This window comes from Micromonospora sp. WMMD734 (assembly GCF_049178975.1).
Lineage (GTDB): Bacteria > Actinomycetota > Actinomycetes > Mycobacteriales > Micromonosporaceae > Micromonospora > Micromonospora wenchangensis.
Window position 1 is genome coordinate 743,246 of sequence record NZ_JBMHMK010000001.1, and the last position, 230,686, is coordinate 973,931.

Here is a 230,686-nt window from a genome sequence, read left to right on the forward strand (position 1 = left end):
TCACCGCGTACCCGATCATCTATTCGGTCTGGCTGTCGTTGCAGCGCTTCGACCTGCGCTTCCCCGACCAGCGCGAGTTCATCGGGCTGGAGAACTACGTCACCGTGCTCAGCAACGAGTTCTGGTGGACCGCGTTCGGGGTGACCATGCTGATCACGGTGGTCACCGTCGCGGTGGAGCTGGTGCTCGGCATGGGGCTGGCCCTGGTCATGCACCGCACCCTGGTCGGCCGGGGCATCGTGCGGACCGCCGCGCTCATCCCCTACGGCATCGTCACGGTCGTCGCCGCGTTCTCCTGGCGGTACGCCTGGACGCCCGGCACCGGCTACCTGGCCAACCTGTTCGACGGCAGCGCCCCGCTGACCGAACGGGCCAGCTCGCTGGCGATCATCATGCTGGCCGAGATCTGGAAGACCACCCCGTTCATGGCGCTGCTGCTGATGGCCGGGCTGGCGCTGGTCCCGGAGGACCTGCTCAAGGCGGCCTCCACCGACGGGGCGACGGCCTGGCAGCGGTTCACCAAGGTGATGCTGCCGGTGATGAAGCCGGCCATCCTGGTCGCGCTGCTGTTCCGCACCCTCGACGCGTTCCGGGTCTTCGACAACATCTTCGTGCTCACCAACGGCGGCAACGAGACCTCGTCGGTGTCGATGCTCGCCTACAACAACCTGATCCGGGGGCTCAACCTCGGCATCGGCTCCACGATGTCCGTGCTGATCTTCATCACGGTGGCGATCATCGCGTTCGTCTTCGTGAAGCTGTTCGGCACCGCTGCCCCGGGCAGCGACGACGGGGAGAGGCGCTGACATGGCCGACACCACCACCCGGGCGAAGCTGCGCTGGGGCCTGATCGACGTCATCGTGGTCGTCTTCGCCCTGGTCCCCGTGCTCTGGATCGCCTCACTGTCGTTCAAGACCCCGGCCACCCTCACCGACGGCAAGTTCTGGCCGCGGGAATGGACGCTGGACAACTACAAGACCATCTTCGACACCGACCAGTTCGTCCGCGCCCTGGTCAACTCCATCGGCATCGCCCTGATCGCCACCCTCATCGCGGTGGTCCTCGGCGCGATGGCCGCGTACGCGATCAGCCGGCTCGACTTCCCCGGCAAGCGGCTGCTGGTCGGGGTGTCCCTGCTGATCGCGATGTTTCCGCAGGTGTCGCTGGTGTCGCCGCTGTTCGAGATCGAACGGCAGCTCGGTCTCTTCGACACCTGGCCGGGGCTGATCCTGCCGTACATCACCTTCGCCCTGCCGCTGGCGATCTACACGCTGTCGGCGTTCTTCAAGCAGATCCCCTGGGACCTGGAGAAGGCGGCGAAGATGGACGGCGCGACCCAGGGGCAGGCGTTCCGCCGGGTCATCGCCCCGCTGGCCGCCCCGGGCCTGTTCACCACGGCGATCCTGGTCTTCATCTTCTGCTGGAACGACTTCCTGTTCGCCATCACGCTCACCTCCACCGAGCGGGCCCGGACGGTGCCGGTGGCGCTGTCGTTCTTCACCGGCGAGTCGCAGTTCGAGGACCCCACCGGGGCGATCTGCGCCGCCGCCGTGGTGATCACCATTCCGATCATCGCGTTCGTGCTCTTCTTCCAGCGCCGCATCGTCTCCGGTCTGACCTCCGGCGCCGTCAAGGGATAGGTGACAAAATGGCTGACATCGTGCTGGACAAGGTGAGCAAGAGCTTCCCCGACGGCACCGTCGCGGTGCAGGACGTCGACCTGGAGATCGCCGACGGTGAGTTCGTCATCCTGGTCGGCCCGTCCGGCTGCGGGAAGTCCACCACCCTCAACATGATCGCCGGGCTGGAGGACATCAGCTCCGGGGAACTGCGCATCGGCGGGGAACGGGTCAACGACAAGGCGCCCCGGGACCGGGACATCGCGATGGTGTTCCAGTCGTACGCGCTGTACCCGAACATGACCGTCCGGGAGAACATGGCGTTCCCGCTGCGGCTGGCCAAACTCGACAAGGAGACCATTACCGCCAAGGTCGAGGAGGCGGCGAAGGTGCTGGAGCTGACCCCGCTGCTGGACCGCAAGCCGGCCAACCTCTCCGGTGGGCAGCGGCAGCGGGTGGCGATGGGCCGGGCCATCGTCCGGCAGCCCAAGGCGTTCCTGATGGACGAGCCGCTGTCCAACCTGGACGCCAAGCTGCGGGTGCAGATGCGCACCGTGGTCTCCCGGTTGCAGAAGAAGCTCGGCACCACCACCGTCTACGTGACCCACGACCAGACCGAGGCGATGACCCTCGGCGACCGTGTGGTGATCATGCGGGGTGGCGCGATCCAGCAGGTCGGCCCGCCCCAGGAGCTGTACGACCACCCCCGCAACCTGTTCGTGGCAGGGTTCATCGGCTCGCCGTCGATGAACTTCCTGCACGCCGCCGTCGAGGACGGGAAGCTGCGCACCGCCCTGGGTGACGTACCGATCGGTGACCGGATCCGCCGCGAGCTGGAGGGGGCCGACGCGCCCCGGGAGCTGATCCTCGGCATCCGCCCCGAGCACTTCGAGGACGCCGAGCTGATCGACGACGAGGCGCGGGCCCGGGGCATGGAGTTCACCGCCCCCGCCGAGATCGTCGAGTCGATGGGTTCCGACAAGTACGTCTACTTCACCGTCGAGGGGCAGCGGGCCAGCGCCGCCGAGCTGGAGGAGTTGGCCGCCGACGCCGGGGCCGACTTCAGCGGCGGTGGGGGCAACCTGGTGACCCGGCTGTCGGCCGAGTCGCCGGTGCAGGAGGGCGAGGACCGGCGGGTCTGGTTCAACCTGGAGAAGATCCACCTGTTCGACCCTGCTTCCGGCCGGAACCTGACCCTGCACGAGGGCCGGTCGGCCGGCGCACTCGGCGACTGACCCGTCCCTTCACCCCGGATCGGTGGCCACACGCTTACCCACCCCCGGCGGCGTGCGGCCACCGATCCCCCTGCTCTGCTGCCCTACTGCTCCGCCGCCCAGGTGGCCTGCTGCTCCGCGCCGCCCTGCTGCTCTGCCGCCCCGCGCCGCCCGCTACCTCGGTGCCCCTCAGCTGTCCGGCCTCCCGCCCGTGCCACGGGACCCGGCCCACCCTCCTGTCTCGTCGCCCGCCCGTCAGCCCGTTACCCACCCGTGCCCATCGACACGGACAGTGACATTATGCCCGGGCGCACCCCATCACCTCCGGACGCTTTGCTCTGCTGCCGTCGACGCGACAGCCACGACGAGTAGCTGTCGCGTCGACGGCAGCAGAGCAAAGTCTCCGCGAGGGGTTGGTGGTGGTCGGCGGGGTGTTGCGACAAAATCCCAGCTCAAAGGTTATTTCGCGTGTTCCGTAGGGCGCTGGGTCGGAGGGCGGCGGATAACCGACGGTCACTCTCGGTCATGGAGCCGCTGATGGCGCATGGTGTCCGTCTGTGACCCACCGTCACCCGTCACCCGCCCGCAGGTGGCGTGCAGCCGGATGCGGGCGCCGCCGTCATGCGGCAGGCCATTCAGGAATGTCGGGACCGGGGGACCAGCGACGCGGCGGGCCGGCAGAGCCGGTGGCCTGGGGAGCGGGTGGTGCGGACCTACCAGGTGAGGTGCAGCGGCAGGCCGAGGAAGCGGGCATAACCCTCCAGCGCCACCTCCACCCGCTGCCGGGTCGACGCGTCCAGCGGGACCAGCGGCTGCACTGTCACGGTGACCCTGGTCCGGGCGAGGCGGCGCTTCCAGGTGCCCACCACCCGGCCGGCGCGCACCACGGTGGACTGGAAGACGCCGTTGCCGCCGGGGATCACCGCCTTCAGGTGTGCCGGCTCGACCATCAGGGTGCGGTCCTTGAAACCGAGCAGGTACTCGTCGAAGCCGGGCAGCACGTGCACGTCGTCCACCGGCAGCCGGGGCGCGTCCAGCAGCGCCGGGTCGAGGTGCGACTCCACCCCGTCGACCCGGACGGTGGTCAGCGTCCCGGCGTCGGTGGCGACCGCGACGGCCCGTTTCGTGTCGGCGGCGGCCAGCCCCGTCCACCCGGTGAAGTCGCGCCGGGTCGTCGGCCCGTGGCTGCGGAAGTAACGCCCGGCCAGGATGCCCAGCGCCTCGTCCCGCTCGGGCCGGTGCGGGTCGGGGACCCACTCGTCGAGCAGCGCGAAGGTCTGCTCGGTGCCCACGTGCGGGGCGATGCAGGTGACGCCCCGCTGGCTGGCATACCAGAGCAGGTGGTAGCCGCGTTGACCGGAGACGTCGACCCCGGCGGCGGCGAGGGTGTCCAGGCACTGCGCGCGGGTCAACCGGCCGCCGCCGGCCAGCGCCGCGCCGAGCACGTCGGCGGCCCGGTCGGCCTCGGCCTCGGCCAGCCCCAGCACGGCCCGCCGGGCCGGCGCGCCGGCCAGCGCCCGTACGCCGGTGAGGTCGAGCATCCAGCGGGCGTCCCGGCTGGGCACCAGATGCACGGTGCCGCGCATCGGCCAGGTACGCAGCGCCTCGCGGCGTTCCAGGGCGGCCCGCACGTCGGCCTCGGTGTGGCCGGGCAGTCGCAACCCCAGCGACCACAGGCCGCTCGCCGCGTCCTGCGCCTGCATCGCCCCGAACCACTCCACCACGCCGGCGACCCCCGACGGGCGGCCGGCCGGGTGCTCCCGCAGGGCCAACGCGGTCATCCGCAACGTCAACGCCTCGTCGCCGGTCAGCTCCACCACGCCGGTCAGCATAGGAGCAGGCACCGACACCCGGCGGACACCCCTGACCGCGCTACGCCGGTTGCCGAACCGGCGGAGCGCGGTCCCCCGTGCAGGTCCCCCCGGGTCACCGGTTTCCGCTATCCCCGGCATCCGTGCCCATCAGGATCGTCGCCGGGCCCACCCGTGGGAGCGTTCCCGGCTGGAACTTGCGCAAATCTTGAGCCGCGCCGGTGCCGTCCGGGTGCGACGGCCGACCGGGGGACGCGACGCCCCGCCGCAGGTCAGTCGATTCGGCGGTGCATCACCAGCAGGTCGACCGGGCCGAGGGCGGGGTGGCGGAACCCCTCGGGCACCCGGCCGACCACCGTGAACCCCAGCGACCGCCACAGCGCCACCGCCCGGGTGTTGCTGGCCACCACCGCGTTGAACTGCATCGCCAGGTAGCCGTCCCGCCGGGCCAGCTCCAGCACGTACGCCCCGAGCGCCCGACCGACGCCCCGGCCCGACGCCGCCGGCGCGACCATGAAACTCGCGTTCGCCACGTGGTCGCCCGGACCCTCCTGGTTGGCGACCAGCTTCGCCGTGCCCAGCACCGACGCGTCGTGGTCCACCGCGACCACCGTGCGGCCGGGCGGGGCGACCATCCAGCGTCGGCGGGCGTCGTCCTCACCCACGTCGCGCGGCCAGGTGTACGTCTCGCCGGCCGCCACGATCTCGCGCAGGAACGGCCAGATCGCCGGCCAGTCCCCCGGGGTCGCGGCGCGTAGCTGCATGTCCGGATCATGCCATGGGCGGATGTTTGACCCGGCAAGCACCGGGTAGTCGCGGGAGCTGACCCGAACCGAGGAGGACACAGACGATGGACGGCCAGGTCAAGGTAGCGGTCATCTACTACAGCGCGACCGGGATCACCTACCAGATGGCGCAGGCGGCCTGCGAGGCCGCCGGTGAGGCGGGGGCCGAGGTGCGCCTGCGCAAGGTACGGGAGCTGGCGCCCGACGAGGCGATCCGCTCCAACGCGGGCTGGCAGGCGCACCGCCTGGAGACCCAGGACGTGATGGAGGCCGAGATCGACGACCTGGCCTGGGCCGACGTGGTCATCTTCGGTTCACCCACCCGGTACGGCATGATCGCCGCCCAGCTCAAGCAGTTCATCGACACCACCGGCCCGCTGTGGGCCAACGGCGCGCTGGCCGACAAGGTCTACAGCGGCTTCACCTCCACCGCCACCTCGCACGGCGGCCAGGAGTCGACCCTGCTGTCGCTGTTCACGATCTTCTACCACTGGGGTGGCGTGGTGGTGACCCCCGGCTACACCGACCCGAGCCAGTTCGTCGCCGGCAACCCGTACGGCGCGTCGCACACCAGCAACAACGGCGAGGTCGCCCCGGACCACGTGGCGCTCGCGGCCACCGCGCTGACCGCCAAGCGGGCGGTCCGCATCGGTGCCGCCGTGAAGCGTGGCCTCGCCGGCTGAGTCGCCGGTCCGCACCGGCGGGTGGACGGTGGACCGGACGGGTGGGGTCCCGTCCGATCACCGTCCACCCGCCGCGCTATCCGCCCACCGGGTCGCCGTGCGCCGCCAGCGCCGGCCGGGTCAGCAGTTGACCCAGCAGCTCGGCCAGCACCGCCAGGCCGTCGCGGCTGAGCACCGACTCCGGGTGGAACTGCACCCCGGCGAAGGTCGCCCCGCGCAGCGCGTGCACCGCCCCGTCGGCCGGGTCCCGGGCCAGCTCCACCGGCCCGTACGGCGACCCGATCCGGTCGGCGTCGGCCCGCGCCGTGAACGTCGAGTAGAAACCCACCCTTCGCGGCACCCCGAACAGCGGAACCTCCCGTTGCAGGCCCTGGTAGGGCGCGGCGCGGCGGTGCAGCGTCAACCCCAGCAGCCCGCTGAGCAACTGGTGGCCCAGGCACACCGCCAGGGTGGGCAGCCCCGCGGCCAACCGCCCGCTCAGCAACCCGCGTAGGGCGGCCATCTTCGGGTCGTCGACCACGCCCGGGTCGCCCGGTCCGGGGCCGACCACCACCAGGTCGTACCCGGTGTCGGGGCCGGGGGCGTGCCAGGGCCGCACGTCCACCGTCAGGCCCAGGGCACGCAACTGGTGGGCGAGCATCCCGGTGAACGTGTCCTCCCCGTCGACCACCAGCGCCCGCCGGCCGGCCGCCCCGGGCAGCGCCGCCGCACCGGGGCCACGCTGGTCGAGCCAGAACCGGGCCAGTGGGGTGTTGCGGGCGGCGAGCACCGCCCGTACCTCGGGATCGTCGGCCCACCGCACCGGCGGGTACGGCCCGTCGGTCGACGCCTGCGGGCCCAGCCCCAGCGCGGCGAGCACCCCGGCGGCCTTGGCGTGCGTCTCGGCGACCTCACCGGCGGCGGTGGAGTGCCGGACCAGGGTCGCCCCGACGGGCACCCGCAGCCGCCCGGTGGGGGATATCTCGGCGGTCCGGATCAGGATGGGTGCGTCCAACGTCTGCCGGCCCTCGGCGTCGCGGCCCAGCAGCGCCAGCACCCCCGAGTAGTAGCGCCGGCCGGTCCGTTCGTGCCGGGCGATCACCCGGCAGGCGTTCTGCATCGGGCTGCCGGTCACCGTGGGGGCGAACATGGTCTCCCGCAGCACCTCCCGGACGTCGCGGGTGCCCCGGCCGGCCAGCAGGTACTCGGTGTGCGCCAGGTGTGCCATCTCCTTGAGGTACGGCCCGACCACCTGCCCGCCGTGCTCGGCCACGCCGGCCATCATCTTCAGTTCCTCGTCGAGGACCATGTACAGCTCCTCGACCTCCTTCGGGTCGTGCAGGAACCGCAGCAGCGCGTCCCGCCCGGCGCCGGCCCCGGTGTGCCGGAAGGTGCCGCTGATCGGGTTCATCATGACCAGCCCGTCGTGGACGCTGACGTGCCGTTCCGGGCTCGCGCCGACCAGCGTCCGGGTGCCGGTGTGCACCAGGAACGTCCAGTACGCGCCCCGCTCGTCGCGCAGCAACCGGCCCAGCGCGGCCAGCGCGGCACCCAACGGGGCACCCTGCACGGTGGCGTGCAGGGTGCGGTGGATGACGAAGTTCGCCCCCGCCCCCCGACCGATCTCCTCGGCCAGCACCCGCTCGACGATCCGGGCGTACCCGTCGTCGTCGACGTCGAAGGCGGCGTCGGCGCAGACCACCGGCCCGGCCGGCAGGGCGGCGAGCAGGTCGGCCACGGGCAGCGTGGCGTGCCCGGTGACGGTCAGGTACTCCAGCGGGACGCCGTCGTCCACGCACGCGAAGCCCCGTTCGGCGATCTGCCGGTACGGCACCAGCGCCAGCGTGCGCGGGCCCGGACCACCCTCGGGCAGCGGCAGGTCGGCCAGCCGCCCGGCGACGTCGACCGGGCCGGTGAACAGGTCCACGTGGTCGACGCCGTCGCGGCGCAGCAGGGCGAACGGGCCCGGGTCGACGCCGTCGGCGACGGCGGCGAGCAGGTCGTAGAGGTGGGTCATCGGGTTTCTCCTCCGGGTCGGGCCGCCTCGTCGTCGGGCGGCCCCGGGTGCCGGGGGAGGACCGTCGGCCGCCTCGTCGGGCGGCCGCGTGGATAGCTACGCGCGGGGGATGGCCGCCGGGTCGGCGGGCCACCAGCAGGTCAGGTGCGCGGGCATACCGACACCCTAGGCGGTGCGCCCCCGCCGGGGAAGGGCGTTCCCACCCGTACCGCCGGGTACCGTGACCCGCGATGAACATTCTCGCTCTCGACCTGGGTACCTCCTCGGTCCGTGGCCTGGTGCTCGACGCCGACGCCGATCCGCTGCCGGGAGCGTTGGCCCGTCGCCGGGTGCAGCTGACCGTCGCCGGGGACGGCACGGGCACTCTGGACGCCGCCGGCTACCTCGCCGGCCTCACCGAGTGCCTCGACGAGCTGGCCGCCGCCGGTCACCTGCGCGACGTCGGGTTGGTCGCGGTCTGCGCGCAGTGGCACTCGGTGCTGCCCCTGGACCGCTCCGGTGACCCGCTCGGCCCGGTGCTGACCTGGTTGGACACCCGGGCCACACCGCCGCCGGGAACGTCCGGCCCGGCCGACCCGGAGGGCTTCCACGCGCGTACCGGGGCATGGTGGCACCGCTGCTACTGGTCGGTGCGGCTGCCCTGGCTGCGCGACCGTACGGCCGGGGTGACCCGGTTCGCCGGCCTGGTCGAGTACGTCCTGGGTCACCTGCTCGACGACGCGCCCATGTCGGTGTCCATGGCCTCCGGCACCGGCCTGCTCGACCTGAGCCGGCTGACCTGGGACGATGAGGCCGTCGCGGTGGCCGGGGCGCGGCCGGGTGAGCTGCCTGTGCTGGCCCCGATGGACTGGCAGGGCCGGCTGCGCGCCGGGTACGCCCGCCGGTGGCCGCAGATGGCCAGGGCGCGCTGGGCCGCCCCGGTCGGCGACGGGGCCGCCTCGAACGTCGGCTCGGGCTGTGTCGACCCGCGCCGGGCGGCGGTCACCGTCGGCACCTCGGCCGCGGTGCGGCTGGTCCAGCGGGTTCCGGCCGGGACGCCGCTGCCACCCCTGCCGGCCTCGCTGTGGCGTTACCGGGTGGACCATGAGCACGTGGTGACCGGGGCGGCCTACTCCAGCGGCGGGAACCTGTTCGCCTGGGCCGACCGGGAGTTGCGGCTGCCGCAGGGGCCCGACCTCGACGCCGCGTTGGCCCGGATCGCGCCGGACGGCGTGCTCCCGACCGACCCCCGCCTCGGCGGGGACCGGCCACCCGGGCTGGCCCCGGCCGGCTCGGGTGAGCTGCGCGGGCTCAGCTTCTCCAGCACCGGGGTGGACATCCTCGCCGGGCTGATGACCGGGCTGTGCCGGCTGGTCGCCGACGACCTCGCCGTGCTGGAGTCCGGGGTCGACGCACCCGTCGAGGTGGTGCTCGGCGGGGGAGCGGTGACCGCCTCCACGTGGTGGCGTACGGCGTTCGCCGCCGCGCTCGCGCCGCGTCCGGTCCGGCACCGCGCCGAGCGGGAGATCGGGGCGACCGGGGCCGCGCTGGTCGCGCTGGGTCGGGTGCCCGACGCGGACCGGCTCGCCGGCACCGGCCGTACGGAGGAGGACCCCTCGCCGGGCCCGGCCCCCGGAGCAGGCGGCTCCGCCGGCCCGGATGCGCCGTCGACCCGTTGACACGGCTGTCTGGCCTGGTTGGATGGACCCGGCCCCCTGTCGTGGGGACGGGAGCCGAGGAGGCGAGACGTGGACGCAGGTCCCGACCCGACACCGAGCGCGGAGTCGCCGGGTCGGAACCGGTTCGACGAGCGGGTCGTGCCGCACCGGCGGCGTTCGCCGTTGCGGCTGCGGGACTGGCGGATGCGTACCAAACTCGCCACCGTCCTGGTCATCCCGTCGGTGGCGTTCCTGGTGCTGGCCGGGGTGCAGACCGCGGCGCTGGTGGGGCGGACCACCGCGCTCAACGACTTCGCCAGGCAGGTCGGCATCGGACAGCAGATCACCACGGCGGTGGACCGGCTCCAGCAGGAACGCGACCGTACGGCCGGTGAGCTGGCCGCGTTGCGCCGGGCGGGCAGCGCCGCCGAGCGGGATGCGGCGCTGGTCGCGCTGCGGCCGCTGCACGCCGCCACCGATACGGCCTTCGGGGCGTTGCGTGAGGCGGCCGGGCCGCTGGCCGACGCCGACGCCGCCTGGCAGGTCGCCTACGCCGAGGCGGTGGAGGCGTACGACCAGGTGGTCTACATCCGCTCGGCGGTGCCGCCGGCGGTGCTGAGCAGCGACACCATCCTGGGCAACTACCATCGGGCGGTGGAGGCGCTGCTCGGCCTGCTCGCCGAGCCGAGCCCCGGGCCGGAGCGTCCGGAGTTGACCGACGCGGTGCTGCGCTACGTGCAGCTGGCCCGGGTCAAGGAGCTGTCCTCGCGGATCCGGGGCCAGTTGTACGCCGCCGGCCGTGCCGGCCGCTACGGCCTGGAGGACCAGGTCAACCTCACCGACCTGCGGGCGCAGCAGCTCGCCGCGCTGGGCGCGTTCCGGGTGGCCGCGACGACCGCGCAGATCCAGGCGTACGACCGGACCTCGCGCACCGGGGCGTTCGTCGACGCCACCCGGCTGGAGGAGAAGAGCATCAGCACCGGGGGCACCGTCCTGCCCGCGGTGCTGCCCGCCGACCAGTGGTGGACGGCCAGCGAGCAGCGGCAGGAACTGCTGCGGCAGCTGGAGGAGCGGGTGCTCGACGACGCGGTGGTCCGGGCCGACGAGGTCAGCGGCGACCAGTTGCGCACCACCCTGCTGGTGCTGGGCGGCATCGTGGTGGTGCTGGCCCTGGCGGTGCTGCTGGCCGTCCTGGTCGGCCGGTCGATCGCGAACTCGATGCAGCGGCTGCGGGACCAGGCGTTGCGGATCGCCCAGGTGGAGCTGCCGCACGCCCTGAAGCGGCTGCGGACCGTCGACGGCGGGGTGCCGACGATCGACGTGCCGCCCGCCGTGGTCCGCTCGCTGGACGAGATCGGCGAGCTGGCCGAGGCGTTCGTGGCGGTGCACCGCAGCGCGGTCAGCGTCGCGGTGGAGCAGGCGGAGACCCGCCGTACGGTCAACGCGATGTTCGTCAACCTGGCCCGGCGCAGCCAGGTGCTGGTGGAGCGGCAACTGGAGCTGCTGGACGACCTGGAACGGGAGGAGGCCGACCCGGACCAGTTGGAGAACCTGTTCAAGCTGGACCACCTGGCCGCCCGGATGCGCCGGAACGACGAGAGCCTGCTGGTGCTCGCCGGCACCGAGTCGACCCGCCGGTGGAACAAGCCGGTGCGGTTGGGTGCAGTGCTGCTCGCGGCCAGCGCCGAGATCGAGCAGTACCAGCGGGTCCGGCACGAGTCGGTGGCCGACCTGTACCTGGTGGGGCACGCCGTCGGGGAGCTGGTGCACCTGGTGGCGGAGCTGCTGGAGAACGCGACCGCCTTCTCCCGGCCGGACACCCTGGTCCGGGTGACCGCGTGGGCCGAGGGCGGTGGGGCTGTGGTGGAGATCGCCGACGCCGGTCTGGGCATGAGCCCGACCGCGTTGGCGCAGGCCAACGCGGTGTTGGCGGAGCCGCCGGTGGCCGACGTGGCGGCGGTCGAGCGGATGGGGCACTTCGTGGTCAGCCACCTGGCCGCCCGGCACGGCGTCGGCGTGCGGCTGGCCGCGCAGGGGCAGGGGCTGGTGGCCCGGCTGACCCTGCCGGCGACCCTGCTCGCCCCGGCACCGGAGCCCGACGGGGCACCGCCGACCGGTTCATCCGGGTCGCGGGTGTCGGCCTCCGTCGCCCCCGCCGGCCTGACGTCGGGTCCCGTGGGGCCGCCGTCGGTTGCGGTCGGGCCGTCCTCGCGTCCGGCCGTGTGGCCCGGTCCCGGCGCGGTGGACCCGGCGGAGCTGCCGGTGGCCGGCCGTCGCCCGGTCCCGTCGTCGCCGCCGGAGTTGCCCGCCCGCGCCGAGCAGGTGCGGACACCGGTGCCTGCGGCCGACGGCGGCTGGTGGTCCCGGCAGGGTCCCGCCCCGTCGTCGCCGGCCACGCTGGGCGGGAGCACCCCGCCGCCGCTGGTCCCGGTCACCGGCGGCACCAACGACCGGGGGTTGCCGGTGCGGGTGCCGATGGCCCAGCTGACCTCGGTGACCGAGCCGGCCCGGCCGCCGGCCGCCCGGGTCCGCGAGGACCCGGACCCGGAGGCGGTGGGCGGGATGCTGTCCCGGCTCTACAGCGGGGTGCGCCGGGCCGAGGCCGAGGAGACCACCGAATTGATCCTGCCGCCGGGTGTGCGCAGTGAAGGAGGACGACAGTGATGACACTGAGCCAGGAGGCGCGTGACCTGAACTGGTTGGTCAACGCGTTCGCCGAGCGGGTGCCCGGGGTGGCGCACGCGGTGGTGGTCTCCTCGGACGGGCTGCTGGTGGCGATCTCGGCGCAGTTGCCCCGCGACCACGCGGACAAGCTGGCCGCCGTGACCTCGGGGTTGATGAGCATCACGGCGGGCGCCGCCCGGATGTTCGACGGGGACGTCGTCAAGCAGACGGTGGTCGAGATGGGCCGGGGCTACTTCCTGGTGATGCAGATCCGGGACGGCTCGATCCTGGCCACCCTGGCCGGCGCGGACGCGGACATCGGGGTGGTGGGCTACGAGATGGCCCGGCTGGCCAAGCAGGCCGGCGAGATGCTGACCCCGGCGTTGCGCGCGGAACTCCAGCAGGCGCTGCCGCGCTGACGGCAGGTCGGCTGCCGGGCCGGACCGCCCCCACGCGGTCCGGCCGTGCCGGTGGTGTTCCGGCGTCGCGGCGGCCTACAGGCCGTTGTCCCGGATAACCTGGCGGTACCAGTGGGCACTGCGCTTCGGGATCCGCCGCTGGGTCGGGTAGTCCACGTAGACCAGTCCCCAGCGCTGGTCGTAGCCCTCGGCCCACTCGAAGTTGTCGAGCAGCGACCAGACGTGGTAGCTCTCCAGCGGCACACCGTCGGCGATCGCCCGGTGGGCGGCGGTGAGGTGGTCGCGCAGGAAGGCGATCCGGCCGGCGTCGTCGACGGTGCCGTCCGGGCCGAGGGTGTCCGGGCAGGGCAGGCCGTTCTCGGTGACGGTGATCGGGATCGGCCCGTAGTCGCGGGTGACCCGGGTCAGGGTGTCGTACATGCCCTGCGGGTAGATCTGCTGCCAGTCCGCCTCGCTGGTGGGCCAGCGGGTGACGGTGTTGCCGTTGCCGGTCAGGTAGAGCGGGGTGTAGTACTGCACGGCGAGCAGGTCGATCGGGCTGGCGATGGTCGCCAGGTCGCCGTCGCGGATGCCCTTGGCCATCCGGCTGTCCGGGCCGAGGTCGGCCAGCACGTCGGCCGGGTAGGCGCCGGTGAGGATGGAGTCCAGGTAGAGCCGGTTCTCGTACCCGTCGTGCAGCTTCGCGGCGGCGGCGGCGGCCGGGCTGTCGTCGGCGGGGTAGCACGGGTGCAGGTTGAGCGCCGGGCCGATCCGGGTGTCGTAGCCGGTGGCGCGCAGCGCGCGCACGGCGAGGCCGTGGGCGAGCTGGAGGTGGTGGGCGACCAGGTAGGCGGCGTCGGTGTCCTGCCGGCCGGGGGCGTGGTGGCCCCAGAGGTAGCCGTTCTGCACCACGGTCTTCGGTTCGTTGATGGTCAACCACACCGGCACCTGGTCGCCGATGCCCCGGAAGACCGTGTCGGCGTAGTCGGCGAACCGGTGGGCGGTGTCCCGGTTCTCCCAGCCGCCGTCGTCCTGCAACGCCTGCGGCAGGTCCCAGTGGAACAGGGTGACCATCGGAGCGATGCCGCGTTCGTGCAGGCCGCCGATGATCCGCTTGTAGAAGTCGAGCCCGCGCTGGTTGGGCTTGCCGGTGCCGTCGGCCTGGATGCGGGGCCAGGAGATGGAGAACCGGTAGCTGCGCAGCCCGAGGTCGCGCATCAGGTCCAGGTCGTCGGCCCAGCGGTGGTAGTGGTCGGCGGCCACGTCGCCGGTGTCGCCGTTGCGGGTGCGCCCGGGGGTGTGGCTGAAGGTGTCCCAGACCGATTCGCCCCGGCCGTCCTCCTTGGCGGCGCCTTCGATCTGGTACGCCGAGGTGGCGGCGCCCCAGCCGAAGTCGTGCGGGAAACGCACCCGCTCCGCGGCGGGGTCGGCGGTCGGATCGCCACCCTTCGGCGCGTCGCAGCCGGCGGCGAGGACGCCGGTGGCCGCGGTCAGTCCGGCGCCAGCGGCGGCGGCGGAGAGCCCGGCGCCGGCGGTGGCGGTGGCGGAGAGCGCGGCGCGGCGCAGCAGGCGTCGCCGGGTGAGTATCGACATGGATGTTTCTCCTCAGGGTGCGGGCCACCCCGACGGCCGGGAGCGCTCCCAGCGCGGGCGTGCGACGGCCCGGCCGCCTCGGGAGGCGGACCGCCAGCCTAGAGGGCCGCGCGTGGGCGGCCGGGATGGGGAATGGCGAGTGTGACGGGCGTCGTCAGGGACGGTCGGCCGATCTGCCGAGGGGCAGATAGCGATCGAGGCCGGCCGGGCGGCGCGCACGCCTGACCCGTCGGCCTCTTTTCCCGTCGAGTACGGGGGTTTAGTGTGGGGACGGGGGAGGGCAACCCCCGTCCCCACCTGTGTTGCACACACGCACGCTCGAATTGGCGTCCGGCCGTGCGTGTCGCGCGGGAGCCGGGCCACGCGAGTGGCTCTGGTTCCACCTCCCTCCGTGATGGTGGGTGTTGGCTGGCGACGGTGTCCGGGCTGGCCCGTCGTCAGCCGTTCGGGCTGAACCCCGTGGTCGGGCGACCACGGTTGTGACCTTCACTTGTTGCATCTCCGTCGATGGAAGCGCTCCCATCGGCGATGCTGCGACTGTAACGCCCGTCACGGCTTTGTGAAAGCCCCTAAACGAGATCGAAACATCGACCTGCGTTTCGACAGAGGTAGTTGTTGTGGGAGCGCTTCCATGGCACACTGTCGAATCAACGCAGCGGAGCCAGACACGCGCGAGTGAGTGGGTCGCCGAGGGCATCCGGGTCTCCCGGACGGCACCCGAAGGAACGGCACGACGGCTTGAGTGGCCGTACCCCGTCCCTGCCCCGGCCCACCGGCCGGACCGACCACCATTCCGGCACCTCCGTCCCCCCGCGCACCCCTGTATCAGCGCGTGGAGGTGCCTCCGCCGGGGCCCGCAGCCCCGGCCCGGTCCGAGGAGACACCGCGCACATGAGACTCATGGCAAGACGTCGCCGTACGGCGATGCTCGCCGCCACCGCACTCGCCATCGGCGGGGTGGGCCTGCCGGCCAGCGCGGCCCAGGCCGCGCCGGCCTGCGACGTGGTCTACGCCACCAACGACTGGGGCAGCGGCTTCACCGCGAACGTCACCATCAAGAACCTGGGTGACGCGCTCAGCAGCTGGTCGCTCAAGTGGACCTTCCCGAACAGCAGCCAGCGGGTCACCCAGGGCTGGTCGGCGAAGTGGAGCCAGAGCGGCAGCGAGGTCACCGCCACCAACGAGTCCTACAACGGCAACATCGGGACCGGGGGCTCCACCACCATCGGGTTCAACGGCTCCTACTCGGGCAGCAACCCGAAGCCGACGTCGTTCACCCTCAACGGCACCCCGTGCAACGGCACCCCGGCCAACCAGCCACCGACGGTCTCCCTCGGCGTGCCCACCGGCCCGTTCACCGCGCCGGCCGACGTGCCGCTGACCGCCACCGCCAGCGACCCGGACGGGACGATCAGCAAGGTCGAGTTCTACCGCAACGGCATGCTGGTCAACACCGACACCTCCGCGCCGTACGCGTACACGCTGACCTCGCTGCCGGCCGGCAGCTACACGGTCCAGGCCAAGGCGTACGACAACGCCAACGGCATCGGCGTGTCGGAGAAGTCGTTCACCGTCAGCCCCGCCACCGGCCCGGCGCTGGTCGCCACGCCCTCCGCGGTGAGCGTCAACGAGGGTGGCAGCAGCACCTTCAACCTCAAGCTCAGCGCCGCGCCCTCGGGCAACGTGCCGGTGACCCTCACCCGTGCCGGTGACACCGACATCACGGTCTCGCCGGCCAGCGTCACGCTGACCCCGAGCAACTGGAGCACCGGGGTCACCGTCACGGTCGCCGCGGCGGAGGACACCGACACCGCCGGTGGCACCGCCACCATCACCGCGGCCGGCACCGGGGTCTCCTCGGTGGTGGTCACCGCCACCGAGATCGACAACGACACCCCCGGTGGCGACAACGCCTACGTGGCGAAGTTCCTCGACCAGTACGGCAAGATCAAGAACTCGGGCTACTTCAGCCCCGAGGGGGTGCCGTACCACTCGATCGAGACGCTGATCGTCGAGGCCCCCGACCACGGCCACGAGACCACCTCCGAGGCGTTCAGCTACTGGCTGTGGCTGGAGGCCTACTACGGCCGGGTCACCCAGAACTGGGCCCCGTTCAACAACGCGTGGACGGTGATGGAGAAGTACATCATCCCGTCGCACGCCGACCAGCCCACCGCGGGCGTCGCCGGCACCCCGCAGTACGCCGCCGAGTACAACCTGCCCAGCCAGTACCCGTCGGCGCTGAACGCCAGCGTCCCGGTCGGCCAGGACCCGCTGCGCTCGGAGCTGCAGTCCACCTACGGCACCGGCGACATCTACGGCATGCACTGGCTGATGGACGTCGACAACACCTACGGCTTCGGCCGCTGCGGTGACGGCACCACCAAGCCGGCGTACATCAACACCTTCCAGCGCGGCACCCAGGAGTCGGTGTGGGAGACCATCCCGCAGCCGTCCTGCGACACCTTCAAGCACGGCGGCCAGTACGGCTACCTCGACCTGTTCGTCAAGGACTCGGGCGCCCCGGCCAAGCAGTGGAAGTACACCAACGCCCCGGACGCCGACGCCCGCGCCGTGCAGGCCGCGTACTGGGCGCTGACCTGGGCCAAGGCGCAGGGCAAGCAGGCCGACGTCGCCGCCACCGTGGCCAAGGCCGCCAAGATGGGCGACTACCTGCGGTACGCGATGTACGACAAGTACTTCAAGAAGATCGGCAACTGCGTCGGGGCCAGCACCTGCCCCGCCGGCACCGGCAAGGACTCGGCGCACTATCTGCTGTCCTGGTACTACGCCTGGGGTGGCGCGTACGACGCCAGCGCGGGCTGGTCCTGGCGGATCGGCTCCAGCCACAGCCACTTCGGTTACCAGAACCCGTTCGCGGCCTGGGCGATGACCAACGTGAACGAGCTCAAGCCGAAGTCCCCGACCGCGGTCGGCGACTGGCAGAAGAGCCTCGACCGGCAGCTGGAGTTCTACACCTGGCTCCAGTCCGCCGAGGGCGGCATCGCCGGTGGCGCCACCAACAGCTGGGACGGTAGCTACGCCCAGCCGCCGGCGGGCACCGCCACCTTCTACGGCATGTACTACGACGTCGACCCGGTCTACAACGACCCGCCGTCGAACCAGTGGTTCGGCATGCAGGTCTGGTCGATGCAGCGCATCGCCGAGCTGTACCTGGAGACCGGCAACACCAAGGCCAAGGCGCTGCTCGACAAGTGGGTGCCGTGGGCGATCGCCAACACCACGCTGGGCACCAACTGGTCGGTCCCGTCCGAGCTCAAGTGGACGGGTCAGCCCGCCAACTGGAACCCGAGCAGCCCGGCGTCCAACACCGGTCTGCACGTGGAGGTCAGCTCCACGGGCCAGGACGTCGGCGTCACCGGCTCCCTCGCCCGTACCCTGATCGCCTACGCGGCCAAGTCCGGCAACACGCAGGCCAAGACCACCGGCAAGGGTCTGCTGGACGCGCTCTCGGCGGCCAGCGACAGCAAGGGTGTGTCGACGACCGAGACCCGCGGTGACTACAAGCGGTTCGACGACGTCTACAACGCCGCCGACGGCCAGGGCCTCTACGTGCCGCCGGGCTGGACCGGGAAGATGCCCAACGGTGACACCATCGCCGCCGGCAAGAGCTTCCTGGACATCCGGTCGTTCTACAAGAACGACCCGGACTGGCCGAAGGTCGACGCGTACCTCAAGGGCGGCCCCGAGCCGACCTTCAACTACCACCGGTTCTGGGCCCAGTCCGACATCGCCATGGCGTACGCGGACTACGGGATGCTCTTCCCGAACGGGTGAGTTGACCCCACCGGGTGGGTGGCGCGGCGCCACCCACCCGGAGGCCGACCGGGCCCGGGGGAGCGGACAGCCCGGTCGGTGGGCGGCCTGATTCCCACGGTCAGGCCGGGGGTGGGTCGACCGTCCGGCCGACGCAGCGGAGCGGCCGGCCCACCCCACCATCCCGCTTCCCCGCCGTGGCGGGAAAGCGGCGAAAAAAGAGCGCGCGTGGGATAACGCGACGCCCTGTGACGGAGTACCGTGTTGATCGGAGAGGCCGCTCCCCCCGTGGCGGCCTCTCCTTTTACGTGTGTGCCCCGGCCCCCGCCCCGTCGGCCCCCCGTCCCCGTCCCCGTCCCCGTCCCCGTCCCCGCCTCGCGCCTGACGCCTGACGCCTGCGTCGCCGCGCCCGCGCCGCGCGTCGGCGGCGGGCCGGCGCGGCTCACCCGGGTTCCACCGGGTGCCGCAGCCCCGGATGGCCGGTCGGTAGCGACCGGCGGATGACCACCCAGCTCACCGTCAGCGCCGCCGCCACCAGCGGCCAGGTCAACGCGACCCGGGCCACCGTCAACGCGAGCACCTGTCCGCCCAGCCACAGCGGCAGGAACACCGCCACCCGCAGCACGTAGGTGGCCGCCCACACCCAACTGCCCCGCCCGTACGCCCGCAGCAGCGCCGGGTCGCGCCGCCACCGGCCCCGCTGGCGTAGCGCCGCCCCGACGACCACACCGAGCAGCGGCCGGCGTACCACGATGCTCACCACCCAGACCAACGCGCTGGCGAGGTTCGAGAAGACCTGCACCGCGAAGAAGTCGGCCGCCCGGCCGGTCCGCAGCGCCACCACGGCGGCCAGGCACACGGCCAGCAGCCCGATCAGCACCGCCCGGGGGCGGTCCCCGCGCCGCCACCGCCACAGCGCCACCGCCGTGCCGGCCAGCACCGCCACCGCCACCCCGCCGACGACCGACCGTCCGGTCGCCAGCCAGCCGGCGGTGAACGCCACCGGCGGCAGGGTCGCGTCGATCGCGCCACTGCGCCCGCCGAGCAGACCGGCCAGCGACTCCACCTGATCCGGCGGCCCCGCCGGCTGCGCGTCGGCCGCCGGCTGCGCGTCGGCCGGCGGCTGCGTACCGGCCGGTGGCAGGGCTCCGGTCGGCCGCCTGTCCGCCGGTGGCACGGCGTGGGCAGGTTGTCCGGCCGGTGGCTGCGGGGCCGGCCCGTGCGGTGTCGGCGGGGCCCCGTCCGGCGGCTGCCGGGTCGATCGTCCGTGTTGTGGTGTGCCGGTCACCGTCACCTCCCGTGGTCCCGTGTCAAGGTATCCGGACCGCCCCGGTGGGCCCACGCGCGACGTGCCGCGCGTGCCGCTACGGTGTGCGGGTGCGTGCGACGGCAAGGGGTTGGACCGCGGTCTGGTTGGTCGTGCTGGCATTGGCCCAGACGGCGGCCTTTCTGCTGGTGTGGCGGTTCGCCGTGCACACCGGGACCGGGCAGTGGCTCGACACCGTCGCGTTGACCGGCAACCGGATCGGCCAGGACCGCATCGACGGTCTGGTCAACCGGATCCTCAACGCCATGTCGGTGGTGTCCCTGCTGGCGGCCATGGTGGTGATCTTCTTCATCGCCCTGATCCGGGGCCGCAAGGCGCTCGCCATCTCGGCCACCCTGCTGATCGCCGGCGCGAACGTCACCACCCAGGTGCTCAAGTACGTCATCGACCGGCCCGCGCTCGGCATCGACCCGCAACGCGACGCGGTCGGCAACAGCCTGCCCAGTGGACACACCACCATCGCCGCCTCGGTGGCGCTGGCGCTGATCCTGGTGCTGCCGGCCAAGGTGCGCGTCCTCGGGGCGTTCCTCGGCACCGCGTACGCCGCCGTGGCCGGGGTGGCCACCCTCTCCGCCGGCTGGCACCGGCCCAGCGACGCGGTCGCCGCCTTCCTGGTCGTCGGGGTATGGGCGGCGCTGGCCGGCCTGCTGCTGCTGGTGTTCCAGCACGAGCAGGCGCAGGTCGCCCCCGACGACGCCCACAAGGTGGCCGCCAGCGTGCTCGGCATCGGTGGCCTGCTCGCCGTCCTCGGCTGCGGGTTGGCCCTGTCCGGCCTGCTCGACCAGCAGCAGGTGCCGGTGGACGAGCTGACCCGCCGCACCCTGTTCATCGGGTACGCCGGCAGCGCCGCCGGGATCGCCGGCACCATGGGGGTGGTGGCGGCGCTGGTGCTGCTGTCCGTGCACCGCCTGGTACCCCGCTGGAAGGGCTGACCGGAGGCCAGCCGGTACCCGATGCCGCCCCTGGCCGGTACGGCGTTCCGTGCCGGCTCCGCGCCCCGTCGCACCCCGGTGATCAAGAGGTTTACGCGCGGTGATCAAGAGGTTTGCGTCAGCTTGATGATCAGACTTGACGCAAACCCCTTGATCACCGGACTCAGGCGGGTGGGTGGGGCGTCGGCCATCACCATGCTGCCGACCAGGGCGGTGATCACCACGAACTGGAGCCAGCCGTGGTGCGGGTCGTACCGGCTGGTCGTCCACGCGGTGCCCTGCCAGACCGCCCAGAGCGCGAGCAGTAGCAGCAGCGTCTTGACGCCCCCGGTGACCGGGGACCAGCCGGTGGTGCCGCCGGGCTCCAGGGCCAGGTCCTCGAAGGCGCGGAACGAGATCCGGGTGAGCGCGAAGACGTACACCAGGTCGAAGAAGAGTTCCAGGAACGTGGCCCGCTGGGCCGGGCCGGTACGCCGCAGCGGGGCGGCACCGTCGCCGCCCGTCATGCTCGTCGGCAGTCGCCGTCGGCCCGGCCCACCAGGGGTTCGTAACATCCCGGGCGGCTGCGGCGGCGGGTATCGCCGAATCCGCCCGGCTCCGGCCTTGTTCCGGCCGGGGCGAGCGGGCACGATCGACCGGATGACGAACCGATGGGGCTTCACCGTGCCGCTGACCGGTGTCCCGCTCGCCGAGCACGCCGCCGGCTACGCGGCCCTCGCGGAGGCCGGTTTCACCGACCTGTGGTCGTCGGAGGTCAACGGCACCGACGCGTTCACCCCGCTGGCGCTGGCCGCCGCCTGGCAACCCGGGCTGCGGCTGGGTACCGCGATCACCCCCGCCTTCACCCGGGGGCCGGGCCTGCTGGCGATGAGCGCGGCGGCGCTGGCCGAGGCCGCCCCGGGCCGGTTCGCCCTCGGCATCGGCGCGTCCTCACCGGTGGTGGTGGGGGACTGGAACGGGGTGCCGTACACCGAACCGTTCCGGCGTACCCGCGACCTGCTGCGGTTCCTGCGGCCGGCGCTGCGGGGCGAGACGGTCGACGGGGCGTTCGACACGTTCCGGGTGCGCCGGTTCACCCTGGAACGTCCGCCGGCCAGCCCACCGCCGGTGCTGCTGGCCGCCCTGCGCCCGGGGATGCTGCGACTGGCCGCCGCCGAGGCCGACGGGGTGATCCTCAACTGGCTGGCCGCCGACGACGTCGCACAGGCCCTGGCCGAGCTGACCGGGCGCGGTCCCGGCTTCGAGGTGGTCGCCCGGATCTTCGTCTGCCCCACCGAGGACGCCGGCTACGCCCGTACCCTCGGCCGGCGGCTGATCACCAGCTACCTCACCGTCCCCGCGTACGCGGAGTTCCACCGCTGGCTGGGGCGGGAGGCGGTGCTCGGCCCGGTCTGGGCGGCCTGGGCGGCGGGCGACCGGCGGGCCGCCGCCGCGGCCGTGCCCGACGAGGTGGTCGACGCGCTGATCCTGCACGGCTCGCCCGAGCACTGCCGTGACCAGGTCCGCCGCTACGCCGACGCGGGGGTGGACGTGCCGGTGCTGGCACTGCTGCCCACCCCGGAGGTGACCGCCGGTGGGGCCGCCGCCCTGGGTGGGCTGATCAGCCGGCTCGGCCCGCCGTCGGCGGTGGACGCCGGACGGCCGGCGGGGCGGGGCTGAGATGAACCTGACCGACCGGGTCGTGGTGATCACCGGGGGAGCGGGGGGCATCGGCGCGGCGCTGGCCCGCCGCTTCGCCGCCGAGGGCGCCGCCGCCGTCGTCCTGGCCGATCTCGACGCCCGCGCGACCGCCGCCGTCGCCGCGACGGTCGGCCCGGTCGCCCGGGGCGTCGCCGTCGACGCCGCCGACGAGGGCCAGGTCCGCGACCTGGTCGCCGACACCGAGCGACGGTACGGCCGGATCGACCTGTTCTGCGCCAACGCGGGCGTGGCCACCGGCGTCGGCATCGAGGCCCCCGACGCCGACTGGGACCGGGCCTGGCGGGTCAACGTCCTCGCCCACGTGTACGCCGCCCGTGCCGTGCTGCCCGGCATGCTGGCCCGGGGCGGCGGTCACCTGATGCACACCTGCTCGGCGGCCGGGGTGCTGACCGCGGTCGGCGACGCCCCGTACACCGCCACCAAGCACGCGGCGGTCGGACTGGCCGAGTGGCTGGCGGTCACCTACCGGGACCAGGGCATCCGGGTCAGCGCGCTGTGTCCGCAGGGGGTGGACACCCCGATGCTCGCCGACGGGCTGGCCACCGGCCACCTGGCCGCCCGGGTGATCGCCGCCTCCGGCCCGGTGCTCACCCCCGACCAGGTCGCCGACGCGGCGGTCGCCGGGCTGGCCGAGGAGCGTTTCCTGATCCTGCCCCACCCGGAGGTCGCCGGGTACGCGCTGCGCCGCGCGCAGGACCCGGACGGCTGGCAGGCCGGCCTGCGCAAACTGGTCCGCCGGCTGCGCGCCGCCGACCCGCCCCCGGCGTAGCCGGCCCCGGCCCACCACGGTCCGGTCCGCAGCCACGGTGGTCCGGTTCCGCGCCGTCGGGGTCCGGCCCACGGTCGGGGTGCTCCCGGCCCGCCGCCGTGTCCGGTCCGGCGGGCCCCACCGTGCGCCGGCTCCGGTTCCGGTTCCGGTGCTGGGGGCCGGGGCCGGGGCCGGGTCAGCGGGGCCAGCGCAGGGGGCCGGGATGTGCCGACCAGAGCAGCCGCCGCCAGCGGGGCCGGGCCGCCCGCAGCGCCGCCGCGTACCCCACGGCGACGTCCCGGGCCCGGTCGGCCTGGGCGTCGGTCAGCGTGCCCGGCGCGAAGGCCGCCTGGTTGAGCAGCCCGGCCAGTTCCGCCAACCCCACCGGGTCCGCACCGGGGTCACCGGTGCCGGTGCCCCGGGCCCGGCCGGTGTCCTCGGCGAGGGCGCGGCGGGCCCGTTCGGCGACCTCGGTGGCGGACAGGTCCCCGCCGACCGGTCGTCCCGACAGTCGCAGCGCGTCGGTGGCGTGCCGCCACGCGCCACCGACCCGGGTCCCCGGGGCACCCCGGCCCAACCGGGCGCGGGTCTGCGCCCGGCGGCACCCGACCAGCCCGGTGAGGACCAGCCCGGCCAGCAGCAACCCGCCAGCGGCGGACCCCAGCAGCAGCGGCGTCGGCCCGTCGCGTTCCCCGGTGCTCCGGGCCGGCCCGGCCGCCGCCGGTGGGGTGGCCGGCGGGGTGCCGGTCGGCTCGGGCACCTCCGACGGCGGCGGGCTCGGCGGGGCCGGCCGGAAGTCGTCCTCCACCGGGCGGGGCGTGGTGTCCGGGCGGGGCGGGGGTCGAACGGCACCCACCCCACCCCGGCGAAGAGCACCTCCGGCCAGGCGTACGCGTCGGCGGCCCGCACCGGCCCGTCGCCCCGGGCGGTGAACCCCACCACCACCCGGGTCGGCAGGCCGGTCAACCGGCCCAGCACCGCGAAGGCGGCGGCGAACTGCTCCGAGGTGCCCCGCTGACCGCCGCCACCACGCGGCCCGAACAGGAAGAACTCCAGATTCGGGTACGCGTGCCCGCTCGGCGCGTCCGCCACCAGCCGGTAGTGCTCGGCGAGGAACTGCTCCACCGCCGCCGCCCGCGCGTACGGGGCACCGTTCTCCTCGGCCAGGTGGGTGGCGAGCCGGCGCAACCGTTCCGGCGTCCCGTCGGGTACCCGCAGCACCCGGGCCACCTGCGCCCCGGCCGGTACGTCGGCGGTGGCGAGCAGGTTCGCGTCCAGCCGTTCCCGCGCCGAGGTGACCGTGTACGTCAACCCCCGGGTCAGCCCCTCCGGCCGGATCAACGTGCCGCTCTGCGGGTCGTACGCCACCCGGGCCCCGTCGACCGTGCGGGGGGTGGCCACCGCGGGCAGCAACCGGCCGGTCAGTCCGGCCACGGTGATCTCCTGCCGGACGGTGTCCGACGCCACCGGGTCACCGCCGGGCAGGACCCGACCTGCGGTGCGGTAGGTCGCGCCGACCCGCCAGGTCACCCCGTCGTAGTCGCTGAGCACGGCCAGCCGGATCGTGGTCGGCCCGTCACCCGGGGCCCGGGTCGACACGTCCAGCAGTTCCTGCTGCGGCTCCAACGCCCAGCCCGAGATCCGGATCAGCGGGTTCTCGTCCAGCGACTCCACCCGGGGCGGCGGCACGTAGCGGCGCGGGTCGACCGGCCGGTCGTCGATCCGCCCGGCGAGGGCCGGCCCGAGCAGCGCGGCCGACCCGACCACCACCGCCACCCCGGCGGCGGAGACCACCGTCGCCCGGACCCGCGCCGGGCCGCGTACGGCAGGCGGCAGCCCGGCGGCCGGGTCGCCGCCCGGCGTCCGGCCGGCGGCCAGGGCGAGCGCGACCAGCCCGGCGAGGGCCACCGACGGCCCGACCGCCGGTTCCGCGTTCGGGCCGACGACGTAGACGGCCCCGGCGTACAGCGCGGTGGCCGGCAGGAAACCGAGCAGCACCCGGCCGGCCCGCAGCGCGACCTCGGCACCGGCCAGCCCGGCCAACCAGGCGGCGACCACCGGCACCAGCACCGTGTCCGGGGCCGGTTCGACCGGGATCATCGCGGTGAGCAGTCGGGGCACCGCGTTGGCGGCGGCGTCGGCGGTCACGTCGAGGAAACCGCCGGGCAGGTCGGCGTGGGCGGCGGCGAGCCGCACCGACCAGGCCGTTGCGCCGAGCATCGCCGCCACCGACAGCGGCGCGACCTGCCAGGACGGCAACCGGCGGGCGGCCACGCTGACCAGCACCGCCGCCAGGGCCGCGCCGGTCACCAGCCGGGTCAGCAGGTCACCTGCGTACACCCGGTCGAGCGCCACGCCGGCCAGGGCGATGGCGGCGACGAGCGTCGCCGGCACGACGGCCGCCCGCAGCAGCCGGACGACGGTCCGGCCCGGCGCACCGCCGGCCGGGCGAGCCTCCCGCGTCGGGTCCGGTCGGGCGGCGTCGAGCCGGTCGGTCACCGTCACCATCGGCCGGTCGCGTCCCACGCGGCGGCGAACGCCGCGCCGTCGACCGCGTCGAGCACCACCGGCCCGGCCGCGCCCGGCGTTGGCCCGGCCGCCCCCAACATCCCCACCACCACCGACGGGTACGCCCCGCGTAGCGCGCCCACCCGTCCGACGTCGTCGCGGCCACCGGGGCCGGTGAGGAAGACCAGCGTGTCGCCGGGCCGGTCGGCGCGCAGCCGGGTCAGGGTCGCGTCCAGCGCCGCACCGTCGCGGTCACCCGTCGTCGCGTCGTCGGGCTGCCGGCCCGGCAGGTCGGTCAGGGTCACCGCGGCGAGCCGGTCCAGCGGCGGGTCGGCCGTCGCGTCGTCGGCTGGACACACCAGCAGCAGCACCACCGGCAGGTCCTGCCGGAACGCGGCCACCACCAGCGACGCCGCCGCCTCGCAGGCCGCCTCGAACGACGCGGCCACCCCGTCGGACCGGTCCGGGTGGGCGGCGGCCCGGTTGTCCAGCAGTACCACGATCCGGGGCAGGCTGGTGTCCACGTTCTCCCGCACCATCAGCTCACCCACCCGCGCGCTGGTCCGCCAGTGCACCCGACGCAGCTCGTCGCCGACGACGTACTCCCGCAACGCGTCGAAGGTGATCGACCCGTGCGGCACCCCGTCGACCCGCCCGTCCAGGCTGCGTCCCGCCCCGGTCGGCACCGCCGTCAACGGGTGCACCCGGGGATGCACCCGGACCACCGCCGTCGGCCCGTACGCGCGGGTCGCGGCGTACAGGCCCAGCGGGTCGCGGCGGGTCACCCGCAGCGGCCCCACCGGCAGCACCCCGCGTCGACGGGTCGGCACGTCGTAGGAGAGGCCGGTGTCCCGGCCGGGACGCAGCCGCAGCACCGGTACCGGCACCGCCCGGCCCGCGCACCGGTCCTCGGCCAGCAGGCCGCCCACCCGCAGCCGCCCGGCGTTGCGGACGGTCAACGTCATCCGGGCCGGCTCGCCCACCGCCACCCGGTCCGGGTCGGCGGTGCGGGACACCACCAGCCGGGGCGTGCGGGCCGCCGCCAGCACCGCCTGCCCGACCGCCACCGCGCCCGCCGCCCCCAGCACGGCAAGCTCCGGGTACGCGAACCGCAACCCCACGCCGAGCAACGCGGTCGCGGCGACGAGCAGCCCGGTGCCCCGGGCGGTGAGCCCCACGCCCGGCCCGGTCAGCCGTGCGTCGGGGTCGACTGGCCCGACGGCAGCGGCACCGGCACCGACGCCACCGCCTGCCGCAGCACGTCGGCGGCGGTCACCCCGCGCACCTGCGCGTCGGCGGTGAGCAGCAGCCGGTGGGCGAAGACCGGTTCGACGAGCGCCTTCAGGTCCTCCGGCATGATCCAGCCCCGGCCGTCGATCAGCGCGTACGCGCACGCCGCCCGGGTCAACGCGATCACCCCACGCGGGCTGACCCCCACCCGTACCTGCGGATGCGACCGGGTGGCCGCGGCCAGCCGGACGGCGTACCCGTAGAGGGGTTCGGCGATGTGTACCCGGCGGGCCATCCGGACCATCTCCCCGACGGTGGCCGTGTCGGTGACCGGTTGCAGCGAGTCGGGGGAGCGGACCGTCGCCCCGCGCAGCACCTCCACCTCGACCGCCTCGTCCGGATAGCCCACCGACAGCTTCACCAGGAACCGGTCCAGCTGCGCCTCGGGCAGCCGGTAGGTGCCGTCCATCTCCACCGGGTTCTGGGTGGCGACCACCAGGAACGGCTGCGGCACCGGATGCCGGACCCCGTCCACCGTGACCGTGCGCTCCTCCATCACCTCCAGCAGCGCCGACTGGGTCTTCGGCGAGGCCCGGTTGATCTCGTCGGCGATGACGATGTTGGCGAACACCGGCCCCGGATGGAACTCGAACCCCCGGCTGGCCTGGTTGAAGATCGTCACTCCGGAGACGTCGGAGGGCAGCAGGTCCGGGGTGAACTGGATGCGCCGCCACTGGCCCTGCACGGTCGCCGCCACCGCCCGCGCCAAGGTGGTCTTGCCCACCCCCGGCACGTCCTCCAGCAGCACGTGCCCCTGGGCGAACAGGGCGGTCAACGCCAACCGCACCACCTCCGGCTTGCCCAGCACGACCGCGTTGACGTTCCCGGCCAGCCGGGCGGCCAACGCGGCGAAACCCTGGACCTCCGGCTGGCTCAGCGGTGCGGGGGTGTCGTTCACGACGGCGGGACGCTCCTCGACTGCGGCGGCGCTGGTCAACAGGTGGGCAGCACGGCGATGTCGTCACCGCCGGCCAGGTTGAGCCAGGCCCAGGGGATGTAGTTGCGCCCCTCGTAGTCGACGCGCACCCACCAGGTGGACTGCTTCTGACCGTTGTAGATCCAGGAGTCGACGTTCTCGCCCTGCCGCCGACAGTACGCCCGCAGCCGGGTGCCCGGCTTCGCCCAACCGACCTGTTTGTCGTTGTCCTGCCGGGGCACCGAGAAGACCTCGTTGCCGTTGCGACCGTCCACATCGCGGTCGCAGTAGGTGCGCTGATCGCCGTCCGGGCCGTTGACGCAGGTCGCCACCCCGTACAGCGGGTCGGTGCCCTGCGCCCGGGTGGCGGTGCCCCGACCGGCGGCGTTGGCGGCCGTCACCGTCACCGTGTAGGCGGTGCCCGGGGTCAGGCCGGTCACCCGCAGGCTGGCGCAGCTGCCCGTGGCGCTCTTCCCGCCGGTGGCGGCGGTGCAGGTCGACTCCCCGCCCCCGGCGTCCACGGTGAACGTCACCGTCACCGACGTCGCGTCCGCCGACGACCCGGTCACCGTCACCCGGGGCGCCGCCACCGTCCGGGCGGTGACGCTCGCCTGCGGCCCCGGCCCGGCCTCGTTGACCGCCCGCACCCGCACCAGCACGTTCTGCCCGTCGCCCAGCCCGGTGACGGTCGTGTCGGTGCCGGTCACCTCGCTGGTCCGCCCGCCCACGTCCACCTGGTAGCGGCTCACCGGGCGGCCGTTCGCCGCCGCCGCCGACCACTGCACCGCGACCGTGCCCGCCCGGTCGGCCACCGTCGCCGCCCGCAGGTCCGCCGGCTGCCCGGGGGCGGCGAACGGCACCACCGGCTCACTGAGCGGGGAGGCCACCGAGGCGGCCCCCCGGTCGCTGACCGCGATCACCGTGAACGCGTACTGGGTGCCGTAGGTCAGCTCACCGGCCGGCACCACCAGTTCGGTGCGACGCGACTCGCCGACCGGGGCGTTCGCGCCGGCCGAGGTGGCGGTCACCGCGTACCGGGCGATCCGGTTGCCCTGACCGTCGGCCGCCGGCCAGCGCACCAGCACGGTGCCGTCGGGGCGGGCCTGCGCGCTGACCCCGGCCGGTGGGGCCGGCACCGCCGAGGTCGGGGTCACCGGGTTGCTGCGCCGGGCCGGGCCGTCGCCCCTGCCGTTCACCGCGTACACCGTGAACGTGTACGTCGACCCGTTGGTCAGCCCGGTGACCTCCAGCGACCGCTGGTTCGCCCCCACCTCGTGCCGACGCCCGGCGCCCTGCACCACGTACCGCAGCACGGCCGAGCCGTTCGCGGCGGCGGGCCGCCAGGCGACCCGGGCCCGCGCGTCCCCGGCGGTGGCGGTGACCTGACCCGGCGCGCCGGGCTTACCCACCCGGGGCTTCGGCGGCGGAGGCGGCGGTGGCGGGTCGGGCGGCGGGTCCCCGCCCAGCACGTCGTTGGCGTACTTGTCGACGGTGCGTACCCGGTGCGCGTCGTCGACCACCCGCGCGGTGGCCGCACCCGGGGCGTTGATGAACAGGTGGTTCTCCCGCACCTCCAGCTCCAGCGGGCCTCTCGTGCGGCCCGGCCGGATCGTCTCCACCAGCTGCCCGGCCCCGTCGAACGCGTAGACCGTGCCGGTGACCCCGTCGGCGCAGTAGAACCGGCCCGCCCAGGCCACGGCCGGCCCGACCCGGTCGCCGCTGCCCGGCACGACGAACCGGGTGACCACCCGGCCGTCACCGACGGCGAGCACCCGCCGTTCCCCACCGATCGTCACCGGCACCACCGGGCCGCTGGTCCGCGCCGGCACCGCGCCACCCGCGGCGGCCTCCAGCACCGTACGCCGGGTCTGTCCGCCCCGGACGGTCACCAGCGTGCCGGTGGTGCGGTCCAGCACCGCCACCCCGTCGTCCAGGGTGGACACCGTCAACTCGTGACTCGGCTCGGCCACCGGATGCGTCTGCACCCGCCGGGGCCCCCGGGTGCCGGCCGGCCCCGACGCCGGCCCGGACGGCAGCGCGGCGGCGGTGACCGCGGCGACGGTGCCCTCCGACGGCACCGCGATCCACAATCGGCCCCGACCGTCGAACGCGCCGGCCGTGATGCCCGGCGGAAACAGCACCGGGTCACCCACCGGCACCAGCGAACGGGGATCGAGCTGACGCACCACCCCGCGCACCGCGTCCACCACGAAGGCCGCGTCGTCGTGCAGCACCACGTTGACCCCGAGACCGGGCGTGGTGGGGGTGGTCGCGGTGATCTGGAGGGTGGCCAGGTCCAGCGCGCTCACCTGGCCGGTCTCCAGATCACGCAGGATGAGCAGCCGGTCGGTCTGGGTGACCTGCACCGGATGCTGCCGCGCCCCGGGAACCTCCTTGCGGGTGTCCACCCTGGCGGTGATCCCGTTGACCCGGGCCAACTCGCCCCGCGTGCTGCTCCACAGCCAACTGCTGGCGTCGAAGCTGGCCAACGCCTCCTCCGCGGCGCCCCGACCCAGCAGGGTGAGGCCCAACGCCGCCACCAGCGCGGTCACCGTGCCGACCGTGACCAGCCCACCCCGCCACCGGGACCGTCGGCGGGACGCGCCACTCCCGGCGCTCGCGGCATCGTCGATGCTGGCCACAGCGGGTCGACCTCCGTCCGGTGGCCTCAGACGGCGTGCCGGGTGCCGGACGCCCTCGCCTGAACCGTGGCACATCATAGGGGTCGATCCGGGACGAGGAAACCCGGACCGTTCCGCTTCGGATACCCAGCGTGCCGGTTCGGTGGGGTGTCCTGCCGTTGCGGCGCAGGCCGGAGCACTCGGTCAGCCTCCCCGCCCGGCCGCCCCTGGCCGGCCGTCGTGTTCAGCTGCTCGGCGACGGCCGGACCCGGTCGGTGCAGACCTGGCCGGAGGTGGCGAACGAGTCCGTCGAGTAGACCGCCAACACGGTGAAGCAGTAGTCCACCTCGGCGTTCAGCCCGTTGACCGTGAAACTCGTCTGTCCCGGGTCGACGGTCGCCATCACCCCGAGGGCCCGACCCGTGCGTCCACCCGCGACCATGAACGGCACCGAGCCGCCGCTCGGGTCGGACCAGGTGACCGTGATGGTGGCCTCGTCGTCCCGCAACCTCAGGTCGGCCGGGGGCGGACCGGCCGTCTGCCGGGGGGCGGTGCCGGTCGACCGCTGCGGCCCGTCCGCGTCCCGGCCCAGGGCCAGCGCGCCGACCGTGCCCCCGGCGACCAGCACCAGGACCACCCCCGCCACCACGGCCACCGTCCGGCCCCGGCGGCGCGCCCGCCCGTCCTGCGCCGGGTACGACGGCGCAAGCTCCGGATATCCCGCCCCCTCCACCGCCGGCGGTACGCCCCGGTCGGTGCCACGCTCCCCGCCCCCCGGGCCGGCTGCCCCGGGGGGCGGTCCGGGCTCCACCACTGCCTGTGGCGAGGACGCCGTGGTCGCCCACGGCGCGGGCGCGTGGGCGGCGGTGGGTGCCCTGAACTCGTGCGTGCTGTCCGGTGCCGGTGCCGACGATCCGACGTCCGTTCCCGGTGCCGGCGGGCGCCCGGCATCCGGCGGGGACCCGGCGGCCTGCCCCGAATCCGACGGCCATCCCGGGGTCCGCCCCGCGGTCGATGGCCATCCGGAGGACTGCGCCACCACCGGCGGTGATCCGGCGGTCCGTCCCGGGTACGGCGGCGGACCCGTGGTCTGTTCGGTAGCTGCCGGCGGCTCGGTCATCGGTACCAGCGGCATGATGATCGACCGACCTGGTGCGACGTCGTCCCATGTCGGGTCGTCGGCGGGAGCCTCGTCCCCGCCCGCGTCGTCGACCGTCCCGGCGGGGCCGGTGGTCCATGCCGGGACGGGCGTGCCCCCGGCGTCCCCGCCGGGTGGAGTGTCGAGCGGTGCAGTGGTCACCGCCGGATGCCCGGTCCGCAGGTCGACATCTCTGGTGGCTGCGGGTGCCGGTGGTGCGGGGTGCGGCTGCGACGGTGTGGAGGCCGTCGGGAGATCGGCGGGTGCGGCCAGGGTGGGCGGCGGAGCGGATTCGACGGTGGACGCGGGAGCGGCGGTGTCCCCGGACGCTGTGGCGGGAACCGGGTCGGCCGTACCGCGAGGTGCTGCGGTGGGTGCCGGCTCGGCGGCGGTATCGCCGGACGTCGCCCCGGGTACCGCGTCGGCGGATGACGCTGCGGGTGCCGTACCGCCGGGTGGGGTCGCCGCCGGGGTTCGGGTGGGGCCGGGGTGCTGGTCCTCCTCCAGCAGGGGGCCGATCTGCTGGACCCGTACCGTCGGCCGGTCCCAGCCCGGCGCGGGTGGGGTCGCAGCCGGCCCCGGCACGGGCGGGACGGCGGGAAGCGCCGCCGGAGCGGGCGCTGCCGGCGGTGCGGGAGTCGGCGCATCGGCGGGTGCAGGACCCGGTGCGGCCCCGTCGCCGGTCGGGGCGGGCGGGGTGGCGGTGGGCAGGGGATGGACCGGACCGGGCTCACCCGGCGCGGGCGGAAGGGCGGTCGGCTGCCCGTGCCGGATGGGCGCGCCGTCCGATGGCCCGCCCGGCTGGGCGGGGCTGGCGGTGGGCACGGTAGGGATCGGGACCGGACGCCCGTGCTGGGCCGGTGGACCGGACGGCCCCCCGGTCGACGCTCCGGGGTGCGGTGCGGCCGGGGGAGCAGCCGACCGGTCGGGTTCTCCCGGCGGGACGGCATCGCCCGTCGCGCCCGGCGACACGGCGGAGGGGTGCTGCAGGTGCGGCGGCGCCCAGGGCGAGGTGGGTGGTGCGCCACCGGAGACCGGGGCGGGTGACGCCGGGTACCGCTGCGCCGGCGCTGCCTCCGGGGCGGCGTCCGGTGCCGGTGCAGCGGCGGTGGGTGGGCCGGGCGGTGACGCCGGCGGCCCGGACCGTGGTGCGGCGGAGGCCGGACGGGGCCGGGGTACGCCGGACCGGTTGGTGGGCTGGACGCCGTACATCTGCCGGGGCAGTGGCACCCGGGGCTCGGCGTCCGGAGCCGGGCCGGCCGGTGCGGGGCCCGGTCGTGGTGCCGGCGGGCGTACCGGCTGGCTCGACGCCGGCGGGTGGCCGGCCGGGGTCGGTGGGCCCGGTGCGGTCGGGGTGGGAGGCGCGGAGACCGGGTGGGGCGAGGGCGGTGCCGACCCGGGCCGGGGCGTCGGGAGGGGCCGGTGCTCCTGGTGCGGGGCCGGCGGGGCGTGGCCGGGAGGGGCCGACTGGGGAGTCGGCGGCGAGGGCGCAGGCGCGGCAGCGGGGGACGGGGAGGGTGGCTGGCCGTCGGGGATTCCGAGGTACTGACGGGCGGCGCGTACGGCGGGATGCTGCTCGCCGAGCGCGGCGGGCCCGGCGGTGGCCACCCGGGTGTAGTTGCGGCGGGCCTCGTGCCGGTTGCCCAGTTCCTCGGCGACCCCGGCCAGGTCGAAGGCCAGGGCCAGCATCAGCGGATCGGCCGGGTTCCACCGCCGCTCGCCGGCCGCGTACGCCTCCTCCAGCACCCGCCGGGCGGCTGCCGGATCGTCGGCCTCCCGGTGCAACCTCGCGAGCAGGTGCGCGGTGCCCATGATCTCCGGGTGGTCCTCACCGTACGCGGGACGGGCCGAAGCGAGCGTGTCAGCGAGCAGCCGGCAGGCCGCCGACAGGTCACCGGCGGAACGCAGGGCGAGGGCCCGGCGCTGGACTGCGGCGAGGGGTGAGGGTACGGACACGCAAGCAATGCTGCCGTCTGAGCGGGGCCGGACGCTACCCGCCCGCTCCAGCCGCGTCCTGACCTGCGACGATCCGGCTCCCGTAGGCGGGTCGGGCGGCGATGTGCATGATCCATACGGGCCGTGTACAGTAATGCCCCGTGCGGCCCACCAGGGCGGCTGACCGGGGTGAGAGCCGCCGGAGCCGACACGGTAGGCTGGACGGGCAAGTCCGGGTGGCGGAATGGCAGACGCGCTAGCTTGAGGTGCTAGTGCCCGTATAGGGCGTGGGGGTTCAAGTCCCCCCTCGGACACACTTTCACAGCATCCCTGCTGTCTACGACGTATTGGTGGTCAAGCACGCTTGACCACACCAATCTGATCTCCTTGTCAATGCCGGCTGGTCCCGTTTCGGGCGGGGGTGGTCGGCGTGGCTGACGTTGTGGTCGCTCCCGTCGTCCCGCCGGTCATGTTGGCGGGCCGGGGCAAACCGGGTGGTCGTCCTGACGGGGTTCTTCGTCGTCGACCGTTGCCGCTTGCGGATCTTCCTTCCCCTCGTACCGGCACCCTGGTCTATGGGGTGGCGGCGCTCGATGCCAGTGGTCGGATCGCCGACAATGGGGTCGTTCGGGCGCTCGGTTGGGTGCCCGGTACCCGGCTGCACATCCATGAGGGTGCCGGTCTGGTAGTGCTCCGCGCGGATCGGCAGGGCGTGTTCACGGTGACCGGTCAGGGTCATCTGCGGTTGCCGGCGGCGGTGCGGCAGTGGTGCGGGTTGGCGGCGGGTGACCGGGTGCTGCTGGCGGCCTGTCCTACGGAGCAAATGTTGGTGGTGCATCCGCCGGCGGCTGTGGACGCGATGGTCGTCCCGGTGCACGCTGCTGTCCTGGGTGGTGGTCGGCCGTGACCGATGGTGCGGTGGGGCGGGCGGAGTTGGACGCGGCCCGGTTGTTGTTGGCGCGGATGGGGATCTCGCCGGCTGATCTGGTGGAGGCGGCGGTGCGGCCGGTGGCGCCGACGTTCGCGGAGTACGTGCCGGTGGTGTCGGCGGCGGTGACCGCGGGCACGCGGCGGGCGTACGGGTCGTACTGGAAGCGGGTGGTGGAGCACTGGGGGCAGCGGCGGTTGGATGAGCCGAGCCCGTCGGAGATCGAGTGGTTGGCGGAGTACGTCCGGACGCATGTGGTGGCGCGTCGCAATGCGCGGGGTGGGCGGAGTGCGGCGGAGCATCTGATCGCGGCGTTGCGGTGTCTGTACAAGCGGGCGGTGGCGGACGGGTTCATCGTGGCGGCGGACAATCCGGCGCTGAAGGTGGCCAAGCCGCGGCGGTTGGCGAGTACCAGGCGGGCGGTGGCCCATGCCCGGTTGGCGGAGATCAATGCGGTCGTGGCGGGTACGGGTGATGATCCGGTGTTGGACAGTTTGTTGTTGCGGTTGCACACCGAGACGGCGTGACGGCGGGGTGGGGCGTTGGCGTTGCGTCCGGTGGATCTGGATCCGGATCAGTGTCTGATCCTGTTGCGGGAGAAGGGTGACACGGTGCGGTGGCAGCCGGTCTCACCGACGCTGATGCGGCATCTGCAGCGGCACGCGGAGGAGCGTCAAGCTCCGGCGAGGGGGCAGTTGCTGCGGTATCGCAACGGGCAGCCGATCACGTACCGGCGGTACGACCATCTGTGGGTGCGTATCGGTGAGCATCTGCCGTGGGTGTGGGTGCAGCAGATCAGTACCCATTGGTTGCGGCACACGACGTTGACGTGGGTGGAGCGGAACTTCGGTTACGCGGTGGCCCGTGCCTACGCCGGTCATGCTGACAGTGGCGGTGATGTCGGTACGACCACCACGTATGTCCGGGCGAGTTTGCAGGAGGTCGCCGCTGCGTTGGCAGCCCTGACGAACGAGCCCCATCCCCTCGCATGAATTTCAGTAGTGGTCGTGTAGGGCCTGTTCTGCGGTCCTGAACGCCGCGGTTGCGGAACGTGTCAAGGGATTGAGGCCAGCGGGAGTTAAGCGGCCTGTCGTTCCGGTTCGGGTTTGTTGATCCAGACCTGGTTGGGCAGGTCGAGGATCTTGGGTAGGGGTCGGGTGGTGCCGAATCGTTCCGGGTGCGCCGCCCGCGCGGTGGCGAGGGTGTCCTGGCGGTTGGCGCGGACGGCGTGGTGGCGGCCGTGGTGGACGTCTGCGGGGGTGTGCAACCCGATCCCGGAGTGCCGGTGGGCGTGGTTGTACCAGGTCACGAACTCGGCCATGAACGCCCGTGCCTGGGCCAGGGACGCGAATCGGTGCGGGAAGACCGGCGCGTACTTCAACGTCTTGAACCAGGCCTCGCTGTACGGGTTGTCGTTGGAGGTCTTCGGCCGGGAGTGCGAGCGGGTCACCTGGAGGTCTTCGAGGAGGTCAGCGACCGACTTCGAGGTCATCGAGGTGCCCCGGTCGGCGTGCACGACGTGCGGGACACCGTGGGCGCCGAACACTTCGCGCATCATCGACTCGGCGAGCGGACCGGACTCGCGGGCGTGCACGCGGACCCCGACGATGTACCGGGAGTAGATGTCGATCATTACGTAGGCGTCGTAGTAGACGCCCTTGACCGGTCCGGCGAGTTTCGTGATGTCCCAGGTGTAGACCTGCCCCGGCCGGTCGGCGATCAGCTCGGGACGCTGCCTGGCTGGGTGCCGGGCCTGCCGGCGACGCTCGCGAACCTGCTTGTTTTCGCGTAGGAGCCGGTACATGGTGGCGATCGAGCCCACGTAGACGCCCTGGTCCAGCAGCGCCGCGTAGATCTGAGCCGGGGCGGCGTCGACGAACTCCGGGCTGTTCAACAGCCGCAGCACCTGCCCGCGCTCGCTCGGGGTGAGCGCGTTCGCAGGCGTCCGCCGAGCCGGCCGCGATGGTGTCGGCCGGCGCCGGTCCCGCTCCGCGCTGGACCGGGCGATCCCGGTCATCGCCGCCGCGGCCCGGGTCGTGGTGCCGGTGCTGGTCAACTCCCGGTACGCGGCCATCAGCGCTTGCCGAGCCCGAACACGTCCGGACCGTCCGGATCGCTCCTGGAGATGTCCTCCAAGAGCTCTCGTGCTTTTCCCATGATCGTCAACGCCGTCTCGGTCCGCGCCAGCTTCGCCTGCGCCTGCGCCAGTTCCCGCCGCAGCCGGGCGATCTCCGCCTGCTCCGCCGACGGCCTCCCGACCGTCTCACCGGCCGGCTTGCCCTGCAACAGGCCGGCGTCACGGGCCCGGCGCCACTCCGACATCAACGACGAGTACAAGCCCTCCCGCCGCAGGAACGCTCCGCCCTCACCAGCCGCGACGGCCTGCTCGTAACCGGCGAGGAGTTCCAGCTTCTGCCCCGGGGTGAACGACCGGCGGGCACGCGGCCCTTCCGAACGCGGGCCCTTCTTGCGACTCATGACCCCATCCTGGGCCGTCACAACGTCTACAGCAGCATTCAACGCTTCTCAATCCTGAACTCGCCCTGTCCGGCGGACTTGCTATGAACCGCTGGCCTCAACTCACCCTGACAGACAGGGGTTGCGCGGACATCGCAGGGCAGAGGTAGCGGGCGGGGTGCGGTGGTCATCGGAGGGTGCGGTGATCCCGCATCCCCGCATGGGCGGGAAGCTAGTGTCCTGTGGGCTTGACCCGTTTCGACGGACAGGGTCGATGTGTTGATCTTAGTCAGGCTGCCTGGACCGTTGGTAGCAGGTGCGAACCGGTGGCTTCGAAGGCGGCGGGGCTGAGGTAGCCGAGGGGCGAGTGCCGGCGGCGGGTGTTGTACCACCCTTCGATGTATTCGAATATGGCCTGGCGGGTGGCTTGATGGGTGGGCCATGGCTGGCGGTGCAGCAGTTCTGTCTTGATGGTGGAGAAGAACGATTCGGCGACCGCGTTGTCCCAGCACTGCCCGCGCCGTCCGACGGACAGGCGGATGTCGTGACGGTGGGCGAGGCGGGCGTGCTGGGCGCTGACGTATTGCGTGCCGCGGTCGGAATGAAACACCAGCCCGGGCTCGGGTCGGCGGCGTGCGAGAGCGTCGGCGAGGGCGGCGTCGACCAGGTCGGTCTTCAGGTTGTCGGCCACGGCCCAGCCGACGACCCGACGTGATGCGAGATCGATGACGGTGGCCAGGTAGAGCCAGCCCTGCCAGGTGTTGATGTAGGTGATGTCCCCGCACCAGCGGGAATCGAGGGCGGCCGGATCGGTGGTGAAGTCACGCTCGACCAGGTCAGGGCGTCTGCTGGCGTTCGGGTCGGGGATCGTCGTGGCCCGCCACCGGCGAGGGATCTTACCGGCCAGCTGCGCGGCGCGCATCAGCCGGGCGACGCGTTTACGGCCGTGCCGCATGCCGGCGTCGGCGAGATCGGCGTGGATGCGCGGCGCCCCATAGGTTCCCTTCGACACCGCATGGACCTGGATGATCTTCTCGGTGAGCTCAGCGTCAACGCGCCCGCGAACGGACTGGACATCGGATGTGCGCTGGTAGTAGGCGGACCTGGAGACCTCGAGCAGCTCACACGCACGCTTGACGTTGTGCCTACCGGCTTGCTCCGCCTCGATGAACGGGTACACGTTCACCGGGTCTCCTTCGCGAAGAAAGCCGTCGCCCGCTTGAGAATGTCCACGTCTTCGCGCAGCCTGCGGTTCTCCCGCCTCAGCTGCGCGAGTTCGTCTCGTTCGCTGCTGGTCAGCCCGTCGGTGCGGGCACCGGCATCGAGGTCCGCCTGCTTGACCCAGTCACGCACCGCGGTCTCGGTCAGGTCGAAATCCTGGCTGACCTGTCGAAGCGTGCGGTCACCACGCTGGCACAACTCGACGATCTCGGCCTTGAACTCCGGCGTGAACGAACGCCGAGGCCGCGGCCGCTTCTTCCCCATGCTCTCCATGATGATGGACATCCTCCCGGAGACCCCAGGTCCCCTGATCTTGGATGTCCGTCAAAACGGGGCAGGCCCACGTCCACTGCGCCGTGGCATGGCGGATCATGGTGACGCGCTGTTCGACGTGGGCCGGAACCTGGTCGCGGCCGCAGGGGACGTGCCGGAGGTATGGCGCGGCAACGCCGCCGAGGCCGAGCAGGAGTTCCAACTCAAGCTCGGTACTGCCGCCATGGCCCTGCACCCGATCTGTGACCAGTACGCCGAGCTCTACACCAAGGCCGCCGAGGCAGCCAAGCAACTCTTCGACGTCGTCAGCGGGTTGCTCGCCAAGCTGATCGATGTCCTGATCGTCATCAATCTAGCCTCGGCCGTGGGGACCGCGACGATCGAGACCGGGGTGGGGCCGGTCGTCGGCTACGGCGTGGCCGCCTACTACGCCTGGCAGGCGTACGACCTCTACGACGAGATCTCCACCTTCTACGGCAACGCCGAGGCCACGTTCAAGGGCATCGCCGGCACGATTGGCATGATTCAGGCGGGAGCCGCCGTCGCCGCGCTCCCCGACCTGAAGCCCTACCATCACCCCGGACAGCAGGGATAAACCATGACCGACGAAGTCCACCGCCAGGCCCTGGCCCAGGCAGTCCTCACGACGGTCGCCCGGAGCCGCGGCAACGACGACCCCCTGGGTTCCCTCGCCAGCACCGTCCTACGTGGCGAGGCAGACCTGCGCACGGCTCTCGGGGTCTCCTGGCACGGCCGGGCTTCGGAGAAAGCCTTCACCGTCTCGTTGGCCGAGCGGGAAGCCATGAGCGCCGACGAGCGGGCCGAATGGCAGCGGCAAGCGCAGCGTCTCCGTGACGCGGGCCCGGCGTTGGCCGTTGACGTCGATCCCTGGGACGGCAGCACCGGCAAAGGCATGAAGGAGTAGCAGTGAATGCGCGCACGCGATGGAAGCTGGCCGTCCCGCTCATCGGCCTGAGCCTGCTGATGACGGTCCCCGCCGTCTACGGCACCTGGGTGTTCTGGTCCGAGTTCGGCAGCACGTACCGGGCGCTCAGCGTCGTCATCTGCCTGGTGCTGCTGGTGCAGCTCGGGTTGGCGGTCTCGATCGGCGTGCGACCGGCCCCGGACGTGCGATGGCTACGGATCGGAATGATCGCCCTCGCGTTCCTCCTGGCATGTGGAGTCGCGGCAGTACGAAGATCGACCTGACCTCGGCTGAACTACGACCAGTCGCGGCTCTGTCGAACCGATCCCACGACAGCCGCAGAGAGACTTTCCCTCCTAGGATGATTTAGGGAGTGTGTTGAGTTCCTCCAATTAGAGGATGTCTGATTCACGTATTTTGTGTGTGTTGTGGTTGTGGGGGTTCTCGCCAGGTTGGGGTGGTTTCGGTGGTGAGGCGTTTGGCGAGGTTGTCGATCATGGCGAGGGTAATCATGCTGGCGGAGTTGTGGGGTCGGGTTTCGTAGTCGCGGACGAGGCGGCGGTGGTGCATGAGCCAGCCGATGGTGCGTTCGACGACCCATCTGCGCTTGATCACGCTGAAGCCTTTGATCTGTGGGTCTTTGGTGACGATCTCGACGTCGACGCCGAGGTGTGCGCCGTGTTCGACGACGCGGTTTTTGAAGCCGGCGTCGACCCAGGTTTTGGTCAGGGTGGGGTAGGTGGTGGTGGCGTGGTCGAGCAGGTTGATGCCGATGGTGTTGTCGCTGGTGCTTGCGGCGGTGACGGTGACGGCGAGGAGGGGGCCGAGGGTGTCGGTGATGATGCCGCTGCGGCCGACGACTTTCTTGCCGGCGTCGGTGCCCTGTGTGGACGGTGGGACGTTGGTGGAGGTCTTGACGCTTTGGCTGTCCGTGATGGATGCGGTGGGTGTGGTGGTGCGGCCGTGGTGGTCGCGGACGAGGCCGGTGAGTTGGTAGTAGGGCAGCGCAGGGCCGTTGACGACAAGGCGCGTCGACCGTGTGTAATGGTGCCTGATGACGACAGACTTGCTGCGGCCCAGCCGCGACGGCGACCAGTTTCACTACGTGTGGGCTGCCCGGCAGGCGCTGCGTCTGCTTGAGCCCGGCACCCGCTTGGACTCGATTTACGTCGAAGGAGTTTCGCCTAGTGACGGCGCGACCGGAAAAAGTTTCGAAGTCATTGATCTGGCCGAATACTGGGGCGCAAGTGACCCAGCCTCTGCCGATCGAGTGGTCTATCGGCAGTTAAAGCACTCAACCTTACAAACAAGTACCGAATGGACCGCCTCGTTCCTGAAAGGCACTCTCGCTGGGTTCGCGGAACGATTCTCCAAGATTCTGAAGAAAGATCCGAATCTAGGCGATCGAATTTTTTTTGAGGTTGTTTCGAACCGGCCCGCATCGCCTGGCGTCCACGCGGCCATCTCGGATCTCGCGTCGGGTCGTACCCCTTCTGCGCTATCACGTAGCGCGGTCAGGTACATCCGGAGGGAACTCGCCGCCGCCCTAACTTCACCACAGATCGCGCAGTTGTGCCGGCAACTACGTATCGATGACACTGCACCCGGATTGCTCCGGCTTCGACCGCTCTTCGAACAAGACCTGAATGCCCTCCTACCTGGCGCGCCCGCTGACTACGCCCTGCGTCTGAAGGAGATGGTCGGTGGCCGAGCTACCTCGCAGCACGGGGGCAATCCGCGCGTCGACAAGGTGGCCGTCCTCGCCGCGATCGGTGTGTCGGAGGAGGCGCTGCTGCCTGCGCCCAGCCTCCTCCAAGCGCCTGCGACGGTCGTCCCTACGGCTCATCTCGCTACGGTGGTCGACCAGCTCAGGCACCCCGACACGAGGCCCATTTTGATTCACGCGCCTGGCGGTATCGGCAAATCGGTCCTGGCGCACAGTATCGGCGCTTCGCTGCCAGCCGGATCCGTGACGCTGGTCTACGACTGCTTCGGCAACGGCTCCTACCGGCTTCCGAGTAGCTGGAGGCACGAACCCAAGCGGGCGCTGGTTCAAATCGTCAATGAGTTGGCCGCTCAGGGCCTGTGTGATCCACTGATTCCCTCGGACACCGCTGGTTATGACGACTATTTCCGGGTGTTCATGAAGCGGGTAGCCAACGCCGCTCAGGTTGTTGCCACTCGGGGGCCAGAAACGCTGTTGGTGTTAGTGATCGACGCGGCGGACAACGCGGTGCTGGTAGCCGACGAGAACGGAACCCGTGCCTTCGCCCCTGGGCTTCTCCGGGAGCAGATGCCGCCGAACACTCGGCTCATCACGCTGTGCAGGACTGAACGTCTGCACCTTCTCACCCCGCCAGCCGGCTATCGCGCAATCCCGCTCTCGGGGTTTACCAAGGACGAGAGTGCGGCGCTGCTGCGGGCGTCGTTCCCCGACGCGGATGATCGCGATGCAGCCGAGTTCCATGCACGGACCGGCGGAAACCCTCGTGTTCAGGCCACTGCGCTTGGTTCAGCGGCAAGTCTGACCGAGGTTCTCAGCCGTCTAGGTCAGGTTGGCGAAGCTGATCGTGATGTCCTCGGCGCGCTAATGCGGGAGCTGGTGGAGCAACTCAAAGATCGGCACCACCAGTCGGCTGAGATCGACCAGATCTGTGTCGGATTGGCTGCCCTGCGTCCCATGATTCCCGTGCGAGTGCTCGCTCAGCTTGCACAGGTAGACGTTGCTCTGGTGGAGAGTTTCGTCGCCGATCTCGGCCATCCTCTGCTCATCGACGCAGGGGCCGTCCAGTTCCGGGATGAACCGACGGAAACCTGGTTCCGCGAACGTTTTCGCCCTGTTGGGGAGGGCCTCGACGACCTCCTCGGCAGGCTCAGACCGATGGCCGCCGAGGATCCCTACGCTGCTGCGTCCATTCCCGCCTTGCTGTGGGAGGCACGCCGAGTCGACGACCTGATCCGTCTGGCACTGTCCGACGACGACCTCCCGTTCGACGCCGTCGAGGGTGAACAGCCACGGAACCTGCAGCGCACCGAGATCGATCAGGAAAGGGCGCAGTTCGCGCTTAAAGCAGCGCTACGCGAGGGCCTTGAGTTTGAGGCGGGACGGTTAGCAGTCAAGGTGGGTGCGCTCGCTGCCGGCCGTACTCGCCGGTTGGAACTCATCCGGCAGCACACCGATCTCGCTGCCGACTTCCTCGATCCCCACATCGTTGAGCAACTCGTCGCCGCCCGCAGCCTATCCGGTAGCTGGCCCAACTCGAACCTTCCGGCCGAAGGAGCGTTGCTGTCCGGGACTGCTGGCCGAATCCATCAGGCGCGGAACCGGCTTCGGAGTGCTCAGACCTGGATGAAGGCATGGACACAAGGCGCGCGAGAGCAGGGTGAGCGCTCGCAGGTCAGCAACAGTGACATCGCTCTGGTGGCATGGGGGCTCCTCAATACCGACGGTGCCAAGGCGTGTGCTGGTTACCTACGCCGCTGGACGCCGGAGACTGTCGCGTTTGATGCGGGGCTTGTTGTCTCCCGGCGCCTCATCGACGCGGGACGGATTGCGGAGCTGGACCTGTTGGGGTCGGTGGAGGGCCCGCGGTACCTCGCAATCGCTGCTGCGCATGCGTGTGCCGAGGCAGGCCAGCAACTTGGATTGCCGGCAGTCCGACGCGTGCTCGACGTGTTGAGATCGGCGACGAGTCGCCTGCTCTTATCGGACCGAGCAACGCACGACGTCACTGAGGCTGGCGTAGCGGACGGTGGGGTGGCAGCGGTGACATGGGCAGTCGGTTCCGGGCTGCGCTACGACCTTGTGGACAAACCCACGGCGGCTGAGATTCTCGGTCGATATCTTCCCGAGGACCTTGGTTACCGGACCGGCGATCGATACGAGAGGGGCACCCTGGAACTCCTCGTTGGATTCGCTCTTCTGGCTCGCGTTCGAGGGCAGGCGTTCGACCCCGGCGCTATTGCCGGGAAGGAGGTTCGTGAAGCGAAGAGCCGTCCTGCGTACGCTTCGTCATCATCGCGAGCGCGAGCATACGACGCCAACGTGACACCGTTGGCCGGCTGGGTTGACTTATGGGTAGACGTCCTCCTTGGGAACGACGCGGAGCTGGAGGAGCGGTATGACCAGATGGAGTCGATCTTCGGCAAGTCCTTCTCCCACGATCCGCCTCACTTCTTGCTTAACAGCGTCTGTCGCATAGCGATTCGTGTCCTGGCCGTCGCCACTGGCGAGGTCCGGTGTAATCGGTTCATCGAATTCTGTAGTGCGCAGTTCGCCACCTTGACTCGTGCTACGTTGACGCAGGTCGTTCGCGTCAGCGCTGGGCATCCTTATCTGCACGGCGTCAGCGTCGAGATCGCAACCGCGCTCCGAGCCTCGATGGACGAGACGCGCGCCGAAGCTAGTTACATCATCGATGGGCTGATCATGCTGGCTCGTGCAACGTACCGGCTTGGAGCCGCTGAGGCCCGCGCGCATTTCGAGCAGGCCGTGGCGGTCGCTGATCGCGTGGGTGATGACGCTCATGCTCGCTGGACCATGCTGTTGCAGATGGCGGACGCAGCCGGCGCTGCAGGCCGCGACCAACCCGAACGCGCCTACCGTCTGGCTCAGGTGGCTGAGAACCTCGAGCCGTACCTTGGTGACGGCGTCGACCTCGCCGAATCGTTGCAGAGTGCGGGAAAGCTAAGCGCTAACACCGCCATCGCCATCGGATCGCGCTGGCGTGACCGGCGCATCGTCACAGTCACGGAAATGGCGCGGGCTCTGGTCGCAGGAAAGGAAGCACTGCTCCGTCCGACGCCGTTGGTGGCTACGGCTCTGCTACCCCTCGGCGACCACTGGCAGAGCATCGACATCATCACGCACGCCATGCGGCAGCACCCCGAGCAGGCGGGTGCCGTGGTCAGAGTCCTGGGCGAGTTCGAGCGTGCCGTGAAGCACACGGCGGAAAGCTACCGGCAACTTGACGATATCGCCGCTGAAATGCAGATCCCGCTGGACGGAACCTGCTTCGCGCCTGACGCCCGCGCCGTAGCCGAACCTCCCACATCTTTCGTTTCCAGCCGCTGGCTAGGTGGCTCCGACACCAGTGAAATCGACAAGCATCAGGACAGCTTTCACACCGCGTTCGACTTGACGTCGCCGGCTGGCTGGGCGGACGCGCTGGCGATCGCCAAGGACCACCAACAACACCCCGACATCCGGCTCGAAAACGTCTACGACCAGGCAGCTAAGACGCCATCCCCGCAGAAGGCGCAAATGGTCGAAGCCTTTAGCCAATGCCCACACACCAGTACCTGGGACGTCGAACGCCTGCTCGACATCGTCGGTACACCCGAACAACTCTCATTCGGGCTGCGAGCAGAGATCCGAAAACTCGCTAGAGCGGCGATCGTACGGTTCTGCCGAGAAGTAGTCCTCAAAAGATGGGACCCCATCGACTTCACGAGGCTGGCCGCAGCCGCGGGAGAGCTTTCCGCCGACTACGTCGGACAAGCTCTACGCACTACAGGCACGACAGCACCACGATTCAACGCTGAGGAGGCGTTTGCTCTCGCCGGCCGAATCTCCAGCCGTGTCACCTCGGAGGAGGCCGGCGTTCTGCTCGACGAGGGTTTACGTCTGTTCGCCGAGGTAGCTGATGTCGACGCTGGTGACGGCGGTTTCGAATCACTCCCCCCGGCCCCGAAGTCGACCCCCCATGCGGTTGCTGGCGCGCTGTGGGCCACTCTCGCCGACGTGGACGATGCGAATCGATGGCGCGCAGCACACGGCGTGCGGCTCCTCCTCGCACTCGGCTGCCGCGACGTCACCGATCTGCTTCTCGACTTCGCCGTGGGTCGCGAGAGTCCAGCTCCGTACTTCGATGCGCGCCTGCCCTTCTACGAACGGCATGCACAGCAATGGCTACTGCTAGCACTCGCCCGGTCTGCTCAAGACCCCGACGCCCAAGCGGCGACCGCCCAGTTCGAGCCGCTACTGCGCCGCGTCCTGTTCGAAGCAGATCCCCATCTGGTGATGCAGCACAGCGCCCGGGCAGCCCTGATCTCCCTTGCCAGGCAAGGCTCCATTTCAATGAGCGAGGCGGAAGCCACGGCGGTACGGCACGTCGGCTCACCCATCGCGGTCACCGAGACCACCAGTTGGCGAACCGGACGGCGGATCGTTCACCGGCTTGCGGACATACCTATTTTGCTGCGGGATAGCGCCAATCCTGGCGCGCCGTCCGTCGGCAGCAGCAACGATGTCGGCGATCCAGAGCCTCCGACCGGCACTGGTCGCCGAGATCCACGGTTTCGGTTTTTTATGGACTTCGCTGACCACTGGTGCTCCGATCTTGGCGATGCGTTTGACATCAGCACAGGGAGCATTGAACGGCTCGTCGAGGAGATTTTGCTTGACCGTTGGCACACGCCATACCGCGGCGAGTACTCCGACGACCCCAGACATCAGCTCAAGCTCTACAGGCGGGACAAGTACACCAGCAAGTCCGAGTACCCGTACTCGGACGACCTCGACTTCTACCTCAGCGTCCATGCCCTCTTTGAGCTAGCAGGCCGGTTGATCGCAGCGTTGCCGGTGATCAGACGCCCCGGGCAGCAAGACAGCGAATGGGACGACTTCCTGCGCAGACACGTTCCCACCCGTAAGGATGGACGTTGGCTGGCGGACCGGCGCGATGCCGCACCCCCTATGCAGGTGCGTGAACCCGGCGATGGGCTCGCCGACGGCGGCTCCCGCGAGCAGTCGAATCAGCAGTGGAAGCAGAGCCTGAACGTTGCCGATTGTGTGGCACGGCTGTCGCCTCGGCCCGGGTGGGTCGTCGTGTGGGAGGACTCGTGGTCGGCGACCTACACCCTAACCGAAGTCGTGGATATCAGCAGCGCGCTGGTCAGCACGAAAACCGGACCAGCGCTGCTGCGAGCGCTCGAAAGCGCGCCGGATGCCCACGTCTTCCGAATACCGGCCGCCAATGACAGGGAATTCGAATTTGACGCCGCCGACTTCCAGATGGCCGGTTGGATCCGAGGCCCAGGGCGCCGCAGCGGGATTGACGAGCGAGACCCACACAGCGGCACCGTCCGCTTTCCGCCCCCGCGTCCGACGGCAAAGATAGCCGCCGCCTTGGCGGCCACTCCTGACCTCGATTTACGGACCTGGAGCATCGACGGAGCCCCTGCCGTCCAGTCGCTGGTCTGGAACGACACCGAACGCGACAGCAGCCGGGAACGAGGCAGCATCGGCGAACGGCTCACCATCCGCACGACCGATCTAACCGAGCTGCTTCGCCGCACCGGTCGCAGTCTCATCGTAGAGGTCAGAATCACTCGACGTATCGAGGCCAGCCGTGCCCACCCCGTACCCGTAGGGAGCCCTGACGATGACGACACCACCACCGGCATCTGCACCAAGTACTTCCTTTTCGACGAGCACGGCGCCCGTCACGAACTCTGAACGAGTGCTCGAACTTGGAAAGCATTTGTGTGAACAGCTCGATCCCAGTGACATCCTCGGTAGGTGGATGTCGCACTACATCGCTGAGTTGATCATGTGGGCGGAGTCCGCCACCGGCGAAGCGAAACAGTCAGCCGAGTCAGCCGCCGCCGAAGCGATCATGAATCTATGGGCAAACCGCGACGGCGTCGCCTGGCGAACGAAACCACTAGACGGCTTCGACCGGGTGTTTGCCACTCTTGACCGCCTCGCCCGCGAGCCCAGCAGGTGGGGCTACTTCAGGTTATTCGACGACGAATCACGCCCCACCGTTGAACAGACACGCAACGACATCCTCCTTGCCGCGGTCTGCGATCTTGACTACCACCTACACCGCCTCGTTCGCGCCGCCGTCGCGCTCGCGGCCCGTGAAGCCGAATCCAAGGACGAGCCATGGGTCTTGGCTGGCCTAGAGTTAGCAGAGGACGATCCGTCCCGTGCCATCCGCCGCCTTCGTACCCTGCAGCTTCGCGCGCGCCTGCGACTAGCTCACGCTGACACCGAGCACCAGGAGCAGACGTCAAACCTACATGACGAAGGGCCGATGCTTGATGCATTGACCGCATCGATCTCCGACGCCGCTGATGCATTCCTGCGTATTCAAAGTACGTTATCGCCAACAGCTCACAGCGCAGCAGATGACGAACAACCGGCAGACTGAACCGCTGCTCGTTCCTCTGTCGTCTACCGGCACCGCTCCTCCGCCGGATCTCGGTCGGTGTCCGTGTCGCTGGCGGTCGGCTCCCCCCATGCAACACTCTCCTCGCTGCGGAAGACGAGGCTCAGGAGTCGGTTCCCGTGGCGACCAGCCATTCGCGGGCGCTCCTGGCCGTCGCACGCAGCTGTGGATGCCTCTGCACGATCTCGCGCTGTCGCTCGGCGGGCAATCCGAGCTCGTGCAGCACGTTGAGGATCACGACTGCTGTGGTCACCTCCACAACGGCGATCAGCTCCTCGGTTGAGTGCTTCGGGGTCCCGCCCTCGTGCGCCAGGTCGTTCCGAGCCCGAGTGGTCCTCCTCGCCCATTGATCTACGTCCGGCATGAGCAGCCGGACCGCTTCAGCGTCAGGACGCGCAGCGAGCGCGTACAGCCGGTCCCGCAGAGTCGGGTCGTTGCGGATAATTCCTTTGAATCTCTCTCGGTGGCCCTCGGGCACGTGCGCCAACATCGCTTCGCGCATTTGCTTGAACTCATCGGCGGGCATAGGGCGTTCGTCGATGCGGAGGCACCGATGCAGCACCTCAGCTGCTCCCACCGCTGTCAACAGGTTGTTCTCTACATAGCGCGCCGGTGCGTAGCGAAGACCCAAGATCATATTGATCGCCAGCTGTAGCCGCCCGTGTGCCTCGCACCAACGGGGAACGACCTCCTCGAACGGGAACGATGCGCACGTAAAGAACACGAGGTGGTAGTCGACTGCCTTGGCATCGTGCTTACCAAGCACCGAGGGCGAGTAGAGCACATCAGCACTTCGGCGCAGTGACGGCCGGTCACCACCCGCCACAGAGTCCGCGTTTGCCACCTGCAGTCGCAACCAAATCACGCCGGCGGCGCGGTGTGTCGCGAGCGCGATCAGATCTTGAACCAGGCTGGCCGCGCCTTTTGCGCCGCTCAAGGAGAACCGGTCGGTAGGAACGATTCGCAGGAACGCACTGTCGCGCATGCGGCCGACGGTCCCGCCCCTCCGCTGATCGAAAAACGGCAGCGTGTGCCGGTGCGAGAGGAGGAACTCAGTTCCATCGACCGTGATCGACTGGGATTCCGGCGGCTTCACGGAGATGCTTCCGCTTCCGTCTGGAGTGCCATCGGCAACTCCCACGAAGCCCTCGAACGCCGACGAAGCTGCCCACAGCCCGAGGTCCTCGACAGACACCTCGGCTGCGGTGAACGCTGCGTCGTTCTCCCCGCTGACGTGCGCCCCGATGAGCGCCGTCGTCACCAACACCGTCTGCTTGTCTGGGCTCTTTACTCGCGCACCGAAGGTCCGCTTGCTGCTCTTCGGGACGCAAGCGAGAAGGCTTATCTCGCGCTGCTCGGCCGCACCGTGAATGACGTCCCAGCTCTGGTGCCCTTCGTGAACCAGAGCGAGGCCAGGAGAGGGGTTCGACACGATCCGGTCTTCGAACGCGCCTATCAACGAGAGCACGATGCCGTCCTCCGGCTCGTAACGCAGCACGCCAGGGATTCGCTCGTCAGGGTCGTCGGGGAGCCACCAGAGACCTGCCCACTCGGCGGACTCGTCGAGGTTCAGAGGATCATTGGCCATGAAGTTCGCTTTCGCTGGGGTAGGACATCCTGCGTCGCGGCCTACTCGCCGGCCGGGTCGGCGTCCAGCAGGGTAACCATCTTGAACTTCTGTCGCTCGCCGCGGCGCGCAAGTGGTACACCATCTAATACTCCATCAGGTGCGGCTGGAGTATTATGAGTTGTTGGCCCTGCAACTGGCGATGGCGCTGGTGAGGGCTTCGCGGTTCTTGACGACAAAGACCCCGGCCTGTCCTGAGGCGAGGTCGACAGTGATTTGAGGTCGTGCGCCGGCCGGGCCGTATCGTCGCACGCCCTCCTTGCCGCCTGGCGTCTCGGTCACCTTGCGGATCGCCTGGGCGTCGGTCTGCCAGGTCCGACCGCCGGTGAGGCGGTCGAGACGATTGGGTTCGAAGACGACGCGGCTGTCGGTGACGACCAACCTGCCGCCGAGGGTGCGGCTCGGTCCCAGTAGCTGGTTGGCGATGGTCTGGTGCAGGCGTTGCTCACCCGGGTTCAGTTGCGGGTCGACGAACCAGATGCCCATGAATTCCCTTTCGGGGCGCGATCGTGGATGTGGTGACAGGTGATGGTAGCGATGCCGCCGCCAGCGGTGCGCCCGCACGCGATGCGAATTGCGGTCGAACGTATGAGGCTTGAGTGATCAACAAGAGCCGCTTTGCGCATGATTTGAGCGGTTTCGTTGAGGAGCCTGGCGCTTGGCATGTATCTGGTGAGATTTGTGTCCAGTCTTTCGGTGATCATCGGCAGAGTTCTTGACAGATCGATCTTCTGTAGCTGAATGTATCGATCAGATTGCTGAGCGTCAGACGGGGGAGCTGTGGCCGAGCAAACTCTGAGGGGCTGGGTCCGCCTCCGAACGAAGGTGACGGAACGGCTTCGTCCCTCCACGAGGGTGGTCGGTGTGCATGCTCCAGCAGGACGACCGACCGCACCTCGTTGCACGGCTGCCTTGACCGTCGTAGCAGCGACTCTGCTCCTTGGAGCGGCGGTCGTGCTCGGGCCGATCGGGCAGGACTCGGCGAGTGCAGCTACGAGTTGTGCGGTAGAAGCTCCGGACGAGTCGGCAGCTGCCGAGATGGCAGCGAGGTGTGGTGCTGCAGTGGAGGCCTTATCGGGCCGGACGGATCGGTCTCAGATCTTTGTGGAGCCCTCCGGCGAGCGGCGGTTGCGAACTTCCGTCGCCCCGCAGCGTGTCCGCAGGTCCGATGGTTCATGGACGCCGATCCTGACCCGGCTGACTCCACGAGCAGATGGCCTGTACCACCCGGAGGCGACCCTCGCGGATGTCGCCTTTTCCAGTGGCGGCACGGGACCGCTGGTGACGTGGCGGGAAGACGGTTCCACTTTCACCCTGTCGTGGCCCACCCCGCTGCCTCCGCCCACGATCGATGGTGCGACTGCCACCTACGAGTCCGTCCTACCGGACGTCGACTTGCATGTGATCGCGACGGCCGATGGATACCAGCACGCGGTAGAGGTCAAGAGTGCGGCTGCGGCTGCCACCGCCGAGGTGCAGATGTTGCGGTACAAGAGCGGGGGAGACATGCGCGTCGTCACGGCCGATGACGGTTCGGTACGCATGTTGACCCGGACCGGACGGATGGTGGCGCTGAGCCGGTCAGCATCGATGTGGGACTCCTCGGTACTGCCGACCGCCGGTCAGGCGCATGCGATGCCCAACGGGGAACGAGGCGCTGCCGAACCGGTTGGTGAGCCGGCGACCGCCGCTGAACCGGCAGTCACCTCGCGAGTCGGGCAAGCGGCAGTCACGCTTGTCGACGGCGAGATGCGGGTGTCTGCCAACCAAGCCATGCTGGCGGACCCAGGACTGACGTATCCCTTGTTCATCGACCCGCCCTTCGAGAAGCTGCGCAACAAGTGGTCGTATTCGACCAGCAACGGTGAGAACAACGACGCCACGGCGGCGCGGGTGGGCAAGCAGCCACCGGACCAGTACAGCAGCAACGGTCAGCTGTATCGGTCGTACTACGGGTTCGACGTGAACGGCCTGAACGGCAAGCACATTCTGACCAGCAACATTCGGATCACCTTGGACCACTCGGAGTCGTGTACCCCGACCTGGGTGCACCTCTTTCGCACCTCCGCGATCACCGTGGCGTCTGGGTCGAGAATGGCATGGACCACGCGACCGCTGCCCAGCAGCGTGTGGTTGGACTCCTGGGAAGGCAACGCGAATGAGTCCGGTGGATGCGGCAGCGTCCAACCGGACAAGGATGCCGAGTTCACCAGTAGTCAGCTGACCTCGGACCTCCAGCTGTACGCCAACTCGAACTGGGATGTGTACACCGTCGGCCTGTGCGCCTGCAACGAGTCGGGCGGCTACGAGACGGCCTCCGACCGGTGGAAGAAGTTCTATACCAACAAGGCATGGCTCGAGGTCACCTACAACACGGTGCCGGGCAAGCCCGCCAACCTCACGGCGGCGGGCAAGCCGTGCGGGTCCACGATCGGAACCACCGTGGTCAAGCTCAAGGCTCAGTACATCGATGCCGACGGTGCCGCGAACACGATCAGGGGCTGGTTCGCCTACAAGGAGGCATCCGCCGCGACGCACGTGTCGGTGGCCGACCCGGTCGCCCGTCCGGCCAACAACTACGGCGAGGTCACCATCGACCTGGGGGCGGCGGCGAACGGGAAGACCTACACCTTCCACGTCCAAACCAAGGACTCCTACAACGACTCATCTCCGTTGTCGGGGTGGTGCAACTTCACGATCAACACGACTGCCGGAGCAGTGAAGGTCACCTCCACGACCTATCCCAGTGACGACGCCGCGCACGGCGGCCCCGGCGTACCAGGCACGTTCACCTTCCAACCCGAACCCGGCGACGCAGGCGCTGCCAACATCGTCAGCTACACCTTCGGATGGGTCGGCTCGACGCAGAAGACCGTCTACGTAACAGCCGGCGGGTCGCATTCGGTGCAGTTGACCCCACCACGGCACGGGCTCAACGCGTTGACGGTGGTGGGCCGAAACGCCGCCGGGGTGCCGGGGGCGTTGGAGACCTACCAGTTCCTCGTCGGATCACCGTCGGCGCCGATCGCCCACTGGCCGTTGACGAGCGTGGGCGGAAGCGGCCTCACCGATCAGATCGGCGATGCCGATCTGACCATCGACGCTGCGGCTACCGACGTCGCTTGGACGCCTGACACCTGGCTCCTGGGCGAAAGCACGTTGCGACTGGACGCGACGGCGGGGGGCACCAAGGGATCGGTCAGCGCCGCGGGCACCGGTCTGGACACCTCCGGTTCCTTCAGCGTGGCCGCCTGGGTGAAGCGGCCCGCTGTCACCTGTTCCGGCAACGAGACGGCGGTGTCAGTCGACGGAGCCAACACCAGCGGTTTCCGCCTCAACTACGACTGCGCCACTGGAAAGTGGCGGATGCGGGTACCTCAACTCGACACTGGCAGCCCGGTCTTCGCCGATGCGTGGGCGAGCGCGGTCCTTCCCGCGGACCGGTGGGTTCATCTGGCGGGAGTGTGGAACGAGACCGAGCAACGGGTCCGGCTGTTCGTCAACGGCCAGCAAGCCGCAGACAGCACCCCCGACGCGTCCTGGCTGTCCTCCCGGGGTGGCGGTTGGAAGGCAACGGGCAAGGTGGTGCTCGGACGAGACCGCACCTCGACGACCGACACCGATCCGTTCACCGGTGAGGTCCGCGACGTGCGGCTGTGGAACCGTGCGATCGCCGCTGACGACATCCTCGGCACCGACAAAGACACCGGCAACGGCACCGAGGACTATCCGGGACTGCTCTCCGCGCAGCAGGTCGCCCGGTGGACGCTCAACGACGGCCTGGGCATGTGCCCCGACCCGATGAGCGACGGCACCTACTGGTCACCCATGCCCGAACTCCGTCTGCAGGGCTGCACCGACCCCTACACGTCCGGGCAGACCGTCGGCTACACCGAGGAGGCGCACGACGGGGACGGCGCTCTGTGGTTCAACTACCCGCAGACCGAGGGATACGGCAGTTCGGGCAACGGCACCGGCCACGCCGTCACCGACGGACCTGTCGTACCCACAGAACAGTCGCTGACCGTCAGTGCCTGGGTCCTCCCCAATACCGTGAGCACCCAGGAGCAGGTCATCGTCCGACAGGCAGACGGCGCCGTCAAACTCAGCATCGGCCCCTCGGGCAGGTGGCAGTTCGCGGTCAAGTCACCGACCGGTACCTGGTACACCGCAGTCTCCGACGGCTTCGCCACCGCCGGCGGATGGGCACACCTGACCGGGGTCTTCGACGGCGCGACCGGCACCGTGCGGATCTACGTCAACGGCTGCAAGCAGGCCAGCGAGGGGAGCGGCGCGATCGGCAGTGCGTCGTCCACCGTCATGTATGTCGGCGCCGGCAGCGCCACCACAGCACATTTCAAGGGTGCGCTCGACGACATCAATGTCTACGCAGGCGCAATGACCGAGCGAGAAGCCAGCCGTACCTGCCAGAACTTCTGATCCCGCGACACCGCTTGAGGGTCTGAGCCCTCACCGGCCGACCCGAAGCTCACACTCCGATCCCACCCATCCTGAGCAAGCGTGTCTGCACGACGGAGGTTGTGTCATGCTCGTTTTGTCCCCGCGAGGTCGAGGCCGCTCACCTCGTTACTGGCGACTCCACCGCATGATCACCACCGGCCGGGGCAGGGCACGCGCCGGCCTGGCGGCGACACTCAGCCTTGCCCTCACTGCCACGCTGCTGACCGCCGTTCCCGCTCGTGCCGCACAACCTGCTTCCGTCCGCCTCGGCGTGCAACGGCCGGATCCGGTCCGTGCCAGACCGGTCAAGGCGCAACCCCGGCCGAAGGATCTGACCCAGGGTGCGAAGAGCAAGCCGGAGCCGGCACCGGTATGGCCGGCCGGTGGTTCCGCTCAGGTCACCATGGGTGCCGTTAATGCGGGGCAGGAACAGACCCGCCGCACGGGCGAATCGGTGACGGCGAGCATTCGAGCGGGCTCGCTTCCGGTATGGGTCGGCAGCCCAGGAGCCGCAGCTCCGCAGGCATCAACCGCGAAGGCAGCCCCGGCGGAAGTGTCCTCAGCGCGGGTGCAGGTTTTCAGCCGAGCCGCCACACCCCGCAGATGGCAGGACGGACTTCTGCTCCGCCTAGACCAGGTCAAGGCCACGACCAGCCGCGGTCGGGTCAGCGTCGCCGTCGACTACTCGTCGTTCGCCAATGCCTTCGGTGCGGACTGGTCAACCCGCCTCCGGCTCCTCCAGCTACCGAACTGCGCACTCGACGACGAGCCTGTCGCCGAGTGCCGACCCCGCCCACTGCCCTCGCGCAATGACGTGACCCGGCAGCGTGTGTCGGCCGACGTCGATCTCGGGTCCACCGCCACCGCCGAAGCCCTTGGAGTGCTGCTCGCGTTGACGTCCGCGCCATCGGGCAGCACCGGCGACTACTCAGCAAGCTCGCTGCAAGCCTCGTCGAGCTGGTCGGCCGGCGGATCCTCCGGAGACTTCTCCTGGTCGTATCCGATGCGCACGCCGCCATCGCTCGGTGGCCCAGCCCCTGACATCACACTGGCCTATTCTTCGTCGGCCGTCGACGGTCGTAGTGACGCGTCGAACAACCAACCTTCCTGGATCGGCGAGGGTTTCGACTACTGGCCTGGATACATCGAGCGCCAGTACAAGCAGTGCGACGAGGACAAGGGCGGCTCCGCCAACAACACCAGTGACACGTACGACCTGTGCTGGGGAACCGACAACGCGGTGATGTCCCTCAACGGCTCGTCGGTGGAACTCGTCCGCGACGGTACCAGTGGCACGTGGAAGCCCAAGGTCGACGACGGCTCCCGCATCCAGCGGCTCACCGACACCGACAACGGGGACAACGACAACGAGTACTGGAAGATCACCGACGCAGAGGGCGTGCAGTACTTCTTCGGCCTCAACAGGTTGAAGGGCTGGACCTCGAGCAAGCCCACCACGAACTCCACCTGGACCGTTCCCGTGGCGGGCAACAACACCGGGGAACCCTGTCGTAAGCCCGCCTATCTCGACTCGTTCTGCGATCAGGCGTGGAGATGGAACCTCGACTACGTCGTGGACCTGCACGGCAACACCATGTCGATGTGGTACACGCCTCAGAGCAACAAGTACGCCCGCAACGTCACCGACACCGACGACGTGAGCTACATCCGCGGCGGCACCCTGAACCGCATCGACTACGGCACGGACAACCGTACCGGCACCGACACGGTGTACACGACCACCCGACCGCCGATGCGGGTCGTCTTCACCGAAGGCGACCGCTGCCTGAGCGCCTGCGACCAGGAAGCCAACTGGAAGGACACCCCCAAGGACCAGGAGTGCACCGGCACCAGTTGCGCGGGCAAATACAGCCCCACCTTCTGGACCACGAGCCGACTGGCGAAGGTCACCACCCAGGTGTGGGACGCGGCGAAGTCCCCTGCCGACTACAAGGACGTCGACTCCTGGACACTGACCCACACCTTCCCGCCCAACGGCGACTCCAGCCGCGACGGCATGTGGCTCGACAGCATCGTCAAGTCCGGCCACGTCGGCCTTTCCGCCGGCACGGGAGACGCGCTCCCCGAGGTCAACTTCGACTTCGTGCAGAAGCCCAACCGGGTCGACGTGCTCGGCGACGACACCCCGCCGATGAACTGGATGCGCATGGGCGACATCTGGACCGAGTCCGGCGGCAAGATCTCTGTCACCTACTCCGATCCGCAGTGCGTCAAGAACGTCACCATGCCCTCGTCTCCACAGACGAACACGCTGCGCTGCTACCCGGTCCTCACCGAGGACCCCTACACGCACCAGACCAAGACGGAGTACTTCCACAAGTACGTCGTCACCCAGGTCACCGAGGCGGATCGCACCGGCGGCGCCACCGACAAGATAACCCGCTACGAGTACCTCGACGGGGCGGCATGGCGGCACACCGACGACGACGGGTTGACCAAGGACAAGTACCGCACCTGGGCCGACTATCGCGGCTACGCCCGGGTCCGCGTACGCCAGGGAACGCCCGGCCAAGACACCCTCACCGAAACCCGCTACTTCCGGGGCATGCACGGCGACAAAAGCTCACCCACCGGTGGCACGCGCACCGTCACCCTGCCCGCCGTCGACCTGAACGGCGACGGTGACACCCTCGATGCCGCCGATGCGCCGCAGAGCAACGACGAGGACGCCTGGGCCGGGATGATCCGGCAGCAGACCGTCTACAACGGAGTCGATACCGATGCCATCTCCACCACCGTCACCAAACCCTGGCAGTCGAGCCCCACTGCCACCCGCGACATGGGCCAGACGACCACCTATGCCCGCTTCTCGGGGGCCGACACCGACTGGTCGGCGGTCAAACTCGACGCGGGCCGCGGCTGGCGGGTAACCCGGACATCCACGACCTACGACTCCTACGGTGCCCCGCACAAGGTCGACAACCAGGGCGACCTTGCTGTCAGCGGCGACGAATCCTGCATCACGACCACGTACGCGCGCAACACCAACCTCAACCTCCTGGCGTTGACAGCCCGCGTACAGACCGTCGCTCTGCCATGCGCCCAGAGCCCCACCACCGCGGACGACATCATCGGCGATGCCCGAAGCAGTTACGACGGAAACACCTACTACGCAGACGGACAGAGTGGCGGCACCGCACCCACCACCGGCAACCTCACCAAAGCCGAGGAGATGAAGGGCTGGAGCCCGTCGAACGGCGGCACCACCACCTGGCTGACCACCAGCCAAACCACCTATGACCCCTACGGCCGCCTCTTGGAAGCCACCGACGTCCGCGGCAACAAGACCACCACCACATACACCCCCACCGCCGGTGGACCCGTCACCAAGGTCGACACCGTGCAGACCTTCGGCACCCAGACATGGACCACCACCGCCGAGATCGAAGGTGCCTGGGGTAGTACCACCGGCAACATCGACATCAACCTCAAGCGCACCGACCTCACCTACGACGCCCACGGCCGCCTGACCAAGGTGTGGCTTCCCAACCGGCCGAAAGCCAACAACCCGAACTCACCGTCATCCGAGTTCAGCTACACCCTCCGCAACGCCAACGGGGTCAACGCCGTCACCACCAGAGCACTCAACCCCGACGGCAACTACGTCAGCACCTTCTCCCTCTACGACGGGTTGCTCCGCGAACGTCAGACCCAAACCGCGGCGAAGGCCGGCAGCGGCACGATCCTCACCGAGAAGACCTACGATGCCGCTGGCCGAGTCAGTACGACCACCGACCAGCACTACGACAACCAACTGACCCCCGGCATCAACCTCCACACGATCGACGAGTGGCGCATCAAGGGCCAGACCGTCACCCAGTATGACCGCGCAGGACGCGTCACAGAGACCATCCTCCGCTCCTCGGTGAACGATGCGCTCACCGAAAAATGGCGTACCCAAACCCGCTACGGCGGCGACCGAACCTACGTCACCCCACCGGCAGGTGGCACCCCCACCACCACGATCGTCGACGCCCGCGGCAACACCACCGAACTACGCCAGCACCTCACCAGCGGCACCTCATCCGCCTACGACGCCACGTTCTACACCTACAACCGGAAGAACCAGCTGGTTCAGGTCAAGGACAGCGCCGACAACCCCTGGAGCTACGAGTACGACATCCGGGGCCGGCAAACCTCCGCCACCGACCCCGACAAGGGCCTGACCACCACCAGCTACAACGACTACGGCGACATCACCGAGGTCACCGAAGCCCGTTCCCGCGCCCTCAACGAAAAGCTCGTCTACCAGTACGACCTGCTCGGCAGACGTACCGGCCTCTACGACAACACCATCGCCAGCAACACCAAACGCGCCACCTGGGTGTACGACCCGAGCGGCGCCAAGGGTCAACTCGCCTCGACCAGCCGGTGGACCGGCACCAGCCGCACCGACGAGTACAAGGTCCGCATCCGTGGATACACCGCCCTCTACCAGCCCACCGGCGAGGACTACGTCATCCCCACCGCCGAGACCGGGCTGTCCGGCACCTACACCTTCACCCGCCAGTACAAGCCCGACGGCAGCCTGGACACCGAGACCTACCCCAACGCCGGCGGACTCGGCGGCGAAACACTCACCCACACCTACGACCCCGTCACCGGCCTCCCCGAACAACTCACCACCAACTACCCCAACGCTGGCCAGTACGTCCTTGACGCCACCTACACCGAATTCGGCGAACTCGGACTGATCCGCTACCAGCAGACCGGCCAGAACTACGTCGACCGATCCTTCACGTACGAAGACGCCACCAGACGACTCAAGCGCGCCACCACGGCCCGCCAAATCGCCCCCCAGTACGTCTCGGACATCCACTACGACTACGAGGACGCCGGCAACATCAAACGGATCGCCGACACACCCGCCGGCGGCACCACCGACGTCCAATGCTTCAACCATGACCACCTGAGACGCCTCACCCAGGCATGGACCCCCACCTCCGGCGACTGCACCGTCACCCCCCAGGCCAACCAACTCGCCGGGCCAGCACCCTACTGGTCCACCTGGACCTTCGACACGGCAGGCACACCTACCGCAGGCAACCTCCGCAGCGACCGCACCATCACCCCCGCCGGAACCACGGACCGCAGCTACACCTACCCCTCGGGAACGACCCACCCGCACGCCGTCAGCGCCATCACCACCACCGGGCTCGGTGCGGGCACCAAGAACTACCGGTACGACGAGAACGGCAGCACCACCTGCCGCCCGAACGCCACCGCCGCCGCGAACACCTGCCCACCAGGTGCCGGCAGTGAAACCCTCAACTGGGACATCGAGGGCCACCTCACCGGAGTCACCGACAGCGCAAAGAACCACAGTTACCTGTACGACGGCGACGGCGACAGACTGATCGCCCGCGACCCCACCGGCGCCACCCTCTACCTGCCCGGCACCGAAATCCGCTACACCACTGCCACCCAGCAGAAGACCGCCACCCGCTACTACAGCTACGCCGGCCAAACCTGCGCCATGCGGCAGAACACTGGCGTCACGTGGATCATCGGCGACCACCAGGGCACCCAAGAGACCGCCATCAGCGCCGGCAACCAGACGGTCACCAAACGCCGGCAGAACCCATACGGTGCCCCGCGCGGCACAAACCCCGCCTGGCCCAACGACAAGGGCTTCGTCGGTGGCGACATCGACGGTGAGAGCGACCCCACCGGACTGACCCACATCGGAGCGCGTTCCTACGACCCCGCCATCGGCCAGTTCATCAGCGTCGACCCACTCATCGACTTCACCAACCCCCAGCAAATGCAGGGCTACTCCTACGCCTCCTACAGCCCGATCACCTTCGCCGACCCCACCGGCGAAATGATCATGAACGATCTCGCCGGCGTCCACACCGGCGACGGCGCGCCCCCGGCGACGCCGCCGAAGGAGAAAAAGAAGAAAAAGAGCAAGTGCGGCATCTTCTCCAGCCTCTGCAACAAAGCGAAGAGGAGCGTCGACAACAGCGTCAAGTGGGCCCGCGACAACGCCAAGATCGTGGGAACGGTAGCGGGGGTCGCCGCTGGAGCACTCGCGACCGGCGTCTGCCTCGGCGCGACCGCCGGCATCGGGTCAGTCGGATGCGCCGCGATCGGCGGAGCTGTCGGAGGCGCAGTTGCCTCACTGGTCGAAGACGCCGTCGACCGAGAAGACGACACCTGGCAAGGCATGCTCGGCGGAGCGCTACTAGGTGCCGCCGCAGGAGCCGTCATCGGTGCGGGCGTAGCGGCGGTCGGTGCAGCAGCCTTCGGCGCCTCCGTCGCGCTGAGTAGCGGGATGGGAGTCAAATCAGCTGTCCAGTTCGGCGGAGGGGCAATCAAATCAGCGCTGTCCCGCACCGCCGGCAGCGCGGCCACCGCCGCTCCCAAACCCAAGATCCCAAGCCCGGGGAAGGGCTGCCACAGCTTCGACCCCGCAACCCCTGTCCTGCTGGCCAACGGCACCTCTCGCCCGATCGGTGAGATCCAGTTGGGGGACGAGGTCCTCGCCCACGATCCCGAAACCGGCGTCACGGCAAGCAAGGCCGTCGAGCAACTTCACCTCAACCAGGACACCGAGCTCACTGATCTCACCGTCCAGACCGCTGATCGCGGCGAAGTCGTCCTGAAAACCACTCAGAACCACCCCTTCTGGAGCCGGGACCGCGCAGCCTGGGTCGAGGCCAAGGATCTCCAGCCTGCAGAAAGGCTGTTGTCGGGCGATGACGCCACCGTCGTTGCTCGCGCCGCGAGCTACATCGGCTCTCGCCAGATGCGAGACCTTACGGTCGCCGACATCCACACGTACTATGTGCTCGCTGGGCGTGTGCCGGTACTCGTCCACAATTGCTCTGCCCAGGTGTCGAGTCATAAGATGCTGGCGAGCAGGAATGCCGCCTTCCGTGAGGCCAAGCGGGATCTCGGTATTCCGATGGGTCAGCAGCCGAAAGAGCTCCGATCGGTGCCGATGACGGATCGCGAAGGGAGGCAAATTATGAATGATTCTGGGCGTCCGGTAATGACGCGGGAGTATCTCTTTGGTCGGGAAGGTGGTGACGACGTCATTATCCAAGACCATTCGTACGGGCATCGGTTCGGGGAGGGTGGAATTGGCGATCAGGGCTCGCACCTCAATGTCCGTCCGGTGAGCAACCCTCGAACTGGTAAAGTGCCGGGGACTGCACAACACTACGAGTACTAGTGGGTATACATGAGCTGGATCGATCTGGTCACGAATCCGCAGGGTTTGAGGGAGGTATTCAATCAGAATCCCCCCCTGCTGAACGGGGTCAGCTTGCACGAGCTTGTAGTTGACCGCGAGGGGCCGACGCTTCAGCTGAAACTGGACCTCCCTGCTTACCCTGCGAACCCTCCTGCGAAGTGGATTCGTTGCGGGTTCAATACGGTTCAGATACGACTTCTATTCGGCGGTGTTAGCGACCTGCGGCTGGTTGGTATCTCGACTGAGGTGGTTGCAGACGTGGATATCAAAGCCGGCGATGGGGTAGTGCTCGAACTCCGTTCTCCATCGATGTTCGTGTCAGCCTCGGCCGCTTCGGTTACTGTGTCTAAGCTAGAAGCATACGTAGACGGTCGGCGGGAGGTTGTGTCTGAATAGAGGAACTCTTCGTATAGGAATGAACCTACCGTGTTGGCCCTTGGGGTGGCGTGGGGTGGATTGAAAGACTGTGCTTTATGGCGGTCTCTCGATGAAACTCTGGTTGGGGCTGCGGGCGCCCTCGGGGCTTGGAGGGTCAGGGCGCTTGCATATTCGGCCGGTGGGTCGTCGCTGATCAGGACTTCCGAGATGGAACTTGTGGAGGCGTAAGGCCAGTGAGGTTGTATTGGTGATCCATGGAGTTGCGACGCTTCAGCGCTTCGAGGAAGGCCCCCGCTCGCCATAGCATTGGCTCTCATTGAGCATTTCCCAGGCAGTATCGATGGTGATTTTTGAGCTTGGGGTACCGCTGCGAGGATGCGGGCGGTAGCCTTACCGCATGCGCACCTCTTGTGTGCAGGGATGCTTCGCGTGGGGGTTCAAGTCCCCCCTCGGACACGTACAGTTACCCCACAGTAATCAGCGTCAGGCGTAGCCTCGACGCTGATTTTGTTTTCACCGGGGTTGTAGGTGAGGGCGAGTCGTAGCTCCCGGTAGACGGTGCTCTTGTCCCTGCTGTCGGCGTCTCGCAGGGTGTTGCGGATGTCGTCGAAGCTGCCGACGAGGTGTCGGATGTTGTCCTCGGTGAGGCGGTGGGGAGCGGGTGGTTGGGCTGCCGCTGCTGTGTCGCGTTGGGCGAGGGCGGCGGCGCGTTGGGCGTTGACCTCGGCCATCCAAGCGGCGACGGTGGCGGGGTCGCCTCCGGCGTCCGTGCTGGGCAGCGGTCTGCGCCGTGGTCGCCCACCGTGCCAACCGTCGGGATCTGGTGCTGCCGATCCTGTCGAACAACCGATTCGAACACCACCTGACGGGCTATGTCGGCTCCCTGGTCCAGAGCACGCTCGCCACCGTCGAGGTCGGCGACAGGGACTTCGACGAGCTGGTAGGCCACACCTGGGCTGCAGTGATGGAGGCCAACCGCCACGCCAGGTACGACGCGGCCAAGCGATCCGCCGTGGACGAACTGGTCGAGCACGAACGCGGCCTGCGCATCAACTACGATCCCTTGTTCAACAGCCTCGTGCCCGGACGCCTGAAGTCATCGGGCTGGAGTCCATCATGGGCATGCCGGACCGGATTCTGGCCGACTCCTGCTGGGTCGACGTGGCCGACGTGCAACGCCTCGTGGAGGCGGCGGTCGCGCCCGCCGTGGCACACGTCTTCGCCGAGGTCGGCGGCCGCCCGCTGGTCGCTCACCTCACCGCCACCGCTACCGTCCGTACGCCGGAACAGGCGCACGCCCGCTGCATGGCCATCCTCGCCGACCACCCCACAGCCATCACCCCACGCCAGTACGTCATCTGCGACGCCGCGCCGTCCGATCCGGCCGATCCCGCGGGCTGGCCGGCGCCTTCGGCCACCGGCTCCGGTCGCCGTTGACGGTCGCGGATCAGGGCCGCCTATGTCCTACCCGCATTGATCCGTCACGCCGATCGCCGTCGAGATGACCATCGACGAGACCGTTCGCGCCCAGCAGCGGCATGCGACCCTGGGTCCGTCGCGCCCGCCCGGCTTCTCGCACGGCAGGAGACGGTAGGGCGTCACCGGCCGTGGGAAGGTGAAGACGCATCCAGGGGCGGCGGTCGATGGCCGGACCGGTCGTCGCCGTGCGCCACGGTGCCGCAGCCGTTCCGGGAGCGGTCCTGCGTGTCGACCATCTGCAACCTCAGGAGAGACCATGGTCCGTTCCGCGCTCCGCCGCGGCCTGCCCGCCGTCGTCGCGGCCGTGGCTGTCGTCCTGTCGGTGGGGGCCGCCGCCCCCGCCGCCCAGGCCCGGCCGGCGTCGCTGCCCTCGACGACCCGGTTCTACACGCCGCCGCCCCCGCCGGCCGCGATCAGCCAGATCGCCGACCTGGCCCGGTCCGGCCACGGACGGGACGCCCTGCTGTTGACGCGGATGGTCACCACCCCGCAGGCGGTCTGGTTCACCGGTGGCACCCCCGCGCAGGTGCGGTCGAAGGTGCGGCAGACCGTGACGGCGGCGGCCCGGCAGAACAGCGTCCCGGTGCTGGTCGCCTACAACATCCCCTTCCGGGACTGCGTCCAGTACGCCGCGGGCGGCGCCCGGAACACCGCCGAGTACTTGGCGTGGATCGACGCCTTCGCCGCCGGCATCGGCGGTCGACGTGCCGTCGTCCTGCTGGAGCCGGACAGCCTCGGCATCATCCCCTTCCACACCGACCTGTGGGGCGAGCAGGAGTGGTGCCGGCCGACGGACGCCGCAGGGAACCCGCCGCCGGGCGCCTCCTCCGCCGAGCACTTCGCCGCGCTCACCGGCGCGGTGGACCGGCTGACCCGCCAACCCCACGTCAGCCTCTACCTCGACGGCACGCACAGCGACTGGCTGGGCGTGGACGAGAGCGCGTACCGCCTGGTGAAGGCCGGCGTCCAGCGGACGCAGGGCTTCTTCCTCAACTCGGAGAACTTCCAACCCACCGAACACGAACGCAAATACGGCACCTGGATCTCGCAGTGTGTGGCGTTCGCGAACAACCCGGACGACGGCGGCTGGCGACTGGGCCGTTACGACCGCTGCGGCAGCCAGTACAGCCCCGCCGACCACACCGACTTCAGCACCTGGGTGCTGACCGACAAGTGGTACGCCGAGAACCTCGGCCGGGCGGTGCCGACGACGAGGTTCGTCATCGACACCAGCCGCAACGGCAACGGCCCCAACATGATGGGCGAGTACGCCGGTGCGCCCTACCACCAGCCGCCCGCCGTGGTCGACGCGCTGGCCGAGGGGAACTGGTGCAACCCACCCGGTCGGGGCCTCGGCCTGCGCCCGACCGCGAACACCGGCGTGCCGCTGCTGGACGCGTACCTGTGGGTGAAGCCTCCCGGCACGTCCGACGGGACCTGCGACATCGCCGGTGGCGCGCGGGCCTGGGACTTCAGCCGGTACAACCCGTGGCGGGTGACGCCGGAGCAGCAACGCCGCTTCGACCCGCTGTGGGGCGTGGTGGACCCGCCCTTCGGGCAGTGGTTCGGCGTCTCCGCCCTGGAGGTGGCCCGGCGGGCCGACCCGCCGCTGACGCACTGAGCCCGGCCCAGGTCCGGGCCGCCCGCGACACACCGCCGACCGCGCCCGTCACGTCCGGTAACGACGTGGCGGGCACGGTCGTTTCCGTGGGTTGGGTGGCCGGCGGGCAGGCCCGGTGCGGAAAAGTACGGGCGGGTGTGTCCATCACCGGGTATCCCGTTCGTCGTATGCAGGAGAGGGCCGACCGGGACCGGTCACCGGCCCCGGCCGAGGCCGTGGTGGTGGCACGATCACGACTGGAGGAACGACCATGAGGTACATGATGCTGATCTGTGAGGACGAGTCCGTCGCCTTCACCGAGGAGGAGGACCGGGCGACGATGGCGGCCATCGACGTCTGGGTGCGGGAGATGAACGACCGTAACGTCCGGGTGCAGGGCAACCGCCTGCGGCCGGTCAGCGACGCGACCGCCGTTCGGGTACGCGGCGGCGAGGTGCTCCTCGCCGACGGGCCGTTCGCCGAGGCGAAGGAGCAGATCGCCGGATACGACATCATCGACTGCGCCAACCTCGACGAGGCGATCGAGGTGGCGGCCAAGCATCCGGTGGCGGCCTTCGGCACGATCGAGGTGCGGCCGTTGCTGCCGGAGTGACGGCGCAGCCCCGCGCGACAGCACAGACCAGAGGCTCGGTGTGACGGCAGAGACGATCGGCGAAGCGGTCCGGGTGGCCGTGCAGGACACCTACCGCGAGCAGTGGGGGCGCATCGTCGCCACGGTGATCCGCCTGACCGGGGACTGGGACCTGGCCGAGGAGTGCGCCCAGGACGCCTTCGCGCAGGCCCTGGAGCGTTGGCCGCGGGACGGCGTGCCCCACCGCCCCGCGGCCTGGCTCACCACCACCGCCCGCAACCGGGCCCTGGACCGGCTGCGCCGCTCGGCGGTCGAGGCGGCCAGGCTGCGGGAGGTGGCGGTGCTCACCGAGGAGAACCTCGACGGGATCGGTGCGACATCGGACGCCAGCGGCATCACCGACGACCGGCTACGGCTGATCTTCACCTGTTGCCATCCGGCGTTGGCGCTGGAGGCCAGGGTCGCGTTGACCCTGCGCACCCTCGCCGGGCTCACCACCGCCGAGATCGCCCGCGCCTTCCTGACCAGCGAGGCGACCATGGCCAAGCGCCTGGTCCGGGCCAAACGCAAGATCCGGCACGCCGGCATCCCGTACCGGGTGCCCCCGGCGCATCTGCTGCCCGAGCGGGTCCACGGCGTGCTCGGCGTGCTGTACCTGATGTTCAACGAGGGCCACACGGCCAGCGCCGGGCCGAACCTGGTCCGGCAGGGGCTCTGCGACGAGGCGATCCGGCTGGCCCGTACCCTCGCCGGGTTGATGCCCGACGAGCCCGAGGCGCTCGGGGTGCTCGCGTTGATGCTGCTGCACCACGCCCGACGCGGGGCGCGGCTCGACGGCGCCGGTGAGCTGGTCACGCTGGAGGAGCAGGATCGCTCCCGCTGGGACCGCGCCGCGATCGCCGAAGGGCTGGCCCTGCTGGACGAGGCGATGCGGCGGGCCCGGCCCGGCCCGTACCAGATCCAGGCGGCGATCGCCGCCTGCCACGCCTCCGCGCCCCGCGCGCAGGACACCGACTGGACCCGGATCGCCGCGCTCTACCAGCGGCTGGCCGGGCTGGTGCCGTCGGCGGTGGTGCAGGTCAACCGGGCGGTGGCGGTGGCGATGGCCGAGGGACCGGCGGCCGGCCTGCGCCTGGTGGACGAGCTGACCGCCGACGCCGCCACCTATCGACTGCTGCCCGCCGTCCGGGCCGACCTGCTGCGCCGCCTGGGCCGGCACCGGGAGGCGGCGACCAGCTACCGGGAGGCGCTGGCGTTGCCGGCCAGCGAGCCGGAACGCCGCTACCTTACCCGGCGGCTGACCGAGCTGGGGGAGGAAGCGGCCGGCCCGCCGCCCGGCGTCGTCGAGCGTGGCTGAGCCTCGGTTCAGTACGGCAGGGCGCGGACCTGCCGGGCCAGCGCCTCGGTGAGGCGTACCGAGCGGCCGATCCGGTGCGCCTCCGTGAGCAGGTCCGGGCCCCAGCGGGACCAGAGCCCGGCGAGCCGGGAGGTGAGCAACACGGTCTCCACCGCGTCGTCGGCCAACGACGTGCGCAGGCCGATCGCGTGGTGTGCCGTGTGCGGGCTGCCGGAAGCGGCCTTCGCCAGCAGGTCGGCGTCGAAGTCCACCAACGCCGCGCGGCGCAACCCCGCCGGCAGGCGGCCGCCCGCGCCGAGGATGGCCGTCCCGCCCGCCGGGTCGAGGTGGGACAGTTCCCGCTCCACCTCGGCTGTCACATCGGCCGCCCGCACCCGCTCGGCATGGGCGAGCAGGAACCGGTAGTTGTCCTCCAGATCCAGCAGATTGGTCCGCTGCATCAGCTTCCAGATGATCTCCACGGGGGGCTCGGGATGCTTGGTGAGGAACGGCTGCACGTTGGCCTTGCCGTCGACCATGTTCGCGTCCCGGTCCCGGCCCTGGGGCGCGTGCAGCCCCCATGCCGTCCGGGTCAGGCGGAAGCCGACACCGTCCTTGAACAGTCGGTAGCCGAGTTCCAGATCCTCCACGCCCCAGCGGCGGAACTCCTCGTCGAAGCCGCCGACCCGCCAGAAGTCCTCGGCGCGCACGGAGCAGTTCAGCGACCAGAACAGCACCCACGGCGTGGCCAGCAACCCCAGGTCGAAGTCACCGGCGGCGAACTGCCGGTGCCTCGGGTCGGCGAAACTCGGCACGTCGCGGTACCGGGCGACGACGTCCTCGGGCAGCACCCCGTCCATCGCCTCCGCCAGGCCGGGCATCGTGCCGTCGATGTCGTAGCCCCAGGAGTAGCCGATCAGCGCGGTGCGCCGGGCCCCGGCGTGCTCGGCGAGGAGGAGTTCCAGGAAGTCCGGGGCGACGAAGGTGCCGGTGTCCAGGAAGACCAGGATCGGCGCGCGGGCCATCCGGGCGCCGGCGTTGCGCGCGGCCCCGGCCCGGAAGCCGTCGTCCGGCTGGAAGTGGTAGCGGATGGGCAGCGTGGCCGCGGCGTCGTCCACCACGGCGCGGGTGTCGTCGAACGAACCGTCGTCGGAGACGATGACCTCGAACATCTCGGTCGGCATCCGTTGCCGCGCCAGGTGCTCCAGCGTCTGGCGCAGCGTCTCGGCGCGGTTGTAGGTCGGGATGACGACCGACAGGTGCGGCTCGGTCGAGATGGGACGTGACATGGGCACCCTTCCGGTTGGGCCACCGACGACAGTCTGACGACCGGCGGTGGCCGGCACATCTCCCAGCTTGCCGTCCTGTGCCGAAGGGCGGCGACGGCGGCGAGCGCACGTACGAAGATGCGCCCCGGGCGGCCGCGCCGGCACGCTGGGGCGGAGCTTCGTCGCCCGCCTGCCGCTCGGCGCGGGCCCGGACACCGGCACTGTGGCCACCGTGTCGCCGGGCGCGTCACCCGGTCGGACTGGCGTGCCGAGCCTCCCCCACCGCCGTCGAGCAGCGCCGGGGTGGGTCCGTTGCGCGTGATCGTCCCGAGGCCACCGTTGCGGTGCCGCCGTCCCGCTGTCACCGGAGCCGACGAAAGGGTGACCCATGCCTGGCCCGATCGATCTGGTCGTACCGAACAACGGCGAGTTCAACGTCCGTAATCCGCGCGTGGACCTCGGCCCGCGGGCCGCCGGCGGCTACCTCGAATTCGGCGCCTACCTCGCCGACCAGGCCGTCTTCTGGAGCACGGCGGACCGCGTGCTCCTGCTGCCGGCCGGCTACGACCCGCTGTGGTTCGCCGACGTGCACGAGGCGCTCGGGTCGGCGCCGCCGCCGGTGGTGTCGCCGCAGCCGCGTACCGGCCGGCTGTTGAGCGACCTGATGCACGACGCGGCCGCGCTGGCCACCCTGCGCCAGGCGCTCGGCGGACGCCCGGTCCGGCTGCTGTCCTGGGGCGCGACACCGGAGTTGTTCCTGCTGGTGGAGACCATCCGGAGCTGGGGACAGCGGGTGGACGTCGACGGTGTGACCCGCGAGAACGAGTGGGCCAGCCGCTACCTCGACTCGAAGCTCAGCTGCCTGGACCTGGCCCGGGACCTCAGGATCCCGACGGCACGGTCGGTCATCGTGGCCGACCGCGACGAGTTGCGCGGCGCGCTGGCCGCGACCCTGCGCCGGCACCCGCGGGCCATCGTCAAGAGCCCGTACGGGGTGGGCGGGCAGGGATCGGCCGTGGTGGACTCCGACGACGACAGCGTCGCCGGCTTCTGGGACCGGATGCACGACGACCCCTACTTCCGTACCTACCCGTTGATCGTGCAGGAGTTCGTCGCCCACGCCCCGGGCCTGGGCTGCCCCGCGCTCGACTTCCGGGTCGTCGACGGTGGCGTCGCCGACCTCGTGCTCAGCGCGGTGACCACCACGCGGGGGCACCTCTTCCAGAGCGTCAACGTCGGGGTGGGATCGCTGCCGACCGAGGTGGCCGACCGGATCGTCCCCCTCGGCCACCGGCTCGGCGCGGCGGCCGGGGAACTGGGGTTCCGGGGCTGGCTCTGCGTGGACCTGATCGCCGGCGCGGACGGGGAGATCTACCTGAGCGAGATCAACGCCCGCCGCAGCGGCGCCATGCACTCGATCGGCCTGCTCACCGCCTGGCGGGCGGAACGGGACCTGACCCTGTCGTCGCACGACCTGAGCAGCGTCCGCGGGCCGGGTCCGGTCTCCTACCGCGACCGGGTACGACCGGCCTTCCTGCGGGCCTGGGCGGCCGGGTTGCGGGTGTACCCGACGGCGGTGCGGGGGCTCGCCTTCCCGGAACCGATGATGGCGCTGGTCGCGGCCGGCTCCAGCGCCGCCGAGGCCGAGGCCGTCGTCCGGGACGTGCTGGCGCAGATCGACTCGCCCCCGACGCGCGCCGGGACCGGGCCGGGGGCGCCCACCCCGACGAGCTGCCCGACGCCCGCGGCCGGCTCGTCCGACGAGCCGCGCGACGCCGGCGGACCGCCCGGTCAGATGGCCGCGACCGCCCGATGAGGACCGTCACGACCACCGGAGAATCTGTTAACCTCGATCGATTGCCGCGCATGTCGCCCGCGCGGATTCCGGTTCCCGGCACTGCTGCCCGCCCACACGTGGTGACACGTGTGGGCGGGGCGGGCACCGCCGGGGGCGGGCCTCGGTCGAGCCGCTGACCACCAGGAGACAAGATGGCCAACTCGCGGCGCTGTAGCGTGGTGATCCCGACCTACGACCGGGCCGACCTGCTCGCCTACACACTGGAGTCGTTGAGCCGGCAGAGCCTGCCGACCGACCGGTTCGAGGTCCTGATCGGCGACGACGGGTCCACCGACCACACCGCGTCGGTGATCGACCGGTACCGGGACCGGCTCGACCTGCACCACCTCTTCCAGGAGCACGACGGCGTCGGGGTCACCCGGGCCCGCAACCGGTGCATCCGGCGCGCGACGGGTGAGATCTGCGTGCTGCTCGACTCCGGCGTCATGGCGCACTCCGGCCTGCTCGCCGCGCACCTGGCCCGCCACGAGTCGACGCCCGACCCGCTCGCGGTCATCGGCTACGTCTACGGCTTCACCCTCGACGGCGACGACAGTGAGTTGGAGCGGATGATCGACCCGTGGGACGCCGACGCGACGATCGCCGGGTTCGCCGCCCGGGGGGAGCATCCCGACGTGCGTGACGAGTTCTACCGTCGCTACCACGACGACTTCGCCGACCTGCCGGCCCCCTGGATCATGTACTGGACATGCAACGTCTCGGCGCGTACCAGCCAACTCCGCGACGTGGGGATGTTCGACGAGAGCTTCCGCAACACCGGTGGCGACGACCTGGACCTGGCCTACCGGTTGCACTGCGACGACGCCCGCTTCGTGCTCGACCGGGCCGCCAGCGCCGTGCACTACCCGCATCCCAAGGACTTCGCGCAGAACCTGAAGAGCATGATGGTCAACTACCACTGCATGATCGAGAAGTATCGCTCCCCGGTGATGCCGTTGCTGCTGGCTGCCCCGACGATCCACCCGTTCAACATCAACGACGTGATCGCCGCGCTCCGCCTGCCGCCTGCCGCCACCCGGATGGACGGGAAGCACGCCCGGTGACGACCTGGTGGAACACCGCGCTGGCGGAGCTCGCCAAGCGGTGGAGCATCGTGAAGATCCTGCCGCGCGCCGGGATGGGGCTGGTCGTCGGCCTCGCCACGATCAACGTGCTGCTGGGTGTCCTGCCGGTGGTCTTCGTGGTCGCCACGAGCGAACTGCTCGGCCGGGTGCCCGAGGCGGTCGCCGGCGGCACGGGCTCGGCGGTCTGGCGCACCGTGCTGGCCATCTTCGCGGTGGCCGCGGCGGCCTTCGTCGGCCAGCAGATCGTCGCGCCCTTCCAGGGCTCGCTCGGCGAACTGGTGGCCCGCCGGATCGACGGGCAGATGTTCGACGAGCTGATGGCCGCCGCCCTGCGCTCCCGGGGCATCGCGCCGCTGGAGGACCAGGCGGCGCTGCAGGACCTCAGGGCGGCCGTCGCCGAGGTGCAGTACGGCTTCCAGAGCCCCGGCCAGGCCTGCGCCGGCCTGCTCGGCCTCGGCGCTCGGTACGTGCAGTTGATCGGCTATGCGGCGGTCATCGCGCTCGCGTTCGCCTGGTGGGCGGCCCTGGCCCTGGTCGTGGTGGTGCTGCTGTTCCGCTACGGCCAGCGCAACGGCATCCGCCACTACTCCCGGCTGCGCTACGCCCTCGACGGGCCCGAACGCAGGATCGACTACCTGCGTGACCTCGGCATCCAGCCGGCGGCCGGCAAGGAGATCCGCATCTTCGGGCTCGCCGGCTGGCTGACCTCGACGCTCGAAGAGGCGTACCGGTCCTGGCTGGCTCCCCTGTGGGTAGCCCGCCGACGGCTCTATCTCTGGCCCTTCTTCCGGTACGCGGTGGTCGGGCTGGTGCTCACTGGCATGGTCTTCGCCTTCACCGGGACCGCCGCGGCCGAGCAGCTCACCCTCACCGGGTTCGCGCTGGTCATGCAGGCCAGCCTCGGTGCGCTGCGGCTGTCGGAGTTCTATCCCGAGGCGGACAACCAGATCGCCGTGGGAATGACCGCCTACGATGCCGTCGGGCGGTTCGCGGAGCGGGTCGACGCGTACCCGGCCGAGGTGCGCGACGGGGATCCGGCCCAGCCGGCCGCGGTCGCGCCGGCCGCCGTACCCGACCCGGTCGCCACGATCCACTTCGACCAGGTGTCCTTCTCCTACCCCCGGCAGGACCGGCTCGTCTTTGACCAGCTCGACCTGACGATCCCGGTGGGCCGCTGCACGGCGATCGTCGGCCTCAACGGGGCCGGCAAGACCACCCTGGTCAAGCTGCTCGCCCGGCTCTACGAGCCGACCGGCGGCGCGATCCGGGTCGACGGGGTCGACATCCGCACGTACCCGGTCGTGCAGTGGCGTCGCAAGCTCGGCGTCATCTTCCAGGACTTCGCCCGCTACGAGATCTCGGCCGCGGTGAACATCGGCTACGGCGCGATCGAGGCGGCCGACGACCGCGAGGGCATCGAGCACGCGGCCCGGGCCGCCGGCATAGCCGACGACCTGGGCCGGCTGCCCCGGGGGCTGGACACGCCGTTGACCAAGCAGACCGCCGGCGGCACCGACCTGTCCGGCGGGCAGTGGCAGCGGGTGGCGCTGGCCCGTGCCCTGTTCGCGCTGCGCCACGGCTCACCCGTCGTGGTCCTCGACGAGCCCACCGCGAGTCTCGACGTCCGCGCCGAGGCCCGGTTCTTCGACGAGTTCGCCGAACTGACCCAGGGTGCCACCACCCTGCTGATCTCACACCGCTTCTCCACCGTGCGGCAGGCCGACCACATCGTCGTGCTGACCGACGGCAAGGTCGCCGAGCAGGGCAGCCACGACGAACTGGTCGCCCTCGACGGCCGGTACGCCCGGCTGTTCCGGTTGCAGGCCGACAGGTTCACCGGCACCGCGCAGCCCGAGGAGGTGGCGACGTGATCAACGTACTCGCCGGTTGTCGGCAGCTCCTGGGCACCGCCTGGCGGATGGACCGCGCCCGCACGATCGCCTCGATCGTCCTGATGGCCTGCGGCGCGGTCGCGGCGCCCCTGCTCGCCGTCGGCCTCGGCGCGATGACCGACGCCGTGGTGGCGGGGCGCTGGCGCGACGGGGCGCTGTACGGCGTCCTGGTCGCCGTCGCGGCCATCGTCTCGCTCACCTTCAGCCACTTCGCCCACGTGCTCTACTTCGAACTGTCCGAACTCGCCGAGATCGACTTCGACCGCAAACTGATCGCCCTCTCCAACGGGGCTGTCGGCATCGCCCACCACGAGCAGGCCGAGCAGGCCGACTCGTTGACCGTCCTGCAACACGAGGGCCGCCGCTTCCGCACCGGGCTGGAGGCGCTGTTCGGCGGGGTGAGCCTGGTGCTCGCCATGGTGGTGACCGCCGTGCTGCTGGCCCGGCTGCACCCGCTGCTCCTGCTGCTGCCGCTGGCGGCGATCCCCCCGCTGTACACCGGGCGGCTGGCCGAGCGGCGGCTCGACGCGGCCAAGACCGCCAACGCCGAGTCCGTCCGCCTCTCGCTCAACCTGTTCGGCCTGGCCACCTCCTCCCGCCACGCCGGCGAGGTACGGGTCTTCCGGCTGGAGGAGCAGCTGCGCCACCGGCGTGCCGAGTTGTGGGCGAACGCCACCGCCGGGCTGCACCGGGCGCGGACCGCGGCCGCCGTCACCCAGGTGGCCGGGCAGCTGGTCTTCGCCGCCGCGTACGTGGGCGGCGTCCTGCTGATCCTGCGCGACGCCACCACCGGGCGGCACAGCGTCGGCGCGGTGGTGCTCGCCGTGGCCCTCGCCGCCCAGGTCAACCAGCAGGTCACCACGGCGGTCGCGCTGATGCAGGACCTCTACCGGATGGCTAGCACCTACCGCCGGCTGGAACAGATCAGCGCCACGGTCGCCGGGCCCGACCCGACGTCCGCCGGTCACCCCCCGCCGGAGCGGCTACGGGCCGGCATCGTCTTCGACGACGTCGAGTTCAGCTACCCCGCCAGCGACGCGGTCGCGCTGCGCGGTGTCGACCTCGCCCTGCCCGCCGGGTCCGTCGTCGCGGTCGTCGGCGAGAACGGAGCCGGCAAGACCACCCTGGTCAAGCTGCTGTGCGGCTTCTACCAGCCGACCCGGGGCCGGCTGCTGGTCGACGGCGTTGACCTGCGCGAGCTGCCCATCGAGGCCTGGCGGCAGCGGATCGCCGCCGGCTTCCAGGACTTCGTCCGCTACGAGCTGCTCGCCCGGCAGGCGGTGGGCGTGGGCGACCTGGCCCAGATCGACGACGCCGCTGCGGTGCGGGCGGCGCTGGACCGCGCCCGGGGCGCCGACCTGCTCGACCACCTGCCGGGCGGGCTGGAGACCCCGCTCGGCAAGAGGTACGCCGACGGCGCGGAACTCTCCGGTGGACAGTGGCAGAAGCTGGCGCTCGGCCGGGCGCTGATGCGCCAGACCCCGCTGCTGCTGGTGCTCGACGAGCCCACCTCGGCGCTGGATCCGGAGGCCGAGCACGGCCTGTTCGAACGGTACGCCGAACAGTCCCGCCGGGTCGCCGCGGTGACCGGTGCGATCACCGTGCTCGTCTCGCACCGGTTCTCCACCGTCCGGATGGCGGACCGGATCATCGTCGTGCGCGACGGCCGGATCGCCGAGGTGGGCAGCCACGCCGAGCTGGTCCGCGCCGGCGGCCAGTACGCCGAGCTGTACGCGCTCCAGGCCAGGGCCTACCAGTGACGGTCCGGCGCGTGCCGGCCCGGCGCCCGGTGGGCGTCGCCGCCCGCCGCCGCCGGGGTTCTCCGCCGCCGCGGGTCGGCGCAGGACGGCAAGCTGCGAGATGTGCCGGCGGAGCCCGGTCGACAGACTGGTGACCGGTGAGCCAACTCGGAGGGTGACATGTCGACCTCAATCCGCAACGGCGCGCACCTGTCGGTGGTCATCCCCACCTTCAACCGCAGCCGGATGCTCCGGCAGACCCTGGGAAACCTGGCGCGTCAGCGGCTGCCGACGGACTCGTTCGAAGTCATCGTCGCCGACGACGGGTCGTCCGACGACACCCGTGCGGTGGTGCGGGAGGCGGCGCGGACGCTGCGCATCCGGTACCACTTCCAGCCGGACGAGGGCTACCGGGTGGGTGCGGCGCGTAACGCCGGCGCCGGGTTGGCCACGGCCCCGATCCTGGTGTTCCTGGACACCGGCGCCTTCGTCGGACCGGACTACCTGGCGGGTCACCTCGCCGCGCACGTCGGCGGGGAGCGCACGGCGGTGGCCGGCTACGTCTACGGGTACGACATCGGCGGGGTCACCACGCCCGGCCTGTCGTCGGCGGCCGCCGAGCTGCCGCCCGAGCAGGTCGTCGCCCGGTTTACCGGCGACCCGAGCTTCGCCGACACCCGTCAACCGCAGTTCGTCGACTGTGACTTCGACCTCGGGCGGCTGGCCGCACCGTGGGTGCTCTTCTGGGGGATGAACTGCTCCCTGCGCGCCGACGACTTCCGGCGGCTGGGCGGCTTCGACGAGGACTTCCGCGGCTGGGGCCTGGAGGATCTGGAGTTCGCCTACCGGATGTTCAAGGACGGCGTCGGCATCCGCCTCAGCCGGCAGGCGTGGGCGCTGCACGCCCCGCACGAGCGGGACATGGACGCGCTCATGGCCGACTGCATGGTCAACCTGCGTCGGCTGACGGCGAAGCACCCCGAGCCGCCCATCGAGATCGTCTGGCGGCTGATGCAGCGCGCCAGCCCGCTGGACCTGGAGCTCAGCTACCAGGTCCTGCTCTCCTGGACGGATCGCGCGCGCCTGATCGACGTCGCCGACGAGCTGGCAACCGAGCTGCCCCGTCTGGACCTGACCGGCCGGCTGGTCGTCGTCGGCGCGGGTGGCCGGGTGCCGGCGGCCCTGCCCGCCGCGACCCTGCTGGACTTCGACGCGGGCCTGCTGGCCGAGGCGACCGCCGGCACCCCGCACGTGGGGCACCACACGATCGGCCTGCGTACCCCGTTGGACGACGACGCGGCGGACACCGTGGTCCTCACCTCCCGGCTGGCCGGGCTCTGGCCCCGCTGGGGTGAGGCCCTGCTGGCGGAGGCGCACCGCATCGGCCGGTCCGTCCACCTGACCGACGCGCTCGCCCGGCGGACCGGTGCCGCCGCACCGGGTTGAGCCGTCCCGGCCCGCCCCCGCGCAGCGTGGTGCGGCGAGAGCCTTCCGCGTTCGTGTTATAGACGCAGCAGAGGACCACAGGGAACGTCACGAGGAGGAGCACATGGCACGACTTCGGCTCGGCAGCATCCTGCTTGGCACCACCGATCCCGAACGCCTGCGCGCCTGGTACGTCGCCGCCTTCTCCCCGACGGTGACGCCGTCGGGGTTTCTCGACTTCGGCGGGTTCGACATGCTGGTGGACGGTCGTGACGACATCGCCGGCAAGAACGCCGAACCGGGTCGCATGATCCTCAACTTCGAGGTCGACGACGCCCGCGCGGTCGCCGCCCACCTCGACACCATGGGGGTGGTGTGGCTCGCGCCCCTGGAGGAACGCGAGGACGGGCTGTTCGGCACGCTGCTCGACCCGGACGGCAACTACGTCCAGGTCATCCAGCTCAGCGAGGAGTACCTCGCGGCACAGCAGGGTGACCGGCCGCCGGCGGGTGAGGCGTTGGCGCTCTCGCCGGCGTTCAACGGATTCTCCGTCGACGACATCCCGGCGGCGAGGAGGTTCTACGGCGAGACGTTGGGCCTCGACGTCTACGAGGAGTACGGCATGCTCCACCTGCGGCTGGCCGGCGGTCGAGAGGTGCTCGTGTACCCCAAGCCCGAGCACCAGCCCGCCACCTACACGATACTCAACTTCCCGGTCGACGACATCGAGCAGGCGGTGGACATGCTGGTCGGCCGGGGCGTGCGGTTCGAGGCGTACGACCACGTCGACGCCAAGGGGATCTACCGGGGCGAGGGCCCTCCGATCGCCTGGTTCCGCGACCCGGCCGGCAACATCCTGTCCGTGTTGCAGGAGTGACCCGGCGTGACCATCCGCCCGGTCGGGACGGACGCGACGCGCGCCCGCCCCGACCGGGGTGCCGTCACTCCGCCAGGGCCTTGATGCCGTGCAGGCAGCTCCATGCTGGTGCGTGGCTCGCCGAGACGGGACGCGACGATCGTCTCCTCGTGCTCTGGAGCCTCGTCGATGACCAGGCTCAGCCCGGAGCGGCCGGGGTCGATCCGCACCGAATGGCCCAGCCGGGTGCCGGTCGACTCGGGCGTGAGCGCGAAGAGCTTGCACCCGCTGCAACTCGGGGCTCAGCCGGGGTGGAAGGTGGCTGTCGGTCACCAGCCCCAGAGCTGTGCCGGGCTCGTCTCGACGTAGACCTCGCAGGTCAGGCTCGGTCCATCGGGATACCGCACTGTCGCTGCCACCTGTCCGCCCCGATCCGTCCTGGTCGGCCTGACCCGGTGGTGGAGGTCGAGCCGGTTCGGCACTACCGGGTGCGGCGCGGATGGTCGCTCGGGTGTCGACCTGGCACGGCGCCGGGCGCTAGTCGCACTGCACCAGGCCGGCCCGGATGGCGTTGATCGCGGCGGTGGTCCGGTTGGGCGAGTCAAGCTTGAGCATGAGGCTCGCCACCAGCCGCTTCGCGCCGTGACTGGAGATGGACAACCGGCGGGCGATCTGCTTGTTGCTCAACCCCTTCACCAGCAGGGTGAGGGCTTCGGTCTCCCGGGCGGTCAGGTTCACCGTCCGGGTACGGGTGCCCGGCCCTGGCTCGTCGGCCCGGGCGAGCAGGGCACGGGTCAGCGCGGGCGGCATCGGCAGCTCCCCGCGACGACTGCGCCGCAGGGTGTCGCTGAGCAGGTCGGCGGTGAGGCGTTGCTGGGACACGAAGCCGTCCACCGGCATCGAGGCGAGCTGGGTGACGTTGGTGGTGGTCGCCTCGTCGACCAGCAGAATGACGTGGGTGCTGCCGCGTACCGCCCGGCCTTCGTTCTCCAGCCAGTGCGCCTCCGGCGGCGCGACGATGAGGAAGTCGATCCCACCGAACCGCGACAGCGTCTCGTAGTCCGCCCGCGACCCGCACCGGTGCACGGTCGACACTTCCGGCACGCTGCCGAGCACCGCCTCGATGCCCCTGCCGAAAACCTCGTTGTCCACCAGTACCGCGACGGTCATCGTGTCGTGGTCGACCTCCAGCATGCCGTGCATGTCATTACCTCCACTGTGTCGCCAGAGATGTGCCGAGGCCGGCGGCGGACGTCGTACCCTCGTCGATCGGCTAGGCCCGATCGGCGAGGCGGCGGCGCGGGGACGCCTGGACTAGGGTGGTAGTCGCGTCGCCGAACGCGCCCGCCCCGGCCCGTGCGAGCCGCGGCGGCGGACGAGCCGGGCGTCCGCCGGCCCTCGTGCGTCCGGGTCGCCCCCGCACGTCGACCCCCGCCGGATGGCGTGAGTCGTCTCCGCCGACCTCCATCGGCTACAGACCCATCGTGCTATCGGCAGGCGGGGACGCTCATCTCCTGACTTGCGCAGTGACCGACCAGCGCCCTGCCGCGTACGCGCCGGTGGGCCGCCATCCGTCACGGATGGCGGCCCACCGGCGCGTACGCGGTCCGGATCAGACGGGGTCGACCAGCGCGTACGCCCGGACCGGGAAGGTGCCCATGCCGGCCACGGCGACCGGCGCGGCGTGGAAGCGGAAACCCTCCGCCGGCAGCGCCGCCAACCCGCACAGGTGCTCGACGATCGGGATGCCGGTGGCCAGCAGGCCGGTGTGCGCCGGCCGGTGCAGGTCGGCCATGTCGTCGATGTTCACCGAGTCGATGCCGACCACCGCCGGCCCCTGCGACACGAGCCAGGAGACCGCCTCGGCGGTCAGGAACGGATGACCGGGCGCACCGTACGCCTCGGTGCCCCAGTGCCGGTCCCAGCCGGTGCGGATCAGCACGGCCCGGCCGCTGACGGCGCAGCCGGCGAACGCGTCCGCGCCGATGCCCGGCGTCGGCGTGGACCCGACGTCGACGAGCACGCCCGGCACGTCCACCAGCCGCGACAGCGGCACCTGGGACAGGTCGCCGCCGTCGGCGAAGCGATGGAACGGCGCGTCCAGGTACGTCCCGGTGTTCGCCACCAGGGTCATCCGACCGATCTGGAACTCGGTGCCCGGCGCGTACCGGGCCCGGGACTCCTCCCGCGACAGGTGGTCCTCGATGTGCGGGCCGGGCAGACCCGGGTAGGTCGTCATGCCGTGCCGCACCACGTGCGACAGGTCGACCAGCCGGGCGGCGGACCCGGCTGCGGTCGGGGACGGCTGCGGTGCCGGTGTGTTCATCGACGTTCGCTCCGATCGGGTGCGGTGCCGTCGACCGCGGTGCGGGCGGTGTCGGCGAGGGTCATCAGCTGGTGCCAGGAGCCGTACCCGTAGTCGTCCATCCAGTGGTGGAAGTCGACGCCGAGCCGGGCGTAGTGCAACCCGTGCGGCGTGGCCAGCTTCAGCACCGTCACCGCACCCCGGTACAGCCGCAGCTGCACGGTGCCGGTCAACGGCTCGTCCAGCTCGGTCAGGCACCGCCGCAGCGTACGCCCGAGGTGGCTGAACCAGCCGCCCTGCACCGCCGTGGTGGTCCACTCGGTGGAGAGCTGCGCCCGTACCGCGTGTTCGCGCGGGCCGAGGACGGCGTTGGCCAGCGCCCGGTGCGCGGTCGTGATGACCGTCGCCGCCGGTGACTCCCGGACTTCGTGGTTCTTCACCCCGAACGCGGTGTCCTCCAGCCCGGAGTACCGGCCGACGCCGTGCCGGCCGGCCAGCTCGGTGAGCCGGGGCACCAGATCGTGCAACGGCAGCGGGGCCCCGTTCAGGGCCACCGGCAGCCCAGCCGCGAAGGCCAGGGTCAGCTCGGCCGGCTCCGCGGGGCAGTCGACCGCGTCCCGGGTGAGGGTGAACACCGACTCGTCGAGCCGGTTCTCCGGGGTCTCCAGGCTGCCGTTCTCGATGACCCGGGCCCACGGGTTGACGTCGACGCTGTGCACGGCGTCGGGCAGGGTGACGCCTGCCTCCGCCAGCCGGGCCTGCTTCTGCGCCCGGGTCACGTTCGAGCCCAGGAACGGCGCGACGACGTGCAGCTCCGGGTCCAGCGCGGCGACCGAGCGCCCGATCCGGGCCGTGCTGTTCTGCATGTAGGTCGCGGTGTGCCCGACGGCGTCGCCGCCGACCGTCCGGGCCACCCGGACCGCCGCCCGCGCCATCAGCGGTCGGCTCAACGTGGACCCGACCGGAAACTGGCCCTGGTAGTAGGCGTCGGCGTGGATCGCGGCGGGCAGCGCCTCGGTGAAGAACTCGTCGGTGACGTCGGCTTCCTGGTATGCCGCGCCGAACCGGGCGGCCAGCTCCCGGGCCCGGCCGTCGCCGTCCGGCGCACCGATGCGGACGTTCAGCGCGGTCGTGTCGACCGGCGCGTCCCGGAGCAGGTGCAGCAGGTAGGTGCCGTCCAGACCACCGGAGTACAGCAGCACCAGGTGCCGGGGCGGTCGGGCGGTCAACTCGTCCAGCGTGGTGATGAAACGACGCATCGTGGGCCCTTCATGCCGAGATGGTCGAGCCGGTGCCGCCGGACAGCGGCGCCGGCGACTGCACGGGCGACCGGTCAGCCAGGATGGCGGTCAGCGGCGCGAACACCCGCGAGCCGGCTGCCCGGACCGCCCGGGAACGCCGCAGGTCGGCCACCGCGAAGCACCGGCGCAGCCAGCGGTCCGTGCCGTCGTAGCGGGCGGTGAATCCGGTACGTCCGTGCACGGCCCGCCAGTTGTCGACCACCAGCAGGCTGCCGACGTCCAGCGCCACCGAGGTCAGCGACGCGGTCAGCACGGCGTCCAACTCGTCGAGGGCATGGCGGGCCGTCCGGGTCATCGGTTCCATGGCGTGGAAGTCGGCGGTCAGCTCCAGGTCGTCCGCCGGGCCGGACAGCACCGCCACCGGCTCGGAGTAGCCGGTGGAACCGAGCTGGGCGAAGGAACTGCTGAACTGGATCCGGAACAACGGCTGGCGCAGCACGGCCACACAGGACTCGGAGAGCCGGGACCGCACCCGCGTCGCCGCTCCGGTAAGCGTCTGACCGCTGCGGTCGTGGTCGGGGCGCAGGCACAGCAGGCTCAGGAAGTCCGGCTTGAACGGGTGGAAACCGTTCTCGGTGTGCAGCTCCAGGTAGGCCGAGCCGCTGTTCTCCTGCTGGTGTTCCGCCCCGGCGATCGGGGCGACGTCCTGCACGACCCGGCCGCGCTTCTCGTCGGCGTACCCGATGATGTTGCCCAGGTGGGACATGACCATCAGCTGGGCGGCCGTCGCGATGCCGGCCGCACGCCAGTCCGGCAGGTAGCCGTCGGTGGGTGTGGTGGGCAGCCGATCGTCGACCGGCACGTTGCGCACCAGCAGCGCGCCACCCGGGCTGCCGACGCAGCGGAAGGTCACCAGGGCTGCGACCAGGCGTTCGGGCAGCCGGCAACCGAGCAACTCCACGGTGGTCATGGTCGCCTGGGTGCCCAGGTCCGCGTTGCCGATGGCTTCGACGGCCTCGGCGCACAGGCCGCGCATCAGGGCGGCCTCGTCGTCGGTCAGGGTGACCTCGTCGAGGTCGCCGGCTTCGAACTCGGTGCTGCTCATCGGACTCACTCTCCCGGCGAGATCGTTCAGGCATCGGCGGACCGGCAGGCCCCGACGCGGCACGTTTCCACCCTGTGCGTGCCGGCCGCCCAGCGGAAGCGCAGGAGGCGCGCGCAGTCGACCTGCCCAGCTGACCAGGTCGCAATGAGGAGCAGACCCGCCGCGACGATGGAGGTTGACTAGCGGGGATACCGGGGCCCGCCACGCGGTGGCCGGGCCCCGACCAGCCGGACACCGCCGGACACCGGCGGGGTTCCGTTCGCATACGAGAAGGGAGCGCAGATGGCCGGGATCGATGCCGCGCGGCCCAGTGCAGAGCCCACGGCGCTGACCGCCGAGATGGTGGCGGACTATCACCGCGACGGGTTCCTCCTGCTGCCCGCGCACCACCTGCCCGCCGATCTGCTGGCCGAACTGGTCGAGGCCACCCCCCGGATCCTGGCCCAGGAAGGGCCGCAGCGGGTCCTGGAGCGCGACGGGGTCACCGTCCGATCGGTGTACGGACCGCACCGCACCGATCCGGTGGTGGCCCGGGTCAGCCGGTCGGCGCAGCTGGCCGGGGCGGCCCGGCAGTTGCTCGGCGACGAAGTGTACGTGCACCAGTCGAAGGTCAACCTGAAGGCGGCCTTCGCCGGCGACCAGTGGGAGTGGCACCAGGACTACATCAACTGGCGGGACCGTGACGGGATCCCCACGCCGGACCTGGTCAACGTCACGGTGTTCCTGGACGAGGTCAACGAGTTCAACGGCCCGCTGACGTTCATCCCCGGCTCGCACCGGCACGGGCTGCTGGCCGGCACCGACACCGAGGGCATGCCGGCGGGTTACGAGGACGGACCGAACTGGCTGGCGACCCTCACCGCCACCGAGAAGTTCCAGGTCGACCGGGCCGTCATCCGCCGGTTGGCCAACCAGGGCGGGCTGGTCAGCCCGAAGGGGCCGGCGGGGTCCGTGCTGATGTTCCACCCGAACGTGCTGCACGCCTCGTCGCCGAACCTGTCACCGTTCGACCGGGCGATGCTGCTGATGGTCTACAACGGTGTCCGCAACGCGCCCCGGCCGGTGGCGAGCCCGCGGCCGGACTTCCTCGCCGAGCGGGAGGTCGTCCCCATCCCCCTTGCCGCCTGAGGACGGACCGCTGATGGCCGCCACCCGCCCGTGCCCGAGCGCGGTGCGGGCGGCGGCCCCGGCTGGTGCATCGCCTGCGCCTCACCCGGGAGACCCCGGTGCCGTCCCGCCCGCCGGCTCCCGCCCGGTCCGACCCGAGCCGGTGGGGGTCAGGCCGGCGGGGTCGGCGGGTCGACGCAGAGCACCACCTTGAACGCCTCCTGCCGGTCGAACAGCCGGTAAGCCGACCCGGCGTCGGTCAGCGGCAGCCGGTGTGTGACGATCCGGCTGGGATCCAGCCGACCGGACCGGATCAGCGCCAGCACCGGCGCCCGCATCCGGATCGGATCCCCGACGGCGAAGCGCACCGTCAGCTCCCGGGCGAAGGCGAGCCCGGTGGGGAAGGGCATGGCGGTGGAATGGTGCGCGCCCACCGCGCAGACGGTGGCGTGCGCGGCGGCGGCCCGTACCGCGCAGTCGAGCGCCGCATCGGTGCCCACCGCCTCGATGACCGCGTCCGCGCCGCGGCCACCGCCGGCGCGTACCGCCTCGTCGAGCTGCTCCGGGGCGACCGCGGTGAACCCGAAGTCGGCCGCCCGGTCTCGCCGGGCCGGCGTCGGGTCGGCGACCACCACCCGGGCGGCGCCGGCGGTCACCGCGCAGAGCCCGGCGAGCAGCCCGACCGGGCCCGCGCCGACCACGGCGACCAGGTCACCGGGGGCCACCCGCGCGCCGTGCACCGCCGCCAGCCCGGTCGTCAGCACGTCACCGACGAAGAGGGCCTGCTCGTCGGTGACGTCGTCGGGGGTGGCGGCGAGCACCACGTCGGCGAAGGGCACCCGGACGAACTCGGCCTGCCCGCCGGCCAGCGGCGTGCCCACCACGTCGGCGTACCCGAACAGGGTCACTGCCGGGCACTGGTAGTGCCAACCACGGGCGCACGCCGCGCAGCGCCCGCAGGCCACCACGTCCGAGGCGAAGACCCGGGTGCCGACGGCGAAGGGGGCCTGCGCCCCGGCCTCGTGGACGGTGCCGGCGAACTCGTGCCCGAGCACCGTGCCGGGCGCGAACCCCGGCAGCTCCCCCCGGTACGGGTGCAGGTCGGTGCCGCACACGGCGGTGCGGGTGACCCGGACGATCACGTCGCGCGGGTGCTGCAGCCGCGGCAGTTCCACCTCGTCGACACGTACCGCTCCCGGGCCGTGGTAGACGACCGCCCGCATGGTCGGGCGGCCGGGCTCCGGGGCCCGCGTTCCTGGCATGGTCATCGGCGCACCTTCGCGACGGGGCCGGGACGGGGTGCCGCGCCGGCGCTGGTGGGGTCGCTGCGATCCTGGGCCAGCCGGGCCGTCGCCGACCAACCGCCGACGGCCGCCGTTGCGCCCTGCCCCGACGGGCGGCCCACCGACCCTGCCCCGACGGGCGGCCCACCGACCCTGCCCCGACGGGCGGCCCGGGTTCCGGTCCGGCGGGCAGCCGGTCGTCCGCCGTCCGGCCCCGCTTGGCCATGGCCGATCGGGGGCTGAAGAGAGGGGTGCGCTCGCCCACGACCGGCGCGAAGACTGGGTGGGCGACGACCTGACGACGACAGCGGAACGAGGTGGCGTACGGTGCCCGATGCTGGACAGGCTGGCCCGGATCCGTGCTGGTGGTCGGCGCGGCAGGTGGCCGACGCGATCGCCGCGCGTCGCATCTCGGCCCGGGAGTGCCTCGACGCCCAGCTTGCCCGGATCGACCGGCACAACGCCGGGCTGGGGTTGGTCGTCACCATCGACGAGCGGGCGCGGGAACGCGCCCGACAGGCCGACGAGGCGACCGCCCGGGGGGAGCGGTGGGGCCCCCTGCACGGGGTGGCCGTGACGATCAAGGACTGTCTCGCCACCGCCGGCCTGCGTACCACCGGGGGCCTGGCCGACCTGCGTACCTATCAGCCCCGCGAGGACGCCACGGCGGTGGCCGCGCTGCGGGCCGCCGGGGTGGTCGTGTTCGGCAAGACCAACGTGCCGACCGGCTCGGGTGACCTGCAGTCCTACAACGAGCTGTTCGGCGTGGCCCGCAATCCGTGGCATCCGGGGTACACCACCAGCGGGTCCTCCGGTGGCGCGGCCGGTGCCGTCGCGGCCGGATTCACCCCGCTGGAGCTCGGCTCCGACGTGGCCGGCTCGATCCGGGTGCCGGCCGGCGTCTGCGGCGTGTTCGGCCACAAGCCCAGCTACCGGGCGGTGCCGATGGTCGGCCACGTGCCGCCCTACCCGTTCAAGCCCCGGGAGGCCGACATCGCCGTGGTCGGCCCGATCGCCCGCACCGTGGAGGATCTGGAGACCGCCCTGACGGCGATCGCCGTGGCGCATCCCTGGGACGCCGCGGCGTGGCGGCTGTCGCTGCCGCCGCCGCGTCCGGTGCGCCGGGTCGCGGCCTGGTTCGACGACCCGTACTGCCCGGTGGACACCGAGGTCCGGGCCGCGCTGCGGGACGCCGCCGACCGGCTCGCCGACAGCGGCGTCGTCGTCGAGGAGGCCCGCCCCTCCGGGGTACGGCTCGCCGGCAGCGACGGTGTCTTCCGGCGGTTGCTGGCGTCGGTGGCGATGCCCGAGCACTCCGCCGAGGACGTCGACGAGATCGCCGCCGGGCGGCGTGCGCCCAGCGCGGTCCTCGGCGGCGAGCACGTCGCCCAGCGGTACCGCGACTGGGTGGAGGCCGACGACCAGCGGAACCGGCTGCGGGCCCGGTGGCGGCAGTTCTTCGCCGGCTACGACGCGATCCTGCTGCCGGTGGCGCCGAACCTGGCCGCCCGGCACGACCACCGGCCGTTCGGGGAGCGCACCGTCACCGTCGACGGGGTGATCCGCCCCTACTGGGACCAGATCGTCTGGGCCGGCCTGACCGGGGTCAGCTATCTGCCGTCCACCGTGGTGCCGGTCCGCCGCGACTCGCGGGGCCTGCCGATCGGCATCGCGGTGGCCGGTGACTACCTGCAGGACCGCACGACGCTGGCGGTGGCCCGCCGGCTCGCCGCCGTCCTGCCGCCCATCGGCCACCCCGAACTGACCGCGGTGACCGCCGACGACCTGCCGGTACGGCAGCCCTGACGGGAAGGTGCGCATGACAGAGCCGATCGACGTCGTCGTGCCCAACGTGGCCGAGTTCAACACCCGCAACCCGACCGTACGGCTGGGCCCGGCCGTCACCGACGTGGTCACCCGGGTCGCCGGTCACCTCGGCGACTACGCGGTCTACTGGAGCAGCGGCCGGCGGGTGCTGGTGCTGCCGCAGGGCCACGACCCGCACTGGTACGCCGACGTGCACCGGCTGCTGGACGAGCCGACGCCGCCGGTCGTCTCGCCGGTCCCCGCCAGCGGGATGGTGGCGAGGGACCTGCTGCGCGACGGCGCGGCGCTGGCCCGGCTGCGCGCCCTGTTGACCGGCCACGACGAGGTACGGCTGGTCACCTGGGGGGCGACGCCGGAGGTCTTCCTGCTCGCGGCGGCCCTGCGCGGCTGGGGCCTGACGGTGCGCCTGGACGGGGTGCCGGAGCGGGACTACTGGGTCAGCCGGCACCTGGATTCGAAGCTGAGCTGTCTCGACCTGGCCCGGGACGTGCCCGGGGTGCGGGTGCCGTCCGGGCTGCTGGTGGTCGACGACGTCGAGCTGCGCGGCGCGGTCGAGCACCTGTTGACCCTGCACGACCAGGTCATCGTGCGCAGCCCGTACGGCGTCGGCGGCGACGGCTCGGTGGTGCTGCGCCGCGACGCCCCGGGCGTCGGGGCGCTGTGGACCGCCGTGGAGCGGGACCCCTTCCTGCGCACCTTCCCGCTGCTGGTGCAGCGGTTCGTGCCGCACCGCCCGGGAATCGGCTGCCCGGCGGTGGACCTGTGCATCGACGACGAGGGGGTCCGGGAGATCGTGCCCACCGCGATGGCGGTGGACGTCGCCCGGGTGCAGGGGGTGCACGTCGGACCCGGCTCGGTGCCCCGGGCGGAGGCGGACCGGATGACCCGGATCGGCCGGAGCATCGGGGCCGCCGCGCACGCCCGGGGCTTCCGCGGCTGGATGTGCGTGGACTTCGTCCTGGCCGACGACGGCGCCTACCACGTCACCGAGATCAACGCCCGGCGCAGCGGCGCCATGCCGGCGATCGCCCTGCTGGACCGCTGGGGGCCGGCGGAGCGCGTGGTCTTCTCCCACGACGCGGTCACCCTCGGCACCCGGGGGCCGCTGTCCTACCTCGACGACGTGCGGCCGGTGCTCGCCCGGCTCTGGGCCGACGGGGTGCGGATCTACCCGACGTCGGTACGCGGGCTGGGGTTCCGCCAGCCGGTGCTGTCGTTGCTGGCCCCGGGGGCCGACGCGGCGCACGCGCAGCAGGTCGTGGCGGACGCCGCCCGGGACCTGGCCGCCGCCGTCGGCGGTGGTGGCCGGCCCCGCCGGTCGAAGACCGCCGCCGTGCCGCCGACCGGCTGAGCCGCCCGCTCGTCTGCTGGCCGGTGGCTGGCTGCCCGGTCCACCGGTCCGGTCCTGCGGCTCTGCGGTCCACCGGCTCTGCGGTCTGTAGGTGGGCGGCGTCGTGGGCCGGGGAGCGGTGTCCCCCGGCCCACGACGCCGCCGGGTCAGCGACCGATCACCCCACCGTCGCGGCGACGGATCGCCACGGTCGCCGAGCGGGGCCGCCCGTCCGGGTCGGCGTCGGGCCAGTTGCTCACCGCCCGTGGGTTCTGCGGGGTGGGCCGGTCCATGGTGGCCACCGCCTCACCCGGGTGCTGGACGTTGACGAACATGGTCCGGTGGTCCGGGGTGAAGGAGATCCCGGACATCTCGCAACCGCGCGGCCCGACCGCGAAGCGGCGCACCTCCCCGGTGACCGGGTCCGCCGCCAGCACCGCGTTGTTGCCCAGATTGACGTAGTACGTCCGGGGGTTGTTCAGCGACGAGTTGGAGATGTCGCTCTGGATCCACAACCGTCCGTCGCCGTCGAAGGCGAGCCCGTCCGGTGAACCGAACATCCCCGCCGCGTCGAGCGGCACGCTCGGGTCGAAGGCGGGGTCACCGGCCAGCAGGAAGATGTCCCACTCGAAGGTGGTGGCGGTGGCGTCGCCGTGCCGCTCGCGCCACCGCACGATGTGCCCGAACGGGTTGGGCTGCCGGGGATTGGCCGCGTTCGGGAAACCGGGGCCGTTGCTCAGCGTGGCGTACACCTCGTTGGTGTGCGGGTGCACCGCGATCCACTCCGGTCGGTCCATCGGCGTGGCGCCGACCGCGTCGGCGGCCTGCCGGGTCCGGAGCAGCACGTCGGCCTGGTCGCGCCAGCCGTTGGCCACGGTCAGCGGGCCGGTGCCGTGGGCCAGCGCCAGCCAGCGACCGGTGCCGTCGTCGTCGAACCGGGCGACGTAGAGGGTGCCGTGGTCCAGCGGGTGCCGGCCGGTGGCCCGCATCGTCCGCCAGCGGCCGGCGCTGACGAACTTGTAGATGTACTCGCCGACCTGGTCGTCGCCGGTGTAGACGACCACCCGTCCCCGGGACTCGGTCACCGTGGCGGTCTCGTGCTTGATCCGGCCCAGCGCGGTGCGCTTCACCGGCTTCGCCGTGGGGTCACGCGGGTCGATCTCCACCACCCACCCGAACCGGTTGACCTCGTGCGGGGTGGCGGCGAGGTCGAAGCGCGGATCCCCCTGGTGCCACCGGTAGCCGTAGCCTTCCCGGGTCACGCCGTAGCGGGCCTGCTCCGGCGTGGGTACCCAGCTCGGGTCGTCGGTGGCGAAGTACTCGTTCCAGTTCTCCTCGCAGGTGAGGTAGGTGCCCCACGGGGTGGCGCCGCACGAGCAGTTGTTCAGCGTCCCGCGCGGCTCGGCCCCGGTACGCAACGAGGGGTGGTCGCCGGCGACCGGGCCGGCGAAGCGTACCGGGGTGGCCATGGTGACGCGCCGGTTGAGCCGGGAGTCCACCAGCTCCCACCGCCCCCGGCGCAGCGCCACCTCCACCACGCTGACCCCGTGCGCCGCCAACGACTTGGCGACCTTCTCCGCCGTCATCACCGCGTCCCCGTCGGGGAAGAGCAGCAGCTGGTCGGCGTACTCGTGGTTGAGGACCAGCAGGCCACGGTCGGGGCCCAGGGGGAAGAACCGCATGCCGTCGTGGCTCATGCCGATCTGCTGGGCCTGCTCGGCTGCGGTGTTGGCGGCGTCCCGACGCCAGGCCGGCCCGTTCGCGCGGATCGGGGTGCCCCAGGGGATGAGCACCTGCGCGGTGTAGCCGTCAGGAACGGTGAGGGTGTCCGCCGAGCTGATCTCGACCGGCTGGAAACCCAGTAGCCGCCGACGCTGCCGCGCCCCGCCGGCGGCTGCCGCCTCGCCGCCGGCCGCGCCAGCGCCCAGGAAGCCGGCCGCCGCCACCACGCCGCCGGTGAGCGCGGTCCGGCGGGAGAGCCGGACGGTGAGGACGTCGGCGAAGAGCCGGTTGCCCGACGGGTTGGCGCTGATGTCGTCCGGTTCCGGCAGCGGGCCGGGGGACGGGGTGACGGGGCGGGACATGGCTGACCTCCACGAGGATAGGCCGGCGGCGGCACCCGTCGGTTCAGGGCCGCCGCACGGTATGGGTGATCTTGATCTGGGTGTACTCCAACAGCCCCCAGTGGCCGTACTCGACGCCGACGCCGGAGTCGCGCAGGCCACCGAAGGGGACGTCATGGCGCAGGTCGCCGTGGGTGTTGACCCAGGTGGTGCCACAGTCGAGGCGGGCGGCGACGTCCCGGGCGACCGCCGGCTCGCCCCAGACCGAACCGCCCAGGGCGAAGCGGGTGCCGTTGGCGCGGGCCACCGCCTCATCGAGGTCGTCGTAGCCGATGACCGGTACCACCGGCCCGAACTGCTCGTCCTGTTCCAGGTCGGTGCCGGGCGGCAGGTCGGTGACCACGGTCGGTGGGTAGAAGTGTCCGGGCCGGGGCAGGGCCGCCCCGCCGGTCACCACCCGGCCACCGGCCCGCGCCGCGGCGTCCACCAGCCGGTGGACGTGCTCCAGTTGGGCCCGGCTGACCAGCGGGCCGAGGTCGGTCCCGGGGTCGCGCCCGTCGCCGACGGTCACCGCCGCCGCCTCGGCGCGCAGCGCCTCGGTCAGCTCGGCGACCTGGCCCGACGGCGCGTACACCCGCTTGATGGCTGCGCAGAACTGTCCGCTGTTGACGGTCGCCCGGCGGAAGATGTCCCCGGCGACCCGGCCGACCTCCGTGCCGGGCAGCAGGATGCACGGATCGTTGCCGCCGAGCTCCAGGACCACCCGCTTGAACGAGTCCGCCGCGCAGCGCGCGATGGCCCGGCCGGAGCGGATCGACCCGGTGAAGGAGACCATCCGGATCGCCGGGTGCGCCACCAGCGCCGACCCGAGGTCACCGTCGCCGCTGACCGTGCTGAACACCCCCGGCGGCAGCACCTCGGCCAGCAGCTGACCCATCCGCAGACTGGCCAGCGGCGTGACCGGCGACGGTTTGAGCACGACGGTGTTACCGGCCAGCAGCGCCGGCGCGATCTTCGTGACGGCCAGGATGACCGGGTAGTTGCTGGGGGCGATCGCGGCCACCGGGCCCACCGGCGTCCGGTCCAGGGTGACCTCGGTGGCCTCCTCGGCGACCAGCCGCTGCCGGGACAGCGACAGCTCGGCAGTGTGGCCGAACCAGTCGGCGGCGAGCGCCACCTCCGCCCGGGCCTGACGCAACGGCTTGCCCTGCTCGGCGGTGAGTAGTTCGGCCAACTCGTCACCCGCCTGCGCCAGCACCGAACCGCAGGCCAGCAGCGCCGCCCGCCGCCGGTCCGCACTCGACCGGGACCAGGCGTCGAAGGCGTCGACCGCGCCCACGACGGCGTCGTCGAGCTGCGCGGACGTGCAGCGCGGCGCTTCGGCGAAGACGTCGGCCGTGGCCGGATCCTCCACCGGTATCCGCCCGGGGGAGCGCGTGGAACGTCCCGCGATGGTCATCGGCATGAACACGGACCCTCTCCCCACTGACCTGGCCCATCCGGTTGACGGACCAGGTCAGTCTTCGCGCCGACGCCAGGGCCCAGAACCCCCGCTTGCGGGCATGCTCGTCCGGCCAGGGTCTTGGTGCGCCCGTCGGCGGCTCCCGGGTGCGGCCGGGGCGCGGGAGGGTCGTTGGCGCAGGGCGGTCCCGACCCGGGACCGTCGGATCGTCGGACGACCGGTGACGGCGGGAGGGGGCCGAGGTGACCTCGATCGAGGCGGTGCACACCTACCTGCCACCGAACCGGGTGTCGGCGGGTGACTGCCTCGCCGCCTACGGTTTCTCGCCGGCCCAGATCCGGATGCACGAGCGCTTCTACGGCTTCCGTGAGGTCCGGCTCGACCCGCAGGGCAGCCTGGCCGATCTGCTGGTCGGCGGGGGTGCCGGGCTGGTCGCGCTGCGGGGCCGCGAGCAACTGGTCCGCTACGTCCTGCACGCCCGGACCATGCCGGTGGTGGCCCCCTACCCGGTCAACCCGGTGCGGGAGGCGGCCCGCCGGCTGGGCCTGGCCCACGCCACGACGTTCACCGTCAGCCAGCATGCCTGCGCCTCCGGTCTGCTCGCCGTGGACCTGGCCGGCACACTGCTGGCCGACGATCCCGACCCCGCCGCGTTGGCGCTGGTGCTCACCGGTGAGAAGGCGTTCACCGCCTCCGCGCAGGTCATCTCCGGCACCGGGGTGATGGGGGAGGGCTGTTCGGCGCTGCTGGTCAACGCGCACGGCCAGCGCGACCGGGTGCTCTCCTACGCGGCCGGCACCTACGGCCGGTTCTCCGCCGGGCCGTGGATGTCGGAGCAGGACGCGGCGGCCTTCCGTGACGACTACCCGGCCATGGTTGCCGAGGTGGTCCGGGCGGCTGTCGACGAGGCCGGGCTGGACCTGGACCGGATCGTGGCGATCCTGCCGCACAACGTCAACCGGGTGTCCTGGCTGCGGGTACTGCGACTGCTGAACATCCGCAGCGCCGAGCGGCTGGTCCTGGACAACCTTCCCCGTACCGGGCACTGCTTCGCCGCGGACTCCTTCGCCGCCTACGAGCTGGCCCGCGCGCAGGGCCGGCTGAAACCCGGCGACCCGTACCTGATGACGTCGGTGGGGCTCGGCGCCACTGTCTCCGCGATGGTCCTCGTCCATTGATCCCCGAGCCTGGAGCGACACGTGCACCCGCACACACTCACCGGTGACGTCCTGGCGTCGCTGCGTACCGCGCTGACCGGCGCGGCCGACCGCCCCCTCGTCCTGCTCGGCAACTTCGAGGTCGAGGAGCACTGGGCGCGGGGCGAGCCGGGCCTGCCGGGAATCGTCATGCCGGCCAGCCGGGCCATCGTCAACCGGATGGACGAGTGCGCGCTGCTGCTGGCCGGCCCGGACGACCACGTCGTGCTCAAGTCGCCCCCCGACGAGGAGTACCTGCGCTACCTCGGTGACCTGGGCGTGGCCCTGCCCCGGGTGCTGACCGTCCGGGACCAGCAGCCGCAGCGCACGGTCAGCGAGGACGCGGTGGCCGATCCGCAGCTGGTCGCCGCGCTGGGCCGGTTGGCCGGCCTCGGCGCGCGGCTGTGGCCGCACGGCGTGTCGGCGGTCGAGGAACGGCTGGCGGAGCTGGCCGGCCTGCCCCTGGCCGCACCGGCGGCGGCCGTCTGCAAGCAGGTCAACAGCAAAATCTACAGTCGGTTGCTCGCCGACGAGGTGGGGCTGCCGCAGGCCGAGGGCATGGTCTGCCGCGACGTCGACGAACTGGACCGGGCCGTCCGCCGGGCCGGCGGCTGGCTCGACACCGGACGCCCGATCGTGCTCAAGGACGCCTACGGTGTCTCCGGCCGGGGCATCATGGTCGTCCGCGACCGGCGACGCCTCGCCCAGTTGCATACCCTGATCGCGCGCCGGGCCCGGCGCAGCGGTGGCCGGGTCGGCGTGATCATGGAGGAGTGGCTGCCCAAACGCCACGACCTCAACTACCAGATGACCGTCGACCGCACCGGCGACGTGCACTTCGACGTGGTCAAGGAGGCGATCACCAGCGACGGCGTGCACCAGGGCCACCGGATGCCGGCGCGTCTGACGCCGGGGCAGCACCGGCAGGTGCGCTCCGCCGCCGAGGCGATCGGCCGCCGGCTCGCCACCGATGGGTACTTCGGGGTGGTCGGGGTGGATGCCCTGACCACCACCGACGACCGGCTCTACCCGATCGTCGAGATCAACGCGCGCAACAACATGTCCACGTACCAGGAGCGGCTGCGCCGGACCTGGTACGGCCCCGGGACGGTCGCGCTCGCCCGGCAGTACCCGCTGCGGCTGACCAGGCCGCTGCCCTTCGGTGAGCTGCGGGCGCTGCTGGACGGCGTGCTCGCCGACCGGCCGGACCGACCAGGCCTGGTGATCAACAACTTTGCCACCGTGAACGCCGCCGGGACCGCCGGCGGCGAGGGCGGCAGCTTCGGCGGCCGGCTCTACGCCATGGTGGCCGCCGAGTCGGACCGGCAGGTCGTCGCCATCGACCGGGAGGTCACCGCCCGGCTGCGGGACTGCCCCGCGACCGTCGGGCAGCCCTAGCCGCGACCCCGGCCGGCCCGCCCCGGGCCGGCCGCGCACCGCCCGGCCGGTGCCCCCCCGCACCGGCCCACGCCACCGGCCCCACCCGCCCGGGGGGACCGTGACCAGACAGGGAGACGACATGAGCGACACGACCGTCGGCGGTGCCCCGCCGGCCGCCACCAGCGACATCACCGGTGTGGTGGTCGGCGCCCTCGGGCAGATGCTGGGCCGCGACCCGGCGGGCATCTCGCCGCAGCTACGCCTCTTCGAGGACCTCTCCTTCGACTCGACCAGCGTGCTGGAACTGCTCATCCAGCTGGAGGCGGAGCTGGGCGTCGAGTTCGACACCGACACCCTGGAGCCGACCGACTTCGAGACCGTCGGCGCGCTCGTCACCTACGTCACCGGCCAGGTCGAGGAGAACGCCTGATGTACGTCACCGCCCCGGGGCGTCGGTCGGCGACCGACGCCCCGGCGGGGGAACCCGCGCCGCTCGGCCTGGCTCGGGCGGTGCACCAGGTGTTCGGCCCCGGCCGGCCGTTCGGCAACGACGACCACGTCTACTACCCGGACCTGATGCGCTCCTACGGCACGACCTGCCCACCCGGCGCGTTCGAGGGGCGACGCAACTCCTTCACCGACATGGTCGTCGCGGTGCTGCCCCAACTGCGCCCCCACGCCGACCGGTTCGACCTGGCGGTGCTCGCCGCCGCCACCCCCGACTCGCAGCCGGGGTTCCCGATGTGCCACCTGAGCACCCTGGTGCCCGACGCCGGGCTCGCCTTCGCCGTGCTCGACCAGGGCCTGATCACCGCGTTCACCGCCCTGCAGGTACTGGCGAACCGGGCCCGCCGGGACGCCGCCGGCCGGCTGCTGCTCATCGCGGTCGACCAGTCGGCGCTGTTGCACGAGCTGCCGGTGCCGCAGCGGCTGCGGGTGGCGCGCGACGCGGTGGCGGCGCTGGCGTTCGACCCGGCCGCCGACGGCGGCCGGCTGTACCCGCCGCGCAGCGTCCCGACCGTCTCCCGGCCACCGGAGGCGGCCCTCGTCGAGGCGCTGGCCGAGTACGGCCCGCAGGTGCTGGTGACCGGCGCGGGCCTGGCCGGGCGGGTGCCCCCGGTACCGGCCGGCACGCGGGTGCTGGCGGCGCAGCCCGGCCAGCCGGTCACCGGAGTGTGGCGGGAGGTGGCCGCCCGGCTACCCCGGTGGCAGGTCGACGGGGCCCGGGTGCTGATCGCCGACCACGACCAGCAACGACTCGCTACCTGCCTGCTCGACGTCCCGGCGGCGGGGCAGCGGTGACCACCGCCACCGACGGCTGGACCCGGCCGTACGACACCGCCCGGTCCGGGGGCGTCGAGGCCGCCCTCACCGCCCTGTACGACCAGGTCGCCGCAGGGGCGCTGGTCGCCGGTCCCGCCGGGCAGGCGCTGGCGCCCGGCGACGTCGGCCGCGCCGCCGACCGGGTGTGGCCCGGCGGGACGCCCCTGCGGCAACTCACCGGGGTCACCGCCGTGACCCTGCCCGCGCCGGTACGCGACGCCGACCTGCTGGCCGTACGCGGCCTGCCTGGCCCGGACGGATCCGGGTGGGAGCCGTACCGGACCTGGCTGCTCGGCCTGGCCTGGCTGCGGTTGGGCAGCTCGGCGGGGCTGCTGGACCGGGCCCGCTCCCAGCTGGCCGGCCGGCGGGCCGCCGGTGGACCGTTACTGCGCCAGCAACTCGTCCAGGCCACCCTCGCCGAGGCGGTCACCGACCAGCTGACCGTCCGGGCGCTGCTGACCGACCCGGACCCGGCCGTCGACCTGGTGCAGGCACACCACCAGCTGACCGCCTCGGATCACGTGCTGCTGCCGGTGCTCGGTGCCGCCGGTTACACCGAGGACGGCCCCGGGCGGGCGGTGTACCTGTCCCACCTGCTCGCCGACGTCTACCTGCCGGCCCGCCACGAGGTGCGGCGCTCCGGCGTGCGGAGGTGACCGGCCGTGCCCGAACTCGACGACCGGCTGCGGCTGCTCCGCCGGCAGGCCCGTGGCTGGGCCGCCGAGCTGCGCCCGTACGCCCTCGACCTGGACCGCGACCCCGACGTGGTGCTACGGCTGCTGGACGCCCCAGCGGTGACCTGCGCGGCGCACCTGCAGATCCCCGCCGCGTTCAACCCGACGCCGCTGGTGCTGGCCGGTGAGCGTTTCCACCTCACCGCCGCGCGGGAACGGGTGGTGTTCTGCGAGGAGATCGCCCGCGGTGACCTGGGCATGATGCTGGCGCTGCCCGGCGCGTCGATGTCCGGGGTGCTGGTGGCCGCCATCGGTGACCGTGCCCAGCAGGAGTGGTTCTACGGCCGGCTCCTGGAGCGGCCCACCTGGACGTTCTTCGCCCTCACCGAACCCGGCGGCGGGACCGACGCCGCCGGCCTGCGCACCCGCGCCACCGAGTCGGCCGACGGCTCCGGGTGGCGCCTGACCGGTCGCAAGCGCTACATCAGCAACGCCCTGCGCGCCTCCGTCGGGGTGGTGTTCCACCGCACCGGCGACGGGCCGCTCGGCCTCGGCGCGGCGCTTGTCGACACGTCCAGCGCCGGTTTCACCGCCGTCGCGGTGCCGACCCTCGGCGTACGCGGCGCGCAGCTCGGCGCGCTCACCCTCGACGCGGTGCCGATCACCGACGGGCAACTCCTCGGTCGACACCTCTCCCCGATGCGCCGGGGCAGTTGGGGTTGGCAGCGGACGTTCAACCTGCTGCGCCCCACGGTGGCGGCGATGGCCGTGGGTCTCGCCCAGGCCGCCTGCGATTACGTCCGGGAGCACCGCCGCGCGCTGCGCCCGGCCGAGCGCGACGCGCTGGCCCGCACCCAGGGGGAGATCGAGGGGGTACGCCGGCTGACCCGACTGGCGGCCGTCGCGGTCGACTCCGACAGCGGCAGCGGGCACCTCGCCTCGGCCGCGAAGCTGCGGGCCACCCGGCTGGCCGCCGACGTCTCCCGCTGGGCGCTGCGCTGCTTCGGGCCGGGCGCCCGCCTGGACCAGCCGCTGCTGGACAAGTTCGCCCGCGACGCCGCGGCGTTGGAGTTCATGGAGGGCACCGGCAACGTCCAGCGGCTGGCGGTGGCCGCCGCGCTGGACCGGGGCGCCTTCGCCGGATATCCCCCCGGCGTCGACGGGCCGGCGGTCGACCGGTGATCGGCCCCGGGGTGGTCCACGTCTGGCGGCTGGGGCTGGCCCTGCCGCCGCCGCTGGCCCGGGTCCTCGACGAGGTCCTGACCCCGGCGGAACGCGCCCGCCGGGACAGCTACGCCGATCGGGCCGTACGGCGTCGGTTCCTGGCCGTGTACGGGTCGCTGCGGGTGATCCTCGGCAGCTACCGGGGGGAGCCGCCCGCGCGGGTGCCGCTGCGTACCGGTCGCTGGGGCAAGCCGCTGCTCGGCGACGGCACGCTGCGTTTCAACATCTCGCACTCCGGCCGGTGCGCGCTGCTGGCGGTGAGCGCCGGACGTGACGTGGGCGTCGACGTCGAACAGGCCCCCGCCGGCCGGTCGGTCGAGGTGTTCTCCCGGCGCTACTTCCCGCCGGCCGAGGCGCGGCTGGTCGCCACCGCGCCGCCCGCCGACCGGGCCGCCGTCCACCTGACGCTCTGGACCCGTAAGGAGGCCTGCGTCAAGGCGGCGGGGGACCGGCTGCTCAACGGGCTCGACCTGCCGGTGGCCGGCCCGGACGGGCTGCTCGTGCACCGGCCCGGCGGCCGGATCCCGGGCCCGTGGCGGGTACGTGACCTGCGGGTTCCGCCCGGCTACCGGGGTGCTGTAGCGCTGGCCGGCACCGAGGCGTTCGACGTCGGGTACCACGTTTGCCGCCCGGTGGACCTCGCCCGCGCGGCGGCCGGTTCCCGGCCGCTGTCACTCGGCCGCCCGTTCGACCCGGGCGGACCGGTCGCTGGCTGATGCCGCCGGCGCCACCGTGGTCGGTGGCGTCCGGCGGCGTCGACCCGGTCGACCGGGGCCCGCCCTCAGCGGGCCGGCACGGACGTCCGGGCCCGCAGCGCGCCCGGCAGGTGCTGGCGGCGCATCATGTCCTCGGGCCGGTCGCGTTCGCGCACCAGGTACGGCCGGCCGTCGTGGACGAGCACCTCCGCCGGGTAGCCGTGGCTGAGGAACTGTACGGGGGAGGCGGTCGGCCCGTACGCCCCGGACCGCAGCACACCGAGCAGATCGCCGGTACGCAGCGGTGGGAGCAGGACGTTCTTGCCCAGCGTGTCGTTCGGGGTGCAGAGCGGGCCGGTCACGTGCCACGGCTCCACCGCTCCGGTCGCCGCGCGCAGTAGCCGCATCGGGAAGTTGCGTTTGACGTAGGAGCCGATGCCGACGGCCGCCATGTGGTGGTGGGTGCCGCCGTCGGTGACCGCGAACCGTTGACCGAGGGAGGTCTTGAGGTAGCGGACCCGGACCACGTAGATGCCGCCCGGGGCGGTCAGGTAGCGCCCCAGCTCCATCACCAGCCGGGTGCGCGGGTGCCGGGCCCGGAACTCGCCGAGGATCGGGTTGAGCAGCCCGGCGAGGGCGTCGACGTCGAGGTCCTGCTCGTTGTCGAAGTACGCCACGCCCAGCCCACCGCCGACGTCGACCAGCTCCAGCGGAAACCCGAGCCGGGTGGAGACCCGCTCGGCCAGGTCCAGGACGCGCCGGCTGTTGTCGGCGACTACCCGGGCGTCGAGGATGCGGGTGCCCAGGTAGACGTGCACCCCCATCAGCCGGACCCCGGGGTGGCGGCTGCCCAACCCGGTCTGGCTCATCAGCTCGTCCTCGTCGATGCCGAACTGCCGGGGCCGGCCCCCCATCGTCAGGCCCGAACCCTTGACCGTGAAGTTCGGGTTGACCCGCAGCGCCACCGGTGCGACGGTACCCGCCGCGCGGGCCAGGCTGTCGATGAGCCGCAGCTCGCCCAGGGACTCGCAGACGATCGCGTAGATCCGTTGGGCCAGGCAGGCCTGCAACTCCTCGGCGCTCTTTCCCGGGCCGAGGAAGATGATGTCCTCCGGGCGTACCCCGGCCCGGCGGGCGGTGAGCAGCTCCGTCAGGGACGACACCTCGGCGCGGGCGCCGAGGCCGGCGAGCCGGGCGCAGACCGCCACGTTGGGGTTCGCCTTCAGCGAGAAGAAGAACTCGAGCCGCCGATCCAGTGCCTCCCGGAGCCGGTCGAACTGGGCGCCCAGCACCGCCGAGTCGTACACGTACAGCGGGGTGCCGTACCGCGCCGCGAGTTCCTCGAACCGCACTCCCTGCACGCCGACGTCGTCTGTCATGCCATCGCCTCCCGGTTCTGCCGTCCCTGGTCAGTCTGGGCGCTGCACGGCGCGGGACAAGCCGCCAACGGGCGCTCCGACGGTCAGGGCGGGCAGCTACCGGAACACCGGTCGACGCACTGCGCCATACCCGTTCGCGCAGGGCACTGGGGCGCTCGGTCGCGCCTTCTGCCCGGGGCCGGCACCGGGTGAACCTTGGTGGCACGGCGGCCGGGGTGAGTCCGGCACCCGCCCGGCGGCGCGGCGTGCCCGCCCGGCCAGCGGCGTCAGCCGCATCCACCCGCCACGAGCTGATCGGGGACGACATGGGCAACGGGCTTTCCGACGTCAGCGCCACGATCGGTGAGCTGATGGGCACGGCGCTGATGCGCGGCCCGCTCGCACCGGACGAGGACTTCTTCGACTGCGGCGGCGACTCGGTCCGCGCCGTCGACGTGCTCCAGCGACTCATCGACGTCTACCGGCCAGCCGGGGGGCAGAGCGCCGAGGCGCTGCGGTCCACCCTGCTGGAGACCATCTTCGAGGACGCGACCCCGGCCGGGTTGGCGGCGGTCTGCGCCGCGCACGCGGCGGTGCCGGCCGTGATCGACGGAGGGCCGCGTCATTGACGGGACCGGCCCGGTGCCCGGCGGGCTGCTGACCGAGCTGCGCCGCCGCCGCGACGAGCGCCCCGACGCGGCGGCGCTGCGGACCGCGACGTCGACCGGCGGACACCTGGCCACCTGGGCGCAGCTGCACGACACCGCCCGCGCCGTGGCGGCCGGCGCGGCGGCCCTGCCCCGGGGCGCCCCGGTGCTGGTGATCGTGGACAACACCCCGGACAGTGTCGCGGCGCTGATCGGGTTGACCGGCGCGGGTGTGGACGTGCTGCCGGTCGAGCAGGGCAGTTCAGCGCTGACCGACCTGCTCGCGCCGGCCCGTAACCCGGGGGTGCGGACCGTCGTCGGCCCGGCCCGCGCCGCCCGCGCCGCGCCGGCGGGAGTCGACTTCCTCAGCTACGAGCGTTGCCGCGTCCATCCCGTCGGGGCCGCCGGAACCCCCGCGCACCGGGCCGGCGAGGTGCTCCAACTGACCTCCGGCTCGGCCGGCGAACCCAAGATCGTCCGCCACTCGTCGGCGAACGTGTGGCACGGTGGACACACCTACCGCCAGCTGCTCGGGCTGACCCCGGCCGACGTGGTCGTCGCCGCGGTGCCGCTGGCGCACTCGTTCGGCTTGGTCGGTGCGCTCACCGCCGCGGTCGTCTCCGGCGCCGAACTCCGTACGACGCGGCGGTTCCAGCCGGGCCGCGTCGCCGACGCGCTCGTCGCCGACGGGACCGTCCTGTTCGGCACCCCGCTGGTGTACCGGCTGCTCACCCCGGTGCTGCGCAACCGCGCGACGCCGGCCCGGCTGCGGGCCGCCGTGTCGTCGGGTGGGCCGCTGCCGGCCGAACTCGGCCACCAGGCGCGCGCCGTGCTCGGGGTGTCGGTGCGCCAGTTCTACGGCAGCACCGAAACCGGACTGATCAGCTACCAGCCCGACCCCGGCGACGAGCCCGACACGTCGGTGGGGGTGCCGGCACCCGGGGTGCACCTGCGGCTGACCCGCGCCGACCCGGACGACCCCGCCGGAACCGGCCACCTGTCGGTGCGCACGCCGACGCTGTTCCACGGCTACCTGGGCGCGTCCGGCCCGGTGAGCACCCCGGACGGCTTCTACGACACCGGCGACCTGGCCCGCGTCGACGAGGCCGGCCGGCTGCACCTGCTCGGCCGCAAGGACACCTTCGTCAACGTCGGCGGTCGCAAGGTCAACCCGACCCGGGTGGCCCGGGTCCTCGACGAGCACCCCGGGGTTCGGGAGGTCTTCGTCTTCGGCGCGACCGACGCCGACGGCGAGCAGCGGGTGCACGCGGCGGTGGTGCTCGCGCCAGGTACCGGGCCGGCGGAACTCGCCGCGCACTGCCGGGCGCGGGGTCTCGCGCCGTACGAGGTGCCACACGAACTGCACCCGCTGGCCCGGCTGCCCCGTACCGCGATGGGCAAGGTCGACCGGCAGGCCGTCATCGCCACCGTGACCACCGTTCCGATCGGAAGCGAGGCTTGAGATGACCGACCCCACACCCCCGCCGACGCGGGCTCCCGCCGACGGACCGGGCGGTCCCGTCGCCGTCATCGGGCTCGGGTACGTGGGCCTGACGCTGGCGGTGAGCCTGGCGCAGGCCGGCGTGCCCGTCGTCGGGGTGGAAGCCGACGCGGGCACCCGGGCGGCGCTGCGGGCCGGCACCCCGACCCTGTTCGAACCCGGTGTCGACGAGCTGCTCCGCAGCCTGCCGGCGGATCGGCTGACCATCACCGACACGTTGGACGGCGTCACGCCGGCCGCGGTCGTGATCTGTGTCGGCACCCCGCTCGACGACGGCACCGGCCGGCCGGACCTGCGCCACTTCACGCTGGCCGCGCAGACCGCGGCGGCCGCCGCCACCGCGGACACCCTCGTGGTGGTGCGCAGCACCGTCCCGGTCGGGACGACCCGGCGGACCCTGCTGCCCCTGCTGCGCGAGCGGGTCGACGAGCCGTTGCTGGCCTGCTGCCCCGAACGCACCATCCAGGGCCGCGCGCTGGCCGAGCTCGCCAGCCTCCCGCAGGTCGTCGGCGGGCTGGACGACCGCTCCGCCGACCGGGCCCGGCGACTGTTCGCCCGGCTCACCCCCGAGCAGGTCGTCACCGCCGACCTGGAGACGGCCGAGCTGGTGAAGCTGGCCTGCAACGCCCACACCGACCTGCTGTACGGCTTCGGCAACGAGCTGGCGATGATCGCCGAAGCGGTCGGCGTGGACGCCACGGAGGTCATCGCCGCCGCGAACCGGGGCTACCCTCGGCCCGACCTGGCCCGACCGGGATTCGTCGGCGGGAGCTGCCTGACCAAGGACCCGTACCTGTTGGTGTACTCGGCGGGGACGGCCGGATACCATCCACCGCTGGTGGCTGCCGCCCGCGCCGTCAACGAGCAGGTCCCGCACCTGGTGACCGAACGGGTGCTCAAGGCGCTGGCCGCCACCGGTCGGGCCCCGGCCGACGCGAAGGTCCTGGTCTGCGGGATGGCCTACAAGGGCCGGCCGGAGACCGACGACGTGCGGGGTTCCGCCGCCACCGTCGTCGCCGACGTCCTGCGCGAGCGGGTCCGGCTGTTGGCCGGCCACGACTACCTGGTCCCCGACGACGTCACCGCCCGGCTCGGGTACGCCCCGGCGTCCCTCGCCGACGGTCTGGCCGACGCCGACGTGCTGGTGCTGCTGGTGGACCATCCGCGTTACCGCGCCGACCTCGACGCCGCGCTGCTGCGCCGCAGTATGAACCGCCCCGCCCTGGTCGTCGACGTCTGGGGCGACCTGGCGTCGGCGCTGTCCGGGGCGGCCGACGTGGACTACCGGAGGCTGGGCCGTGGCTGACCGGATCCTGATCACCGGTGGCGCCGGGTTCGTGGGCCTGCACCTCGCCCGCCGGCTGCTGCGCGACGGCGCGGACGTGACCCTGCTCGACGACCTGTCCCGTGGCCGGGCCGACCGGGACCTCGACGAGGTTCGTGCCGAGGCCCGGCTGGTACGCCACGACCTGACCACCCCGCTTCCGGTGGACCTGCTCGCGGGGGACTTCGACGAGGTCTACCACCTGGCCGCGGTCGTCGGGGTGCGGCAGAACAACGAGAACCCGTCCCGGGCGCTCAACGTGAACCTGCGTGCGGTGCTGAACCTGCTGGACTGGTGCCGACGCCGCCCGCCGGGGCGGGTCTACCTGAGTTCCACCAGCGAGGTCGCCGACGGTGCCACCCGCCTTGGTCTGGCGCCGTTCCCGGTGCCGGAGGACGTGCCCTTCGTGCTGCCCGAACCGACGCTGCCCCGGGCGTCCTACGGGCTCAGCAAGATCGTCGCCGAGACGCTGCTGCGCCAGTGCGCCGACCTGTTCCCGGTGCGCATCGGCCGCTACCACAATATCTACGGCCCGCGGATGGGCCACGACCACGTGATACCCCACTTCGTGGCCCGGGCGCTGGTCCGCCAGGACCCCTTCCCCATCTACGGGGCCACCCAGACCCGCGCGTTCTGCCACATCGACGACGCCGTCGACGCGACAGTCGGGCTGACCCGGCTGCCCGGCGTCGAACCGGTCGTGGCCAACATCGGCAACGACACCGAGGAGATCGTGATCCGGGAACTTGCCGAGCGGGTCTGCCGGCTGGCCGGCTACACCCCCACCTTCGAGGTCTTCGACCCCCCACCCGGTTCACCGGACCGCCGGCTGCCCGACCTCGGCCGGCTGCGGCGCACGATCGGGTACGCACCCCGCGTCGACCTGCTCCGGGGGCTGCGACAGACCTTCGACTGGTACGCCGCAGACCAGGCGGCCGCCCCGCCCGCGACCACCGGGGACCGGGCATGACGTTCGAGATCCGCGACGGCACACTGTGCCGCGACGGGACGCCGTTCGTCGTCGCCGGAGTGGACTACCACCCGTCGGCGGCCGGCTGCCGGATCTGGACCGACTGGGATCCGCAAGCGCTGCGCCGCGACTTCCGGGCGATGGCCGACGCGGGCCTGAACACCGTCCGGATCTTTATGTTCTGGCGGGACTTCGAGCCGACACCCGGGCACCACGACCCGGTCGTGTTCGACCGGCTGCGTACCGCCGTGGACCTGGCCGACGCCGCGGGGCTGGCCTGCGTGCTGTCCCTGCTGACGATCTGGATGAACGGGCAGCGGCTGGATCTGCCCTGGCGACGGGGGCGCAGCCTCATCGACGACCCGGAGCTGCTCGACCGGCAGCGGGCCTACGCCCGACGGGCGGCGATCGCGCTCCACGGCGCCGGCAACGTGCTCGCCGTCGACCTCGGTGACGAGATCGCCAACGTCGACCCGACCGCCGCCCGGCTGCCCCCCGAGACCGTCGCGGCCTGGCAGACCAGCCTGGCCGAGACGTTGCGCGCGCACCTCCCCGGGCTGTTGGTGACCCAGGCCAACGACCCCTCCGGGGTGCTCGGCGCCGCGCCGTTCGGCCCGGACAACGCCGCCGGGCTGGACCTGATCGCGCTGCACGGCTTCCCCACCTGGGCGCCGGTGTCGATCGAGTCGACCAGTTCCTACAAGGCGAGCAACCTGGTGCCGTTCCTGGTCCGCTACGCGCGGGCGTTCGGGGTGCCGCTGGTCGACGAGTTGACCAGCTACGGCACCGACGAGGCCACCACGGCGGCCTACCTGCGGGCCGCCACCGCCGCGGCCCTGGGCAACGGCGCCGCCGGTGTGCTGGCCTGGTGCTGGCAGGACATCGCCTCCGCCGAGGAGCCCTACCAGCAGCGCCCCGGCGAGCGTTTCGTGGGCCTGCACCGTCTCGACGGGACACCCCGTCCGGCGCTGGCCGGGCTGCGGGAGACGTTGCGCGCCGCCCCCCGGATGCGGCCCGGCCCCGGTCGGGCCCCGGTCGCGCTCTACCTGCCGCAACGCGTCCGGGCAGACGGCGGTTCCTACCTCGACACCGGGGTCGGCACGGCGGCCACGTTCTACGCCTACCTGCTGCTCAAGCGCGCGCACCTGGACGTCGACATCGTCGCCGGCGACCCGACCGGCTACCGGCTGGTGGTCTGTCCCTCGGTCGGCCACGTCACCCTGACCGACCTGACGCGGCTGGGTCGCGCGGCCCGCCACGGGGCGACGGTCTACTACTCGATGGCCGACCACCTGCACGGATTTCCGGGGCCGGAGCTGGCCGGCGTGGAGCTGGTCGACTACACCCTGCTCACCGCCGGGCACGACCGGGTCGAGTGGGACACCGACCGGTGGCCGCTGGACTGGGCGGGCGCCGGGGTCCGCCCGTCGGTGCTGGCGGCGACCACCGGGCAGGTCCTCGGCCGGTACCCGAACGGCACCCCGGCCCTGGTACGCAACCCGCTCGGCCTCGGCCAGGTGGTGTTCTGCGCGGCCCCGTTCGAGCGTCAGCTCGACGTGCCCGGACGGCTCACCGCCGCCGCCTGGGAGCGCCTCTACCGGCGGGTCGCCGCCCTGGCAGGGCTGTTCCCCGAGGTGGACTGCGCCGATCCGGACGTGGAGATCCTGCCGGGCCGGGCCGCCGGCCCGCACGAGGTACTGCTGGTCAACCACGCGCCGACTGCGCGCCGCGTCCACCTGCGCTGGCGTACGCCCGACGGCGCGCACCTGCGGTGCCAGGTGGCCCTGGACGGCAAGGACTGGCGGCTGGTCACCCGCCCGAGCCCCGCCGGGGTGCGCCGCCGCGCCGTCCCGAGCACCCGCGCCCTGCCCTGACCCCCGCCCAGCCTCGCCGAACGGCGGGGCACATCGATTGGAGAGCAGTATGCCCATCACGCTTCCGGGTGCCGAGCGGTCCCTGAGCGGAGCCGACAACGCGGTGCCGGCCTTCATGTTCGACATGCTCTCGGCCTGGGGGTTCCGGGCCGTCACCCTGGCCTTCCGCACCGGCGTGCTGGCGGCCCTGGCCGAGGAGGAACTGACCAGCGAGCAGGTGGCCGAGAAGACGGAGCTGGATCCCCGTGGCATCGCGTTCCTGCTCGACTGCCTGGACTGCGTCGGCTACGTCCGCCGCGCCGGGGACCGGTACGGGGTCACCGACACCACCCGGGAACTGCTGCCGATGATCTCGATGGGCATCCCGTACTTCGAGAAGATCGTCTTCACCGACTGGGCGAACCTGGAAGGCCGGCTGCGCGGCGAGCTGCCCCTGCCGTTCGGGCCGGACCAACCGCGTACCCCGCGCTGGCTGGCCCGGCAGTGGCGGGTGTTCCAGGACGGCATGGTCGCCCTCACCAACATGAACATCGACGAGGTGCTGGAGCGGGTGCCGGTGCCCGACCCGGCCGGGCACCTGCTGGACCTCGGCGGCGGCTACGGCCTCTACAGCATCGCGCTGTGCCGCCGGCACCCGCAGCTGCGGGCGACCATCTTCGAGATCCCGGAGATGCAGCGGCTCGCCGACCGGGCCATCGCCGAGAACGGCATGGCCGACCGGGTCGACTTCCGGGCCGGCGACTTCTTCACCGACGAGCTGGGCAGCCCGTCGATGGCGCTGCTGTTCAACGTCATCCACTCCAAGAGCGCGGTCCAGAACCGGGAACTGGTCGCCCGGACCGCCGCCGCCCTGCGGCCCGGCGGCTCGCTGGTGATCCTCGACCAGTTCCCCGCCCCCGAACTGGGTCCGATCGGCCGCAGCTTCGGCGCCATGATGGCGCTGAGCATGTTCAACAGCGTCGGTCAGCAGACGTACCCGCTCGACGAGGTGCGCGACTGGCTGACCGACGCCGGGCTGGTCGACGTGGACTTCCAGCCGGTGCGCAGCGCTCCGGGCAACGGGTTGTTCCTGGCCCGTAAGCCGGGCCGGTAGGCCGGCGGTGTCCACACCCGTGCCGGCGTCCGCGCCGGCGACCCCCGAGGCGGTGGTCGGCCAGGTCCGCCTGGTACCCGACGGCCACCGCGACTTCGACACGTCGCTGGAGCACGCGACCCGGTTCCACCGGCTGTCCCGGGCCTGCCTGGAGCAACTGGTGGAGCAGGGTCTGCCGCACTCCTCGGACGCCACCGGCCTGCTGTTCGACCGCTACGACCTGCGCAACGTGGCGCTGCTGCTGGGCGTACGGTCACCCCAGCGGGCGACGTACGAGGCGATGGCGGCTGCCCTGCGCGCCGGCGGGGCCGGGGCGGCGGTCCGGCGCACCGTGGTCGTGCGCGCGTACTGCCCGGACCGGGAGCACTGCGCCGGCTGCGCCTTCGTCCTCGACCCGGCGGTGACCTCCGCGCCGGAGGTCGTGGCGGTCCGTCGCCCCGAGGCGTCCCGGTTCGAGGTGGACGTCCTGCTCGCCGCCGCCGACGCCACCCCGCCGCCGACCCCCGAGCAGCGGCGTCTCCTCGACGAGGCCGCGGGACTGCGGTTCCACCTGCTGCCGCCGGGCCTCACCGCGGACCTCGGCTTCCTGCGGGAGACCGGCCTGGCCGACTGCACCCTGGCCGTACGCCATCTGGTGGCGTGGGCTGGTGAGCTCGGCGTGCCGGCCCGACCGGCCACCGGCCTGTGCCTGTCGCGCCCCTTCGCCAACCGGCACCACTGGCTGGAGCTGCGTGACGTCGAGGGCCGGTGGTGGCCGGCCGATCCGTTCTTCCTCCGGACGCTGGCCGGTTGGGGGCTGCTCGCCGACGGCGACTGGCCGGCGCACCGCCGCCCCGTCGGCGCGTACTGGCGGGTCGACCTGGACCTGGACGTGCCGATGCTGCGCCACCGGGGCGCGGGTGGGGCCGCCGGCGGGTCGCCGCCGGAGCGGCTGGGGCCGGCGTACTTCCTCGTCCAATGAGCCCGCCGCCCGAACCCGTCGCCCCCGCACCCGCGCCAGGAGAGGTCGGCATGGTCGTCGTCGGTACCGAGGTCGAGCCCCTGCGCGCACTGGTGGGGCAGCACCTCGGCTTCAGCGACTGGATGCTGATCAGTCAGGAGCAGGTGGACTGCTTCGCCGCGGCGATCGGTGACCACCAGTGGATCCACGTGGACCCGAAGCGGGCAGCCGACGGCCCGTTCGGTGGCACGGTCGTCCACGGCTTCCTCGTCCTCGCGCTGACCTCCCGGGTCCTGGAGCAGGTGCTCGTCGCCGATGGCGTTCGCCTCAAGGTGAACTACGGTTGCGACCGGGTCCGCTTTCTGGCCCCGGTGCCGGTCGGGTCCCGCATCCGGGCCGGGGTGGTGTTGCGCGGGGTCCAGCCGTTACGCCGCGGCGTCCAGCTCGCCCTGAGCCTGCGGTACCAGGTGGAGGGGAGTCTGATGCCGGTCTGCGTCGCTCAGGTGCTGGTGCACAACTACGCGTGAGTGGCGTCGGCCCCGGCAGACGACGCTGCCGGGGTCGACGCCGCGGGCGGCGCTCAGGACCGGGGCGCGAGCCCGGCCGACCGGTCGGCGACGGCCACCGCGAGGTCGTCGACGGTCTCCATGTGCAACCAGTCCACGTGACCGACCATCCGCAGGTCGAACTCGTCCTCCAGCCGCATCAACAGCTCCAGGATCCGGGACGAGGTCAGGCCCAGCTCCATGAAGATCCTGGTGTCGCCGGTCAGCGACGCCGGTTCGTGGCCGGTCATCTCGGCCAGCAGTCGGACGATGGTCGCAGTGGCCGTGGCGGCGGATGGTGGGGAGGTCATGACGTGCTCCGTCCAGTCGGTGCGGGGATGGTGGGGTCGGGTCGGGCGACGGCGGTGGCGTTCGCCGGGGCCCCGAGATTCAGCGCTGCCGCAGGCAGCGCAGGAGCGCCGCGGCGGCCAGTGCGGCGTCGTCGTCGGACATGCGGCTGTGCAGCGGCAGGGAGAGCAGGCGTGCAGCCACCGCGTTGGTGACGGTCAGCGCCGAACGGCCCGCGCCCGGGCTGCTCCGGTAGGCCGACAGGTGATGCACCGGGGGATAGTGCACCGAGGTCTGCACGCCGGCGGCGGCGAGGCCCTCGCGCACCGCGCCCCGGTCGGTTCCCGCCGGCAGCACGACCGGCATCAGGTGCAGCGCGGAGTCGCCGGTCCGCCCGGCGAACGGCAGCACCAGCTCGGGCGCGGCGGCGAGCACCTCCCGGTACGTGGCGACCAGCGACCGGCGTCGCTCCCGGTCCAGCGGGAGCTTGCCCAGCTGGACCCGACCCAACGCGGCGGCCACCTCCGTCGGCCGGTAGTTCAAGCCGAAGCCCGCGACGTCGTAGCTGGCGTCACCCGAGCGGAGCCGGTCCCAGGTGGACGTGGTCAGGTGGTGCGAGCGGGCCAGCCGGATCCGGTCGCGCACCGCGTCGTCGCGGGCGACCACCATGCCGCCCTCACCGGCGGTGACGTTCTTGGTCGCGAAGAAGCTGAAGCAGCCGATGTCGCCGTGCGTGCCGAGCATCCGCCCGTCGTGCTCGACCATCGGCGCGTGCGCGGCGTCCTCGACCAGGACCGCGCCGTGCCGGTCGGTGACCGCACGCAGCGCGGCCAGGTCCGCCGGGTATCCGGCGTAGTGCATCGCGACCACCGCCCGGGTCTGTCCGGTTACCAACCGCGCCACGTCCACCGGATCCACGGTGAGGTCGTCCGGGGCGCGCACATCGGCCAGGACCGGGATGGCGCCGGCCAACGCCACCACCGCGGCACCGGCCACGAAGGTCAGCGCCGGCATGATCACCTCGTCGCCGGGCCGCAGGTCGAGCGCCATCATCGCCAGGTGCAGCGCGGCCGTGCCGCTGCTGACCGCGACCGCGTCGTCGGTGCCGATCCGGTCGGCGAACTCCCGCTCGAAGGCGGCGGTCTGCGCGCCGGCCGAGAGCCAGCGCGAGCGCAGCACCTCGGTGACCGCGGCGATCTCGTGCTCGTCGACGGTGTTGTCGGCCAGGGTGATCCGCCAGTGCCGGGCGGGCGGTGCGCTCATCGGTGTGTCCTTCCTCGATCTGGGCAGGGATCGGTGGGCCGTTCACCGTGCCGGCGCGGGCGGCGGGGCCAGGCCGGGCGAGGAGGCGTAACCGGACTCGTAGGCGTCGACGACCCGTTCCCAGCCGAACGACCGCTCGGCCCGCCGCCGCCCCGCCGCACCGAGTTGCCCCCGGCGGACGTCATCGCTGAGCAGCTCGATCAGCGCGGCGGCCAGGGGCGCTGGACCAGGCGGGACGACCAGCCCGTCCACGCCCTGCCGCACCACCTCGTACGCGCCGGCGAACGCCCCGCTGACCACCGGCTTCCCGCACGTCCACGCCTCGACGAAGACCAGCGGGAACACGTCCGCGACACTGGGCAGGCAGAGCAGCTCGCAGGCGGCCAGGGCGTCGTGTTTGGTCTGTTCGTCGACCGTGCCCAGGTCGTGCAGGCGCGGGTCGGCCCGGGCGGTGAGATGCCCGGCGACCTCCGGGTCGACGTCCGGGCCGACGAAGACGAACCGGGTGTCGGGCAGTTGCCGCCACACCGGGTCCATCGCCGCCAGCAGCGTCTGGTACCCCTTGCTGACCGTGCGACGCCCGACGAAGAGCACGAACGGCCCGTGGATGCCGTACCGGCGTCGGAAACCTGGGGTGTCGACCGGGCCGGTGAGGTCCGAGGCGGACGGGAGACGCCGGATTCGGGTGGCCGGCACGCCCACGTTGCGCAGCGCGGCCACCTCCGCGGCGGACAGGGCGAAGACCACCTCGGCGGCGCGGCAGACCTCGCCGGCCCGAACCGGGTCGGGCCACACCTGCGGCGACGAGCAGGGGGTCAGCACCAGGCGGGCGCCGTAGCGGCGGGCCAGCCGTACCGCCTCGACCGGTGCGTCGGGGCGGGCCAGGTCGAAGGTGTGCACCACTGACGGGGCGAAGTCCGGGCGGGCCCGGTGCAGCTGTCCGACGTCGGTGAAGAGCGGCACGCCGGCCGTGCGCAGGCCCGCGACGGTGTCCGGATGTGCGGCGGTGACCAGCGCGGTCACCCGCCGGGACCGGGCCGCCAGGCCCTGCGTCGCGCGCAGCGCCATCCGCTCCGCCCCTGCCTGTGTTTCCCCGTAGCCGGCGAAGACCACCAGGACGTCGCCCACCTCGCCCCTCACGTCCACATCTCGATCGTGGCACCGCCCGGTACGGGCTCGTCGAGGAAGAAGACGTCGAGTTCCGGGCGGCAGCGCTGCGCCTCGTGCGGGGACGGCGTCAACCGCAGGTACCGGTCCGGATCCGCCAGGAAGTCGGCCCGCGCCTGCTCGTAGTGGGCCGGTGTGCCCACGTCGTGCCAGGACTCGGTGAAGGCGTAGCCGTTCACCGGTCTGCCGGCATCGGTCAGCGCATTGATGAGGGTCGGCATATCGGTCGGTGTGCTGCGCGGGATGTGCGCGCGGACGTCCGGGTCCGCGACGTAGATCCCGCAGCAGACGTTCCACTCGAAGGTCGGCTTCTCGTGCACCCGCCGGATCCGGTCGCCGTCGGCGCGCAGCAGCCCGACCCCGGTGGAGACCCAGTGACGCTGGAACGCCACGGTCAACCCGGCGTCGCCGGCCACGTGCCGGCGGTGCAGGTCGCCGAAGTCGATTGAGGTGAGCAGGTCGCCGTTCATCACCACGGCGGGTTCGGTCCAGTCCGGGACGAGCAGCAGCGGCGCGGCGGTCCCCATCGGACGCTCGTCGACGCAGTAGTCGACCTGCAGACCGAGCTGGGATCCGTCGCCGAACGCGGACCGGATCATCGAGCCCAGGTGCGAGACGCACAGCGTCGCCCGGGTGAAGCCGCAGGCCCGCAGCCGACGCAGGCTGATCTCCAGCAAGGAGTGCTCACCCATCGGCACCAGCGCCTTCGGGCGGTTGCTGGTGTGCGGCATCAGGCGGGTGCCCCGGCCCCCCACCAGCAGGATCGCGTGCATCGGATCAGTCTCCCGTCCCTCGGACGACGACCGCGCCCGCCCGCGGACGCGGCCCTGCCGTACCGCCGTTTCTCACGACCGGACCGCCGCCCGCAGTTCGGCCTCCAACCGGGCGAACGTCGGGGCGAGCTGGCGCATCGTCGCCGCCGCGGCGGCGTAGTCCCCGGCCACCAGCGGGTACTCCATCGATCCGATCAACCGGGCCTGCTGATCCAGCACCTCCGCCACCCCGGTGTAGCCGTGCCGGGCCAGCACCACGGCCGCGTCGTTGCGGCGTCGTGCCCCCACGCACACCATGAAGTCGGCGAGGTGGAAGAAGAGGAAGGTGGTCAGTCCACCGTCGAGCACCTTCGCCGCGCCCTCGGCCGCCGCCGCGGACGCCTCCGGGGCCACCATGTCGGCGGCGATCGGCAGCAGCCGGCGCACCGCCTCGGCGGTGTCCACCGCGCGGACCCGCTGGAAACCGGTCCGCAGGTTGAAGTCCGGCACCCGGTAGGACAGCGTCTCGGTACGCCAGGCGGCCAGCAGCTTCTCCAGCGGCAGCACGGTGTACGGGTGGGCGCGCGGGTCGTGGATCACCACGTTCCCCCCGTCGAAGCCGACGACCACCAGGTAGTGGTCGGCGCCGATGGGCTGACCCAGCCCGGGGTGGTGCGGCAACAGTCCCATCTCCACCGGGCCGGCCACCGCGCGGTGCTGGTCGTCCACCTTCTCCAGCGCGGCGGCCACCTCGTCCGGGGAGCCGCCGGTCTGCTCGCACGTCCAGCCGAGCAGGTCCAGCATCATGTTGATGCCCTTCTCGGGGTTCCAGCCGGCCGGGGCGAAGAACGGGCGGCCGTCATGGTGCAGGTACATGCCGAAGGCAGAGCCGGTCAGCACCTCGACCACGGTCTCACCGGGGCCCTCGTCGCCGAAGGCCATCTGGAGGGAGTCGGAGAAACAGCCATGCGTCTCTCCGGAGAACTGAACGGGCATCGGGGCCAACTCCTGTCTCAGCGATGGTCGCCCGACGCCGCGGGGGCGTCGTCGGGCGGTGGTCCGGGCCGGCCGGCGGTGGCGAGATAGCTGCGGGGCAGGTTCGGGAAGTCCGCCGGCACCCCGCCCTGCGGCCAGCGGCCGTAGTTGGCCCCGGCCGCGCCGGGCTCGGTGATCCGCTCGACCGCCCAGCCGGCCTGCCGGAGGAACTCCGCCGGGGTGTCCGTGCCGAACCGCCACGGGCTGCCGGCCCGCGCCAGTTTGTCGAGGAAGGGTCGCATGTAGCGCAGCCGGAAGATCCCCGTGCCGATGAGGTCCACCGCGATCCGGCTACCCGCCGCGGAGAGCCGGGCGGCCTGGCGTGCCGCGGCGGCGGCCCGCGCCGCAGGCAGGTAGAACAGCAGCCCCTCGGCGAACCACACGGTCCGCGCCGCCGGGTCGAAACCGGCGTCGAGCAGGGCCGGTTCCCACTCACCGGTCAGGTCGGTGGCGACCGTCCGGCACTCGCAACGGGGCACGGTGCCGACCCGGGCGAGCCGCCGCCGCTTGTACGTCAGCACGCTGGCCTGGTCCACCTCGAACAGCACGGTGCCCGCCGGCCAGTCCAGCCGGTACGCCCGGGTGTCCAGTCCGGCGCCGAGCCCGACCACCTGGCATCCCTCGGTCACGCTGTCGCGCAGGACGTCGTCGAACCAGCGGGTGCGGATGGGCAGCACCGGGTTGCCGTCGGCGGCGGCCCGTCCGGTGTGGAAGTGCCGCAGCAGCGCCTCGCCGTCCGCGCCGGCCAGCAGGGCGGCGTACGGGTCGTCGAAGAGCCGGTCCGGTCGTGCCGTCTCCCGTGCCCGCGCCGCCGCTGTCCACCGGGCGGTCCGGGCGACGCCGGACAGGTCGTCGTCCGTGGCAGCCACCTCAACCCTCATGCCCCTCAGTGTTTCCATCGACGCGGGTCGGGGACAGCTCACCGTGCGGGCGTACCCATGCGGCCAGCACCAGCGTCGCCCCAACCGGTGGGGTCGCGTCCGGACCTCCCGTCGGTCCGGCCGGTTAGCCTGGGTTGGTACGGCCGGCGACGACGGGGGTGGCGGTGTGGACGAACCAGCTCGCGGCGACGGGTGGGCCGCGCTCGCGGCGTGGGCCGGGGTGAAGCTGGTCCGTCCGTTGCCCGGCGGGCACCGCAACGAGGTGCTGCTGGCCGAGCGGGCGGGGGTGCCGCTGGTGGTCCGCCGGTCGGTGCGCCCCCGTGCCGCCCTGGAGTGGGAGCTGGACCTGTTGGACCATCTGCGCGGCTGCGGGGTGGCGGTGCCCGAGCCGGTGCCCGCCGACGACGGCCGCCGGCACGTGGACGGGGTGCTGGTCACCGGCTTCGTCCCCGGCCGGTATCCGGCCGACCCCACCGACTGGCGGCGGGTGGCCGACCAGCTCGCGGTGCTGCACGCGGCGACGACCGGCTGGCCGCAGCGCCCCGGCTTCGCCGCCAGCGGGGCGCTGCTCGCCGCGGACCGGGGCGGGGACGTGCGGCTGGACGCGATGCCCGCCCCGGTGGCCCGGATGGTGCGCGCCGCCTGGCTGCCGGTGCAGCACGGGCCGCGCTGCGTGGTGCACGGCGATGTCGGCCCCACTAACGTGCTCGTCGACGGATCCCGGGTCACGCTGCTGGACTGGGACGAGGCGCGGGTGGACGTGCCCTGGTTCGACTACGCCTTCCTGCCCGACGGGGTGCCCACGCCGTGGCCGGGTGGGCGGGCGTCGTTGCACGCCGCCGGCCTGGCCTGGGAGACGGCGACCTGCTGGCGGGCCGAGCCGGTGTACGCGCGCCGCCGGCTGGCCGAGCTGCGCCGCCACCGGCGGGACACCGGAGCCTGACGTCGGGTCGCCTGGGTCAGGGCACGCTGGGAGATGCGCCCCTGGTCCCCCGCGTCGAGCATGGACGGGGAGCCCGCCGCGACCCGCTCCGAGCGCCCCCGGCGGCCGACATCGTCGGCGGGGCTGGGCGATCGGCATGGTCGGGGTGGTCGGGCTCGTGTCGAGGCCGACCCGGTGACGACGGCCGGGGCGGGTCCGGGTTCGGCCGGCCCCGCCCCGGCGCATGAGGGCGGCAGATGGAGCGGCGTGCCGTAGTCCGGCGCATGACGCACGTGCCGCCGGAGCGCGGGTGGACCAGGACCGACGCGGGAGGTGTGGTGGGCGATCACCGGATGGATCTTCCGGTCGAGGTGCCGTTGGACGAGAGCGCCGACACGATGGCCAGCAGCCCGGCCAATCTGCTGCGCGCCCGATGGCAGACCGTGCGGCTGCTGCGCCGGGGCGGGGCCGGCCTGGTCACCGCGCTGGTGGTGGCCAACCTGCTGCTGGGCCTACTGCCGGTGCTGTTCGTCGTGGCGACCAGCATCCTGCTCGGCCGGGTGCCGGCGGCGGTCGCCGGGGGCCTGAGCTCCCCGGCCTGGGACTCGCTGGTGAGCGCCTTCGTCGCGGCGGCGCTGGCGTTCGTCGCACCACAGGTGATCGCGCCCCTGCGGGCGTCGCTCGGGGACCTGGCGGGCCGCCGCATCGACCAGCAGGTGCACGACGAGTTGATGGCCGCGTCCCTGTCCCCGGTCGGTGTCGCGCCGCTGGAGGACGAGGAGAACCAGGACCGGCTGCGGGTGGCGGCGCTGAAGTTGCAGTTCGCCGTCCAGACCCCGGGCGACGCCTGCGCCGGCCTGCTCGCCCTGCTGGCCCGCTACACCCAGCTCCTGGCGTATGCCGTGCTGATCGGGGTGGCGTTCTCCTGGCTCGCGGCGGCCGGTCTGGTCCTGTCGGTGCTGCTGGTGCGGCACAGCACCCGGGGCGGCCTGAGCCGGTACGCCGAGGCGCGGCAGCGGTTGAGCCGGGCCGAGCGGCGGGTGCACTACCTGCGGGCGCTCGCGGTGGAACCCGCCGCCGGCAAGGAAATCCGGGTGTTCGGGCTCGCCGGCTGGCTGACCGCCACGTACCGCCGGGTGCACCTGATGTGGCTGCGACCGTTGTGGGCCTACCGTCGGCGGATCCTGCTCTGGCGGTACCTGGTCTTCGCCGGGCCGAGCCTGGTGATGGCCGTCGCGGTGTTCGCGGCGGTGGGCGTGGCCGCCCCGGCGACGTTGACGCTGACGGAGTTCGCCCTGGTGGTGCAGGCGACCCTGGGCGCGATCGCGCTGGGTGGCTACTACGCCGAGGCCGACATGCAGACCGCCGTCGGCATCTCCGCGTACGACGACGTACGCCGGTTCGTCAGCCGCCTGGCGGCGACCGCGCCCACGTCCGGGCCGGTGCCGCCGCGCCCGCTGCCGCCGCTGCGCGAGGAGCTGCACTTCGACCGGGTGAGCTTCCACTACCCCGGCCAGGACCGCACCGTCCTCGACGAGCTCGACCTGCGGATTCCGGTCGGCAAGTGCACGGCGATCGTCGGCGTCAACGGTGCCGGCAAGACCACCCTGGTCAAGCTCCTGGCCCGGCTCTACGAGCCGACCGGCGGCGTGGTCCGGGCCGACGGGGTGGACATCCGCGCGTTCCCCGTCGCCGAGTGGCGGGCCGCGATCGGCATCATCTTCCAGGACTTCCTGCGGTACGAGACCTCGGTCGCCGACAACATCGCCTTCGGCGCGGTCGACCACCGCGCCGACCGGGCCGGGTTGCGTACGGCCGTCGCGTCCGTGGGGCTGACCGAGCCCCTGGACCGGCTGCCCGCCGGCCTCGACACCCCGCTGGCCCGTCACCTCACCGGTGGCGCGGAACTCTCCGGTGGCCAGTGGCAGCGGGTGGCGCTGGCGCGGGCGCTGTTCGCGGTGCAGCACGGCGCGCCGATAGTGGTCCTGGACGAGCCCACCGCGAATCTCGACGTGCGCGCCGAGGCCCGCTTCTTCGACCAGTTCGCCGAGCTGACCAGGGGCGTCACCAGCCTGCTGATCTCCCACCGGTTCTCCACCGTCCGGCATGCCGACGTGATCGTCGTCCTGGAGCAGGGCCGGGTGGTCGAGCGGGGCAGCCACGAGGAGCTGATGGCGACCGGCGGCCGGTACGCGCGATTGTTCCGGATGCAGGCCGACCGGGTGCTGGGCCCGCAGGACAACCCGTCGGACGACGTCGACCCCCAGGAGGTGCTCAGGTGAGTGCGACGTTCGCCGGCTGCGGGAAGATGCTTGTCACGGCGTGGCGGGTGAACCGCGGCAGGACGGTCACCGCGATCTTCTTCGTCGTGGCGGGCGCGGCGGCGGCCCCGCTGCTCGCACTGTCGCTGGGCCTGATGACGGACGCGGTGGTCGCCGGGCACCGGGGTGTGGTGCTGCTGACCGGACTGTTCGTCGGGGTCCTCGCGTTCGCCACCGTCACCTTCGGCCATTTCGGTCACCTCGCCTACTTCGAGCTGGCCGAGCTGGCCGAACTCGACTTCGACGAGCAGCTCATCGGGCTCTCCAACGGCTCGGTCGGCATCGCCCACCACGAGCAGGCGGCGACCAGCGACACGGTGACCGTGCTGCAGCGCGAGATCCGGCAGTTCGGTCGGGGACTGGAGGCGCTGCTCAACGGTCTCGGTCTGCTGATCGCGGTGGGCATCACCGTGGTGCTGCTGGTACGGCTGCACCCGCTGTTGCTGTTGCTGCCGTTGGCGGCGGTGCCGTCGTTGTATCTCAGCCGGCGGGCCGAGCACCTGGTGGACGCCGCCAAGACGGACACCGCGGAGACCACCCGCACGGCGCTGCACCTGTTCGACCTGACCACCCGACTGCCCGCCGCGGCCGAGTTGCGGGTGTTCGGGCTCGCCGACGAGCTGCGCCGCCGGCACGCCGGGCTGTGGTCGGACGTGACGGCCCGACTCCTGCGGGCCGACCTGCGAGCGGCCGCGCTGCGTACCGCCGGTCAGGTGACGTTCGCCCTGGCCTACGTCGGCTCGGTGCTGCTGCTGGTCCGGGCGGCCGTCGACGGCCGGCGCGGGGTCGGCGACGTGATCCTGGTCGTGGTCCTCGCCGCGCAGATCAGCGCGCAGGTGACCGCCACCGTCACCCTGCTGCGCGACCTGCAACGGATGGCCGCGCTGTACGGGCGGATGGCGCAGTTGCGCGCCGTCGTCGTGGACGACGACCCCGGCGACCTGGACCCGCCGGACCGGCTGCGACACGGGATCACCCTGCGGGACGTGTCGTTCTGCTATCCCGGCACCGACACCCCGGCGCTGCGTGACGTCACCGTGACGCTGCCGGCCGGCAGCACGGTGGCCGTGGTGGGGGAGAACGGCGCCGGCAAGTCGACGCTGGTGAAGTTGCTCTGCGGGCTGTACCGCCCGAGCAGTGGCCGCATCCTGCTCGACCACCTCGACCTGCACCGGCTCCGGCCGGATAGCTGGCGCGCACGTATCTCCGTCGCCTTCCAGGACGCGGTGCGCTACGAGTTCCGGACCCGGCACGCCGTCGGGATGGGCGACCTGGACAGCGGCTTCGCCGACCAGCCGGTGCGTGACGCGCTGCGCCTGGCGCGGGCCGACGATGTGCTGCGCCAACTGCCCGACGGCCTGGAAACGGTGCTCGGCAAGGGTGGCAGCGGCGCGGAGCTGTCCGGTGGGCAGTGGCAGAAGGTGGCCCTCGCCCGCGGGCTGGTGCGCCCGGCGCCGATGCTGTTGGTGCTCGACGAGCCGACGACGGCCCTGGATCCGGAGGCAGAGCTGGCCATGTTCGAGCACTACGCGGAGCAGGCGGCCCGGGTGGGCCGGCAGACCGGGGCGATCACCGTGCTGGTCTCCCACCGGTTCTCCACCGTCCGCACGGCCGACCTCATCGTCGTGGTCCGCGACGGGAGGGTTGTCGAGGCCGGCGACCACGCGACGCTCAGCGCCGGTTCCGGCCCGTACGCCGAACTGGTCGCCGTCAACACCCGGGCGTACCGGTGACCGGGCACCGCGGCGGTTTCGGGTCAGCCGCTCAGCTCGCCGCGGTGGCCAGCTCGTTGAAGTCGAGGAACCGCTTGGGCGGCAGTTCGGCCAGGAGCCGCATCAGCGCCGTGCCGTACTTCTCGGCCATGTAGCGGTAGTTCTGCGTGGCGCTTTTCATCAACTCATCGAAGGGCTTCGCGTGCGGCACGTGCACGGCCTTGGCCTGTCGGTTGAGGACGAAGCGCGCGCCGGCGCGGTGCAGTCGGTAGCCGAGGTCGATGTCCTCGCCGCCCCAGGTGCGGAACTTCTCGTCGAAGCTGCCGACGGCGCGGAGCTGGCGGGTGTCGGCGGAGACGTTGGCGGTCCAGAAGATTTGCCAGGGGGCGGGGACGCGGGTGAGGTCCTCGCCGTAGCGGTCGTAGAAGAGTTCGCGGATGTCGCGGCACTCCCGTTTGGCCTGCATCCGTTCGATGCTGGCGTCGATGTCGTCGAGGTCGAGGCGTTCGGTGACCACCTCGATGTTCGTGTCGTCGCCGGAGAAGCCGTACAGGTACGGCAGCACGGCGGTCGGACCGGGTGTCGCCTCGTGGCTGGCGACGTGCTGGATCAGGTTGTCGGCGTGCAGCATGACGCCGTCGTCGGCGAAGACGCAGATGGGGGCGCGGGCGTCGGCGATGCCGATGTTGCGGGCGGCGGCGGCGCGGAATCCCTCGTCGGACTGGTAGTGGTAGCGCAGGTTCAGCCGGCTCTGGAAGCTTGCGGCGACGTCGGCGGTGTCGTCACAGGAGCCGTCGTCGACGACGACCACCTCGAACTCGTCGGCGGGCATCCGTTGCCGGGTCAGTGACTCCAGGCTGTGCCGCAGCAGGTCCGATCGGTTGTAGGTCGGTATGATGACGGTGCATCTCGGCACGTCGGACACGATGCCTCCCTGTGGGGTCGGGGCGCGGTTCGCGTCACGACGCGCGACGCGTGGGACGGGCCGCGGCGGGGGCCGGGTGCACGACGGGGCTGGCCCCGCTGAAGGCATCGTGGCACCGGCTCGGCGACCCGGCATCTCGGTGCTTGCGCTTCCTGACGCGCGCTCCGACCGGATCTTCCACCGAATCCGAAGCAATTGAACCTAGACTATGATTGTCGATTTGACGACGGCCTGGTGAGGCATGTGCCGGCGATCTCGTACCACAGCAGCGGAGGTTCGGATGTTTCTGATTGAGCGGCGTGAGGTGGCGGATCAGGTGGTGCTCTGCGAACGCCATGAGCAGGTGCGCCAGGATGATCTGGCCGATCATCTGCGCGCGGCGATGGGCCGGTTGACGCAATTGGCCGAACAGCACGGTGGGGTGGCCGGCCCGACGTTCACGATCTACCGGGGTGAGGATTTCGACCCGGAGAACATCACGGTGGAGACCTGCGTGCCGATTCATCAGGAGCCGGCGGGGCCGGTGGCCGCGCTGGTGCGCCGGGAGCCGGCGCACCACGAGGTCTTCGTGCGGGTGACGAAGTCGCAGTCGGCGCCGCCGCAGGTGGGTGAGGCGTTCGCGGCGGTGGCCGCCCACCTGGAGCAGCACGGTCTGGTCGAAGCGGACGCGGCACGCGAGGTGTACTTCACCGACTTCACCACCGCCGGGCCGGACGACCCGGTGATGGACGTCGCGTTCGTTGTGAAGTAGGTGGCCGGACCGGTGGCGCCGGATCCGGTCCGGCGCCACCGGTCCGGCCCCGGAAACCGCCGCGCGGCTGACGACGTCGGCCGCGCGGCGCAGGAACCGTCGGCGCGTCTCGGCGCGCCGGACACGACCTCTCCCTCGTAGACGCACGGTGCGGCCCCCCGGTAGCGCGGCCCCCGCGGCGCGGCCGTCGTTGGTGCGGCCCCGTTGGTACGGACCGGTGGTGTGCCCCGTGCCGCGGTCCCCTGCGGCATCTCCCCGATCACGCGCGCCGGCACCGCAACATGAGAGGTGCGACCGGTGCGAGGCACGGCCAAGGATGGACCTGCCGGCACGCGCACTCCGCCCACGCCCCGGCCGACGGCGGTGTACCGCGACGTCCCAGGTGGTCCGCGCCGCGTCGTTCGGCGAACCCCCGTGCCGATGGCTGCCCCGTCCCGAAGGAGAGCTCTATGCCGATCGTCAACGATGTCCCGGCGGTGACCCGGTCCGCCGGTGACCTGGAGGAGCTGGATCGCCGGGTGCTCCTGCACCCGCATCAGAGCGGGGCCCGCCGGGAACGCTGCGTCATCGTGCGGGGATCCGGCTGCACGGTGTGGGACGCGTACGGCACGGAACTGCTCGACCTCATGGGTGGCGGCAACTGGGTGGCGCAGGTGGGGCACGGCCGCAGCGAGTTGGCCGACGCGGCGGCCCGGCAGCTCGGCAGGCTGGAGTACTTCACCGGCTTCGACATCTTCTCCAACGACCGGTCGCTGGAGCTGGCCGAGCGCCTCGTCCGGCGCTCGGCCGACGGACTGGACCGGGTGTTCTTCACCAACGGCGGCTCCGAGGGGGTGGAGAGCGCTATCAAGTTCGCCCGGCTCTTCCACCACCACCGGGGCGAGCCCGACCGCACCTGGATCCTCTCCCGACACGCCGCCTACCACGGCAGCACGTACGGCAGCGGCACCACGACCGGCATCCCGGGCATGCACGCCGGCATCGGACCGGGGCTGCCGCACGTGGAGAAGGTCTCGCCGCCGTACCCCTACCGGGCCGCCGAGCTGTACGGCGGGGCGGAGATCACCGACTTCCTGCTGCGGGAACTCGCCGAGACGATCGACCGGATCGGCGCGGGCAACATCGCGGCGATGATCGGTGAGCCGGTGATGGGCGGAGCCGGCATCCTCATCCCGCCGGACGACTACTGGCCCCGGGTACGCGAACTGCTGACCCGGCACGGCATCCTGCTGATCGCCGACGAGGTGGTGACCGCGTTCGGCCGTACCGGCGCGTGGTTCGACTCGGCGGCGCGGGGGATGGGGGCTGACCTGGTGGTCGTGGCGAAGGGACTCACCAGCGGGTACGCGCCGCTGGGCGCGGTGCTGCTGCGGGACGAGATCGGCGAGACGGTCGCCGGCGGCAGCAGCTACCTCTTCCACGGGCACACCTACTCGGGTCATCCCACCGCGTGCGCGATCGCGCTGGCCAACCTGGACCTGCTGGAACAGGAGGAACTGGTGGCCCGCGCCGGCACCATCGGCCAGTGGTTCCGGGCCGCCCTGGCCCCGCTGTCCGGGCTGCCCCGGGTCGGTGAGGTGCGGGTGGCGGGCGCCACCGTCGGCGTGGAACTGGTCACCGACCGGGACACCCGGGCGCCGCTGCTGGCCGGGGCGGTCGCCACCGAGCTCCGCGAGGCGCACCGGATGGTGGCCCGGGACTACGGCAACACCCTGGTGATGGCCCCGCCCCTGGTCATCGCCGAGGAGCAGGTGGGCCGGGCCGCCGAGGCGCTGTACGAGGTGGTATCCCGGCTCGACGCGGACGGTGGGCTGGCCGGGCGGCCCCGGTGAACCCGCCGACGGACGAGTCGATCCGGCCGTTCCGCGTCGAGATTCCCCAGCGGAGCATCGACGACCTACACCGCCGGATCGCGGCCACCCGCTGGCCGGCGGAGCCGTACGGGGGCGGGTGGGCGCGCGGCGTGCCGGGGGCGTACCTGCGGGAACTGGCCGACTACTGGCGTACCGGCTTCGACTGGCGGGCGGCCGAGGCCCGGCTCAACCGGTACCCGCAGTTCACCACAACCATCGACGGGGCGACCCTGCACTTCCTGCACGTACGCTCGCCGGAGCCGGACGCGCTGCCGCTGGTGCTGACGCACGGCTGGCCCGGCTCGGTGGCGGAGTTCCTTCAGGTGATCGGCCCGCTGACCGATCCCTGCGCGCACGGCGGCGACCCGGCCGACGCCTTCCACCTGGTCATTCCGTCACTGCCCGGGTACGGGTTCTCCACCCCGCTGCCCGGGACCGGCTGGGACATCACGCGCATCGCGCGGGCCTGGGCCGAGCTGATGCGCCGCCTCGGCTACGACCGGTACGTCGCGCAGGGCGGCGACTTCGGCTCCGCAGTCTCCCTCGACCTCGGTGAGGTCGACCCGGAGCACGTGCTGGGGGTGCACGTCAACATGCTGCTCACCGGCCCGTCCGAGCCGGGTGAGGTGGCCGAGTTGGACGAGGCGGACCAGGCCCGGATGGCGCTGGTGCCGCGGTTCAACGCCGACCTCGTCGGCTACATGGCGGTCCAGGCCACCCGGCCGCAGACCCTGGCGTACGCGTTGACCGACTCGCCGGTCGGGCAACTGGCCTGGATCGTCGAGAAGTACCGGGAGTGGACCGACTCGACCGACGTGCCCGAGGACGCGGTCGACCGTGACCAGATGCTGACCACGGTGACCATCTACTGGTTCACCGCGACGGCGGGCTCCTCCGCCCAGCTCTACCGAGAGGTGGTCGAGCTGCTGCCCTGCACGGTGGTCGGTGCCCGGCCGTACCCGAACCCGGTGCCGTTGGCGGTCGCGGCGTTCGGGCGTGACATGTTCCTGCCGGTACGCCGCTTCGCCGACCGGGACTTCCCGAACATCCAGCAGTGGACCGAGTACGACCGCGGCGGTCACTTCGCCGCGATGGAACAGCCGGACCTGCTGGTGGCCGACATCCGCCGGTTCTGTCGGGGCAGCCGGGTCCGGCCGGCGACCGTTCGGACCCCGGACGCCGCCGGCCGGCGCTGAGGGTCACCCACCCGCCGGCCACCGGCACGTCCCGCCAGAAAGGAAACGAGATGGACGGCGACGAGCGCCTGCCTTCACCGGGGCCCGACGGCCCCGATCGGGCGACCTACGACTACGTCATCGTCGGCGCCGGTACGGCGGGTTGCGTCCTCGCGGCGCGGCTCACCGAGGATCCTGACGTCACGGTCTGCCTGGTCGAGGCCGGCCCCACCGACGACGTGGAGAACATCCGGGTCCCGGCCTTGGGCGGCAAGTTGTGCCGCACCCGGTACGACTGGGACTACGACAGCCACGACGAGCCGCAGCTCAACGGCCGGCGGCTCTACCTGCCGCGGGGCCGGGTGCTCGGTGGCACCAGCGCGATGAACGGCATGGTGCACATCCGGGGCCACCGGACCGACTTCGACGACTGGAACCAGCCGGGCTGGACCGGTCCGGAGCTGCTGCCGTACTTCCTGCGGTGCGAGGACAACGAGCGCGGCGCGTCGCCGTACCACGGGGCCGGCGGTCCGCTGCCGGTGTCGGAGAACCGGTCGCGTAACCCGATGTCGACCGCGTTCGTCCAGGCCGCGATCGAGGCGGGCTTCGCCGCCAACGACGACTTCAACGGCGCCGAGCAGGACGGCTTCGGCTACTACCAGGTCAACCAGCGTGACGGCCGGCGGTGCAGCTCGGCGGCGGCGTACCTGCATCCGGTACGCGGGCGGGCGAATCTGACCGTGCGGACCCACCTGCAGGTCCACCGGGTCCTGGTGGAGCGCAGGGTGGCCACCGGGGTGCTCTGCCAGCAACTGGACCGACGGGTCGAGCTGCGCGCCGCACGGGAGGTGATCGTCGCGGCCGGGGCGTACAACTCCCCGCAGTTGCTGATGCTCTCCGGTATCGGACCGGCCGACCAGCTCACCGGCCTCGGTATCCCGGTGCTGGTCGACCAGCCCGAGGTCGGGCGCAACCTGCAGGACCACCCGTCGACCTACCTGGTGTTCACCCACGACCAGCCGGTGAGCCTGCTCAGCGCCAACGAGGAACGGTACGTGCGGCAGTTCGAGCAGGAGGGCACCGGGCCGCTCAGCTCGAACGTCCCCGAGGTGGGCGGCTTCGTCCGGACCCGGGACGGGTTGGCCGCGCCGGACGTGCAGTTCCACGCGCTGCCGGTGACGTTCGTCGACTGCGCGCTCGGCGTGCCACCCGGGCACGGCATCTCCTTCGGGCCGTGCGTGCTGCGGCCGGCCAGCCGGGGTGAGGTCAGCCTGGCCTCCGACGACCCCACCGCCAAGCCCAGGATCCGGCACCGCTACTACGACGACCCCGACGACGTCCGGGTGATGCTGGCCGGGCTGCGGATCGCGCTGGCCATCGCCGGGCAGGCCGCCCTGCGCCCGTACACCCAGGGGCGGTTCACCCACCCGGCGTCGGACTCCGACGCCGACCTGCGCGCCTTCGTCCGGGCGACCACGCAGTCGATCTTCCATCCGGCGGGCACCTGTGCGATCGGTACGGTGCTCGACCCGGAGTTGCGGGTGCGGGGGGTCGACGGCCTGCGGGTGGTGGACGCCTCGGTGCTGCCGCTCATCCCCCGGGGCAACACGAACGCGCCGACCGTCGCCGTCGCGGAGCGGGCGGCCGACCTGATCCGGGGCCGCAGCGTCGGGTCGGAACCGGCCACGGCGGCCGGGGTCCGGTAGGTCGGCGTCCGCACCCCCGGCGGGGAGCGACCCGGGCCCGCGCGGGGTGCGCGGCTCCGGCCCCGCCCGGCGTAGTGGGCCGTCCGGGTGGAGTGGGCCGTCCGGGTGGAGTGGGCCGTCCGTGGCCGGGTCGGCTCTGTCCGGTGGCCGGGTCGGCTCCCGTCCCGTCCCCGGAGGTCGGCGGCACGGCCACCGCCGGGATGTCGAGCTGCGGCGCGGAACGCACGACAGGAGGTGCGGTGCCCGGAGCCGCTGCCGACCATAGGAGACACACGCCGGGCCCGCCGATCGAGCGGTTTCTCGCCCGTGACGTCGTTGGTGCCCTGTCCGATCGGACAGGCGTTCCCGTTGCACAGTGGAGGTAACCCCGGATGCGTGAACACCTTGGCGCGCGAGCCGTCGTGCTCGGCGGTGGAATGGCCGGGCTGCTCGCGGCTCGGGTACTGGCCGATCGGTACGGCGAGGTCGTGCTGGTCGAACGAGACGCGATCGTCGACGTCACCGAGGCCCGGCGGGGGGTGCCGCAGGCCCATCACGCCCACGCGTTGCTGGCCCGGGGACACGAGGTGATCGAAGGGCTCCTACCCGGTCTGCAGGCCGAGCTGACCGCGCACGGGGTGCAGACCTGCGACCTGTCCGGGAACCTGCGGTGGTACTTCAACGGGCGACCGTTGCAGCAGGCGTACTCCGGCCTGCTCAGCGTCAACGCGAACCGGCCGACGCTGGAGGCGCACGTGCGGGCCCGGGTCCTGGGCCTGCCCAACGTGCGGCTGCGCGAACGCACCAGCGTGCAGGGCCTGACCGCCACCCCGGACCGCAGCCGGGTCACCGGCGTGCAGCTCAGCGGTGAGCCGGGGCAGCCGCAACCGGATCCGCTCACCGCCGACCTGGTCGTCGACGCGACCGGGCGCGGGAGCCGTACCCCGCTCTGGTTGGCGGAGCTGGGATACCAGCGGCCGGAGGAGGAGAAGGTCAAGATCGACCTGGCGTACGTGTCGCGTTACTTCCGGCTCGATAGCGACCCGTTCGGCACCGACCTGGCGATCAACTCGGTCGCCTCGCCGGCCAACCCCCGGGGGGCGTTCTTCGGCAGGTTCCCGGACAACGTCGCCCTGCTCTCGCTGACCGGGATGCTCGGCGACCACCCCCCACGGGACCCGGAGGGTTTCCTCGAGTACGCCCGGAGCCTGGACGCGCCGGAGATCTACCAGGCGGTGCGTACCGCCGAACCGTTGGGCGAGATCGCCGGTTTCAAGATCCCTGCCAGCGTCCGTCGCCGCTACGACAAGCTGGCCCGGTTCCCGCAGGGGCTCCTGGTCATCGGCGACGGCGTCTGCGCGTTCAACCCGGTCTACGGCCAGGGCATGACGGTGGCCGCGATGGAGGCCGCCGCCCTCGGCGAGCACCTGGACGCCGGCCAGGTACGACCGATCGAGTACTTCAAGGCGATCCGTCCCGTCATCGACGGCCCCTGGGAGACGTCGGTCGGCGCCGACCTGGCCTTTCCCGGCGTCGAGGGGCCGCGCACGGTCAAGGACAAGCTCGGGGGCGCGTTCATGGGACGCCTGCACACCGCGGCTCAGCGCGACGGACGGTTCACCAGCGCGTTCTTCCGGGTCGCCGGCCTGGTCGACCCGCCGACGGCACTCATGAAGCCCGGTCTCGTTCTCGGCGCGCTGCGTACCGCCCGCAAGGCCGACGCCGACGCGGTGCCCGCGACCGGTGACGGTCCGCTGGTCGGCCAGCGTGCGGTGGTGCTCGGCGGCAGCATGGCGGGCACCCTCGCGGCCCGGGTCCTCGCCGACCACTACCGCGAGGTCGTCGTGGTGGAGCGCGACGAGGTGCTCGGCGTCGCCGTGCCACGGCGCGGTGCCCCGCACACCGGGCACGCCCACGGCCTGCACGGTCGCGGCTACCTGATCCTGGCCGAACTCTTCCCCGGGCTGCGGGGTGACCTCCAGGCCCGGGGGTTCCCGGTGGGTGACATGGGGGAGATGCGCTGGTTCTTCGACGGCCGTCGACTCCAACCGGCCCGTACCGGCCTGCTCTCGATCACCCCGCCCCGCCCGGTGCTGGAGGACTACCTGCGGACCCGGGTCGAGGCACTGCCCAACGTCACCTACCGGCAGCTCACCGAGCTGACCGGGCTGCGCGCCGCTCCCGACAACAGCCGGGTCACCGGGGTCTCGCTGCGGGACGTGACATCGGGTCAGGAGAGCATCCTCGACGCGGACCTCGTGGTGGACGCCACTGGGCGCGGCTCCCGTACTCCGGTCTGGCTGCAACAGCTGGGCTACGACCGGCCGGTCGAGGAGAAGATGAAGATCGGCCTGACGTACACCACCCGGATGTACCGCAGCCGGCCGGAGATGTTCGACGGTGCGCAGTCGATCAACCCGGTGGCCTCTCCCGCGCACCCCCGGGGCGCGTTCTTCGGGCAGGTCGGCCCCGACGAGTGTATCGTGTCGCTGACCGGCATCCTGGGTGACCAGCCGCCGACCGACCCGGACGGCTTCGTCGACTTCGTCCGCTCGCTGCCGGTGCCGGACGTCTACGACGGCATCCGCGACGCCGAGCCGCTCACCGACCCGGTGAGCTTCACCTTCCCCGCCAGCGTGCGTCGCCACTACGAACGGTTGACCCGGTTCCCGGAACGGCTGCTCGTGCTCGGGGACGCGGTGTGCAGCTTCAACCCGGTCTACGGCCAGGGCATGTCGGTCGCGGCGATCGAGGTGATGGCGCTGCGGCGGCTGCTGCTGCGCGGTACCCCGCCGGACGCCCGGGTCTTCCTGCGTGACATCGCGCGGGTCGTCGACACGCCCTGGCAGATCTCCACCAGCGGCGACCTCGACTTCCCCGAGGTGCCCGGTGACCGGCCGGCGAAGGTCCGGCTGGGCAACGCCTACCTCAACCGGGTGCAGTACGCGGCCACCAAGGACGCGGCGGTGACCACGGCGTTCATGCGGGTGGCCGGTCTCATCGAACCGCCGACCGCGCTGATGCGCCCGAGCATGGTGCGCCGGGTGCTGCGACTCTCCCGCGACCGGCGCGCGGCCCGCCCGCCGGCCCAGCCCGCCACCCCGACCGACCCGCCCGCCACCCCGGCGACCCCCGCCCCGACCTCGGCGGCCACCACTGCGGGAAACCTGACGCCGGCGACGCCGGCCGCCGGCCGCCGGCCGCGGCGCAGGGCCCCCGGCCGCGACGGCGTCTGAGTCCACGTCGGCGGCCCGGCATCGTGGGCGGGCCGCCGGCGTCGGGACGTGCCACGACGCGCCGCTGAGCGCGGAGCCGCTGATCGGTCCCGCCCCGACCGCCGCCACCTCGGGCGGGGTGGGCCGCGCTGCCCGCCGCCGGTCGGGCGGCCCCGGACCGGGTGCCCGCGCGACGGCGTCGACTCCGACCTGCCAACCCCAGAAAGGGCCAGCCCATGCGACCGTACCGAATCGACATCCCCCAGGCCGACCTCGACGACCTGCAGCACCGGCTGGCCGAGACCCGCTGGCCGGCCCCGCTCGCCGACGACGGGTGGGACCGCGGCGTACCGGTGGGGTACCTGCGCGAGCTGGCCGAGTACTGGCGTACGACGTACGACTGGCGGGCCGCCGAGGCCCACCTCAACCGGTACCCGCAGTTCGTCACCGAGATCGACGGCGCGACCGTGCACTTCCTGCACGTGCGTTCGCCCGAGCCGGACGCCCGTCCCATGATCATTTCCCACGGCTGGCCCGGTTCGGTCGTCGAGTTCCTGGACGTCATCGGCCCGCTGACCGATCCCCGCTCGCACGGTGGCGATCCGGCCGATGCCTTCCACCTGGTCATTCCCAGCCTGCCCGGCTTCGGTTTCTCCGGGCCCGCAGCCCCCGGCTGGCGGCCCGCCCGGATCGCCCGGGCCTGGGCGGAGCTGATGCGCCAGCTGGGCTACGACCGCTACCTGGCCCAGGGCGGCGACGCCGGTGCCGTCATCTCGATGGAGCTGGGTCGGGTCGACCCGGAACACGTCGCCGGCGTGCACGTCAACATGCTCATGACGTTCCCCTCCGGCGACCCGGCCGAGCTGGTCGACCTCACCGCCTCCGACCAGGAGCGGCTGGGCCGGATGGCGCGCTTCGACGCCGAGCTCTCCGGCTACATGAAGTTGCAGGCGACCAGGCCACAGACGCTCGCGTACGGGCTCACCGACTCCCCGGTCGGGCAGCTCGCCTGGATCGTGGAGAAGTTCAAGGAATGGACCGACGCCGCCAAGGTGCCCGAGGACGCCGTGGCGCGGGACCGGCTGCTGACCCTGGTCTCAATCTACTGGCTGACCGCCACGGCCGGCACCTCGGCCGCGCTGTACTACGAGGACGCCGCCGGGCTGCGTGACATGACCGCCGGCGTCGCACCGGCCCCGGTGACGGTGCCGATAGGGGTGGCGGTCTTCCCGCAGGACATCTTCCTGCCGCTGCGCCGCCTGGCCGACCGGGACCTGCCGACCATCGTGCACTGGAAGGAGTTCGACCGGGGCGGGCACTTCGCGGCACTGGAGGAGCCGGACCTCTACACCGCCGCCGTACGGGCGTTCGCCCGCGTCGTCGGCTGACCGCGCCGACCCGTCGGTCCCGTGCCGGCGCCGCAATCCCGAAGGTGCGCCGCCGTGGGGGCGGCTGCGATCGTCGGTGGAGCGCGGTGACCGCCCGCCCCCTGGTGCCCCGTCGGATCACCCCGACCACCGCCGGCGTCGCCGGCGTCCGTGCCCATCGGCTCCGACCCGGGCCGCGGCTGCGGTCCCGGCCGATCCCCCGGAGGAGACCATCGTGTTGCAGACCGCCGTTCCCACCCGGGAACAACTCGTCCAGCGGGCAGCCGATCTGTTGCCGGTGCTGCGCCGCAACGCGGAGTGGGCCGAGCAGCACCGGCGGCTGCCCGACGAGACGATCGAGGCGCTGGCCGCGGCCGGCTTCTTCAAGCTCCGGACGCCGCTGCGCTACGGCGGATACGAGGCCGACACCCGGACCCTGGTGGAGGTGGCCGCCGAGCTGGGGCGCGGCGACGGCGCCAGTTCCTGGACCACCTCGGTGTTCTGGATTCCCACCTGGATGGCCTGCCAGTTCCCCGACGAGGTGCAGGACGAGGTCTTCGCCACCCCCGACGTGCGGATCTGCGGCACGCTGAGCCCGACCGCGATGGCCACCCCCACCGCCGGTGGGATCGTCGTCAACGGCAAGTGGGGTTTCATCAGCGGCGCCCTGCACAGCCACTGGCAGGAGATCATCGCCGTGCTGGTCGACGGCGACAACGAACCGATGCCGATCATGGCCCTGGTGCCGATGGCGGACCTGCACGTGGTCGATGACTGGCACACCTCCGGCCTGCGGGGCACCGGCAGCGTCAGCACCGTCGCGGAGGAGCTCTTCGTCCCCGCCGCGCGGGTGCTGCCCCTCGGTGCCGTCCTGCAGGGCCAGTCCGCGTCCCACCACAACGCCGACTCGGCCATCTACCGGCCGCCGCTGCTGCCGGTGGCGTCGGCCTCGTCGGTGGGCACCGTACTCGGCCTGGCCCGAGCAGCCCAAGAGACCTTCCTGGAGCGGTTGCCGGACCGGAAGATCACCTACACCGACTACGCCAGCCAGGGCGAGGCCCCGTTGACCCACCTGCAACTGGCCGATGCCACCATGCGCGCCGACGAGGCGGAGTTCCACGCCCTGCGGCTGGCCGACCTGGTCGACGCCAAGGCGGTCGACGGCAGCGACTGGAGCCTGCTGGAGCGGACCCGGGCCCGAGCCGACCTCGGCGCGGCCGGCCGCCGGGCCCGGGAATCGGTGGAGATCCTCGCCGCCGCCTCCGGTGGATCCTCCATCTACAGCTCGGTGCCGATGCGGCGAATCCTGCACGACGTGCAGGCGGTCGGCCTGCACGCGCTGATGAACCCGGACACCAACGCCGAGCTGCACGGGCGGGTGCTGGCCGGGCTCGCCCCCAACACGCTCTACCTCTGACCCACCCGGACCGTCGGGCCGCCCGCCCGGGTGGCCCGCCCGCCATCGCAGAAGGAGCACCCGAATGACTCCGCCCCGCACGTCGGCCGCTGTCGCGCCCACCGCCGAGGAGCAGGCGGCCGTCGCCGCCGTCCCCCTCCAGATCGTCGCTGCCTGGCAGCGGCACGACGCCGACGCCTTCGCCGACGTGTTCACCCCGGACGGCACCATGATCCTGCCCGGCCTCTACCGCAGCGGGCGCGACGAGATCCGGGATTTCATGGCCACCGCGTTCGCCGGGCCCTACCAGGGCACTCAGGTCACCGGTGAACCCTTCCACCTGACCTTCCTCGGTGCGGACACCGCCCTGCTGCTGACCAAGGGCGGTGTGCTGGCGCCCGGTGCGGAGACCGTCGCCGAGGATCAGCAGATCCGGGCCTCCTGGCTGCTCACCAAGCGGGACGGTCGTTGGCTGCTCGCGGCGTACCAGAACACCCCCGCGCACTGACGCAGTCGGTGGCCGGACGCCCGCGCCCGGCCACCGACTGCCAGAACATCCAGTTCATGCAGACCATTCATTGGCGGGGGCTGCCGTGGACAACACGGTCTGTCATGAGGTTCGAGACGCCGACATCTCACGCGTCTTCCATTCGACAACCAGCTACCTGGACCGGACTCCCTGCTCGACCAGGCTGCGGCTCGTCTCGTCCCGCTCGAACGAATGAAGCAGGCCACGCCCCGGCCCATCCGGCTACCGAAACCCCATCGATGAACCCCACCCAGCCTTGGGGCGGGGCCGGGATTGACCACCCAATGCCGAGGTGAGACCGGGTTCGACGCAAGGGCACAGACGGCTATGCCGAGGGATCAAAATCTACGAATATCGCTGCTTCGGAAACCGCCCCACCTGGGGCTATGGTATCGATTCCCCCTCGGACACAAGTACGTTTCATCTGTGCACCGTGAGCCACCCCCGCTTTCATGGAGCTTCTTGACCATGGTCTGATGGCCGTGGGGGAGGAAGTCGTCCGTGGCTGCACCGAAGAAGTACCCCGACGAGCTACGTCAGCGCGCTGTGCGCCTGTACCGCGAGTCGGACCCGAAGCCCGTCATCCGGCGTCTGGCCGAGCAACTCGGCGTTCATCACGAGGCGCTGCGGAACTGGATCCGCCAAGCCGAGGCCGACGCCGACGCCGACGAGCGTCGCGACCGGCCGACCAGCGAGATGGCGGAGGAGAACCGCCGGCTGCGCCGCGAGGTCAGCGAGCTGCGGCGGGCGAACGAGATCCTGAAGGCCGCGAGCGCGTATTTCGCGGCGGAGCTCGACCCGACCCGGCGACGGTCATGAGGTTCATTGATGAACACCGTGACCAGTTCGCGGTCGCGCTCCTGCTACGGGTCCTGAACATCGGCGCTTCGACCTACTACGCGTGGGTCAAGCAGGCCGAGCAGCCCTGCGACCGGGACGTGGTCGACCTGGGGCTGTTCTCCAACATCCACGAGATCTGGGAGACGTCCGGGCGCACCTACGGCGCGGACCGGGTGCATCGGCAGTTGCGTCGCGACGGCATCGGCGTGGGCCGCAAACGCGTCGAGCGGTTGATGACGCAGCAGGGATGGCAGGGTGCGTTCCTGCGTCGGGGCTGGCGCGGCGGGTCCACGAAGCAGGATCCACGGCACACGCCGGCGCCGGACCTGGTCAACCGGCAGTTCACCGCGACCGGGCCGAACCGGCTCGGGGTCGCCGACGCCACCCGCATCCCCTGCGGCGAAGGCGTGTTCTGGTTGGCTGCCGTCCGGGATGCGTTCTCCCGCCGGATCGTCGGCTGGAAGACCTCCGACCGATGCGACACCGACCTGATCCTCGCCGCCCTCGAATATGGCATCTGGTCCCGGGATGTCCGCGACGGCCAGTTGATCCACCACAGCGACCGCGGGTCGAACTACACGTCGTTCCGCTTCGCCGAACGCTTACAGGACAACGGGATCCTGCCCTCGATGGGCTCCGTCGGCGACAGCTACGACAACGCCCTGATGGAGAACTTCTGGTCAACGTTGAAGATCGAACTCGTCTACCGCACCTCGTGGCGGACCCGCGACGAGGCCGAGAACGCGATCTTCGCCTACATCGACGGCTGGTACAACAACCGCCGCATCCAGAAGGAACTGAGCTACCTCAGCCCGCACGAATACGAGGCTGCCTGGCACAGCCAGACGGAACCAGCCGAACCACCTATCACCACCCCTGCGCCGGCCGGCAGCAGGTAACCACCGCTCCATCAAAGCGGGGGGAACTCAACTGCCGGGCCACACACGCCGAAGCCTTGCCGTCCTTGGGAAACCCGGTGTCATCGACCACCCACACCTGCGACGCAACCACATCGACCGCGGCCGACGCCAACCGCCGTCGCACACCGGTAACGTCCCACGTGGACGAGGTTAGGAACTGCTGCAACTGCTGGTGATCGACCCCGAGCCGCTGCGCCATCGGCTGCATCGACTTCCGCCGACCATCCAACATCAGCCCACGCAGATACCGCAGACCCGTCGCCCGCTGATCCGACCGCGGCAACCCCGCGAACACCCCTGCGGCGAAGTCCTCCAACTGCCCCCGCACCCGGGCGAGTTCCCGCTCATCCACCGGCGCAGCCAAACACCGCCACGGCACTCCTACAAGCGACACGCCGCAACGACCTAACAAAGCACTACTAAGCTCCCACGACACCGCCGCTGGCGCTGCCTCTCGTGGTAGGCCCTTTGGGCGAGAGCTGTGACAACACACGCCAGCTCGGCTGTCATCCCCGCTGTGGCCTTGCCTGGTCAGCAGCTCAGCGCACGTGGTGCTCCTGGTTCTCCTGCCGCAGCGATGAGGCGATCTCCGCTGCCGCTTCCAGCCCTCGCCGCCACTGGGTTTTCGACCGATTGCCGCAGGTCAATGCGGTACGGGCGAATCCTCGGTAAGGAGAGCGAAAGCGTTCACCGGCATAGTTCTGATCGTTGGCGTTACCGAGCGACGAAGGAAAATCATGCGGTTCACAGTGCTGGGTCCCTTGGGGATGGAGCCGGGGCGACTGCCCAGCGCTCCGAAGCAGCGGCAACTGTTGGCCCTGCTGCTCCTGCACGCCGACACCGTCGTCACCGTCGACGATTGTGTGGACGAGCTGTGGGGTGAGCAGCCACCAATGAGCGCACACTCGACATTGCAGACGTACGTCATGAACCTCCGGAAGGTCCTGCGCACCGCCAGGGGCGGCGACCGGATCAGTACCCGGGAGCGCGGGTACGCCCTGCACATGGATCCCGGTGAGCTCGATCTGGACGACTTCCACCGGATCGCGACCACCGGAAGTGCGGCCTTCGCCGCCGGCCGGTACCCGGAGGCGGCCCGGCTGTTGCGGTCGGCGCTGGACATGTGGCGTGGTCCCGCCCTGGTCGACGTCCACGTGGGCTCGATCGTGCGGGCCCGGCTGGAAGGGCTGCACGAAGTCCGTCTCGCCGTACACGAGGAGCGGGTGGAGGCCGATCTGCGGGTCGGACGGCACCGGGAACTGCTCAGTGAGTTGCGAGTCCTGGTGCGCCGGTATCCGACCCACGAGAATCTGCGCGCTCAGCTCGCGCTCGCGCTGTACCGCAGCGGCCGGACCACCGAGGCGCTGGCGGTCCTACGACAGTTCCGCAGCACGCTCGCCGAGCATTTCGGGCTGGAGCCGTCCCGGCGGCTACAGAGTCTGGAGCAGGCCATCCTACGAGCCGAGCCGGCCCTGGACCTGCCCGCCGACCGTAGCCCGAGCCATCTGCTCGTCAGCTGACCATCCCACCAACCGAAGGAGAGCGTCATGACGACGACACAGCCGACCGACAGCACCGGGCGCTCTGTCGACGCGGGGACGTACGCCGAAATCCTGCAGTTCTACGCCCGCCATTTCCAGCTCCTGGACGATGGCAAGGCCGAACAGTGGTCTCAGCAGTTCACCGAGGACGGCGAGTTCGGGCAGAACGTCAAACCCGAGCCGCGTCGGGGTCGCGCCGCGATCGCCGCGTCGATGCGGCGAGGCATCGACCGCCTTGCCGAATCGGGGCTCACCCGGCGGCACTGGTACGGCAATGTGATCGCCGAGCCGGACGGCGACGACGCGGTGCGGACCCGCTACTACGCGACCGTCTTCGAGACGCCGCCCGGCGGTGGCGCTGCCCGGGTCTATCTCAGCACCACCGCCGAGGACCTGCTGCAACGACAGGGCGGCGAATGGTTCGTCCACCGCCGGCGCATCGTGCACGACGGGACCTAGAAGTTGAGGCCCCCGTCCACGTTCAGGACATGACCGTTGACGTAGGAGCTGTCCGGTGCGACCAGGAAGAGGATAGCCCGGGCGACCTCGGCGCCGGTTCCGGGCCGTGCGCTGGCGAGCGAACCGCGGAGGCGGTTCCACAGCCGGTCGTTGTCGAGGATCGCTCGTCCCATGCCTTCGTCGACCACCCCGGGGGCGACGGCGTTGACGGTGATGCCATCGACGGCCAGCTCCGCGGCGAGTACCCGGGTCAGCGTCTCCAGGGCGGCCTTGGAGACCCCGTACGCCCCGCCGCCGGCGATCGGCCGACGCCCCAACAGCGAGGAGACCGTGACGATCCGCCCGTCACCGGCGGCCCGGAGCAGCGGAACGGCGGCCCGCACGCAGTTCAACACGCCGGTGAGATTGGTGGCCAGCACCTCGTCCCAGTGCTCCGGTGGCAGCGTCGCCAGCGGCCCGGGACGGTTGACACCAGCGTTCGCGACCAGGATGTCAAGTCCGCCATGACGCTCCTGGACAGCGGAGAAGAGCGCGTCGACCGAGGCCCCGTCGGTGACGTCGACCGGGAACTGGCCGACGGCGTCCGATGCGCCGCGTGCCGCTGACACGACGGTGGCGCCGGCGTCGGCGAGGGCTCGCGCGACGACCCGCCCCAGGCCGGCGGTCCCGCCGGTCACGACCGCGACCTTGCCCTTGAGGATCATGAGAACTCCTTTGTTGTGGGCTGCCGGACCAGGGGTCTGGCCATACTGGAGCCGGTATTGAGTGCGGGCCGGAACGCTGCGCGCATGCCGTCAAACCGATGTGGTGAGCGGACCGCCGTGGAGCTGGACCATCTCGTCGGTGATCGGCCGGGACGGGAGATACACGCCGGCCGGCTCACCGCGTTCCTCCGCGTACGCCCGATGCAGGTTGGCCACCAGCCGTTCCGAATCCGGCAGGCTCTGGAAGGGGCTGTCGGCCCGCCGAGCGGCCTCCAGCGGAGGTATTCCCGCGCTGACTCCGTGCGCCGCCTCCCGGCGCAGCCACCGCAGGTATACCTCGGTGGCGTCGAGCACCTCCGGCCCCGCGACCGCGCCGTGTCCGGACACCACCACCCGAGGGCGCAGTTCGCGCAGCGAGGTGAGCGCGCGCAGCGATCCGGCGACCGAACCCATCAGCACGAACGGCGTACGCCCGGAGAAGGCCACGTCGCCGACGAACAGCACGCGCGGTCGCGGCAGCCACACCACCACGTCGTTGGTTGTGTGAGCCGGCCCGACGTGCAACAGCTCGACACGTACGCCGCCGGGGTCCAGAGTCAGCCGGTCCCGCAGTGTGCGGGTCGGCAGCCTCAGCTCGATGCCGGAGAAGTCGGCCTGCGGCCACAGGTCGCGCATCGCCAGCCCCGTCCGGGCCATTTCGGAGCGGGCGGTCTCGTGAGCCACGATCTCGGTCTCGCGGGGAAAGACGCAGTTGCCGAAGACGTGATCGCCGTGGTGATGAGTGTTCACGACGATGTGCGGGCGGCCCGGCGCCAGCCGTTGCACGCACGCCAGCAGCGCCTCCGCTCGGGGCCGGGTGGCAGCGGTGTCCACCACCACGACCCGGTCGGTGCCGACGATGATGCCGGCGTTGCCGACGCACCAACCACCCGGCGGCTGAATGTAGGCGAACACCGCGGGGGCCAACGGCACAAGCCGGCCGAACGGTGTGGTGGTCATGTCTCCTCCGGTACTACGACCCGGGTCCAGACCCCAGTGGGCCCGAACACGCTCGGCGACGACTGGAGGCGGCGTCTCGATCGGAAGGTGTGCTGATGTACCTCGACGTGCTCGGCGGATTGCGGATCGGCCCGACCGGCGCTGACGCGGGCCCGACCGCACCCAAGCAGCGGCAGCTCCTCGGCCTGCTCGCGCTCCGGGCGGACACGACCGTGCCGGTGACAACCTGCGTACGGGAACTGTGGGACGACCACCCGCCCCGCAGCGCGGCCACCACGCTGCAGACGTACGTCATGCATCTGCGCCGGGTGCTGACCCGGGCGGCGGCGCCGGCGCGGCTGCTGACCGACGGACGTGGCTATCTGCTGAGGATCGACCCGGAGCAGACCGATCTGGGAGTGGTCCGCGAGTGGGCCCGCCGGGGCGACCAGCACGCCGCGGCCGGGAGACCGGCGCACGCCGCACGGGACTGGCAGCAGGCGCTGATGCTCTGGCGGGGTCCGGCCCTCGCCGACGTACGGATCGGTCCGGTGGCCGAGGAGATCATCGGACACCTCGACCAGTGGCGGCTGCTGCTGGTCGACCGGTACCTCGACGCCGAACTGCGGTGTGGCCGGCACCGCCAGGTGGTAGCCGTGGCGACCACGCTCGCACGTCGGCATCCACTGCGCGAGCCGATTCATGCCAGCCTGATGGTCGCGCTGTACCGCAGTGGGCGGCAGGCCGACGCCGTCCTGGTCTACCAGCGGCTGTCCGCCGCGCTGAGGCGTGAACTCGGAGTCGAGCCCTCGACGGCGGTGCAGCGGATGCATCGTGCTGTGCGGATCGGCGCGGCCTGGCTCGAACCGCCCGTCGGCGCGGCCACGGAGCCGCCCAACTCCACGTTCCGCCGCCCCACTCTCGTCCCCGCGCCGTTCTGCGACGTGTCCTGATCGGAGGTTCCCCCGTGCCCGTACCTGTTCAACGCGACCCCGACCTGACCCGGGCCCGGTTGGCCGACTGGCTCCGCGACCAGCGCGGCGTCCGCGACGTCGCCGTGGGGCCGTTAACCGTGCCGAGGACCGCCGGATTCTCCGCCGAGATCCTGCTCTGCGACGCCAGCTGGGTCCAGGACGGACGACATCAGATCGCTCCGCTCGCCGTCCGGGTCGCGCCGGTCGGGCACCGGATCTTCCCTGACCTGCGCTGGCCGGAACAGGTCGGCGTGCAGATCGCGCTGGCCCGCACCGACGTCCCGGTCGCGCCCGTACTCGGAGCCGAACCCGACCCGGACGTACTCGGGGCCCCGTTCGTCGTGATGAGCCGGGTAGCCGGTGAGGTGCCCGCCGACCTGCCGTCGTACCACCGGGAAGGCTGGCTGGCCTCGGCCTCGCCGCAGCGGCAGCGGGCGGCGTGGTTCGCCGCGTTGTCCGCTATGGGCCGGTTGCACCGGCTCGATCCGGCGGCCCTGGGGGCAACCCCCGCGCCCTCCGGCGACCTGGCGTCCTACGCCGAGCAGTTGGACTATTTCGGCGCCGCGGGCAACGACGCCGCCCGAACCGCGCTGACCTGGCTGCAGGCCCACCACCCGCCGGCACCGCAGACGCCCAGCCCGCTGTGGGGTGACGCCCGGCTCGGCAACATCGTGTTCGCCGCCGACCGTCCGGCCGCGCTCCTGGACTGGGAGATGACCGACGTCGGCCGTCCGGAGAGCGACCTGGCATGGTTCCTGCACATGGACCGGTTCCTCAGCGACGGCATCGGCGCTCCCCGGCTGCCCGGCCTGCCTACCCGCGCCGAGACCGAGGAGTTCTACGCCCGGGTCCTCGGCCGACCCCTGGCCCATCTGGCCTACTACGAGGTCGACGCCGCCTTCCGGTTCTGTGTCATCACAGCCCGGGTCCTGCGGCTGCTGGAGGAGACCGGCGTCCTGCCGCCGGGGTCGGACTTTCCGCTGCACCGCAATGCGACCGCGCTGTTGCGCCGCCGACTCGCCGAGAGCGGTGTCGATCTCTCCAGTACGGGTGTAGCGGGCCTCTAGGGACCCCCGCCATGGTCGGCACCATACGGGGCCAGCAGCGGTCCGCCCGAATCCGAGGGAGCTGGAATGAAGTTCGGCATCAACCTCTTCCCGACCGTCGGTCCGCAGGACAAGCCCGCCGTCCAGTATTTCGAGGAGAGCCTGCGCCTGGCGGAACTGGCGGATGAGCTGGGCTTCCACCACCTCAAAACGGTTGAGCACTACTTCTCCCCGTACGGTGGGTACAGCCCCGACCCGGTCACCTTCCTGGCGGCCGCGGCAGCCCGGACCAGGCAGATCCGTCTGGTCACCGGCGCGGTGCTGCCCGCGTTCACCCATCCGGTGAAACTCGCCGGGAAGCTCGCGATGCTCGACGCCATCTCCGGTGGTCGGCTCGACGTCGGGTTCGGGCGGGCGTTCCTGCCCGACGAGTTCCAGGCCTTCGGCATCCCGTTGGACGAGAGCCGGGCGCGCTTCGACGAGGGCGTGGACGCGTGCAGGCTGCTCTGGTCCACGGAGCAGGCGGTGTGGGAGGGCAGGTTCTACCGATTCGGTCCCGTTACGCTGTTGCCGCGGCCGGTCCAGCAGCCGCACCCCCGGATCCTGGTGGCCACGGCCAAGTCGCCGGAATCAGCTGAGGCGGCCGGCCGCAACGGGTACGGCGTCATGCTCGTCCCCTCGATCAACTCACGGGAGCAGGTGCAGGACGTCCTAGCGTTGTACCGCAAGGCAGCGGCGGCCGGCGGCTTCACGCCGACCGACGAGGACGTGCACATGAGTTACAACGCCTTCCTGGCCGACGACGCCGACGAGGCGCATCGGCTCGGCCGCCGGTACGCCGATCAGTCGCACGGGGCGCTCGCCGCGGCCGTATCGTCCTGGGCACACACCCGCAGCAGCGACTATCCCGATTACGAGAAGATCGTGGAACGGGTCGGTAAGGGCAACTTCGACCGCCAGGTGGCTGATCGCAAGGCCCTCGTCGGCTCACCCGAGCAGGTGGTCGCCGCGGTGGAGACCATCCGCGGCTGGTTCGGTGAGGTCACCCTGAGCCTGCAGGTGGTCTCCGGCAACGTCCCGTACGAGCGGGCGGCCACATCGCTGCGCCTGTTCGCCGAGCACGTGCTGCCCAGGTTCTGACGGAAGCGCGCCGTGTCCACCCCGACGGCCGTCGTGGCCGACAGTTACGCCGACGCCCGGCCCGCGCGACGTCCCCTGCGGTGGGTCACGGGCGTGGCCGGGCTGGTGGTGCTCCTGCTCGCGCTGGTGAGCATGGCGGGCAACCCGGCCTTCGAGTGGGACGTCGTAGGCCGGTACCTCGCCGCCGACATCGTCCTCGACGGCCTACGGGTCACCCTGTTGCTGACCGCTATCGCCCTGATCGGGGGGTTCGCCCTCGGAACGGTGCTGGCCGTCATGCGGATGTCCGGCAGCCGCCTGCTGCAGGCGATCAGCTGGGGTTACACGTGGCTGTTCCGGTCCGTGCCGATCCTGGTCCAGCTGCTGTTCTGGTACAATATTTCGCTGGTCTATCCACGGCTGACGGTTGGGGTGCCCTTCGGCCCGACGATCCTGGACCTGCCCACCCGCGGTCTGATCAACGGGTTCGCGGCGGCGGTCATCGGCCTCACTCTGCACGAGGCCGCGCACGCCGCCGAAATCGTCCGGGGCGGGCTGCTGTCGGTCGAGAGGTCGCAGACCGAGGCGGCTCAGGCCCTCGGCCTCTCACGCCCGCGCACCCTGTGGCGCATCGTGCTGCCGCAGGCGATGCGGGCCATCGTTCCGCCGGCCGCCAACCAGGCCGCGGCGCTGTTGAAGGGAACCTCGGTGGTCAGCGTCATCGCCGGACAGGACCTGCTCTTCTCCGTCCAGCTCATCTACAACCGCAACTACCTCGTGATTCCGCTGCTACTCGTGGCGACCCTCTGGTACCTGTTCTTCACCACCCTCCTCAGCGTGGTCCAGTACCTCCTGGAGCGGTTCTTCGGGCGGGGCAGCGGTCGGGCCGGCCCGGTGGGACCACGCCTGCCGCTCCTCGCCGGGGAGGAGCGGTGAGCACTGCCGCCGAGGAACTGACCGTGGCTACCGGTGAACCACGCACCATGGTTCGGCTCATCCAGATCAGCAAGGCGTTCGGGGACGTGGTCGTCCTCGACCGGGTGGACCTGACCATCCCCGCCGGAACGGTTACCTGTGTGGTCGGACCGTCCGGCTCGGGCAAGAGCACCCTGCTGCGCTGCGTCAACCGCCTCGAACGGCCCGACTCCGGATCCGTCCTCATCGACGGGCAGCCGGTCGGGCTGATCCGGCGCGGCAACCGGGTGATCGAAGCTCCACCGCGTCTGCTCGCCCGGCACCGGACAGCGGTGGGAATGGTGTTCCAGGCGCTGAACCTCTTTCCGCACCTCACGGTCCTGCAGAACATCGTCGAAGCGCCGGTCTCGGTGCAGGGCGCGAGCCGCGCCGACGCCCGAGCCCGGGCCCGGGAGCTCCTGCGACGAGTTGGCCTGGCCCACAAGGAGCGGTCGTATCCCCGCGAGTTGTCCGGCGGCGAACAACAGCGCGTCGCGATCGCCAGGGCGCTCGCCCTGCGTCCGAAGGTGATGCTCTTCGACGAGCCGACCAGCGCGCTCGACCCGGAACTGGTCGCCGAGGTGCTGTCGGTCGTACGGGACCTCGCCGCCGGCGGCATGACGATGCTCATCGTCACCCACGAGCTGCGCTTCGCCGCCGAGGTCGCCGAAGAGATGGTCTTCATGGACCGCGGCCGGATCGTCGAACAGGGACCGCCGGCCACGATGCTGGGCAGCCCGCGGGAGGAGCGGACCGCACGATTCTTCGCCACCATCCAGCAACGCTGAAGGAGACACCGTGTCCTATCGCCGAATTCGTCGGGCTGCCATCGGCGCCGTCGGGCTGGTCCTGCTGTCGGGATGCCTGCACGCGGCACCAGCCAGCAGCATCCAGGAAGCTCCGAAAGACCTCGGCGCCGAAGACGTCGTCTCCGCCGTCCAGGTCGACCCGGCGCTGAAGGCGCTGCTTCCGGCGGAGATCCGACAATCCGGGGTGCTGACCGTGGGCTCGGCCGTCGGAACCCCCCCGATCGCCTTCCACCCGCAGGACGGTGGGCCGCCGCGCGGCGTCGACATCGACGTCGCCGACGCGGTCGCCCGAAAACTCGGCCTGACCGTCAAGCGTGACCAAGTCAGCGGCGCATCGTTGCTGACCGGGCTCACCGCAGGTCGCTTTGCTGTCGGCACGGCCAACTTCTCCGTCACGGAGGAGCGCAAAAAGGTCCTGGACTTTACCACGTACCTGACCGACGGGACGGGCATCCTGGTCCGCGACGACAGTTCCCTCACCGAGGTCACCGACCTCGGGCAGCTGTGCGGATCCTCGATCGGCACCGGTGCGGGCAGTACCTTCGAGAACGACCTGCGCCAGCAGCAGGACCGGTGCGCCCAGGCCGGTAAGCAGCCCTACCGGGTCAGCACCTACAGCGACGCCGCCGCCCACTTCCTGGCACTGCGTGAGGGCCACGTCGACGTGCTGGTCAGCTCCGCGAGCGTGCTGCGGTACGCCGCCGCTCAACAGCCGGGCCTGCGCCTCGCCGGGCAACTCACCCGCCGCGACGTCGGACTCGCCACGAACAAGGGCGCTGGACTGGCGGAACCGTTGCGCGCCGCGATCGACGAACTCGTCGCCGAGGGCACCTACCAGAAAATCCTGGCCAAGTGGCACCTGGAGGCGGCCGGGATCCCGCGCTCGGCGGTCAACCCGCCGGCGGCCTGAGGAGCCTCACACCGCCCAGTGCGGGACCTCGTCGATCCGCAGCAGCGCGCACGTCCATGAGTACCCCGCTCCCACCCCGGCGAGCAGCACGTGCTCGCCGGGGTGGACCTGCCGGGACTCCACCAGGTGCGCCAGACCGCTGAACTGGTCACCCGCACCGAGATGGCCGACGGTCCGGGCCCAGGACCAGGTGGTCTGCTCCGGCGTCAGACCCCAGGGTTGCAAGTACGACGAGGTCAACCTCCGCAACCCGAAGTGCGGCAACACGAACCGGTCCACGTCCGCGAACTCCAGTCCCGCCTGTGTGAGGGCGCGGCTGAGCGCCTCCGCCTGCCCGGCCACCACCCGACTGATGCTGTACGACACTCCGGTCCGCGCGACGAACGCCTTCTTGACCACCTCCAGGTCCACCGGCTGTCGCTGGGCCAGTGGTGCGGCCCCGAACGGATCGTCGCCGCGGTGCAGCCCCTCCAACTCGGGTTCGGAGACGGTGGCCAGGCTCAACAGCCGGGCGAAGCCGCCGTTGCGGGATAGCACCAGGGCGGTGCCCGCGTCGCCGTAGACCGTGCCGGGGTCGCTGTTCCAGCGGTCGAAACCGGGGGCCCCGAACCGGTCCCCGGTGGTGAGCAGCGCCGCGGTCCGGTCCGGCGCCGCGCTCAGATACGCCACCGCCAGGTCGAGCGCGCCAAGCCCGCCGTTCGACAGTTGCCGCACTTCCAGCGCCGGGCAGCGGTTACCGACGGCCATCCGCTGCACGTACGACGCCGGTGCCCAGATGTCGTGCCCCTGGTGGTAGACGCAGGCGTGCAGCAGCAACGCCACCTCGTGCGCGGTGCGCCCGGAACGCTTCAACGCCAGTTCGGCCGCCCGGACCGCCAGGTCCGGAGCGGACTCGTCGGCCGACACGGCCACCGCCTGCAATCCGGTCTGCGCGGCCAGTCGCCGTGCGCAACTCCCTGCGCTGACCGCGTCGGCCGTCAGTAGCCGGCCCGGAATGTGCGCGGCCACACCGGCCACGTGAATTCCACCGATGCCCATCTGTATGCCGCCCTCATCCTCGCCGTGCCGTGGAGCCGCCGGCCCGATGCTCGTGACACCGGGCCGGCGGCGGTCGCCCGCCCGGGTTGGGACAGGCTTCGGAAACGGACGCTCCCGCGGGTTGGCCGCGAGGTCGCGTCGTGGTGTCGCCACCGTCGCGTGTCGCGCTCGGCGCGGGGTCGAGAAGCCGTCGAGCGGCGTACGCCTGGAGCCGGTCTCAAGCGGCCGGTGCGACGTTGTCGAGCATGTCTGAGCTGAGAAGAGCAGTAGGGGTGGCGCTCCTGTTCCCCGGCCAGGGCGCACAGCGACCCGGCATGGCCACCGGCCTGTACCGCGGCGACCCCGATTTCCGCCGCCACGTGGACGAGGTGTTCGCCCTGTGGGGACCCGAGGGCGCCGCCATCCGGGCGGATTGGCTCGCCGCCGATCCGGTCGTGCCGTTGGACGACTTCCGCCGCTCCCAGCCGTTGCTGTTCGCGGTCGGTTGGGGGATCGGCCGGAGCGTGCTCGACCGTGGCGTGGTGCCGACGGCTTTGCTCGGGCACAGCGTCGGCGAGGTCGTGGCAGCGGCCCTCGCCGGTGTGCTGAGCCTGCCGGACGCCGTCCGCGTCCTCAGGGACCGGCTCACCCATCTCGCCGAGGCGCCGCCCGGTGGCATGCTCGCGGTGGCGGCGACCCCCGAGCAGGTGCGGCCCTACCTCGGCGTGGCGGTGGCGCTCGCCGCGATCAACGGTCCGCGCCAGGTGCTGCTCGCCGGTCCCGACGAACCCCTCGCGTACGCCGCGCAGCGCCTGCGGGAAGCCGGCTTCACCTGCCAGGCGGCCCGTTCCACTGTGGCGTTCCACAGTCCTGCCGTCGCCGCGCAGGCTGCCCGCGCCGAACCGCTGCTGCGCACGGTGCCGTTGCGGCCTCCGCGGCTGCCCGTGTACTCCGGTTACACCGGCACGCGGATGACCCCGACGGTGGCTACCGACCCGCGATACTGGGCCCGACAGCCGGTCGCGCCGGTCCATTTCGCCGCCGCCCTCGACGCGGTCTGTGCCACAGGGCCAGGCGTGCTTCTCGAGGCAGGCGCACCGCATGGGCTCACCGCGCTCGTCAGACGTCACCCAACGGTGCGACGAGGCGAGTCGACGGCCCTGGCCGCGCTACCCGTGCGCGCCGGGAGCCCCGAGGACGACCTCACCGCCTTCGCCGCGGCCCTGTCCGCTGTCGCCACCGCCGCTTCCAGGACGCCTCGACCGGCACTTGAGCCCCGAGTGTGACGGTCGCACCATGAGTCGTCGTGTGGTCGTCACCGGGCTCGGAGCCGTCGCTCCGGGTGGCATCAACCTCAAGCAGTACTGGGATCTGCTCAGCTCGGGCCGCACCGCGACGCGGCCCATCACCGCCTTCGATCCGTCGCCGTACCGGTCGAGGATCGCCGCCGAGTGCGACTTCGATCCGGTCGAGGCCGGGCTCAGTCCGCAGGAGGCGCGGCGGATGGACCGGGCCACCCAGTTCGCGGTGGCCGCAGCCCGTGAGGCGGTCGCGGGCAGTGGCCTCGACCTGCCCGGCAAGGACGGTGAGCGGCTGGCCGTGTCGGTGGGCTGCGCGGTCGGCTGCACCACCAGCATGGAACGCGAGTACGTCGTGCTGAGCGACGGCGGCCGGTCCTGGCTGGTCGACCCGGAGTACGCGGTGCCGCACCTGTACGACTGGTTCGTGCCCAGCTCGGCCGCGGCCGAGGTAGCCCACACCGTCGGTGCGCAGGGACCCGTGGCGCTGATCTCCGACGGCTGCACCTCGGGGCTGGACGCTGTCGGGCACGGCGCCGAACTGATCCGCGAGGGCAGCGCCGACGTGGTCGTCGCCGGTGGCACCGACGCGCCGATCTCACCGATCACGCTCGCCTGCTTCGACGCCATCAAGGCGACCAGTCCACGCAACGATGATGCGGCCCACGCGTCGCGCCCCTTCGACGCCACCCGCAACGGGCTGGTCCTCGGCGAAGGCGGAGCCGTGCTCGTCCTGGAGGAGCTGGAACACGCCAGGCGCCGTGGCGCACACGTGTACGCGGAGGTTGCCGGTTTCGGTAGTCGCAGCAACGCGTACCACATGACCGGGCTACGGCCCGACGGTGTGGAGATGGCCGAGGCAATCCGGGTGGCCCTGGACGAGGCACGGATCCCGCCGGAGGGCGTCGACTACGTCAACGCGCACGGATCGAGCACGAAACAGAACGACCGTCACGAGACGGCGGCGTTCAAACGGAGCCTCGGCGACCACGCCTACCGGGTGTCGGTGAGCTCGATCAAATCCATGATCGGGCACTCCCTCGGCGCGATCGGCGCGCTCGAACTGGTCGCCTGCGCGCTGGCCATGGAGTACGGCGTCGTGCCGCCGACCGCGAACCTGTATGTCGCCGACCCCGAGTGCGACCTGGACTACGTTCCGCTGATCGCCCGGGAACAGCGGGTCGACACCGTGTTGAGCGTGGGCAGCGGCTTCGGTGGCTTCCAGAGCGCCGTCGTGCTGGCCCGTCCGGATCGGAGGACGGTATGAGCAGCGCAGTCGTGACGGGCCTGGGGGTGGCCGCGGCCAACGGGCTGGGTACCGAGGCGTACTGGCGGGCGATTCTGGACGGTCGGCCCGGCATCGGCAAGATCAGCCGCTTCGACCCGAGCGGATACCCGGTGCGCCTGGCCGGCGAGGTGTCCGGCTTCAACGCGGAGGAGCACCTGCCGGGGCGGCTGCTGCCGCAGACCGACCGGATGACCCGGCTGAGTCTCTACGCGGCCGGGCAGGCTCTGGCCGATGCGGGAATGTCGGACGCCGGTGGGCTTCGCTACGACATCGGCGTTGCCACGGCCTCCTCGATGGGTGGCTTCGAGTTCGGCCAGCGCGAGTTGGAGAACCTGTGGAGCAAGGGCGGCAGCCATGTCAGCGCCTACCAGTCGTTCGCCTGGTTCTACGCGGTCAATTCAGGGCAGATCTCGATCCGTCACAACCTGCGGGGACCCGGTGCGGCCCTGGTCACCGACCACGCGGGCGGTCTCGACGCGGTGGGGCACGCGCGCCGGCAGATCCGTCGCGGCACCCCGGCGATACTCACCGGAGGGGTGGACGGCGCCCTCTGCCCACTCGGAATCGCCGGGTTGGTGAGTGCGGGCGGGTACACCACCCGAACCGACCCCCACCGGGCCTACCGGCCGTTCGCCGCCGACGCGGACGGCGCCGTGCCGGGGGAGGGCGGCGCCCATCTGTTGCTGGAGGACCGGGACGCAGCACGCGCCCGGGGCGCGAAGGTGTACGGCGAACTGGCTGGATACGCTGCGACGTTCGATCCTGCCGGTGCCCCGAAGACGGGCCTGCAGCGGGCGATCAACGGAGCCCTGCATGACGCGCAGGTGGTACCGGCCGACGTCGGTCTCGTCTTCGCCGACGGCACGGCCGACCGGGCCGCCGACCGGGCCGAGGCGGCCGCGCTGGCCGCGGTCTTCGGGCCCCGGGCGGTGCCCGTCACCGCGCCGAAGAGCATGGTCGGGCGGTTGCAGGCGGGGGCGGCCGCACTGGATCTGGCCACCGCTCTGTTGGCTCTGCGCGATGGTGTCGCGCCGCACACCGAAGGCGTGGACGCGCCCGCCCCGGACTGCCCGATTGACCTGGTGACCGGCGCGCCCCGGCCGTTGCCGTTGAGCTGCGTGCTGGTGCTGGCCCGGGGCCGGGGCGGATTCAACGCCGCCGCGGTGCTCCGCCGGCCGCAGCAGTGACGTCCGAGCGACCCGACAATCGAAGGGATCATCTGCCATGACCACCCGCGAACTGCTCAGCCTCGACGACCTCCGGCGCATCCTGCGGGAGGCGGCCGGTGACGACGACACCGTCGACATCGACGGGGACATCCTCGACACTCCGTTCGTCGAACTTGGCTTCGACTCACTCGCCATCCTGGAGACCGTCTCACGGGTGTCCCGCGAGTTCGCGGTGGCGCTGCCGGACGAGGTGGTCGAGCGGTGCGACACGCCCCGGGCGTTCCTGGAAGACGTCAACCGTACGTTGACCGGCGTGTGATCGTACGGCGATGCGCGGCAGACCGTCCCGGTCGCCGCGCATCGCTGTGTCCGCCGCCGGTCAGTCGCTGACCGGCTGGAGATGCAGGCGGGCCTGCTCCAGGGTGCGAATGCTGTTGGTACTGAGGTTGTGCTGGACCAGCTCGCGAGTTGCGGCGAGGGTGGCGCCCGGTCCCAGCAGCTCCTCGATGCGCTCGGGGCGTAGCACGACGGCGTGGTGCGAGGTGACGGTCACCCCGTCGCCCTCCGGACGCAGCGTCCAGACGCCAGCGTGCGCCGCCAGCAGCGGCGGCAGCGTGGTCTGCTTGTAGACGATCCGTTCGGCGGGGAACGCGACCCGGACCGACTTGGTCGTGTGCACCGCACCGTCCGGGGCCACCGTGTCCATCTCCAGGGTCTGGACGTTCGGCTCGTCCTCGGCGAGTTCGACGCGGGCGACGTGCGGCAGCCGTTCGACCCAGCGGTCGGCGCGGTACAGGAAGTCGTACACGTCGCTCGCCGGGGCCGGAACGCGGACCGAATCCTCGAACGAGAGCAGGGTGCGGGCATTCGCGGAACGCGCCGCGGCGCGCAGCGCAGCCAGCTCCGCCGTGCTGTTGGCGTCGACGGCACGTTTCACCCACGCGGCCGCGCCGGGCTCGTCGTCCACGACCGTGAAGTCGTGCAGGAGCACCACCCGGGTGCGGCCGCCGTCGAGCGTCTCAAGTTGCCACTCGCCGCCCATGGACGCCACCGGGGCCGCCGACACCTCCTGCCGGAAGGCGACACGACCGGTGGCCGGGTACAGAGTGCGCCGCGAGGTCCACGACCGGACGACGTCGTTCGCGGTGGCCCACAACCGGAGCCGTTCGGTCTGCTCCGGTCCCTCGGTGTGACGCTCAAGGAGGTCGACGTGGACCGTCGGCCCGAACGTGTACGGCCACCTGGTGACGTCCGCGATGATCGGATACACCGCGTCGACGGGCGCGTTGACGTCGATGCTGTGCCGGGTGGTGTGAACTTTGGGTTCGGGCACGGCGGTCCTCCTACCGGTCGGATGGGCTACGACCCGAGCGTTCCGGGTACCGATCGACGTCCGGTCCAGCGCCGTTGGAGAGCTACCGCACCCGGAGCCCGGCGCGAAACACCGCGGCGACGTGCCGCAGCGCCCCCGGGTCAACGGCCGGATCGCCGTCGACCGCGAGCAGGTCACCCTGGTACCCGGGGGCTATTCGGCCGACCTGATCGGCGATCCCGCAGACCTGTGCGGCACCGGAGGTGACGGCTCGTAGTGCCTCGGTCGGCGAGAATCCGAGACCGACCATCGCCTGCACCGCGTAGGCGAGTGATCCGTGCGGCTTACCGGGCCCGCAGCCGGCGTCGCTGGCGCAGGCGACGGGCGCCCCCGAGGTGGCGACGCGCCACAGCGCGTCGTGCACAGCTTTGCGGCGGGGGTCGGCCTCACCCGGGCCGGTGTGTTCGGCGTACTGCGGGACCGATCCCAGGGTGAGGGTGACCCGGGTGCCCGCGGCTGCCATCCGGTCCAGCAGCGCCGGGTCGTCGGCGGTGCCGTCGGCGGTGACGAACGTGCAGTGCTCGATGCCGTCGAATCCGGCCGCGACCGCATCGGCAATTCCGTCCGCGGCATGACAGTGCCCGGTGACCGGCAGACCGTGCCGCTTCGCCTCCGCTACGACGGCGGACAGCTCGGCCGGCCCGAACTGCACTTCGTGCGGGTGGGACCCTGCGGTGAGCCGGCCGCCGGTGACGATGACCTTCACTACGTCGACACCCCGCGCCGCTCGGTCCTGGACCGCCGCGCGGATCGCCTCGACGCCCTCGACCTCACCGCCGAGAAACCAGCAGTGGCCGCCGATCGAGGTGATCGGCGGCCCGGCCAGCAGCAATCGCGGACCGAGACGGACGTCGGCGGCGGTCTCGGCTCGTACCCGCAGGCCCAGGTAACCGCGGTCGCCGAGGTCGCGAGCGGTGGTGACGCCGGCATCGAGGGTCGCGGCCGCGGCCGACCGGATCCGGTCCAGCACGACGTCGTCGTCGGCGGTGACGAGGTTGGCCACGGTGTCCGCCGTGGCGTCGAACGCGAGGTGGACGTGGGCGTCGATGAGGCCTGGCATCAGCGTGGCCGAACCCAGGTCGATCACCTCGTGCCCGGACGGTGTCGGCCCGTCGAACACCGATCGGATCACGCCGCCGTCCACGAGCACGGTCGGCCGTTCGGCCTGGATCACGCTCCTGCCGTCGAAGAGCCGCCGTGCTCGGATCGCCACCATCGTTTACCCCCCCCGCTGCCCGCGCGCGTCGCTGGGCAGAGTCTCAGCGCATGCTCGGAGCCGGCTGGAGTGTGGCGAGCAACTCCCGGACCTGCGAGAGCAGCCGGGGTGACCCGGCGGCCCGGGCGGCGCCGGTCGCCTGCCGGGCCATGACAGGGATCAGGTGGTCGCGGCCGCGCTCATGGGCCAGCAGCGCGAGACCGGTCAGCGCCTCGCACTGGGCGCCCGGATGACCGATCCGCTCGGCCTCGCGCAGCGCACGCCGGTACTCCAGTTCCGCACGCCCGTTCAGGCCCTCGTCTCGATCAAGGCCGGCGAGCAGGTTGCGGGCGTTGACCAGCACGGCGAGGTAACCGCCGGATTCGGCGAAGGCGATAGCGCGGGCCACGTGTGCGTGGGCGGGTTCCGGTCGGCCGGCGGCACGGCGTACCCGGGCAAGCCCGTAGGAGGCGAGCGCGACCGAGTGCGCCGAGCGGGCTGACCGGCCGAGCCGCAACGCCGTCCGTAACCGCCGAGCCGCCTCGCGGTGCGCGCCGAGCTCGACGCACACGCCACCGAGCCGGGCCAGGATCTCCGCCTGGGCGGAGTAGTCACCAGCCCGCTCGCCGATCCGCACCGCGGCGCGGAAGTGGCGGTACGCCAGGCGCGGTTCCCCCCGCGCGTGGTGAGCCATCCCGAGGTACAGCAGGCAGCGTGCCTGGGCGTGCCGCAGCCCCAGTTGCCGGCACCGTCGCAGGCCACGGTGGAGCAGACCGACAGCGTCGTCGAACCGCTTGGTCGGCTGTTGCAGGCGGTGCATGGCCAGAGCGGTCACGGCGACGACCTCCAACTCGGTCGGACCTCGTCGGCGTAGCTGGTCGCAGGCATGTCGCAGGTGGATCTCGGCGGACCTCAGGTCGTTGAGCCCTTGCAAGGCCAGTCCCAGGTTGAGCCGGGCGACGGCGGCGTACGCGGGCTCGCGTAGCGGGTCGGTGGCCGCGACCGCGGCTTCGGCGGCGATCCGCCAGTCGGCGTGGTGCCGGTCTGCGCCGCAGGGACCCCGCAGCGCGTCGGTCAGGCCCACGGCGAGCGGGATCAGTCCGGCGGAGGCTGCCTGCACCGCCACCGCGGCGAGGTTCCGGCGCTCCCGTTGCAGCCAGGTGCGGGCCGCCCGGTGGTTGCCGAAGGTCGTCTGCCCGGCGCCGGTTCCGACCCGGACCACATCCGGATGGCACAGCCGCACTGCCTCGTCGGCGACGTTCAGCAACCACGTTCCGAGCCGGTCCAGGGCGGCCCGCCGGTCTGCCGGGGGATCCTCGTTGAGACCACGCTCGGCGGCGAACCGGGCCACCAGGCTGTGCAGCCGGATGACCCCGTCGGGCCCGAGTTCGGCGATCCGGGCGCGGACCAGGTCCGCCACGGGCCCGGCCGCGCGGGACGGTGACGTCCCGGTCAGTTCGGCGATCGTCTCGACGCGGTGCGAGAAGCCGGGTACGAGTTCGAGGTACCGGAAGACCCGCCGGACGGCCGGGGGCAGTGCCGAGTAGGCCAGTTCGAAGGCCGTGCGGACCGCAGCCCGCCGGCTGCCAGGCAGGCTGAGCGTGCCGAGCGGGTCGGCGCCGAGCAGTTCGGCGAACTCGCCGATGTCGCAGTCCGGATGGGTGACCAGATGGGCGCCGGCGATCCGGAGTGCCAGTGGCAGCCGGTCACAGCGTTCGACCAGCGCCTCCAGCGCGGCGGGCGTACGGCTGACCCGGGCCGCACCGACGATGTCGGTCACCAGTGCCGAGGCTTCCGTGTGGGAGAGTACGTCGAGGGTGACCACGCGGGCGACGTCGCAGTCCAGGGCCGGGGGGTCGCCACGCCGCACGGCCAGAATGGCGCATCCGGCGGGGAGAGGAAGTAGACCGTGTGGTGGGTTGCCTTCCGGGGCGTCGTCGATGGTCACCAGCAGTCGCCGTCCGGCGAGCCGTCGGCGGAGCAGGGACACTGCGGCCGTGTTGCCGGTGGGCGGTTGTTCCACTCCGGAGGTGGCCAGCATCTCCGCGAGGATGTCGGGCCAGGTTCGTCCGGTGCCGCACACGTACCACTGGCCGTCGGGAAACCGGGTCCGGAGGCGGTGCGCCACCCGTACGGCGAGCGCCGACTTGCCCACCCCTGGCACCCCGGTGAGGCAGACCACCGGTGTGTCGCCCGACTCGAGGGTTGTACACAGTTCGCGGAGGATCTCCGCCCGCCCGACGAAGTCGGCGATGTCCGGTGGCAGTTGGCATTGCGTCTGCCATTCGCCGAGGCCCGCCCTGGGGGTCGCCGCGTTGCGGTGCCGCTGACCTGGCTCGGTGATCAGTCGGCGGTAGCGGCGTCGCAGCTCCGTGTCCGGTGGGGCATCCAGTTCATCGCGCAGCCTGCCTCGTGCCTGGTGGTACACGGTTATCGCCGCGGCCCGGTCGCCAGTCTCGGCAAGGGCGTCCATGAGTAGGCCCCACAGGCGCTCGCGCTCTGGATGAGCGAGGGTCGCGGTGCGCAGTTCACCGATGACCTGTGTGTGCCGGCCCGTGGCCAACGCCAACTCGAATCGGCGCTCCATCCAGCGCAGTCGGTCATCCTGTAGGGCGGTGACCACCTCCCGCTGGATACGGGCCGACGGCACCAACGCGAGCGGATCGCCTCGCCACTGGGCCAGAGCCCGCTGCAACCAGCCCAGCTCGACATCGGCGTTCCCGGCGCGTCGGGCGGAGCGCGCCTGCGCGATCGCGTCCCGGTAGCGGTCAAGGTCGAGCGATCCGGGCGGCACCACGATCCGGTACGCGCCGGGGCGGGTCTCGATCAGGTCCGGTCTCTCGGGGTGGACGGCGGCGAACAGAGCGCGCAAGCGGGTGAGGTGCACTTGAAGGGCGCTGCGCGGATTCTTCGGCGCTCGGTCGTCCCAGAGGGCCTTCATCAGTTCGGCGGCGGTGACCCAGGTGCCGGCCCGCAGCAGCAGGGTTGCCAGGATGATGCGTTGCTTCGGTGCTGTCACCGGTGCCGGGCGGCCGCCGAGAACCACCGTCAGCGGCCCGAGGATGCGGTACTCCTCCGTCGGGGCGGCGTCCTCGTCGCCGGCTGGCACGCTCACACGGTCCTCCCTCGCAATCGACGCCTTTCATCATTGCTCGTCGATATTGCGAGCTGGGATCGCGAAGGTTGACAAGTGTCATGCGCGTTGCAGGGCCGGACTCGTCCGGGGTCGTAGGCCCAGAGCGTCGGCCAGCAGCGCGTACGAGCGCACGCGGTCACTGTGTCCATGAATGGTGGACAACACCACGAACTCGTCCACACCCACCGCGGTGGCCATCGCGCTGAGCTGCTCGGCGACGTCGCTGGGGGAGCCGACCGCGTATCGCGGCCACTCCTCCCGCTCGCCGACCGTCGGCGCGGGACGGTGGTGGAGTTCCGCGAGCGCTGTCTCCGGTGCTGGTACCGGACGCAGGTCACCCTGCGTCATGCGTTGCCGGAACAGGCGTTGACTGGCGAAGACGTGCTCGGCTTCGGCGCGGGTCGGCGCACAGTACACCCCGATGCCGACCATCACCCGCGGGCTGCCACCGCCACGGGTGTTGAAACTGTCGCGGTACGCCCGCACCGCTTCGGTGACGACCTCGGGACGACCGAAGTGCGCGAACGAATAGGGCAGGCCGAGCCGGCCGGCGAGTATGGCACTCGACGGGCTCGCGCCCAGCAGCCAGACCTGCGGCACGCCGTCCACCGTCGGCATGACGCCACCCCGGTCACCTGGCTCGCCCAGGAATGCCTGTAGGGCACTGACTTGCTCGCCGAAGGCGTGGTCGGAGTAGCCGCCCAGGGAAGGGTTGAGGAGCCGGGCGTCCCGGGACGAGGCTCCGGCGCCCCGGCCGATGCCCAGATCGACCCGGCCCGGGGCCAGCGCCTGCAACACCCGGAACGTCTCGGCCACCTTGAACGGACTGTAGTAAGGCAGCAGCACGCCGCCGCTGCCGATACGCAGGCCGGTCGTCTCCGCGGTGAGTCGCGCAATCATGATCTCGGGGGCCGGGCTGGCGAACGACGCCGTGGCGTGGTGTTCGGCGAGCCAGTAGCGGTGGTACCCGAGGGCGTCGGCCGTCCGGGCCAGATCGAGCGTGTTGGTCAGCGCCTGAGTCGGTGTGGATCCCTCCGGGATCATCGACTGGTCCAGGATCGACAACTGCACGGGATGACTCCCTCGGTCGGGTCTCAGGTGTCGGCGGGCGTGACGACCGGGCGGGTCAGCCGCGCAACCACGGAGGCCAGCCGGTCGTCGAAGGCGGCGGCGTCCAGTGCGGCACCGAGTTCGGCGCGGCTGACCTGGGCGGCCGCGGCGTACCGCTCGGTGCCCAGGTCGGTGATCTGGCAGTAGACGCCGCGGCGGTCGTGCTCGCAGCTGACCCGGGCGGCGAGTTGCTTGGCGGTGAGGCGGCTGACCAGACGGCTCATTGAGGACTGGTCGAGGGCCACCGCGTGGCTGAGATCCTGGATGCGCATGCCGCGTGGGTTGCCGCGAATCAACTCGTCGAGCACCAGCAGCTCGGTGAGGGTGAGGTCGAACTCCCGCACGAGGCGCTTGTCGAGTGCCTGGCCCAGGCGGCCGGTGAGCACCGTCAGTTGTCGCCACAGGTCGAGCACGTCGGGCTGCCCGCCGCGTCGTTCCGCCATCCGCCCGCCCTCCGAGTCGTCGACCTACACCCTACACGTCCATGCGCATTCAATGTATACGCATCCACTTCCCGTGGGCTCCGAGCAGAAGATGACTGCTGGTAGGGTTCGATCGAGCTTAATTATGTCTGCACCTACATGTATTCTGTGCGCATCAATACCGGACCGTTCTGCCGCTCGGAGGTAACGACCATGGCCAGCGACACCAGCGCGCCCCAGCGCGCTCCCGGCGACAAGCCCGCTGACCCGGAGACCGACCGCCTCGATCCCGCATTCCTCAAGATGGCCGGAGTCCTGCTGCTGGCACTGCTCATGGCCCTGCTGGACGAGACCATCGTCAACGTCGGGGTGGACCGCCTCGTCACCGTCTTCGGGACCACGCTGTCGACCATCCAGTGGGTCACCGCCGGATACCTGCTCGCCGTCGCCGTCGCGACGCCGATCTCCGGCTGGGGCGTGGACCGCTTCGGTGTCCGTCAGGTCTGGACGTTCGCTGTCGTCCTGTTCACCGTCGGTTCGCTGCTGTCCGGACTGGCCTGGTCGGCCGGCAGCCTGATCGTGTTCCGCCTGCTCCAGGGGCTCGGCGGTGGAATGATCTTCCCGGTCGTGCAGGCCGCGATCGCCCGCGCCGCGGGTCCGAGCAGGGTTACCAAGGCGATGGGCCTGATCTCAATCCCCCTGACCATCGGGCCGGTGCTGGGGCCGATCCTCGGCGGCTTCTTCGTCGACGACATCAGCTGGCGCTGGATGTTCCTCATCAACCTGCCGGTCGGTGCCATCGCCCTGCTGCTCGCGCTGCGAACGCTGCCGGCCGACGCGCCGGACCGCGCCGGACCGCGGCCACGCCTCGACGTCATCGGTCTGGCCCTGCTCTCGCCCGGCTTCGCGGTGCTCATCTACGGGCTCACCACCGCTGCCCACCGCGGCGACTTCGGTCATCCGGCGGCGGTCACCGCCTTCGCCGTCGGCGTCGCGCTGCTGCTGGCGTACGTGCTGCACGCCCGCCGCGCGGCCGAGCCGCTGATAGACGTACGGCTGTTCACTCAGCGCGGCTTCACGATGTCGGTGGTCGCCATGCTGCTCGTCGGGGCGGTCGCCAACACGTTGCTGTTCCTGACGCCGCTGTACTACCAGCAGTCACGCGAGTTCGGAGCCCTGCACGCGGGCCTGCTCATGGTGCCCTCGGGCATCCTTGGCGCGGCTGGGGCGATCTCCGTCGGTAAGGCCGGCGTCCGGCTCACCGCACGCGTGACCGCTCCGATCGGGATGCTGCTCGCCGCGCTCGCCGCGCTGGTGCTGTCCGGCGTCGGTGATCACACCTCGACGGCCCTGACCGCGATCGCATTCGGCGTCGGCGGCTTCGGCATCGGCTTCACGGTGCCCGGCCTGATGGCGTTCATGTACCTCGCGGTCGGCCCCGACGACGCGCCCCGGGCCACCAGCGCCCTGTTCATCCTCAACCAGATCGGCGGCTCGTTGGGTATCGCGGTGGTCGCGGTCGCCTTGCAACAGCGGCTCAGTGGCACCTCCGGCTTCCCCGCCGAAGCGTACGGCCGAACGTACTGGCTGGTGGCGGGCTTCGCCGTGGTGGCGGGGTTCGCCGCGTCCCTGGTACCCGGACCGTGGCGGGCCCCGGAGCAGCAACGGGCGTAACGCTCGGGCCTTCCTCGACCGTGCCGCGAGCACAGCCAGCTACAACCGGCAGCGGCGGTGCTCCGCCGCCGCGGCAACGGAAGGGATACCCGCATGCGTGTCATCCGTTACTACGAGCACGGTGGTCCGGAGGTGCTGACCGTCGACAAGGCACCGGAACCGGTGCCCGGCGACGGTCAGTTCCTGGTCCAGGTCGAGGCGGTCGGGGTCAACTTCATCGAGACCCAGCTGCGCTCCGGTACGGCGCCCTTCCCGTCCCCGGTGCCCCGGGCGCCGCACGGTGACGTGGTCGGCCGGGTCGTCGCAGCCGGGCCCGGCGCCCACCGCTTCGCCGTCGGTGACCGGCTGGCCGCCTGGGGCGTGACCGACGCGTACGCCGATCTGGTGCTGGTCGGTGACACCCAGGCGGTGCCGGTGCCGGACGATATTCCGGCACCGGTCGCCACCGCTCTCGCCTCGACGGCCCAGGTCGCCGCGAGCGTGCTGAGCGTCGGCCGGCTCGCTCGCGGCGAGACGGTGCTGGTGCACGCCGCCGCCGGGGCGATCGGTCACCTCGTCACCCAGCTGGCCCGGCTGCGTGGGGCGGGACTCGTGATCGGTGGCGTGGGCTCGCCGGCCAAGGCGGATTTCGTCCGCGATCACGGCGCCGACGCCGTGGTGGACTACTCGCAGCCGGACTGGCCCGACCGGGTCCGTGCGGCGACCGGCGGTGCCGGCATCGATGTGGTCCTCGACAGCGTGGAAGGCGCGGTCCTGTCGCCGAGCCTCGCTTTGCTCAAACCGTTCGGCCGGCTCGTCTACTACGGATTCGCGGGGGCCGCGGGCGAGGCCGGTCGGGTCACGCTGACCGATCTGCTCGGCCTGCGGACCGTCGTCGGTACGGCCCTCGACGCCTGGCTCGCCGCCGCACCGCAGGAAGCGGCCCGCAACCAGCGGGAGCTGACCGAGCTGGTTCGCGACGGCCGGTTGCGGGTCGCCGTGCACACGGTCCTCCCCCTGGAGGAGGCGGCCCAGGCGCACCGGCTCATCGAGGACCGTCGTCAGCTCGGCCGGGTGGTGCTCGTCCCGTGACCGCCATCGAGCATCGGCCCCTCCTGGTGGTCGGGGCCGGGCCGGCTGGCCTGAGCACGGCCATCTTCGCGGGCCTGCACGGCGTCAGTCCGCTGGTGGTGGAGCGCCGCCCCGGCACCTCCACCGCAGTCAAGGCGACCGGGCAGTACCCGCACACCATGGAGGCGTTGCGCATCGCAGGCGTGGCCGAGCGGATCCACGAGCTGAGCCGCCCGGACCGCAGCGAGTTCAGCATGGTCCTTGCGCCCCGGCTCGCCGGGCCCGTCGTGCGTACGCTGGTCAGCGGCAGGGAACTGACCATGCGGCACGTGTCCCCGGAGGAGTGGTGCACGGCGAGCCAGTCCGGCGCGGAGCAAGCATTGGCCGAGCGCGCGCACGAACTTGGCGCCGAGTTGCGCTTCGGCACCAGGCTGATCGGTCTCGCCCAGGACGCTGATGGTGTCACCGCGCACGTCGAGGAGGCGGACACCGGCAGGCGGTATCGGATCCGGGCGCGATACGTGGTGGCCGCGGACGGTTGGCGCAGCCCGGTCCGCGAGGCGCTCGGCATTCCACTGCAGGGTAGGGGAGTGGTCGGCCAGGTCCTGCGGGTGTTGTTCAAGGCGGACCTCAGCGAGCCACTCGCGCATACCCCGGGGGCTGCTGACAGCTCCCGCTTCGCGGCGTTCCACATCGGCCGCGCCGTACTGTTCAACACCGAGATTCCCGGACTGTACGGCTACTTCCGCCACCTGGCGCCCGAGCTTCCCGAAGGCTGGTACCGCTCCCCGAACGGGATCGTCCGGCAGATCGCCGCGGACCTGGGACTCAGCGACGACGTACCGCTGGATATCGTCGAGTCCGGTGAGACGTCGATCGCCTGCGGAGTCGCGAAACGGTTCCAGGTCGACCGGATACTACTGGCCGGGGACGCCGCCCACGTGATGCCGCCGACCGGCGGGCTGGGCGGCAACACCGCGATCCTGGACGGGCTCTACCTGGGCTGGCGGCTCGCCGCCGTGCTACAGGACTGGGCAGGCCCCCAGCTCCTGCGCACCTTCGAGACCGAACGTCGACCGTACGCCCGGCTGCTGGTCGAGCAGCAGTTCGCCAACCTCGTCGAGCGGGTGGCGCCGGAACTGCGCGACGACGACGTGCCCCAACCGCTGCCGCCCACGATGCTGGCCTTCGGCTACCGCTACCCCTCAGGAGCGGTGCTGACGGAACCCGGCGAGGACGGTGCCCTGGTGGAAGACCCTGCCTCGGCGACGGGACGGCCCGGGTCGCGGGCTCCCTACCTACCGCTGACCACCCCGGAGGGCGTCGCGTCGTCGACGACAGCGCTGTTCGGCGCCGGCTTCGTGCTGCTGACCGGCCCGGCGGGCGAAGACTGGGCCGCACCCGCGATCCGTGCCGCCGAGCGTCTCGGCGTTCCCCTCACGGTGCACAGCATCACGGCCGAGGAATTCCCGGCCCGTTACGGAGTCGGGCTCACCGGCGCCTCACTGGTGCGACCTGACCGCTTCGTGGCATGGCGGACACCTGACCTGGTGGATGATCCAGGTGCTCGGCTGGAGGAGGTTCTGCGGGCTGTCCTGCGACGATGAGCAACGAATGACGCCGCTGGCGGTCGCGTTGGCACGGCCCGGTTCCGACGCTACCGTCCGGGTCGATCGACCGAGCGCCGTGCAGTGCCACCAGTTCGGGACGTATGTCGTCGCCGACGATGACCACCGCACACCGGGAGGTGCCCGGTAGCAGGTCGCGTACCTGCTCGGCGTCCCGGGCGTCGTCCAAGAGGAGGAGCACGCGCCGGTCGCTGAGCCGGGCCCGATAGGCGTTGACCAGGTGCCGTCTGCCCGCCGGAATGGCGTCGGGCGCCGCACCGGACAGCCGCAACAGCCGGGCCAGCAACCGGCCCGGATCGCGGGGCTGCCCGTCGGGGCCGGTCAGCCGCACGTACCACTGGCCGTCCGGAAACTCCTCGCGGAGATGGCGGGCCAACGCGACGAGATCCGCAGTCCGCTCCTTTCCGGACGGGCCGGCCAGGCAGACCAGCGGCAGCGCGGTGCCGTCGTGCCGACTGGTCAGGGCATCGATGACCGTGGCCCAGCCATCGCCGCGCAGGGTCCGGTGGGCGGCCGGTGCGGGCACATCGGTCCGCGGGTGCCAGCGGTCGCCGGTGATCCGCCGGTACTCGGCGGCGAGCTCCGGCCCCGGTGCCAGGCCCAGCCGGGTCCGGAGAGTCGCGGTAGCCTCCTCGTACGCGGCCATCGCCGCCCCGCGGTCGCCGGCGCGACGCAGTGCGGACACGAGCAGGGCCCATGGCCGCTCGCGCGTCGGATGCAGGGCGACCAGAGCGCGCAGACGCGGCACGAGCTCGCCCGGCGGATCTCCCTCGAGCTCGAACCGCCGCTCGAGCAGCCGCAACCGTTCCTCAAGCAGTGCCGGACCGGCTTCGGCGGCGAGCGAGGGAACGGCGGCGAGGGAGGCGATCGCCGATCCCGCTGGAGGGTCGTCGCGCCACTCATCGAGGGCTGCCCGAATGTGCGTCAACTCGCCTGGCGCATCGCCGGCCTGCCGGGCAAGCAGGGCTTCCTGGGCAGCACCGCGGAACCGGAACAGATCCACGGACTCGGGCGGAGTCTGCAGCAGGTATCCACCGCCAAGCGAGCGAACCCGGGGCCAGCCTAGTCGCTCGGCCGTTCCGTTACGGTCGCCGAGCACCGCTCGCAGCCGTGCGACGTGGACATGGAGCGCCGCCGCCGGCGCTGCCGGTGGCCGGTGATCCCACAAACGCCAGTAGAGCTCGTCCATCGGCACCTCGTCATTGGCCCGCAACAACAGGGTCACCAGCAGTGCGCGTTGCTTCGGGGCGCGTACCGGCATCCGGACTCCGTCGATCGTGACGTCCAATGCGCCGAGAAGGCGAAAATCGATCACCGAGTCCTCCCCCTTGGACAGTCGGTTGCGCAAAGTTGTATCGCGATCGCCCTTTGTGTTGCCAATTCATCCTGCCTGCGTCGATCCGAGCCTGGCAAGCGGTCGGCCGTGATGCCGGTCTCACTGGCCGTTCTCCACCGGGCCTCCAGGAGCCGCCGGTACGAAGGGACCGAAAGGGAGGACCTCGTGAAGGCATTCGTTACGTCCACGGACGTGTCCCACGGAATCCGTCTGGAATCTCTACCCGACCCGCGCCCAGCTCCCGGCGAAGCGCTGATCGAGGTCCAGGCCGTCGCGGTCAACCGGGCGGACCTGCTGCTCGCCGCCCGGTGCCCACCGGGAGCGCAGCTTGGTCTGGACGTCGCCGGCACGGTCGTCCAGGCGGCTGCTGACGGCACCGGCCCGCCGGCCGGCACACCCGTCGCCGGACTGGCGGCCTCGACCGGCTGGGCCCAGTTCTGCGCCGTACGCACCGACCGCATAGCGGCACTGCCCGACGGTATCGAGCCGGCCATCGCGGCGGCGGTACCGGTGGCCGGCCTCACGGCGCTGTACGCCCTGCAGCGGGTCGGGTGGCTGCTCGGCCGCTCGGTACTGGTCACCGGTGCCAGCGGTGGTGTCGGCGGATTCGTGGCCGATCTGGCCGCCGCAGCCGGGGCGAAAGCACTGGGATGGACCGGATCACCGGATCGCGGCCGGCACCTGATCGAGCGGGGCCACCGGATCCACGCGGGTTACGCGGCGCCGCCCGACGAGGCGGTCGATGTGGTCATCGACAGCGTCGGCGGGACCGTCTTCCGCGACGCGTTCGTCAAGCTGCGCACGGGTGGCGTGGCGGTGGTCTTCGGCAACACCGTCCGAGCCGACCTGGTCCTGCCACCGGACTGGGGGCACGCCCGCGCGGGCGTACGCCTGGAGCACCTCTTCCTGCTCGACGAGATCGAGCGTCGCCCCGCTGCCCGGGACCTGGCAACGCTGTTCGGCCTCGTCGCCGACGGCCGTCTACGACCGCACGTCGGGCTGCGAGCCGACTGGGTGGACGCCGACTCCGCCATCGAGGCACTGCTGAAGCGCCAGGTCACCGGTCGGGTCGTACTCGGCCTGTGAGGTCATTCCCCCGAGAGAGGACACCACGATGACGGAATCGACAACCCACGGCGCGGCCCTGGTCACCGGCGGCACGAGCGGTATCGGCCTGGCCGTGGTCGAGAGCCTGGCCGAGAGCGGCCGCGCGACCTTCTTCTGCGCCCGCGATGCCGAGCAGATCGCCACGATCACCGACAAGCTTCGCGGCCGTGGCTTGGACGTCGACGGCACCGTAGCCGACGTCCGATCCACCGACGACGTCACCCGGCTCGTCGCCGCCGCGGTGGACCGTTTCGGACCGATTACCGTGCTGGTCAACAACGCTGGCCGATCCGGCGGCGGAGTCACGGCCGACCTGGACGACGCGCTCTGGGACGACGTGCTCGCTACCAACCTCACCGCCACCTTCCGGGTGACCCGCGAAGTGCTCCGGGCCGGTGGCGTCCGGGAGCAGGGCTGGGGCCGCATCATCAACATCGCCTCCACCGCCGGAAAGCAGGGCGTTGCGCTCGCCGCTCCGTACACCGCCGCCAAGCACGGCGTGGTCGGGTTCACCAAGGCGCTCGGGTTCGAGTTGGCCGGTAGCGGGATCACCGTCAACGCGGTGTGCCCGGGCTATGTGGAGACGCCGATGGCGGTTCGGGTACGCCAGGGGTACGCCGCGCACTGGGGTGTCACCGAGGACGCGGTGCTCGAGCGGTTCCAGGCGAAGATCCCGCTCGGGCGCTACTCGACGCCGGAGGAGGTCGCCGGGTTGGTCGGTTACCTGGTCACCGATACGGCTGCCTCGATGACCGCCCAGGCCGTCAACGTCTGCGGCGGTCTGGGCAACTACTGATCATCGACCGACCACACGCGGCGGCCGCCCGGGGAAGAGCCCTGGGCGGCCGCCGCGTGTGGTGTCAGTTGGTCGCGTCGTAGCGCAGGACGGGTTCGGTCAGGTGCGGTTCACCCTTGATGATGCCCGTCAGCCGGTCCAGCCGGCTGCGGAACTCCGGCTCCTCCAGCGCCTTGCGGAAGGACTCCTCGTCCGTCCACTCGGCGATGTTGTAGTAGGTCGACGGGTCCTTCTGGGAGCGGCTCAAGACGTAACTCACCAGACCGGGGCGGGTTCGCATGTACTCGGCGACCTTGGCGTAGCGACTCTCCAGGTCCTCCGCGGCACCGATCAGCGTGAGTTTGTTGACGAAAACGACCATGGCGTCGCCTCTCCTTGCGTGATGTCGGCGGTGGGGTAGTCGAGGTAGCCCTGCCGACCGCCCTGGTAGAAGGTCGTCGGGTCGGGCCGGTTCAGGCCTGCGCCGTCGGCCAGGCGGCGCGGCAGGTCTGGGTTCGCGAGGAACTGCTTGCCGAAGGAGACCGCGTCGAACCCGGCGGTCAGCGCGTCCGCCACGACGCTCGCGGTGGCACCCGGATCGAGGTCGCCCGTGCCCGGGTTCACGATGATCGGTCCGGCCCACCCCGCCCGGACCGCCTGGACCAGGGCCGGATCGGAGCCATGGACCAGGTGCAGGTAGGCCGGATCGACAGGCCGCAGCGCGTCGAGCAGGGCCGGGTAGACGACCTCGGCATCGGGCTCGCTCATGTCGTTGAGACCGAACCCGGGGGACAGCCGTAGGCCGACCCGGTCCGCGCCGATCGCGGCGGCAACCGCCTCCAGCAGCTCCACCGCGAACCGTACCCGGTGGTGCGGGGGGCCGCCGTAACCGTCGGTGCGGCGATTCACCGTGGCGGAGAGGAATTGGTGGACCAGGTACCCGTTGGCGCCGTGCAGCTCGACGCCCTCGAAGCCGGCCGCGATCGCCGCACGGGCGCACCGGACGACGTCCTCGATCGCGTCCGTGATGTCGGCCGACGACATCTCTCTGGGCACGGGATACGGACGCGGACCGTCGTATGTCCGGGCCATGCCGGCAGCGGCCACCGGGGACGGCGCCAGCGGCTGGTGACCGTAGAGGCCGGGATGACCGATCCGCCCGGCGTGCATGATCTGCAGCACCATACGTCCGCCGGCTGCCTGCACGGCCGCGGACACCGCGGTCCAGGCCTCGGTGTCCGCAGTGGAATGCCATTGCACCCCGTACGCGTGACCGGCCGCGCGCGGAGCCGGACTGGTGGCCTCGCTGATGATGAGGCCGGCCGCAGCCCGCTGGGCGTAGTACTCGGCCACGTAGGGCAGTGGCGTCCCGCGCTGATCGGCTCGCCCTCGGCCCATCGGCGCCATCACGATCCGGCTGGGTAGCCGCAGGCGACCCAGCTGAACCGGCTCGAAAAGTGTCGGCATACTTCGATGGTCACCAGGCCCGGTCGAGAACCCGTGGAGGCCTGCTGAAGGCGTGATCTGGGAACCGTCGCCCTGCAGCAATCTATAGTCATGTACACCCGATTGGTGCACAGGAGTTACGTGCGGGGGCTCGAATCCCCCTCGGACACGTACTGTTACCCCGCAGTAATCAGCGTCAGGCGTAGCCTCGACGCTGATTTTGTTTTCGCCGGGGTTGTAGGTGAAGGCGAGTCGTAGCTCCCGGTAGACGGTGCTCTTGGCGTCGTACGCGGCAATGGTCTTGTTCGCGGCGGTGATCTCTGGTGCGACGTTGCCGGGCCCGGGGTGAACCGCTGCACCCGCCGGAAGACCGTCACGTGATCCACCTCGACACCGCGTTCGACCGGCAACTCCTCCACATCCCGGGAGGAGAGGTTGAACCGCAGATACCAGCGGACGGCCAAAACGATCACCTCAGGCGGGAACCGAAAGCCGACGAACGCCGACGGCGGCGGCCAGGACCGGAAACGAGACAGCGACCTGACCGGCCCAGCAGACCTCACCGGACAAGCCGGAGTCGATCATGTTCTCGCCCAACGCGACAGGCCCGGCCAACACCTATGGTCCGGCCTTGGTCAGCGCGCTGTTCCCCTGGCTCTGCACGTCCGCCACCGTCTCGATCCGGAACGCCTTCAGACGTCGATGACGGGGGTCGCCGGCGATCAGGATGATCGCCGCCGCGAGGAACCCGAGCAGCCCGTTGACGAGCCAGTGCACCTGGTCGTTGGCGGCGTAGAGGTAGCCACCGAGGGCCGGACCGACCGTCTGGCCGATCGTCGCGGCGATCCCCTCGGCCCCCTGGTACCGCCCCCGCAGGTGTTCCGGCGAGAGCATCCCCGGGATGGCCTGGGCCACCGGGGAGTAGATCGTCTCGGCGAGACTCCACAACACGACGGTCAGCAGCAGCGACACGTGGTCGAACGCGAAGGCGGTCAGGCCGATGCCGACGCTCTGAAGAACCATGCCGACAGCCAGGACGCGGCCGGGATGTCGATCCGCCGTCAGCTTGAGCATCGGCAGCTCGACCAGCACACAGATAGCCGCGTTGACGGCCAGCAGCACACCGTAGAAGGCGCTGCCGAGGTCCGCGTCCCGGACGTGCAGCGATAGCGTGGAGGTGCTCTGCACGTAGACGTACGTGCCGGCGACGATGGCCAGCACGTACAGCACGAGCGCACGGTCGCTGAACACGTCGCGGTAGCTGCCCGGCCGGTCCGCCTGGTCGGACCCGGTGGCATCCGTCGTGGGCCGGGTCTCGGGCAGGAGCAGGAACACCAAGAGGCCGAAGAGGGCCGAGGCAACGGTGTTGCCGACGAAGAGGTAGTTGTAGTCGAGGCCGGCCAGGATGCCACCGCACGCCGCGCCGATGGCCATCCCCGCGTTGATCGCGAGACGGTACATCCCGAACGCGGTGAGCAGTTGCTCCGGCTGGACGGAGTCTACCAGGATCGCACCGGCCGCCGGGTTGAAGAGGCGGGCGAAGAAGCCGATGACGACGCAGAGCACGACCGTCGTCCAGATGTTGGGGCTCAGTGGTACGGACAGGGTGAAGCTGGCAGCGCCGATCATCGACACGACGATGGCGGGACGGCGACCGATCCGGTCGGCCACCGTCCCGCCGACCGCGTTGCCGAAGAAGCTGCCGAGTCCGATCGCCCCCAGCGCCACCCCGGCCTGGAAGGGCGAGTAGCCCTCGTGGGTGAGGTAGAGCAGCAGGAAGACGCTGAGGAAGTTGCCTAGCTTGTTCAGGAAGACGCCGCCGCAGATCACCCATACGGGCCTGGGCAGCCCGGCGAGGCGTCGTAGCATCGAGGTGTCGTGGTCGGGCATGGCAGTGCGGGGTCCCATCTTCCTGAGTGAGCAGGCCGGTCGGGGCGTCCGATCAGGAGTCGGGGGTCACCGGCTCCCACTCGACGGCGACCCGGTCGTGCGTCGCCTCGGCGTGGGCGACCGCGTCGTCGGTGCTGTCGCCCACGCACAACGCGTAGCCCTGCCGGGACGTCGAGGACTCGAGCAACCCGAGCTCCTGGCCGGGTCGGAGCGTGCACACCAGCCGGACCACGCCCTCGTCGGCGGCGGCTTCCGCCAGGCCGTGGACGCCGGCCACCCGACCGTTCTCGAACGAGAAAAAGCGGATGGCGGCGGCCTTCGCGGCCGGTACGCGCCGGGGCATCGGCAGGCCCAGCAGGGCGATCATCGTCTCGCTCAGCAGGTCGACGCCGGTGACCAGTTCGCACATCTCCCAGATCTGGTCGCCGCCGGCCCGCGTCTGCGACTCGATGACGCGCGGGCCGGCCGCGGTGAGACGGATCTCGGTGTGCGCGGGACCGGTTCGTTGTCCGATCAGGGTGAGCAGCGCGGTGACGAGTTCCACCACCTGTTCCCGGACCGCCGGGGCGAGGCGGGCGGGCGCCTGGTGTCCAACCTCGATGAATCGCGGGAGCTCGGTGGTGACCTTCTCCGTGATCATGACGATGTCGTGCTGGCCCGCCAGCGAGAAGGACTCGACGCTGTACTCCGGCCCGTCCAGGTACTCCTCGGCCAGGATCGGTCCGGTCGTCGCCGCCGCGGCCCAGGCCCAGCCGTCGGCCAGCGCCTCGGTCGGGCCGACGACGACCACGCCCTCGCTGAGCCCCCGGTCGGAGGGCTTGAGCACCATCGGCCGCCCGTCGAGTTCCCCGAGGAAGGTCGCCGCGTCGGCCGGGCTCGCGCAGATCCGGTGGCGCACCGGGCTGAGGCCGTGTCGTTCGAGTAGATCGCGGGTCTTCTTCTTGTCCCGGGTCAGCAGTACAGCGTCGAGATTGTCGCCGGCCACGCCGAGTTCCCGGGCACATCGGGAGGCCGGCTCCAGGCCGTACTCGGTGAACGACACGACGGCGTCGAAAGGGTCGATGGAGTGCCAGGCCCGCGCCACCGCAAGCACCTCGTCGGAATCGCGGTAGTCGATCACCGCAAACCGGCGCGCACCCTGGAGGTGGCGGTCGCTGACCAACTCGGGAAGTTGGACCATCGAGTACCGCAGCCCGAGTTTCTCCACCTTGTCGATCATGAAGTCGACACCGCCGACCACCAGTACGTGCTTGGGCATTGCGGACCCCTTTCGAGGATGAACAGGAACCGTTCCGGAACCCCGCCGGCGACGGGGTTCCGGATACTCTACGGACGCAGGTTCGAAAGATCGATGTTCATTCGGTTGGCCAGGATCCGGCTCCGGGCCATCAGCACCGGAACGAGTTCCGGATGCGTTCGGCTCACCTCGTCGTAGTTGAGCAGCAGTCCGAGGAGTTCCGCCATGCGCTGGTGCATGTGCTTCTGCAGATTCTTCACGTCCAGCGCCTTCCGGCCGAGCCCGATCGAATCGGTGAGCAACTCGATCCGGTGATACCACGCGGCCGGCAGGAAGAGGAAGTCGCCCGGCCGCAGGTCGAACTGCATCAGCTCAACGTCGGGCGAGGAGCGGAATGCGGACCAGTCCGGCTCGCCGTCCGCGTTCCGTCGCAGTTCGGCGTCGGGGCTCATGATGTACCAGCGCTTCGTCCCGACGATCTGGGCGTGCATCACGTCCACCGTGTACGAGTCCTGGTGCAGCCGGGTGATCCCACCCTGCTGTCCCAACCACAGTTGGTGGTTGACGGACGCGTCGTCGCCGTACAGGTTGCGCCGGAAGTCGTACTGGGCGATGTCGAGCTCCGGCAGGTCCTCGGCCAGATCCGGGCAGGATGCCTGGTACAGCCACTCCTGGAGGTATATCGGCGAGGCGCCGGGGCCGACGTTCGTCTTCAGCAACTCGACGAACTCGGCGACCGTCGTCTCCCGGGCGCGGGCGCTGGTGTAGCTGTCCACAACGACCTTGACGGTGCCGCACCGCTCGGCCAGGTGCGCGAACGACCAGTTACGCACGGCCGGCCAGTGGCTGACGAAGCCCTCCAGCACCACCGGGCGGTTCCGGTCCCGGTAGGTGTGCACGAACTCCTCCGGGGTCACGTCCTTACGGCGCTCGACGGACGGCGCGGCGGACATGGCGTCGGCGAGCGGCCCGTCGACGAACGCGGCCTCGACGAGATTCATGCTGTCCACGTCGTACCGGCGCAGGATGTTGTCCTCGATCTGCATGTCGGGTCTCCTCTCAACTCTTCGCGGGGACGGCGGTCAGCACCCGCGACATCGCCATCAGCACGTCGTCGCGGAGTTCGTGCCGGTCCGGCAGCCACCGGTGGATGAAGTGCGCGCAGTCGTCCAGCCAGATCACGGACGTCGACCGAGCGCGCCGGGCGTGGACCAGGTACCCCTCGACGACGGTCGGGGGCACCACCTCGTCGCGTCCTCCGGCGACGATCAGCAGGTCCCCGGTGAACTGGCCGATCCCCTGGTAGGCGGGCGAGTCGGCGAAGTCGCCGGGCCGGACGGGGTTCTCGGCGTCGGGGGCGTTGGCGAGGTAGCCGTGGAAGGGGACGTCGGTGGCGTCCGCCGCGTACGCCGCCGGCGCGAAGAAGATCAGGCCACGCGGTCGCAGCGCGGGCACCGCGCAGGCCGCCAGGTGCGCCCCCATGCTGCTGCCGATCAGCACCGGGGCCTCGCCGGGATCGAGCAACCGCGCGGCGGCCAGGGCCTCGTCGAGACGACGCCGCAACGAGCCGTCGAGGTAGGTACCGGTGCTGTCCCCGTTGCCCGAGAAGTCGAACGTCACGGCGGCGTGCCCCTGTTCGGCCAGCGGGTCCAGCAGGTAACGGATCGCGTGCCGGGACGCTGTCGGACCCAGGCCGTGCAGGTGCAGGGTGTGCAGCGGGGCGCGACCCGACGGGTACACCTTCGTCGCGGTCAGTCGTTGTGCTCCGGCGGTGAACGAGACGTCTTCCGTGTCGACCATTCGGGCTCCCTTGTCGTGCGCCGTCAACCGGCGGACGTGGCGGCGTCGGCCGTGAAGTGCTCGCGGCGGACCGTCGGCCACTCGGGTCGAAGGATGCTGAAGTACACGATGTCGCGGCGGCGCCCGCCGGGCATGTAGTTGAAACTGCGGAGCACGCCCTCCTCGGTGGCACCGATCCTGGCGAGCGCGACCCGCGCCGGAGTGTTCAGGACATCGGTTTTGAACTCGACCCGCTCACAGCCGAGCACGTCGAAGGCATGGTCGAGCAGCGCCAATTTGGCGGCCCGATTGACGCCGGTGCGCCGTGCCTGCGGGCCGAGCCACGACCAACCGATCTCCAGGCGACGCTCGGCCCGGTCGAGGTTGCCGTAGGCGGTGCTGCCCACGATCTCGCTGCTTTCCCGGTCGAGGATCACAAAGACGATCCGGGTGCCGTTCAGGGTCTCCCGGATGGCGGTCTCCAAAAAGTCGTCGAGGTCCGCCGGGATACGGATCTGCGAGACGAAGTAACGCCAGGTGTCGGCGTCGTAGGCGATCCGCTCCAGGGCCGCCCGATCCGTGATCCGCACCCGGCGCAGGGTGACCCGGTCACCGGTGAGGACGGCGTCTGCCAGCGATTCCCAGCTCATCGTTGTCTCTCCAATGCGGGTGCGGTCGGCTAGCCGAACACCAGAACCGGTGGAACGGGCGGAGCCGCGTCTCCGTTGTGTTTGTCGTAAACGAGTTCGAGTTCCCGCGCGAAGCGTTCCTCGATCTGCCTCCGCTTGAGCTTGAACTGGGTGTTCAGTAGGCCGTTCCGCACCGAGAACTGTTCCGCCGCCACGATCACCGCGTGGACGCGCTGCTCCGGTCGCAGCGTCTCGTTGAGGGCCACGATCCGGTCGCTCAACACCGCGGGATCCAGGTCCGGATTCGGTGAGACGATCGCGGTGAGAAAGCGCACGGCCCGGCCGTACACGGCGCACTCGTGCACCCCGGGCAGGCCGCGCAGCAGGGTTTCGATGGGCGGGAGCAGCACGTTCGGACCTGCGCTCGGCGAGATCACGTCGTCGACCCGGCCGTGGATCCAGAGGAAGCCGTCATCGTCGACGTGGCCGAGGTCGTACGTCTTGATCTCGCCGGTGGGCAGCCAGACCTTCTGGTTGTCCCCCGGGTTGCACCAGGTGTAGCGCGTGTTCACCGGGTGGTGGCTGGCGATGACGAGTACGCCGTCCCGGTCGAACCGGATCGTCTTGTTCGGCAGCACCTGACCGACACTGCCGAGCCGGAAGGCGCCCGGATGGTTCTTGGCGACGATGCAGGTCTCGTTCAGGCCGTACCCCTCGTAGAGGGGCACCTCGGCGTCGTTGAAGAACTCGAGGGTGGCCCGGGTCGCCGGTGCCGAACCGGTCCACAGGTAGCGGATCCGGCCGCCCAGCAGGGCCTGGATGGTCTCCCGTCGCTCGGGCAGGTCGACCGGGGCTCCGCTGGCCCGGATCCGGGCCCTCAGGTCGTCGTAGAGCCGGGGCACGCCCATCACCACGGTCGGCGAGACCGCCTGCGCCATCTCGACCGCGTCCTCGTAGCCGGACAGCGCGACGTCGTGCCCGAAGACCAGCGCGGAGTAGAACCACCACCGCTGCTGGAGGAACCACAGCGGCAGCAGCACCAGGATGTTGTCACCGTCGCCGTGCCGGAACAGTTCCTGGACCTCGGAGATCGAGCTGTTGACGCTGACCGCGGTCGTCTCGATCCCCCGGGGGGTGCCGGTGCTTCCGGAGGTCTGCTTGATCTGGCAGATGTCGGCCTCGTCGTACCCGGGGAAGGCCGGAAGCTCCGGTACGTCGGTGCCGGGCGGCTCGGTCAGGGAGAGGACGGAGTCGATGTCCTGCACGGCGTCGCGGCTCGTCTCGCCCTCCGCGAAGAGCCGCCGGAGGCCGTACTTCTCGATGACCCGCTCCGGCTCGAACCGGCCCGGCTCGACGGCCACGGTGACCCCGCCGAGCTTGAGCACGGCCAGGTCGAGGAGCACCCACTCGATCCGGTTGGTCGACAGCACGCCCACCCGGTCGGCGACCCGCACGCCGGTCGCGTGCAACCGCCGGGCCAGGTTGACCGCGCGCTGGTCGAGTTCCGCCAGCGTCCATCTGGTGATCTCCGAGCCCCGACGGAAGCGGACGCTGTGCGTCTCGTCGGTGCACCGCCGCAGGGCGAGCTGGTTGATGACATCCCACGCTGGGCGGGGAATCCGGCGGTGGGCGTTGACGTCGCCGTCAGGCATGGGTGTACTCCCGCACTCTCTCGGTCGTGGGCATGGCCTGGAAATACGTCCTCGACCAACGTGTCCCGGAACTCGTGCAGCGGCAGGAGGTACCGGTCGATCCGGCCCGGCCAGGGCGGCGCGGCCGAGATCGCGGACCTCGGGTCCACGAGGTCGGCGCAGACGTTCGGCTCGCCGCACTCCTGGCAGATGTTGCCGCCGGTGGGGCTCCCGCAGGACGGGCACCCGCCGCTGACGTCAACCTCGTAGCGGTACGCGCCGGTGTCGCCGTCGAACAGCGCCGGCCCGGACGTTGCGCGGACCCGGCCCGAGGAGACCAGCCGGGAGGAGAAGTCCCGTAGTCCGGCCGCGTACCCCGGGGTGTCCTGCGTGACGGTGTACTGGTCGGGGTCGATGTCCACGAGGCGCAGCGTCTCGGCGAGCTCGGCGCTGTAGTGGGCCGCCACCTCCGCCGGGCTGCGCCCCTCACGCCGGGCGCGGCCCATCACGTAGCCGCGCCCGTTCGAGGTCTCGCCAGTAGAAGGTGGCGAGACCAGGTCGGCCGGGCCGGTGTTCTCGACGACATGCGTCTCGAAGGGCTCGAACTGCGCGACGGTCCCGGCCTCCACCGGCACCCGCCGTCCGTCCACGACCAGGACTCCGCTGCCCGAAACGATGACGAAGGTCTCGGTCTCGTCGTGCTGGTGGGCGGTGGACGTGAGCCCCGGGGCCATCCGTCCCCGGCCGGCACCCACCCCGAGCCCGGAGATCGCGCCGATGCCCACGCAGTCGTAACGCCGATACTGGCGATTCATGTTCTTGTCCCGTCATTCTTACCGTACCTGGGCACGGCATTTCACGGCCGGTCGGCGGTGCTTTTTGGGCACGACGCCGACAGTCATGAACTGATCGGTTACGAGTTTCGCCTACGCGTGTCAGCGGACAGGGAACGAGCGGCCGGAACGGCCTCAGTGTTCTCGGGATCAGTCAGAATCCGACCCCGAGCGGATAAAGGATCTTGTCACACAGTTCGGGAACGTCCCTGACGGCGGTAGGCAGCCGCCAATCTTCGACGCTGAACACGTTCTCCCCGTTTCTTTCGGCCACCGCGCCCAGCAGAGGCATTGACAGTGACTGGTAGACCAAAACCTTAACCCCCGGTCCGCAGCTCGGGCAACAGTAAATTACCTGCCAGTGTGATATGCGCCATAATTTACGAACCAAAACCCAATACTCCAGCCGCACCGGGAATGCGTAGATTTCCGTGTTTGACCTGGGTGTGGTCCGTTGGACCGGACGTTGATCCTGTCCAGGAAGGACCGCGTCATGGCAGACAGGAAGAAGGCGGTTCAGCTTCCGCAGCCGACGGGCGGCGGAGGTGGAGTTCGCGCCGCACCTGGTTGAGCGGGCCAAGGCCGACGGAGTGTCATTGGCCGGGCCGGGTGGTCTTCTCGCGGGGATCACCCGCACCGTCCTGGAGTCAGCACTCGACGCCGAACTGGATGCCCATCTGGAGGAGGCCGGTGTCGACGAGGAGTCGGGTCGGCGGGCCAATGTGCGTAACGGGCATGGGGCGAAGACGGTGCAGACCGAGGTCGGGCCGGGTCGTTCACGCCCCGGATCGTGCCCCAGCATGCCCGCCGCCTTGATGGGTTCATCGACGCCCTGGTGATGAAGATCCGCCAGGGGCAGGTCGCGAACCGGCCCGTCTATGTCGTTGTCGGTATCAGCCTCGACGGGGGACGCGACATGCTCGGTATGTGGGCCGGGACCGGCGGGGAGGGCGCCAAGCAGTGGGCCGGCTACCTCACTACACCACCAACATCATCGAGAGCCTGAACGCCCGGTTCCGGCGGGCCGCCCGCCGGCGGGGGGCACTTCCCGACCGAGCAGGCCGCGATGAAGGTCCGCTACCTCGTCGTCCAGCAGAAAGGTAAGGGCGGCGGGAGTATCACCGGCCGGGTCTACGGTTGGGTCAAGGCCCTCAACGCCCTGATCCTCGCCTACGGCGACCGGATCGTCATCTAACAACCTCGATCACACCACAGGCCCACATCCATGTAGGTGCCGGTCTCATGGTGGTCCGCGCGGATCGGCAACGCGTCTTCACGGTGACCGGCCATGCTCATTTGTCGGCGGCGGTGCGGAAGTGGTGTGAGTTGACCGCGAGTGACCGGGTGCTACTGGTGACCGGCTGCCGGTTGGTGCGTCCTTGCGAATCGACATCCGGCGGCTCGCCATCCCCGTGGTTCCGCCGGAGCAGCAGCGAGCATACGGAGAAGCCTTCCAGATGCGCGCCGATTTCCGCGCTGAGCTCAGCCGGGTTGCCACGGCGGGGAACGTCCTGGCCGGGGAGATCGGCGACGGACTCACCTCGGACGCTCTGGCCATCACGCCTTGATTACCGGAAGGTGAATTTCGCGCGGTGTCGCGCTCGCCGGTGAAGGCGGTATAGCCGCAGGTGATGGAGCTTGATCGAGGAGTTCAGCCCAACCAAGGTGGTAACCTGCCGCCCTTGTTGTTGTGAGTGCAGAAAGGACGTTCGTGTGACTGACGACCCCTCCGTGGCGGAGTCCGCCGCCAAGGTGCCGAGGCGACGCCGGTGGGTCGGCCTGTTGGTGGTGTTCCTTGTTCTGCTCGCTCTGGGTGGCGGTGGCGCGGCGGCATACTGGCAGTTCGTTGACCGGAAGGATGAGGATCCGGGGGTGACCGCGTGTCGCTCGGCGGGGTTCGTGGTGCGGGCCGCGCGGGGTGAGGTTGTTCCCGACGATGAGGTGCAGCGGGTGGGGGAGCTGTTTCAGCGTTCCACTCATGAGGATCTGAAGTCTGCGGGGGTCTTCGCGGCGGGCGCGGTACAGCGGGTGCAGAATCCTCGCGCTTCGCCGGCAACAGCGGACTTCCGGCAGTTCAACCTGGCTGCCGCAGTTCCCAGGTTGATCGCTGCCTGTGGAAACCACCAGGTCACCGTCAAGGGATAGAAGCGGAGTTGGGTGTCGCTGCGGCCAGATGCATGGTCGCAGCGACACCCAATCCGATAAGCGGCCTACGGACGGAGCCGGGTTGGCGTCCGGTACGGCCCCCCCGGCGGTGGTGCCCGCACCTTCACCCTCAATGCCGTCCGGGAGGCCGCCGATCTCAGCTGCTCCGGGCGGCCCGGTGGCAAAATCGTCCTGCTGCCGTACTCACCACCCGGCGAGACGACGGGGTACGCGATCGGGAGACGATCCGATCACGTACGCCGTCGAGCGGGACCGTGGCGTCTGACCGGCACGTCGTCGCCGTCGCGGAGAACATCGCGCAGGAAGAGCTGCGCCAATGGAACGAACGCCACGTGCCGCCGGCGCAGCCGCGATGGCGAGACGCCCCGGCCGGTCAGTCGGCTGTGGCGGTCAGTGCGGCGTGCAGGTGGTCCCGTGTGTCGTCGTCGAAGGCGACGAGTCGTATCCGGTGCACGTTCGTCGGTGTGGATCTGAGCGTCGCCACGGCGATCCGTGCCGCCCGCTCGGCGGGGAAGCCGTACACACCGGTGGCGATCGCGGGAAACGCCACGGTCCGGGCGTCGAGTTCGTCGGCGACCTGCAGGCTCCTGCGGTAGCAGGAGGCCAGCACCTCGTCCTCGCCGTGGCCGCCGCCCTCCCAGACCGGCCCGACCGTGTGGATGACGTGTCGTACCGGCGGGTCGAGGTCGAACGCCGGCGTCGGCATCGCGTCACCCGGCGGGCAGGGGCCGATCGCGCCTCCTGCCCTGGCCAGCCGGGGACCGGCGGCGCGGTGGACCGCCCCGTCGACACCACCGCCACCCAGCAGCGACTCGTTCGCGGCCGTGACGATGACGTCCACGTCCTCCCGCGTGATGTCGCCCAGCACCACTTCGATCGTCGCCACAGCGGAATCCTGGCACAGATCGGACGACCACGTCGTCACGACCGCGCCTGCTGCGTCAACCACCCGCCGGCCCGTGGCCACCCGTCGGCCAGCGTCCGGTGGTGACGCTGCCGAGTGCCCGGCCCACGACAGACGCGGAAGCACCAGCACACGGCCCGCCCGCCCTCACCGACCTGTGGTGTCGATGCGGGCCAGGATGCCGTTCTCCAGGGCCGCCCACAGGGCGCCGTCGGGTCCGCGGGTGATGCCGTGCGGCTCGCAGTGCGGCGTGGGCAGGTCATGGACTTCGATCGTCCCGTCGGTGGTGATGGAGCCGACCCGGTTACCTGCCCACTCGGTGAACCACAGGGCGCCGCTGCCGCTGGTGGTGATGGCGTGGGGGCGGCCGGCGCGGTCGGGTAGCGCGAACTCGTCGATCGTGCCGTCGGGGGTGATCCGCCCGATCTGGCCGGCGGTGATCTCGACGAACCAGACGGCTGCGTCGGGGCCGGCGATGATCCCTACCGGGGCGGCGGCCTCCGTGGGCAGCGGAAACGTGGTGACGGTGCCGTCGGTGCCGATCCGGCCGATCGCGTTCGCCTGGTTCATCGTGAACCACATGGCGTCGTCGACGCCGGCGGTGATGGCCGACGGGTAGGCACCGGTGACCGGGAGCGGGAACTCGGTGACCGCACCGTCGGTGGTGATCCGGCCGATGCGGTCGGCGTTCATCTCGGTGAACCACAGGGCACCGTCGGGTCCGGGCGCGATGCCGTACGGTCCACCGTCGCGGCTGGGTACGGCGAAGCGGGTGGTCTCGCCGTCGGTGGTGATCCGGCTGATCCGGTGGGCCCGGGACTCGGTGAACCACAGCGCGCCGTCGGGGCCGGGGACGATGATCGTGGGCTGCCCGGCGGGGTCGACGAGGTAGGTGGTGGGTTCCTCGCCCGGGACCACACGTCCGACCTGGCCGCTGTGGGCGAGGGTGAACCACAGGGCGCCGTCGGGTCCGGTGGTGACGCCGTACAGGCCGCTGCCGGCGTCGGCCACCGGGTGTTCCTGGATGACGACGGATGTCACGGGGTTCGCTCCAGTTCGTTGTCGACGGCGATGCGTCCGATCTCGGCGGGTGCGCTGCTCGAAGCCGGTCGGGTCGTCGGGATCGTCGTAGTACGTGTATTTCCCGACGACGATCCCGGGGGAGGTGACCGGCGGCTTGAGAAACACCACACGCGGCTGCGTCGCCACCGGGTGAGGAGCCGTCGGGTCGGTGTCACGGAGAACCTCACTCATTAAGGCTACGGTTGTAGCGATAACCTCCTGGCATGGCGTCGCCACCACCGACAAGCGATCATCCCGACGGGACGATCACCGGCCCCGCGCGCCGACCCGGCGGACGCAGCGCGGCGGTCCGCCGCCGCGTCCTCGACGCCGCGCTCGCCCAGTTGGTCCAGCACGGCTACGACTCCCTGAGCATCGAGGTGGTCGCCGAACGCTCGGGTGTCCACCGCACGACGGTCTACCGGCGCTGGCGGGACGTCGGTGGCCTGCTCGCCGACGTCCTCAACGAGGCGGGTGCCGACGCCTGGCGTCCACCCGACACGGGATCGCTCGAAGGTGACCTGGTCGGGGTCAACCGCGAGGTCTACACCGCATTGACCACCGACCCGGTGACCATCGCGCTGATCACCGCGTCCTTCCGGTCCGAGCGGGCCGCCCAGGCCCTGAGCGCCTTCTGGGCTGGCCGGTACGACCGCTGCGCCGACATCACCCGACGCGCCGTCGAGCGCGGTGAGATTCCGCCGGGCACCGATACGCGCCGACTGCTCATCGCCACCACCGCCCCGCTGTACCACGAGCTCGTACTCCTGCGGGCGGCGACGGACGCGGACCTTCCCCACCGTGTCGCCCGTAGCGCGACCACCGCCGCCCGCGCGGGCGCCTTCGCCGACCCATAGCACAACGCCACCCCGAACGCTTGAGCCATTGTCATCGTGACGGGCAGGTCACGGGCGATGCGGGAGGCCGGTGTCCCATCGACCTGCCCGCCGCGACCGCCGACGAGAAGCTGGAAGCTCGTGACTCCTGTCCCTCCCAGTCCAGAGGGCTCAGGGGCCCGCCGACCTGGCGTTCATCGGTGGATCGAGGCTCAGCTCGGTTCGACGTACGCCAGCTGAACGAGCGTGGGGCGACGGCCGCGACGCATCAGCCGCCCGCGGCCCGGAGGTTGGACGGAGAGGTGGGTCTGCGGCCAGAGTTGGCCCTCCTGCCGTTCACCCGAAAGTAGCAGTCCCGCGCAGCCGACTTCCTTCATTCGTTGCGGCACCGGCTCGTGGATCGCCCGGCCGGCACCTCCGCTTCGCCGCGCCAGCACCAGGTGGAAGCCGAGGTCGCGGGACTGCGGCAGGAAGTCCAGAAACGGGGCCAGCGGCCCGGCCCCGCCGCCGGGGAGCAGGTCGTAGTCGTCGCACAACACCACGACCTCCGGCCCGGACCACCAGGAGCGGGCCCGCAACTGCTCGACGGTCAGCGTGTCCGGGGGCAGCCGCCGGCGGATCTCCTCGGCAACGCCGTGCACCAACCCCTGAGCGGCGCTCGCGGTGCCCGCATAGGCACCGCGATAGGGCTCGGGTACGACGTCCAGCATCGTCCGGCGCAGGTCGATGACCGCGAAGACGACCTGGTCATCGGTGAACTGCGCGGTCAGGTCCCGCACCAGCAGCCGGAGCAGGGAGGTCTTGCCGCTGGCCGCGTCGCCGAAGACGAGCAGGTGCTGGTCGGTGCCGAACAGGTCGAGCATGGTGGGGCGCAGCTCGGCCTCGTCGAGCCCGAGCCGGATCCGCCCCTCGGGTGGCGGCCCGGCGGCCACCTCGGCGTACCCGACCATGGTGGGCAGCATCCGGATGGCCGGGGCGGGCGGCCCGGTCCAGGCCGCGGCCACCCGGGAGACCAGATCGTCCAGGCCCTTCGGCAGCGTGCCGACGTCGTCGATGCCGTCGATGCGCGGCAACGCCACATGAGCCATCAGCGCGTCCTGGGTCAGGCAGCGACCCGGGGTGTCGGCCCGCAGGTTCTCGGCCGCCTGCCGCTTGATCGTCGAGTCCAGCGGATCGTTCAACCTGAACTCGATCTTGGAGCCGATCACCGCCTGGAGCTGCATCCGCAGATCCGCCCAGCGCCCCGCGGTCAACACCAGGTGCACGGCGTAGCCGAGACCCCGCGCACCGATGTCCTGCACCAGGTCGGCCAGATCCTCGAACTCGGTTTTCAGCACCGGATAGTTGTCGATCACCAGTACGACGTCGGCGGCCGGCAACTCGGGCAGCCGACCCTCCCGGTGCATCCGCCGCATGGTGTCGATCGAGTCGATCCCCCGGGCGGCGAAGAGCTCCTCTCGCTCGGTCATCAGCATGCCGACCTCGGAGACCGTCCGGCGGATCCGGTCCGGGTCCAGCCGACCGGCCACCCCGCCGACGTGGGGCAGCCCGGCCAGCGCGTTCAACGCCCCACCGCCCACGTCGATGCAGTAGAACGCGATGTCCTGCGGGGTGTGGGTCAGCGCGGCACCGGCCACCAGGCTGCGCAGGAAGGTCGACTTGCCGGTCTGGGGCGCACCGAGCACGCAGACGTGCCCTCCGCTACCGGAGAGGTCCAGGACGAACGGCTCCTGCTTCTGCTCGGTGGGCCGGTCGAGCAGGCCGACCGGGATCCGTAGCCGTCCGCGCCGCTGGACCGGGGCCACCAGCCCGTACGCGGGATCGGTCTCCAGCGGGCCGGTGACCGCGTCCAGCGGCAGCGCGGCGGGCAGCGGCGGCAACCAGATCCGGTGTGCCTGCCGCCCGTGCTCACGGAGCCGGCCGACCACCACGTCCAGCGTGCTCGGTGCGGTCACGCTCTCGGAGTCCGGGTGCGGCTCGTCGGGGACCAACGGTTTCGGCAGGTGCCGGGCCACGTTGTACATCAGGAAGACCACCGGGTCGGGCGCGGCGTCGACCACCTCCTCGCCGGCCGGCGGCCGGTACGTGTCGGAGACGTACGCCGCCTTGAACCGCTCGAAGACCGTGGTGTCGACCTTCAGATAGCCGGAACCGGGCAGCGACGGCAACCGGTACGCGTCGGGCACCCCCAGCACGGTCCTGCTCTCCTGTTCGTTGAAGGTGCGCAGCCCCAACCGGTAGGACAGGAACGACTCCAGCCCGCGCAGCCGGCCCTCCTCCAACCGTTGTGAGGCGAGCAACTGGTGGACCCCGATCGACCGGCCGATCCGGCCGATGGCGATGAAGAGCTCGATGAAGTCCGGTTTGGCGGTCAGCAGCTCGCTGAACTCGTCGATGATCACCATCAGGTTGGGTAGCGGCGGCAGCGGACGGCCCGCGTCGCGCCGCCTGTTGTACTCGGTGATGTTGGCCAGTTGCCCGGCGTCGAGCAGGATCTGCTGCCGGCGTTTCATCTCGCCCTGGATCGCGTCGTGCAGCCGGTCGACCAGCCCGGCGTCGTCGGAGAGGTTCGAGATCATCGCCGAGGTGTGCGGCAGGTGTTCCAGCCCGGCGAAGGTGGCACCCCCCTTGTAGTCGACGAGGACCAGGCTCAGCCGCTCGGGCGGATGGGTCATCGCCAGGGTGAGCACCAGTGTCCGCAGCACCTCGGACTTGCCTGAGCCGGTCGCCCCGACGCAGAGTCCGTGTGGGCCCATCCCGCCCAGCGCGGCCTCCTTGATGTCCAGGTACGCCGGGCTGCCGTCCGGCCCCACCCCGAACGGGACGGTGAGGAAGTCCGGCAGCAGCCGGGGTGCCCACAGCGCTGCCACGTCGTAGGTCGCCTCGTCGACGATGCCGAGCAGGCCCCGCAGGTCGACGGTGGCCTCCAGCGGGGTGTCGTTCGTGGTGTCGGCGACCAGTCGCAGCGGCGACACCTGCCGGGCCAGCGACTCGATCTCCGACAGGCCGATCCGGTCCACCGTGCCGGCCGGTGCGCCACTCGACCGCCTCCGCCGGTCCAGGATCTCCTCGGCCCGGGTGTCGGTGACCTTCCGCAGATCCTCCACGGTGACCTGATCGCCCACACAGCGCACCCGGACGTCCACGGCGGACGGCTCGAACTGCTGCTCCTCGACCAGCACCACCACCGCCATGCCCAGGTCGTCGGGGTGCAGGCCGGCGTCGAGGTGGCCGAGCGGGTCGACGCGTCCGGCGGAGACCTGGTCGACCACCACGACCAGCCGGCCGCCCCGGAACCGGTGGTGCGGATCGCCGAGGCGGCGGGCCCGGTTGACCTCACCGACACGTCGGGACAGCTCGGCGGCCAGCAGCGACGCCAGGGCCGCAGGCTCTGCGGCGACCAGCCGTTGCGGGGCCGGGCCGTCGTACTCGCTCGGGTGCAGGCAGTGCGGAAACCACTTGAGCCAGTCGAACTCCGGCCCGGCGGTGCCACCGAGCAACCAGGCCAGCCGTACGTCGTCCGGGGCGTGCAGGGTGACCAGTTGCGCCACCAACGCGCGGACCAGGTTGCGGGTGTCGGCCGGGCTGCCGACCACCGAGACCACACCGGTGACCGGCACCGCGACCGGCATGTCGTCGAGCAGCCGGTCCCGGTCCACCACCAGCCGGGCGGCGGCGAGGGTGACCGGATCCAACTCGACGAGCGGGTTGTGCTCGTCGGCCTGGAGGGTGACCCGCCGCCAGAGGCGGTCCTGCCCGCGCCCGACCCGCAGCACGAGGAAATCCGGGTCGGCCAGCCGCCGTTCCCACCGCCGGTGCGGGTCGCGGAGCAGGTCGGGAAGCACCTCCGGAGCGGGGTGGCGGTGCCGGGCGGCGACCCGCTGGGCCGCCGCGTCCGCCCGGATCTGATCGCGTACGCCGTCGATGTACTCCAGGTACCGCTGCCGTTGCCGGGTGAACCGGCGGGCCGTTCCGGTGCGCTGGGTGACGTAGGCGGCGATCCCCCCGAACACCGTGGCGATCAGCATGCCGAGGCCGGCGATCATCATGATCGGGTTCTGGTTGGCCATCATCATGAGCAACATGCCGGCGCCACCCATGATCGGGAGGAAGACCTGCATGACGCCGGCGAACCCGCCGCCACCGTCGGGCATGCCCGGTGGTGGAACCACGTCGAGCGCGGTCGGCTCCGGCTCCGGTGGCGGAACCCGAGCCGGCCGGTGGATCACCCGTTGCGTCATCGCGACCCCTCCCGGGCCGGGCCGATCAGCGCCTCGGCCAGGTGACCGGTAGTGCTTCGACTGCCTAGAGTAGTACCGGTCGACACGCTGAGCCGACCGTGCGGGGACGGAGGGTCATGGCAACCCGATTCACCCGGGTGACAGTGGTGGCTGGCGGACGCGCCCTCGACGTCAGCCTTCCGGCGTCCCGCCCGCTGCTGGAGTTCGTGCCACAGGTGTGCGAGCTGCTCTCGCTGGCCCCCGAGGCGGCCGGTCGGTGGAGACTGTCCACGGTGGGCGCGGGCGGGCTCGACCCGCACCGGTCGCTCGACGAGGCCGGCATCGTCGACGCCGAAACGCTCTACCTGACCCCGCCCGAGCAGGCGCCACTGCCACCGATCGTCGACGACGTCGTCGACGAGGTACAGGCCACCCTGGACGACGACGGCAGCGAATGGCGGGACTCCGCCCGGATGACGGGCTGCGCCGGGTTGGCCGGGGTGGCGGTGTTGACGTTGACGTACGCGATCACCACCACGCCGGTGTCCGCGTCCGTCGCCGCGACCACGCTGGTCGCGGTGGCCGGGCTGACGGCGCTGGCCGGCCGCCTGCTCCGCGCGACCGGTGGGGAGCTCCTGATCGCCTCGGCGGCACCTGCCTGGCTGGTCGCCGGCCTGGCGGTGGCCCGAACGGCCCACTGGCCGGAACCGGCCCGGTACACCGCCGCCGCTCTCGGCGTCGGGCTCGGCGTCGCCCTGCTCGCCCTGGCCGGCGAACGCTGGTACGGCGTCGCCGCCGGTGGCCTGACGATGGCGGTGCTCGGCGGGCTCGGCACCGTGCTGCTCACCGCCGGACTCGATCCGCAGCGCACGGCAGCGGTCGGTGCGGTGGTGGTCGTCTTCGCGGTGGGGCTGGCACCGCAGCTCGCCCTCGGTGCCGCCGGCCTGGTCGACCTGTTGCGCCGCCAGGAGGAGAGCCAGTGGGTCGGCCGGCAGCTGGTCGCGACGGCGGTACGCCGTGGCCAGTCCGTACTCTCCGGCCTGGTGGTCGGCATCGCCCTGGCCGCCACCGCCGTCTGCGTGGTGCTGTTGACGCGGGCCGGTGTCGGTGCGCCGCTCGGCGGGGCGCTGGGGCTGGTGTTCGCGCTGCGGTCGCGGGCCTTCACCCGGCGGGGGCAGGTGCTGCCCATGCTCGTCCCGCCAGTGGTCACGGCCACCGTGGTGGTGATCGGCGGCGTACGACTCGCCGACGCCGACGGGGTGGTCGCGGCCTGGACGACCGTGGCCGGTGTCCTGGCGGTGGCCGCGGTGGTGCTCTGGGCCGGACGGCCGCGCCTGGATGACGTCGGTGCCGCCCGGACGCGACGGCTGTTCGACCTCGTCGAGGTGGTCACGGTGGTCAGCCTGGTGCCGTTGGCGATCGCGGTGTTCGGCGGCTTCGACTGGGCGGCCGGCTGAGTGCCCCGTGTCAGCCCGCCAGGTGGGGAATCCGGCGGACGGGCCACCGGTCGAGTCCGCGGCTGCGCGCATCGACCGATCAGGCGATCCGGGTGGCCGGCGGTTCGGGCGTGACCGGTGCGTCGGGCCCGATCGGCGGGGCGGTCGTCGGCGGCTCGCTGGTGACAGGTGGCTCGGTGACGGCCGGCGTGCCCGTGGCGAACTGCGCGACCGCCCCCGCCGCCCGGGGGCGGCGTTGGTCGGCGAGCAACCCACCGATCGTGGTGATCGCCCAGACCGCCACCAGCAACAGCGCGCCGACGACCAGACTGGCGATCGCTGCCGCGTAGGGACGGCGCAGTTCGCGCGGGCCACGCCGCGACCCGTGCAACAACGCGGCCTTGGCGGTGGCGGTGCGCAGCGTGTGCGCCTCGACCACCACCCGGTCCCGGTTGTCAGCCATGGCCGGCCCGGTGCCGCTCGTCGACCCGGGGCGACCCGGGCCGGCACGCGGTCACTGCGTCGTCCCGTCGGTGCCCGCCAGGTCGTCCGGGCCGGCCGGGGCGATGCTGCGGCCCACCGCGACGATCACGTCGGTGAGGACCTGGTCCAGCTCCGGATGGGGCGTCGCGGCGCTCAACAGGGCGGTCCAGGTGGTGCCGGGCAATGGCAGGAACAGTTGCAGCACCGTCGAACGCACCCGGGTCAGGCCACCCGGCGGCACCGTGGACGCGACGTCGCGGTGCAGCAGTGCCGGGCCGACCGGCGTCTCGACCTCCTGCGTCGTGCCGGTGCGCGGCAGGGTCTGCCGGACCAGGGCGAGACCGGCCGGTTGGGGCGCGGAGTCGAACCAGCCCAGGTGCAGCCCGGCGCTGCCGACCACGCCTGTCGACATCCGACCCAGCTGGATCAGGCTCAACACGGTGCCGGCGCGTTGACAGTCGGCGACGAGTTGCTCGACGAAGTCGAGCGCCGCCCTACGCTCGGCGGCGCGTAGCCGCTGCCCGAGGAACCGTTCGTCCACCAGCCGGGCGGCGTTGCGCTGCCAGGACTCCGGATTGGTGTCCAGCAGCGCCCAGTCCGACGGGATGCCGATCAGCCACGCGAACCCCGGGTGCGGGGCGTGGGGGTTGAGTTTCAGGTCGTGCGCGGGCAGCGGGTCGCGCATGGACACGTCACTCATACCGCGTCCCTACGATTCCTTCGGACGTAACGCGGTAGCCACCTGGTTGTCGAAATCGGCGACCATCTTGCCGATCGCGCTGGAGAGCCCACCCCACTCGCCGATGTTGTTCATCAACTCCAACAGGCTGGTCTTCCATTCGTCACGGAAATCGGAGATCGAACTCTGGATGTCGGCGTGATCGCCGGTCAGCCCGGCGCAGTCGACCACCCCTCGATGGTCGGTCTCCAATTGATCTCCGAGGGTGGTCAGATTTCCGCCTAGGCTCACCAGCGTCGCATAAGGATACTGAACGTACGTCATCCCGCCTCCCCGCTGTCGCGCAGCAAGGGTAACAACCACCGTCTATGTGGGAGAACGAGATGACCGAATACCGACAGGTCGGTCGGACAATGTTGGGGGCCCTTGATCCCCGGCTCACGGCTGTGGTGCGGGCCGAGCGGCACCGTGCGGCGGTCCTCTCGGCCCGGCTCCGGCCGGCGACGGTCGCCGTGGTCGGACCGGATCCGGGTGGCGGTCGCTCGACGGTGGCGGCACTCGTCGCCTCGCTGTTGGCCCGGCACCAGGACGTCGGGGTGCTCGCCGTGGACGCCGGTCGGGGCGGCGGCCTGCACGACCGGCTGGCGGTCCGGCCCGACGGCTCGACCCGGGCGGTGCTGGCCGGTCTCGGCCTGCGCGGCGCGGCCACCGACCGCAGGCCCGCCGTGGGCCACAGGTGGCTGCGGGAACGCCTGTCCCTGGCCGATCGGGCGCTGCTGCTGGCGAGCCCGGTGGGCGATGTCGAGCCGCCGGTCACGGCGGCCGAGTATGGGGCGGTCTCGGCTGCCCTCGGCCGGTGGTTCCCGGTCCGCGTGGTCGACACCCCGCCGTTGACCGTCGATCCGGTCGTGCCGGCCGTGGTGACCCGGGCGGACCGGGTGGTGCTCGTGGCGGCCGACGACGCGCACGCCGGCGGGCGGCTGGCCGACTGCCGGTCCTGGATCGCCCCGTTGCTGCGAGAACCGCTCGACCGGATCGTCGTGCAGGTGCTGACCCGCCGGGACGCGCGGCCCTCCGCCACGGTGCCGCAGCCCGGTGGGCTCGGTGCCGTGCCGACCGAGGTCCTGCCGTACGACCCGGCGCTGCGCGCCGAAGGTGCGCTGCGATGGCCCGAACTCGCCCCCGGCACCCGGGAGGTCATTTCTCGACTGACCGCCCGACTCGTGGAAGATCTGCGACTGCGGTGATCAAATTTCACCTTCTGCGAGATAGGCGACTCAAGTGGTGATCAAACTTTGTCAAGCGTCTATGTTTGGGTGATTGCGGATCGAACTCATGGGAGGCTTCGATGGGCGCGAAGTTTTCGATCACTGACAATGCAGTCAATCAGCACTCCTCCAATCTGGACACATCGGTCGCCGCACTGAACAGTCAGGCGCGCTCCTTCATCAGCGCGATCGAGCCGCTGCCCGCCGTCTGGAAGGGCGCGGCCTTCCAGAGTTGGGACCAACTCACCCAGCGGTGGAACACGGCGATGGCCGACCTCAACAAGGCACTGACCGACATCACCGGACGGGTCGGCTCCGCCGGCCAGCTGTACGACACCTACCACTCGGAGCAGACCAGCCAGTTGCAGTCGACCATGGGGTCGGCCAACTGGGATGGCGCCAAGTTCCGGGCCTGACGGGAGAGGTTACGGGGATCATGGCTGACGTCTTCAGTTACGACGAGTCGACCGCCGGATCGGCGCAGGGCGACATCGCCTCGGTCGCCAACGGGGTCCAGGCGAGTCTCGACGACCTGACCAACTTCGTCACCCGGGTCAAGGCCAACTGGGAGGGCGACGAAATGGAAATCTACAACGGGATCCAGACGCAGTGGAACACCGCGGCGACCACCGTCAAGCAGATCCTCGACTCGGTCAAGCAGGCCCTGGGCCAGACCACCACCTCCGTGCAGGAGATGCGCGGCCAGGTACGCGGCACCCTGCAGGGCTGATCCAGCCTACGGCGGCGTCCGTCCGCCGATCAGATCCGGACGCATCACCTCAGCATGCCGGCGCTCCACCGGCGGCGTAGGGCCGTACCCGGTGAGCCCCGACCGGCGTAGCTGACATCCAGGCGTGGACACGGGAAGGTCCAGGCGAGATGGCGGAATTTCCGGCGCATCTGTTCAGGATGGAAGGCGACCCGTCGGCGATCCGGTCGTCGGCGGCCAGATGGCACAGCTTCGGGTCGGCGGCGGCGCAGGCCGCCAGCGAGATCACCGGACTGGACACCAGTCAGTTCGTCGGGCCGGAGGGCGACCTGTTCCGGCAAGGGCTCAACGCCCAGATGCCGGCGCACCTGCGGATCACCGGCGACGCGTTCGGCAGGGTTTCCGGCGGCCTGACCGCCTTCGCTGACAAGCTGGCCTCGTTGCAGGACCGGATGCGTCCCCTGGCGCAGCGCGCGCCAGCCCTGTGGGCGGCGCTACAGAGGGCCCAGGGTCGCACCGAACGCGCGGCGGAGGCCGACCGGCAGCACCAACGGGAGCTGGACGACCGGCCGCCGGAGGAGAAGGCCACCGCCAAACCCGACCCGTACCGCTCGGACAGCGGGCCGGCCGGGGCGGCGCTCTCGCAGGCCCAGCGGGACTGGGACGAGTGCGTCAGCCAGGCCGGCGCGCTGCGCACCGAGCTGTCCACCGCCGTGCGGGACTGCGTCCGGGTGGTCAACGAGGCCAAGGGCCTGCGGTTCAAGGAGAACCCGAAGTGGTGGAACCTGAAAGGTCAGGCCCAGAACTTCATCCGGGACAACCAGGAACTGCTGCGGCAACTCTCCGGCGCGCTGAAGATCGTCTCGCTGGTCGCCGGACTGCTCTCGTTCATCCCGGTGCTCGCCCCGATCATGGGTCCGATCGCCCTCGCGGCCGGCGCGGCTGCCCTGATCATCGACGCCTCGCTCTACGCGGCCACCGGCAAGGGCAGTCTCACCGACCTGCTGATCGACGCGGCGCTCACCGTCCTGCCCGTCGGCAGGATCCTGAAACTCGGCAAACCGGTCCTGGCCCTGGCCAAACGAGGGTTGCCGGCGCTCGGCAGGGGCCTGGGCCGGGCCCGCTCGGCGCTCGGGGGCCTGCCCCGCCCGAGCATTCCCATGAGGGGGCGCAACTGCGCGGGTGATCCGATCGACGTGGCCAGCGGCGAGGTGGTCCTCACCCAGACCGACGTGGAACTGCCCGGCCTGCTTCCGGTCGTGCTGGACCGCAGTCACCTGTCGTCCTACCGGCTCGGCAGGTGGTTCGGGCCGGCCTGGGCGTCCACCCTGGACCAGCGTATCGAGCTCGACGAGGACGGGGTCTGCTTCGTCACCGAGGACGGCATGGTCCTCACCTATCCGCCGCCCGCGGCCGACGACGGCGCGACCGCGACCATGCCCGAGACCGGGCCGCGCTGGCCGCTCACCCCGACCACCGGCGGCTACCGCGTCGACCAGCCCGACACCGGCCGGAGCCTGCACTTCCAGGCCGTTGCCGACCAGCCCGAACCGGAGGGGGAGGGACCGCCCGTCCAGGTGTTGCCGCTGTGTGCCGTTACCGACCGTAACGGCCATCGGCTCGACCTCGACTGGCGGGCCGGCGAGATCACGGAGCTCCGGCACAGCGGCGGCTACCGCGTCGCGGTGGACACCCTGCGTGGCCGGGTGGCGGCGCTGACCCTGCTCGGCGCGGATGCCACCGAGGACGCTCTGACGCTCGTCCGGTTCGGCTACGACGAGGAGGGCCATCTCGCCGAGGTGACCAACTCCTCGGGCCGTCCACTGCGGTTCACCTACGACGACGAGGGGCGGCTCACCCGCTGGCAGGACCGCAACGAGCAGGAGTACCGCTACACCTACGACGAGCAGGGGCGGTGCACGGCGGCCGACGGGTCGGGCGGATACCTGGCCGCCCGGTTGCACTACGACCCGACCGCCCGCAGGACCACGGTCGTCGACTCCCTCGGCCACAGCACGATCTATCACCTCAACGGACGCGGACAGATCCAACTGCTTACCGATCCGCTGGGTAACGCCACAGCTGCCACCTGGGACGGGCTCGACCGAAAGCTGACAGAAACCGACCCACTGGGGCGAACCACTCGTTACGCCTACGATGACGACGGGAACCTGGTCGAGGTCACCCGCCCGGACGGGGCGCGGGCGACCGCCACGTACGACGACCTGCGCCAGCCGGTGGTCGTCACCGACGTCGACGGCGCGACCTGGCGTCGCGGGTACGACGAGCGCGGCAACCTGACCATGGTCACCGACCCGACCGGCGCCACCACCCGCTACGCCTACGACGAGACGGGTCACCTGGCCGAGGTGACCGACGCGCTCGGCGACACGCTGCGGGTGTCCACCGATGCCGCCGGGCTTGTCAGCCAGCTCACCGAGCCCACCGGCGCGGTGACCAGCTACCGGCGTGACCGGGCCGGCCGGATCACCGAGCTGACCGACCCGGTCGGTGGCACCACCCACCTCGGCTGGACCGTCGAGGGACGGCTCGCCTGGCGGCGCACCCCCGACGGGGCGAGCGAGGAGTGGACCTACGACCCGGAAGGCAACCTGGTCACCCACACCGACCCGACCGGGGCGACCACCGAGTTCGAGATCGGCGCCTTCGACCTGCCGGTGGCACGAACCGGGCCGGACGGCGCTCGGCTGACCTTCGACTACGACACCGAGCTGCGCCTCACCACGGTCACCAACCCGCAGGGACTGACCTGGCACTACGACTACGACCCGGCCGGGCGGCTGGTCGCCGAGACCGACTTCAACGGCCGCGTCCAGACGTACACCCATGATGCCGCCGGCCAAGTCGTGGCCCGGACCAACGGTGCCGGGCAGACCATCGGGCTGGTCCGCGACCTCGTCGGCAACGTCGTGGAGAAGCGCACCACCGAGGGCACCACCACCTTCGGGTACGACCCGACGGGCCGGTTGGTGCACGCCACCTCGCCCGAGTTCGACCTCCGGTTCGACCGGGACCCGCTGGGGCGGGTGCTCACCGAGATCCGGGACGGGCAGGCGGTCACCTCGTCCTACGACCCGCTCGGCCGGCGCACCCACCGACGTACCCCCTCCGGGGTGGAGAGCGCCTGGGAGTACGACGCCGGCCACCGGCCCACGGCGCTGCACACCGGCGGCGCGACGGTCGGCTTCGCCCACGACGCGGCCGGCCGGGAGACCCGTCGCACGGTCGGCAGCCTCGCCCTGACGCAGAGCTGGGACGCCAACCACCGGCTGCTCTCCCAGATCCTCACCGCGAGCCCTGCCGTCGGCGGCGTGCCCGATCTGGTCGCCCACCGCGCCTACCGGTACCGCGCCGACGGCTACCTGGTCGGCATCGTCGACCAGCTCACCGGCGAGCGTCGGCTGGAGCTCGACCGGGCCGGCCGGATCACCGCCGTGCGGGCCGCCGACTGGACCGAGCGGTACACCTACGACGACGCCGGCAACGTCGCCACCGCCACCTGGCCGGGGACCACGGCCGGCGGCGTCGCCGGGCCCGGCACAACGGATGGCGACGGCGGTGCACGGGGCGAACGGGAGTACACAGGCACCCTGATCCGTCGGGCGGGGGACGTGCGCTACGAGCACGACGCCGCCGGCCGGGTCATCCTGCGGCAGGTCAAGCAGCGCTCGACCAAGCCGCTGACCTGGCGCTACACCTGGGACAGCGAGGACCGGCTGGTCGCGGTCACCACCCCGGACGGCACCCACTGGCGCTACCGGTACGACGCGCTCGGTCGCCGGGTCGCCAAGCAGCGCCTCGATGTCGATGGCGGGGTGGCCGAGCAGGTCGACTTCGCCTGGGACGGCCCGCGCCTGATCGAGCAGACCCACCGGGGCGCGACCGGCGACCGCACCAGCACCTGGGAGTACGCCCCCGGCTCGTTCACCCCGATCGGTCAGACCGACGCCGCAGGTGACCAGGGCGAGGTGGACCGCCGCTTCTACGCGATCGTGACCGACCTGGTGGGTACGCCGACCGAGTTGGTCAGCCCGGACGGCGAGGTCGCCTGGCAGCAGCGGACCACTATCTGGGGCCTCCCGACCCATGTCAGTGCCACGGGGGTCGACTGTCCACTGCGTTTTCCCGGCCAGTTCCACGACCCGGAAACGGGCCTGAGCTACAACTTTCAACGCCACTATGACCCCGCTACCGGGCGGTATGCCAGCAGCGATCCCCTCGGTCTGCTCGCCGCTGCCGATTCCTACGGCTATGTCAGCAACCCTACGGATCTCGTCGACCCGCTCGGCCTCGTTCCGTGCCCGCTGCGGCCGGGTGGGCACCAGGTGAACGACGTTGCGCCGCACCGCGTGCTCTCACCCGGCGTCAACCGAGCAGTCGGCAACAAAAACATTGCCGCGGACGGAATGGTGCAGAGTCACCACATCATCCAGAACGAGTGGGCGGTCAACAATAAGATCTCCGGCTATTCCCGCGGTGACGCCCCGGCGATCCTTCTCCGCTCGTCCAGTGGAGAGGCCCATGCTCTCATCAGTGCGGCTCAGCGGGCCCGCCGAACGGCGATGGGCTATTCCACCAGTATTCAGTCTGAGTTTCAGGCCTCTTATCGCCAACTCTTGAATGCCGGTGTCTCGCAGGATGTGGCTCAAAAGGCCATCAAAGATGCATATAAGTACTTCAATGACCTTGGTGCAATCTGAGTCGCCGCTTGAGGAGGTGTGGGTTGAATGACGATCGGGAGGAGATCGCCCGGCGAGTGGAGGCGCAGGCGCGGTTCCGGCCGCCGGAGGCTCTGCTGGACGTCTGGACGGGCGTGCGACCGATGACCGCCGCCGAGGCGGCAGTCGATGTTTCCCTTTATGGTCCGGACGAGATCGCCGAGCGCAACCTCACATACGAGGTTGCGGAGTATGCGCCCGACATGATGCTGATCGGGGACGACGGGGGCGGCCGTGGCTTGTTCGTCGCCGGTGGCGACCCCGACCCTGAGGTCCTCCTCATCGGGTTGGGTGCGGTGGGATCCGACAGCGGTGCGCGCATCGGGCGGTTGTCGAGCCTGCTAGAGAACGACTTCCATGCACTGGGGCTGGCCGACGCAGAAGAGGAATCACCGGTACCGATCGATCCGATCGATATCTTGATCACTCATCGTCCCGGTGTCAAGGCGATGGTGGAGATCCGCAGGTTGCTTCACCTCTCGCTACCGGTAGGCGCGCTCGTCGGCGTGGATGCCCGGTTCCCGATGGTTGTGCTCACCAATGTTCGCTACGCGAGGTACGCGGAGGCCATCGATCAGCTCAACCTGAGCCATCGGTGCTTGGCTGTTCGTCCGCACATCCCCGCATAGGTTCCGCCTGCGCTCGCCGTGATTACGTTCGCGCAGAAGTAAAATCGAGAACCGTCGTTGATCTGTCTGATCCGAGTCGGTCAGTGATGCTCAGATCCGCTAGGGTCTTCAGTATGTCGTCGCAGGCTTTGGGTCCCGAATCGGCATCAGGCGGTGTACTTGTACGGCCGGGATCTCGGCGCAGGAGGATCGCCCTCTCCGTCATTCTGGCAGTTGCCCTGTTGGCGATGGTGGGCATCGGGGTCGGGGTCTATCTGAAGTCGGTGGAGTCCGACGTCGGCCGGGTGGACGCGTTCACCGAGGTGCCGACCGAGGCCCGACCGCCGAAGGCGCCCGAGGCGCGCGACGCCCGCAACCTGCTGATCCTCGGCAGTGACTCCCGCGACCCGGAGAACACCGGCGGCTCGCGCAGCGACACGATCATCCTGGCGCACATCCCCCAGGGCGGTGCCAGTGCCCAACTCGTCTCGATCCCCCGGGACACCTGGGTGCACGTGCCCGCCTCCAAGAACGGCCAGCACGGCAACCGGGACGCGAAGATCAACGCCGCGTTCGCCTGGGGCGGGGTCCCGCTGCTGGTGCAGACCGTCGAGGAGTTCACCAAGGTCCGCATCGACCACGTCGTCATGGTGGACTTCGCCGGCTTCAAGGAGATCGTCGACGCCCTCGACGGCGTGCAGATCGACGTCGAGCGGAGCTTCACCTCCACCCACTCGCTCAACCCCGACGGCCGCCGCGAGTTCGTCAAGGGCCCGCAGACCATGGACGGTGCCGCCGCCCTAGACTACGCCCGGGAGCGCTACGCCTTCCCCGACGGCGACTTCGCCCGGATCCGGCACCAGCAGCAGCTGATTCGCGCCGTGCTGGACAAGGCCGCCTCCGGTGGACTGCTGGCCAACCCAGGCCGGCTCGACGATTTTCTCCGGGCCACCGCCGACGCGGTCACCGTCGACAAGACACTGTCCCTCGTCGACCTGGCGACCGAGCTGCGGCACCTGCGCGGCGGCAACCTGACCTTCGCCACCAGCCCCAGCAGCGGCACCGGCATGATCGGCACCGAGAGTGTGGTGCTGGCCGACGAGGCGAAGGCCCGAACGCTCTACACCGCCATCCGCCGCGACGCCGTGCCCGACATCCTCGCCGCGAGCAAGCCCCGGTAGGAAAGCCGCCAGTACCGACAACCGTCAGCCGGTGCGGAACAGCGGGAGCGGCTGGCCTCGGTAGCCGAGCAGGAACTGCTCCGGGTCGGCGTCGAGCACCGAGTCGAGCACCGCCCCGAAGACGTCCCGGAAGTCCGTGGTCGCCTTGAGGTCACCCCGGTCCAGGTCGGTCAGGCTGGGCGGCTCGCCGTGGAAGCCGCCGGCCACCCGCGCCCCGGCCACCAGCACCGGCCCGGCCGTGCCGTGGTCGGTGCCGGCGGAGGCGTTGGCGCGTACCCGTCGGCCGAACTCGCTGTAGACGACCACCGCGACCCGCCGCCCGGCGTCGGTGCCGGCCATCCGGTCCACGAAGCCGGCCACCGCCGCGTCGAGCTGCCCGAGCAGCGCGGACTGCGCGTCCCGCTCGGCGGCGTGCGTGTCGAAGCCGCCGAGGCTCACCGAGTACACCCGGGTCGGCACCCCGGCCTCGACGCAGCGGGCCACCAGCGCGAGCTGCGCGCCGAGCGCGCCACCTCCGCCGGTGCCGGTGGCCGTGCCGGCCGGGTCCGTGTCGGCCGGGCCGGCGGCCGGCGTCCCCGCTTCGCGGACCAGCCGGCCCATCTCGACCAGATCGGCGTACGCGGCGGCGGCCCGCGCCTGCATCGCCGGCTCGTCGGCCTGCACCCGGCCCAGCGCGGCCACCATCGGCGGCTGCACCCAGTCGGGTAGCTCCAGCCCCTGGTAACTGACGCAGGCGCCGACCCGTCGCCGCCCGACCAGCAGGGGTGGCAGCACCGGCTCGAAGCTGACCGCCGCCTCGACCGGGGCCCGGGTGCCGTCCAGCCACCGGCCCACCCAGCCGGTGTCGGCCGGCCCGCCCGGCGCGGCGGTCTGCCAGATGTCCATCGACCGGAAGTGGCTGCGGTCCGGCTTCGGGTAGCCGACCCCGTGCACGATCGCGAGCCGACCGGCCGTCCAGAGCCTTGCCAGTCCGCGTAGCGCGGGGTGCAGACCGTGCTCACCGTCCAACCTCAGCACCTGCTCCGGCGGGCAGGCCAGCTCGGGCCGGGCCGCCCGGTAGGCCGGATCGGCGTACGGGATGACGGTGTTCAGCCCGTCGTTGCCGCCGTAGAGGGTGACCAGGACGACGGTGTCCACCGGCCGCCGCGCCGACGGCTGTCCGGGGCGGGCGGTGTCGAGCAGGCGGGACAGGGTGAGCGCGCCGGCTCCGGTGGCGAGGGCACCGCCCCCGAGCACCCCGGAGGCGAGCAGGAACCGTCGACGGGTCAGCCGGTCCATCGTCAGGTCACCTGGTATTCCGGGCTGACCAGCCCGAGGGTGAGCATCAGTCGCGAGTTGCCGGCGGCCCGCAGCACCTGGTACGTCCGGTCGGTCCAGGTGTCCACGCAGAGCAGGTGGGCCACTTCCTCCGGGGTCAGCCGCTGCGGGCTGAGCTGGCTGGCGAGCTTACCGGCCAGCGACAGTTTCAACCGGGCGGCGGCGGAGGTCAGCCAGGCCGCCCCGGCGGGCCAGCCGCCCACGCTGGGCGGGGCGAACGGGCGCTGGCCGAGGCCGCCGAGCCCGTCGAGCAGCCCGACGATCGTCTCCGGTGGCAGGGCGGCCGGGCGCAGCCCGAGCTGTCGTAGTGCGCCGACCAGCCACTCGACAGGCTGTTTGACCATGGTGGCCCGGGTGGCCGGAAACGCCTCGTCGGCGAGCAGCACCCGCAGCATGGTCATCGGTTCGGGGAAGGCGGCGGCCATCGCCTCCCGGGTGTGGTCGGGCAGCGGTCGGGTGCTGGAGCCGTAGCGGTGCCAGAGCCGGGCGGCCACGAACCGGGGGCACGCCGGGTGCGCCAGCACCAGGTCGACCAGGCTGTCGGCGGTGAACCGCCCGGTCACGCCGAGGATGGTGTGCGGGCCGTCGTCGTGCCGGCGCGGGTCGAACACCGACCGTGGTACGCCGAGGTCGATCCGCCAGCCGGTCAGCGCCCGTCCGGCCTGCTGCACGTCCGACTCGGTGTACTGGCCGAGACCGAGGGTGAACAGCTCGAAGAACTCCCGGGCGAGGTTCTCGTTCGGGGCTTCCCGGCTGTTCGACTGGCCGTCCAACCAGTGGATCAGGGCCGGGTCGACAATCATCCGGCGGGCCAGTTCGCCGAATTCGCGGGATTCCCGCATTGCGCAATGTTGGGCCAACATTAATTGCGGGCTTTTGACCTTGACGATCGAGGTGGCCCAGTGGCCGTGCCAGAAGAAAACCAGTTTCTCCGTGGCCTGGTGGTCGGCGACTGTCATCCGATCCAGCCACCATCGGGTGAGGGTCGTCGCCTGCGCGCGTCGCCGCCCGTCGGCCGCCGCCCGTTGCGCGTCGGTGGGGCCGGGCCGGCCGGCGTACGGGTCGGGGCCGAGCGAGGGCAGAGGTGACCGGGTGGCACCGAGGTCGGGGCTGACGGGGCTGGTCAGCGCCGCCAGGGTGGCGGTGAAGCCGGCCCGCCGGGCGGCGGCCAGCTCGTCGGCGGTCGGCCCGAACCCTGCCCGGCGCAGCAGCAGCGCCACGTCGTCGGTCATGGTGACACCACGGATGAGAATTCCAACAGGGAGAGACGTCTCATGATCATCGCGATCTTCCGCCGATGGTCGGCGAGCAGATCCGTGTCGCGACCTTACCATTCCGTCGACACGGTTCGACATCGAGTTTAGTAGATCGGTATCTGTGCTCCTGAGTGCTGTCCGGTTGCCGATCTCAGAGCTCCGACGGATGCGTGACGCTGAATATATTCGCTATCATCGGCCTCTGCGCGCTTCGCCGACCGTCCACACTTATGCGGGGGTACGAGGTGATGGATCAGCGTGTTCCGCCCGACCGACACCGCCCGCCCCCGGGGCGGACACCTGTGGCACTCGCGGGGCCCGACAGGTCGGCGGGTTGCTCGATGGCGCTGGTGCACGAGTGGTTCACCGCCACCGGCGGAGCGGAACAGGTCTTCCGGCACCTCACCGAGGTCTTCCCGACCGCCGAGCGTTTCGCGCTCTGGAGCGACGACGACTCCGACCCGCCGCAGCTGCGAGCGTCGTGGCTGGCCCGGACCCCGCTGCGGGGCAACAAGGCCGCCGCCCTGCCGTTCATGCCGCTGGTCTGGCGGACCCTCACCCGCGAGCGGTTCGACGTGGTGATCTCCTCCAGCCACGCCTTCGCGCACACCGTCCGGCTCGGGCGACCCGACCGCACCCGGCATCTCAGCTACGTGCACGCCCCGGCCCGCTACCTGTGGAACCCTGCCGTCGACGACCGGGCGACCGGCCCGCTGCTGGCTGTTCCCCGCCGGGTGATGCGGGCCCTCGACGTCGGGCTCAGCCAGCACGTGCGCAGCTACGCGGCCAATTCCATCGAGGTACGGGACCGGATCCGGCGGCACTGGCGACGCGACGCCCGGGTGATCAACCCCCCGGTGGACGTGGACTTCTTCGCCGCCGCCCCGGCCGCCGACCGAGCCCAGCCGCGCGACTACCTGCTCGGCGTCGGGCGCTGGGTCCGGTACAAGAACTTCGACCTGGTCATCGCGATCGCCGAGGCGGCCGGTATGCCGCTGGTCATCGTAGGGTCGGGGCCGGAGGAAGCCCGCCTGCGGCGTCTGGCGCACCAGGCGGGCGTGCCGGTCACCTTCGAGGTCCGGCCGGACCGGATCCGGCTGCGGCAGCTCTACTGGGGTGCCCGCGCCCTGCTCTTCCCGGTCCACGAGGACTTCGGCATCGTCCCGGTCGAGGCGCAGGCATGCCGTACGCCGGTGCTCGGGTGGCGACGCGGCGGCCTGTTGGAGACGGTCGTCGACGGGGAGACCGGGGTCCTGGTCGACTCCGCCGATCCCCGCGACCACGCGGCAGCGCTCGGTCGGCTCGACGAGCTCGACCCGACGTCGATGCCCCGGCAGGCGGCCCGGTTCTCCGCGCAGACCTTCGCCCGCCGGGTGACCGAATGGGTCGCGTATGAGTGCGAGTGACCCGATGCGGGTGCTGCACGTCACCCACACGGCCCAACCCGGCGGCGCCGAGCTGGCCCTGGCCCGGCTGCTCACCCAGCCGCATCCCTGGCGGGCGACCCTGCACGGCCCGTCTCACGGCACTGCCTTCGACCAACTCTCCGACCAGGAGGTGCCGCAGGCCCGGGACCTGCCGGCGCTGCCCACCGGGGGCACCCGCAGCCGGGCCCCGCTGCTGGCGGCCCGCTACCTGGCGGGCCTGCGGGACGCAGCCCGGGTGCTGCGGCGCAGCCCACTGTTTCGGGAGGCCGACCTGGTGCACGCGAACACGGCCCCCGCCGCGATCATCTGCGCGCTCGCCGACCGGACCCGACGACGCCCCCTCGTGGCGCACCTGCGCGGCCCGTTGACCGTCGAGAGCCTGGGGCCGATCGGCCTGCCCGCGTTCCGCGCGCTTGCCGTCCGCCGCGCCGACGGGCTCATCGCCAACTCCCGGTTCACCCTCGCCAGCGTGCCCCGCAGCGCCCGGTTCCCGGCCCACCGAACGGTGATCCAGAGCCCCAGCGGGATCACCGACCGGATCCGGCAGCCCCGGATCCGTGCGGAGGTACGGGCCGTCGGCATGGTCGGTCGCCTCCAGCACTGGAAGGGCCAGCACGTCTTCCTCCGCGCATTCGCCGCAGCCCTGCGCGGAACCGGGGTTCGGGCGTACCTGTGCGGGGCGCCGCTCTTCGGCGAGGCGGCCTACGAGACGCGGCTGCGGGAACTCGCCGGCGAACTCGGCATCGGCGAGCAGGTGACGTTTCTCGGCCACGTCGATGACCTCACCGGCTTCCTCGACTCGATCGACATTCTGGTGCACGCCTCGCTCGGGCCCGAGCCGCTGGGACAGACCGTGTTGCAGGGGTTGGCGCGGGCGCTGCCGGTGGTGGCCTCGGAGGGCGGCGGGCCGGGGGAGTGGATCCGCTCGGGAAGCAACGGGATCCTGGTCCGCCCCGGGGACCCCGACGCGCTGGCCGCGGTGCTGCGTACCCTGGTCGGCTCGCCGCGGCTGCGGCACGACCTGGCGACCGCCGCCGCCGGCACCCCGGGTCTGCTCTCCGACGCCGAATGCGTCGACCGGCACGCCGAGTTCTTCGCCACCGTCCACCGGGCGGCCGTGACGGGACCCGCCAGGTGAACCGATCCGTTCCGCGGATCGGGTACGTCCTGGCCCGCCCACCCGGGCTCACCGAGACCTTCGTCCCCGCCGAGATCCGGGCGGTGCGGGCGGCTGGGGCGACCGTCGAGGTATTCGTCGTCGCCCCGGACGCCAACCGGCACGTCGAGCTGCGACGTGCCGCCGTCCGGCTGCTCCGCCGACCTGCTGACCTCCCGGCCGACCTGCGCCTGCTCGGTCTGCCGTCACGCCACGACGAGTGGTCGTCGTTGGCCCGTGGTGCGCTGGCCAGTGCCGCCGCCACCGCGCTCGCCGCCGAGGTCGACCGCTTCGATCCGGACGTCCTGCACGCCCACTTCGTCAACCTGCCCACTGCGGTCGCAGTCCTGCTCGGGCATCGGCTCGGACGGCCGGTGACGGCAACCGCGCACGCCGCCGACTTCCTGCTCGACCCGAACCCCGTAGCTCTGCGTCGGCGGCTGAGCCGACTACGGCACCTCTTCGTCGTCTCCGCCGCGACGGCCGACCAACTGACGGACCGGGGAGTGCCGATGTCGGCGATTCCGCACCGGATCGTCCGGGCCGCCGTCGACGGCCGACTCCTCGACGCCGCACCGGTCGATGCCCCACCAGAGGCCGTGCCGGGCACCCCGACGAGGCTCGTCACCGTCGCCCGGCTGGTTCCCAAGAAGGGAGTGGAGACCGCCATCGACGCAGTGGCCAGGCTCACCGATGACGGACACTCCGTCCGGTACGACATCTACGGCGAGGGGCCGCTACGCGACGACCTGAATCGCCGGGTCACCTCGGCGGGCCTGACCGAGGCGGTGACGCTGCACGGCGCGGTGCCACATCAGGTGGCGACGACCGCGCTGGCCGGCGCGGATGTCGCCGTCCTGCCCTGCCGACCCGCCCCGGACGGCGACCTCGACGGCATTCCGGTTTTCCTGATGGAGGCGGCCAGCCAGGGCATCCCGGTGGTCACCACTGCCGTCTCCGGCATCCCGGAACTGGTCGGCCCGGGCAGCGGCTGGCTGGTTCCCCCGGACGACCCGGTAGCCCTCGCCGCCGCGATCGGGGCGGTGGTCGACGACCCCGGCACGGCCCGACGCCGGGCCGGGGTGCTGCTGACGCGGCTCCGGTCGGAGTTCGCCCCGGCGGTGCAGGCCGACCGGTTGCTGTCCGTCTGGCGGGACCTGGCCGGGACCGGACCGACTTCGCCGATCGCGCCACCTGGAGGTGGCCACCGGTGAGCCTCACGGTCGTCTCGTCCTACTTTCCCGCTCCGCCCGACCGGGGTGACCCGGTACGGGTGTCGATGACGTTGCGAGCCCTGGCTCAGCTGCCGGGCTGCGCACTGCTGGTGGTCCATCGCCCGACCACCACCGCGGAGCACGTGGCGCAGCTGCGCCGGATGCTCGACCCGATGCCGGTCCACACCTTCCCGGCGACCCCGTTCCGCGGTGACCTCCTCGGGCCGGCGGGCCGCTACCCGGAGGCCCTCGCGCACGGGCTGCCGACCTGGATCAGGAGCCGCTACAGCGCAGCGCTGCACGACGAGCTCCGGCGACGCGACGGGGCCGCGTTGGCCCTCGGTGAGGCGGCCGGAGCCTACTTCCGGGGGACCCGGCTGCGCTGGCACTGGGACAAGGCCAACGTGCTCGCCGCGAGCGTCCGGCAGGAGATCGAGACGGCAGGTGACCCGGTGCGCCGGCTGCGCGCCCGTTATCTGACGCTGGTCTCGACCCGGTTCGAGCGGCGGGCCCTGGCACGCTGCGCGACGGTGTCGGTGACCAGTGACGACGAGGCCGACCGGCTGCGCCGGTACCACGGCCGGGACGCCACCTTCGTGCTGCCCAGCTGCGTCCCCCTCCCGACGGGGCACCTGCCCCGACCCCGGGAACGGCAGCTGGTCTGGCTGGGCAGCTTCGCCTACGAGCCGAACCTGACCGGCCTGCGGCGCTTCCTGGCCGAGGGATGGCCGCCGCTGGCCCGCGCCGGCTTCACGCTCACCCTCCTCGGTTCGGGACTTGCCGGGTCGACACGGGCCGAACTGGGACAGCACCCGGGGGTACGGGTCCGGGGTTACGTCGAGGACCTGCGTCCGGCGCTCGCCGGTGTCCGGGCCGGCATCGTGCCACTGTGGAGCGGCGCCGGCGTGAAGCTGAAGACGCTCACCCTGCTGGCCCACGCGATTCCGGTCTTCACCACGAGGGTGGGTGCCGAGGGGCTGCCGGCGAGTCCCGCCGTCCGGATCGCCCCGGACCCGGCCGCGATGGCCGGACAGATCCTCGGCACCCCACCGGGCGCACTCGACGCGATGGCCGTCGAGGCCGCCCGCTTGGTCGGGCAGGGGTTCTCCGAGGCCCGGTTCGCCGAGCGCCTGCTCACCGCACTCACCGCGCACGGGTGTCTCACCGGTGGCGACACCGGGTCGGGGCAATGAGGGTCGCCGGACGGTTGGTCACCGCCACCGCCGCGAACCTGCTCGTCCCGGTCAGCGGGCTGATCGTCAGCCCCTTCCTCTCCCGTGAGCTCGGACCGGAGGGGCGGGGACTCTTCGCCGCGCTCACCCTGCCGATCGTGGTCTGCGGCTGGCTGGGCACCTACGGGCTGCAGGACGCGCTCGCCTTCCACGTGCGCCAACGCCGGTTGTCCCGACGGGACGCCGCCCGGGTCAGCATGCTGGCCGCTGTTCCGCTCGGTCTGGTCGCCGTGCTGCTGCTGGGGGTGCTGGGCCTGTTCGTGTTCGACCGGACGGCCGGCGAGCGGCAGCAGTTCATGCTGCTGACACTGCTCGCGCCGGTGCATCTGTTGACGAACCTGGTCATCGGGGCGCTCACCGGCGCCTCGGACGTCGGCGGCGTCAACCTGATGAAGGCCGTGCCGGCCGTACTCCGAACGGTTCTCATGGTCATCGCCTGCGTGGCATTCGATCTGAGCCCCTTCTGGTCGGCGCTGCTCGCCCTGACCTCGACGGCCACCGGCGTCCTCTTCGGGCTGCCCCGCCTACGCCGTCGGGCAGGCCCGGCGAGCTGCGTCGAGACGGAGAACGGCACCGCGCCGGTGGTGCCGCCCGGACCAGCCCGTCGTGCCGGGGCGGTCGACCGGCCCGGGCCGATCCCCGTGCGGTCGCTGGTCCGGTACGCGCTCGTCTGCCTGCCGGGAGTGCTGGCGGCGACCTCCAGCGCCCGGCTCGACCAGGTCGTCGGCCTGCCGCTGCTCGGTGCACGCGAACTGGGCTTCTACGCGGTCGCGGTGAGCGTGGCGGAGCTGCCGACCGTGGTCGCGACCGCCGCCCGCACCATCCTGATGGGCGGGGCGGACGCCGAGGGCGTCACCTCGGTGCTCTGGGTGGCCCGGATGGCCCTACCTGCGGCGGCGTTCGGCTGCGCGGTCCTCGCCGCCGGCGCGGGGCTGCTGGTACCCCGGTTCTTCGGCGTCGCCTTCGCCCCGGCGGTGCTGCCCACCGTCATTCTCTGCGCAGCCACCGTCGTCTACACCTGCGTGCAGGTGTTCAGCGCCCTGCTGCTCGCCCACGGTGAGCCGGCCCGGTCCTCGGCCGCTCTGGTCGCCGGCTCGCTCACCGGTGTGCTGCTGCTCGTGGTGTTGGCCCCGTCGGGCGCGGTGGGTGCGGCCCTGGCGAGCCTGGTCGGGTACGTCGTCGCTGCCGGTGCCGCGGCCAGGTCGGTACGCAGGTTGGTGGTGGTGCCGTCACTGCGCGCGGTGACCGTGCCGTACGCCGCTGATCTCCGCCTGCTGTGTGCCCGGCTCGGGTGGACCCGGCGGGAGCCCCGGCACAGTCCGACCGAGGCGCAGGACACCGTCGGTTCGCGGGTACCCGACAGCGGCAGGAGCGAGTGGTGAGCATGTTGTCCCGCGATCGGATGGTCGCCGGCCTTCAGCGGGCGGGCTTCCTGGGTCGCGGGGATCCCGCCACCGTGGACCGGGTCGCCACCGGGGGCGTGGTCGTCCTGCTGGGCCTGGCCTGGGTCAGGGTCACCATTCCCTCACTTCTGGACCTGCTGTCCAACGGGCGACCGACCTTCAACGCCGCAGTGGATTCCATGCCCGCCACCGGCCGTCTCCTCGGCGACGCCGTCACCGCGGCCGTCATCGGGCTGTCCCTGCTCCTTGCCGGGTACGGGCTGCGGAGGCGACGCCAGCACCGCCCGGGTGAACTTGTCGTGGCCCTGGCGCCGCTGGGTGCCCTGCACCTTGCCGGGCTGGTCAACGGCGAACCCCCCGGGCCGGTGGCGTTGGCTCTGCCTGCTGCCATCCTCGCGATCTGGGCGCTCCAGCCGGGAACGCCGGCACTGGCCGCGATCGGGGTGCTCGGGGCGGTCAGCGCCGCCGGTGCAGTTCTGCTGGCGGCGCTACGGCCCGATCTGGCGCTGCTCACCGGAGCCGGAGTGGGGGCCAAGAGCTGGGCTGTCGGCGGACTGCTCACCGGAGCGTACCCGCACTCGAACGTGCTCGGAATCATGCTCGCGGTCTGTCTGCCGTTCGTGTTCCGTCTGCGGCACGGGTGGTCGCGCCGGGTCGCTCTGGCCATGATCCTGGTCGCGCTGGTCTGGACCGGTTCCCGGACCAGTCAACTGGCGGCCCTCGTCGTCCTGCTGACCCGGGGACTGCTCCACTGGCAGGCAGTTGGTCGGATGGGTGTGGGGTGGCGGCGGTCGGTGCTCGTCGGTGGTCCGGCGGCGGCCGGGCTCGTCCTGACCGTGCTCAGCCCGCTGCTCGTCACCGACCCGGCCATGTTCACCAAGCGGGGGCAGATCTGGCGTGCCCTGTTGAGCCGGTGGGCCGATCGACCACTGGTCGGCCACGGACCCGGCTACTTCGAGCGGCAGCCGCAGTTGGTCGAGGCGCTCGGTGGCCGGTACACCCACGGGCACAACGTGCTGGTCCACCTGCTGGCCGTCGGGGGCCTGCTCACCGTCGTCCTCGTCGCGGTCCTGCTCGGTTTCGTCTGGCGGCGCTCGGTCCTCCTGTTCGGACGGGGCGATCCGACGCCGGCGCTCTACCTGATCGCACTCGCCTGGATCTCCTGGCTGGAAGCGTCGCACCTGGCGGTCACCCTCGCCGGATACCTGACCTGGCTGCCGCTCTGCCTGATCAGGTGGACCAGCTGGCCGGCCGGCCAGCCGGCCACGACCGGGTCAGAAGAGCAGGACGTCCCGAAGGTAGTTGGCGACCCGGCGTAGCAGGTTCGCGTTGGTGACGGGTGCCGTCATCCGCAACACCACCTGCTGGTCGATGTCGCCGTCGCCACTGCGCCAGTAGGCGACCACCACCAGGCCGTACCGTCGCGCGCCATCGACGGTGAGACTGCTGGTCTCGGCGTACGCGCAGGTGGGCCCACAGTGCACCCACTGCAGCCCCCAGGCCTCCTCGGCGGTACGCATGGCGGTCTGCCGAGGTCCGTCGCACGGTGCCGGGCATTCGCGTACGACCAGCTCGCCACCGAGTTCTTCGCCGCTGTCCGACGGCCCGCCGCACCGGTGCCTGCTGAGCCCGTCGGCTCGCTCGACGAGCGTGCACCGCCACCGTGGCGGCAGCCTGACCGGGAAGCTCACGCCATCCATCCCGGTCACGGTGTGGATCCGGTCGGCGGGGGTGAACCTCACCCACCCGGCCGGCCAGCGGCCGGCGACCGGCGGTTCGAGCCCGGGGCTCAGCGGCGCGGACGTGGGAGCCGGCGGCGGTAACGGCGAAGCGCTGGCCGCCGCCGGCGGGCGGGGTGGGTCCGTGCCTGGATCTACGAGCAGGACCAGGCCGCCGCCAGCCAGCAGCCCCACGATGAGGCCGATGGCAGGCAGCGCCCACCGGCCGGCCCGAGGCGGGGGCCGCAGCGGCAGCGGCTCAGCGGGTGGGTGAGGCGGGGAGTCCGACGGGGATGGCGGGTCGGTCGGCGGGAGGGTTCTGCCCAGTCGCGCCGGAGGCGTCTGCTCGGCCGTCGTCAGTGGTCGGTCGGTCGGGCGCGGCGTCGGCGCGGCGTCCGGCTGCACGTGGCGCTCTGCCGTGGGGGGATCGTCCGCGTGGGCCACAACTGGCGCGTAGGACATTCCGAGGGCGAGGAACGTGCGTTCCGCAGTGGGAAGAAGTTCCTGTGGATAGGCGACCCACGGTGTGGCGGCGGAGAAGTCTGCGCCGACGTAGGTCGGGCCGGCCGAGGCCGATTGCGCGATAGCGTTGGTGGTGGCCGCGAAGGCGTCCCGCCAGCGTGGCTCGCCCGCGACACCGGCGTCGAGCACGGCGACGACGAGAGAATGCTCGTTCTCGTCGACGGCCGACCATACGCCGCCGATCTGGCAGGCCCCGAGCTTCGCGATGAGCTGGAACGGAACGACCGGCTGCATACGCGACCTCCTTCGTTCCTCAGCGATGATATCCGGGCCGATCTATCGGGGGCAGTCCCCGCAGCGGCACGCACCGATCCTGGCCGGCCAGGTCGAGGTGGTTTCACGGGTCGGGCCAGCCACGGGATCCCCTCGGCGGCCGACTCACTGGTGGCCGTGCCGGGCGTGGTCCCGGCATCGACGTCGGCCCGGCGTTGCCACTGGCACAACGTCGGCGACCCGCCAGCGCGTACGCGGCAGGGAAATCCGTGCAGCAGCGCGCTATCCGAAGGCCAGCAGGAACGTGTCCACGGCTGCCACGGTGACGGCCTGCTGTTCCTGCACGGAGACACTACGGTTGCCGTAGTGCGACCGGGTCTCCAGCGGCCCGGTGATCAGTGCGAGAAACTGCTCGGCGGCCAGGGCCGGATCGGAGATCCGCAACCGACCAGCCAGCGCGAGGCGGGCGAAGCGGTCGGCTAGCGCCTCGGTGAGCCGGTCCGGCCCGTACCCGGGGACGGCGTCGAGGAGTTCGGGAAAGCGGGCGGCTTCGGCGTAGAGCAGCCGCCGCAATGCTTGGGCCTGCTCGTTGCAGGCGAGCCGGGCCAGCTCGCTGCCCACCGCGAGCAGTGTTCCCCGGATGTCGTCGCCCGGATCGGCGAGTCGGCCGATGGTGGCGAGGTTCTGCGAGATGAGGGCGTCCGAGGCTGCCTCGACCGCGTGCCGGAAGAGGTTCACCTTGTCGGTGAGGTGGTTGTACACGGTGGGCTTGGCGACCCCGGCCTCGACGGCGATCTCGTTGACGCAGGCCTGTGCGTAGCCCTTACGCGCGAACACGGCGAACGCGGCGTCGAGGATCGCCTTCCGCTTGTCGATGCGCCCCCGGTGAACCCGTTTTCGCTGCTCCTCACGCTCCGCGACCTCCGCCATCTGGACATCCTAACCGACGTCCAGCAAATTGAACCGGTGAGTCCAGTGGATTGAACGGAGTTATTGCGATCGGTCCGGCTGGACCGGTAATTTGAACCAGCAGGTTCATTAAGTCGAGCGGGAGAGCGCCGTGACCCAGGCAGACAACAGATTGGATCCAGCGCTGATCAGGCTGGTCAGCGTCGTGCTGCTGGGCGGCATCATGGGCATCCTCGACGGCACCATGGTTGCCGTCGCCGTGGACACCCTCACCACCACCTTCCAGGCCTCGGTCAGCGCCATCAGCTGGGCATCCACCGGATATCTGCTCGCCCTGACCGCCACCATCCCGATCACGACCTGGGCGGTGGACCGCTTCGGCGCGCGACGGCTCTGGCTCTTCGGCCTCCTGCTGTTCATGGCGGGATCGTTGGCCTCCGGCCTCGCCGGGAGCGTGGCGAGCCTGATCGTGTTCCGCGTCGTCCAGGGCGTGGGGGCCGGCATCCTCGATCCGCTCGTGCTCACCCTGCTGGCCCGTGCGGCGGGCCCACACCGCGCGGGGCGGGTGATGGGCCTCATGGGCGCGGTCCTGCCGCTGGGGCCGGTGCTGGGCCCGGTGATCGGTGGCCTCGTCCTTGACACCACCAACTGGCGGTGGATGTTCCTGGTCAACATCCCGATCGGTCTGGTCGCGTTCGCCTTGGCGCTGCGTGTGGTGCCGGCCGACGCGCCGGAGACGCTCAACCCCCGCAGCCGCCTGGACGTGCTGGGTCTCGTCCTGGCCGGCCCGGGGGTGGCTGCCGTCGTGCTCGCCCTGTCCCAGGTCGCCACAGCGGGTACGTTGACCGCCTGGCGGGTGCTGGTTCCCCTGGTGGTCGGGGTGGCCGCGTTGGTCGCCTACGCCACGCACGCCCTGCGTCCCCGGACCGTGCCGCCCCTGATCGACCTGCGACTGTTCGCCAGCCGAAGCTTCTCCGCCAGTGTCACGGTGCAGGGCCTGGTCGGGGTCGCCACCTACTCGATCCTGTTCGCGCTGCCCCTCTACTACCAGCAGTTGCACGGGCAGGGCGACGGTGCCCTGGCCGCCGGTCTTCTCGTCGCACCACTGGGGCTGGGCTCCGTCCTGGCCATGCCGGTCGCCGGCCGGCTCAGCGACACGGTCGGGGCGCGGGGTCCAGCCCTTACCGGTGCTGCGGTTGCCGCGCTCGGCGCGTTGGCGCTCACCCAGGTCGACGCCGGGACCAACGGGGCGTGGTCGGCGCTGTGGGCGTTCGTCATCGGCGTAGGGCTCGGTGCCGTGGGCGCGCCGACCATGGGCGCGCTGTACCGGACGCTTCCCAGCCACCAGGTGCCGCAGGGCAGTTCGGTGCTGTACATGCTCAACCAGCTCGGCGCGTCGGTCGGCATCGCCGTGGTCGCGCTGATCGTCGATGTCGCAGGTGAGGCCGATCCGATGGGCGGGTTCCGGCTCGTGTACTGGTGGATCGTGGCCTGCGTCCTGGTGATTCTGGCGGGTAGCAGCCTGCTGCCCGGCCGCCCGAACGACACCCGCAACGACGTGGGACCGGCCGACACCGCGGATTCGGCGGCGACCCGGCAGGGCGGCAGCGTGCTGAGTCGGGAACGGTTGATGGCAGAGGTGTGGGGCGATCCCACCCCGCACGCCGCGAACAGCCGGAGCAGTCGCACCATCGACACGCACGTCAGCTCACTGCGAAGCACGATTGGCAGCGGTTGGATCCGGACGGTCCGCGGAGTCGGTTTCCAGGTCGGCCGCGGCTGACGTACGCCGGCGACGGTTACGCCTCCGCTCACGCCGACAGAGGCATCTGGACCGCACCGTTCACCCGCCCAAGTGGACCGTAAGCACCGCGGTTCCGGTGACGTCAATCGGCAGTGAGCGGAATCGGACGGCGCATTCAGCCAATCAGCAGGCGATGAGAAGCTCGTCGCAGGGGCATCGGCGGCGGCGGTGCGGCATGGTTGAGCGGTGACAACCGCGAACCGTTCCGGTCCGGGGCGATCGGGTGAGGTCGGCCCGCGCGCCGCCGGACTCGTCGCTCTGCGTCCGGCCCGGGTGCTGGTGGTCGAGGACGAAGCGGCGATCGCGGAGGTGCTGATCGCGATGCTGTCGTTCGCGGGCTTCACCGTACGGGCGGCGGCGAGCTGCGCCGAGGCGCGGGTGCTGGCGCGCGGGTTCAGGCCGGAGCTTGCGGTGCTGGACGTCATGCTGCCCGACGGTTCCGGTCTCGATCTCTGCCTGGAGCTTCGGGCCCGCGACGAACAGTTGTCGGTGCTGCTGCTGACCGCCCGCGACGGGATCGAGGACAAGGTGACCGGCCTGGCGTTGGGGGCCGACGACTATGTGACGAAGCCGTTCAGCACCGCTGAGGTGGTCGCCCGGCTGAACGTGCTGCTGCGCCGTACGGTGTCGGCGGCGGAACCCGCCACGTGCCTGCGGGTGGGGGATCTGGAGCTGGACGAGCAGACCCACCGGGTCGTCCGCGCCGGTCGGTCGATCACGCTGTCGCCTACCGAGTTCCGGCTGCTGGAGTACTTCATGCGGCACGTCGAACTGGTGCTGTCACGCCGTCAGATCCTGCGCGAGGTGTGGGGCTACGAGGGCGGCGACACCTCGGTGGTGGAGAAGTTCGTCAGCCAACTGCGCGGCAAGATCGACGCGGACGGCGTGCTGCCGCTGCTGCACACCGTCCGGGGATTCGGTTACGCGATGCGGGAGCCCCCGGCGTGAGGCTGCCGGCGGTGCCGCGTGTCACCAGCGCCTGGCAGGGGCTGCGGGGGCGTCTGCTGGCCGGGACCCTCGCGCTGCTCGCCGCCGGGCTGCTCGTCGCCGACGTCACCGCCTACGCCGCGTTGGAGACGTTCCTGCGTAACCGGCTCGACGCGACCCTGGAGTCGGTGGCGGACCGGATCGGTGACCAGGTCGGCAGGGACAGCGACGTTAAGATCAGCTGGGGCACGGTGCGGATGCTGACGCCCAGCACCCAGTACGTCGCCGTGGTGGGTGACGACGGGTCGATGCTGGTGGCGCACGAGGCGGTGTCCGCCAACGAGGATCTGACGCCGCCGGTCCTGCCGGACTCGATCAGGGCCACCTCCGGGCCGTTCACCGCCGCCAGCACGGGCGGCGGCCCCGGTTACCGACTGACCATCATCGACCTTTCCGGCGTGGCCGCGGGGATCACGCTGAGCATCGACGGCCTACGCGTGCGGCCGGCCGCCCTGATCGTCGGGATCTCCCTGGCCGACGTGGACGCCACGCTCAACCGCCTGCTGCTCGTCGAGGTCATCGCCTCCGCGGCGATCCTCGCGGCCGGGGTGCTGACCGCGAACCTGGTCCTCGGGATCGGTCTGCGGCCGTTGCGGGTCGTGGCCGACACCGCACGAGCGATAGCCGGCGGACAGCGTGGCCGCCGTATCCCGGTGCCGCATCCGCACAGCGAGATCGGTCGGGTGGCGGCCGAGCTCAACGCGGCCTTCGGCGCGCGGGAAGATGCCGAGGACCGGGTGCGCCGCTTCGTCGCCGACGCGTCACACGAACTCAGGACACCGTTGACCACCGTCGGCGGCTGGAGCGACCTCTACCTCAACGGCGGCGTCGCCGACGGGGAGCAGGTGGACCTCGCCATGGCGCGCATCAGTGCGGAGACCACCCGGATGCAGCGCCTGGTCGAGGAGCTGATCCTGCTGGCCCGGCTGGACGCCCGCCGGCCGCTGGAACGGATGCCTGTCGACGTCGGTGCCGCACTCGGCGGCCTGGTCACCGATCTCCGCATGATCGAGCCCGGCCGGACGATCTCACTTCGGGTGGAGCCGCCCCACGCGATCGTGCCGGGCGACGAGACGTCGCTCGTCCAGGTGATGCGTAACCTGCTGGGCAACGCCGTCCGGTACACACCGGCGGGCAGCCCGATCGACGTCGTCGTCGCCCACGCGGGCGACCGTCTCGTGATCCTCGTCCGGGATCACGGGCCGGGCCTCGACCCGCTGTCGATCGCCCGCGCCTTCGAACGTTTCTGGCGGGCCGACGGCGGTCGCGTGGCCAACGGTGGCAGCGGTCTGGGGCTCAGCATCGCGCGGGAGATCACCGAGCAACACGGCGGGACGCTGAGCCTGCACGACCGGCGGGACGACGGGGGAGGCCTGGAGGCACGCGTCACCCTGCCGGCTCACGGTGCGCCGTCACGCACCGTGTAGCCGAATCCGCGTACGGTGTGCAGCAGCCCTGGCCCGATCTTGCGGCGCAACTGGCTGACGACCTTCTCCACGGCCGTCACGTCGCCGAACTGATGCCCCCACACCTCGCTGAGCAGGTGCTGTTTGCTGACGACAAGTCCGGGGCGACCCATGAGGTAGGTGAGCACCCTGAACTCGGTCGGTGTCAGCTCCACCTCGTCTCCCTGGCGGCTCACCCGGTGACTCCGCACGGCCACCTCCAGGTCGCCGACCCGGAGGACCGGATCGACCGTCTGGTCGGGCCGCCTGGCGTCCAGACGACGCAGCAGCACGTTGAGCCGGGCGATCACCTCGGCGACACTGAACGGTTTGGTGATGTAGCCGTCCGCCAGACCGAGCCCGGTCAGCCGGTCGCTGACGGCGTCGCGGGCCGTCACGAACAGCACGCCCAGCTCAGGCTGAACCTCCCGTAACGAGTCGCAGAGATCGAAGCCGGAGCCATCGGGGAGCAGGACGTCCAGGAGGGCCACCCGGGGCCGGTATTCGGCGGCGACCTGTCGGGCCTCGGCACCCGAGCGCGCAGCCCGTACCTCGAACCCGGCGAACGTCAACGTCGCCGCCAGCACCTCGACGATGTGCGCCTCGTCGTCGACCACCAGGATCCGGGCCGGCGTGCCTGGCCGGCTGGGGTGCAGGAGGGAGGTGGGGCCGGTGGTACTCATCGGCCCATGATGCCGCAGCGGCCCTCAGACAACCGTCAGCCTCAGCGGCGGCTGCCGGTAAGCATCCGCTGGTTCGCTGAGCTACGTGGCAACGACAACGGCCGTGCGGCCCCGCAACGACGAGTCCCGGGTGAGCGCAGCGAGATGACAACCTTCCTCTACCGGACGGGCCGGTTCTGTGCACGTCACGCCCGCGCGGTGACCGTCAGCTGGGTCGTCCTGGCCCTGGCGCTCATCCTCGCGGGCAGCCGTTTCGACGGCGGCAACGCCGACGCCATCGCGGTCGACGGCAGCGACAGCGCGGTCGCGCAGACCCTGCTGGACCGGGCGTTTCCCGGTAGGTCGGTCGACCCCAGCCCGGTCGTGGTCGAGGCGCCGAGCGGCAGACTGACCGACCGGACGTACCAGGATGCCCTGCAGGCCACCGCGGAGAGGATTCGCGCAGTCCCGGGCGTCGGCACGGTGAGTGGTCCGCCGGCCGCCGGCACCCCCGCCCTCAGCCCGGACGGCCGCATCGGCTACCTGACCGTGACACCACAGTCGCCATCCGCGGCGACCCTCGATCTCGCCGAGCAGGTACGGGAGGCGACCGCCCCGGCCACCGACGCCGGGCTGGACGTGTCCATCGGCGGGCAACTGAGCCAGCGACTGTCCAGGAGCCCGGTGCACACCAGTGAGCTCATCGGCATCGTGATGGCCGTCATCGTCATGCTGCTGGCCTTCGGATCGGCCGTCGCCATGGGGGTCCCCATCCTCACCGCCGTCCTGTCCGTCGGAAGCGGTCTGGCCCTGCTCAAACTGCTGGGCAACGCGGTCGACATCCCGACGGTGGCGGCCACCCTGGCCACCATGATCGGCCTCGGGGTCGGCATCGACTACGGACTGTTCCTGGTCGTACGGTTCCGACGCCTGCTGGCCGGTGGCCTGTCGGCCGAAGAGGCCGCCGCCCGTACGACGGCGACATCCGGCGGGGCGGTCGTCTTCGCCGCCGGCACCGTCATCATCGCGGTGTGCGGGCTGGCCCTGTCCGGCGTCTCCTTCGTCGGCTGGCTGGGATACTCCGCCGCCATCGTCGTGGCCGTCAGCCTGGGATCGGCCGTCACCCTCACACCGGCGATGCTCGGCTGGCTCGGTCCCCGGATCAACCGGTTCTCCCTGCCGGGCAGCCGGCACACCACCACCGGTGCCGATCACGCAGGACTCGACACCACGCTCTGGGCCCGCCTGGCCGTACGCGTGGCGAAACGGCCCCTGCTGACCGCGCTGGCCGCCACCGTGGTGCTGCTCGCGCTCAGCGCCCCGGTGTTCGCCCTGCGGCTCGGCCAGATGGACTCCGGGAGACTGCCCACCTCCACCGAGTCGCGCCGCTCCCACGACGCCCTCGCCGAAGGCTTCGGGCCCGGCGCGAACGGCCCGCTGCGGGTCGTCGTCGAGATGGTCGATCCAGCCACCGCCCCGCCCGGCGCGAAGACCGTGGCCGGCCAGGACCCGCGGGCCCAGGACCCCCGTCTGGTCGCGCTGGGTGCCGCACTCGCCGACACCCCCGGCGTACGGGAGGTCAGCGCCCCGGTCGTCAGCGCCGACTCCGCCGTGGCGGTCTTCAACGTGACCGGACAGACGTCGCCCTCGGACGACAGCACGGTCGAGCTCGTGCACCGGCTTCGCGACACGACGCTGCCGCAGGCCCTGACCGGTGAGGACGCCGAAGGTCACGTGGGCGGGCTGACCGCCACCAAGGCCGATCTGGCCGAGCGCATCTCCCAGCGGCTGCCGCTGCTGATCGGCGCCGTGGTGGCGTTCGCCTGTGTGCTCGTGCTGCTCGCCTTCCGGTCGCTCTGGCTCGCCGCCAAGGCCGCCGCCATGAATCTGATCTCCATCGCCGCCGCCTACGGTGTCGTCGTCGCGGTCTTCCAGTGGGGCTGGGGGATCCATCTGCTCGGCCTGGACGGGCCGGTGCCGATCGAGTCCTACGTGCCGATGATGATGTTCGCCATCCTGTTCGGCCTGTCCATGGACTACGAGGTCTTCCTGCTCAGCTCGGTGCAGGAACACTGGCATGCCACCAGGGACAACCGTCGGGCGGTGAGCCTCGGACTCGCCGACACCGGCCGGATCATCAGCAGTGCGGCCCTCATCATGGTGGCTGTCTTCGCCAGCTTCCTGATCAACTCGAACCCCGTCGTCAAGATGTTCGGACTCGGACTCTCGGTCGCCGTGGCGGTCGATGCCACCATCGTGCGTTGCCTGCTCGTGCCGGCGGTGATGGTGCTGGTCGGCGACCGGCAGTGGCAGTTGCCCCCGCTCCTCGACCGGCTCCTGCCCAGCATCTCGATCGAGGCCGACCCGGCGGCCTTCGACAGGCCTCCGGTCGCGGCCGCCGCAGGAGAGCCACTGCCGGCCGGTGACGACCGTACGGCCGTGTTCACCGGGGACCGGTAGCGCGCCGGTTCGACGACTTCGCCCCAGGTCCCTGCCCTGTGCACCGCCATGGTCCAGCGTGCCGGCCGGCCTGGTCCGGCGGGGGCCACAGTCCTGACTCACCTGGAGGTATCGGCCGTGCACAGAAAATGGATCATCGCGGGAGCACCGGTCGTGCTGGTGCTGGGCATCGGGTTCACCGCCGACCGGGTCGTCGCCGGCGACGCATCCGACCGTCTCGCCGCCCGGCTGCAATGCGCCGCCGGGCTCAGTGAGCCGCCCGAGGCCGACTTCGGGGGCGGCCCGTTCCTGATCCAACTGGCTCGCGGGACCTTCCGCACCGTCCACGTCCGGGTGCCGCAGGTGACGGTGGGCCGGTTCTCCGCGGCGGTGGAGGCGACCGCGCACGACGTGCGGCTGCCCGGCTCCGGGGGGATCAGCGCCGGGTCGGTCGTCGCCGACGTCACCCTGCCGTACGCCCAACTCGGCACGGCCGCCGCCGCCCACGGCTCCCCGGGCCCGACGAGCCCGGCCGGCTACGGCGCGGACGACGCCGGACGTCTCACCGTGCAGATGCAGATCCAGTTGCTCGGGCGCTCCCAGCAGGTGACGGTGTACGCCGATCCCGAGATCGTCGACGGGGTCCTGCGCATCGAGCCCGAGGAGGTGGAGATCCCGTTCCTGGGCGTCCGGCTGCCGGCCAGCCGTCTCGGCGACAGGGCCCAGTCGCGTACGGTCGATCTGCCGACGCTGCCCGCCGGCCTCGTCTACCGGGGGGCCGCCGCGACCGCCGACGGGCTCCGACTGACGATCACCGGGAACGACGTCCGTCCGGCCGGGAGCGGCTCCGGGACGGCGTGCCGGTGAACCTCTCCCGGGATGCGGGTGTCCCGTCGCCTGGTGGCTGCGGCGGGACCCGAGAGTCGCAGCAGCGGCCAGGCGGTGAGGGCCTGGACGCTGACCCGGGTGTCGCCGGTGGTCCGGGCAGGTCCGACGACTCAGCGAAGCCGCGCCGTACCCGTCGTCGCTTCCTCGCCATGGGTGGGGGCGTCATCGTGGCCGCCGCGGTAGGTGTTCCGGCGACCCGGGCGCTCACCAGGAGGGAGCCCGACCGGGTCGTGTTCCCGACGGCGTCGCCGATCCGGATCGACAACGTCACGGTGATCGATCCGGTCGACGGTTCCCGGCGTCCACACCGGTCGGTGCTGGTGCGCGACGGCCGTATCACCGCCGTGACCGGCTCCGCGGCGGCCACCGCCGGGGACGTGCGCGTCGTCGATGGCGGCGGCCGCTTCGCCGTCCCGGGCTACAACAACATGCACGTCCACACGTTGCAGGGCGGCGACGCCCGGGGCTACCTCGCGACGATGCTGGCCGAGGGCGTCACCGGCATACGCCAGATGGCCGCCTCGGAGGAGCTGTTGCGCTACCGGGCGCAGCGCCGGCTGCCGCTGACCGAGTACGCCCCCGCCCTGCTCGCCATGCCGGGAGCACTGCTGTCGCCGTTCAACGCCGGATCCGCCGACGACGCCCGGGCCGAGGTCGAGCGACAGAGGAAGCAGGGTGCCGACTTCATCAAGATCGTCGTGTACGACCGCGAGCCCTTCCTCGCGGCGCTCGAACAGGCGCGGGAGGAGGGCCTCCCGACGGCCGGGCATCTGCCGCCCGACGTGAGCGTGACCGAGGCGTCCCGGCTCGGCTACCACTCGGTCGAGCACTTCGGCACCGGCAGCAACATCTGGATCACCTGCTCCACGGAACGCGACACGTTGTGGGGCCGGGAGAGGCCGGCGCTGCCCGTACCGCAATGGGCGCTGGGCCTGCCACTTGCCGACGACGTCCTGGCCGGCCAGCAGAACAGGCGGCTCATCAATCCGGCCGCCTTCGCCAAGGAGGAAGCCGTAGCCCTGCTGGGGCAGGCTCTCGACACCTTCGACGAGGCCAGGGCGCGGGAGCTGGCCAGCACCTTCGCGGCCAACGGCACCTGGCAGACACCCACCCTCGTACGCCTGCGTACCCAGTACCTCGCCGACGCCCCGGAATACCGGCAGGACCCCGGTTCCGCCCTGCTGTCCGCCGAGGAACGAGCCGAGCGTCAGGACGTTCTCAGGACCTTCGACGGCCTGCCGGCCACGACACGCGAGACCTACCGCAAAGCGTACGAGCTCTGTGTGCGCATGGTCGGCATCTTCCACGCCGCCAAGGTGCCCATGATGACCGGCACCGACGGTCAGGGCGCCACCCCGGGCCAGACGATGCGCCTGGAGTTCGGCGAGTGGGCGGCCGCCGGGATCCCGCCGCTGGACATCCTGCGCGCCGCCACGACCGGTCCGGCGGCGTATCTCGGCCGGTCTGACCGGATGGGCCGGATCGCGGCCGGGATGGACGCCGACTTCCTGCTGCTGGACGCCGACCCGCTCGCCGATGCCGCGAACCTGTCCTCGATCTCGGCCGTGATCCGCGCCGGCCACCACCTCACCCGCGACCAGATCCGGGCCGTCGCCGCTCAGGCCGCCTCCGGCGACCACGCCGCAGGGCTCCGCACCGTCACCTGCTGCTGAAGCTGACTGCCGCCGCCCGTGGCGGGCGGAAATCCACCGGTGCCCGGTGGTACCGACTACCGGTATTCGGTGATACCGTGTACCAGTAGTTGGTGACACTGAATAGTGGATGGGGGCGCGGTGGAGGATCTGACCGAGATGCTGAAGGGCACGCTTGAGGGCTGCGTGCTCGAAATCATCAGCCGTGAGGAGACCTACGGCTACGCCATCACGCGCCGCCTGAACGCGCTCGGCTTCGCTGACGTCATCGACGGCACGGTGTACACCATCCTGCTGCGTCTGGAACGCGGCAAGCTCGTCCAGGTGTCGAAGCGACGGTCCGAAGTGGGTCCGCCGCGCAAGTTCTACACGCTCAACGACGCTGGGCGCAGGGAGCTCGCGATGTTCTGGGCGAAATGGCAGTACGTCTCCTCGCGGATCGACAAACTCAAGGAGGGCGGGGCATGAGCTTCTGGGAGACCATCACGGGCAGCGATCTGACCCGAGACTGGAAAGCGTTCGAGGATCGGGCGCAGGCGTTGCCGGCCGATTATCAGGCGGCGTGGGGACAGATCACGGCGGGCCTCTTCCCGTATGGGAGCTTCACGGGCCGCAACCTGACCCCTGTCGCCGATGCCGCCCTCGGGTTGCTCGAAGAGGCCGCAGCCGACGGGCAGCGCGTTGACGAGGTGCTCGGCGACGACATCCCCGGCTTCGCAGCGGCGCTGGCCGGCGGAGCGGGGGCCCGCACCTACCGCGACCGGTGGCGGGAGCAGCTGAACCGGAACGTCGCACGCAAACTGGCCCGGTTGGGAGACTGACATGAGCATTCGAGACATCGTCGAGGGCAAGAAGCAGTGGCGGGCGCACGTCGCCCGGGTCAAGGCTCTCCCGCCTGACTACCGGATCGTCTACCAGGAGATGCAGCGCTACCTGTTCAAGGTCGGGCCGACCGATCTGGTGGACGGGGGTCTGCTGCCGGGAATCGTCGACTTCTTCGAGGAGGGTGTCGCGGCCGGCAAGGGCGTTCTGGAGGTCACGGGCACCGACGTCGCCGCCTTCTGCGACGATCTGATCAAGGGCACGCGCACCTACGCCGACATCTATCAGGAGTCCCTCACCCGCTAGGCAACCGCGTGTCCGGCGACGACCTGCCGCTGCTCCGTCGCGTACCGGAACCCGCCGGCGGCACCCTCTCGGCAGCATGCCGCAGACAGCGGTTCTGCGGCATGCTGCCGGCCGAGCCGGAACGGGCCGGCAACGAGCGCGGCGAGACCCACCGGGTCCACCGCACCGGCAGCGGGAAGCACGTGGTCCACCGTGAGTAGCCCGCGAAGCATGTGAGCCGTTTCACCTGATCAGCGTGCGGTGTTAAAGGCGCGTCAAGAAACGCCCGGACGGCGTGATGGTTGCGTTAACGACCCTGTTCGTCGCACGTCGGAGGCGTTGTGATTGCCCGGCGCGACCGGATGGCGGTCGTGACGATCTCATTGCCGGTCAGAGGAGTCAGCGGTGTCTGACGTGCTGTTCGTGGTGTTGACGGTGGGGCTGTTCGCAGCGCTCGCCCTCGTGGTGAGGGGTGTGGAGAAGCTGTGAGCGCCGTCAACGCCGTCGGTTTGGTGCTGGCGATCGGGCTGGCCGTGTTCCTGGTGGTCGCCCTGCTGTTCCCGGAGCGGTTCTGATGACCACGACGACAGCGGGCGTCGTCTTCGCCCTGTCCCTGGTCGCGGGCCTCGTCGCGGTCTACAGGCCGTTCGGCGACTACATGTTCCGGGTGGTGTCCGGCACCAGGCAGTCCCGCCTGGAGCGGGGCGTGTACCGCCTGGTCGGGGTCAACCCGGCCGCCGAGCAGTCGTGGGGCGTGTACGCCCGCAGCGTGCTGGCGTTCTCGGCGGTCTCGATCCTGTTCCTCTATCTGTTCCAGCGGGTGCAGGACAGGCTGTGGCTGTCGCTGGGCTTCGATCCGGTGGTGCCGCACGGCGCGTGGAACACCGCGGTGTCGTTCGTGACCAACACGAACTGGCAGTGGTACTCGGGTGAGTCGACCATGGGCCACCTGGTGCAGATGGCCGGCCTGGCGGTGCAGAACTTCGTCTCCGCCGCGGTCGGCGTCGCCGTCGCGGTGGCGCTGGTGCGGGGCTTCGCCCGCAGCCGCACCGGCGAGCTGGGCAACTTCTGGGTCGACCTGACCCGGATCGTGCTGCGGATCCTGCTGCCGATCGCGGTGCTCGGCGCACTCGCCCTGATGGTCGGCGGCGTGGTGCAGAACCTGTCGGCCGGCACCGACGTGACCACCCTGACCGGCGGCAGCCAGACGATCACCGGCGGGCCGGTGGCCAGCCAGGAGGTCATCAAGGAGCTGGGTACCAACGGTGGTGGCTTCTACAACGTCAACAGCGCCCACCCGTTCGAGAACCCCACCCCGTGGACCAACTGGCTGGAGATCTTCCTGATCCTGCTGATCCCGTTCAGCCTGCCCCGGGTCTTCGGCCGGATGGTCGGCCAGAACCGGCAGGGTTACGCGGTCGCCGCCGTGATGGGCATCCTGGCTGTCGCCAGCATCACCCTGACCAACGTGTTCGAACTCGGCGGGCACGGCACGGTGCCGCAGGCGGTCGGCGCGGCCCTCGAAGGCAAGGAGGTCCGGTTCGACATGTCGAACTCGGCCACCTTCGCCGCCGCCACCACGCTCACCTCGACCGGCGCGGTCAATTCGTTCCACGACTCGTACACGGCGCTGGGCGGCGGGATGCTGCTGGGCAACATGATGCTCGGCGAGGTCGCCCCCGGCGGTGTCGGCGCTGGCCTCTACGGCCTGCTGATCCTTGCGGTGATCACCGTGTTCGTCGCCGGCCTGATGGTCGGTCGTACCCCCGAGTACCTGGGCAAGAAGATCGGCTCAAGGGAGATCAAGTTCGCCTCGATGTACTTCCTGGTCACCCCCGTGCTGGTGCTGGCCGGGACGGCGGCGGCCTTCGCGACGGGTAACAACTCCACAGCCCTCAACGTCGGCCCGCACGGCCTGTCCGAGGTGCTCTACGCGTTCACCTCGGCGAGCAACAACAACGGCTCCGCGTTCGCCGGCATCACGGTGAACACGCCGTGGTGGAACACCGCGCTGGGCCTGTGCATGCTGCTCGGCCGGTTCCTGCCGATCATCTTCGTACTCGCGCTGGCCGGCTCGCTGGCCCGCCAGAAGCCGACTCCCGCGTCCGAGGGCACCCTGCCGACCCACAAGCCGCTCTTCGTCGGGATGGTCGTCGGCGTCACGGTGGTCCTCGTCGCGCTCACCTTCCTGCCCGCGCTCGCGCTCGGCCCGCTGGCCGAAGGGCTGTGACCACCATGAGAGAGAAGGACATGACCACGTCCACGTCGGCACCGCACGGCACCGCCGACGCGGCCACCGCCGGTACACCCGCCACCCAGGGCAACCGGGTCGGCGGCGGTCTGCTCGATCCGAAGCAGCTGCTCCGGTCCCTGCCCGACGCGCTGCGCAAACTCGACCCGCGCACGTTGTGGCGCAACCCGGTGATGCTGATCGTGGAGATCGGCGCGCTGTTCACCACGGTGCTCGCCGCCGCCGACCCGTCGGTGTTCGCGATCGCGATCGCGATCTGGCTCTGGCTGACCGTGCTCTTCGCCAACCTCGCCGAGGCGGTCGCGGAGGGCCGGGGCAAGGCGCAGGCAGCCACGCTGCGGCAGGCGAAGAAGGACACCATCGCGACCCGGCTGGTCGGCTGGACGCCGGGGGCCGCCGCGAACACCTACACCGACGAGGCCGTGCCGGCACCGGAGCTCAGGCAGGGCGACGTCGTGCTGGTCGAGGCCGGCAACATCATCCCCGGCGACGGTGACGTGGTCGAGGGCATCGCCAGCGTCGACGAGTCGGCGATCACGGGGGAGTCCGCCCCGGTGATCCGGGAGTCCGGCGGCGACCGTAGCGCGGTCACCGGGGGGACCAAGGTCCTCTCCGACCGGATCGTCGTGAAGATCACGCAGAAGCCTGGCGAGAGTTTCATCGACCGGATGATCGCCCTTGTGGAGGGCGCCAACCGGCAGAAGACGCCGAACGAGATCGCGCTCAACATCCTGTTGGCCGCGCTGACGATCATTTTCCTGCTGGCCGTGGTGACCCTGCAACCGCTCGCCATCTTCGCCAAGGGCTACCAGGCCGCCGCGCCGGACTCCGGAGCGATCACCGACTCCGGGGTCACCGGCGTGGTGCTGGTCTCGCTGCTGGTCTGCCTGATCCCGACCACCATCGGCGCGCTGCTCTCGGCGATCGGCATCGCCGGTATGGACCGCCTCGTCCAACGCAACGTGCTGGCGATGAGCGGTCGGGCGGTCGAGGCGGCCGGCGACGTCAACACGCTGCTGCTGGACAAGACCGGCACGATCACTCTCGGCAACCGGCAGGCCGCCGAGTTCCTGCCGGTGGACGGCGTGGACGCGGCCACCGTCGCGGACGCGGCCCAACTCTCCAGCCTGGCCGACGAGACGCCCGAGGGGCGCTCCGTGGTGGTACTGGCCAAGAACGGGTACGGGCTGCGTGAGCGCGAACCCGGCCTCATTCCGCACGCCACCTTCGTGCCGTTCACCGCGCAGACCCGGATGAGCGGCGTCGACCTCACCGCCGACGCCGGTCAGGACCCGGCGCGCCGGGTCCGCAAGGGCGCCGCCGCCGCCGTGATGAAGTGGGTACGCGAGAACGGCGGCCACCCCACCGAGCAGGTCGGGCAGATCGTCGACGAGATCAGTGGCATCGGCGGCACCCCCCTCGTCGTGGCCGAGCACGTCGACGGGGAACCGGCCTGCGCCCTCGGGGTGATCCATCTCAAGGACGTGGTCAAGGCCGGCATGCGCGAGCGCTTCGACGAGATGCGCCGGATGGGCATCCGGACCGTGATGATCACCGGCGACAACCCGCGTACCGCGAAGGCCATCGCGGACGAGGCCGGCGTGGACGACTTTCTCGCCGAGGCCACGCCGGAGGACAAGCTCGCGCTGATCAAGAAGGAGCAGGAGGGCGGCCGGCTGGTCGCGATGACCGGCGACGGCACCAACGACGCCCCCGCCCTGGCCCAGGCCGACGTCGGCGTGGCGATGAACACCGGCACGTCGGCGGCGAAGGAGGCCGGCAACATGGTCGACCTGGACTCCGACCCGACGAAGCTGATCGAGATCGTCGAGATCGGCAAGCAGTTGCTGATCACCCGGGGCGCGTTGACCACGTTCAGCATCGCCAACGACATCGCGAAGTACTTCGCAATCATCCCGGCCATGTTCGCCGGCATCTACCCGAGCCTGGACACGCTGAACGTCATGCGGCTGGCCAGCCCGGAGTCGGCGATCCTGTCGGCGGTCATCTTCAACGCCCTGGTGATCATCGCACTGATCCCGCTGGCCCTGCGCGGTGTGCGCTACCGCCCGGCCAGCGCCTCGAAGCTGCTCAGCCGCAACCTGTTGCGCTACGGCCTCGGCGGCATCGTGGTGCCGTTCGTCGGCATCAAGCTCATCGACCTGCTCATCCAGTTCGTCCCGGGGATCTGACATGCGACTTCCCAGTTGGCTCACCCAACACCTGGCCGCCCTGCGCGCCGTACTCGTCTTCACCGTGCTGCTCGGCTTGGCCTATCCGCTCGCCCTGGTCGCGGCCGGGCAGCTTCCCGGCCTGTCCGGCACGGCGGACGGCTCCCTGATCACCGTGGACGGCAAGACCATCGGCAGCGCGCTGATCGGGCAGTCGTTCACCGACGGGGACGGCAACCCCGTCCCGCGCTATTTCCAGTCCCGCCCGTCCGCCGCCGGCGACGGCTACGACCCGATCTCCACGGCGGCCGGCAACCTTGGCCCGGAAAGCGTCGTCGACACCCTCTCGACCGACCCGGAGGCAGCCTCCGAGAGCCTGCTCACCCAGGTCTGCGCCCGCTCCAGGGCGGTGGGTGCACTGGACGGGGTGGACGGACGACGCCCGTACTGCACACCGGACGGGGTCGGCGCGGTGCTTGCCGTGTTCCGCGCCGACGGGCTCACCGGCCCGGTCATCCGCGTGGTCAGCGTCAACCAGGTCGCCCCGGCCACGCCGTTCGTCAGCTCCTGGCAGGGCGTGCCTGTCGAACTGGCCAGGCCGGACGAGGACTACGTGGCCGCCGGCGGGCTGATCGTGCCGGTGCGGGGTGACGCTCCGGCGACACCCGCGGTGCCGGCCGACGCCGTCACCGCCAGCGGCAGCGGCCTCGACCCGCACATCTCCCCGGCGTACGCCCAGATCCAGGTGGCCCGGGTCGCGCGCGAGCGCGCCGCGGACCCCGCAGCGGTCCGGGCACTGGTGGCGAAGCACACCACCGGCCGGTCGCTCGGCTTCATGGGCGAGCCCGGCGTGAACGTACTGGAACTCAACCTGGCCCTCGACGAGAGGTTTCCCGCCCGCTGACGGACGACGTCGGGCAGGGCCGGCTCCCGGGTCGGCCCTGCCCGGACCTACCCACGGGCCACCGGCCGGCTCGTCGGCCCCGTGTCGTCCCCGGCCCGCCGACCACCGTCAGCCTGCCAGACCCGGTGCTGCCGGGCCCACGTGCCGACCGGTCCCCACCGGCCGTCGAGTCCGCTGCCCGCCGGTCAGGTGTGCCGGTTCCTGACGGCGACCATGTCGACGAGGGTGTCGGTGAGCTCTTCGGCGCTGACGCCTCCCCACTTCGGGTCGGCGAGCTGGCCACTGGCCTGTAGGCCGGCGATCCCGTTGGCGCTGCTGATGAGCAGGGCCGCGTACCGGCGGGCGTCCTGCTCGCCCACCAGTTCGGCGACGACGGCCAGGAACTCGGTCTGGCTTCGCTGGGCGGCCCGGGCGAGTGCGCTGGGGTCGCCGGGCGGGTTGCTGAACATGAGCTTGTAGAGGTGCGGTTGACGGCGGCCGACGTCGACGAGTGCGAGGAGGCCGCCGCGGAGCTTTTCGGCGGCCGACAGGCCAGGTGTCGCGCGAAGGGTCTGCATGCGGTCCCCGAGCGTGTCCCAGGCCCGGGTCCCGACGGCGATCAGCAGGCTTTCCTTGTCGGGGAAGTGCCGGTAGGGCGCTCCGCGCGTCACTCCGGCGCGTGCTCCCACCGCGCGCAACGTCACCGCGTCGAGGCCACCGGAGTCGAGCAGCTCGGCGGCCGCTTCGAGCAGGGCGCGGCGGGTGGCGGCGGCTGATTCGGCGCGGCTGGTCACGCGGACGATGCTAGTCCGCCGGTGATGACTAAGTCACTTCACTCGGTTGACGTTGTCATCTGATTGGTGCAGACTTGAGAGATGACAACGTCAACTGAAAGTCGGGAACTCGTGGTCGTGACCGGCGCGTCGACCGGCATGGGTGCGGCCACCGCGCGGGAACTGGCCCGGCGTGGTTTCCACGTCCTCGCCGGCGTGCGGCGCGAGGGCGACGCCACGCCCCTGCGGACCGACCGCATCGAGCCGGTGATCCTCGACATCACCGACCCCGACCACGTCGCTGCGCTCGCCGCACGCGTCGGGCGGGATCCGCTGCCGCTGCGGGCGCTGGTCAACAACGCCGGCGTCCCCGGTGCCGGCCCGGTCGAGGTGGTGCCGCTGCACGAGTGGCGGCGCATCTTCGAGGTGAACCTCTTCGGTCACGTCGCGGTCACCCAGGCCCTGCTCCCCGTGCTGCTGCGCGGCAAGGGGCGCGTCGTCAACATCAGCTCCCTCAACGGCAGGGTCTCCATGGCCGGCTACGGTCCGTACGCCGCCAGCAAGTTCGCCATGGAGGCGATGAGCGACGCGCTGCGCAACGAGCTGGCCCCGTACGGCGTGCGGGTGGTGGTGGTCGAACCGGGCGGCGTCAAAACCGAGATGTCCCGCGTCGGCCTCGCCGCCCTCGGCCGTCTCGACGAGACGATGACCCCGGAGCAGAACGAGCGCTACGGTGCCCTGATGCAGGCGATCCCCTCCCACGTGGCGGCGTTCACCAGGGCCGGGGTGACCTCCGCCGTCGCCGCGAAGAGGATCGCCGCGGCGGTGACCGACCGCAGGCCCCGCACCCGCTACACCATCGGCGCGACGGCTGCCCTCCTCATCCGGGCCTCCCGCGTCCTTCCCGACCGGATGCTCGACCGGATGACGACCTCCGACCTGCGCAGGCACTACCCGACCGGGAACCGTGGCCGCACCACCGCCACCCGTACGTGATCCACCGATAGCATCGGCGGCGGCATGATCGTGCGAGGTGCCCCGCAACTGCGGGGAGAATCGGGAAGCCGGTGTGAATCCGGCACGGGCCCGCCGCGGTGACCGGGGAGCGACCGTCCAGGCGCGAGGAGCGCAGCCACTGGCCGTACGGCTGGGAAGGCGGACGGGTCGGCGTTGATCCGGGAGTCCGAAGACCGGCCTCGCGTCGAGCGCCCACCCGTCGGGGGTGGGCCGAGCGCAGCGGGAGCCTGCCTGTGGAACTCTACGACGCCATCCACCGCCGCCGGGACGTCCGGGCCGAGTTCACCGGGGATCCGGTGCCGGCCGACACCCTGCACCGGATCCTCGACGCCGCGCACGCCGCGCCCAGCGTCGGCCACTCGCAGCCGTGGGACTTCGTCCTGGTGCGGGACCCTGCCGTCCGTCGTCGGTTCTACCGGCACGTGCAGGCCGAGCGGGCCACGTTCGCCGCCACTCTGGACGGTGCAGCGGCCGAACGGTTCGCGCGCATCAAGATCGACGGGGTGCTGGAGTCGACGCTCTCGATCGTCGTCACCTACGACCCGCAGCGCGGGGGCCCGGCGGTGCTCGGGCGGCACGCCATCGCCGACGCCGGCCTCTACTCGGTCTGCCTGGCCATCCAGAACCTCTGGCTCGCCGCGACCGCCGAGGGGTTGGGCGTGGGGTGGGTCTCCTTCTACCGGGAGTCGTTCCTGGCCGACCTGCTGGGTGTGCCGGCCGGCATCCGGCCGGTGGCCTGGCTGTGCGTCGGGCCGGTCACCCATCTGGAGGCCGTGCCCGACCTGGAGCGGCACGGGTGGCGGCGACGCCGGCCGCTCGCCGAGGCGGTGCACCACGACCGCTGGCTGCACCGGGCGACCGACTGACCGAACAGCTAATTCGGGTACGTCGATGCAACGGTTAGGCTGACGTCGCGCTCAGTCGTTGCCTGGCTACGTTGGGAGGAGTTCCATGCGTACCACCGTCACGGCCCTGGCCACATCCGCGCTTGCCGCCCTGGGCCTCGTGGCCGCCGGGGCCACGCCGGCCCTCGCCGCCGCCCCGGCGCCCTTCTGCGAGTCCGGCGCGTCGCAGTTCTACTGCGACGGCAGCAGCACCGGCACGACGACCTGGAGCATCACCTGGTACTCCGGCAGCGTCGGCACCTTCACGACCGCCGGGCCGACCCTCGTCGCCACCTGCCCGGCCAGCAACCTCGGCCACCCGGTGCGGGCCAGCTACAGCTACGTCGACGGGGGTACCACCCAGTACAGCGGCACCACCCAGTTCATCTGCCGCAGCGGCGCCTGGCAGTAGAGCCGTCCAACGTCCGGCGTACGCGTCACCCACGCGTACGCCGGACGGGCTCGTGCTGCGGCGCAGCTACTCCGCGACCGCCGGACCCTCATGCCCGCGATGAGCACCGCACGGTGCCGGAATGGGGTCCGATGACAGCCGAGCCGGTCCGCGAGGGGAAGTACGCTCGCATCGAGCGGGAGCGGCGGTTCCTGCTGGCCGGACCGCCGCCGCCGGCTGCGGTCACCGCCAGCCGTCGCATCACCGACCGGTACCTGGCCGGTACCCGCCTGCGCCTCAGGCGTTCCGAGAGCCTCACCGACGGATCCAGCGAGTTCAAGCTCACCCAGAAGGTGCCCGCCGCCCGGCCGGGCCACGTCCAGGGGCTGATCACGAACGTCTACCTGTCCCCGGCCGAGTACGAACTGCTCGCCCGCCTGCCCGCCGCGACGCTGTCCAAGACCCGGCTGAGCGTCGCGCCGCTGGGCATCGACATCTTCGACCCGCCCCTGCACGGTCTGGTCCTGGCCGAGGCCGAGTTCACCACCGGCGCGGCGGCACGCTCGTTCCTCCCACCCCCGCAGATCGTCGCCGAGGTCACCGACGACCCCCGCTTCACCGGTGGCTCACTCGTCCATGCCCACCGCGACGACCTGCTCGGTTGGCTCGCCGACTACGGCATCACGCCGGCCCCCGACACCGCACGGAACGCCTGAGTTCCCTGGACGCCCCCACTTCCGCAGGTGGCCGATCCGCAGACGGTCCCGTGGGCGGTCGACGGCCGCGGTCCGACCGGACGTCGGTCACGTCGTGGTGGCAGTCGCAGCTCGCGAGTAGTTGTACAGGATGTAGCCCCGGTAGACGGCGACCCTGTCGTACAGGGAGCGGGCCTCGGCGTCGATCTCCGTGTTCCAGTACAGGCGTGGGGCACCGTGCCTCTCGGCGTCCCGGGCCACCCATCTGATCATCGCCGTCGCGATACCTCGCCGTCGTGCCCGTGGCTCCACGAACAATTCCGCCAGGTAGCACCTCCCGGCACCCCAGACGGCGGCGTGGAACAGGTAGTGCGCGATGCCCACCATTTCACCGTCACGCCGCGCGCAGATGCCTCGGATCTCCTCGCCGTCCACCAGGCGCTGCCACGTCCGTTCGTAGCCCTCGTCGCCGACCTCGGTCGCGGGTCGACCCGACCGGCCCGCCCAGTGCGCGTGAAAACGGCGGGTCAAACCCTCCCACTCGTCGCGGTCACGTTCAGTCAACGAATCGATGCTCACCACGGCCGCCATCCTCGCATCACCGCTCGGCGCGCGGAGGGCGTCGGACGGCGTCGGGTGGTCACCGGGCGTCGATCGCGTCCGTTCCGAGCTGGCCGGTCAGGCGCGCTCGGGTGGCCGCTGTCGCCGGGTGGTCGACGCCGAACCACCGGATCTGCTCCTGGAGCAGCCTCCGGAGTATGTCGGCGGCCTCGACGTGCCGTCCCTGGCCCTGTAGGGCGCGGCCGAGCCAGTAGCGGGGGCAGTTGTCGAGGGTCTCCGGATGTTCGGGGCCCAGCAGGCGAACACGACCGGCGACGACCATGCGCAACACCGCCTCGGCTTCCTCGTGACGGTCGTCGAGCACGTAGCCCTCGGCGAGGGATTGGTAGGCGTCGAGTACCTCCACGTGGTCGTCGCCGAGCACCGCCCGGCGGTCCGCGATCACCCTCCGGTACTCGGCCTCGGCCTCGGCGGGTGATCCGGTACGCCATGTCGCCCAGGCGAGGCAGCACCTGGTGTGCAGCGTGTCCGGATGGTCGGTGCCCAGCAGGCGTCGACGTGCTTCGCCGACCGCGGTCAGTCCCGCTCGTGCCGATTCCCAGTCGCCGGTCTGGCCGACCGCCCAGGCGAGCTTGTGCCGCACGTCCAGCACGTTCAGCGGCGGCGGGTCCGCCTGGCTCTCCCAGGTCCGCAGCAGCGCGGCCAGCATGGCGCGGGCGGCGTCCCAGTCGCCGTTGCGGCCGGTGGCCCAGGCCAGTTCCGCTCGGAGGTTCAGGCGCGAGGGATGGTCTTCGGGCAGGGGAGTGACGCGGGCGAGCGCATGGGAAGCGAGTTGTCCGCTGGCGTCGGCCGCACCGCTCCAGGCTGCGGCTGCCACGAGCCGGGCTGCGACGTCGAGCAACGCCGCGAGGTGTTCCTCGTCGAGGTAGGCCGGACTCGTGTCGAGTAGCTGCCGGACGTGTGGGCTGACGACGGCGGCCAGTGGCCAGGTGCGACTGTCGTCGGAGCGGAGCGGATCGAGTGCCGCGACGACTGCTTCCACGGCCACCTGGTGCGGTGCGCCCACCGTCCGGCTGCGGCTGGCTTCGCTGACAAGCGGATGCAACGACGCCGTCCGTGGCCATGCTCCGTTCCGCTCCGGGCGTCCTTCGGTGATGAGGCTCAGCTGCGCCAGACCACGAAGCGCGGTGTGGAGGTGCCGCTGTCGGCCCGCTTCGTCCGTCGGGCCGCCGAGCAGCGCGTTGACCGTCTCGCAGGCGAGGAGGCCGACCGGGATCGGCAGGTTCGGCGCGTAGCAGGACAGCAGCCGGAGAAGCGGCGTCGCGTGCGGCAGGCCCCCTTCCGTGAGACTGGCCAGGGACAGCTCGAAGGTCGTTGCCGGGACCTGGCGCGGATCCGCGGGCCCGCCGGCACCCCGGTCCACGTGGAGCAGGCCGGTCGCGTCTCCGGAACCGAGTGCGCTCTCGTAGGCCGCGAGCGAGTCCCATCGGGAGAACTCCCAGGCGACGGCGCTGCCGGCGACCCTGAGCGCCAGCGGTAGGCCGCCGAGACGGTGCGCGAGACGGCGCGCCGCCGCCTCGTTACCACCGCCGGCGAGGTCCAGCAGCATCCGCGCGGCCGGTCCTTCGGCGAGTGGTCCGAGCCGGATCACCTCGGCGGTACGTCCCCACAGGTGCGAACTACCGACCCGGCTGGTGACCAGGACCAGCCCTCGTCTGCTCGGCCGGAGCCAACCGGTGCCGTCCAACGCGCCGAGCACCCGGAGTTCGTCGGCGTCGTCGATGACCAGCAGCCAGCCGCGACGCACCCGGGACAGCAGTTCCCACCAGAGGTCCCGGGCCCGCGCGGTGCCTGCCCTCAGTTCGTCCATGTCGGCAGGGGAGGCACCGAGGGTCTGTGCGACGTGGACGAGGCCGTCGGTGAAGGTCTCCGGCGTACGCGCCGAGATCCACCAGGCGCTGCCGCCGCGCCGGGCGGCTGCGTGTTCGTGCAGGGCCAGCGCCAGCGCGGACTTCCCGACCCCGGCGAGGCCGGCCAACACCAGAAACCGTCCTTCCGGACGGGCCAGCGCCGTCCGTAGCCGGACCAGTTCGGTCTCGCGTCCGTGCAGCACCCGGGGCGCATCACCGGTCGGAGCGGTTACCGATCGGCGAGCCGAGCTGGCCCCGCCCCCTGCCGCCTGCGTCGCGCCCTGTCGCAGCGTATGCCAGACCCCGAGCACGCCGGCTACCGCGGCGAGCACGCCGGTTACCGTGCCGAGCGCGGTGTTGACCGTCGCGAGGATCTTGTCATCCAGGGCGGTGGCGACGGCAACGGCGACGAGCGTGACCACGACGACCACGACGACCACGGCACCGCCCCGCCGGAGTCGAACCTGGCGAGAGCTGAGGGGTGCTGCCACCACCAACATTGTGGTCGGTCGGATCAAATCCGGTGTTCCCGTCTGGCACTTGCCCCAGCAGAGCGAGGCTTTCCGGGGCCTCGTCCGCCCCTGCGCTGGGAAAGTCGAGAAAGGACAATCGGGTGACTGACGACCACTCCGGGCCCGGGTCAGCCGTCGAGGTGCCGCGGCCTGACGTACGCTCGCGGCGACGCCCCGACCCGGCGGGCGGCACCACCGGACAGGGCCGATCCCGCTCGCGCCGGCCTCACCCTTCCGACGCGACCTGACCGTTCGAGGTGGGCAGCCCTTCCAGCTCGGTCCGCAAGGTCGCGAGTGCGGCGTCGATGATGTCGCCGAGCCGGCGACCGTCGTCGGTGTCGAGCCATGCGGCGACGGACACGTACATCAGGGTTCCCGCCGTCTCGGCGAGCAGGTCGGCCCGCAGCGGATCGAGGCCGCCTGCCCGGAAGCCGTCCCGCATCACCTGGGCCAGCATCGCGCGCTTGTGCTGGTCGCGTTCGCGCAGCCCCGGGTCGGACGCCACGATGGCGCGCCGCTGCCGCAGGTCGTCCTTGCGACCTTCGAAATACGTCTCGGCGAGCGTGCGTAGGCCCGCGACGATGAACGCCAGCGGTTCGTCGGCGGGCGCCGTGGCCATGAGCTGCTTGGCGTAGGCACCGATCTCGGCCTCGTCCGCGAAGAGCACCTCGCGCTTGTCGGCGAAGTGCCGGAAGAACGTGCGCGTGGTCAGGCCGGCCCGCGCGGTGATCGCCGGCACCGTGGTCGCGGCGAAGCCCTGCTCGGCGAAGAGTTCGAGCGCCGCCTGCCGCAGCCGCTCGCGGGCATCCGGTCGCCACCTGGCCATGATCCGAGTGTAGCCGTGATGACATCGCGTGTCGTCGCCGGTATGGTGATGACACGGCGTGTCGTCACTGGGGCGGATGCCACACCAGGGCGGAGCTGTGCCATGACCGACGTATGGATCCTCGGCGGCACCGGCCGCAGCGGGCGCGCTATCGCGGCCGAACTGCGCCGACGGGACATCGAGCCGGTGCTGGTCGGCCGGGACGCCGAACGGCTCGAGGCCGCCGCCGGCGGGCTGCCGACGATGGTGGCCGGCTCGGTCCGCGAGACCGTGGCCGCGATCCGCCGGGAGCGGCCGGCCGTGGTGGTCAACACCGTCGGACCGTTCATCGAAACGGCCCTGCCCCTGCTGGACGCGTGCCTCCCGACCGGCCACTACCTCGACCTCGCCAACGATCTGGCCTCGGTGTCGGCGGTCCTCGGCCGGCACGGCGAGTTGACGGCAGCGGGACGCACGGCCGTCACGGGAGCCGGCTTCGGCGTGACCGCCACCGAGAGCGTCGTGGTGAAGCTCTGCCAGGGGCGGCCGACACCCCGGCGGGTCCGGGTCGACATGGTGCCCTCGTTGGCCACCGAGGACGGCGTCGTCGGCGACGCCCTGGCCGCCACGCTCGTGGAGGGCATCCCCGGAGTCGAGGGCGGTGGGCGGTTCCAGGGCCGCCGGTACCGCGACGGACGACTCACCCCGGCCCGTCTCGGCAGCGACCCGATGAAACTGGTCCTGCCCGACGGGTCCACGGTGACCACCGCCGGCATGCCGCTCGGCGAACTGATGGCCGCCCAACGGGCCAGCGGCGCAGCGGACGTGCTCGCCGCATCGAGCGAGGCCCCGTCCTCCCCGGTCATGCGCGCGGTGCTGCCCGTGGCGACCGCGCTGCTCGCGATCGGCCCGGTGCGCGCCCTCCTGCGGCGACGGCTCGCCACGGTAGCGACCAGGGCCCGCCCGAAGCCCCGCGAGCACTCCTGGGGCCACGCCGTCGTGGAATGGCCGGACGGCAGCATCCGCGAGGGCTGGCTGCGGGTCGGCGAGGCCCAGTCCTGGACGGCGACGGTGCCCGCCGAGGTGGTCCGGCGGCTGCTCGACGGGCAGGGGAAACCGGGCGCGTACACGCCGGCGGCGCTGTTCGGGTCGACCCTCGCCGAGGCGTGCGGCGGCGCGTACCAGGTGCAGTGAACCGCTGACGGGTTCCCGTGACCGGCCAGCCGCCGGCCGCGACGAGCCGCCGACTCGCGCGCGGTCCGACGAGACCGCTCGTCCCGTGTCCGGTTGCATCCGGCTTCTGTGCGGCGTCGTACTGGCACCGGAGGCGGTCGGTCGTGAGGATGGGGATGTGAGTTCACCGAAGCCCTCCGCCGGCCCCGGGTCCGAGCCGCAGCCGACCGTCACCCGGGGGCACGTCGACCGGCTCGGGATGCGGGCGGGCTGGCGGTGCTGGGAGGTCGGCGCCGGTGGCCCCGGCATTGCGCAGGCGAGTCCCCACCCGGTCACTGCGGTGCGGGGTCAGGGTCGGTCGGGGAGCGGGGCTCCGTGTGGCGGGTCGGCCTGACCGGCTGCGGCCGGAAGGCGAAGGGTGAACACCGCCCCCGTCCCGACGGTGCCGGAGACCGCCGAGGTGCCGCCGTGTGATTCGGCGATCTTGCGGACGATGGCGAGCCCGAGACCGCTGCCGCCCGTCCGCCGGTTGCGGGATTTCTCGGCCCGCCAGAACCGTTCGAAGACGAGGTCACGCTGTTCCTCCGGAATCCCCGGCCCGGTGTCGGCCACGACGATCTCGACGTACGCTGCCCGGTGTCGGGCGGAGAGCGTGACCCGGCCGTCGGCGGGCGTGTGCCGGATCGCGTTGGTGATCAAATTGCCGATGGCCTGCCGGAGCCGGATCGGATCGGCGTCGAGCGTGCCGGGTACGGCATCGACGACCAGCGCGACCCCGGCGGACTCGGCGGCGGGGGCGAAGGCGTCCGCGACCTCGCGCAGCAGCCTGGGCACCTCGACCTGTTGCCGGTGCAGTGTCAGCTCGCCCGCGTCGGCTGCGGCGAGATCCTGAAGGTCGTCGATGACGTGCTGGAGGAGCAGCGCCTCGTCCAGCAGCGAGCTGACCAGGTCCACATCGAGTTCGACCACCCCGTCCTCGGCTGCCTCCAACCAGCCGCGGATGTTCGTCACCGGCGTACGCATCTCGTGGGCGATGTCGCCGACCATGTCGCGGCGCAGTTGCTCGACCCGGCACCGCTGTTCCGCCATCTCGTTGAACGCGGTGCCGAGCCGGGCGATCTCGTCGCGTCCGGCGACCCGCACCCGTGCCGTGGTGTCGCCGTTGCGCATCCGCCCGGCCGCGGCGGTCAACGCGTGTAGTGGTCGGACCAGGCGCACCCCCACCAGGACCGTGACGCCGACCGCGACGAGCAGCACCACCCCGGCCACCCCGAAGATCCGCAACCGGTTGGCCGGGGTGAGATCGAACGCGCCGACCGGCGCCGGGGTACCCGGGTCGGTGACGAACAGCAACACGGGTGGCGCGACGTGGCCGGCGATCTGGGTGCGTCGGGCCCCGGCGACACAACCGTCGACGTCGTCGCGTCGTTCGGTGGCGATCGGGCCGGACCCGGCCGGGGTCCACTGTCCGTCGAGGTCGGTTCGCACCGCCGGAATCCGCCGGCGGCCCAGGCAGGTGTTGACCAGGTCGTCGAGCTGGTCCAGCGCTTGTCGTTCGGTGGCGGTCGGCTCGGCCAACGCGTCGAACTCCCCGGCGCACCGCGCGTCGCCGATGACGGTGGCGCCCCGGGACACGATGCGGGGCCGGCCGCTGGGGGCGACGACGATCTCCGCGTCGGTACGGACCGGAAACAACCCTTCCGCCGCAGTCAGCGGGGCGGGGTCGAGCGGACCGTGCAGACAGTCCAGTGCCCGCACCGCCAATCTGCGCAGCGCGGTCCGTTCGGCGTCCGGTAGCTGGTACGGGCCGGTGGCCCGCGCGTCGATGCCGCCGGCTCCCGCCGTGCCCGCCAGATCGGTGTCGACGTCGAGCGGGTCGACGGTGGCAGAGGCCCGCTGCGGCAGGGCTCCCGCACCGGACGCGGCGAGCGGGGTGCGGTTGCGGTCGGTCAGGACGATCCGTCGCTCGGTGTCGGCCGCGAGGGACCGCACCAGTGGCGACACGCCCGTCCAGTCGTGGTGTGTCGCGGCGTGCCCGAGCAGGGCGTCGTAGATCCGCGCGTCGTCGGCGAGCGCCCGGCCGCGTTCCTGTTGCAGCGCCCGGGTCGTGTCGCGTACGGCGAGCCAGGCGGTCGCCGAGATCGAGAGTACGGAGATGACCACGCTCAGGGCGAGCAGCCGGACCAGGAGGCTGCCGCGTCCGCACCACTCAGCCATCGGCGAGTTTGTACCCGATGCCGTACACGGTGAGCAGCCGTGCCGGCCGTCGCGGATCCGTCTCGATCTTCCGGCGCAGGTTCATCACGTGCACGTCGACCGTGCGGGCGGTGACGTACGAGTCGAGCCCGTGCAGCCGGCGGAGCAGCTGGTCGCGGCTGAACGCCCTACCCGGCTCCGCAGCGAACGCGCTCAACAGGGCGAACTCGCCCGGGGTGCACACCACCGGGCTGCCCGCGACGGTGACCTCGTGGCGTACCGGATCAAGGAGGAGGTCGCCCACCCGCAGCACCGGCGTGACAGGCAGCGCAGGCGTGGACCGGGTCCGGCGGAGCAGGGTGCGCACCCGCGCCGCCAGTTCCCGCGGGCTGTACGGCTTCGTCAGGTAGTCGTCGGCGCCCAGGTCCAGGCCCAGCAGCAGGTCGTCCTCGGTGCTGCGGGCGGTGACCATCAGCACCGGCACGTCGGAGTCCCGACGCAGGATGCGGCACACGTCGAGGCCGTCGACGCGCGGCATCATGACGTCCAGCACCAGCAGGTCCGGCGGGCGGTGGCGGATCTCGTCCAGCGCGGCCCGGCCGTCGTGGACCACCGACACCCGGTGACCCTCGTGCTCCAGATACCGCCGGAGCAGTTCGGCCTGCTTGGGGTCGTCCTCGGCGACGAGCACGTTCGCGTTCACGGCGGCGAGTCTAGGAGGCGTCAGGACATCGAAACAGGTGGAGAACGGGACCACTACCGGATCACCA

At 71.4% G+C, this 230,686-nt stretch carries 182 protein-coding genes, 1 tRNA gene, 7 pseudogenes and 1 riboswitch (1 of these 191 only partly in view); of the genes and pseudogenes, 119 read left to right on the forward strand and 71 right to left on the reverse strand.

What is annotated here, in order from left to right; all coding sequences use genetic code 11:
• The 3 genes in view from ACN267_RS03350 to ACN267_RS03360 are tightly spaced (at most 8 nt apart) and all read left to right on the forward strand, a layout consistent with a single transcriptional unit that may run on beyond the window.
• Nucleotides 1–806: the 3' portion of a carbohydrate ABC transporter permease gene (locus tag ACN267_RS03350; protein WP_067308257.1), read on the forward strand. Its footprint begins 94 nt before the window's first position; the window shows 806 of its 900 coding nt (coding positions 95–900); the start codon falls outside the window, past its left edge; its stop codon occupies nt 804–806.
• A gap of 1 nt (nt 807) precedes the next feature.
• On the forward strand, nt 808–1,641 hold the full coding sequence (locus ACN267_RS03355; RefSeq protein ID WP_145920772.1) for a carbohydrate ABC transporter permease: 834 nt from the start codon (nt 808–810) through the stop codon (nt 1,639–1,641).
• 8 nt (nt 1,642–1,649) lie between these two features.
• On the forward strand, nt 1,650–2,855 hold the full coding sequence (locus tag ACN267_RS03360) for an ABC transporter ATP-binding protein (RefSeq protein ID WP_281895959.1): 1,206 nt from the start codon (nt 1,650–1,652) through the stop codon (nt 2,853–2,855).
• A 692-nt stretch (nt 2,856–3,547) separates the two neighbouring features.
• On the opposite strand, the gene ACN267_RS03365 is transcribed toward ACN267_RS03360, so the two are convergent.
• On the reverse strand, nt 3,548–4,666 hold the full coding sequence (locus ACN267_RS03365) for a winged helix DNA-binding domain-containing protein (protein WP_372445992.1): 1,119 nt from the start codon (nt 4,664–4,666) through the stop codon (nt 3,548–3,550).
• A gap of 251 nt (nt 4,667–4,917) precedes the next feature.
• Nucleotides 4,918–5,409, reverse strand: coding sequence for a GNAT family N-acetyltransferase (locus tag ACN267_RS03370; RefSeq protein WP_204959059.1), 492 nt, complete (start codon nt 5,407–5,409; stop codon nt 4,918–4,920).
• An 86-nt stretch (nt 5,410–5,495) separates the two neighbouring features.
• On the opposite strand from ACN267_RS03370, the gene wrbA reads away from it, so the two are divergent.
• Complete coding sequence (gene wrbA / locus ACN267_RS03375) at nt 5,496–6,113, forward strand: NAD(P)H:quinone oxidoreductase (protein ID WP_204959058.1); 618 nt, start codon at nt 5,496–5,498, stop codon at nt 6,111–6,113.
• Nucleotides 6,114–6,189: 76 nt separating this feature from the next.
• Here wrbA and ACN267_RS03380 read toward each other — a convergent pair whose 3' ends face one another.
• On the reverse strand, nt 6,190–8,109 hold the full coding sequence (locus tag ACN267_RS03380; protein WP_421487876.1) for an anthranilate synthase family protein: 1,920 nt from the start codon (nt 8,107–8,109) through the stop codon (nt 6,190–6,192).
• A 230-nt stretch (nt 8,110–8,339) separates the two neighbouring features.
• Between ACN267_RS03380 and ACN267_RS03385 the strand changes: the two genes are divergently transcribed.
• The 3 genes from ACN267_RS03385 to ACN267_RS03395 all read left to right on the forward strand — a co-directional run bounded on the left by ACN267_RS03385 (nt 8,340) and on the right by ACN267_RS03395 (nt 12,829).
• Nucleotides 8,340–9,767: an FGGY family carbohydrate kinase gene (locus ACN267_RS03385; RefSeq protein ID WP_421487877.1), complete on the forward strand. Its 1,428-nt coding sequence runs from the start codon at nt 8,340–8,342 to the stop codon at nt 9,765–9,767.
• 69 nt (nt 9,768–9,836) lie between these two features.
• Complete coding sequence (locus tag ACN267_RS03390) at nt 9,837–12,410, forward strand: nitrate- and nitrite sensing domain-containing protein (protein WP_421487878.1); 2,574 nt, start codon at nt 9,837–9,839, stop codon at nt 12,408–12,410.
• 5 nt (nt 12,411–12,415) lie between these two features.
• The gene (locus ACN267_RS03395) at nt 12,416–12,829 is read left to right on the forward strand and encodes a roadblock/LC7 domain-containing protein (RefSeq protein ID WP_204959605.1); all 414 of its coding nucleotides are present in this window, start codon (nt 12,416–12,418) and stop codon (nt 12,827–12,829) included.
• Nucleotides 12,830–12,904: 75 nt separating this feature from the next.
• Here the strand turns inward: ACN267_RS03395 and ACN267_RS03400 are convergent, their stop codons facing one another.
• The gene (locus ACN267_RS03400) at nt 12,905–14,401 is read right to left on the reverse strand and encodes a GH1 family beta-glucosidase (protein WP_239485503.1); all 1,497 of its coding nucleotides are present in this window, start codon (nt 14,399–14,401) and stop codon (nt 12,905–12,907) included.
• Nucleotides 14,402–15,292: 891 nt separating this feature from the next.
• On the opposite strand from ACN267_RS03400, the gene ACN267_RS03405 reads away from it, so the two are divergent.
• Nucleotides 15,293–18,199: a glycoside hydrolase family 48 protein gene (locus ACN267_RS03405; RefSeq protein ID WP_204959055.1), complete on the forward strand. Its 2,907-nt coding sequence runs from the start codon at nt 15,293–15,295 to the stop codon at nt 18,197–18,199.
• Between the two features lie 421 nt (nt 18,200–18,620).
• Here the strand turns inward: ACN267_RS03405 and ACN267_RS03410 are convergent, their stop codons facing one another.
• Nucleotides 18,621–19,244 (reverse strand): DUF3159 domain-containing protein, encoded by a 624-nt coding sequence (locus ACN267_RS03410; RefSeq protein WP_204959603.1) that lies wholly within the window; start codon nt 19,242–19,244, stop codon nt 18,621–18,623.
• Nucleotides 19,245–19,549: 305 nt separating this feature from the next.
• Here ACN267_RS03410 and ACN267_RS03415 point away from each other — a divergent pair, with 305 nt between their 5' ends.
• A complete protein-coding gene (locus ACN267_RS03415) occupies nt 19,550–20,437 on the forward strand; it encodes a phosphatase PAP2 family protein (RefSeq protein ID WP_204959054.1) in 888 nt (295 codons plus the stop codon).
• 104 nt (nt 20,438–20,541) lie between these two features.
• Here ACN267_RS03415 and ACN267_RS03420 read toward each other — a convergent pair whose 3' ends face one another.
• The gene (locus ACN267_RS03420) at nt 20,542–20,943 is read right to left on the reverse strand and encodes a low temperature requirement protein A (RefSeq protein ID WP_421487879.1); all 402 of its coding nucleotides are present in this window, start codon (nt 20,941–20,943) and stop codon (nt 20,542–20,544) included.
• Between the two features lie 133 nt (nt 20,944–21,076).
• Between ACN267_RS03420 and ACN267_RS03425 the strand changes: the two genes are divergently transcribed.
• Together ACN267_RS03425 and ACN267_RS03430 are read left to right on the forward strand one after the other, a co-directional pair.
• Entirely contained in the window at nt 21,077–22,096 is a 1,020-nt protein-coding gene (locus ACN267_RS03425; protein ID WP_421487880.1) for an LLM class F420-dependent oxidoreductase, read from the forward strand.
• A 1-nt stretch (nt 22,097) separates the two neighbouring features.
• On the forward strand, nt 22,098–22,907 hold the full coding sequence (locus tag ACN267_RS03430) for an SDR family oxidoreductase (RefSeq protein ID WP_204959051.1): 810 nt from the start codon (nt 22,098–22,100) through the stop codon (nt 22,905–22,907).
• A gap of 175 nt (nt 22,908–23,082) precedes the next feature.
• Here the strand turns inward: ACN267_RS03430 and ACN267_RS03435 are convergent.
• The 5 genes and pseudogenes from ACN267_RS03435 to ACN267_RS03455 form a co-directional block, all read right to left on the reverse strand.
• Nucleotides 23,083–25,412 (reverse strand): annotated as a pseudogene (locus tag ACN267_RS03435) (DUF3488 and transglutaminase-like domain-containing protein).
• Nucleotides 25,388–26,572, reverse strand: a complete 1,185-nt coding sequence (locus ACN267_RS03440; protein ID WP_421487881.1) for a DUF58 domain-containing protein — start codon at nt 26,570–26,572, stop codon at nt 25,388–25,390. The pseudogene ACN267_RS03435 and the gene ACN267_RS03440 overlap by 25 nt, the downstream one beginning before the upstream one ends.
• 11 nt (nt 26,573–26,583) lie before the next feature.
• The gene (locus ACN267_RS03445; protein WP_421487882.1) at nt 26,584–27,582 is read right to left on the reverse strand and encodes an AAA family ATPase; all 999 of its coding nucleotides are present in this window, start codon (nt 27,580–27,582) and stop codon (nt 26,584–26,586) included.
• Between the two features lie 35 nt (nt 27,583–27,617).
• The gene (locus ACN267_RS03450; RefSeq protein ID WP_421487883.1) at nt 27,618–30,242 is read right to left on the reverse strand and encodes a fibronectin type III domain-containing protein; all 2,625 of its coding nucleotides are present in this window, start codon (nt 30,240–30,242) and stop codon (nt 27,618–27,620) included.
• A 223-nt stretch (nt 30,243–30,465) separates the two neighbouring features.
• Complete coding sequence (locus tag ACN267_RS03455) at nt 30,466–33,315, reverse strand: tetratricopeptide repeat protein (RefSeq protein WP_421487884.1); 2,850 nt, start codon at nt 33,313–33,315, stop codon at nt 30,466–30,468.
• Between the two features lie 209 nt (nt 33,316–33,524).
• On the opposite strand from ACN267_RS03455, the gene ACN267_RS03460 reads away from it, so the two are divergent.
• The 4 genes from ACN267_RS03460 (at nt 33,525) to ACN267_RS03475 (ending at nt 35,214) form a co-directional block, all read left to right on the forward strand.
• A tRNA-Leu gene (locus ACN267_RS03460) sits at nt 33,525–33,608 on the forward strand.
• Between the two features lie 116 nt (nt 33,609–33,724).
• Nucleotides 33,725–34,201: a hypothetical protein gene (locus tag ACN267_RS03465; RefSeq protein WP_421487885.1), complete on the forward strand. Its 477-nt coding sequence runs from the start codon at nt 33,725–33,727 to the stop codon at nt 34,199–34,201.
• Nucleotides 34,198–34,749 (forward strand): integrase, encoded by a 552-nt coding sequence (locus ACN267_RS03470; RefSeq protein WP_421487886.1) that lies wholly within the window; start codon nt 34,198–34,200, stop codon nt 34,747–34,749. Before ACN267_RS03465 ends, ACN267_RS03470 begins: the two co-directional genes overlap by 4 nt.
• 15 nt (nt 34,750–34,764) lie before the next feature.
• Nucleotides 34,765–35,214 carry a tyrosine-type recombinase/integrase gene (locus ACN267_RS03475; protein WP_421487887.1) on the forward strand — a complete coding sequence of 150 codons (450 nt, stop codon included), beginning with the start codon at nt 34,765–34,767 and terminating at the stop codon, nt 35,212–35,214.
• Between the two features lie 86 nt (nt 35,215–35,300).
• Here the strand turns inward: ACN267_RS03475 and ACN267_RS03480 are convergent.
• From ACN267_RS03480 to ACN267_RS03490, 3 genes are all read right to left on the reverse strand, one after another.
• Nucleotides 35,301–36,742, reverse strand: a protein-coding gene (locus ACN267_RS03480; protein WP_421487888.1) for an IS3 family transposase whose coding sequence is annotated in 2 segments (ribosomal slippage) — nt 35,301–36,370 and nt 36,370–36,742 — 1,443 coding nt in all. Because the reading frame shifts where the segments join, the coding sequence is not laid out codon by codon here.
• Between the two features lie 226 nt (nt 36,743–36,968).
• Nucleotides 36,969–37,865: an IS3 family transposase gene (locus tag ACN267_RS03485; protein ID WP_421487889.1), complete on the reverse strand. Its 897-nt coding sequence runs from the start codon at nt 37,863–37,865 to the stop codon at nt 36,969–36,971.
• The gene (locus tag ACN267_RS03490) at nt 37,862–38,185 is read right to left on the reverse strand and encodes a transposase (protein WP_088647765.1); all 324 of its coding nucleotides are present in this window, start codon (nt 38,183–38,185) and stop codon (nt 37,862–37,864) included. Before ACN267_RS03490 ends, ACN267_RS03485 begins: the two co-directional genes overlap by 4 nt.
• A 76-nt stretch (nt 38,186–38,261) precedes the next feature.
• On the opposite strand from ACN267_RS03490, the gene ACN267_RS03495 reads away from it, so the two are divergent.
• Genes ACN267_RS03495 through ACN267_RS03505 form a run of 3 tightly spaced genes read left to right on the forward strand, consistent with a single transcriptional unit; the run spans nt 38,262 to nt 39,382 of the window.
• Nucleotides 38,262–38,768 carry a hypothetical protein gene (locus ACN267_RS03495; protein WP_421487890.1) on the forward strand — a complete coding sequence of 169 codons (507 nt, stop codon included), beginning with the start codon at nt 38,262–38,264 and terminating at the stop codon, nt 38,766–38,768.
• Nucleotides 38,769–38,771: 3 nt separating this feature from the next.
• Nucleotides 38,772–39,098, forward strand: coding sequence for a hypothetical protein (locus ACN267_RS03500; protein ID WP_421487891.1), 327 nt, complete (start codon nt 38,772–38,774; stop codon nt 39,096–39,098).
• Between the two features lie 2 nt (nt 39,099–39,100).
• Nucleotides 39,101–39,382 carry a hypothetical protein gene (locus ACN267_RS03505; RefSeq protein WP_421487892.1) on the forward strand — a complete coding sequence of 94 codons (282 nt, stop codon included), beginning with the start codon at nt 39,101–39,103 and terminating at the stop codon, nt 39,380–39,382.
• A gap of 124 nt (nt 39,383–39,506) precedes the next feature.
• Here the strand turns inward: ACN267_RS03505 and ACN267_RS03510 are convergent.
• A pseudogene (locus ACN267_RS03510) lies at nt 39,507–40,094 on the reverse strand (transposase); the annotation flags it as partial.
• Between the two features lie 58 nt (nt 40,095–40,152).
• Here ACN267_RS03510 and ACN267_RS03515 point away from each other — a divergent pair.
• Both ACN267_RS03515 and ACN267_RS03520 read left to right on the forward strand, forming a co-directional pair.
• Nucleotides 40,153–46,557: a hypothetical protein gene (locus ACN267_RS03515; RefSeq protein WP_421487893.1), complete on the forward strand. Its 6,405-nt coding sequence runs from the start codon at nt 40,153–40,155 to the stop codon at nt 46,555–46,557.
• Between the two features lie 4 nt (nt 46,558–46,561).
• Nucleotides 46,562–47,257: a hypothetical protein gene (locus ACN267_RS03520; protein WP_421487894.1), complete on the forward strand. Its 696-nt coding sequence runs from the start codon at nt 46,562–46,564 to the stop codon at nt 47,255–47,257.
• A gap of 121 nt (nt 47,258–47,378) precedes the next feature.
• Here ACN267_RS03520 and ACN267_RS03525 read toward each other — a convergent pair whose 3' ends face one another.
• Together ACN267_RS03525 and ACN267_RS03530 are read right to left on the reverse strand one after the other, a co-directional pair.
• Nucleotides 47,379–48,863 (reverse strand): HEPN domain-containing protein, encoded by a 1,485-nt coding sequence (locus ACN267_RS03525; RefSeq protein WP_421487895.1) that lies wholly within the window; start codon nt 48,861–48,863, stop codon nt 47,379–47,381.
• Between the two features lie 153 nt (nt 48,864–49,016).
• Entirely contained in the window at nt 49,017–49,388 is a 372-nt protein-coding gene (locus tag ACN267_RS03530; protein ID WP_421487896.1) for a hypothetical protein, read from the reverse strand.
• Nucleotides 49,389–50,030: 642 nt separating this feature from the next.
• Between ACN267_RS03530 and ACN267_RS03535 the strand changes: the two genes are divergently transcribed.
• The 3 genes from ACN267_RS03535 (at nt 50,031) to ACN267_RS03545 (ending at nt 60,981) form a co-directional block, all read left to right on the forward strand.
• Nucleotides 50,031–53,342, forward strand: coding sequence for a LamG domain-containing protein (locus ACN267_RS03535; protein ID WP_421487897.1), 3,312 nt, complete (start codon nt 50,031–50,033; stop codon nt 53,340–53,342).
• A gap of 166 nt (nt 53,343–53,508) precedes the next feature.
• Nucleotides 53,509–60,564: an HNH/endonuclease VII fold putative polymorphic toxin gene (locus ACN267_RS03540; RefSeq protein ID WP_421487898.1), complete on the forward strand. Its 7,056-nt coding sequence runs from the start codon at nt 53,509–53,511 to the stop codon at nt 60,562–60,564.
• Between the two features lie 9 nt (nt 60,565–60,573).
• The gene (locus ACN267_RS03545) at nt 60,574–60,981 is read left to right on the forward strand and encodes an Imm50 family immunity protein (protein WP_421487899.1); all 408 of its coding nucleotides are present in this window, start codon (nt 60,574–60,576) and stop codon (nt 60,979–60,981) included.
• Between the two features lie 419 nt (nt 60,982–61,400).
• Here the strand turns inward: ACN267_RS03545 and ACN267_RS03550 are convergent, their stop codons facing one another.
• Nucleotides 61,401–61,694: a hypothetical protein gene (locus ACN267_RS03550; RefSeq protein ID WP_239485502.1), complete on the reverse strand. Its 294-nt coding sequence runs from the start codon at nt 61,692–61,694 to the stop codon at nt 61,401–61,403.
• 391 nt (nt 61,695–62,085) lie between these two features.
• On the opposite strand from ACN267_RS03550, the gene ACN267_RS03555 reads away from it, so the two are divergent.
• The 4 genes from ACN267_RS03555 to ACN267_RS03570 all read left to right on the forward strand — a co-directional run bounded on the left by ACN267_RS03555 (nt 62,086) and on the right by ACN267_RS03570 (nt 65,991).
• A complete protein-coding gene (locus ACN267_RS03555) occupies nt 62,086–62,400 on the forward strand; it encodes a hypothetical protein (protein ID WP_421487900.1) in 315 nt (104 codons plus the stop codon).
• Between the two features lie 298 nt (nt 62,401–62,698).
• Entirely contained in the window at nt 62,699–64,063 is a 1,365-nt protein-coding gene (locus tag ACN267_RS03560; RefSeq protein ID WP_204959045.1) for a glycoside hydrolase family 6 protein, read from the forward strand.
• A 250-nt stretch (nt 64,064–64,313) separates the two neighbouring features.
• Nucleotides 64,314–64,655, forward strand: coding sequence for a YciI family protein (locus ACN267_RS03565; RefSeq protein WP_204959044.1), 342 nt, complete (start codon nt 64,314–64,316; stop codon nt 64,653–64,655).
• A 40-nt stretch (nt 64,656–64,695) separates the two neighbouring features.
• Nucleotides 64,696–65,991, forward strand: coding sequence for an RNA polymerase sigma factor (locus ACN267_RS03570; RefSeq protein WP_372445985.1), 1,296 nt, complete (start codon nt 64,696–64,698; stop codon nt 65,989–65,991).
• An 8-nt stretch (nt 65,992–65,999) separates the two neighbouring features.
• Here the strand turns inward: ACN267_RS03570 and ACN267_RS03575 are convergent, their stop codons facing one another.
• Nucleotides 66,000–67,259 carry a glycosyltransferase gene (locus tag ACN267_RS03575; protein WP_421487901.1) on the reverse strand — a complete coding sequence of 420 codons (1,260 nt, stop codon included), beginning with the start codon at nt 67,257–67,259 and terminating at the stop codon, nt 66,000–66,002.
• 367 nt (nt 67,260–67,626) lie between these two features.
• On the opposite strand from ACN267_RS03575, the gene ACN267_RS03580 reads away from it, so the two are divergent.
• The 6 genes from ACN267_RS03580 (at nt 67,627) to ACN267_RS03605 (ending at nt 76,093) form a co-directional block, all read left to right on the forward strand.
• Nucleotides 67,627–69,054, forward strand: a complete 1,428-nt coding sequence (locus ACN267_RS03580) for a hypothetical protein (RefSeq protein ID WP_421487902.1) — start codon at nt 67,627–67,629, stop codon at nt 69,052–69,054.
• A 173-nt stretch (nt 69,055–69,227) separates the two neighbouring features.
• Nucleotides 69,228–70,139, forward strand: a complete 912-nt coding sequence (locus ACN267_RS03585) for a glycosyltransferase (protein ID WP_204959041.1) — start codon at nt 69,228–69,230, stop codon at nt 70,137–70,139.
• Nucleotides 70,136–72,031 carry an ABC transporter ATP-binding protein gene (locus tag ACN267_RS03590; protein WP_421487903.1) on the forward strand — a complete coding sequence of 632 codons (1,896 nt, stop codon included), beginning with the start codon at nt 70,136–70,138 and terminating at the stop codon, nt 72,029–72,031. The genes ACN267_RS03585 and ACN267_RS03590 overlap by 4 nt, the downstream gene beginning before the upstream one ends.
• Nucleotides 72,028–73,812, forward strand: a complete 1,785-nt coding sequence (locus tag ACN267_RS03595; protein WP_204959040.1) for an ABC transporter ATP-binding protein — start codon at nt 72,028–72,030, stop codon at nt 73,810–73,812. Before ACN267_RS03590 ends, ACN267_RS03595 begins: the two co-directional genes overlap by 4 nt.
• Nucleotides 73,813–73,971: 159 nt before the next feature.
• Complete coding sequence (locus ACN267_RS03600) at nt 73,972–75,237, forward strand: glycosyltransferase (protein ID WP_281895998.1); 1,266 nt, start codon at nt 73,972–73,974, stop codon at nt 75,235–75,237.
• Nucleotides 75,238–75,340: 103 nt separating this feature from the next.
• Complete coding sequence (locus ACN267_RS03605; protein ID WP_204959038.1) at nt 75,341–76,093, forward strand: VOC family protein; 753 nt, start codon at nt 75,341–75,343, stop codon at nt 76,091–76,093.
• A 516-nt stretch (nt 76,094–76,609) separates the two neighbouring features.
• Here ACN267_RS03605 and ACN267_RS03610 read toward each other — a convergent pair.
• The 4 genes from ACN267_RS03610 to ACN267_RS03625 form a co-directional block, all read right to left on the reverse strand.
• Nucleotides 76,610–77,275, reverse strand: a complete 666-nt coding sequence (locus ACN267_RS03610) for a helix-turn-helix transcriptional regulator (protein WP_204959037.1) — start codon at nt 77,273–77,275, stop codon at nt 76,610–76,612.
• A gap of 409 nt (nt 77,276–77,684) precedes the next feature.
• Entirely contained in the window at nt 77,685–78,398 is a 714-nt protein-coding gene (locus ACN267_RS03615; RefSeq protein WP_204959036.1) for a cyclase family protein, read from the reverse strand.
• On the reverse strand, nt 78,395–79,636 hold the full coding sequence (locus ACN267_RS03620; RefSeq protein WP_204959035.1) for an argininosuccinate synthase domain-containing protein: 1,242 nt from the start codon (nt 79,634–79,636) through the stop codon (nt 78,395–78,397). The genes ACN267_RS03615 and ACN267_RS03620 overlap by 4 nt, the downstream gene beginning before the upstream one ends.
• A 10-nt stretch (nt 79,637–79,646) precedes the next feature.
• Complete coding sequence (locus ACN267_RS03625) at nt 79,647–80,723, reverse strand: TauD/TfdA family dioxygenase (protein WP_204959034.1); 1,077 nt, start codon at nt 80,721–80,723, stop codon at nt 79,647–79,649.
• Nucleotides 80,724–81,005: 282 nt separating this feature from the next.
• Here ACN267_RS03625 and ACN267_RS03630 point away from each other — a divergent pair, with 282 nt between their 5' ends.
• Nucleotides 81,006–81,851: a phytanoyl-CoA dioxygenase family protein gene (locus tag ACN267_RS03630; protein WP_421487904.1), complete on the forward strand. Its 846-nt coding sequence runs from the start codon at nt 81,006–81,008 to the stop codon at nt 81,849–81,851.
• A 149-nt stretch (nt 81,852–82,000) separates the two neighbouring features.
• On the opposite strand, the gene ACN267_RS03635 is transcribed toward ACN267_RS03630, so the two are convergent.
• Nucleotides 82,001–83,098: an alcohol dehydrogenase catalytic domain-containing protein gene (locus tag ACN267_RS03635; RefSeq protein WP_421487905.1), complete on the reverse strand. Its 1,098-nt coding sequence runs from the start codon at nt 83,096–83,098 to the stop codon at nt 82,001–82,003.
• 342 nt (nt 83,099–83,440) lie between these two features.
• Between ACN267_RS03635 and ACN267_RS03640 the strand changes: the two genes are divergently transcribed.
• Together ACN267_RS03640 and ACN267_RS03645 are read left to right on the forward strand one after the other, a co-directional pair.
• Nucleotides 83,441–84,919: an amidase family protein gene (locus ACN267_RS03640; RefSeq protein WP_421487906.1), complete on the forward strand. Its 1,479-nt coding sequence runs from the start codon at nt 83,441–83,443 to the stop codon at nt 84,917–84,919.
• Nucleotides 84,920–84,932: 13 nt separating this feature from the next.
• A complete protein-coding gene (locus ACN267_RS03645) occupies nt 84,933–86,291 on the forward strand; it encodes a hypothetical protein (protein ID WP_421487907.1) in 1,359 nt (452 codons plus the stop codon).
• Between the two features lie 146 nt (nt 86,292–86,437).
• Here the strand turns inward: ACN267_RS03645 and ACN267_RS03650 are convergent, their stop codons facing one another.
• Nucleotides 86,438–88,354 (reverse strand): PhoX family protein, encoded by a 1,917-nt coding sequence (locus tag ACN267_RS03650; protein WP_204959029.1) that lies wholly within the window; start codon nt 88,352–88,354, stop codon nt 86,438–86,440.
• A gap of 43 nt (nt 88,355–88,397) precedes the next feature.
• Nucleotides 88,398–89,798, reverse strand: coding sequence for an aldehyde dehydrogenase family protein (locus ACN267_RS03655; protein WP_204959028.1), 1,401 nt, complete (start codon nt 89,796–89,798; stop codon nt 88,398–88,400).
• Between the two features lie 239 nt (nt 89,799–90,037).
• Here ACN267_RS03655 and ACN267_RS03660 point away from each other — a divergent pair, with 239 nt between their 5' ends.
• From ACN267_RS03660 to ACN267_RS03690, 7 genes are all read left to right on the forward strand, one after another.
• Nucleotides 90,038–90,973, forward strand: a complete 936-nt coding sequence (locus ACN267_RS03660) for a 3-oxoacyl-[acyl-carrier-protein] synthase III C-terminal domain-containing protein (protein WP_421487908.1) — start codon at nt 90,038–90,040, stop codon at nt 90,971–90,973.
• A 21-nt stretch (nt 90,974–90,994) separates the two neighbouring features.
• Complete coding sequence (locus tag ACN267_RS03665; protein ID WP_204959026.1) at nt 90,995–92,389, forward strand: ATP-grasp domain-containing protein; 1,395 nt, start codon at nt 90,995–90,997, stop codon at nt 92,387–92,389.
• Nucleotides 92,390–92,510: 121 nt separating this feature from the next.
• Nucleotides 92,511–92,801 carry an acyl carrier protein gene (locus tag ACN267_RS03670; protein ID WP_204959025.1) on the forward strand — a complete coding sequence of 97 codons (291 nt, stop codon included), beginning with the start codon at nt 92,511–92,513 and terminating at the stop codon, nt 92,799–92,801.
• On the forward strand, nt 92,801–93,673 hold the full coding sequence (locus ACN267_RS03675) for a hypothetical protein (protein WP_204959024.1): 873 nt from the start codon (nt 92,801–92,803) through the stop codon (nt 93,671–93,673). The genes ACN267_RS03670 and ACN267_RS03675 overlap by 1 nt, the downstream gene beginning before the upstream one ends.
• A complete protein-coding gene (locus ACN267_RS03680) occupies nt 93,670–94,350 on the forward strand; it encodes a hypothetical protein (RefSeq protein WP_302744762.1) in 681 nt (226 codons plus the stop codon). Before ACN267_RS03675 ends, ACN267_RS03680 begins: the two co-directional genes overlap by 4 nt.
• A gap of 6 nt (nt 94,351–94,356) precedes the next feature.
• On the forward strand, nt 94,357–95,550 hold the full coding sequence (locus ACN267_RS03685) for an acyl-CoA dehydrogenase family protein (protein ID WP_204959022.1): 1,194 nt from the start codon (nt 94,357–94,359) through the stop codon (nt 95,548–95,550).
• A complete protein-coding gene (locus tag ACN267_RS03690) occupies nt 95,547–96,308 on the forward strand; it encodes a 4'-phosphopantetheinyl transferase family protein (protein WP_204959021.1) in 762 nt (253 codons plus the stop codon). Before ACN267_RS03685 ends, ACN267_RS03690 begins: the two co-directional genes overlap by 4 nt.
• A 65-nt stretch (nt 96,309–96,373) precedes the next feature.
• On the opposite strand, the gene ACN267_RS03695 is transcribed toward ACN267_RS03690, so the two are convergent.
• The gene (locus tag ACN267_RS03695) at nt 96,374–97,666 is read right to left on the reverse strand and encodes a type III PLP-dependent enzyme (protein ID WP_204959020.1); all 1,293 of its coding nucleotides are present in this window, start codon (nt 97,664–97,666) and stop codon (nt 96,374–96,376) included.
• Nucleotides 97,667–97,971: 305 nt separating this feature from the next.
• Between ACN267_RS03695 and ACN267_RS03700 the strand changes: the two genes are divergently transcribed.
• The 8 genes from ACN267_RS03700 to ACN267_RS03735 are packed head-to-tail and all read left to right on the forward strand — an operon-like array spanning nt 97,972 to nt 106,521.
• Nucleotides 97,972–98,274: an acyl carrier protein gene (locus ACN267_RS03700; RefSeq protein WP_204959019.1), complete on the forward strand. Its 303-nt coding sequence runs from the start codon at nt 97,972–97,974 to the stop codon at nt 98,272–98,274.
• A gap of 13 nt (nt 98,275–98,287) precedes the next feature.
• Complete coding sequence (locus ACN267_RS03705; protein ID WP_204959018.1) at nt 98,288–99,754, forward strand: class I adenylate-forming enzyme family protein; 1,467 nt, start codon at nt 98,288–98,290, stop codon at nt 99,752–99,754.
• Between the two features lies 1 nt (nt 99,755).
• On the forward strand, nt 99,756–101,099 hold the full coding sequence (locus ACN267_RS03710) for a nucleotide sugar dehydrogenase (protein WP_204959017.1): 1,344 nt from the start codon (nt 99,756–99,758) through the stop codon (nt 101,097–101,099).
• Nucleotides 101,092–102,087 (forward strand): NAD-dependent epimerase/dehydratase family protein, encoded by a 996-nt coding sequence (locus tag ACN267_RS03715; protein ID WP_421487909.1) that lies wholly within the window; start codon nt 101,092–101,094, stop codon nt 102,085–102,087. The genes ACN267_RS03710 and ACN267_RS03715 overlap by 8 nt, the downstream gene beginning before the upstream one ends.
• Entirely contained in the window at nt 102,084–103,961 is a 1,878-nt protein-coding gene (locus ACN267_RS03720) for a beta-galactosidase trimerization domain-containing protein (RefSeq protein WP_281896025.1), read from the forward strand. Before ACN267_RS03715 ends, ACN267_RS03720 begins: the two co-directional genes overlap by 4 nt.
• 49 nt (nt 103,962–104,010) lie before the next feature.
• Nucleotides 104,011–105,054: a methyltransferase gene (locus ACN267_RS03725; RefSeq protein ID WP_204959014.1), complete on the forward strand. Its 1,044-nt coding sequence runs from the start codon at nt 104,011–104,013 to the stop codon at nt 105,052–105,054.
• A gap of 7 nt (nt 105,055–105,061) precedes the next feature.
• Nucleotides 105,062–106,015 (forward strand): transglutaminase domain-containing protein, encoded by a 954-nt coding sequence (locus ACN267_RS03730; protein WP_204959013.1) that lies wholly within the window; start codon nt 105,062–105,064, stop codon nt 106,013–106,015.
• Between the two features lie 50 nt (nt 106,016–106,065).
• Nucleotides 106,066–106,521 (forward strand): MaoC family dehydratase, encoded by a 456-nt coding sequence (locus ACN267_RS03735; RefSeq protein ID WP_281896029.1) that lies wholly within the window; start codon nt 106,066–106,068, stop codon nt 106,519–106,521.
• 53 nt (nt 106,522–106,574) lie between these two features.
• Here the strand turns inward: ACN267_RS03735 and ACN267_RS03740 are convergent, their stop codons facing one another.
• The 6 genes from ACN267_RS03740 to ACN267_RS03765 all read right to left on the reverse strand — a co-directional run bounded on the left by ACN267_RS03740 (nt 106,575) and on the right by ACN267_RS03765 (nt 111,925).
• Nucleotides 106,575–106,850, reverse strand: a complete 276-nt coding sequence (locus ACN267_RS03740; RefSeq protein ID WP_204959011.1) for an acyl carrier protein — start codon at nt 106,848–106,850, stop codon at nt 106,575–106,577.
• Nucleotides 106,851–106,929: 79 nt separating this feature from the next.
• Nucleotides 106,930–108,090, reverse strand: coding sequence for a DegT/DnrJ/EryC1/StrS family aminotransferase (locus tag ACN267_RS03745; protein ID WP_204959010.1), 1,161 nt, complete (start codon nt 108,088–108,090; stop codon nt 106,930–106,932).
• Nucleotides 108,091–108,132: 42 nt separating this feature from the next.
• A complete protein-coding gene (locus ACN267_RS03750) occupies nt 108,133–109,230 on the reverse strand; it encodes a glycosyltransferase family 4 protein (protein ID WP_281896033.1) in 1,098 nt (365 codons plus the stop codon).
• Nucleotides 109,227–110,030: a sugar phosphate nucleotidyltransferase gene (locus tag ACN267_RS03755; RefSeq protein WP_204959008.1), complete on the reverse strand. Its 804-nt coding sequence runs from the start codon at nt 110,028–110,030 to the stop codon at nt 109,227–109,229. Before ACN267_RS03755 ends, ACN267_RS03750 begins: the two co-directional genes overlap by 4 nt.
• Nucleotides 110,031–110,102: 72 nt before the next feature.
• Entirely contained in the window at nt 110,103–111,005 is a 903-nt protein-coding gene (locus ACN267_RS03760; protein WP_204959007.1) for a hypothetical protein, read from the reverse strand.
• 17 nt (nt 111,006–111,022) lie between these two features.
• Entirely contained in the window at nt 111,023–111,925 is a 903-nt protein-coding gene (locus ACN267_RS03765; protein WP_421487910.1) for a class I SAM-dependent methyltransferase, read from the reverse strand.
• A 166-nt stretch (nt 111,926–112,091) separates the two neighbouring features.
• On the opposite strand from ACN267_RS03765, the gene ACN267_RS03770 reads away from it, so the two are divergent.
• From ACN267_RS03770 to ACN267_RS03780, 3 genes are all read left to right on the forward strand, one after another.
• Nucleotides 112,092–112,868: a phosphotransferase gene (locus ACN267_RS03770; RefSeq protein ID WP_204959005.1), complete on the forward strand. Its 777-nt coding sequence runs from the start codon at nt 112,092–112,094 to the stop codon at nt 112,866–112,868.
• A gap of 332 nt (nt 112,869–113,200) precedes the next feature.
• Nucleotides 113,201–115,129, forward strand: coding sequence for an ABC transporter ATP-binding protein (locus tag ACN267_RS03775; RefSeq protein ID WP_239485500.1), 1,929 nt, complete (start codon nt 113,201–113,203; stop codon nt 115,127–115,129).
• Entirely contained in the window at nt 115,126–116,901 is a 1,776-nt protein-coding gene (locus tag ACN267_RS03780; RefSeq protein ID WP_281896040.1) for an ABC transporter ATP-binding protein, read from the forward strand. The genes ACN267_RS03775 and ACN267_RS03780 overlap by 4 nt, the downstream gene beginning before the upstream one ends.
• Nucleotides 116,902–116,932: 31 nt before the next feature.
• Here the strand turns inward: ACN267_RS03780 and ACN267_RS03785 are convergent, their stop codons facing one another.
• Nucleotides 116,933–117,796, reverse strand: a complete 864-nt coding sequence (locus ACN267_RS03785) for a glycosyltransferase (protein WP_421487911.1) — start codon at nt 117,794–117,796, stop codon at nt 116,933–116,935.
• A gap of 289 nt (nt 117,797–118,085) precedes the next feature.
• Between ACN267_RS03785 and ACN267_RS03790 the strand changes: the two genes are divergently transcribed.
• The 11 genes and pseudogenes from ACN267_RS03790 (at nt 118,086) to ACN267_RS03840 (ending at nt 131,515) form a co-directional block, all read left to right on the forward strand.
• Complete coding sequence (locus ACN267_RS03790) at nt 118,086–118,556, forward strand: hypothetical protein (protein ID WP_421487912.1); 471 nt, start codon at nt 118,086–118,088, stop codon at nt 118,554–118,556.
• Nucleotides 118,557–119,005: 449 nt separating this feature from the next.
• Entirely contained in the window at nt 119,006–120,388 is a 1,383-nt protein-coding gene (locus ACN267_RS03795; protein WP_421487913.1) for an aspartate aminotransferase family protein, read from the forward strand.
• A 20-nt stretch (nt 120,389–120,408) separates the two neighbouring features.
• Nucleotides 120,409–121,605: an epoxide hydrolase family protein gene (locus ACN267_RS03800; protein ID WP_421490384.1), complete on the forward strand. Its 1,197-nt coding sequence runs from the start codon at nt 120,409–120,411 to the stop codon at nt 121,603–121,605.
• A gap of 50 nt (nt 121,606–121,655) precedes the next feature.
• Nucleotides 121,656–123,290 (forward strand): GMC family oxidoreductase, encoded by a 1,635-nt coding sequence (locus ACN267_RS03805; RefSeq protein ID WP_281896048.1) that lies wholly within the window; start codon nt 121,656–121,658, stop codon nt 123,288–123,290.
• Between the two features lie 416 nt (nt 123,291–123,706).
• Nucleotides 123,707–124,639 (forward strand): annotated as a pseudogene (locus tag ACN267_RS03810) (NAD(P)/FAD-dependent oxidoreductase); the annotation flags it as partial.
• Nucleotides 124,640–125,023: 384 nt separating this feature from the next.
• A pseudogene (locus ACN267_RS03815) lies at nt 125,024–126,322 on the forward strand (FAD-dependent oxidoreductase); the annotation flags it as partial.
• A gap of 398 nt (nt 126,323–126,720) precedes the next feature.
• On the forward strand, nt 126,721–127,872 hold the full coding sequence (locus tag ACN267_RS03820) for an epoxide hydrolase family protein (RefSeq protein WP_204959000.1): 1,152 nt from the start codon (nt 126,721–126,723) through the stop codon (nt 127,870–127,872).
• 217 nt (nt 127,873–128,089) lie between these two features.
• A complete protein-coding gene (locus tag ACN267_RS03825) occupies nt 128,090–129,268 on the forward strand; it encodes an acyl-CoA dehydrogenase family protein (RefSeq protein WP_204959597.1) in 1,179 nt (392 codons plus the stop codon).
• A 64-nt stretch (nt 129,269–129,332) separates the two neighbouring features.
• Entirely contained in the window at nt 129,333–129,755 is a 423-nt protein-coding gene (locus tag ACN267_RS03830) for an SgcJ/EcaC family oxidoreductase (RefSeq protein ID WP_204958999.1), read from the forward strand.
• A 522-nt stretch (nt 129,756–130,277) separates the two neighbouring features.
• Nucleotides 130,278–130,595, forward strand: coding sequence for a transposase (locus ACN267_RS03835; protein ID WP_421487914.1), 318 nt, complete (start codon nt 130,278–130,280; stop codon nt 130,593–130,595).
• Entirely contained in the window at nt 130,592–131,515 is a 924-nt protein-coding gene (locus ACN267_RS03840; protein ID WP_421487915.1) for an IS3 family transposase, read from the forward strand. Before ACN267_RS03835 ends, ACN267_RS03840 begins: the two co-directional genes overlap by 4 nt.
• Here the strand turns inward: ACN267_RS03840 and ACN267_RS03845 are convergent.
• Nucleotides 131,508–131,888, reverse strand: a pseudogene (locus ACN267_RS03845) (transposase); the annotation flags it as partial. The gene ACN267_RS03840 and the pseudogene ACN267_RS03845 overlap by 8 nt on opposite strands.
• 385 nt (nt 131,889–132,273) lie before the next feature.
• On the opposite strand from ACN267_RS03845, the gene ACN267_RS03850 reads away from it, so the two are divergent.
• Nucleotides 132,274–133,056 carry an AfsR/SARP family transcriptional regulator gene (locus tag ACN267_RS03850; protein WP_421487916.1) on the forward strand — a complete coding sequence of 261 codons (783 nt, stop codon included), beginning with the start codon at nt 132,274–132,276 and terminating at the stop codon, nt 133,054–133,056.
• Nucleotides 133,057–133,083: 27 nt separating this feature from the next.
• Nucleotides 133,084–133,536 carry a nuclear transport factor 2 family protein gene (locus ACN267_RS03855; protein WP_421487917.1) on the forward strand — a complete coding sequence of 151 codons (453 nt, stop codon included), beginning with the start codon at nt 133,084–133,086 and terminating at the stop codon, nt 133,534–133,536.
• Here the strand turns inward: ACN267_RS03855 and ACN267_RS03860 are convergent.
• Both ACN267_RS03860 and ACN267_RS03865 read right to left on the reverse strand, forming a co-directional pair.
• Nucleotides 133,533–134,240 (reverse strand): SDR family NAD(P)-dependent oxidoreductase, encoded by a 708-nt coding sequence (locus tag ACN267_RS03860; RefSeq protein ID WP_421487918.1) that lies wholly within the window; start codon nt 134,238–134,240, stop codon nt 133,533–133,535. The genes ACN267_RS03855 and ACN267_RS03860 overlap by 4 nt on opposite strands.
• A gap of 90 nt (nt 134,241–134,330) precedes the next feature.
• On the reverse strand, nt 134,331–135,239 hold the full coding sequence (locus tag ACN267_RS03865) for an MBL fold metallo-hydrolase (RefSeq protein ID WP_421487919.1): 909 nt from the start codon (nt 135,237–135,239) through the stop codon (nt 134,331–134,333).
• Nucleotides 135,240–135,334: 95 nt separating this feature from the next.
• On the opposite strand from ACN267_RS03865, the gene ACN267_RS03870 reads away from it, so the two are divergent.
• The 6 genes from ACN267_RS03870 to ACN267_RS03895 all read left to right on the forward strand — a co-directional run bounded on the left by ACN267_RS03870 (nt 135,335) and on the right by ACN267_RS03895 (nt 141,030).
• Nucleotides 135,335–136,171 carry an AfsR/SARP family transcriptional regulator gene (locus ACN267_RS03870; protein WP_421487920.1) on the forward strand — a complete coding sequence of 279 codons (837 nt, stop codon included), beginning with the start codon at nt 135,335–135,337 and terminating at the stop codon, nt 136,169–136,171.
• Between the two features lie 14 nt (nt 136,172–136,185).
• Nucleotides 136,186–137,259, forward strand: a complete 1,074-nt coding sequence (locus tag ACN267_RS03875; protein ID WP_421487921.1) for a phosphotransferase family protein — start codon at nt 136,186–136,188, stop codon at nt 137,257–137,259.
• Nucleotides 137,260–137,325: 66 nt separating this feature from the next.
• The gene (locus ACN267_RS03880; protein ID WP_421487922.1) at nt 137,326–138,378 is read left to right on the forward strand and encodes an LLM class flavin-dependent oxidoreductase; all 1,053 of its coding nucleotides are present in this window, start codon (nt 137,326–137,328) and stop codon (nt 138,376–138,378) included.
• A gap of 12 nt (nt 138,379–138,390) precedes the next feature.
• Nucleotides 138,391–139,293, forward strand: a complete 903-nt coding sequence (locus ACN267_RS03885; protein WP_421487923.1) for an amino acid ABC transporter permease — start codon at nt 138,391–138,393, stop codon at nt 139,291–139,293.
• The gene (locus tag ACN267_RS03890; protein ID WP_421487924.1) at nt 139,290–140,099 is read left to right on the forward strand and encodes an amino acid ABC transporter ATP-binding protein; all 810 of its coding nucleotides are present in this window, start codon (nt 139,290–139,292) and stop codon (nt 140,097–140,099) included. The genes ACN267_RS03885 and ACN267_RS03890 overlap by 4 nt, the downstream gene beginning before the upstream one ends.
• 10 nt (nt 140,100–140,109) lie before the next feature.
• Nucleotides 140,110–141,030, forward strand: a complete 921-nt coding sequence (locus tag ACN267_RS03895; protein WP_421487925.1) for an ABC transporter substrate-binding protein — start codon at nt 140,110–140,112, stop codon at nt 141,028–141,030.
• A gap of 6 nt (nt 141,031–141,036) precedes the next feature.
• Here ACN267_RS03895 and ACN267_RS03900 read toward each other — a convergent pair whose 3' ends face one another.
• Entirely contained in the window at nt 141,037–142,047 is a 1,011-nt protein-coding gene (locus ACN267_RS03900; RefSeq protein ID WP_421487926.1) for a ketoacyl-ACP synthase III family protein, read from the reverse strand.
• Between the two features lie 293 nt (nt 142,048–142,340).
• On the opposite strand from ACN267_RS03900, the gene ACN267_RS03905 reads away from it, so the two are divergent.
• Genes ACN267_RS03905 through ACN267_RS03920 form a run of 4 tightly spaced genes read left to right on the forward strand, consistent with a single transcriptional unit; the run spans nt 142,341 to nt 146,121 of the window.
• Nucleotides 142,341–143,333: an acyltransferase domain-containing protein gene (locus tag ACN267_RS03905; RefSeq protein ID WP_421487927.1), complete on the forward strand. Its 993-nt coding sequence runs from the start codon at nt 142,341–142,343 to the stop codon at nt 143,331–143,333.
• Between the two features lie 10 nt (nt 143,334–143,343).
• On the forward strand, nt 143,344–144,612 hold the full coding sequence (locus tag ACN267_RS03910; RefSeq protein WP_421487928.1) for a beta-ketoacyl-[acyl-carrier-protein] synthase family protein: 1,269 nt from the start codon (nt 143,344–143,346) through the stop codon (nt 144,610–144,612).
• Complete coding sequence (locus ACN267_RS03915; protein ID WP_421487929.1) at nt 144,609–145,820, forward strand: beta-ketoacyl synthase N-terminal-like domain-containing protein; 1,212 nt, start codon at nt 144,609–144,611, stop codon at nt 145,818–145,820. The genes ACN267_RS03910 and ACN267_RS03915 overlap by 4 nt, the downstream gene beginning before the upstream one ends.
• 37 nt (nt 145,821–145,857) lie before the next feature.
• Nucleotides 145,858–146,121, forward strand: a complete 264-nt coding sequence (locus ACN267_RS03920; protein ID WP_266244072.1) for an acyl carrier protein — start codon at nt 145,858–145,860, stop codon at nt 146,119–146,121.
• A gap of 60 nt (nt 146,122–146,181) precedes the next feature.
• Here ACN267_RS03920 and ACN267_RS03925 read toward each other — a convergent pair whose 3' ends face one another.
• The 5 genes from ACN267_RS03925 to ACN267_RS03945 all read right to left on the reverse strand — a co-directional run bounded on the left by ACN267_RS03925 (nt 146,182) and on the right by ACN267_RS03945 (nt 153,058).
• Nucleotides 146,182–147,135 (reverse strand): aromatase/cyclase, encoded by a 954-nt coding sequence (locus ACN267_RS03925; RefSeq protein WP_421487930.1) that lies wholly within the window; start codon nt 147,133–147,135, stop codon nt 146,182–146,184.
• 82 nt (nt 147,136–147,217) lie between these two features.
• The gene (locus ACN267_RS03930; RefSeq protein WP_421487931.1) at nt 147,218–148,390 is read right to left on the reverse strand and encodes an amidohydrolase family protein; all 1,173 of its coding nucleotides are present in this window, start codon (nt 148,388–148,390) and stop codon (nt 147,218–147,220) included.
• Between the two features lie 43 nt (nt 148,391–148,433).
• Nucleotides 148,434–151,484, reverse strand: a complete 3,051-nt coding sequence (locus ACN267_RS03935) for a BTAD domain-containing putative transcriptional regulator (RefSeq protein WP_421487932.1) — start codon at nt 151,482–151,484, stop codon at nt 148,434–148,436.
• A 78-nt stretch (nt 151,485–151,562) separates the two neighbouring features.
• Nucleotides 151,563–152,576, reverse strand: coding sequence for an LLM class flavin-dependent oxidoreductase (locus tag ACN267_RS03940; protein ID WP_421487933.1), 1,014 nt, complete (start codon nt 152,574–152,576; stop codon nt 151,563–151,565).
• 23 nt (nt 152,577–152,599) lie between these two features.
• Entirely contained in the window at nt 152,600–153,058 is a 459-nt protein-coding gene (locus ACN267_RS03945) for a MarR family winged helix-turn-helix transcriptional regulator (protein ID WP_421487934.1), read from the reverse strand.
• Between the two features lie 192 nt (nt 153,059–153,250).
• On the opposite strand from ACN267_RS03945, the gene ACN267_RS03950 reads away from it, so the two are divergent.
• From ACN267_RS03950 to ACN267_RS03960, 3 genes are all read left to right on the forward strand, one after another.
• Nucleotides 153,251–154,711: a DHA2 family efflux MFS transporter permease subunit gene (locus ACN267_RS03950; protein ID WP_421487935.1), complete on the forward strand. Its 1,461-nt coding sequence runs from the start codon at nt 153,251–153,253 to the stop codon at nt 154,709–154,711.
• A gap of 93 nt (nt 154,712–154,804) precedes the next feature.
• The gene (locus ACN267_RS03955) at nt 154,805–155,782 is read left to right on the forward strand and encodes a quinone oxidoreductase family protein (protein ID WP_421487936.1); all 978 of its coding nucleotides are present in this window, start codon (nt 154,805–154,807) and stop codon (nt 155,780–155,782) included.
• On the forward strand, nt 155,779–157,368 hold the full coding sequence (locus ACN267_RS03960; RefSeq protein ID WP_421487937.1) for an FAD-dependent oxidoreductase: 1,590 nt from the start codon (nt 155,779–155,781) through the stop codon (nt 157,366–157,368). The genes ACN267_RS03955 and ACN267_RS03960 overlap by 4 nt, the downstream gene beginning before the upstream one ends.
• On the opposite strand, the gene ACN267_RS03965 is transcribed toward ACN267_RS03960, so the two are convergent.
• Nucleotides 157,253–158,704, reverse strand: a complete 1,452-nt coding sequence (locus ACN267_RS03965) for an AfsR/SARP family transcriptional regulator (RefSeq protein ID WP_421487938.1) — start codon at nt 158,702–158,704, stop codon at nt 157,253–157,255. The genes ACN267_RS03960 and ACN267_RS03965 overlap by 116 nt on opposite strands.
• A gap of 213 nt (nt 158,705–158,917) precedes the next feature.
• Here ACN267_RS03965 and ACN267_RS03970 point away from each other — a divergent pair, with 213 nt between their 5' ends.
• Nucleotides 158,918–159,811, forward strand: a complete 894-nt coding sequence (locus ACN267_RS03970) for a zinc-binding dehydrogenase (protein WP_421487939.1) — start codon at nt 158,918–158,920, stop codon at nt 159,809–159,811.
• Between the two features lie 28 nt (nt 159,812–159,839).
• Nucleotides 159,840–160,628 carry an SDR family NAD(P)-dependent oxidoreductase gene (locus tag ACN267_RS03975; RefSeq protein WP_421487940.1) on the forward strand — a complete coding sequence of 263 codons (789 nt, stop codon included), beginning with the start codon at nt 159,840–159,842 and terminating at the stop codon, nt 160,626–160,628.
• A gap of 64 nt (nt 160,629–160,692) precedes the next feature.
• Here the strand turns inward: ACN267_RS03975 and ACN267_RS03980 are convergent, their stop codons facing one another.
• The 10 genes and pseudogenes from ACN267_RS03980 to ACN267_RS04025 form a co-directional block, all read right to left on the reverse strand.
• Nucleotides 160,693–160,989: an antibiotic biosynthesis monooxygenase family protein gene (locus ACN267_RS03980; RefSeq protein ID WP_421487941.1), complete on the reverse strand. Its 297-nt coding sequence runs from the start codon at nt 160,987–160,989 to the stop codon at nt 160,693–160,695.
• Nucleotides 160,959–162,074: an alkene reductase gene (locus tag ACN267_RS03985; protein ID WP_421487942.1), complete on the reverse strand. Its 1,116-nt coding sequence runs from the start codon at nt 162,072–162,074 to the stop codon at nt 160,959–160,961. The genes ACN267_RS03980 and ACN267_RS03985 overlap by 31 nt, the downstream gene beginning before the upstream one ends.
• Nucleotides 162,075–162,349: 275 nt before the next feature.
• Nucleotides 162,350–162,589, reverse strand: a pseudogene (locus ACN267_RS03990) (hypothetical protein); the annotation flags it as partial.
• Between the two features lie 82 nt (nt 162,590–162,671).
• The gene (locus ACN267_RS03995; RefSeq protein WP_421487943.1) at nt 162,672–163,961 is read right to left on the reverse strand and encodes an MDR family MFS transporter; all 1,290 of its coding nucleotides are present in this window, start codon (nt 163,959–163,961) and stop codon (nt 162,672–162,674) included.
• 34 nt (nt 163,962–163,995) lie between these two features.
• Nucleotides 163,996–165,201, reverse strand: coding sequence for an ATP-grasp domain-containing protein (locus ACN267_RS04000; protein ID WP_421487944.1), 1,206 nt, complete (start codon nt 165,199–165,201; stop codon nt 163,996–163,998).
• A 68-nt stretch (nt 165,202–165,269) separates the two neighbouring features.
• Complete coding sequence (locus ACN267_RS04005; protein WP_421487945.1) at nt 165,270–166,226, reverse strand: cupin-like domain-containing protein; 957 nt, start codon at nt 166,224–166,226, stop codon at nt 165,270–165,272.
• A gap of 13 nt (nt 166,227–166,239) precedes the next feature.
• Nucleotides 166,240–166,980, reverse strand: coding sequence for an alpha/beta hydrolase (locus ACN267_RS04010; protein ID WP_421487946.1), 741 nt, complete (start codon nt 166,978–166,980; stop codon nt 166,240–166,242).
• Nucleotides 166,981–167,003: 23 nt separating this feature from the next.
• Nucleotides 167,004–167,609, reverse strand: coding sequence for a GNAT family N-acetyltransferase (locus ACN267_RS04015; RefSeq protein ID WP_421487947.1), 606 nt, complete (start codon nt 167,607–167,609; stop codon nt 167,004–167,006).
• 29 nt (nt 167,610–167,638) lie between these two features.
• Nucleotides 167,639–169,240: an AMP-binding protein gene (locus tag ACN267_RS04020; protein ID WP_421487948.1), complete on the reverse strand. Its 1,602-nt coding sequence runs from the start codon at nt 169,238–169,240 to the stop codon at nt 167,639–167,641.
• 62 nt (nt 169,241–169,302) lie between these two features.
• Nucleotides 169,303–170,034: pseudogene (locus tag ACN267_RS04025) on the reverse strand (class I tRNA ligase family protein); the annotation flags it as partial.
• Nucleotides 170,035–170,597: 563 nt separating this feature from the next.
• Here ACN267_RS04025 and ACN267_RS04030 point away from each other — a divergent pair.
• The 5 genes from ACN267_RS04030 (at nt 170,598) to ACN267_RS04050 (ending at nt 172,197) form a co-directional block, all read left to right on the forward strand.
• Entirely contained in the window at nt 170,598–170,891 is a 294-nt protein-coding gene (locus ACN267_RS04030) for a transposase (protein ID WP_421487949.1), read from the forward strand.
• Complete coding sequence (locus ACN267_RS04035; RefSeq protein ID WP_421487950.1) at nt 170,891–171,058, forward strand: transposase; 168 nt, start codon at nt 170,891–170,893, stop codon at nt 171,056–171,058. The genes ACN267_RS04030 and ACN267_RS04035 overlap by 1 nt, the downstream gene beginning before the upstream one ends.
• Nucleotides 171,059–171,118: 60 nt before the next feature.
• Nucleotides 171,119–171,247, forward strand: coding sequence for a hypothetical protein (locus ACN267_RS04040; RefSeq protein WP_421487951.1), 129 nt, complete (start codon nt 171,119–171,121; stop codon nt 171,245–171,247).
• Between the two features lie 184 nt (nt 171,248–171,431).
• The gene (locus ACN267_RS04045) at nt 171,432–171,620 is read left to right on the forward strand and encodes a hypothetical protein (RefSeq protein ID WP_421487952.1); all 189 of its coding nucleotides are present in this window, start codon (nt 171,432–171,434) and stop codon (nt 171,618–171,620) included.
• Between the two features lie 145 nt (nt 171,621–171,765).
• Nucleotides 171,766–172,197, forward strand: coding sequence for a hypothetical protein (locus ACN267_RS04050; protein WP_204961641.1), 432 nt, complete (start codon nt 171,766–171,768; stop codon nt 172,195–172,197).
• Nucleotides 172,198–172,591: 394 nt separating this feature from the next.
• On the opposite strand, the gene ACN267_RS04055 is transcribed toward ACN267_RS04050, so the two are convergent.
• Nucleotides 172,592–173,104, reverse strand: a complete 513-nt coding sequence (locus tag ACN267_RS04055) for an O-acetyl-ADP-ribose deacetylase (protein ID WP_421487953.1) — start codon at nt 173,102–173,104, stop codon at nt 172,592–172,594.
• A gap of 165 nt (nt 173,105–173,269) precedes the next feature.
• On the reverse strand, nt 173,270–174,163 hold the full coding sequence (locus ACN267_RS04060; RefSeq protein WP_421490385.1) for a virginiamycin B lyase family protein: 894 nt from the start codon (nt 174,161–174,163) through the stop codon (nt 173,270–173,272).
• Nucleotides 174,164–174,408: 245 nt separating this feature from the next.
• On the opposite strand from ACN267_RS04060, the gene ACN267_RS04065 reads away from it, so the two are divergent.
• A complete protein-coding gene (locus tag ACN267_RS04065; protein ID WP_204961647.1) occupies nt 174,409–175,041 on the forward strand; it encodes a TetR/AcrR family transcriptional regulator in 633 nt (210 codons plus the stop codon).
• A 191-nt stretch (nt 175,042–175,232) separates the two neighbouring features.
• Here the strand turns inward: ACN267_RS04065 and eccCa are convergent, their stop codons facing one another.
• Complete coding sequence (eccCa, locus tag ACN267_RS04070) at nt 175,233–179,261, reverse strand: type VII secretion protein EccCa (protein ID WP_421487954.1); 4,029 nt, start codon at nt 179,259–179,261, stop codon at nt 175,233–175,235.
• A 116-nt stretch (nt 179,262–179,377) separates the two neighbouring features.
• On the opposite strand from eccCa, the gene eccD reads away from it, so the two are divergent.
• On the forward strand, nt 179,378–180,697 hold the full coding sequence (eccD, locus tag ACN267_RS04075) for a type VII secretion integral membrane protein EccD (protein ID WP_421487955.1): 1,320 nt from the start codon (nt 179,378–179,380) through the stop codon (nt 180,695–180,697).
• 79 nt (nt 180,698–180,776) lie between these two features.
• Here eccD and ACN267_RS04080 read toward each other — a convergent pair whose 3' ends face one another.
• Genes ACN267_RS04080 through ACN267_RS04090 form a run of 3 tightly spaced genes read right to left on the reverse strand, consistent with a single transcriptional unit; the run spans nt 180,777 to nt 182,162 of the window.
• Entirely contained in the window at nt 180,777–181,139 is a 363-nt protein-coding gene (locus ACN267_RS04080) for a hypothetical protein (protein ID WP_421487956.1), read from the reverse strand.
• Nucleotides 181,140–181,190: 51 nt separating this feature from the next.
• Complete coding sequence (locus ACN267_RS04085; RefSeq protein WP_281896069.1) at nt 181,191–181,859, reverse strand: hypothetical protein; 669 nt, start codon at nt 181,857–181,859, stop codon at nt 181,191–181,193.
• A 9-nt stretch (nt 181,860–181,868) separates the two neighbouring features.
• Complete coding sequence (locus tag ACN267_RS04090; protein WP_204961652.1) at nt 181,869–182,162, reverse strand: hypothetical protein; 294 nt, start codon at nt 182,160–182,162, stop codon at nt 181,869–181,871.
• A 59-nt stretch (nt 182,163–182,221) separates the two neighbouring features.
• Here ACN267_RS04090 and ACN267_RS04095 point away from each other — a divergent pair, with 59 nt between their 5' ends.
• The 6 genes from ACN267_RS04095 to ACN267_RS04120 all read left to right on the forward strand — a co-directional run bounded on the left by ACN267_RS04095 (nt 182,222) and on the right by ACN267_RS04120 (nt 190,343).
• Nucleotides 182,222–183,085: a hypothetical protein gene (locus ACN267_RS04095; RefSeq protein WP_421487957.1), complete on the forward strand. Its 864-nt coding sequence runs from the start codon at nt 182,222–182,224 to the stop codon at nt 183,083–183,085.
• A 101-nt stretch (nt 183,086–183,186) separates the two neighbouring features.
• On the forward strand, nt 183,187–183,522 hold the full coding sequence (locus tag ACN267_RS04100; protein ID WP_204961654.1) for a WXG100 family type VII secretion target: 336 nt from the start codon (nt 183,187–183,189) through the stop codon (nt 183,520–183,522).
• Nucleotides 183,523–183,542: 20 nt separating this feature from the next.
• Entirely contained in the window at nt 183,543–183,836 is a 294-nt protein-coding gene (locus ACN267_RS04105) for a WXG100 family type VII secretion target (protein ID WP_204961655.1), read from the forward strand.
• Between the two features lie 149 nt (nt 183,837–183,985).
• Nucleotides 183,986–188,536, forward strand: a complete 4,551-nt coding sequence (locus ACN267_RS04110; RefSeq protein ID WP_421487958.1) for a DUF6531 domain-containing protein — start codon at nt 183,986–183,988, stop codon at nt 188,534–188,536.
• A 23-nt stretch (nt 188,537–188,559) separates the two neighbouring features.
• Entirely contained in the window at nt 188,560–189,183 is a 624-nt protein-coding gene (locus ACN267_RS04115; RefSeq protein WP_421487959.1) for a hypothetical protein, read from the forward strand.
• Between the two features lie 227 nt (nt 189,184–189,410).
• Nucleotides 189,411–190,343: an LCP family protein gene (locus ACN267_RS04120; protein ID WP_308447859.1), complete on the forward strand. Its 933-nt coding sequence runs from the start codon at nt 189,411–189,413 to the stop codon at nt 190,341–190,343.
• 24 nt (nt 190,344–190,367) lie between these two features.
• On the opposite strand, the gene ACN267_RS04125 is transcribed toward ACN267_RS04120, so the two are convergent.
• Both ACN267_RS04125 and ACN267_RS04130 read right to left on the reverse strand, forming a co-directional pair.
• Complete coding sequence (locus tag ACN267_RS04125; RefSeq protein ID WP_421487960.1) at nt 190,368–191,621, reverse strand: DUF1501 domain-containing protein; 1,254 nt, start codon at nt 191,619–191,621, stop codon at nt 190,368–190,370.
• Nucleotides 191,622–191,623: 2 nt separating this feature from the next.
• On the reverse strand, nt 191,624–192,892 hold the full coding sequence (locus tag ACN267_RS04130; RefSeq protein ID WP_204961660.1) for a DUF1800 domain-containing protein: 1,269 nt from the start codon (nt 192,890–192,892) through the stop codon (nt 191,624–191,626).
• Nucleotides 192,893–193,257: 365 nt separating this feature from the next.
• On the opposite strand from ACN267_RS04130, the gene ACN267_RS04135 reads away from it, so the two are divergent.
• Genes ACN267_RS04135 through ACN267_RS04160 form a run of 6 tightly spaced genes read left to right on the forward strand, consistent with a single transcriptional unit; the run spans nt 193,258 to nt 200,667 of the window.
• Nucleotides 193,258–194,322, forward strand: a complete 1,065-nt coding sequence (locus ACN267_RS04135; RefSeq protein ID WP_239486376.1) for a glycosyltransferase — start codon at nt 193,258–193,260, stop codon at nt 194,320–194,322.
• Nucleotides 194,309–195,481, forward strand: a complete 1,173-nt coding sequence (locus ACN267_RS04140) for a glycosyltransferase (RefSeq protein ID WP_421487961.1) — start codon at nt 194,309–194,311, stop codon at nt 195,479–195,481. Before ACN267_RS04135 ends, ACN267_RS04140 begins: the two co-directional genes overlap by 14 nt.
• Nucleotides 195,478–196,713: a glycosyltransferase gene (locus ACN267_RS04145; protein WP_421487962.1), complete on the forward strand. Its 1,236-nt coding sequence runs from the start codon at nt 195,478–195,480 to the stop codon at nt 196,711–196,713. Before ACN267_RS04140 ends, ACN267_RS04145 begins: the two co-directional genes overlap by 4 nt.
• Nucleotides 196,710–197,906: a glycosyltransferase family 4 protein gene (locus ACN267_RS04150; RefSeq protein ID WP_281896099.1), complete on the forward strand. Its 1,197-nt coding sequence runs from the start codon at nt 196,710–196,712 to the stop codon at nt 197,904–197,906. The genes ACN267_RS04145 and ACN267_RS04150 overlap by 4 nt, the downstream gene beginning before the upstream one ends.
• Nucleotides 197,903–199,327 carry a lipopolysaccharide biosynthesis protein gene (locus ACN267_RS04155; protein WP_421487963.1) on the forward strand — a complete coding sequence of 475 codons (1,425 nt, stop codon included), beginning with the start codon at nt 197,903–197,905 and terminating at the stop codon, nt 199,325–199,327. Before ACN267_RS04150 ends, ACN267_RS04155 begins: the two co-directional genes overlap by 4 nt.
• 2 nt (nt 199,328–199,329) lie before the next feature.
• On the forward strand, nt 199,330–200,667 hold the full coding sequence (locus ACN267_RS04160; protein WP_421490386.1) for an O-antigen ligase family protein: 1,338 nt from the start codon (nt 199,330–199,332) through the stop codon (nt 200,665–200,667).
• Here the strand turns inward: ACN267_RS04160 and ACN267_RS04165 are convergent.
• Complete coding sequence (locus ACN267_RS04165; protein ID WP_421487964.1) at nt 200,623–201,822, reverse strand: hypothetical protein; 1,200 nt, start codon at nt 201,820–201,822, stop codon at nt 200,623–200,625. The two genes, ACN267_RS04160 and ACN267_RS04165, sit on opposite strands and share 45 nt — an antisense overlap.
• 261 nt (nt 201,823–202,083) lie before the next feature.
• A complete protein-coding gene (locus ACN267_RS04170; protein ID WP_281896107.1) occupies nt 202,084–202,731 on the reverse strand; it encodes a TetR/AcrR family transcriptional regulator in 648 nt (215 codons plus the stop codon).
• Between the two features lie 130 nt (nt 202,732–202,861).
• Here ACN267_RS04170 and ACN267_RS04175 point away from each other — a divergent pair, with 130 nt between their 5' ends.
• The 3 genes from ACN267_RS04175 to ACN267_RS04185 all read left to right on the forward strand — a co-directional run bounded on the left by ACN267_RS04175 (nt 202,862) and on the right by ACN267_RS04185 (nt 206,928).
• The gene (locus ACN267_RS04175; protein WP_421487965.1) at nt 202,862–204,493 is read left to right on the forward strand and encodes a DHA2 family efflux MFS transporter permease subunit; all 1,632 of its coding nucleotides are present in this window, start codon (nt 202,862–202,864) and stop codon (nt 204,491–204,493) included.
• A gap of 207 nt (nt 204,494–204,700) precedes the next feature.
• Nucleotides 204,701–205,462 (forward strand): response regulator transcription factor, encoded by a 762-nt coding sequence (locus ACN267_RS04180; protein WP_281896109.1) that lies wholly within the window; start codon nt 204,701–204,703, stop codon nt 205,460–205,462.
• An 11-nt stretch (nt 205,463–205,473) separates the two neighbouring features.
• Nucleotides 205,474–206,928, forward strand: coding sequence for a sensor histidine kinase (locus ACN267_RS04185; protein WP_204961671.1), 1,455 nt, complete (start codon nt 205,474–205,476; stop codon nt 206,926–206,928).
• Here the strand turns inward: ACN267_RS04185 and ACN267_RS04190 are convergent.
• Nucleotides 206,901–207,629 carry a response regulator transcription factor gene (locus tag ACN267_RS04190; RefSeq protein WP_281896111.1) on the reverse strand — a complete coding sequence of 243 codons (729 nt, stop codon included), beginning with the start codon at nt 207,627–207,629 and terminating at the stop codon, nt 206,901–206,903. The genes ACN267_RS04185 and ACN267_RS04190 overlap by 28 nt on opposite strands.
• A 198-nt stretch (nt 207,630–207,827) precedes the next feature.
• Here ACN267_RS04190 and ACN267_RS04195 point away from each other — a divergent pair, with 198 nt between their 5' ends.
• The 10 genes from ACN267_RS04195 (at nt 207,828) to ACN267_RS04240 (ending at nt 219,020) form a co-directional block, all read left to right on the forward strand.
• A complete protein-coding gene (locus ACN267_RS04195) occupies nt 207,828–210,068 on the forward strand; it encodes an MMPL family transporter (protein WP_421487966.1) in 2,241 nt (746 codons plus the stop codon).
• A 117-nt stretch (nt 210,069–210,185) separates the two neighbouring features.
• Entirely contained in the window at nt 210,186–210,914 is a 729-nt protein-coding gene (locus tag ACN267_RS04200; protein WP_204961674.1) for a DUF2993 domain-containing protein, read from the forward strand.
• Between the two features lie 170 nt (nt 210,915–211,084).
• Nucleotides 211,085–212,608 (forward strand): amidohydrolase family protein, encoded by a 1,524-nt coding sequence (locus tag ACN267_RS04205; protein ID WP_281896114.1) that lies wholly within the window; start codon nt 211,085–211,087, stop codon nt 212,606–212,608.
• 120 nt (nt 212,609–212,728) lie between these two features.
• Nucleotides 212,729–213,055: a PadR family transcriptional regulator gene (locus ACN267_RS04210; protein ID WP_421487967.1), complete on the forward strand. Its 327-nt coding sequence runs from the start codon at nt 212,729–212,731 to the stop codon at nt 213,053–213,055.
• Nucleotides 213,052–213,408: a DUF1048 domain-containing protein gene (locus tag ACN267_RS04215; protein WP_204961677.1), complete on the forward strand. Its 357-nt coding sequence runs from the start codon at nt 213,052–213,054 to the stop codon at nt 213,406–213,408. The genes ACN267_RS04210 and ACN267_RS04215 overlap by 4 nt, the downstream gene beginning before the upstream one ends.
• A 1-nt stretch (nt 213,409) precedes the next feature.
• Entirely contained in the window at nt 213,410–213,715 is a 306-nt protein-coding gene (locus ACN267_RS04220) for a DUF1048 domain-containing protein (protein ID WP_204961678.1), read from the forward strand.
• Between the two features lie 464 nt (nt 213,716–214,179).
• Nucleotides 214,180–214,269, forward strand: a complete 90-nt coding sequence (kdpF, locus tag ACN267_RS04225; protein ID WP_074475088.1) for a K(+)-transporting ATPase subunit F — start codon at nt 214,180–214,182, stop codon at nt 214,267–214,269.
• The gene (kdpA, locus tag ACN267_RS04230) at nt 214,269–215,924 is read left to right on the forward strand and encodes a potassium-transporting ATPase subunit KdpA (RefSeq protein ID WP_421487968.1); all 1,656 of its coding nucleotides are present in this window, start codon (nt 214,269–214,271) and stop codon (nt 215,922–215,924) included. Before kdpF ends, kdpA begins: the two co-directional genes overlap by 1 nt.
• 20 nt (nt 215,925–215,944) lie before the next feature.
• Nucleotides 215,945–218,137: a potassium-transporting ATPase subunit KdpB gene (gene kdpB, locus ACN267_RS04235; protein ID WP_421487969.1), complete on the forward strand. Its 2,193-nt coding sequence runs from the start codon at nt 215,945–215,947 to the stop codon at nt 218,135–218,137.
• A gap of 1 nt (nt 218,138) precedes the next feature.
• Nucleotides 218,139–219,020: a potassium-transporting ATPase subunit C gene (locus ACN267_RS04240; protein ID WP_421487970.1), complete on the forward strand. Its 882-nt coding sequence runs from the start codon at nt 218,139–218,141 to the stop codon at nt 219,018–219,020.
• A 185-nt stretch (nt 219,021–219,205) separates the two neighbouring features.
• On the opposite strand, the gene ACN267_RS04245 is transcribed toward ACN267_RS04240, so the two are convergent.
• Nucleotides 219,206–219,793, reverse strand: a complete 588-nt coding sequence (locus ACN267_RS04245) for a TetR/AcrR family transcriptional regulator (RefSeq protein WP_204961683.1) — start codon at nt 219,791–219,793, stop codon at nt 219,206–219,208.
• Between the two features lie 81 nt (nt 219,794–219,874).
• On the opposite strand from ACN267_RS04245, the gene ACN267_RS04250 reads away from it, so the two are divergent.
• The 4 genes from ACN267_RS04250 (at nt 219,875) to ACN267_RS04265 (ending at nt 222,780) form a co-directional block, all read left to right on the forward strand.
• Nucleotides 219,875–220,768, forward strand: coding sequence for an SDR family oxidoreductase (locus ACN267_RS04250; RefSeq protein WP_204961684.1), 894 nt, complete (start codon nt 219,875–219,877; stop codon nt 220,766–220,768).
• A gap of 23 nt (nt 220,769–220,791) precedes the next feature.
• Nucleotides 220,792–220,985, forward strand: a riboswitch (cobalamin riboswitch).
• A gap of 37 nt (nt 220,986–221,022) precedes the next feature.
• Complete coding sequence (bluB, locus tag ACN267_RS04255; RefSeq protein WP_204961691.1) at nt 221,023–221,655, forward strand: 5,6-dimethylbenzimidazole synthase; 633 nt, start codon at nt 221,023–221,025, stop codon at nt 221,653–221,655.
• 85 nt (nt 221,656–221,740) lie between these two features.
• Entirely contained in the window at nt 221,741–222,085 is a 345-nt protein-coding gene (locus ACN267_RS04260) for a hypothetical protein (RefSeq protein WP_421487971.1), read from the forward strand.
• A gap of 131 nt (nt 222,086–222,216) precedes the next feature.
• The gene (locus tag ACN267_RS04265) at nt 222,217–222,780 is read left to right on the forward strand and encodes a hypothetical protein (RefSeq protein WP_421487972.1); all 564 of its coding nucleotides are present in this window, start codon (nt 222,217–222,219) and stop codon (nt 222,778–222,780) included.
• 87 nt (nt 222,781–222,867) lie between these two features.
• Here the strand turns inward: ACN267_RS04265 and ACN267_RS04270 are convergent, their stop codons facing one another.
• The 3 genes from ACN267_RS04270 to ACN267_RS04280 form a co-directional block, all read right to left on the reverse strand.
• Entirely contained in the window at nt 222,868–223,323 is a 456-nt protein-coding gene (locus tag ACN267_RS04270) for a GNAT family N-acetyltransferase (RefSeq protein WP_421487973.1), read from the reverse strand.
• A 76-nt stretch (nt 223,324–223,399) separates the two neighbouring features.
• The gene (locus tag ACN267_RS04275; RefSeq protein ID WP_421487974.1) at nt 223,400–225,661 is read right to left on the reverse strand and encodes a tetratricopeptide repeat protein; all 2,262 of its coding nucleotides are present in this window, start codon (nt 225,659–225,661) and stop codon (nt 223,400–223,402) included.
• Nucleotides 225,662–225,968: 307 nt separating this feature from the next.
• Entirely contained in the window at nt 225,969–226,568 is a 600-nt protein-coding gene (locus ACN267_RS04280) for a TetR/AcrR family transcriptional regulator (RefSeq protein ID WP_239486379.1), read from the reverse strand.
• Between the two features lie 102 nt (nt 226,569–226,670).
• Between ACN267_RS04280 and ACN267_RS04285 the strand changes: the two genes are divergently transcribed.
• On the forward strand, nt 226,671–227,741 hold the full coding sequence (locus tag ACN267_RS04285) for a hypothetical protein (RefSeq protein ID WP_421487975.1): 1,071 nt from the start codon (nt 226,671–226,673) through the stop codon (nt 227,739–227,741).
• 327 nt (nt 227,742–228,068) lie between these two features.
• On the opposite strand, the gene ACN267_RS04290 is transcribed toward ACN267_RS04285, so the two are convergent.
• Together ACN267_RS04290 and ACN267_RS04295 are read right to left on the reverse strand one after the other, a co-directional pair.
• Nucleotides 228,069–229,937: a sensor histidine kinase gene (locus ACN267_RS04290; protein ID WP_421487976.1), complete on the reverse strand. Its 1,869-nt coding sequence runs from the start codon at nt 229,935–229,937 to the stop codon at nt 228,069–228,071.
• The gene (locus ACN267_RS04295) at nt 229,930–230,619 is read right to left on the reverse strand and encodes a response regulator transcription factor (RefSeq protein ID WP_204961701.1); all 690 of its coding nucleotides are present in this window, start codon (nt 230,617–230,619) and stop codon (nt 229,930–229,932) included. Before ACN267_RS04295 ends, ACN267_RS04290 begins: the two co-directional genes overlap by 8 nt.
• Between the last annotated feature and the right edge of the window lie 67 nt (nt 230,620–230,686).

Excerpts from the sequence above, each read along its gene's own strand:
- ACN267_RS03355 (WP_145920772.1), top strand. The coding sequence starts at position 808 with ATGGCCGACACCACCACCCGGGCGAAGCTGCGCTGGGGCCTGATCGAC.
- ACN267_RS03360 (WP_281895959.1), top strand. The coding sequence starts at position 1,650 with ATGGCTGACATCGTGCTGGACAAGGTGAGCAAGAGCTTCCCCGACGGC.
- ACN267_RS03365 (WP_372445992.1), bottom strand. The coding sequence starts at position 4,666 with ATGCTGACCGGCGTGGTGGAGCTGACCGGCGACGAGGCGTTGACGTTG.
- ACN267_RS03370 (WP_204959059.1), bottom strand. The coding sequence starts at position 5,409 with ATGCAGCTACGCGCCGCGACCCCGGGGGACTGGCCGGCGATCTGGCCG.
- wrbA (WP_204959058.1), top strand. The coding sequence starts at position 5,496 with ATGGACGGCCAGGTCAAGGTAGCGGTCATCTACTACAGCGCGACCGGG.
- ACN267_RS03380 (WP_421487876.1), bottom strand. The coding sequence starts at position 8,109 with ATGACCCACCTCTACGACCTGCTCGCCGCCGTCGCCGACGGCGTCGAC.
- ACN267_RS03385 (WP_421487877.1), top strand. The coding sequence starts at position 8,340 with ATGAACATTCTCGCTCTCGACCTGGGTACCTCCTCGGTCCGTGGCCTG.
- ACN267_RS03400 (WP_239485503.1), bottom strand. The coding sequence starts at position 14,401 with ATGTCGATACTCACCCGGCGACGCCTGCTGCGCCGCGCCGCGCTCTCC.
- ACN267_RS03405 (WP_204959055.1), top strand. The coding sequence starts at position 15,293 with ATGAGACTCATGGCAAGACGTCGCCGTACGGCGATGCTCGCCGCCACC.
- ACN267_RS03420 (WP_421487879.1), bottom strand. The coding sequence starts at position 20,943 with ATGACGGGCGGCGACGGTGCCGCCCCGCTGCGGCGTACCGGCCCGGCC.
- ACN267_RS03425 (WP_421487880.1), top strand. The coding sequence starts at position 21,077 with ATGACGAACCGATGGGGCTTCACCGTGCCGCTGACCGGTGTCCCGCTC.
- ACN267_RS03430 (WP_204959051.1), top strand. The coding sequence starts at position 22,098 with ATGAACCTGACCGACCGGGTCGTGGTGATCACCGGGGGAGCGGGGGGC.
- ACN267_RS03490 (WP_088647765.1), bottom strand. The coding sequence starts at position 38,185 with ATGTCCATCATCATGGAGAGCATGGGGAAGAAGCGGCCGCGGCCTCGG.
- ACN267_RS03495 (WP_421487890.1), top strand. The coding sequence starts at position 38,262 with ATGGCGGATCATGGTGACGCGCTGTTCGACGTGGGCCGGAACCTGGTC.
- ACN267_RS03500 (WP_421487891.1), top strand. The coding sequence starts at position 38,772 with ATGACCGACGAAGTCCACCGCCAGGCCCTGGCCCAGGCAGTCCTCACG.
- ACN267_RS03515 (WP_421487893.1), top strand. The coding sequence starts at position 40,153 with ATGACGACAGACTTGCTGCGGCCCAGCCGCGACGGCGACCAGTTTCAC.
- ACN267_RS03525 (WP_421487895.1), bottom strand. The coding sequence starts at position 48,863 with ATGGCCAATGATCCTCTGAACCTCGACGAGTCCGCCGAGTGGGCAGGT.
- ACN267_RS03530 (WP_421487896.1), bottom strand. The coding sequence starts at position 49,388 with ATGGGCATCTGGTTCGTCGACCCGCAACTGAACCCGGGTGAGCAACGC.
- ACN267_RS03540 (WP_421487898.1), top strand. The coding sequence starts at position 53,509 with ATGATCACCACCGGCCGGGGCAGGGCACGCGCCGGCCTGGCGGCGACA.
- ACN267_RS03545 (WP_421487899.1), top strand. The coding sequence starts at position 60,574 with ATGAGCTGGATCGATCTGGTCACGAATCCGCAGGGTTTGAGGGAGGTA.
- ACN267_RS03550 (WP_239485502.1), bottom strand. The coding sequence starts at position 61,694 with ATGGCCGAGGTCAACGCCCAACGCGCCGCCGCCCTCGCCCAACGCGAC.
- ACN267_RS03555 (WP_421487900.1), top strand. The coding sequence starts at position 62,086 with ATGCCGGACCGGATTCTGGCCGACTCCTGCTGGGTCGACGTGGCCGAC.
- ACN267_RS03560 (WP_204959045.1), top strand. The coding sequence starts at position 62,699 with ATGGTCCGTTCCGCGCTCCGCCGCGGCCTGCCCGCCGTCGTCGCGGCC.
- ACN267_RS03565 (WP_204959044.1), top strand. The coding sequence starts at position 64,314 with ATGAGGTACATGATGCTGATCTGTGAGGACGAGTCCGTCGCCTTCACC.
- ACN267_RS03575 (WP_421487901.1), bottom strand. The coding sequence starts at position 67,259 with ATGTCACGTCCCATCTCGACCGAGCCGCACCTGTCGGTCGTCATCCCG.
- ACN267_RS03580 (WP_421487902.1), top strand. The coding sequence starts at position 67,627 with ATGCCTGGCCCGATCGATCTGGTCGTACCGAACAACGGCGAGTTCAAC.
- ACN267_RS03585 (WP_204959041.1), top strand. The coding sequence starts at position 69,228 with ATGGCCAACTCGCGGCGCTGTAGCGTGGTGATCCCGACCTACGACCGG.
- ACN267_RS03600 (WP_281895998.1), top strand. The coding sequence starts at position 73,972 with ATGTCGACCTCAATCCGCAACGGCGCGCACCTGTCGGTGGTCATCCCC.
- ACN267_RS03605 (WP_204959038.1), top strand. The coding sequence starts at position 75,341 with ATGGCACGACTTCGGCTCGGCAGCATCCTGCTTGGCACCACCGATCCC.
- ACN267_RS03610 (WP_204959037.1), bottom strand. The coding sequence starts at position 77,275 with ATGCACGGCATGCTGGAGGTCGACCACGACACGATGACCGTCGCGGTA.
- ACN267_RS03615 (WP_204959036.1), bottom strand. The coding sequence starts at position 78,398 with ATGAACACACCGGCACCGCAGCCGTCCCCGACCGCAGCCGGGTCCGCC.
- ACN267_RS03620 (WP_204959035.1), bottom strand. The coding sequence starts at position 79,636 with ATGCGTCGTTTCATCACCACGCTGGACGAGTTGACCGCCCGACCGCCC.
- ACN267_RS03625 (WP_204959034.1), bottom strand. The coding sequence starts at position 80,723 with ATGAGCAGCACCGAGTTCGAAGCCGGCGACCTCGACGAGGTCACCCTG.
- ACN267_RS03630 (WP_421487904.1), top strand. The coding sequence starts at position 81,006 with ATGGCCGGGATCGATGCCGCGCGGCCCAGTGCAGAGCCCACGGCGCTG.
- ACN267_RS03635 (WP_421487905.1), bottom strand. The coding sequence starts at position 83,098 with ATGACCATGCCAGGAACGCGGGCCCCGGAGCCCGGCCGCCCGACCATG.
- ACN267_RS03645 (WP_421487907.1), top strand. The coding sequence starts at position 84,933 with ATGACAGAGCCGATCGACGTCGTCGTGCCCAACGTGGCCGAGTTCAAC.
- ACN267_RS03650 (WP_204959029.1), bottom strand. The coding sequence starts at position 88,354 with ATGTCCCGCCCCGTCACCCCGTCCCCCGGCCCGCTGCCGGAACCGGAC.
- ACN267_RS03655 (WP_204959028.1), bottom strand. The coding sequence starts at position 89,798 with ATGCCGATGACCATCGCGGGACGTTCCACGCGCTCCCCCGGGCGGATA.
- ACN267_RS03670 (WP_204959025.1), top strand. The coding sequence starts at position 92,511 with ATGAGCGACACGACCGTCGGCGGTGCCCCGCCGGCCGCCACCAGCGAC.
- ACN267_RS03675 (WP_204959024.1), top strand. The coding sequence starts at position 92,801 with ATGTACGTCACCGCCCCGGGGCGTCGGTCGGCGACCGACGCCCCGGCG.
- ACN267_RS03695 (WP_204959020.1), bottom strand. The coding sequence starts at position 97,666 with ATGACAGACGACGTCGGCGTGCAGGGAGTGCGGTTCGAGGAACTCGCG.
- ACN267_RS03700 (WP_204959019.1), top strand. The coding sequence starts at position 97,972 with ATGGGCAACGGGCTTTCCGACGTCAGCGCCACGATCGGTGAGCTGATG.
- ACN267_RS03710 (WP_204959017.1), top strand. The coding sequence starts at position 99,756 with ATGACCGACCCCACACCCCCGCCGACGCGGGCTCCCGCCGACGGACCG.
- ACN267_RS03720 (WP_281896025.1), top strand. The coding sequence starts at position 102,084 with ATGACGTTCGAGATCCGCGACGGCACACTGTGCCGCGACGGGACGCCG.
- ACN267_RS03725 (WP_204959014.1), top strand. The coding sequence starts at position 104,011 with ATGCCCATCACGCTTCCGGGTGCCGAGCGGTCCCTGAGCGGAGCCGAC.
- ACN267_RS03735 (WP_281896029.1), top strand. The coding sequence starts at position 106,066 with ATGGTCGTCGTCGGTACCGAGGTCGAGCCCCTGCGCGCACTGGTGGGG.
- ACN267_RS03740 (WP_204959011.1), bottom strand. The coding sequence starts at position 106,850 with ATGACCTCCCCACCATCCGCCGCCACGGCCACTGCGACCATCGTCCGA.
- ACN267_RS03745 (WP_204959010.1), bottom strand. The coding sequence starts at position 108,090 with ATGAGCGCACCGCCCGCCCGGCACTGGCGGATCACCCTGGCCGACAAC.
- ACN267_RS03755 (WP_204959008.1), bottom strand. The coding sequence starts at position 110,030 with ATGCACGCGATCCTGCTGGTGGGGGGCCGGGGCACCCGCCTGATGCCG.
- ACN267_RS03760 (WP_204959007.1), bottom strand. The coding sequence starts at position 111,005 with ATGCCCGTTCAGTTCTCCGGAGAGACGCATGGCTGTTTCTCCGACTCC.
- ACN267_RS03765 (WP_421487910.1), bottom strand. The coding sequence starts at position 111,925 with ATGAGGGTTGAGGTGGCTGCCACGGACGACGACCTGTCCGGCGTCGCC.
- ACN267_RS03775 (WP_239485500.1), top strand. The coding sequence starts at position 113,201 with ATGGATCTTCCGGTCGAGGTGCCGTTGGACGAGAGCGCCGACACGATG.
- ACN267_RS03790 (WP_421487912.1), top strand. The coding sequence starts at position 118,086 with ATGTTTCTGATTGAGCGGCGTGAGGTGGCGGATCAGGTGGTGCTCTGC.
- ACN267_RS03795 (WP_421487913.1), top strand. The coding sequence starts at position 119,006 with ATGCCGATCGTCAACGATGTCCCGGCGGTGACCCGGTCCGCCGGTGAC.
- ACN267_RS03805 (WP_281896048.1), top strand. The coding sequence starts at position 121,656 with ATGGACGGCGACGAGCGCCTGCCTTCACCGGGGCCCGACGGCCCCGAT.
- ACN267_RS03820 (WP_204959000.1), top strand. The coding sequence starts at position 126,721 with ATGCGACCGTACCGAATCGACATCCCCCAGGCCGACCTCGACGACCTG.
- ACN267_RS03830 (WP_204958999.1), top strand. The coding sequence starts at position 129,333 with ATGACTCCGCCCCGCACGTCGGCCGCTGTCGCGCCCACCGCCGAGGAG.
- ACN267_RS03840 (WP_421487915.1), top strand. The coding sequence starts at position 130,592 with ATGAGGTTCATTGATGAACACCGTGACCAGTTCGCGGTCGCGCTCCTG.
- ACN267_RS03850 (WP_421487916.1), top strand. The coding sequence starts at position 132,274 with ATGCGGTTCACAGTGCTGGGTCCCTTGGGGATGGAGCCGGGGCGACTG.
- ACN267_RS03855 (WP_421487917.1), top strand. The coding sequence starts at position 133,084 with ATGACGACGACACAGCCGACCGACAGCACCGGGCGCTCTGTCGACGCG.
- ACN267_RS03860 (WP_421487918.1), bottom strand. The coding sequence starts at position 134,240 with ATGATCCTCAAGGGCAAGGTCGCGGTCGTGACCGGCGGGACCGCCGGC.
- ACN267_RS03865 (WP_421487919.1), bottom strand. The coding sequence starts at position 135,239 with ATGACCACCACACCGTTCGGCCGGCTTGTGCCGTTGGCCCCCGCGGTG.
- ACN267_RS03870 (WP_421487920.1), top strand. The coding sequence starts at position 135,335 with ATGTACCTCGACGTGCTCGGCGGATTGCGGATCGGCCCGACCGGCGCT.
- ACN267_RS03880 (WP_421487922.1), top strand. The coding sequence starts at position 137,326 with ATGAAGTTCGGCATCAACCTCTTCCCGACCGTCGGTCCGCAGGACAAG.
- ACN267_RS03910 (WP_421487928.1), top strand. The coding sequence starts at position 143,344 with ATGAGTCGTCGTGTGGTCGTCACCGGGCTCGGAGCCGTCGCTCCGGGT.
- ACN267_RS03915 (WP_421487929.1), top strand. The coding sequence starts at position 144,609 with ATGAGCAGCGCAGTCGTGACGGGCCTGGGGGTGGCCGCGGCCAACGGG.
- ACN267_RS03920 (WP_266244072.1), top strand. The coding sequence starts at position 145,858 with ATGACCACCCGCGAACTGCTCAGCCTCGACGACCTCCGGCGCATCCTG.
- ACN267_RS03930 (WP_421487931.1), bottom strand. The coding sequence starts at position 148,390 with ATGGTGGCGATCCGAGCACGGCGGCTCTTCGACGGCAGGAGCGTGATC.
- ACN267_RS03945 (WP_421487934.1), bottom strand. The coding sequence starts at position 153,058 with ATGGCGGAACGACGCGGCGGGCAGCCCGACGTGCTCGACCTGTGGCGA.
- ACN267_RS03950 (WP_421487935.1), top strand. The coding sequence starts at position 153,251 with ATGGCCAGCGACACCAGCGCGCCCCAGCGCGCTCCCGGCGACAAGCCC.
- ACN267_RS03955 (WP_421487936.1), top strand. The coding sequence starts at position 154,805 with ATGCGTGTCATCCGTTACTACGAGCACGGTGGTCCGGAGGTGCTGACC.
- ACN267_RS03975 (WP_421487940.1), top strand. The coding sequence starts at position 159,840 with ATGACGGAATCGACAACCCACGGCGCGGCCCTGGTCACCGGCGGCACG.
- ACN267_RS03980 (WP_421487941.1), bottom strand. The coding sequence starts at position 160,989 with ATGGTCGTTTTCGTCAACAAACTCACGCTGATCGGTGCCGCGGAGGAC.
- ACN267_RS03985 (WP_421487942.1), bottom strand. The coding sequence starts at position 162,074 with ATGCCGACACTTTTCGAGCCGGTTCAGCTGGGTCGCCTGCGGCTACCC.
- ACN267_RS03995 (WP_421487943.1), bottom strand. The coding sequence starts at position 163,961 with ATGGGACCCCGCACTGCCATGCCCGACCACGACACCTCGATGCTACGA.
- ACN267_RS04000 (WP_421487944.1), bottom strand. The coding sequence starts at position 165,201 with ATGCCCAAGCACGTACTGGTGGTCGGCGGTGTCGACTTCATGATCGAC.
- ACN267_RS04005 (WP_421487945.1), bottom strand. The coding sequence starts at position 166,226 with ATGCAGATCGAGGACAACATCCTGCGCCGGTACGACGTGGACAGCATG.
- ACN267_RS04010 (WP_421487946.1), bottom strand. The coding sequence starts at position 166,980 with ATGGTCGACACGGAAGACGTCTCGTTCACCGCCGGAGCACAACGACTG.
- ACN267_RS04015 (WP_421487947.1), bottom strand. The coding sequence starts at position 167,609 with ATGAGCTGGGAATCGCTGGCAGACGCCGTCCTCACCGGTGACCGGGTC.
- ACN267_RS04020 (WP_421487948.1), bottom strand. The coding sequence starts at position 169,240 with ATGCCTGACGGCGACGTCAACGCCCACCGCCGGATTCCCCGCCCAGCG.
- ACN267_RS04035 (WP_421487950.1), top strand. The coding sequence starts at position 170,891 with ATGAAGATCCGCCAGGGGCAGGTCGCGAACCGGCCCGTCTATGTCGTT.
- ACN267_RS04040 (WP_421487951.1), top strand. The coding sequence starts at position 171,119 with ATGAAGGTCCGCTACCTCGTCGTCCAGCAGAAAGGTAAGGGCGGCGGG.
- ACN267_RS04065 (WP_204961647.1), top strand. The coding sequence starts at position 174,409 with ATGGCGTCGCCACCACCGACAAGCGATCATCCCGACGGGACGATCACC.
- eccCa (WP_421487954.1), bottom strand. The coding sequence starts at position 179,261 with ATGACGCAACGGGTGATCCACCGGCCGGCTCGGGTTCCGCCACCGGAG.
- eccD (WP_421487955.1), top strand. The coding sequence starts at position 179,378 with ATGGCAACCCGATTCACCCGGGTGACAGTGGTGGCTGGCGGACGCGCC.
- ACN267_RS04080 (WP_421487956.1), bottom strand. The coding sequence starts at position 181,139 with ATGGCTGACAACCGGGACCGGGTGGTGGTCGAGGCGCACACGCTGCGC.
- ACN267_RS04085 (WP_281896069.1), bottom strand. The coding sequence starts at position 181,859 with ATGAGTGACGTGTCCATGCGCGACCCGCTGCCCGCGCACGACCTGAAA.
- ACN267_RS04090 (WP_204961652.1), bottom strand. The coding sequence starts at position 182,162 with ATGACGTACGTTCAGTATCCTTATGCGACGCTGGTGAGCCTAGGCGGA.
- ACN267_RS04095 (WP_421487957.1), top strand. The coding sequence starts at position 182,222 with ATGACCGAATACCGACAGGTCGGTCGGACAATGTTGGGGGCCCTTGAT.
- ACN267_RS04100 (WP_204961654.1), top strand. The coding sequence starts at position 183,187 with ATGGGCGCGAAGTTTTCGATCACTGACAATGCAGTCAATCAGCACTCC.
- ACN267_RS04105 (WP_204961655.1), top strand. The coding sequence starts at position 183,543 with ATGGCTGACGTCTTCAGTTACGACGAGTCGACCGCCGGATCGGCGCAG.
- ACN267_RS04110 (WP_421487958.1), top strand. The coding sequence starts at position 183,986 with ATGGCGGAATTTCCGGCGCATCTGTTCAGGATGGAAGGCGACCCGTCG.
- ACN267_RS04120 (WP_308447859.1), top strand. The coding sequence starts at position 189,411 with ATGGTGGGCATCGGGGTCGGGGTCTATCTGAAGTCGGTGGAGTCCGAC.
- ACN267_RS04125 (WP_421487960.1), bottom strand. The coding sequence starts at position 191,621 with ATGGACCGGCTGACCCGTCGACGGTTCCTGCTCGCCTCCGGGGTGCTC.
- ACN267_RS04130 (WP_204961660.1), bottom strand. The coding sequence starts at position 192,892 with ATGACCGACGACGTGGCGCTGCTGCTGCGCCGGGCAGGGTTCGGGCCG.
- ACN267_RS04135 (WP_239486376.1), top strand. The coding sequence starts at position 193,258 with ATGGCGCTGGTGCACGAGTGGTTCACCGCCACCGGCGGAGCGGAACAG.
- ACN267_RS04140 (WP_421487961.1), top strand. The coding sequence starts at position 194,309 with ATGAGTGCGAGTGACCCGATGCGGGTGCTGCACGTCACCCACACGGCC.
- ACN267_RS04155 (WP_421487963.1), top strand. The coding sequence starts at position 197,903 with ATGAGGGTCGCCGGACGGTTGGTCACCGCCACCGCCGCGAACCTGCTC.
- ACN267_RS04160 (WP_421490386.1), top strand. The coding sequence starts at position 199,330 with ATGTTGTCCCGCGATCGGATGGTCGCCGGCCTTCAGCGGGCGGGCTTC.
- ACN267_RS04165 (WP_421487964.1), bottom strand. The coding sequence starts at position 201,822 with ATGCAGCCGGTCGTTCCGTTCCAGCTCATCGCGAAGCTCGGGGCCTGC.
- ACN267_RS04170 (WP_281896107.1), bottom strand. The coding sequence starts at position 202,731 with ATGGCGGAGGTCGCGGAGCGTGAGGAGCAGCGAAAACGGGTTCACCGG.
- ACN267_RS04190 (WP_281896111.1), bottom strand. The coding sequence starts at position 207,629 with ATGAGTACCACCGGCCCCACCTCCCTCCTGCACCCCAGCCGGCCAGGC.
- ACN267_RS04205 (WP_281896114.1), top strand. The coding sequence starts at position 211,085 with ATGGGTGGGGGCGTCATCGTGGCCGCCGCGGTAGGTGTTCCGGCGACC.
- ACN267_RS04215 (WP_204961677.1), top strand. The coding sequence starts at position 213,052 with ATGAGCTTCTGGGAGACCATCACGGGCAGCGATCTGACCCGAGACTGG.
- ACN267_RS04220 (WP_204961678.1), top strand. The coding sequence starts at position 213,410 with ATGAGCATTCGAGACATCGTCGAGGGCAAGAAGCAGTGGCGGGCGCAC.
- kdpA (WP_421487968.1), top strand. The coding sequence starts at position 214,269 with ATGACCACGACGACAGCGGGCGTCGTCTTCGCCCTGTCCCTGGTCGCG.
- kdpB (WP_421487969.1), top strand. The coding sequence starts at position 215,945 with ATGACCACGTCCACGTCGGCACCGCACGGCACCGCCGACGCGGCCACC.
- ACN267_RS04240 (WP_421487970.1), top strand. The coding sequence starts at position 218,139 with ATGCGACTTCCCAGTTGGCTCACCCAACACCTGGCCGCCCTGCGCGCC.
- ACN267_RS04250 (WP_204961684.1), top strand. The coding sequence starts at position 219,875 with ATGACAACGTCAACTGAAAGTCGGGAACTCGTGGTCGTGACCGGCGCG.
- ACN267_RS04260 (WP_421487971.1), top strand. The coding sequence starts at position 221,741 with ATGCGTACCACCGTCACGGCCCTGGCCACATCCGCGCTTGCCGCCCTG.
- ACN267_RS04265 (WP_421487972.1), top strand. The coding sequence starts at position 222,217 with ATGACAGCCGAGCCGGTCCGCGAGGGGAAGTACGCTCGCATCGAGCGG.
- ACN267_RS04280 (WP_239486379.1), bottom strand. The coding sequence starts at position 226,568 with ATGGCCAGGTGGCGACCGGATGCCCGCGAGCGGCTGCGGCAGGCGGCG.
- ACN267_RS04285 (WP_421487975.1), top strand. The coding sequence starts at position 226,671 with ATGACCGACGTATGGATCCTCGGCGGCACCGGCCGCAGCGGGCGCGCT.
- ACN267_RS04290 (WP_421487976.1), bottom strand. The coding sequence starts at position 229,937 with ATGGCTGAGTGGTGCGGACGCGGCAGCCTCCTGGTCCGGCTGCTCGCC.